The organism is Streptomyces sp. NPDC046925, assembly GCF_040644915.1.
Lineage (GTDB): Bacteria > Actinomycetota > Actinomycetes > Streptomycetales > Streptomycetaceae > Streptomyces.
On record NZ_JBEYWZ010000013.1, the window covers coordinates 1 to 230,686 of the forward strand.

A 230,686-nucleotide genomic window follows, 5' to 3' on the forward strand; every position below is an offset into this window, starting at 1 on the left:
CGTGCATGATGCCGTTGGCGTCGATGTCGAAGGCGACCTCGATCTGCGGGACACCGCGCGGGGCCGGCGGCAGGCCGGGACCGGCCGCCGCCCGCCCTTCCCCGGACACCGACACCGACACCGACACCGACACCGACACGACAACGGAAAGAGGGCATCGAGCATGGGCAGCAGCCACTGGATACGGCGGATGGGGATGAAGGGCCCGGGGGACATCCGCCTGGTGTGCTTTCCGCATGCGGGCGGCTCCGTCACCTTCTTCGCGGGCCTCGCGCGAGCGCTGGCGCCGGACGTCGAAGTGCTTGGCGTGCAGTACCCGGGCCGTCAGGACCGGCACAGGGAGCAGCCGGTCGAGGAGATTCCCCGGATGGCCGAGGCCGTCAACGAGGAGTTGGCCGCGGTCCTCTCGGACGGGCGTCCGTATGCGTTCTTCGGTCACAGCATGGGCGCGCTCGTGGCCTTCGAGGCGGCTCTGTCCCTGCGCGGGGGCCGGCCGTCGAAGGACCTCACGCGTCTGTTCGTCTCCGGCCGTGCCGCTCCGCTCGCGGGTCCGCGTCCCGGCGACCGGCTGTCCGGGGACGAGGAGTTGCTGACCGAGCTGCACCGTCTCGGGGGTGTCGGCAGGGAGGTCCTCGACGATCCGGAGATGCTCTCGATGATCATGCCGGCGGTGCGGGCCGACTACCGGGCCCTCGCGACGTACGGCATGACGCCGGGCGCCTCCCTTGACTGCCCGGTCACGGTGCTCACCGGGGAGGCGGACCCCATCGTCTCGCCGGAAGAGGCGGCGCAGTGGGAGGGCCTCACCTCGGCCCCCACCGAGGTGCGCGTCTTCCCCGGCGGCCACTTCTATCTCCAGGACCAGGTCGGGCAGGTCGCGGCAGCGGTGCGCGAGTCGCTGCGCTCCTCCTGAGCTGCCCGGCCGCCCTCGCTCCTGCTTCCGCGGGGCCGGGTGCTACTTGGACGGGGGCTCGTACGTCAGGTTGTGCATCGTGCACAGCTCGTAGAGGTTCTCCTCAAAGACCGGTTCGAGGTCGCTGTAGGCGAAGTCGAGCTGGCGGAGGATCTCCATGCACAGCAGGCCGTACAGCTTGATCCAGCTCGACAGGAACAGATGCAGGGCCTCGGGCGGCAGCGCGGTCCTCGTCCGGGCCGAGTACTCGGTCATCTGGAGCTGGATGGATGGTGACAGGTCGTCAAAGGACGGCACGGGATAGGGGGCTTGCTTCCATACGTCCGCGAGCTGGTCGAGGAAGACGCTCTCGAATTGCTGCCCGGCCTGCTGGCGGGGGGACTCCTCGTCCGGCTTGACCGCCGACATCACGGGGCTGGCGAACATCCAGCTGAACTCGCTGGGGTGGTCGATGGCCCAGGCGCGCATCGCCCGGCACGTCAACAGCAGCCGCCTGCCGGGGTGTTCGGGGGGACAGGCGTCCCGCGCCGCCAGCATCGTCGAGGTGAGCTCCTGATAAAAGTCCGTAATGATCGCTTCGACAAGGGCGTCATGACTGACGTAGTAGCGATATACAGCAGGGCCGCTCATGCCCATCTCGCGGGCCACGGCATTGACCGTCACGCCGGTCGGGCCGTGCTTGCGCAGCAACTGGCGTGCTGTAGTACGGATTTCAAGAAGTGTGGCCTGCCGGCGCCGTTTCACCCAGGGACTTGACGTTTGCTGGCCCATCGCTTCGTCCTCGCAGTCGTAGCCATTGACATGATAGCTAGCCTATGGTTTGTTATAGCTCGTAAGTTAAGTCAGTGGTTGGAATATTACTGAGTAGAACTCGTACTGTCCATAGGTCAAGGCACGAGGGATGACGATGCGGCGGAGCTTTGAGGACTGGCGGTTCACGGCGACGGCTTTCGTCCTCGTCGCGGGAAGCGTCTGGGGTGTCTCGCGCGCGCTTTCCCTGAGGAACGCGCAGATCGCCCGGCTGATCGACGTGCTGGACGCCGCGGTGGCCGGCGGCGCCGTGAGCCAGGGGGCCTTGCAGGAGGCGCGAAAGCGCTGACCCGGGCCCGGTCGCGGCGAGATACCCCACAGAGCCGGGCGCGCAGCCGTTCCCCCGTGCGGCTGCGCGCCCATCAACCCGCGTCCGTGCAGGGCGCCGTGCATGTCCTTGTTCATCGGCGGCACATACTTGTTCACCGGCGAGGAGACCCCACCATGACTCGTGCGCACCGGCGTGGCGCGTCAGAGGTCAGTCGTGGTTCCGGGTTCTTCCCGAGCGGGCAGTCAGTTGCTGTGGCCCGGCACATCGGATGTGCGCAGGTGGGCGTCCCGCAGGACGTTCCTGAGGCACAGCGCCGGAGGGTCCAGGGAAAGGGACGTGGTGAGCGACATGCCGCCGCCCCAGGCGGGCCGCCTGCGGAAGAGTTCCGGGCGTGCCGTCGTGACGACGAACACGGGTCCGCTGGCTGTCCCGCTGCACACATTGCCCACGTAGTCCAGGAGTGTCTCGTCGGTCAGGTGCAGGTCGTCGATGGCTATCACCACCGGTCGCGGTTCCGCCGGGTCGCCGGCCGACACCTCGGGTTCGAGCAGGCCCGCGAGTTCGGCCATGCGGCTCCCCGTCTCGTACGACCGCCCCGGCGGCCGGCGGGGCAGGGAGTACGAGAGGAACCGGGGCGGGAGCGCCTGGTCCAGGATGCGGCGCTCGAACTCCTCCAGGAGTTGGCTCTTGCCGGTGTTGGGGCCGCCGAGGATGGTGACGACGTGGGGCGTGCCGTGATGGCGCACCCGGTGCCACAGGCCGTGCAGGACGTCGAGTTCCACCTCCCGGTCGGCGGGGCCGAGTTGGGATCCGGGAAAGCGGGAGCGCTCCTCCTTGGCCTTCCACGCGTGCGCGATGTCGCCCGCACTGTCGTAGTAGACCGCGGATGCCGTCATCTGACGCGTCTTCCCGCAGACCAGCACCTCGCCGGGCTCGGCGTGCCGCAGCAGGAACTGGCTCTCTTCGAGCGGCTCCCCGTCGGCGGACCATCCGGTCGTGGCGCCCCCGCTCCCGCCGTACCGCACGCGTGCCTCGCCGGTCGCCACCGCGGCCTGGAGCGTCGGGCCGTGCTGTTCCCGGTCCGATCGCGGGAGCGGGTCGGAGGAGCCCTGCGCGTGGAGTTCGTCGCGGATCGCCATGGCGGCGCGCACGGCCGACCATGCGTGGTTGCCGCCCGAGTCCAGGGCGTCGAAGATCGCCAGGTGGGTGGAGCCGAGCGAGCCGAAGACCCTGCCGTCAAAGGCGGTGACCAGGCTGCGGACGCGGTCGGCCACGTCATCGCGCAGATCGTCGGCCCCGCCTGACGGTGAGTCCTGCGGCGCGGGCCCGAAGTCCAGCCTCAGGAGGAGCACGCTCACGACACCGCGCGTCTCGGTCGATGCCGTCGGCACCACCGACGGGGCCGACGGAGGCGCCGGGGGCAACGAGGGCGACGGCTGCGCAGGGGCCGCGGCGTGCGGCGGCGCCTGTTCCACGGCGCACACCGGGTCGGGGATGCTCGGCCTCAGCTCTACGGGGTCGCGATCCGCCGCGGTCGAGGCCTCGGCACTGTCGACGCTCTCGGCCCTCTCGGCCCTCTCGACGCTCTCGATGTCCTCTGCGGACACGGAGGGTCCGGACGGGGTGAGGCCCGGGTCGTGGTTCAGGATGGCCTTTTGGAGCGACTGGAGTTCACGCCGGGGTTCCAGGCCCAGGTTGTCGATCAGCGAGGCCCGCAGGCGGCTGTAGACATCCAGGGCGTCGGCCTGTCGGCCGCAGCGGTAGAGCGCCAGCATGAGTTGGCCGCACATGCGCTCGCGCAGCGGCTCGGACTCGACCATCGACTCCAGTGCGCCGAGCGTCGACTGGTGCCGTCCGCACTGGAGTTGAGCCTCGAAGTAGTCCTCGACGGTGTCGAGCCGTGTGTTCCCGGCGGCGGTGAGCTGGGGCCAGCGGATTCCGGCTTCCGCCAGGTCGGTGAGGGCCTGGCCCTGCCAGAGGTCAAGGGCGCCCTTGAGGGTCCTCGCCGCCTTCTCCGGGAACCCCGCGTGCAGCGCGGACCGGCCCTCGTCGATCTGCTGGTGGAACACATGGAGATCGACCTGTTCGGGGTCGACCCGGATCATGTAGCCGGGCGTCTTCGTCACCAGCGTTTCGGACAGGGTCCCCGCGTCGTCATGAGCCGAGAATGCCCGGCGAAGACCCCAGACGGAGTTCTGCAGAATTTTACGCGCCGTCGTCGGAGCGTCCCCTTCCGTCCACAATGCATTAAGCAGTTCGGAGGTCGGGACCACACGATTCGCATTCAGCAGCAAGTAGGCCAGTGTGGCGCGCTGCTTGGTGCCCCCAAGGGCTATAGATCGTCCATCCTTGATGACTTCCAGAGGGCCAAGCATACGAAACCACATCAGGACTCCCCGCTTGCTCGCCTGAGATACGTACGGATTCAGTTGCTCTTCCCACGACGGCGCGGTGCGCGACGGTGGGGGGCTTCGTTGGCGGCCCGTAATCGGCCGATATGCGCCGCGGACGACTTACACGGCAATCTAACGGCGGTGAGGGACTGAAACAAGACTAATAGTGTGTGCCGCTTGACTGAAAAATTGCGGATTCTGACGTTCCACAAGTGCAGTTGACGCCGTCCCGCGTCTGACCACGCATGCTGCACGGCAAGGTGGTCTTGGCCTGATCCGGATCGGATGTCCGAAGACCGCGCGATGACCGGACAGTGGGCGCACGATGTGCGCCCCGTTACCGGCCCTCGCCATTTCTCCGCACGGCCATTGCATTGCAACTCGGTGTTCTTAACGCGGGTAGTCGGGGCCCGTCATTCCGAGTTACAAGAAATTCATGCACACGTATTCTTCGGAGAGCGCCGGGAATTCACCCAAGAGCCGTACGATGATGCCGCGGGGCGTCGCTGCGGTGCCCCGCGGCACAGAACTCACCGGTCCAGAATCCTGGCCACCAACTCGGCGGCGCTTTCGTACGGCATTCCCGCCGCGCACAGCAGGGTGACCGTGGTCGCCCGGCCCGCCTCCTCGGGTTGCACATGCCCGTTGTTGGTGGCCTCCATCACCGAGAACAGCACCCCTTCCAGGACATAGCGCAACCCCTCCGCCGGGAGGGGAGAAGTGAACGTCCCTTCCTCCAGGGCGCGTCGAATGAGACCGGTGCCGGCCTCGTGGACGGCGCCCAGGCGGTCGCGGATGCCCTTCATCGTCAGGCTCTGCTGGGCGAGGGAGAGCAGCAGGCGGTAGCGGTCGACGACCTCCCAGACCGCGAGGAGGGAGCGGGCCAGCGCTTCGGCGGGGTCCGCGACGCCTTCGCGGCCCACGGCGTGCGCCTGCTCCACCGCCTCGATGGCCTCGCCGATGATCGCGGCGACCAGGGCCTCGCGGCTGGGGAAGTGCCCGTACACGGTGCGCCGCGCCACGCCCGCCGCGAGGGCGATCTGGTTCATGGACGCGTCCGGGGCGCGGAGCAGTTCGGTGAGGCCGACGTCGAGGATGTGGCGGCGGTTGGCTTCGGCTCTGAGGCTCGACGCGTGTGGGTTCATGACTCCTAGTTGTACAGGCATGTGCAAGTACCGCTACATTGCACAGGTGTGTGCAACTTGCTGTTGCGCCGCTCTGCACCCGTCGCCCGTCGGCGCACCTGCCGTTCGTCGGGGGAATTGCCGCCCGTCGGCACACCCGCCGCCCGGTCGGCCGCAGAGCCGGAACCAAGAACGGAGGGGGACCCATGCCGTTAATCGTCAACAAGCCGGTCGAGCGGTTGAGCGGGCCGTATGCCCGTCGCTGGTGGGCGCTGCTGGTGCTCTGCCTGAGTCTGATGATCTCGGTCATGGCGAACACCGCCCTGACGGTCGCAGCTCCGGCCATGACCCGCGATCTCGATCTGTCCAGCTCGGACCTGCAGTGGGTCATCGACGCGTACACCGTTCCGTACGCCGCGCTGATGCTGCTGCTCGGCGCGATCGGCGACAAGTACGGCCGCCGCGGCTCGCTCGTGCTCGGGCTTCTCATCATGGCCGCGGGCGGTGTGGCCGGCACCTTCGCGGACACCTCCGCCCAAGTCATCGTCGTCCGCGCGGTCATGGGCTTCGGCGCCGCCATGATCATGCCCGCGACGCTTTCGCTGCTCGCGGCGACGTTCCCGCGCGAGGAGCGGGCCAAGGCCATCACCATCTGGGCGGCCACCTCGGGCCTCTCCATCGCCGCGGGGCCGCTGATCGCCGGTGTGCTCCTCAAGGACAACGGCTGGGAGTCCACCTTCCTGATCAACGTCCCGGTGTGTGTCGTCGCGGTCCTCGCGGCGTACGTCCTGGTGCCGCCGTCCAAGGCCGGCGACCGCGGGCGGATCGACTACGGCGGCGGCGTGCTCTCCGTGATCTGGTCCGGCGCCCTGATCTACATGATCATCGACGGGCCGCACTTCGGGTGGGGCAAGTCGGCGTTCACCGCCGCGGGGATCGCCGCGCTCGGCCTGCTCCTGTTCGTCTGGTGGGAGCTGCGCCACCCGCGGCCGATCCTCGACGTGCGCAAGTTCGCCGAGCGCGCCTTCGCCGGCGCCAACCTCGCCATCGCGGTCTTCTTCCTCGCCGTGTTCGGCGTCTTCTACTACCTCACGCAGCACTTCCAGTTCGTCCTGGACTACGACCCGCTGGAGACCGGCATCCGCATGCTGCCGCTCGCCTTCGGCGTGTTCCTGGGCGCCGCGCTCACCGGCGCGCTGACGCCGCGCCTGGGCGCACGCATCATGGTGACGGTGGGCATGGTGGGCGGTACGACGGCCCTTGCGCTGCTCATCGGCGTCGACGGGAGTTCCACGTACTCGGACTTCGTGGCGCCTCTCGCCCTGCTCGGCCTCTCCCTTGGCCTGGCCGTCTCCCCGTGCACGGACACGATCATGGGCGCCTTCCCGGAGTCGGAACTCGGCGTCGGCGGCGCCGTGAACGACACCTCCCTCGAACTGGGCGGATCGCTCGGCATCGCGGTGCTCGGCTCGGCGCTCGCCTCCTCGTACGCGTCGAACCTCACCGACGAGACCAAGGGGAGCAAGGTGCCGCCGGAGGCCCTTGAGGCCGCGAAGGACTCGGTGGGCGCGGGCAACGCGGTGGCGCAGTCCTTCCAGGAGAAGGCCCAGCAACTGACCGAGCAGGCCGCGCAAGCCGGGTCGCCGGCCGAGGCCGCCCAGCTCAAGCAGCAGGCCGCGGAAATCACCAAGGGCTCGGCCCAGATGGCCGACGCGGTCGGCTCCGCCTTCTCCGACGCGGTGTCACAGACCAGCCTGATCGGCGCGATCACCCTCGGCGCGGGCGCCCTGATCGTCGCCGTATTGATGCCCCGCAAATCCGCCCGACCCCAACCACCCACACCAGAGGAACACCACCGCGCCGAGCCCCAGCAGGAGCCGGTACCCACGCGGGCGGGCCGCTAGGTCAACTCTGCTCTGTCGCCGCTGAGTTGAGTCACTTCCCGGCGGCGGGCTCCTGCCTCAACCACTTGTGCCCCGAGCTGTCGTCTCAGCTCGGGGCACAAGTGCTGGCCGCCTGACCACCAGGCGGCTGTCCTACGGGATCGCGTGCAGAGTGCCGCGGTGGAAGACTATTGAGGTGGGGGCCGATGTCGTGTCCAGGTCGGTCACCCTGGCCAGGGCGAAGTGGTGGTCGCCCAGCTTGCGGATCTCCTCGACACGGCAGTCGATCCACGCGGCGATGCCGGGGAGCAGGGGGTTTCCCAGGGGGGACTTGCGCAGCGGCAGGCCGGCGAACTTGTCCCTGCCGCTGGTCGCGAACCGCGTGCACAGCTCCTGCTGGTCGCCCGCGAGGACGTTGACGGTGAAGGTGTCCGAGTTCCGCATCTCCGGCCAGCTTGAGGACTTCTCGTCGACGAAGATCCCGATCAGCGGCGGATCCAGGGACACCGACACGAACGACCCCACGGTCAGCCCCGCCGGCCTGCCCCCCGCTGTCGCCGTGACCACGGTGACGGACGTCGGAACCTCGCGCAGCACACTGCGGAGTGTCGCCGAGCCGACAGGCATCTCTACGTCTACGTCTACCTGACGGCGGGCGGGCGAAGTCGTGCCCATGCTGACCTCCCGGTCGAGTCATCCTCTGTCAGACCCTGGCATCCGGACCTGGAGAGCCAGTCATCGTCAACTGGTGCGGTTCAGCGCCAGCTGTGCGGGGCGCGGAAGCCGGGCTCGCGCTCCAGGCGGCGCCAGCCCGCCCTGGATTGCGTGCGGCGGGCCGGAGCCGGTGCGGGCGCGGCCGCGCGGGCCAGCAGGATCACGGCGATGGCCGCCAGTTCCTCGGGCTCGGCGTGCCCCTTCTCGACGCGCAGCATCTGGTGGGCATCGGACGCAGGGGCAGGAGCGGGAGCAGGAGTTGCAGTGGTCATGGGAGTTGGTCCTCTGGTGTGTTGAGGGACAGTGGAGACGGAGGCGCCTGAGATGTGTGGCGCGACATGTGTGTGGCGGGACATGTGTGGCGGGACATGTCTTCCGGCACACACATGTCATGTGTGTGCCGGAAGACCGCCGAGTTACCGCAGGGATTACTGCGGGGGGTTGCCGTGCTTGCGGGACGGCAGGTCCGCGTGCTTGTTGGCGAGCATCGCCAGGGAGCTGATGAGGACCTCGCGGGTGGCGGCGGGGTCGATGACGTCGTCCACCAGGCCGCGCTCGGCGGCGTAGTAGGGGTGCATCAGCTCGGCCTTGTACTCCTTGACCATCTTCTGCCGCATCGCCTCGGGGTCCTCGGCGGCGGCGATCTGACGGCGGAAGATGACGTTGGCGGCACCCTCGGCGCCCATCACCGCGATCTCGTTCGTCGGCCAGGCGTAGGTCAGGTCGGCGCCGATGGACTGGGAGTCCATGACGATGTACGCGCCGCCGTAGGCCTTGCGCAGGATCAGCGAGATCCGCGGCACGGTGGCGTTGCAGTAGGCGTACAGCAGCTTGGCGCCGTGCCGGATGATGCCGCCGTGCTCCTGGTCCACGCCCGGCAGGAAGCCCGGCACATCCAGGAGGGTGACGATGGGGATGTTGAAGGCGTCGCACATCTGCACGAACCGCGCGGCCTTCTCCGAGGCCTCGATGTCCAGGACCCCGGCCAGGGCCTGGGGCTGGTTGGCGACGATGCCCACCACCTTGCCGTCCAGGCGGGCCAGCGCGCAGATGATGTTGCGGGCCCAGCGCTCGTGGACCTCCAGGAAGTCGCCGTCGTCGACGAGTTCCTCGATCACCTTGGCCATGTCGTAGGGCCGGTTGCCGTCCGCCGGCACCAGGTCGAGCAGGACGTCCGAGCGGCGCCCGGCGGGGTCGTCGCTCTCGTGGACGGGCGGGTTCTCCCGGTTGTTGGAGGGCAGCATCGCGATGAGGTAGCGCACCTCCGCCAGGCACGTCTCCTCGTCGTCGTAGGCGAAGTGGCACACCCCCGACGTCTCGGCGTGCACGTCGGCGCCGCCCAGACCGTTCTGCGTGATCTCCTCGCCGGTCACCGCGCGGACCACGTCCGGGCCGGTGATGAACATCTGCGAGGTGTCGCGGACCATGAACACGAAGTCCGTCAGGGCGGGCGAGTACGCCGCGCCGCCGGCGCACGGGCCGAGCATCACGCTGATCTGCGGGATCACCCCGGACGCCTTGGTGTTGCGCTGGAAGATGCCGCCGTAGCCGGCCAGCGCCGAGACGCCCTCCTGGATCCGGGCGCCCGCGCCGTCGTTCAACGAGACCAGCGGCGCCCCGGCCGCGATCGCCATGTCCATGATCTTGTGGATCTTCGTGGCGTGCGCCTCGCCAAGGGCGCCGCCGAAGATCCGGAAGTCATGCGCGTAGACGAAGACCGTGCGGCCCTCCACCGTCCCCCAGCCGGTGATCACACCGTCCGTGTACGGCTTCTTCGCCTCAAGCCCGAACCCGGTCGCCCGGTGCCGCCGCAACTGCTCGACCTCCCGGAAACTGCCTTCGTCCAGGAGGAGTTCGATGCGCTCCCGCGCGGTCAGCTTGCCCTTGGCGTGCTGTGACTCCGTCGCCTTGTCGCTGGGTCCGGCCAGCGCCTGCGCACGGATCTCGTGCAGTTCGGAGACCTGATTGCGTGTCACTACCGATAGCCGCCTCTCGGCCGGGGAACGGCCGCCGCGGCGTTCGCTTCACAGGGTGGGAAGCGACGCCGCGATGACCGCCCGGGATGACCCGCGGCACGCCCGCCCAGCGGGTCTCGAGGGCGCTACGTGCCGCGCGGAGTGGTCTCCGACGCTATGCGGGTGCGCTCACACGGCGGTAACTCGGCCTTCCCTGGAGCCTGTTCAGCTGGCGCCGAAGAGAGTCCGCGTGAAGTACTGCGTGTCGAAGAACTCGCGCATGGCCTTGATGCGGCCGTCCTGGATGGAGAACACCGAGACGATGTTCGCCTCGTAGGGCTCGCCGGAGCGGGCCGCGGCACGGGCCACGCAGTCGAGCACGACCGTGTCGCCCTCGGCTATGACCTGCGAAATCTCGATGGTGTAGGGGACTTCGGTGGAGAACAGCTCCATCAGCGGCAGCATGAACTTGTTGAGGATCTCGTCCAGACCGACCCAGTTACCGGCGAGAGGATGATCGCCGGGAATGCGGAATTCGGCGTCCTCCCAGAGGGTCGCCTGAATGGCGTCCGCGTCCCGCTCGTCGATGGCCTTGAGATAGCCGAGGACAACGCTCTTCGCGTCAGTGAACGTCATGACTGCTCCCGGTGTTGGGGGTTGGTTGACGAGAAAGGCCGGGCTCCGGCGGTGCGACAGGGCTTCGGCACACCGTTCGCACCGGGCCGGCCCAAAGATCGCCACGTTCTGCCCGGTTTCCGAGCTGACGTGAACTCATCGGAGGCTACACCGGCCGGACCCTCACATATCCGGCCAGGAAAGCGCCGAACACCCGCCACAGAGAGCTCGATTGCTCCTTAATGGACAATCGAAGACGGAACAATGAGAGGGAAGCGGAAGCGGCGTTGACCGGCCGGAACGCCCCATCGAAGATCTCTCGAACGGAGCTTCGAGCAGTGTCTGATACCACAGCACGGCACTGTTAGTCACACTTGTTTTAGGGCATCACGATGGTTAGAGTGACCCTACTGGCCCAAAACGGACTGACCGCCGAAGGGCTTGTGTTCGTCACACACGGGGTACCGCTTGTGCCTCAGGGCGTCAGCGGGTGGCACACATGGGGAGATACCGCACTTGCAACAAGCCTGTGCATCAGCCGTTTCAGCGTCACTCGTCGGCGCATTGCCCGCTCCGTCCGCCATCGGCGCCGGGAGCCTGTGGCCGGCGCCTTGCGGAATCAGTAGTTCCGCCCCCTAGATTCCTCATCCGTCCCGCCCGTCGCGAGGGCGCGGACCTTCCCCGCGGTCCGGCACGAGTTCCCGGCCCCGACGTCCCTGAGACCCGCCCTCGGTTTTGCCCGGCGTGGAACCGGAGGACCGGGCAACCCTCGGGTCGTCACCGGCTTTTCGCCGGCTTTTCACCCGGGCCGTGAAAATTGAATACTCAACCTCGAATGCTCAACAGAGACACGAGTCTGCTGACACTGATTCAGTAAATTGAGGAGCAGTCATGTGGTTTCGAATACTCGGGCCATTGGAAGTCCTCGACGGCAGCCAGCCCATCGCCCTGGGCGGGACCAAACAGCGCGCCACGCTGGGGTATCTGCTCCTGAACGCCAATCGGGTGGTCCCCACCCGAGAACTCCTCAGCGCGCTGTGGGCAGACGGAACACTGCCGACCACGGCGCGCAAGATCCTGCAGAACGCTGTTTGGGGTCTACGCGGATCACTCGCGGCCAGCGGCACCGACCGCCAGAACGGGATTCTGCTCACGAAGGCTCCCGGTTACGTCATGCAGGTCGAGCGCGACCAGGTCGACCTGCACCTCTTCCACCGCCGGATACAGGAAGGGCGCACCGCCCTCGAATCCGGTTCCCCCGCGCACGCCGCGGTCATCCTCCGCGACGCCCTGTCCCTGTGGCACGGCCAGGCCATGGCCGACCTCGTCGAGAGCGGGATCAACTGGCCCGAGCTCGACGCGGCGGAGAGTGCCCGACTCAGCGCCATGGAGGACTACTTCGAGGCGGAGCTGCGCTGCGGTCGGCATCAGTCCGCGCTCGGCGCCCTCGAGTCGATGGTCGAGGCACAGCCCCTGCGCGAGCGCCTGTGCGGACAGTTGATGCTGGCCCTGTACCGGTGCGGCCGGCAGGCGGACGCGCTGAACGTCTTCAGCCGGGTCCGCGCGTCCCTGATCGAGAACCTCGGCCTGGAGCCGCGGCGCGAACTGCACTCCCTTCAGCAGGCGATCCTGACCCAGGACTCCAAGCTGTCGCCGCCCGAGTCCCCGTCGCCCGCGCTCTCCCTCGTACGGACGGGAGCCGACGCGCCCGAGGACCAGAAACCGGCGCGGTCCGCACAGCCCCGGGCGGCCGCGGCCCCGGCTCCGGCTCCGAACCCGGTCCGGCCGAACGCGCAGGAGAACGCGGCCCGCGAAGACGCCCTCTACGAAAACACGGTCCACGCCGACACCCAGCACGAGGACACGGAGCACAGCAAGGTCATCACCTCCGACACGCACGGCTTCAGGACGCGCGTGCGGGTGCCGATCCAGCCCACCGCCTCGGCGAGCCGACGCCGCCCGGTGAGCGTGCTTCTGCTCAGAACCGGGCTCCGGCCGACCGCGGGCGGCGGGCGCCCGAACGGCACCGACGAACTGCGCGACCGCCTGACCGGCCGTGTCCGCGAACTCGTGGGTGAGCTGGGCGGATCGGTGATCAGCTCCATAGGGTCCACGCAGCTGGCCGTGTTCGGCCCGGGCCGCGAGGGACACGACCATGCCGAACGGGCCGTGCGCGCCGCCGTCGCCATCCGGGACGAGTTCCATACCGCTCCCACGGTCACTCCGCTCGACCGCTCCGCCCGGCGGGCCGGCGAGGCCGCGGTCCATGCCGCGATCTCCACGGGGGAAGCCCTGCTGCGCTACGAGAACGACGGCTCCGACTCCCTCCGGTCGGCGGACGGAACGCTGCTCGACGAGTGCCAGTCCCTGCTGTCCCGGACCTCCGCGGGGGAGATCTGGGTCTGCGGGAACACCCGGCAACTGACCGCGTCGGCGCATACCTTCGTCTCCGTCAGCGAATCACCGCAGGCCTGGAAGGTGAATCGGTCGCGCTCGCGCACCGAGCGGCCGCCGGCGGGTGTGGTGGACCGGGAGATCGAACTCGACCTCCTGCGCGGCATGCTGGAGCGCGTCCGGCACCGCGAGACTCCGCATGTGGTCACGATCGTCGGAGAACCCGGCATCGGAAAGAGCAGGCTGCTCAAGGAGTTCGAGCGCCGCTCCATGGGGCAGCCGGCCGCCACCTGGTTCCTGTCGCCCTGCGGCCCCGACCGGGAACTGCGGCCGGGCCGTGGTGCTCGCCTTTTCCATCTGCGAAAGAGTCCGCTCTTCGATCCGTACGGGAACGAGGCACTGGAGATCGATCTGACGCAGTCCCTGAAGCTCGGTCAGAACCCCCTGGAGCGCATCGCGCAGGACTGCCCCCTCGTCATGTTCGTCGACGATCTGCACGAGGCGGACAACGCCCTGCTGGACTTCGTCGGCAGAATGAGCGGTGAGGTGGCACGGGCCCCCTTATTCATCGTGGCCACGGCGCGCCCCCAGCTCTTCGACCGGCGTCCCGGCTGGGGCGGCGGGACACCTCACTTCACGACCATCTCCATCGATCCGCCGGGCGCGTCCCGCCGGATGCCGGCGAAGCCTCCGGCGGCCGCTCCCGCGAACCGGCCGCTCCCGGGCCTCGCCGACTGCACTCCCTGACTGCGAGTGGTTCAGTGGTGAAGTCCCTTCTTGCCGGGGGTCCAGAAGGGCTTGACCTTGATCTGCGTACGAGGCCACTTGCGCACGTGCACGAGGTGGTCCCGGACCGCTTGGCAGGTGCGCGCCTCACCCGCGACATACGCCATGCCGGGCTCCTCGGGGAGGCCGAGCTCCGACACGGCGCCGAGCATGGCCTGCGAGGAGACCGGGGACGCGCCCTTGCGGAACACGCGCCGCAGGACGTGCGGGCCGGGCACGGGCACCTCGTCGTCGGGTGACTCGCTTTCGAGGACCCCGTACACATGCGCCTCGGCCCCGAGCGCCCTGATCATCGGGCCGAAGGCGGCGGACGCCGTCTCCTCGCCGATGAACACGTGGTACGGAGCTTCCGGTCGGAGGTCGAAGTCGCCCAACGGCCCCCAGAACGAGACCTCTTGGCCGACCTGGACATCGCGGGCCCAGCGCAGTCCGATACCCTCGCCGTCGTAGAGATGGGCCCGGATCTCGACTTCCCGGCCGTCATCCGACTGATCCCAGACCGAATAGGTGCGGAGGGTTTCACCGGGGCGCAGGATCCCGTACAACGACAGAGGGTCGTTGATCTGGATCCGGATGTGACGCCCCGGAGGAATGGCCGCCCCGCCCAACCCGTCGGCGGCGATCCTGATGCGCTTCATCGTCGGGGTCACCGATCCCGTCTCCGTGATCACCCCTTCGAGCCGCTGCTTGGCGAAGATGTGTTCAAGGGGATTGAGTGACGGGCGCCGCGCGGGCTTCACCGTACCGTCCGGCATGAGGACTCCTTCTCCTGATCAAGTGATGCCAGGGCATGTGGCGCCCTTCCTCAGCGTGTCGATCAGCCGCTCGGTCGGGGCGTCCCTCACTCCTGCGTCAGCGCCGCAGCCCGCCGTCCCGGCAAGCGCTTTCACATCCCGGCTCCGCGAATCGCAACTGTGGACTATGCGTCGCTTGCTCATTAATGTTTTACGCAATGACTTAGATTACTGCCACTAACAAACCATAGGTTGCCTATCATGTCAATAACTGGAAGTGAGGACTGAGATGCCGCAGCAGACGTCAAGCAGCCGCGTGCAGAAGCGTCGGCAAGCCACCCTGCTGGAGATCCGCAGCACGGCCCGCCAGCTCCTGCGCAAGCACGGACCGACGGGCGTGACGGTCAACGCCGTGGCCCGCGAGATGGGCATGAGCGGCCCCGCCGTATACCGCTACTACGCCAGCCATGACGCGCTGGTCGAAGCGGTGATCGCGGACTTCTACCAGGAGCTGACGACGACCATGCAGGCAGCGCGGGACGCCTGCCCGCCGGAGCGGCCCGGCAGACGCCTCGCTGCCACCTGTCGCTCGATGCGGGCCTGGGCCATCGACCATCCCGGCGAGTTCAGCTGGATGTTCGCGAGCCCGGTCCACGCGGCGTCCCGCGACGACGCGGAGTCGCCGCGGCTGCGCGCCGGACAGCAGTTCGAGAAGGTCTTCCTCGACCAGTTCGTCGAGATCTGGGAGCAGAACCCCTACCCGGCGACGCCGTTCGAGGATCTGGCCCCTTCTTTGCAGGAGCAGATCCTCGATTACGCCGCCAGGTCCCAGAGCCCGCTGCCTCCCGAGGCGCTGCATCAGTTCCTGACGAGCTGGATCAGGCTCTACGGCCTGCTGTGCATGGAAGTCCTCCACCAGCTGGACTTCGCCTACTCGGACCTCGAGCCGGTCTTCGAGGAGAACCTCAAAGAGCTCTGCGCCATGCACAACCTCGAGTACGAGCCGCCGCGGGCCTCTTAGCGATGCCCGGCCGCCCGCCCTCCGTCCTCCGGGAGAGAGGGACGGGGCGGGCGACCGGGAGGCCCCTCAGCGCGTGCCCGGCGCGGGTCAGCGCGTGCCCGGCGCGGGGAAGTGGCCGACGCCCACGAAGAACTCGACGTACGTGCGGAAGAGTTCCTCGGTGAGCGGAGGGCACTCGACGCCGGTGCCCACGAGGGCGGCCTCCGTGGACGTCGTGTCGATGCCCGCGTTGGAGCCGTCGCCGGCGAGGGCGATCGCCTCGAAGGCGTCGAAGAGCGGCAGCATGGCGTTGTCGCGGTCCGCCTGTACGAGGGCGCGCCAGCTGTCGTGGTCCGCCTCGTCGATGGCGTAGCCGTACCCCCGCAGGTACTCCACGCACATGCGGAAGGTCGCCCCGCTCTGGTTGAAGAAGTGGAAGATCTGCCCGGACGCCTCCTTCTTCCCGGACAGGGCCACGATCCCTGCGCTGACGTAGTCGACCGGCACGAAGTGCACGTCCCCGCCGAGCCCTTCGGGCGCGGCCCCGGCCTGGACCAGGCCCTTGAGGCTGAGCCACACGAAGTCGCTGGTCTGGCAGGCGCCGGTCGCCCGGTCGCCGGAGATGACGTCGGCCCGGTGGATGGTGACCGGCAGCCCCCGTTCCACGGCGAGGCCCACGATCTGCTCCGCCACCCACTTGCTCTGCACATAACCGGTGGGCTGCCGCTCGACGGGCGCGGTCGGGTCCTCGGGCTTGCGGGGCAGTCCGCCGGGCTCGGATCCGGCGAAGACACCGGTCGTCGACACGTAGTGGACGGGCACCGAGCGGTGGCGTGCCGCGAGCCGCAGCACCTCGACCGTGCCGGACACGTTGGGTGCCTTCAACTCCGTGTACGGGTAGAGCCAGTTGACGGTGGCTCCGGCGTGGTAGACGGCGTCCACGCGCCGGGCGAGGCCGTCGAACCGCTCCTCGTCGAGGCCCAGTCGGGGCGCTGCGAGATCGCCGACGACCACGGAGAGACGCGCGGGGTCGATCTCGTCCCACACCCGGAACCATTCGAGGCCCGCCCGCAGCCGTGCGAGGGCGGCCTCTTCGTCGGCGCCGCGGACCAGGCAGTGGACCGTGGAGCGGCCCGTGCGCATCAGGTCACGGAGCAGGAAGGCGCCGAGGAAGCCGGTAGCACCGGTGAGCAGGACCTCTTGCGGGTCCGTGACCTCGTACGACACCTCGTCGGCGGGGACGATGTCGGCGGGCAGGTCGATCTCGGCGGCGAAGTCCACCGCGTCGCGCGAGGTGGACACCTCGTCCCCGAGCCGTTCGAGCAGGACGGTCCGCAGGAAGGCCGCGAGCTCCGTCGGCGTGGGCCGGTCGAAGACGACCGTGGCCGGGAGCCGGCAACCGGTGGTGCCCGACAGCTGGTTGCGCAGTTCGACGGAGGTCAGGGAGTCGAAGCCGAGATCCGAGAACCGCTGTTTGGGGCGGATGCCGTCGGCGTTCATGTGCCCGAGCACGGTGGCGGTCTCGGCGAGCACCAGGTCGAGCACCCGGCTCAGTTGCTCCTTCTCGTCGAGTCCGGCGAGGCGTCCGAGCAGGGTGTCGAAGCCGTTGTCGACGTTCTGGGCCGTGCGGCGCACCGGCGTGCGCAGCAGTCCGCGCAGCACGGCCGGTACCTGCGAGGGCCGTTCGCGCAGGGTTGCCGCGTCGAGCGGCATGCCCACCGTGGCGGGCGTCCCGAGCCGCAGCGCGGTGTCGAGCATGGCCTGGCCCTGCTCCTGGCCGATGGGGCGGAAGCCGCCGCGGGCGATGCGGTTGAGGTCGGCTTCGTCGAGGTGGCCGGTCATGCCGCTGTCCTGGGTCCACACGCCCCAGGCCACGGAGGTGGCGGCGAGTCCCGCCGCGGCGCGGTGCTCGGCAAGGGCGTCGAGGAACACGTTGGCGGCGGCGTAGTTGGACTGTCCTGCGCCGCCGATGACACCGGCGACGGAGGAGAACAGGACGAATGCCGTCAGGTCGAGGTCGCGGGTGAGTTCGTGCAGGTGCCATGCCGCGTCGACCTTGGGGCGCATGACGGTGTCGAGGCGTTCGGGCGTCTGGTCCTGGAGCAGTCCGTCGTCCAGGACACCGGCCGTGTGGATGACGCCGGTCAGCGGTCGGTCGGCGGGCACGCCGGCCAGGAGATCCGTCAGCGCGTCGCGGTCGACGATGTCGCACGCGGCGATCTCCACCTCGGCGCCCAGGCCGGTCAGTTCGCGGCGCAGTTCGTCCGCCCCGGGGGCGTCGGGTCCGCGTCGGCTGACGAGCAGCAGCCGTGCCACGCCGTGCTCGACGACGAGGCGCCGGGCGAACAGGGCGCCCAGGGAGCCGGTACCACCGGTGACGAGGACCGTGCCGTCGGGGTTCCACCGGTTGCGGTCGGGGCCCGTCCCCGTGGTCGCGGGGGGAGCCGGGGGAGCCGGGGGAGCTACGCGGCGCAGCCGGGGGACGAGGACCGCGCCGTCGCGGATCGCCGTCTGCGGCTCCTGCGAGGCGAGGACCGTCGCCAGTGCGTCGACGGAGCGCGGGTCGCCGTCGAGGTCGACGAGCACGATCCGCCCCGGCGCCTCCGACTGCGCCGAGCGCACGAGGCCCCACAGCGCGGCGGCCTGCGGATCGGCCGTCCCCTCCCCCAGCGGGCTCATCGCGCCCCGGGTCGCCACGACGAGCCGGGTGGCGGCGAGCCGTTCCTGTGCGAGCCATTCCTGGAGCAGCGCCAGCATCCGGTGTGCGGCGGCGCGTACGAAGCCGGGGACGTCCGCTCCGGACGGCGCCTCGTGGGGCCGGGTGAGGTCGAGGAGTACGGCGTCCACCGGCGTTTCGGCCGCCGCGACGGCGGCGGTGTCGGCGAAGACCGGGGCGCCGGGCAGGGTGAGGCCGGGGCGGTCGCCGAGCAGGCCCCAGCGCGGGGCGCCGGTGTCCGCGCGGGTGCCGCGCAGGGGCTGCCATGCCGTCTCGAACAGCGCGTCGTAGCCGTGCTTGAGCGAGGTGTTGAGGGTCTGGGCGGTCAGGGCGCGCGGCTCGACTCGCTCGGCGCTGAGGACGGGGTGTCCGACACGGTCGGCCGCCAGCAGGGTGAAGCCGTCCGCGGCCCGGTCGATCCGGACGCGCAGGGCGGCGGCCCCGGTGGCGTGCAGGCGCACCCCGCGCCAGTCGGCGGCGATCGGCGCGGCGCTGCTCCCCTGCTCGTCCCCGGCCAGGCGTACGACCTGTACGGCCATGTCGAGGAGCGCCGGGTGCAGCCCGAAGTAGGCACATCCCGCCTGGAGTTGTTCGGGGATGCTCACCTCCGCGAACAGGCTGTCGCCGGAGCGCCAGGCGGCGGTGACGCCCGGCAGCGTCCCCGGGGCGCCCGGCGCCTCGGAGTCGTCGAGGGCGATGTCCTCGGCGCCGGGCGGCGGCCATTCCGCGATGCCGGTCTCGTCGGCCGTGGCGTCGGCGCTCAGGAAGCCGGACGCGTGGACCGTCCAGAGCGTGTCGGCGGCGTCGGTGCGCGCCGAGACGGTGACGGTGCGGCGGCCGGTGTCGTCGGACGCGCCGACGCGCACCTGGAGCTGCAGCCCGCCGGTCTGCGGGAGGACCAGCGGGGCGGCGAGGGTCAGTTCGTCGAGGGCGGTGCAGCCCGTCTCGTCGCCCGCGCGGACGGCGAGTTCGACGAACACCGAGGACGGTACGACGTCGGAGCCGAGGACCGTGTGCCCGGCGAGCCAGGGGTGGGTGAGCCGGGACAGCCGCCCGGTGAGCAGGACTTCGTCGCCGTCCGCGACCGGCACCGCGGCGCCCAGGATCGCGTGCCCGGCACCGGCGAGGCCGAGGCTCGCCGCGTCCCCGGTCACTGCCTGCTCGTCGAGCCAGTACCGCTTGCGCTGGAAGGCGTAGGTGGGCAGGTCCACCCGCCGGACGTCAGCACCGCCGAGGGCGCCGGTCCAGTCGACGTCCACGCCCTGCACCCATACCTCGGCGAGCGAGGTCAGGAACCGGCCGAGGCCGCCCTCGTCGCGGCGCAGGGTTCCGGCCACCACGACCGGGACGTCCGGCCGCGAAGCGCTCTCCAGGATTTCCTGGACGCTCATGGACAGCACCGGGTGCGCGCTGACCTCGATGAACGTGCCGAAGCCCTCGGCGGCGAGTGATTCGACGGCGGAGTGGAAGCGTACGGTCTGGCGCAGGTTCCGGTACCAGTACCCGGCGTCCATCGTGGAGGTGTCCAGCCACGTGCCGGTCATCGTCGAGAAGAACGGCACCTCGGAGGGCTGCGGGCGGACGTCGGCGAGCACGCGGGCCAGTTCGTCCTCGATGCGCTCCACGTGCCAGGTGTGCGAGGCGTAGTCCACCGCGATGCGCCGGGCCCGTACGCCCGCGGCCCCGCATTCCGCGAGGAGTTCGTCGAGCGCGTCGGGGTCGCCCGCCACCACGACGGACGCGGGGCCGTTCAGGGCGGCGACCTCAAGGCGGCCGGGATAGCGGGCGAGACGCGTCTCGACGTCCTCGAGAGCCTGCGCCACGGACACCATGCCGCCCCCGCCGGCCAGACCGGCGGCGATGGCCTGTGACCGCAGTGCCACCACGCGTGCCCCGTCGGCCAGGGTCAGCGCGCCGGCCACGCAGGCGGCCGCGATCTCGCCCTGCGAGTGGCCCACCACCGCCGCCGGTTCCACTCCGTAGGAGCGCCAGAGCGCCGCCAGCGACACCATTACCGCCCAGGACGCCGGCTGTACGACGTCGACGCGTTCCAGTGTCGGCGCGCCGGGCGTCTGGCGGAGCACGCCCTCCAGGTCCCAGTCCACGAACTCGGCGAGCGCCCGGCCGCATTCGGCCATCCGCTCGGCGAACACCGGTGAGGAGTCGAGGAGCCCCACCGCCATGCCCGCCCACTGCGTGCCCTGGCCGGGCAGCACGAACACCGGACGCGCCGCCGTGCCGGACGCGGTGCCCTTGACGACGCCCGGCGCGGATTCACCGCGGGCCAACGCGCCGAGTCCCGCGACCAGTTCGTCGCGGGAGCCGCCGGTGACGACCGCGCGGTCCTCGAAGACCGCACGGCTCGACACCAGCGACCAGGCCACGTCACGGGGCGCCGGCGCGGGATCGGCCTCCACGGCAGCGAGGAGCCGCGCCGCCTGGCCTTGTACGCCCTCGGCGGTCCGGCCGGACACGACCCACGGCAGCACCTCCGGCGACGAACCACCGGCGGCCACGGGCTCCGGTGCGGGCTCTTCCGGGACTTCTTCGAGGACCACGTGCGCGTTCGTCCCGCTCACGCCGAAGGAGGAGACGGCGGCCCGGCGCGGCGCGCCGGTCGCGGGCCAGGGCCTTGCCTCGGTGAGCAGTTCCACCGCGCCGGAGTCCCAGTCGACCTCCGGTGTCGGGGCGTCGACGTGCAGCGTCTTCGGCAGGACGCCCCGCCGTATCGCCTCCACCATCTTGATCACACCGCCGACACCGGCGGCGGCGACGCTGTGCCCGATGTTCGACTTCAGCGAGCCCAGATACAGCGGCCGCCCGTCACGGCGCTGCTGCCCGTACGTGGCAAGCAGGGCCTGCGCCTCGATCGGGTCGCCGAGACGCGTGCCGGTGCCGTGCGCCTCCACCGCGTCCACATCCGCGTACGACAGACCCGCACTGCCCAACGCCTCCCGGATCACCCGCTCCTGCGAGGGGCCATTGGGCGCCGTCAGACCATTCGACGCACCGTCCTGATTCACCGCCGAACCCCGCACCACCGCAAGCACCCGATGACCATTGCGCCGCGCATCCGACAACCGCTCAAGCAGCACCAGACCCGCGCCCTCCGACCATGCGGTGCCGTCGGCAGCGGCGGCGAAGGACTTGCAGCGGCCGTCGGCGGCGAGACCGCGCTGCTTGGCGAAGTCGATGAGGCCGCCCGGGTCGCAGCTGACCGTCACGCCACCGGCGACGGCCAGTGTCGACTCGCCGGACCGCAGCGACCGTATCGCCGAGTGCATCGCGACGAGCGACGAGGAGCAGGCCGTGTCGAGGGAGACCGCGGGGCCCTCGAAGCCGTACGTGTAGGAGATCCGGCCGGAGGCGACGCTGCTGAGCTTGCTGGTCATGAGGTAGCCCTCGAACTCCTCGGGGGCGTTGAGCCCGAGGTAGCTCTCCTCCACGATGCCGACGAAGACACCGGTGCGGCTGCCCTTGAACGCGGTGACGTCCAGGCCCGCGTGCTCGAACAGCTCCCAGGAGGTCTCCAGGAGGAGCCGGTGCTGCGGGTCCATCGCCACGGCCTCGCGCGGAGAGATGCCGAAGAACCCCGGGTCGAACAGGGGGGCGTCGTGCACGAAGCCCGCCTCGACCGAGTAGCTCTTCTCCTTGATCTTCTCGATGTCCCAGCCGCGGTCGTGCGGCAGTTCCGTGACCGCGTCGGTCCCCCGGTCGACCAGGTTCCACAGATCGGCGGGCGATGCCACGTCGCCGGGGTAACGGCAGGCCATGCCCACGATGGCGACGGGCTCGTCGTCGGCCGCCTCCCGCTCGGCCAGCCGCCTGCGGGTCTCCTGGAGGTCGGACGTCACCCGCTTGAGGTAGTCGACAAGCTTGTCTTCGTTGGACATCGGCATCGACTCGGTATCCCTTTCAGGAAGTTCAAAAAGTCTTATGACGGTGGGCGGGCGGCCGGTGACGGGCCGGGCGGCCGGGAGGTCAGTCGGCGGGGCCGGAGAGTTCCGTGTCGATGAGGGCGAACAGTTCGTCCACCGACGCGGACTCGATCCGGTCCGCCGGGGCCGGATCGTCGGCCTGTGCGGTCGCCTGCGCCGGGGCGTCGAGCCTGGACGCCATGCTCTGGAGGCGCCGCCGGACCATCTGCCGGTGCCGCTCGTCCTCAGAGACCGCGGCGAGCATGGTGTCGAGGCGGTCGAGTTCGGACAGGACAAGCGTGGATACGTCGACTTCGGCGGGGCCGAGGCGTGCGAGCACGTGACCCGCGATGTCGCGCGGGGTCGGGTGGTCGAAGATCAGGGTGGCCGGAAGGCCGATTGCGGTCGCGGCCGTCAGACGGTTGCGCAGCTGCACGGCCGCGAGGGAGTCGAACCCCATTTCCTGGAACGCCTGGTCAGCGATGATCGCGTGCAGGTCAGGCTGCCCCGTCACGGCCGCCGCCTCCGTCCTGACCAGATCCAGGACGAGTGCGCCGCGTTCCGCCTCGTCCAGGTCCGCGAGCCGGTCGGCGAGTGTGGCGCCGCCCGGGTCGGCCGCGCTGTGCGCGGTCCGGCGGGCGGGGCCTGTGGCCAGGTCGCGCAGCGCGGGCGGCACGGCCTCGTGGGCGCGCAGCGCGGCCCGGTCCACGACGCCCGCGATCACCGCGGCGGCGCCGCTCGCGTCGCCGCCTAGTGCGAGTGCCCGGTCGAAGAGGCCGAGGCCCTGGTCCGCGGTGAGCGGCTTGAGCAGGTCGAGTCCGGAGCGCCGCGCCGCGCCGGGGTGTTCCCAGGTGGCCCAGGCCACGGCGGTGGCGGGCAGTCCGAGCGCCTTCCGGTGGCGGGCGAGTCCTTCGAGGTACGCGTCGGCCGCCGCGGTGTTCGCCCTGCCGGGGCCGCCGAACGTACCGGCGGACGAGGAGCAGAGGACGAAGGCGGTGAGGTCGAGGTCGCGGGTGAGCTCGTGCAGGTTCCGGGCCGCGTCGGTCTTCGGTCGCAGGACCCGGTCGATCTGCTGCGTCGTCATCGCGGACAGCACACCGTCGTCGAGGACGGCGGCCGCGTGCACCACGGCGGTCAGCGGACGGTCTTCGGGGATCGCGTCCAGGACCGCGGCCAGCGCCTGCCGGTCTGCCGCGTCGCATGCGACCAGGGACACCCGGGCGCCTAACTCGCCTAGTTCTGCGGCCAGTTCACAGGCTCCCGGCGCCTCGGCGCCTCGGCGGCCGACCAGCAGCAGATCCCGGACGCCGTGTTCTGCCACCAGATGCCGGGCGAGGACGGCGCCGAGGGTGCCGGTGCCGCCGGTCACCAGGACCGTGCCGTCCGTCTTCCACGGCTGTCCGGCCGGATCGTCCGCCGGGACCGGGCGCAGCCGGGGCACGTGGATCCGTCCGGCGCGCACCGCCGGTTCGGACTCCCCGGATCGCGCGGCGGACGCCAGCAGGTCAAGGGGCGGGGTGTCCGTGTCCGTATCGGCCAGTACGAGGCTGCCCGCGCCCTCGGCGCCCGCCGTGCGCAGCAGACCGCGTACCGCCGCCGCTTCCAGGTCGAGGCGCGTGGCGTCGTCGTCGCCCGTGACGACCGCGTCGCGGGAGAGGACCACGACCGGGGTGCCCTGGAGTGCGTCGGCGGCAAGGAGTTCCCGCACGAAGGAGAGCGCCCGTTGGGTTCCCTCGTGCACGTCGCCGGTCGACGGCCACGGCACGAGCAGCAGGTCGAAGGGCGCCTCGCCCGACTCACCCGCCTCGCCCGACCCGCCCGACCCGCTTGACGCAACCGCCCTCGCGGCCGCGGCGAGGTCGTCGAAGCGGGGGATGCCGGGCACGTCGGCGGCGATCGCCGCCCAGCGGGCCGCGGGCCCGGGGGTGGCCTCGTAAGGGATCCATTCGATCGTGGACAGGCCGTCGCCGCGCGGGGTGGTCGTGCCGAACTCCTTCTCGGGAACGACCCGGTAACCGAGCGATCCGACGCCGAGCACCGGCCGTCCCTCGGGGTCCAGGAGCTCCAGGGTCACGGAGTCGTCGTCGAGGCGGGTGGCACGTACTCCTACGGTGTCGGCGCCCACGGCGTGCAGCCGTACGTCACGCCAGACGGCGGGCACGGCGATGCCTTCCGCGCCGTCGGGTGCCGAGGTCGCCGGGATCGCCGGGATCGCGGACAGGGCCGCGTCGAGGAGGGCGGGGTGCAGGCCGTAGGTCGTGGCCTCCGCAAGGAGCTCTTCCGGGAGGCGCACTTCGGTTGTCTTGCCCTCGTGGCCGCTCGGGGCCGCCGCCTGACCGTCGGCCGCGAGGAGGCCTTGGGCGCAGGCGATCCACGGGCCGGAGGAGTCGGGGTCTTCGGTGTCGGGCCGGGCGTGGACGGTGAGGGTGCGGCGGCCGGTGTCGTCGGGCGCGCCGACGCGGACCTGGAGCTGCAGCCCGCCGGTCCGTGGGAGGAGCAGCGGTGCGGCGAGGGTCAGTTCCTCTAGGACCGTGCAGCCCGTCTCGTCGCCCGCGCGGACGGCGAGCTCGACGAACAGCGCTGCGGGCAGTGCGCCGGTGTCGAGGACGGTGTGTTCGGTCAGCCAGGGGTGGGTGCGCCGGGATATGCGTCCGGTGAGCAGGACCTCGTCCCGGTCTGCGACCTGCACGGCGGCGCCGAGGAGCGGATGCCCGGCGCCGGTGAGGCCGAGACCGGCCGCGTCGCCGGTCCCGGAGCGCCCCTCCAGCCAGTACCGCTTGCGCTGGAAGGCATACGTCGGCAGGTCAACGCGCACCGCGCCCGCCAGCACCCGCGTCCACTCCACCTGCCGCCCGCGGGCGTACAGCCGGCCGAGGAGCGCGGCCAGCGTCTCCTGTTCCGACCGGTCGGCCCGCAGCACCGGCGCCACCAGAGCGGGGTTCCGTTCAGCCCCGGCCGAGACCAGGGCGCTGAGCACCCCGTCGGGGCCGAGTTCGACGAAGTCGGCGGCGCCCTCCTGTTCCAGGCAGCGCACCGCGTCGAAGAACCGCACCGCCTCGCGCAGTTGCCGCACCCAGTACCGCGGCGAGCACGCCTCCTGCCCGGACAGCACCTTTCCGGTCACCGTCGACACCAGCGGAATCCGCGGCGCCCGGAGGGACAGGCCGGTGACGATCTGCTCGAACTCGTCGAGTACGCCGTCCATGTGCGGCGAGTGGAACGCGTGGCTCACGCGCAGTCGCCGCACCCGCCGGCCCTCCGCGCGCCAGCGCGCCTCAAGGTCCTCGACGACCTCCGTGTCGCCGGACACCACCACGTTGTCCGGCCCGTTGACCGCCGCGAGGGACACCTTGCCCGTCAGCCCGGCAAGGTCTCCCGCGACCTTCTCCGGGTCGGCCTGGACGGCGAGCATCGCCCCACCGTCACGCGCCGAACCCATCAACCTGCCGCGTGCCACGACGAGTTGGGCCGCGTCCGCCAGCGAGAGCACGCCCGCCGCGTGCGCCGCCGCCACCTCGCCCACCGAGTGACCGGCCACGAAGTCGGGCACCACTCCGAACCGCTCCAGGAGCCGGAACAGCGCCACCTCGACCGCGAACAGCGCGGGCTGCGTGAACTCCGTCCGGTCGAGGAGCCGGGCCTGCTCCGATCCCTCGTCGGCGAACACCACGTCCTTCAAAGGCCGTTCGAGGTGCGCGTCGACTGCCTCGCACACCTCGTCGAAGGCCGCGGCGAACTCGGGAACCGACTCGTACAGCTCCCGGCCCATGCCGAGCCGCTGGGCGCCCTGCCCCGTGAACACGAAGGCGAGGTCCGCCGCGTTGCGTGAGCGCGTCGGCTCCGCCGCCGTCACCGCGGCGTCCGCCGCGCCCGATGCCAGTGCCGTCAGGCCGCGCACCAACTCCGCCCGGGTGCCGCCGACCACCACCGCGGCGGTGTCCAGCACGGACCGCTCCGACACCAGGGACCAGGCCACGTCCCGGGGCTCGGGGGCTCCCTCCTCTGCCTGCACGGCCGCGAGCAGCCGCGCCGCCTGACCCCGGACGCCTTCCGTCGAGCGCCCCGAGACCACCCACGGCACCACCGAGAGGCCTGCGGCGGCGGAGACCTGCGGCTCCGGCTGAGCGGTCTCAGGTGCCTCGGGGGCCTCAGGTGCCTCGGGGGCCTCCTCCACGATCACGTGGGCGTTCGTGCCGCCGATGCCGAACGAGGAGACACCCGCACGGCGCGGCCGCTCCTCGGTCACCGGCCAGGGGGTGGCTTCGGTGAGCAGTTCCACCGCGCCGAAGTCCCAGTCGACCTGCGGGGACGGCGCGTCGACGTGCAGCGTCTTGGGCAGCACCCCGCGCCGCATCGCCTCCACCATCTTGATCACGCCGCCGACGCCCGCGGCGGCCTGGCTGTGCCCGATGTTCGACTTCAGCGAGCCCAGATACAGCGGGCGACCCTCCGGCCGCTCCTGCCCGTACGTGGCAAGGAGGGCCTGCGCCTCGATCGGGTCACCGAGCCGCGTCCCCGTTCCGTGCGCCTCAACCGCGTCCACATCCGCGTACGACAGCCCCGCACTCCCCAACGCCTCCCGGATCACCCGCTCCTGAGACGGACCATTGGGCGCCGTCAGACCATTCGACGCACCGTCCTGATTCACCGCCGAACCCCGCACCACCGCAAGCACCCGATGACCATTGCGCCGCGCATCCGACAACCGCTCAAGGAGCACCAGACCCGCGCCCTCGCCCCACACCGTGCCGTCCGCCTCCGCCGCGAACGACTTGCACCGGCCCGAAGGCGAAAGCGCCCGCTGCCGGGAGAACTCCACGAACGAGGTCGGCGTGGCCATCACCGTCACGCCTCCGGCAAGGGCCAGGTCGCACTCCCCCTGGCGCAGCGCCGTCGCCGCCAGGTGAATGCCCACCAGCGACGACGAGCACGCCGTGTCCACCGCCACCGCGGGGCCCTCGAAGCCGAACGTGTACGACACGCGGCCCACGGCGATGCTGCTGGACGCGCCTCCCGCTACATAGCCCTGGACGTCGACGGGGACGTCGTCGAGGATGCTCGCGGCGAAGCCCTGGTACATCAGCCCGGCGAAGACTCCGGTGCGGCTGCCGCGCAGGGCGGCCGGCACCACGCCCGCGCTCTCCATCGCCTCCCACGCCGTTTCGAGGAGCAGCCGCTGCTGCGGGTCCGCCGCGAGCGCCTCACGCGGTGACATCCCGAAGAACTCCGGCTCGAACGCGGCGGCATCCTCCAGGAACCCGCCCTCGCGCACGTACGACTTGCCCGCGCGGTCCGGGTCCGGGTCGTAGACGTTCTCGTCCCAGCCCCGGTCGGCCGGGAACGGGGAGATCGCGTCCACCCCGCCGTCGAGGAGGTCCCACAAACCCTGCGGGCTGCTCACCCCGCCCGGATACCGGCACGCCATCCCCACGATCGCGATCGGCTCGCTCGCCCGGTCCTCCACCTCGCGAAGCCGCCGCCGGGCGTCGCGCGCCTCCGTTATCGCGCGCTTGAGGTACTCCCGCAGTTCCTTCTCGTCAGCCATCGGTCCAACCGCTCCAAAAGTCATGCGTACAGGCGAGGTGGGCAAAGAGACGGGCAGTGAATCGTGGGGCGGTTAATTTCAGCGGAACCACAATCGCGCAAAGCCTAAACGGGGCTTAGTCACGACCCGGTAATTGCTGGCTTGGACGGCACGGAGAGCAGTTCGTTACCGCTGAGTGCCCCTCGCGCGAAAGGGCGACGACCGCAGGTCAGGGCACGTACCAGCGGGGGTGTTCGGGGCATGTGAGCCGCCGGTTGACGGCAGATGTGCACGCCCGATTAATCTTCATTCGAATTCGGCGATTTCGCGCCGCACAACACAGGGGGTATTCGGATCATGGATCTGCAGTATGCGGGGGAGTCCGTGGTGAGTGTGGCGTCGGGTGCGGGGCGGTGGCCGTCGCAGGGTCCGTACTTCCGTGCGCCCTTCCGTGCGTCGCCGAAGGAAATGGTTCGCTGACCACCCCGCCGAGCGCGGCATCACAACTCTTGTCACTCTCCGGGAAGGTGTGCGAGACCGACGTGGAATTCTCCGTACTTGGACCCCTGCGCATGAACGAGCGCGGCGAGTCCTACACCCCGACGGCGCCGAAGCAGCGACAGCTGCTCACCCTGCTGCTCCTCAACGCGAACCAGGTCGTTTCCACCAACACGTGCATAGAAGAGCTGTGGGAGAACTCCCCTCCCAACAGCGCGCTCTCCACCCTCCAGTCGTACATACTCCAGCTGCGGCGCAGTCTGCGGCGGGTGCCGCGGATCGGGAGTCTCCAGGCCGCGCGCCTCATCCTGGAGACCCGTGACGGCGGCTATCTCCTCGCGGTGCGCAGCGACGAACTCGACACCAACCGCTTCTGGTCCCTGGTGCGCGAGGGCCGTTCGGCGCTCCACCACGACGACGTACGGGCTTCGGCCCGTCTCTCCGAGGCCCTGCTGCTCTGGCAGGGCGCGGCGCTCTCCGACGTACAGCGCGGTCCTGTTCTGCGGGCCCATCTCGTGGGCCTGGAGGAGGAGCGCACGAGCGTGCAGGAGCAGCGCATCGCCGCGGATCTGCGCCTGGGGCGGCACCAGGAGCTGCTCGGTGAGTTGAGCCGGCTCACGGCCAAGTACCCGATGCACGAGAGCCTGCACGCCCAGTTCATGCTCGCGCTGCACCGCACCGGCCGCCGTACGCAGGCCCTTGAGGTGCTGCGGCGGTTGAGCACCGTGCTGCGCGAGGAGCTCGGTCTCGATCCCTCGCCGCGGGTGCGCAGGCTGCACCAGGCGATCCTGGCGGGTGACCCCGCGCTCGATCTCCTGGCGCACACCGACGCCGTGCTGGCCGCCGAGCCCGGCGCGCCGAACGGGCCGCTGGTGCCCGCGGGTCGCGATCTGGTGACCGCGGGGGCTCCCGCCGGGCGTCAGGAGCAGCTGGTGCGGCGCTGACCGCACAGCACGGTACGGCTCGTTACGAGGCTGAGGCGGCGCCCCCTGTCCGGGGCGGCGCCTCAGCCCTTCTTGCTGCCGCCCGCCTGCCCGCGCCGGGGCGGCGGGTTGGCGTCGAGGAACGCGTCGGCGACGGCGTGCACGTACTCCGCGCCGAAGGTGCGTTCCGCGAGCAGCCTGCGGAACATCAGCGGGCCCGCGAGCTGGTCGATGGCCAGCTCCGTATCCAGCTCCGCGGGCAGTTCGCCGTTCTCCTTGGCCAGTTCGACGATGGCTCGGAATCCTCCGGAGCCCGCCTGGTACAGCGACTCCTTGAGCTCGGCGAACGTCGGGTCCACACCGGCGCGTTCGATGACCACCCGCATGCCGCGCTCCCCCACCGGGTCGTGCAGCAGGGCCCGCAATCCGTTGAGCTGGCCGATCAGGTCGTCGCGCAGGACGCCCGTGCGGGTGGGGCGGGCGTTCGCGATGCGCTGGGCGATGGCCTCGTAGATGAGGGACGGGGAGTCGGGCCAGTGGCGGTACAGGGTGGTGCGGCCCACGCCGCTGCGTGCGGCGACGGCGACATGGGTGACCGCGGACCACCCCTGTTCGACGAGCAGTTCCTGGGCGGCGGCGAGGGCGGCGGCCCGGCTGCGGGCCGCCCGCGGGTCCATGCCGCGCCCCGGCGCCCGCGGGCTGCGTCCTGCGGCGTCGGCCTGCGTGGACATGGCAACTCCCCGTGGTTCGTTGATCTGCTGTTCGGTACAGAGTGTGCCAGTTCCTACCCCACCCGCGCGGCGCGCAGGCCCGCGCGGGCGGGGTGAGCGGGTGATCAGGCCCGGTAGAAGTCCAGGTGGTCGTGGGCCCAGGTGGCGAAGGAGCGGGGGGCTCGGCCCAGGACCTGGCGGATGTCGGGCGAGAGGCGGCCGTGCAGTTCGCTGCCGTGCTCGATGGCCTCCTCCAGGGTCGTGATCACCCCGTTCACGGTCTCCTCGGAGAAGTGGCGCAGCATCATCTCGCGGTGCGCGGCCAGCGGCACCGTCTCGAAGCGCAGGTCGCGCCCGAGCAGCGAACCGACCACGGCGAGCTGCTCGCGGCCGGTCAGCGCCTGCGGTCCGGTCAGTTCGTACACCTGGCCCTCGTGGCCCTCCTCGGTGAGCGCCCGCACCGCGACCTCGGCGATGTCCCGGGGGTCGACGATCGCCTCCGGCACGTCCGCGAGCGGCCCGCGGGCGACGCCCTCGGCCTTGACCGACGCGGCCCAGCCGAGGTTCATGCTCATGAAGCCGTTCGGCCGCAGGATCGTCCACGGCACCCCGGAGTCCTTCAGCGCGTCCTCGGCGATGCGGTGCCAGTGGCCCAGCGGGTTGGCCTTGGGGTCCTCGGCCATGTCCACGCCGAGGGTGGACAGCTGCACGATGTGCTCGACGCCCGCCTCACGCGCGGCGGCCACCAGATGCGCGTCGTGGGTCGCCTTGTTGGCGCCGAGCGACATCAGGAAGACCTTCTGTACGCCGTCGAGGGCGGCCGGCAGTGTCTCCGGGCGCCCCAGGTCGGCGGCGACCACCTCCAGGTCCGCTCCCCCGGCGAACGCCGCCTTGCCGGGGTCGCGGGTGAGCGCCCGCACCTTGTGCCCGTCGGCGCGCAGCAGCGAAAGCACCTTGCCGCCCACGTTTCCCGTGGCTCCGGTCACCAGAATCATCGTCATCTCCTCGTTCGTGCGTACGCGTGCGTGCGGGTGGGTGGGTGGGGTGCAGGTGGTCAGCGGGCCGCCGCGTCGGGGCGGTCGAGGACCGTGCGCAGGGCGCTCTCCAGGGCGCGGCGCGCGGCGTCGGTGTCCGCGGGCGCGTCGCCCGCGCGCCAGGCGATGAAGCGGTCGGGCCGTACGAGCACCGCGCCCGCACCGCTCACGCCGTAGCTCTTCTCCCACTCGGTGCCCGCGAGCCGGTGCACCGGCAGGGTGATGCCGAGCCGGTCGGCCACGGCGTCGGCGGCGGCCGTCCACGCCTCGCCCGCGCCTTCCGCCGTGCCCTCGCCTGGGCCCTCGCCGGTGAGCAGGACGAAGGAGCGGCCGAACAGGGCGGTGGTGGACGCGGCGGGCGAGCCCTCGGGCAGCGCCACATAGGGCGCGCGGGAGCCGGGTCGGCCGGTCGGGGCGGCCGGGTCCTCCAGGAGCTCCCCGGCGTCGTCGGCCTCGCGGACCACGGCGCCGTCCGCGCACCGGTAACCGAAGGCCTGTACGACCGGCGGCAGCGGCGCGGCGAGCGCCCCGTCGTCGAGGTACCCCGCGAGCCGTTCCACGGTGTTGCGCAGCTGCTGCTCCCCGATCATCTCGGAGACCGGACGGCGTTCCGCGTCGTGGCTGTCGAGCAGCCCGGGCCCCGCCTCGCCCTTGACGACCATGGCCAGCTTCCACGCCAGGTAGAAGCCGTCGGTGATCGCGGTGTTGCCGCCGAGGCCGCCCGGCGCGGGCACCAGTCTGGCCGCGTCGCCCGCCAGGTGGACGCGGCCCTCGCTGAACCGGTCGGCGATCTCGCTGACGATGTCGGTGCGGCCCGTCTCGACGACCGTCAGCGGCAGGTCGGGCAGGCCGAGGCCGGTGCGGACGAGTTCGGCGCACTTCTCCTCGGTGAACGCGCCGAAGTCCGGCGGGTTCTGCGACATGCCGAGCACATAGCCGTAACGGCCGGGTATGTCGGTGGTGTAGAAGACGCCGGGTGCCGGCTGCTGGAGCCAGAAGAGCGCGAACTTGCGTCCGTCGGAGACGCCGGGCAGCTGACGCAGCGGTTCGCTCAGGTCGGCGTCGAAGAACACCCGGAAGATCTCGCCGAGGTTCCCGCGGCCGTGCATGCCGATGCCCAGTTCCCGCCGCACGGGGCTGTGCGCGCCGTCGGCCCCCACCACGTAGTCGGCGGTCACCGTCCGCTCGGCGCCGGTGCGCACGTCCCTCAGGACGGCCGTGACCAGGTCCGGCGACTGGGTCAGGGAGACCAGTTCGGTGTCGAAGCACAGCTCGGCGCCCAGCTCCCTGGCCCGGTCGGCGAGGATCACCTCGGTCCGCTCCTGGCCCGCCATCGCCCAGTCCTCGGGCGAGACATGACGCATCGCCATCTCGCCCTCGGTCATGATCCGCTTGAGGACGGGCCCGGCCAGGCTGTCGGCCACCACCATGTAGAACTCGCCGGTGCCCTCGTCGGGACCCGCGGCGGCGATCCGGTCGGCGATACCGCCGATGCGCAGCGCCTCCATGGTGTGGGGGTACTGCCCGCGCGCCTTCATGATGACCGAGGTGCCCGGGTGCTTCTCCGCCACCAGCGGCCTGACTCCGTGGAGTGACAGGAACAGCGCGGTGGTCAGGCCCGCGAGGCCGCCGCCCACGATGAGAACGGGTACGTGCTCGTCCGACACGGCCACTCCTTGGTCGCTTGGGTCGTCTTGGGTCGTCCGGGGCCGCCGTCAGCACGAGGCCGGCCGACCGGGCGCCCAGTCTGCGGACGGCCGTTGGAGGTCCGGTGGGGTTCCGGTGGGCGGCGCTTTCCTCCACCGACGCCCCAACAGCCCATCAGCGGGCGGGTCAAGGGTGGAAGCGGCGGCCCGCGCGAGCGCCGCCGTCACCCTTCGAGACACAGGAGTCGTCGTGGTCGTCTTCGTCAACAAGCTGACACTCACCGGAGCGGCCGAGGACCTGGAACGCATCTACGCCCATGTCGCCGAGTTCATGCGCACCCGTCCCGGTCTCATCCGCTACCAGCTCGTCCGCTCGCAGAGCGACCCGTCCGTGTACTTCAACGTCGCGGAGTGGGAGGACCAGACGTCGTTCGAACAGGCGCTGAAGGAGCCGGAGTTCCGCAACCGCCTCAAGGCGCTGGGCACGGTCATCAAGGGCGAACCGCACCTGTCCGACCTGGTCGAGTCCGGCGTCGGGGAGGCCTGAACCGTGCCCGGACCCCTCAAGATCACCAACCCGGTCGACGGTGAGACGTACGCGCGGATCGTGCAGTTCTACGCCCACCAGATGCAGCTCCTCGACGAGCGCGAGGCCGAGGAGTGGGCCGACGGCTTCACCGAGGACGGGGTCTTCGCGCAGAACGTGAAGCCGGAGCCCTGGACGGGCCGCGCCGTCATCGCCGAGCGGATGCGCGCCGGCATGGACCGCCTGGCCACCAAGGACGTACAGCGGCGGCACTGGTTCGGCATGGTCGCGACCGAGCGACAGGACGCCGGGACCGTACTGACCCGCTACTACGCCATGGTCTACGAGACCCCGCTGGGCGGCCGGGCCACCACCTATCTCAGCACCACCGGCGAGGACGTACTGGTCCTCCAGGACGGCCAGTGGCGCGTCAAGCACCGCCTCATCACCCACGACGGCACCTGATCCGGCCGGCAGCCGGCGAACGAAAGAAGGTTGTGAGCATGACCGAGCTGACACGCGAACGTGTGGCCGCGGCGTACGGGTCGCTGGTGACCGGGGACCGGGAGCAGATTCTCCAGTACTGGTCGGAGAACGTGCGCTTCCAGATGCCGGGCAGCCACCAGTACTCCGGCTGGTTCGTCGGCCTGGACGACTACCTGGAGAAGATGGGCAAGCTGATGGCCGCCACCGGCGGCCGCATCTCCTCCGAGACGGGCGACGTCCTGGTCGACCAGGAGGCCGGTGTGTCGATCGACGTGTACCGCCTCGACGGCTACCGCGAGCACGCCAAGGAGGGCGCGACCTCTCCGTACGAGCGTCTCCAGGTCGAGGGCGTGCACGTGCTGCGCTGGGAGGACGGCCGGATCGTCGAGGGCCGCAGCGCCCTGTTCGCCGACGGGAACACCCAGGCCAACCTGTGGTGGTCCCCGGTCGGCGCCGACGGCGAGCGCTACGAGTACTGACCCCCTGAGCACTGACCCTTCGCGAGGCCGTCCGGGAGCGTGTCCCCGCACGGCCTCGCGCATCCCAGCGAGGATTCGCAGCGAGGAAACCCAGCCATGACTGAGCCAGCACAGGGCCTGCTCCAGGACCGGGCGGTGGTGATCACCGGGGGCGGTACGGGAATCGGCCGGGCCGCCGCGCACGCCTTCGCCGCCGAAGGCGCCCGGGTAATGGTGGTCGGCCGCAGGACCGCCGTACTCGCCGAGACGGCCCGCGGCCACGCGGGCGCCATCCATCCCTTCGGCGCCGACCTCTCGGACCCGCGGACACCGCGCGCCGTGGCGGCGGCGGCCGAGCGTGAACTCGGCGGCATCGACGTCCTGGTCAACAACGCCGTCACGATGGGCTCCGCGCCCCTGGGCCGCATCGACCCGGACAACACCCGCGACCAGGTCGCGACGAACCTGCTCGCGCCGCTGTTCCTCACCCAGGAGGCACTGCCCGCCCTGGAGTCCTCCAAGGGCCTGGTCATCAACGTCACCACGGCCGGCAACCAGCGGGGCTGGCCCGGCCATTCGGTCTACGGAGCCACCAAGGCCGCCCTCGACTTCCTCACCCGCACCTGGGCCCTGGAACTCGCCCCCAAGGGGGTCAGGGTCGCGGGCATCGCTCCCGGCCCGGTCGACACACCGATCGCGGAGCACGCCGGGCTCGACCCCGAGGGCATCGCGCAGTTGCGCGCACGGCAGCGCGGCCGGGTGCCGCTCGGCCGGGTGGGCCAGCCGGAGGAGGTGGCCTGGTGGATGGTCGCCCTGGCCCGCCCCGAGGCGTCGTTCGCCACCGGCCTCGTCCTGCCCGTGGACGGCGGCGCGAGCGTCGTCTTCTGACCACACTCCCGGGGCCGTCCGGCCCATAACTTACGGAGCGAGCATGGAATTCGGCATCAACTTCTTTCCCACCGTCGGGCCGGACGACAAGGACGCGGCGGATTACTTCGAGGAGAGCCTGAACCTGGTCGAGCTCGCCGAGGAGCTCGGCTTCGACCACGTCAAGACGGTGGAGCACTACTTCTTCAAGTACGGCGGCTACAGCCCGGACCCGGTCACCTTCCTGACCGCCGCCGCGGCCCGCACGAGCCGCATCAAGCTGGTGACCGGCGCCGTCATCCCGGCGTTCACGCATCCGCTGAAGCTGGCCGGGAAGCTGGCCATGCTCGACAACATCTCCCGCGGCCGGCTCCAGGTCGGCTTCGGACGCGCCTTCCTGCCCGACGAGTTCGACGCCTTCGGAATCGACATGGACGAGAGCAGGGCGCGCTTCGACGAGGGGCTGCGGGCCTGTCAGCGGCTGTGGAGCGAGGAGGACGTCGTCTGGGACGGCAGCTTCCACTCCTTCGGCCCCGTCACCCTGCTGCCGCGGCCCTACCAGCGCCCGCATCCGCCGATCCTGGTGGCCACGGCGAAGACGCCGTCCTCCTGCGAGCAGGCGGGGCGTGACGGCCACGGCCTGATGATGGTCCCCTCCATAAACAAGCGCGAGGTCGTGCAGGACATGCTGGGCCTCTACCGCAAGGCGTGGGCGGACGCGGGCCACCCCGGCGAGGGCGAGGTCCACATGAGCTACAACTGCTACCTCAGTGAGGACGCCGCCGAGGCACGGGCCAAGGGCAAGGAGTACTCGCAGCGCAGCAACATGGTGATGCGGGACGCGGTGGCCGCGTGGGGAGAGCGGCGCAGCGAGGTGTACGCGGGTTACGAGAAGGTCGTGGAGAACATCGCCAGGGCCGACTTCGACCGCTCGCTGGCCGACAACAAGGTCCTGGTCGGCACCCCTGACGAGGTCACCGAACGGCTCCGGACGATCCGTGAGTGGTACGGCGACATCTCCGTCAGCCTCCAGGTGATCTCCGGCAATCCCACCCACGAGGAGTCCGTGCGCAGCGTGCGGCTCTTCGCCGAGCAGGTCATCCCGAACTTCCGCGACACGTCGGCCGCCGCTTCCTGAACCGGCGACCGCAAGAAGGGGGCTCCCCCGGACATCGTCCGGGGGAGCCCCTTTCGTTCCTGCTCTCGGGTCAGTTGGACGGGTCCAGGTCTTCGACCAGGAGCGACGTCACGCGTGCCGCGACGGCGGCCACGGTCAGTGCCGGCGGGACGCCGGTGCCGGGCAGCAGCGAACCGTCCACCACGTAGAGGCCGCGGTAGCCGCGCACCCGCCCCGCGTCGTCGGTCACCGTGCCGAGCGGTACGCCGCCGACCACGTTGCCGCCGGTGGTGCCGATGCGGCTGAACGCCGTACGGCTGCCCGGGTTGGCCTCGTTGAGGCGGTCCAGGGTGTGGGTGATGGCGGACTGTGCCTTGGCCAGGGCCGGGTCGTCGGCCGGCCAGTGCAGGACGACGTCGTCCTTGTCGGCGTCGTACCGGAAGGTGCCGAGCGCCGGTGCCGGTACGGCTCCGATGGTGGTGGTCCAGCCTTCCGCCTCCGGGGCGTCCGGCCAGGGGAAGTTGAGCAGAGACACCGGGCCGAGCGGGTTCTCCTTCCAGTCCTGCGCGAAGATCGCCGCGGGGCCGCCCTGCCGGGGGTTGTTCTCCGCCATGCCGGTACGGGCCGTGATGACCTCGCTGTTGCCGACGCGGGTGCCCAGTGCGCCGTGCAGGGCGGGCAGTGCGCCGCTCTGCTTGGCGCGCAGCAGGAGCCGGTTGGTGCCCAGGGTTCCGGCGGAGAGGATCAGCCGCGTGGTGGTGATCCGGTGACGGGAGAGGACCTCGCCGCGCTCGTCGATCGTCTCGTACTCGACGTGGTAACCGGAGCTTCCGTCGCCGCCGTCGATCGGCTCTACGGCGGTCACCACGCTGAGCGGCCGTACGTCGATGTGCCCGGTCGCCTCGGCGCGGGCGAGGATCGTGCGGTCGAGGCTGCGCTGGGCGCCGCTGTTGACGCCGAAGACGTTCAGGCCGTCGATCTGGGACCGCACCCGGGTCCCCGCCATCTCGTCGCGGACCACGTCCCAGTCCACGGCCAGGTCGACCTTGGCCCACGGGATGTTGGCCTTGTCGAGCTGGTCGGCGAACGAGCGGGCCGACCGGTAGAACTCGGAGTGGTAGATGTCGTCCGGTATCGGCGCGCAGCCGATCAGTTCGCGCGCCTGGGGATACCACCGCTCGGTCATCTCGCGGTGGTCGAGGACATCACCAAGGGTCTGCCGGAACAGTTCGGCCGAGGGCTCGCACATCGTGCCGTTGGTCGCCAGTGAGGCGCCGCCCACGCCGGTACCGGCGAGGACGTTCATGCCGCTGCCCTCGACGAACTCCAGGACGCCCGTGTAGACGTCGAGTTTCGCTTCGGTGAGCGGTGATGTCTCGCTGAGCCAGGCGGCGCGGCCGTCGGGCTCGGTCTGGGTCGCGAAGGTGTCGCCCGCGTCGTCGACGGGCCAGCGGCGTCCCCGCTCGAGCAGGACGGCGTCGACCCCCGCCTCCGCCAGCCTCAGTGCGGCGATCGAACCTCCATAACCGCTGCCGACGATCACCACGTCGGCGCGATCCTTCTGCCTCTCCACTGAGCGGCCTCCCTGCCTCATTCGTCCCGGCCTTTCGGACACGTCGAACATCGCGGACCGCGATGGAGGCTCACTGTGAAGCCGCTGCAGAGCCGATCAGGCGGCCGGTAACGCCAACGGCCGCCGGGCGACGGTGTGTTGACCGTGGTCCGGCGGCCGTGTGCGGTGGGCGCGCGCGCTGAGCCGAGGGGGACGGATCACGTTCCGTCGGCCGTGCTTCCCAGTGTGGGAAACCGGCCCGGGAAGCAGCTGGGGGCCTGCTGGAGAGTCGCGGGGCGGCACCGAGGGTCGCGGGGCGGCACTTCGCGGATCGAGATCGAGCCTCCAGGGCGTGGTGCGAGGGTGCGGCTGTCACGCCTCTTGCACCTGTCGCGCCGAACCGTCCCACCCCGACTCGTACCGTCCCGCCCCGTCCCCGTCTTCTGGAGGCAGCCGTGCGCCCGACCACTCCCCCGTCCCCGCATCCCGCACCACGCGGTGTGGCCCTGCTGTTCCCCGGCCAGGGAGCCCAACAGCCTTTCATGGCGGCCGGGTTGTACCGCGCCCATCCGCCGTTCCGCCGCCTCATGGACGAGACGTTCGAGGTGTGGGGTGCCGAGGGCGCCGCGCTGCGCGCCGACTGGCTCTCGGAATCCCCGGCCGTGGACCTGGACGACGTACGCCGGGCGCAGCCCCTGCTGTTCGCCGTCGACCGGGCGCTCGGCCGTCTGGTGCTCGACTGGGGAGTGCGGCCCGCGGCCCTGCTCGGCCACAGCGTCGGCGAGGTCGCGGCGGCCACCCTCGCCGGTGTCTTCACCCTGGAGGAGGCGGCAGGGCTGATGGCCGAGCGGGTGGCGCACATCGAGTCCGCGCCGCCCGGCGGCATGCTCGCCGTGCACGCGTCCGCCGCCGACATGGCGCCCTACCTGCACGCCGACGTGGTCGTCGGCGCCGTCAACGCACCGCGCCAGGTGATCCTCGCCGGTTCCGAGGCGCCGCTCACCGCGTCCGAGGCCCGGCTGCGCGCCGCCGGGTTCACCTGCCGCAGGACCCGCGCCCTCAGCCCGTTCCACAGCCCGGCGCTCGCCCCGGCAGCGCAGGCGGCGCTGCCCGCGCTGACCCGCCTTCCGCTGCGGGCTCCGCGGCTTCCGCTGGTCTCGGCGTACACGGGAGGGCCGCTGACCCCGGCCGAGGCCGCCGACCCGCGGTTCTGGGCCGGGCAGCCCGCCGCCCCCGTACTCTTCGGTCCCGCGCTTGACGCGCTGCTCGGCACCGGCGAGCTGCTGCTGCTCGAAGCCGGGCCGGGCCTTGGGCTCACCTCCCTGGCCAAGCGGCATCCGGTGGTGGGCCCCGGCCGCTCCACGGCCCTTGGGCTGCTGCCCGCGCGCGCCAAGGGCGACGCGTCGGACCTGAACACCCTGCGTACGGCGGTCGAACGGCTGCTGTCCGAGGGGCAGTTGGCGCATGACCCGCTGCCGTCGCCGGAACCGGCGAGCGCGCCCTGAGCCAGGCCCAGCACGCAACCAGAGGCCCACCATCCCGCCTCCAGGCAGGACTGCGAGCGTGACAGCTCGGGGCCGGTCACCGGACCCCGCCGACTGTGAGTGAGGATGTCATGGAGCGTCGCATCGTCATTACGGGGATCGGTGCAGTGGCCCCCGGCAAGCCGGGCGCAAAGGAGTACTGGGAGCTGATCTCGAACGGGCGCACGGCCACCCGTACGATCTCGTCCTTCGATCCCGCGCCCTACCGGTCCCGGGTCGCCGCCGAATGCGACTTCGACCCCTTCGCCGCCGGCCTCGGCAGGCAGGAGGTCCGGCGCATGGACCGGGCCACCCAGTTCGCCGTCGCCGCCGCACGCGAGGCCGTCAGCGACAGCGGGCTCGACCTGCCCGCTGCCGACCCCGCCACCGTCGGGGTGTCCCTCGGCAACGCCGTGGGCTGCACGACGAGCATGGAACGCGAGTACACCGTCCTCAGCAACGAGGGCGCCGACTGGCTGGTCGACCACCGCTACGCCGTGCCCCACCTGTACGACCACTTCGTGCCGAGCTCCATCGCGGTCGAACTGGCGCGGCTCGTGGGGGCGCAGGGCCCCGTGGCGCTCGTGTCGGACGGCTGCACGTCGGGCCTCGACGCGATCGGCCACGCCACGGACCTGATCCGCGAGGGCAGCGCGGACGTCGTGATCAGCGGCGGCACCGACGCCCCGATCTCGCCGATCACGCTGGCCTGCTTCGACGCCATCAAGGCGACCACGCCGCGCAACGACGACCCGGAGCACGCCTCGCGCCCGTTCGACGCGACGCGCAACGGCCTGGTCCTGGGCGAGGGCGCGGCCGTGCTCGTCCTCGAAGAGCTGGAGCACGCCAGGCGGCGCGGGGCGCGGATCTACGCCGAGGTCGCCGGGGTCGGCACGCGCTGCAACGCGTACCATATGACCGGACTGCGCTCGGACGGTACGGAGATGGCCGACGCCATCACGCACGCCCTCGCGGAGGCCCGCCTCGCGCCCGAGTCGATCGACTACGTCAACGCGCACGGGTCGAGCACCAAGCAGAACGACCGGCATGAGACCGCCGCCTTCAAGACGGCGCTGGGCAAGCACGCCTACGACGTCCCGGTCAGCTCGGTGAAGTCGATGATCGGGCACTCCCTCGGCGCGATCGGCGCGCTGGAACTGGTCGCGTGCGTGCTCGCCATGCGCGACGGACTCATCCCGCCGACCGCCAACCTCCACGAACCGGACCCGGTCTGCGACCTGGACTACGTGCCGCTGAAGGCCAGGGAGGCCGAGGTCGACAACGTACTGAGCGTCGGCAGCGGTTTCGGCGGCTTCCAGACCGCCGTCGTCCTGGCCCGTCCCGAGCGGGTCGCGGCATGAGCGTCGACTCCACGGTGCGGGCCGTGGTCACGGGTGTCGGTGTGGCCGCGCCCAACGGCATGGGTACGGAGGCCTATTGGGCGGCGACGCTTGCGGGACGCAGCGGCATCGCCCCGACGACCCGCTATGACGCCGCCGGGTATCCGCTCCAACTGGCGGGTGAGGTAGCGGACTTCGAGCCCGAGCAGCACATCCCGAGCAGGCTCATCCCGCAGACCGACCACAGCACCCGGCTCTCCCTGTACGCGGCCGACGAGGCGCTGCGCGACAGCACCCTCGACCCCGGGCAGCTCGACCCGTACGGCATCGGGGTGGCCACGGCCTCCTCGATGGGCGGCTTCGAGTTCGGGCAGCGGGAGCTGCAGAACCTGTGGAGCAAGGGCGGGCGGTTCGTCAGCGCGTACCAGTCCTTCGCCTGGTTCTACGCCGTGAACACCGGCCAGATCTCCATCCGGCACGGCCTGCGCGGCTCCAGCAACACCGTGGTGACCGACGCGGCCGGCGGGCTCGACGCGGTGGGCAACGCCCGGCGGCAGATCCGCAAGGGGACCACGGCGATGCTCACCGGCGGTGTCGACGGCGCCCTGTGCCCGCTCGGCTTCGCCGGGCACCTCAGCTCCGGCGCGCTGAGCAGCGGAAGCGACGCGGACCGCGCGTTCCTGCCCTTCGCCGACGACGCTTCCGGTCAGGTGCCGGGCGAGGGCGGTGCGTTCCTGGTGCTGGAGGACGCCGTCAGCGCGCGGCGGCGCGGCGCTCGCAGCTACGGCGAGGTCGCGGGCTACGCGGCGACGTTCGATCCGGGTCCGCTGCCGTCGGGGCAGGAGGGCACGGGTCTGGTGCGGGCGATCCGGCGGGCGTTGCGGGACGCCGGTGCGGCCCCGCAGGACGTGGACGTGGTGTTCGCGGATGCCGCCGGGGTGCCCGACCTCGACCGGGCGGAGTCCCGTGCGCTCGGTGAGGTGTTCGGTCCCGGCGGGGTCCCGGTGACCGCGCCCAAGAGCATGACGGGCCGGCTCTTCGCGGGCGGTGCGTCGCTGGACCTGGCGACCGCGCTGCTCGCCCTGCGGGACGGCGCGATCCCGCACACCGCGAACGTGTCGCGCCCCGGCGCCGGGCATCCGATCGACCTCGTCACCGGGGAGCCGCGCGAGGCGGACCTGCGCTGCGCGCTGGTCGTGGCGCGCGGGCGGGGCGGGTTCAACGCCGCCGCCGTCGTACGCCGGGACACCTGACACCCACGGCGCGGCGCGCCCCCACCACCCCTTCCACACCCCATGCCGAAAGCCGAAAGGACATCTCATGAGCGACGCCAACGCGACCGTGACCGAACTGACCGTGGAGGACCTCACCCGCATCATGCGGGAGTCCGCGGGCGAGGACGAGTCGGTCGACCTGAGCGGCGACATCCTCGACTCCGACTTCACGGAGCTCGGTTACGACTCCCTCGCGCTCCTGGAGACCGCCGGGCGGATAGCCCGTGACTACGGGGTCGAGCTGAGCGACGACGACCTCGACGGCATCGACACGCCGCGGCAGTTCCTGACGGCCGTCAACCGGACGCTGGCGGCAGCCGCCGCGTAATCCCGGCGGGCCGGGAGCGGAGACGGGCGGGCGGGGCACACCTGGTGCGGTGTGCCCCGCCCGCCCGTCTGCGCGGTCCCGGCTCTTCTCAGCCGGGCACGGTCTCCTCCGCGGACCGCGCGCCCCTCTCCTCCAGGACACGTTCCAGCAGCCGTGTGGCGTTGCGGTGCAGGGGGAAGTCGGTGCCGGGCGGCATGATGCCGCTCTCCTCCAGGAGCCGGGTCACCCGTGCGGTGAGCACGCAGAACCGGAACGCGGCGAAGACCTCGTAATACTCAAGGTCTTGTACGACGTGCCCGGTGATCCGCTCGTAGTGGCGCACCGTCTCGGCGCGGTCGGGAAGGCCGGTGAGCCGGACCGCTCCGATGCCCTCGCTCAGGTGCCGGTCCAGGTGCAGGAACCAGGCCAGGTCCGACTCGGGCCTGCCCAGTGCGGCCATCTCCCAGTCCAGTACGGCGGCCGGTGTCTCCCCGTCGTAGATGATGTTGCCGAGCCGCGCGTCGCCCCACAGGAGGCGGGGCGCGCCAGGCTCATCGGGCTGGTGGTCGTACAGCCAGGCCAGGGCCGCCGTCGCGGTCCGGTTGTCGTCCGCTCCGTAGTACGGCAGGAGTCGGGTGTACTCGGCCAGTTGCTGCGTGAGGTGGCCGGTGCCGTACTGCGGCCGGTCGAGGAAGCCGAGGCCGAGCGCGACCGGGTCGAGCCGGTGGATCGCGGCGAGCATCTCGATGCCGCCGAGCCAGGCGGCGCGACGGCTGTGCGGCGGCAGGCCGGCGAGCCAGCCCTCGCGGTGGTACGAGGGGAAGTCCGCGGGCACCTCGCCCTCGATCCGCCGCATCACCAGGAACGGCGCCCCGAGCACGGACGACCCGGGTTCATGGCCGAGGAGGGGGGCCACGGGCACGTCCGTGCCGTCGAGGATCTCGAGCAGCCTGACCTGCTCCGTCCAGCGGTCGTCGGAGTAGAGGCGGTGCCCGGTGGGGGCCACCCGGACGGCCAGGGGTTCGCGGCGGGTCGTGCCGTCCTCGTCCTCGGTCCACTCGGCGTCGCAGAGCAGGATCTCTCCCGAGAATCCGGCGGCACCGGGCACCCGGACCGGGCCGACCTTCACCTCGCCGGACCGGTTCTTCCGGCGGGCCGTGAGCCAGTCGGCCAACGCCCGGCGGGTCTGTTCGGGGTCGCGCTGCACGGGAACGGGCACGGACTTCCTCCTTCAGCGGTCGGCAGGGGCACGCCGGACGGCGGCCTTCGGACCACGGCCTGCGCACCACGGCGTCCGGTGCGGGCGGAGCCCGAGTCTCGCCGGGGCTCCTGGCACCTGAATCCAGCGGCGCTGGGGAGCGGCCGTCGCCCCGGCCGACCGCAGGACGTCTCCAGTCGGTCTCCCTCGCCTCGCCATCGCGGCAAAGCAGCATCGTGCTCCCGGACTCCGCGGGGTCGGTTTCGCGGGCCCTTCTTTCCGGCCGGAACACAGGAGGAGCAATGCAGTTGCAGGGCAGGACCGCCGTGGTCACCGGCGGAACGCGCGGTCTGGGCAGGGCCGTCGCGCAGGCGCTTGCCGACGAGGGCGCCGTCGTGGTCGTCGCGGCCAGGGACGTACCGCCGGACTCCCCGGACCGGGGCGGCCGCATCGTGCACGTCAAGGCCGACGTCACCGTGCCCCAGTCGATCGCCGACCTGATGCGTACGACCCACGAACGGTACGGCGGTCCGCACATCGTGGTCGCCAACGCCGGGGTGAGCAGGCCGGGCCCGGTGTCGGCGCTCTCCGACGAGCACTGGGACGCCGTGATCGGCACCAACCTGACGGGCGTGTTCCACACGGTCAGGGAAGCGGTGCCGTATCTCCGGGACGCCGAGGCGGGCCGGATCATCACCATGTCCTCGCTGCTCGGGCGGCGCGCCATGCCCGGCGCCGCCGCGTACTGCGCCTCCAAGGCGGCCGTCGAGCGCCTGACGGAGGTCTGCGCGCTCGAACTTGCGCCGCAGGGCATCACGGTGAACTGCCTCTCCCCCGGCTTCATCGACGAGGGCCAGGGCCGGGACCTGATGGCCAACGAGGCGATCTGGCCGAAGCTTCAGGGCACCCTGGCCACGGGCCGGGCCGGCACGGGAGCCGAAGTCGCCCGCGCCGCCGTGTTCCTGGCCTCAGCGGAGAGCAGCTACGTCAACGGCGCGGTGCTGCCGGTCGACGGCGGCGTGCGCTGGTGACCGCGCAGCCCCTTTCTTGCCATCCCATCGCGACGACAGCCCCGGAGGCGAAAGCCACGTGCAAGCACTCACCACTCCCGCAGACGGCGGAACCCGGGTGCGGCCGGTAGCGGTTCCCGAGCCCGAACCCCGCCCCGACCAGGCCGTAGTGGAGGTCAGGGCGGTCTCGGTGAACCGCGGTGATCTGTCCCTGCTCGGCATGCTGCCGCCGGGCTCACGGCTCGGCTTCGACGTGGCGGGCACCGTGGTCGAGGCGGCGGCCGACGGCAGCGGACCGCCCGCCGGCACCCGGGTGGCGGGCGTGGCCGAGCGGGACGGCTGGAGCGAGCGCGTCGCCCTGTCGACCACCCGGCTCGCCCCGCTCCCGGACGGCATCGAGTGGACCGACGCGGCGGCCCTGCCCGTGGCCGGGCTCACCGCCCTGTACGCCATGCGGCACGCCGGATCGCTCCTGGGCCGCCGGGTCCTGGTCACCGGAGCCAGCGGCGGTGTCGGCCGGATCGCCGTCCAGCTGGCCAGGGCCGCGGGCGCCGAGGTGGCCGCCTGGGCGGGTTCGGCGGAGCGGACGAAGGGCCTGAGCGAGCTGGGCGCCTGTGACGTGTCCACGTACGACGCGGGCCCCGGGGCGACGCAGCCGGTGCACGTCCTGGTGGACAGCGTGGGCGGCGAGGTGTTCCGCAGCGCGTTCCAACTGGTCGAGCCGCGTGGCGTCGTCGTCTGTTACGGCAACACCACGCGCTCCGATCTGTCCCTGCCCTTCGACTGGGGGCATGCCCGCCCCGGCGTCCGGATCCGCTATCTGCACCTGTTCGACGAGATGCCGCGCAGGCCTGTCGGAAACGACCTCGCCGTACTGCTGCGGCTGGTCGCCGAAGGCGCCCTGGACCCCCATGTCACCCTCGTCGGCGACTGGACGGACCCGGAGCCCACCCTGCGCGGTGTCGGCGAGCGCCGGGTCAACGGCAAGGCTGTGCTGGTGCTTTGAACGCTGGGACTTTGAACGCTGGTGCTCTGAACCAGCCCGCTCACAAGGCGACCGCCCCGGACCGCATCGCGCGGTTCGGGGCGGTCGCTTTATGACGGGGCCCGATGCCGGACGCACCGGGGGATGTACACGTCCGGCACCGGGGTCTTGGTGGTGGCCGCCACGGTCAGGCGGCCTTGCCCTTCCAGGGCGAGTTGCGCTCGTACTTGGGGCGCCACACCGCGCGGTACACCAGGCGCAGCGGCGGTGGGACCTTGTCGAGCACGGTGCGCCGTTCGGCGTCCGGCACCCCGTCGAGCAGCCAGGGGAAGAACGTCGCCGCGCCCTTGATGCCGACCTGGCTGCGCTGCTCCGACACGAAGGCGCCCCACTCGGCCGCCGTGAGTTCGCTCTCGATGAGCGGCAGGGCCCGGGCCTCCTCGTGGTCGAGGTGGTCGGTCAGGCAGGCGATGACGTCGTCCATGAGTTCCGGCAGGGCCCGTTCGCCGCCCTCCCGGGCGAGCGCCGCGTCGACCTTCTCCACGGCCCCGTCGAGCTGGGCGTGTTCCTGCTCCATGGCCTGGAGCATTCTCAACTGCTCGTCCTGGCCCGCCAGTTTGTCGCGCAGGACGGGCCACAGTGAGTGGTCCTCGGCGAGGTGGTGGATCGTCAGGTAGTTCTTGAAGAGCTGCCATCCCTGGCGGAAGGCGGCGACGTCGTCGTGCTGGGCCGCCGCAAGCAGCCGCAGATCCCGCCGGAAGGCGTGGTGGATCGCGTACATCATCGTCAGGTCGACGGCGGGTGTGCCGTCGGTCTGCGCTCGGGCGTTCACTGCGGACTCCTCGTGGTCGGGTACGGCTTGCGGGCTCGGGGCGGCTGCCTCAGATCACGACGCCCATCTCGGCGTTCTCCGCGTCCTTGGAGGAGACCCGGATGACCAGGACGGCGAGGACGAACGCGCCGAGCAGGACGAAGCCCGCCACCAGGAACGCCGTTCCGTAGCCGTGCGCGAGGGAGTCGAAGACCGCCTTGCGGACCTGCGGCGGCATGTGCGCGGCGTCCGCGGGTCCGTAGCCGTCCGCAGCCTTGGCCGCGGCCGGGCCCATCAGCTCCGTGAGCCGGTCCTTGGTCGCCGTGACCGCGATCGTGCCGAGGGCCGCGAGCCCCAGCGCGGCGCCGACCTGCTGCCCGGCGTTGAGGAGGGCGGAGGAGACACCGGCCTGGGCCTTCTGCACCCCTGCCACCGCGGCGAGGGTCAGCGGCACGAAGCACAGGCCGACGCTGCATCCGGAGAGGACGAGCGGGCCGAGCAGATCGCCGCTGTAGGTGCCGTCCTCGCTGAGCCGCGAGAACCAGAAGAAGGCGACGGACGCGAGGAGCGTCCCTGCGCCGAGCAGGATGCGCGGGCCCACGCGCCCCACCACCTGGCTGCTGATGGTCGCGAAGACGGCGGCGCCCACGGCGAACGGCAGGAAGGAGAAGCCGGTCTTGAGCGGGCTGAAGCCGAGCACGATCTGCATGAAGAGGGTGAGGAAGTAGAAGAGCACGATCATGCCGGCGCCGAGCGTCAGCATGATGGCGTACGCGCCGGACCGGTTGCGGTTGCGGAAGATGCTCAGCGGCATGAGCGGGGAGTCGCTGCGGACCTCGATGAAGAGGAAAAGGGCGAGCAGTGCGGCGCCGACGACGAGCGGGGTGACCGTACCCGCGCTGCCCCAGTCGTCGGTGGCCGCGTGGATCAGGCCGTACACCACGAGGGACATGCCGACGGTCGAGGTGACGGCGCCCGGCAGGTCGAGCCGCCGTCCTTCGGTGGTGACGCGCTCGGCGGGGAACGCCTTGACCGCGGCCAGGAACAGCAGGATGCCGATGGGCACGTTGACGAAGAGGACCCAGCGCCAGCTGAGCGCGTCGGTGAAGACACCGCCCAGTACGTTGCCGAGCGCGCCGCCCGCGCCGCCCATGGCCGCGTAGATGCCCATGGCCTTGTTGCGCTCGCCGCCCTCGGAGAACGTGCTGGCGATCAGCGCGAGCGCGGCGGGGGCGACCAGTGCTCCGGCGATGCCCTGCACGGCCCGTGCGGCGATCAGCCAGCCCTGGTTGGTCGCCACGCCGCCGAGCAGCGAGGCCACCGTGAGCAGGGCGACGCCGAAGAGGAACGTACGGCGCTGGCCGTACATGTCCGCGATACGGCCGCCGAGCAGGAGCAGTCCGCCGAAGGCGAGCGCGTAGGCGTTGACCACCCATTCCAGGTTGGTCGCGGAGAAGTCGAGTGCGCTCTGGATGGACGGCAACGCCACGTTCACGATCGAGACGTCGAGGACGACCATCAGCTGGGCGACCGCGATGGCGGCCAGCGCGAGCCCCTTGCGGGAACCGGCGCCTGCCGCCGCGCCGGCCTGTGGGGAAGCGGGCGGGGACGCGTGAGCTTGCCCCAGGGATCGTTCGGACACCAGATCTCTCCTGCCGATGAGCGTGCGTAAGGGGGACGCGGAGGGGCGGCTCGTTCCGTGGACACCGAGGTGCATGGACACCGGGATGCGTGGACACCGAGATGCCAGATACGGAACAACTTGCCCCACAACTACGGAACAGTATGTCCCACAGCGATCTGCGGTGCAAGCTGTTCCACACAGCGGAGTCGGCGGCTCCGTCCCTCCCCCTCCCGGCGGCCATCTCCCCACCTGCGCGCCTCCAGCGGAACGGCAGATCGTGAGGACGGCACGCGCACCGGACCCGCCTCCGCCCCGGGAAGGAACCCCCCGATGACCCAGCCGTCGGCCGCGCCCCACCCCGGCGCCCCACCCGTACCGGCCGCTCCCCGCCTGGAAGAGCTCGCGCCGGGCGTCCACGCCTACATCCAGCCGGACGGCGGCTGGTGCCTGAACAACGCGGGCGTGCTGATCGGCGACGACGCGGTGGCCGTGGTGGACACCGCCGCCACCGAGCGGCGGGCCCGCGCCCTGCGCGCGGCCATCGCGTCGCGCACCCCCCTGGAGGTGCGCACAATCGTCACCACCCACCACCACGGCGACCACCACTTCGGGAACTCGGTGGTCGCCCCGCACGCCACCGTCGTCTCCCACGAGGTCACCCGGACCGAGATGGCCCGGCGCGGCCTGGCGATGCGGGAGGTCTGGCCGGGCACGGAGTGGGGCGACATCAGCCTCGCGCTTCCCACCCTCACCTTCCGCGAGCGCGCCACGCTCCATGTCGGCGGCCTGACCGCCGAGTTGATCCACGTCGGCCCCGCGCACACCACCAGCGACATCGTGGCCTGGCTCCCCGAACAGCGCGTCCTGTTCGCCGGGGACGTCCTGCTGCCCGGCTGCACGCCCTTCGTCCTGATGGGCTCGCTGAGCGGCACCCTGGAGGCGATCACGCGGCTGCGCGCCCTGGACCCGGCCGTCATCGTGGGCGGCCACGGTCCGGTCGCGGGCCCCGAGGTGCTCGACGCCACGCGGGACTATCTGCTGTGGGTGCGCGACACGGCCAGGGCCGGCCTGGCCGCCGGGCTCTCGCCCCTGGAGACCGCGCGCGAGACGGACCTCGGCCCGTACGCCGGACTCCGTGACCCCGAGCGCCTGGTGGCCAACCTGCACCGCGCCTACGTAGAGGAGTCGTCGCTGCCGCGGGACACCGAGATCCGGTCGGCCCCGGTCTTCGGGGAGATGGCGCAGTACAACGGCGGGCGTCCGGTCGCCTGCCACGCCTGAGGAGGACAACCCTGAGGGGTACGAACAACGGCCCCGTACAAGCCGGTTGGCGCGTACGGGGCCGTTGTTCGTACCGCGGTCAGCGGGCGGGGCTGCGCTCGGTGAACTCCTTGGCGTGCCGCAGCGTCGCCAGGCTGTTGGTGCCGAGCGCGTCCCGGATGAAGGTCCGCGCGTCGGCGACGGTGGTGTCCGGCCCGAGCAGGCTCACCGAGTCCGGGTTGATGACGACGGTGTGGCGCGCCACGGCCGTCGTCACGCCGTCCGACTCGTCGAGGAGCCAGGCCCCCACGTGCGCGGTGAGCAGCGGCGGCACACGGAGCTGCTTGTAGACGATCCGCTGCGAGCCGAGGCTCACCCGTACCGACTCGGTGGTGTGCCGGGAGCCGTCCCTGGCGATGGTGTCCATCTCCAGGACCTGGATGTCCGTGTCCGGCTCCGTCAGCTTCACCCGGGCCACGTGCGGCAGCCGGTCCTGCCACTCCTCGCCGCGCCACAGGAACGCGTGCACGTCGGCGCTCGGCGCCTCGATGCGCACCTGGTCCTCGAAAGTGCAGAGCAGTTCCCCGAGTTGGCCCGCGGACTCCGCGGTGGCCTTCATCCGGCTCAGCTCGGCCTCGCTGTTGTGGTCGAGCGCGCGGTTGATCCACTCGACGTTCTCGGGGGCGTCGTCCTTGGCCGTGAAGTCATGGAGCAGCACGACCTCGCACCGGTCGTCGGAGAGCGGGCGTATCTGCCACTCGCCGCCCATCGACGTCGCCGGAGCCGTGGTCTTCTCCTGCCGGAAGCCGACCGTGAGCGCTTGCGGGTCGAGCCGGCGCCGGGACTGCCAGGACTTGACCTCGTCGTTGGCCGTGGCCCAGATCCGCAGGGTCTCCTCACCGTCGCCGAGCGGCGTCTGCTCCACGTGTACCGACGGGGGAAAGACACGCGGCCAGTCGGCGGCGTCCGCGATGATTCCGTACACCGTCCGCGCCGGAGCGTCGACGGTGATGGTGTGCCGAGCGCGATGCGTCACTGCCATGATGGTTCCGGCTCTCCTTCGGGTCGGGGTTTCGGGCGCGCGCCGGTACTCAATTCCCGTACGCCCTCTACTGGTTGGGCCTTGATTAGGCCTTGGTTGGCCCTCAGTAGTTGCCGAGGCCGCCGCAGACGTTGATGGCCTGGGCGGTGACGGGGGCGGCGGCAGGACCCGCCAAGTAGGCGACCAGGGCGGCCACTTCCTCCGGGGCGGTGTAGCGACCCAGCGGGATCTTCGCCTCGAACCGCTTGAGCACCTCCTCCTCGGCGATGTCCCAGTGCCCGGCGTACCCCTCGCGGACCGTCCTGGCCATGGGGGTCTCCACATAGCCGGGGCAGACGGCGTTGACGGTGATCCCGGTCTTCGCCAGTTCGAGCCCGAGCGACTTCGTGAAGCCGACGACCGCGTGCTTGGAGGCGCTGTACGGCGCTCCGAGCATCACGCCCTGCTTGCCGCCCGTGGAAGCGATGTTGATGATCCGCCCGACGGACTTGGCACTCATCCCGCCCGCGTTGAGCACCTCGCGGGTGACGCGGAAGACGCTGGTCAGGTTGGTCTCGACGACGTCGTTCCACAACTCGTCCGAGATCTGCGCGGTCACTCCGCCGCCGCTGCGGCCCGCATTGTTGACCAGGATGTCGATGGGCCCGAAGCGGTCGACGGCCGCCGCGACGGAACGGGCGACGTCCTCACCGGAGCGTACGTCGGCGGCGGTGCCGTCGACGGTGATGCCGTCCTCGGTGAGCTCCTTCACGGCGGCGGCCACGTCCTCGGCGTTGCGCGCGGTGATGAAGACCTTGATGCCGTCCCTGCCCAGAGTCTCGGCCACCGCACGGCCGATGCCCCGCGTGGCCCCCGTGACCAACGCGACCCGAGACTCCCCGCTCTGCGGCTCCGCCGTCATGATGCTCCCTCCCGACTGTCCGACACTCCTGTACAAGGCCGAGCCTGGGGGTCGGCCCTGGAGGATGGCTGAAGACCCGGGAGTGCGGACAGCGGGGATTCAGGGGGTGTGGAAGGCGACCTCCGGGTTCTCCTTCGACGGGCCGTCGAGCAGGGGTGCGCTCCGGGAGCGGAGATGCCGGTCGAAGAAGGCGGTTACGTAGTCGGCGGTGATTTCGCCCGAGCGCTTGCCGGACAGCGGGGCCTCGGGGTCGGTGATGCCGAGCTGACCGCCGAGTACCGGCAGGTCGGTGAAGGTGAGGTGCCCGGAATCGACGACGGTGAGCCAGCGCTTCCAGCCGTGCAGGCGCCGCCACTCGCGCGGCCAGGAGGTGTCTTCGGCGGTGGGGTTGTGGCCTTCGCGGGTGCCGAGCATGAGGACGGGGCGGTCGGTGGCGTTGATTGGGACCGGGGCGAAGAAGGTGCCGTCCAGGTTGGCCGCTGCGCGGATGCGGTGGTCGGTGCCCATGGCCGCGGCTGCCGCGTTTCCGCCGAGCGAGTGGCCTGCGGCGCCGATGCGCCGGGGGTCGATCAGGGCGGGGTAGTCGGGGTGCTGTCCGTGGTCGGGGGAGCTTCCGTGGTCGGCTCGGGTCTGGCGGCGCGTCAGCTGGTCGATGACGAAGGAGAGGTCCGCGGCCCGGTTCCTGGCGGCCTTGGCCATCATCCGCTTCTCCCCCGCGTCGCCGTTCGGCGCGTTCTCGACCTTGTCGCAGGCGACACAGGTGCGCATGCGAGAGGTCTCGCCCTTGCCGGGGAACTGCGTTCCGAAGGACTCGTAGGCATGGTCGACGACGGCTACGACGTAGCCGCGGGAGGCCAGTTCCTCGGCGAGGCCGGTCAGGGTGGCGCGGTGCAGGGTGAAGCCCGGCGAGAGGACCACGAGCGGATGCCTGCCCTTGGCGGGGCGGGCGGCGGGCATGGCATTGGTCCGTACGGCGGCGACCTTGTCGTCATCGATGGCCTGGTCCAGCTTCTGCCCCTTCAGGAGCAGTTCGGCTTCCTCGACTCCCAGGTACGGAGCACTGCCGCTGACGCCGCCGGTCCTGGCCGGATAGTAGACGGACACCATCAGCTCCCTGGCCCCCGAGGAGGGCACCCACATGTCGCGGCGGCTCGCGTCCACGAGGTGGAGGGTGTCGCGTCCGATGCTGTGGGGCCCGGAGGGGCGCGGTAGGGCGAGCTCGGCTTCTTGCGCCGCCGGGGCGGGCGCGGACGCGGGTACGGACGCGGATACGGATACGGGTGCGGATACGGCTCCGTCCGCGAAGGCCGGGGTGAGGAGAGCGAGGGAGGCGATCGAGGCGAGGGAGGCCACGGCTACTGCGGCTCTGCGCCGCTGGGTGCGGTTTCTGGTCATGTCCGGGAGCGTATGAACGGCGGGCTGGTGCCCGGCACCGGCGAAAGTACGCAGCCACCCCCGACTTTAGTCGGGTGCGGCACGCACAGAGCCGCCCGTGGGTTTCCCCGCGGACGGCTCGTGTGTGGGCGTTCAGAGATCAAATTCGGCGGCGGCACATAAGTGTCCTGGGCCGCTGGACGACACCGACCGGGGCCGGCGACGGGATTCGAACCCGCGTTGCTCTCTTGAGAGGAGAAGTATCCGCAGCCTTCGCACCTGAACGAGGTCCACAGTAGCTGCGCGGGGCGGGCGAGGGCACGCGAGTTTCCGTGTCCCGGGGGGGGGGGACAGCGGCGTCAGCTCCCGGCGCAGGTGGTGTCCCAACTACCAGCCCAACTAACGGCCCACCTACTGTCCCAACTCCCGGCGCAGCTACCGACGGCGGTTTACCGCGGTAAACCAGCCGCACGCTTCCCGGGCCGCTCAGCCGGCCGTGCCGCCCGCTGCCCCCTCTGCCTGCTGCGTGTCCACCACCCTCCCCGGTACGAGTACGGCGAGGGTCTTGCGCGCTTCGCGCCGCAGTGTGCGGCGGCGGGCGAAGGTCGCGGTGAGAGCGAGGATCGAGACCGTGCCTCCGTAGAGCACCGCGGTCATCGTGGAGAGGAGCCCGATAGCCACCGGGCACGCACCTTTCTTCCCCCGTCCGGCCCACCCGGCTCACGGCACGGGTCAGGCGCTGATGCGTTTCCCCACCACCGTACCCACACCGCCGCTCCCGTCAACTCCCCTTTTGCGCCTACCAGTCGACGTGCGCGCTGATCCACTCACTCAGCCCCTCGACATCATCGGCGGGCGGCAGCAGCTCAGGACCGCAGCCGAGGGGCGTGTACGACAGCTGGAGGTGCGTGAGGTAGCCGTAGGGGCCGTTGTCGGCCGCCGGGCCGAGGATCAGTGCATGGGAGGGGGTGCGCCAGACGCGGTGGGTCAGCGCGGTACCGGTGACTATGCCCGCGCAGGACAGGACCGTGCGCTCGGGGCCATGCCCGAGATGTTCGGTCACCGCCTGCGCGGCCTGCGCGAGCACCGCCTCGCAGTCCTGGTCGGTGCACGGCCTTCGGCCGCTCCAGCCGGGCAGTCGCTGCCAGTCGTCCATGAGGTCGTACAACCACTCGCCGTTGGCCAGCTCCTCGTCGTCCGGGTCGACGGGATACACCTCGCCGAAGACCAGGAAGCTCCTTGTGTCCGGAACACCGAACGGGTTGCCGTTCTCATTGCACAGCACATGCCCGTACCCGGTGCGGAAGGAAGACTCCTCGACCAGGTCCTCCCACGCCCATCCGCGCTCCCGCACCACCAGGTCGACGGAGTCGAAGCCGCCGGAGACACGTGACGCGGTCGGAAGCGCCACGAGCTCGGCAACGGCTGCGGCGGTCAAGGGCCCGTGGGCGAGGGCATGTACGGGAATCGGCATGCGGATCACTGTAGAAGCGGCCGCGTCAACAGCTCGATGGCGTACGGGGTTCCGTCGCCGGACAGGGTGCGGCGCACGGCGGTGCGAGTGATCGTTGGGCGAGGGCCATTGTCAGTGCCTCCGCATAGAGTGAAATCACTCGGGAAGCTCGCGGAGAAGCCCTCGGAGAAGGAGCACAAGCATGTCCGCCAACAGGATTCAGCACAAGGTGAATCACGTCGCTCTGGTAGTGGACTGTTCGGGTTCCATGCGGCCGCATGAGAATCAACTCATCCGCGTCGTGGATGAGTTCGTGGCGGGGTTGAAGGCCGAGTCGGACAGCCTCGGTCACGAGACCCGCATCAGCCTCTATTCCTTCGATCACAGGGTGGAGAATCTGGTCTGGGACATGGACGTGAAGCACCTTCCGTCCATGCGCGGCCTTTATCAGGTCAACAATGGTGCCACGGCGCTCATTGAAGCCTCGCTGAAATCCCTGGACGACCTCGGACACATCTGGGAGGAATACGGAGAGCACAGCTTCCTCCAGATCGTCGTGACGGACGGCGAGGAGAACGCCTCCGGCGGCGACCGGCGGCACGACGGCGACATGGCCATCCTCGGACCGTGGCTCGACAGGATCTCGGCGAAGATGGGCGGGCTTCCCGGCCACTGGACTTCGGCCATCCTCGTGCCGAACTCACTGGCCAAGCGGACCGCCCAGAACTACGGCTTCCCGGCGGGCAACATAGCCATCTGGGACGCGGATTCGCAGGAGGGTGTCGAAGAGGCGATAGGCACCGTCCGCGCCGCCGCCACCAGCTTCCTGCGGGCCCGCGAGCAGGGCGTGCGCGGCACGAAGAACCTCTTCGCCGTCGGTCAGGACATATCGATCGACGAGGTGCGGGCGAATCTGGAACCGATACCGGCCGACAGGTACCGGCTCCTGAAGGTCGACAAGGAGATCGAGATCCGTCCCTTCGTCGATTCGCATCCGGGCGTCACGTACGAGCGGGGTGCGTGCTATTACCAGTTGGGCGCGCGGGCCCAGGTCCAGCCGAACAAGGAAGTCATCGTGGTCGAGAAGGAAACCGACCGGGCCTATACGGGAGATGCGGCCCGCAGCCTTCTGTTCGGTTCGGGCATTCAGGGAACCGTCTCGGTGAAGGCGGGCAACAATCCCAAGTTGGAGGTCTACGTACAGAGCCGTTCGGTGAACAGGAAACTCAAGCCGAAGACGCGTCTGCTCATCATGCTCTGAGGAATTCGGACCGCGCCTCGAAGCGCCTTCCGGTGGCGGTGCGGTGCAGTGCGGTAGGACGCGGGCATTCAGTAGCCTGTGCAAAGGAACTGTCGGAGCGGCGCCGAACTGCCCTTATTCCATGGGCGGTCGGCGCCGTCGCCGGTGCAGAGAGCCCGTCAACGTCCACCGACCTCAGGAAGTCGACATGCATCTTCAGTCGCCCGCCGATCCGTCTGAGCCGTCCCGAATGCGCGTCGATCTGCTGACCAAAGAATTCCCTCCGGAGATTTACGGGGGTGCCGGCGTGCACGTCGCGGAGCTCTCCCGCGAAATGCGCGCGCTGGTCGATCTGCGGGTGCGCTGCTTCGGCGCGCCTCGCGAGGCGCCGGACGTGACGGCCTACGCGGAGCCGGAGCTGCCGGGTGACGGGAACCCCGCGCTGCGCACCCTCGGGGCCAATGTGGAGATGGCCGCGGCGTGCGCGGGAGCGGACGTGGTGCACAGCCACACCTGGTACGCCAACGCGGCGGGCCGGCTCGCCCAGGTCCTGTACGGCACGCCGCACGTCGCCACCACGCACAGCCTCGAACCGCTGCGCCCCTGGAAGGCCGAGCAGTTGGGCGGCGGCTATGCGCTGTCGTCCCTGGTGGAGCGCTCCGCGCTGGAGAGCGCGGACGCGCTGATCGCCGTGTCGCACGGCATGCGCAAGGACATCCTGCGCGTCTATCCGGAGGTGGACCCGGAGCGTGTGCACGTGGTGCACAACGGCATCGACACCCGGGTCTACCGCCCCGACCACGGCACGGCGGCCCTTGAGCGGTACGGCGTGGACCCCGATCGCCCCATCGTCCTGTTCGTGGGCCGGGTCACCCGGCAGAAGGGACTCGCGCATCTGCTGCGCGCGGCGTTCGAGCTCGATCCGCGCGCCCAGCTCGTGCTGTGCTGCGGGCAGCCGGACACGGCGGAGATCGGGGCGGAGACGGCGGCGCTGGTCGAGGAGTTGCGCCAGGTGCGCGACGGAGTCGTCCGTATCGACGGCATGCTCGACCGGGACTCGCTCCTTCAGCTGCTCACCCATGCGTCCGTCTTCGTCTGCCCCTCCCTGTACGAGCCGATGGGCATCGTGAATCTTGAGGCCATGGCCTGCGGCACGGCCGTGGTGGCCACCGGGACGGGCGGCATCCCGGAGGTCGTGTCGGACGGCGAGACCGGGCTCCTCGTCCCCATCGAGCAGGAGCAGGACGGCAGCGGTACGCCGCTCGCGCCCCAGCGTTTCGCCTCCGACCTGGCGGCCGCCGTGAACCGGCTCCTGGCCGACCCGGACCACGCGGACCGGCTCGGGGCGGCGGGTCTTGCGCGGGCCCAGAAGGAGTTCGGCTGGGACGTGGCCGCGCAGCGGGCGCACGCCGTGTACCGCTCCGTGCTGCGCCGCCGCCGCTGATCCCGTCTGCACAAGGACCGCGGCGCCGCAACCTCTGGTTGTCTGTTTGATCTCGTTGACCGCACCACCGGCGCCGCCGTTACGTTCCCAGACATGTCTCACACGACTTCCGCGCACGATGCGGAGAGCGGCGTCGTCCCGGAGAATGTCGGGTCCGTGGCCGGGTCCGCAGAGGACGAGTCCGCCCCCGGGAGCGAAACCCGGGTCACGACCCTGGAGTTGTTCTTCGATCTCGCGTTCGTCTTCAACTTCACCCAGCTGGCCAGGGTGCTCAGCCGGGACATGTCGCTGCGCGGAGTCGTCCAAGTACTGCTCATCTTCTGGCTGTTGTGGTGGATGTACGGCGGCTACGCCTGGCTGACCAACCATCTGCCGCCGCAGCGCAGGCACCACCGGGTCCTGCTCCTTCTCGGCATGGCCTCCTTCCTGGTCATCGGGCTTGCCACGCCCAATGCCTTCAGTGGTGACGGCGTCGCGTTCGGCATCGGATATCTGCTGATCGTCTCCGTGCACGCCGCGCTCTTCGCGTTCGGCGGCCCGGGGGCGGCCCGCAACATGCTGCGCATCGCGCCGTTCCACACGCTGGGCGCCCTGCTCATCATCGGGGCGGGGTTCCTCGACGGATGGGTCGTGTACGCGCTGTGGGCGGCGGCCGTCGCCCTGGAGATCATCGCGCCGATGGTCACCGGAGTGTCGGGCTTCGAGCTGAAGCCGGGTCACTTCGTGGAGCGGCACGGCCTGCTGATGATCATCGCGCTCGGCGACTCGTTCCTCGCGCTCGGCATCGGCACCAACGGCGGCCAGGCCGGATTCGGCGTCGTGACCACGGCCATGCTCATCTTCGTCATCCCCGCCTGCCTGTGGTGGGTGTACTTCGACGAGGCGGAGAAGGCTCGGCGCGCCGAACTCGCCCTGGAGCGGCAGGGCGCGGCCGAGCGCTCCCGGCTCGCGCTCGCCGCGTTCTTCTACGCCCATGTGCCGATGCTGCTCGGCCTCATCCTGATCGCCGCCGCCGTCAAGAAGACGATCGTGCACCCCTACGACGCGCTGGCCCTGGCCCCGTCCATAGCCCTTGCCTGTGGTGTCGCGCTCTACCTCGCCGGGATCGCCTGGTTCCACGGAATTCTCAAAATCGGCCCGCAACGTTTCCATTTCACGGCCGCCCTGCTCGCGGTGGCGGCAATTCCCGTGGGCCATTACGGAACAGCGGTGGCCGAAGTCGTACTGCTCGGTGTCCTGATCGGTACCGCCCTGCTCAGCGATCACCGCTGGACCAAGCAGATGGCGCATCTATATCAGTGAGGCGCGCCCCTATCAGTGAGGCGCACTTCCATCAATGAATCAAGGAAAAGAGAAGGAGACTCCATGAGTTCCGCGGTGGATCGCCTGGACATCATCGAGACCTGCACCCGCATGGGCTGGTACATCGACCAGCGCGAGTGGGAGTCGCTCGGCGAGGTGTTCAGTGACGAGATCAAGCTCGACTACACCAGCCTCAACGGCGGCGAGCCGGGCACCGTCACCGGCAAGGAACTGGTCGCCGCCTGGTCCGGGCTGCTCGGCAACTTCGACGCCACCCAGCACCTGCTCAGCAACTTCCTGGTCGACGTGCAGGGCGACACGGCGGTGACGACCGCCATGTTCCAGGCCACCCACCGCATGTCCAACGACCACGGCGGCCCGCTGTGGACGCTGGGCGGCACCTACCGCATCGCCCTGGAGCGCACGGCGGGCGGCTGGCGCATCAACGGCATCGTCATGACGACCACGTGGGCCGACGGCAATCAGCACATCTTCGCCCGCGCCGCCGCACAGGCTGAGGCCGCACAGGCGTAGACCCGCGTATTCCTGAGCGGCGGTACACCGCAATCTCAGGAAGTCGACCACCTGTTTCTTGCTGGCTCCTGATTGCCTCGATCAGGATTTCCATGGGATTCCTTCCATTTCTAGGAGCATTCATGAGCAACACCACGGAAGAGACCAGGAAAGTCGTCCAGCGGTGGTTCGACGCACTGACGTCGGGTGATTTCGAGACCGCGCTCGACACGCTCGCCGAGGACGTCGAGTGGATCAACTACACGCCGGTGCCCGGCTACAACGACGACATGAAGTGGATCGGCAGCTACCGCGGACGTGACGCCGTCCTGGAAACCCTGCAGATCTTCACCGGCGCCGTGGACGTGCGCTTCGAGAAGCTGGTGAACCTGGTCGTCGACGGCGACCAGGCCGCCGGGGTCATCCACGAGATGTCGACCGTGCGGGGCACCGGCGTCGAGTTCGAGATCGAGTTCATCCAGTGGCTGACGGTCCGCGACGGCAAGATCGCCCGCTGGAAGTCCTACACCGACCCGTCGCAGATCATCCGGGCCCTGCGGGGCGACACGTCGGGGCAGGAGGCCGCCTGATGAGTGCCGAACTGATCACCGCCGTACGCGGCCGGGACACCGCACGCGTTGCCGCGCTGCTCGCGGACGGCGCCGACGCGGCTCACCGCGAGTCCGCCACCGGCCTCACCGTCCTGATGATCGCCGCGGGTCAGGCGGACGCCCCCACCGTCCGCGCCCTGATCGAGGGCGGCGCCGACGTCCTGACCGCCGACAGCAGGGCCGGCGCGACCGCGCTGCACAAGGCCTGCCAGGGCGGCAGCCTCGACGTCGTGAAGGCGCTCGTCGAGGCCGGTGCCTTCGTGGACGCGGTGGCGCCCACCACCGGGCACACCGCCCTGATGGACGCCCTCTGGTACAAGTACCCGGACATCGCCGAGTACCTTCTCGCGCAGGGCACCGCGCTCCAGGTCTACACGCACTACGGCTTCTCGCTGGAGCAGCACTTCGCGTACGAGCTGAACGTCAACACGTTCGGCAAGGACAAGCTGCTCAAGGCAGAGAAGCACCTCAACGCCCGCCGGGGTGACGACGAGCGTGCGGTGGCCCGCCAGGAGCTGATGGCCGCGACGGCGGAGGGCGACACCGAGCGGGTGCGCAAGCTTCTCGACGCGGGCGCGGAGGTCGACGAGCGCTCCCCCAACCTGAGCGGCTTCAACGACAGCCACACCGCGCTGCTTGTGGCCTGCCGCGACGGTCACGACGAGATCGTGCGGCTGCTGCTCGCCGCGGGCGCCGACGTGAACGCCGTCGAGCCCACCTTCGGAGCCGTACCGCTGCACAAGGCCGTCTACAACGGCCACGCCGGCATCACCGCCGATCTGGTCCGCCAGAGCGGCATCGACCTCGACTTCCAGGGCGCGACCAACGGGTACAGCCCGCTGCACGACGCCCTGTGGCACGGCTACGAGGAGTGCGCGCGCACGCTCGTCGAGGCCGGCGCCCGGCTCGACCTGGTCGGCCACGACGGCAAGACGCCGCTCGACCTGGCCGTCGAGGTGTTCGGCGCCGACCACGCGCTCACCGGCCTGATCCGTACGCGCGCCACCCGCTGACCCGTATCCACGCCCCGACGACTCTGCACAGGCAGGGAGTTGCAGCATGCTGTTCTACGTCCAGATGAAGTGGAAGCACGAGGGACGCATCACCCTCGACGAGCTGTGGGAGCTCGAGCAGGACGAGGCGGCCCACGCGCAGGAGACCGTGGATTCCGGTTTCTGCGTGGGCATCTGGAAGGTCGCCGCGCAGAAGCGCGTGATCGCCATCATCGACTCGCCGGACGCCGAGGAGCTCGACCGCACCGCACTCGGCCGGCTCCCCATGCGGGAGTACCTGGAGTTCGAGACCGTCTGGCCGCTGCGCGACTACCTCGGCTTCGCCGAGGACGTCAAGCAGCGCTACAAGGTCTGACCCGGGGCGGGGAGTCCGAGGACGTGAACCGGGAACGCAACCGCACCGCCCTTGTCACCGGGGCCAACCGAGGCATCGGCCTGGAGACCTGCCGCCAGCTGGACCTGGCGGGTCTCGACGTCGTGCTCGCCTCGCGCGATCTCGCCCGCGGCCGGGCGGCCGCACGGACGCTGAACAGCCCGCGCATCCGGGCGGAGGAACTGGACGTCACCGATGCCAAGAGCGTCCAGCGCTGCGCGGAGCGCCTCGACCAGGCCGGGGTCGAGGTCGATGTCCTGGTCAACAACGCCGGGGTCTATCCGACCGTCTCGTACTTCTCGCTCGACGAGGACGTCATGCGCCGGGCCCTGGACGTGAACCTCATGGGGGCCTTCCACACCTGCCAGGCCTTTGTGCCCGACATGGTGCGGCGCGGCTACGGCCGGGTGGTCAACGTGTCGTCGGGGCTCGGCGCCCTCACCGAGAACGTGCCGTCGCCCGCGGCCTACGGCATCTCCAAGGCGGCGCTCAACGCGCTGACCCTGGTGGTGTCCGCCGCGGTCCCGCAGAGCGTCAAGGTCAACGCGGTCTGTCCGGGCTGGGTCCGTACGGACATGGGCGGCCGGGGCGCGCCGACCAGCGTCGAGAAGGGCGCGGACACCGTGGCCTGGCTGGCGCGGCTTCCCGACTCGGGGCCCACCGGGGGCTTCTTCCGCAATCGCAGAAGGATCGACTGGTGAGCGCGCTCCGTGCGGCCGCGGTCGTGGTGGCCGTCGCCGTCGCCGTACTCGCCGTGACGATCATGACGAGCGACTATGTGCGCGCGGTCGCCAAGGAAGTCGTGCGCGACACCCCCTCCGCGCACGACCCGGCGGCCCTGGCCGCGCTCGAACCGGCCGTGCGCGGCTATGTCGAGGCCGTCGACGCACAGGACGCCGACGCCCTGGTCACCGTCTTCGCGCCGGATGCCACCGTCTCCGACACGGGACGCAGCTTCCGCGGTCGCGCGGCGATCGGGGACTGGGCGCGGGACGAGGTCGTCGGCGGTGAGCTGACCGTGCTGCGCACCACGCACGGGCCGAAGGGGCCCACGGTGCTCCTCCGCTTCGATCCCGAGGGGCTGATGGCCGGCTTCCGGGCCCGCTACACGTTCGACGTCGAGAACGACCTGATCACCCGGATCACCCTGCGCTACGCCTGACCCACCGACGCCCTCAGGAGCCTCCATGCCGAGCACCCGACCCCTGATACCCGCTCTCGCCCTGTCCGCCGCCCTGCTCATCGCCGGCTGCTCGGAAGGCTCCGACCAGCCGGAAAGCCCCTCCGGCTCCACCCGGCAGGCAGCGGCACCGGACAAGGACGCCAGCGACACCAAGGACACCAAGAACGAGGACCGGAAGGACGACGGAGTGGACCCCGCAGCCCAGGCCTATGTGGACGCCGTGGCCGACGAGGACCTCGACGGGCTGGTGAACGCCTTCCACTCCGACGCCCAACTCACCGACGTGGGGCGGAAGTTCAACGGTCACGACGAGATACGTGACTGGGCCGACGACGAGGTGATCGGCGGCAAGCTCACCGTCCTGAAGAACACCCCCCAGAGCAACGGCACCACGTTGCTCGTGCGCTTCGCTCCCGGCGGCACCGGCGGTTTCGAGGCCAACTACGAGTTCCAGGTGCGCGACGGCCGCATAGCCAAGCTCAACCTCCAGTACGCCTGACCGCTTCCGTCCCCTTCACAAGGAGTGGCCTTCATGAGTACCGCCACCGCAACGGGGCCCGGCGAGACCCGCAACAAGCTCGCCCTGGGCGCCCTTGGCCTCGGCGCCTTCGTCATCGGCACCGCCGAGCTGGTCATCGTCGGCGTCCTCAATCTCATCGCCGACGATCTGGACGTCTCGCTGAGCACGGCGGGCCTGCTGGTCACCGCCTACGCGCTCGGCATCTCCATCGGCGGCCCGATCGTCACGGCCGCCACCATCAAGGTGCCGCGCCGCACCCTGCTGTGGGGGGCGCTCGTCGTCTTCGTCCTCGGCAACCTCGCCGCGGTCTTCGCCGGAGTCTTCGGCCTGCTCGTCGTCGCCCGTGTGCTGTGCGGCGCGCTGCACGGCCTGTTCCTGGGCGCCGCGTCCGCCGTCGCCACCAGCCTGGTCGCCCCCGAACACCGCGGTCAGGCCGTCGGCCTGGTCTTCGGCGGCATCTCCGTGTCGACGGTCCTCGGTGTGCCGCTCGGCACGCTGCTCGGCCAGAACCTGGGCTGGCAGGCCACGTTCGCCGGTGTGGTCGTCCTCGGCCTCGTCGCCCTCGCCGTGATCATGGCCTTCGTGCCGTCCGTCGCGAGCACGGGATCGACCGACCTCGCCTCCCAGGCCAAGCACGCCTTCCACCCCAGGGTCCTCGCCATGCTGGCGGCCGAAGTGCTGCTCATGGGCTCCCAGTTCATCGCCTTCACCTATCTGGCGGCGTTCCTGGAGGACGTCACCGGCATCGAGGGAGCCGCGGTCAGCGCCTTCCTGATGATCTTCGGTGTGTTCAGCGCCATCGGCACCATCGCGGGCGGACGCTTCGCCGACATCAACGCCTCGCGGACCCTGCTTGTCGGCAACAGTGTGCTCATCGTGGCCCTGCTCGGCCTGTACTTCTTCCGGGAGAGCCCGGTGCTCGTCGGCGTCGCCCTCGCGGCCTGGGGCATCGTCGGCTTCGGTGTCACCCCCTCGCTCCAGCTGCGCGTCATCTCGCTGGCTGGCGAGGGCGCCGACCTGGGCGCCACCCTGGGCGCGTCCGCCGCGAACGTGGGTGTCGCCTCGGGCGCCGCGGTCGGCGGCTGGGCGCTTGCCTCCTTCGGCATCGGCGACGTCCCGCTGACCGCGCTGGTCTTCTCCGTCATCGCGCTGCCCGCCGTCTGGGCCACGCGATTCCTCAAGGTGCCCGTCGCCCAGAGCCCGGACGCCGGTTCCGCACCGGTCGCCGCGAGCGACAACACCCCCGTGTCCGCCAGCAGTTGAGATCCGGCCCGCCGTCGGGCCCCGGAACACGCCCCGCATCCCAGAAATCCCCGTCAGGAGTAACGACGTGACCGACACCGGCCACCAGACCGTACGCGAAGCCACCCTGGATGTACTGCGTCAACTGGGCCTCACCACGATCTTCAGCAATCCCAGCCACAGCGAGATGAAGCTGTTCGAGGCCTGGCCCGACGACGAGTTCCGCTTTGTGATGGGCCTCCAGGAGGCGTCGGTCGTCGGCATGGCCGACGGCTACGCGCAGGCCACCGGCGAGCCCTGCCTGGTCATCATCAACGGCGGCCCCGGTCTCGCCAACGCCATGGGCAGCGTCTACACCGCCGCGTCGGCGAAGACCCCGATGGTGATCCTCGGCGGGCAGCAGGCCCGCAAGATGCTGCTCGGCGAGCCGTTCCTCGTCGCCAAGGACTCCACGCAGCTGCCGAAGCCGTACATCAAGTGGGCCGGTGAGCCCGCGCGCCCACAGGACGTCCCGGCGATGATCGCCCAGGCGTACCAGATCGCCAAGCAGGCCCCCCAGGGCCCGGTCTTCGTGTCCGTCCCCGAGGACGACTGGGTCAGGCCCGCCGACCCGAACCCGGTGCGCATCGCGCAGGTGACCAGCGCGGTCGCGCCCTCCGAAGACGCACTGGCGCAGATCGCCGCGGCCCTGGACGGGGCGGAGCGGCCCGGCATCGTCGCGGGCGGCCCGGTCGACGCGCAGGGAGCTCGCGGCGCCCTGATCGAACTCGCCGAGAAGCTCAACGCCCGGGTGTGGGGCGCGCCGGTGTGGAACCGCGGGGCGTTCCCCGAGAACCACCCGCTGTTCGCCGGGGTCCTGCCGCCCATCCCCGAGCTGATCAGCGAGCGTCTTTCGGCGCAGCACGACGTGGTCGTGGTGTTCGGCGGCCCCGCGTTCACCCTGTTCACCGCCTGGGACCTGTTCTCCACCGCGCCGGCCGACCTCGACCGCAGCCCGCGCCCGACGCTGCCGGACTCGGTGCGGTTCCTGCACGTGACGGACGACCCGCAGGCCGCCGCGGCGACGCTCGCCGACCACAGCTTCGTGGCGCCGCCGGGCGCCGTCGTCAAGGCCCTGGTCCCGCGCGTCACGCAGCGCGAGCGCGTGGAGCTCGCCCCCGTGCGCGAGCCCGTGGCGGTTCCGGAGCCCTCAACGCCGCTGACGCAGGCGTACCTCTTCCACCTGCTGTCCAAGGAACTCCCGGACGACGCAGTCCTGTTCGAGGAGCTGCCGATCGCCCGCGCCGACTTCCACGAGCAGATTCCGCTGGGCGCCGACAACGGCTACTTCGCCACGGCCAGCGGCGCGCTCGGCTTCCCGTTCGCCGGGGCCGTCGGATACGCGATCGCCAAGCCCGACCGGCGCGCCGTGGTCGTCGTGGGCGAGGGCTCGGCGCAGTACACGCTGCACGCGCTGTGGACCGCGGCCCAGCAGAACGCGCCGGTGACGTTCGTGATCCCCGACAACTCCGGCTATCTGTCGCTCAAGTACTACCTCCAGGACCAGAAGTCCTGGGAGAAGGGCTATGACCTCAGCGGCGTCGACATGGCCCAGCTGGCCCGCGGCTTCGGGGTGCGCGGCGAGCGCATCACGACGCCCGAGGGCCTCCAGGACGCGCTCCGGGACTCCCTGAACGCGGAAGGCCCCGTCCTGCTCGACGTCATGGTCGCCGACCCTGGCCTGTTCCGCCTCTGACCAACCACCCCTGTTCGTACGACGATCGGGAGATGCCCGTGACCACCACAGCCCAGCCTCTCGGGGCCGACGAGGCGCCCTACCACCCGGAGGGCGACGTCATTCACCAGCCCGCGGGTGAAGGCCAGTCCATCTGGTTCGGCGACGCCATCTACACCTTCAAGGCGACGCGCGAGAACACCAACGGGTCGCTGACGCTCGCGGAGGCGACCGTGCCGCCCGGCGGCGGCCCGCCGCCGCACATCCACCCGCGGGCCGACGAGGCGTTCTTCATCCTCAACGGCACCATCGAGTTCCTCAACGGCGAGAAGACGTTCGTCGCCGGTGACGGCGACTTCGTGTTCGTGCCGCGCGGCACCCGGCACCGCTTCCGCAACGTCGGCGTGCAGACAGCGCGGCTGCTGTTCATGTTCACGCCTGCCTACCTGGAGAAGTTCTTCATGGAGATCGGCCAGGAGGCACGCGCCGGGGAGGCTCCGCTGCCGCTGACCCCGGAGCAGCAGCGACAGATCGTGGATCTCGCCCCCCAGCACGACCTCCAGTTGTCGTTGTGAGGGAAGGGAACGGCATGGCCGGCCAGGACACCATGCAGGCAGCCGTCATCGACGGTTTCGGCGCACCCGGCGTACTGCACACCGCGCCACGGCCCGTGCCGGTGCCGGGCGAGGGAGAAGTCCTCGTCCGCGTCCATGCCGCGGGCGTCAACGCGATCGACTGGGCCACGCGGGCGGGACAGGGGGTGGGCGTCTCCGCCTTCCCCGCCGTGCTCGGCTGGGACATCTCGGGGACCGTCACCGCGCTGGGGCCCGGCACCTCACGGCTGCGGGTGGGCGACGCCGTGTTCGGCATGCCCCGCTTCCCCGCACTGGCGGGCGGATACGCGCAGTTCGCGGTCGCCGACGAGAACGAGCTTGCGCTCAAGCCCTCCGGAGTCGACGACGTCGTCGCCGCTTCGGCGCCGATGGTCGTGCTCACCGCATGGCAGACGCTGTACGAGCACGGCGGCCTGGACAGCGGCCGTCGTGTCCTCGTGCAGGGCGCGTCGGGCGGCGTCGGGCACATCGCCGTCCAGTTGGCGGCGGCGGCCGGAGCCGAGGTCATCGGCACCGCGTCCGCCGCGAACCACGGCTTCGTACGCTCCCTCGGCGCGCACGAGGTGGTCGAGCACGACGCGGTGGACCGTGCCGCCAAGGACGTCGACATCGCGGTGGACCCGCGGGGCGGCGCCGACTTCCTGCGACTGCTCGACGTGGTGCGCCCCGGCGGGATCGTCGTCACCCTCAAGGGGGAGGCCGACGGTCACCGGGCCGCAGCACGGGAACGCGGGGTGCGCGCCGGTTTCACCTACGTGCACCCGGACCGGGCCGTCCTGGAGCAGGCCGCACCCCTGCTGGCCGACGGCAGGCTGCGGCCGTACGTGCAGGAGGTGCTGCCCCTCACCGAGGCCGCCCGCGCGCACGAGATCGGCGAGCAGGGCCATGTGCGCGGCCGCCTGGTGCTCGACCTGCGCTGACCTGCCCCCCCCAAGGGCCCCGGCCCCCGACCAAAGAAATGAGGAAGCCCGATGATCCTGGTCACCGGCGCCACCGGGCACGTGGGCGGCGAGGTCCTCGCCCATCTGCTGCCCGCGGCGGACGCCCCGCCGCGCGCCCTGGTGCGTGATCCCGCCAAGGCCGCTCTGCCGCCGACGGTCGAGGCCGTCACCGGCGACCTGAACCGGCCGGATTCGCTGCGCCCCGCGCTCGACGGGGTGGACGGCGTCTTCCTGCTGCCGGGCTACCCGGACATGCCGGGGCTGCTCGCCGAGATGCGGCGGGCCGGCGTGGACCACGTGGTGCTGCTCTCCAGCATCGCCGCGCCCGACGGGGACCTCGACAACGCGATCTCCGCCATGATGATCCGCTCCGAGGACGCCGTACGCGCCTGTGGGATCCCGTGGACGATCCTGCGGCCCAGCGGCTTCATGTCGAACACCTTCCAGTGGACGGAGCAGCTGGCCGCGGGCGACACCGTGCGCGCCGCGTTCCCGGGTGTCGCCGTCGCCATGATCGACCCGGCGGACATCGGCGCCGTCGCCGCCCGAGTCCTGCTCGACGACGCCCACCACGGCCTGGCCCACGCACTCAGCGGCCCCGAACCGCTGCTGCCTGCGGACCGGGTGCGTGTCCTGGGCGAGGTCCTCGGCCGCAAGCTGCGTTTCGAGGGCCAGTCCGACGAGGAGGCCCGCAGCGAGATGGTCGAGCAGGGCGTTCCCGCGCCCTACATCGAGGCCTTCTTCCGCTACTACGCGGACGGCACCCTCGACGACTCCCAAGTCCGCCCGACCGTAGGGGAGTTGCTGGGCCGGGAGCCCCGCACGTTCGAGCAGTGGGCGCAGCGGCACGCGAGCGCTTTCCGCTGAACCACCACCCATTGACATCACCGACCTCTGAAGGAGTGTCCGCCGTGACCACCACAGTGGAGACCGTCCGTTTCAAGCTCACCCCCGGCTTCGACGCCGCCGAGTTCGCCAGGCTCGACCAGTCGGTCGAGAACGACTACATGGCCAAGCAGCCCGGCTTCGTCTCGCGGGAGGTGACCCGCAGCGACGACGGCGAGTACCTGGTGATCGTGCACTGGGCCACCGTCCAGGACGCCGACGCCACCATGCAGGGCTTCTTCGGCGCCTCGCAGACCCAGGACTTCCTGGCCGCCATCGACAAGTCCACGGTGGCCTCGGGGCGGTATGCGCAGCTGAGCAGCAACTGAGACACGAGACGGAGCCCGTTGCCGGGACGCCATGGCGCGTCGCGGCAACGGGCTTCGTCGTTCAGCTGCCGCTGACCTGTCAGATGCCGCTCACCTTGGCCACCGAGAACGGCAGGTCGAGGGTGGCGGAGCCGAACTGGGAGCGGATCACGTGCAGGGAGCCGCTCTTGCGTATGAGCGTCGTCGGGTGCTGGAGGGCCGCATCGGTCACGTGGGCCGCGACGGACGCCGAGGTGACGTCCGAGGAGACGGTGAGCCGGTTGATGCTGTCCGAGTCGAACTGGACGACCCACAGCTGGTTCTTCTCCCAGAGCAGCCCGTCGGCCGAGACGAGCTTCCCGCCGGTCACCGTCAGCTTGCGGATGCCGCCGGTGGCGGGTTCGAGCCGGAACAGGTCGCCGGATGCCATGTCGACGGTCAGCAGGTACTTGCCCGTCGCGTCGGACTCGATGCCGTTGAGGGTGATGGCCCCGTCGGGGTGGGGGGCCACGACGCCGTTCAGGTCGAACCCGGTGGACAGGGTGTCGGTGCCGCGCGCGGTGACGGTCTTCTCGATGGTGGCGGCGGGCAGCCGGTAGACGAGCTGGCGCAGCGAGTCGGTGACGTACGCGGTCCCGTCGGGCGTCAGGTCGACGTCGTTGAGCACGGACTTGCCGGGGGTGGGGCTGACGAAGCGGGCCAGGCGCTTGCCGTCCGCCGTGCTGTACAGGGTCACGCCGTCCGCGTCGTTGACCCACACCCGGCCGTGCTTGTCGACCTCGGTGCCCATGGCCTGGGTGCGGCCGTCGGTACCCGCGGGCAGGAACTCGGTGGCCTGGGTCTGGCCGGAGGGGGCGCGGTAGACCGCTCCGGTGGCGAACGAGGTGATGTAGAGGTCACCGTTCTTGGGGTCGGTGGCCATGCCTTCCGGGTAGGCCTGGTTGCCGGGCAGCGCGATGGCGCGGGTGACCGTCATCGCCTCGGCGGCCTCCGGGGCCGCGGTGGCCGGCGCGGTGATCCCGGCGGCCAGGGCGAAGGTCACTGCGAGAGCGCACGTGGTGAGCCGTCGGCGGGCATGCGTCAGATGCATGGGGTCCTCGTTTCGAAGTGCACGAACGCCGGGAGTGCCCCGGCGGGCGTTGAGGACCATATGGCTGGATCTGAGCGGGAGTTGGGGCGCCCACGGAGGGCTCGAAATCGCCTCCGGATCGTAAAAGCCGAGGTGAACTGGGGTGCGGCAGGCGGTACTTGGGGCTGAAATTACCTATGTGAAGACAGCGACTTTCGTAGGTGACTGACGGGATTCCGTATGGTGGCGATGCTTCCGTTTCGTCCCCGCCGAGGGCCGGACGTCTGCCGGCCGCGTCACTCGGGCGCCGCGGCCGTGGGCTCCGGCACGGGCTCCGGCACCGGCTTGGCGGGGGTTCCCGCGCCGGGGTACTCCTTGCCGCGCCACAGGATGACGCGCTGCGCGATCGGCTCGGTGAAGCGGGCGGCGAGCGGGCCCATGACGACGAGGAGCAGGACGTACGCGGTGGCCAGCGGCCCGAGGGAGGGCGCGACCGTCCCGGAGGAGACCGCGAGCCCGGCGATGACGATGGAGAACTCGCCGCGCGCGACCAGGGCGCCGCCCGCCCGCCACCGGCCGCGCTCGGCGATCCCGGCGCGTTTCGCGGCCCAGTACCCGGTGGCGATCTTCGTGAGGATGGAGAGCGCGGCCAGGGCGAGGGCGGGCAGCAGCATCGAGGGGATGGTGGTGGGGTCGGTGCTGAGGCCGAAGAACACGAAGAACACCGCGGCGAACAGGTCCCGCAGCGGCATCAGCAGATGGTGGGTGTTCTCGGCCACCTCCCCGGACAGGGCGATGCCCACGAGGAACGCCCCCACGGCCGCCGACACCTGGAGCTGCTGGGCGACACCGGCCACCAGGAGCGTCATGCCGAGGACGACGAGCAGCAGCTTCTCCGGGTCGTCGCTGGAGATGAAGCGCGAGATGACCCGCCCGTAGCGCACGGCGACGAGCAGTACGGTGCCGACCGCGGCGAGCGCGATGCCCAGCGTCAGACCGCCCGCGAGCAGGCCCGTGCCGGCGAGCAGTGCGGTCAGTATGGGCAGGTAGAGCGCCATCGCGAGGTCTTCGAGCACGAGGATGCTGAGGATGACCGGGCTCTCGCGGTTGCCGAGCCGGCCCAGGTCGCCGAGCACCTTGGCGATGACGCCGGAGGAGGAGACCCAGGTGACGCCCGCGAGGACCACGGCGGCCACCGGACCCCAGCCGAGCAGCAGGGCCGCCGCCGCGCCGGGCAGCGCGTTGAGCAGGAAGTCGACGCCTCCCGCGGGGGCGTGGGTCTTGAGGTGGCCCACGAGGTCGCCCGCGGTGTACTCCAGGCCGAGCATCAGGAGCAGCAGGACGACACCGATCTCGGCGCCGACCTCGATGAACTCCTCGCTGCCGCCGAGCGGGACGACGCCGCCCGCGCCGAAGAGGAGCCCCGCGAGGAGGTAGAGGGGGATCGGCGAGAACTTCAGGCGCACGGCGAAGCGGCCGAGCAGACCGAGGGCGAGGACCACCGCGCCGAACTCGATCAGGAAGACTGCGGAGTGCACGCGATCAGCCCCGCTCGAGGATCTCGTGGGCGCCGTCCACGCCTTCCCGGGTGCCGATGACGATGATGATGTCGCCCCCGTGCAGCCGGAAGTCGGGGCTGGGCGAGGGGATCGCGTGGGAGCGGCGCATGACGGCCACGATCGAGGCCCCGGTCTCGGTGCGCATCTTCGTCTCGCCCAGGGTGCGCCCGTTCCAGTACGAGCCGCCGGTGATGGTGACCTGCTCGGCGATCAGCCCGAAGTCGCTGGTGTGCAGCAGGTTCGGGTTGTTGTGGCTGGGCAGCAGGGCGTCGGCGAGGGAGAGGGCCTCGGCGCCGGTGAGGACCAGGGAGAGGCCCGCCGAGTCCGGGTCGTCGTCGTGGTGGACGTTCAGGGTGCGGTTGCGGTCGCGGTGCGCGATCACCGACAGGGTGTCGTGGCGCCGGGTGGTCAGTTCGTACTGCACCCCGATGCCGGGCAACGGGGTGGTCCTCAGGCGGGGTGCAGGCATGATGTCTCTCCTTCGGTCTGCCCTTCGGTGTGTCCCTCGGTCTGCGTCATCGCTTGCGGAACCACACGGCGCCCAGGGGCGGCAGGACCACCGTCGCGGCGGCCGGAAACCCCTGCCGGGGCCCGGGAGCGGCGTGGACGCGTCCGGGGTTGGTGACCCCGGAGCCGCCGTACCGCGCGGCGTCCGTGTTGAGCACCTCGGTCCAGGCGCCCTCCTCGGGCAGCGCCAGACGGAAGCCGTGGCGGACGGTGGGCTGGAAGTGGAAGACGCACACCAGCGCCTCGCCGTCCTCGCCGTACCGCACGAAGGAGTAGACGTTGTCCTCGGCGGCGTCCGCGTCGATCCAGCGGAAGCCCTCCGGGCGGGTGTCCTGGCTCCACAGCGCGGGGTCGCCGAGGTAGCTGCGATTGAGGTCGCGCACCAGGTCACGCACCCCGGCGTGCGCGCCGTGCCGGAGCATGGACCAGTCGGGGCCCTTCTCGTGGGACCACTCGGAGTCCTGGGCGAACTCCTGCCCCATGAAGAGGAGTTGCTTGCCGGGGAAGGCCCACATGAAGGCGAGATAGGCGCGCAGATTGGCCAGCTGCTGCCAGCGGTCGCCGGGCATCTTGGTGAGGAGCGAGCCCTTGCCGTGCACCACTTCGTCGTGGCTGATCGGCAGGGCGTAGTTCTCCGCGTAGGCGTACACCATCGGGAACGTCATGGCGTGGTGGTGGTGCTGCCGGTGCACGGGGTCCTGCGCCATGTACGACAGGGAGTCGTGCATCCAGCCCATGTTCCACTTCAGGGCGAAGCCGAGTCCCGCGTGGTCGGTGCGGCGGGTGACGCCGTCCCAGGCGGTGGACTCCTCGGCGATGGTCAGGACGCCGGGGCAGCGCCGGGGCACGGTGGCGTTCATCTCCTGGAGGAACTCCACCGCCTCCAGGTTCTCCCGGCCGCCGTACACGTTCGGCAGCCAGGCGCCCTCCTCGCGCGAGTAGTCGAGGTAGAGCATGGAGGCGACGGCGTCCACGCGCAGGCCGTCGACGTGGAACTCCTCGCACCAGTACACGGCGTTGGCGACGAGGAAGTTGCGCACCTCGTTGCGCCCGTAGTCGAAGACGAGGGTCCCCCAGTCGGGGTGTTCGCCGCGGCGCGGGTCGGGGTGTTCGTACAGCGCGGTCCCGTCGAAGCGGGCCAGGGCCCAGTCGTCCTTGGGGAAGTGCGCGGGGACCCAGTCCACGATGACGCCGATGCCCGCCCGGTGCAGCGCGTCGACCAGGGCCCGGAAGTCGTCGGGGCCGCCGAGACCGGCCGCCGGGGCGTAGTACGAGGACACCTGGTAGCCCCAGGAGCCGCCGAAGGGATGCTCGGCCACAGGCATGAACTCGACGTGCGTGAAGCCAAGTGCCTTGACGTACGCGGGCAGTTCGACGGCGAGTTCGCGGTAGCCGAGGCCGGGGCGCCATGACCCCAGGTGGACTTCGTAGACGCTCATCGGGCTGCGGTCCACGGTGCGTTCGCCGCGCCGGGCCATCCAGGCGTCGTCGCTCCAGCGGTGGCGGGAGCGGAAGACGATCGAGGCGGTGCCGGGCGCCGCTTCGGCGGAGGCGGCGAGGGGGTCCGCCTTCTTGATCCAGCGGCCTTCCGGGGTGAGGATCTCGTACTTGTAGCGGCAGCCGTCGCCGACGCCGGGCACGAACAGCTCCCACACCCCGCTGACGCCGAGCGAGCGCATGGCGTGCGCCCGGCCGTCCCAGTGGTTGAAGTCGCCGGTCACCCGCACGGCGCGGGCGTTGGGGGCCCATACGGCGAACGCCGTGCCGGTGACCGTGCCCCAGCCGGACTGGTGCCCGCACACCCGCGCGCCGAGCACCCGCCACAGCTGCTCGTGCCGGCCTTCGCGGATGAGGTGCAGGTCGAGTTCGCCGAGGGTGGGCAGGAAGCGGTAGGGGTCGTCGTAGTCGTGGACGTCCGTGCCGTAGCGGACGCGCACCCGGTAGTCGGGGACGACCGTGCCCGGAAGGCGGCCCGCGAACACGCCCTCGCCCACATGGTCGAGGTCGAGCAGCGGCTCGCCGGACGGGGTGGTCAGCGACACGGCGTCGGCCAGCGGGCGCAGCACCCGCACGCTCACGCCCGCCGCGCCCGGATGCGGTCCGAGCAGGGCGTGCGGGTCGCTGACGTCTCCGGTGGTGAGCCGCTTGAGGTGGGTGGCGGCCAGGGCCGGTGGGTGCTGTGCGGTGGTCACGACTGCGGGGTCCCGTCCGTGAGTATGTGGGCCACTTGGTGCCGCGGATCGAGGCGTACGTAGTTGTCGCGGCCCCAGCGGTAGCTCGCGCCCGACAGGGCGTCGTGCACCTGGAAGGTCTCGGAGCGCTCCAGGCCGAGCGCCGGCAGGTCGAGGGTGATCGTCGCCTCGCGTGCCTCGTGCGGGTCGAGGTTGAGCACGACCAGGACCCAGTCGCCGTCGGCGGCCCGCTTGGAGAAGCAGGTCACCGCGTCGTTGTCGGTGCGGTGGAAGCGCAGGTTGCGCAGCTGGTGCAGGGCGGGGTGGGCGCGCCTGATGTCGTTGAGGGAGCGGATCAGGGGGGCCAGGGAGTCGCCCGCGGCTTCGGCGGCGGCCCAGTCGCGCGGGCGCAGCTGGAACTTCTCGGAGTCCAGGTACTCCTCGCTGCCGGGTCCCGTGGGCACGTTCTCGTACAGCTCGTATCCGGCGTAGACGCCCCAGGTCGGCCCGGCGGTCGCGGCGAGGACGGCGCGGGCCGCGAAGGCCGCGCGGCCGCCGTACTGGAGGTAGGCGTTGAGGATGTCGGGGGTGTTCACGAAGAGGTTGGGCCGCAGGTAGGCGGAGCTCTCCTCGCCGTCGAGTCCGGCCAGCTCGGAGAGGTAGGACTCGACCTCCTCCTTGGAGTTGCGCCAGGTGAAGTACGTGTACGACTGGTGGAAGCCCGCACGGGCCAGGGCGTGGAGCATGGCGGGGCGGGTGAACGCCTCGGCGAGGAAGAGCACGTCGGGGTCGCTCTCGTGGACGGCCTCGATCAGGCGGTCCCAGAACGCGAGGGGCTTGGTGTGCGGGTTGTCGACGCGGAAGATCCGCACCCCGTGGTCCATCCAGTGACGCAGGACGCGCAGGCATTCGGTGTGCAGTCCGTCGGGGTCGGTGTCGAAGTCGATCGGGTAGATGTCCTGGTACTTCTTCGGCGGGTTCTCGGCGTACGCGATGGAGCCGTCGGCGCGGTGCTTGAACCACTCGGGGTGCTCGGTGACCCAGGGGTGGTCGGGCGAGCACTGGAGGGCGAAGTCGAGCGCCACCTCGAGCCCGAGTTCACCGGCGCGCGCCACGAAGCGGTCGAAGTCGTCGAGGGTGCCGAGCTCGGGGTGGATCGCGTCGTGCCCGCCGTCGGCGGAGCCGATCGCCCAGGGCGAGCCGGGGTCGTGCGGGCCCGCTTCCAGGGTGTTGCCCGCGCCCTTGCGGTGGGTGCTGCCGATGGGGTGGACCGGCGGCAGGTAGACCACGTCGAAGCCCATGTCCGCGACGGCTTCCAGGCGCTTGGCCGCGGTGCGCAGGGTGCCGGGGCGCGCGGGCTCGGGCACGCCGTCCCGCGCGGCGGGTATGACGGCGCCCTCCGAGCGGGGGAAGAACTCGTACCAGGCGCCGTACAGGGCGCGTTCGCGGTCGACCCGCAGCGGCAGCTCGGACGAGCGGGTGAGCAGCCTGCGTATCGGGTGGGCGGTCAGGAGTGCGCTCACGCCGGGGTCGTCGACGGCGGCGAGACGTTCCTCGGGGTTCAGGCGACGGTCCCGCAGCCGTGCGGCCGCGGTGGTCAGCTGAGCCGACACATCGGCGGGGACCCTCCCGGCGAGCTCGTCGAGGAGCAACGCCCCTTCTTCCAGGACCAGTTCGGTGTCGATCCCGGCGGGCACCTTGATGTCGGCGTTGTGCCGCCAGGTGGCGCAGGGGTCGGTCCAGGCCTCCACGCGGTAGGTCCAGTCGCCCTCCCGCGGGGCGCTGATCCACGCGGTGTAGCGATCGGTGCCGGGGGCCACCAGGCGCATGGGGGTCAGGGGCTGCTTGACGCCGTCGGGGCCGGTGAGCACGACGCCGGCGCCGACCGCGTCATGGCCCTCCCGGAAGACCGTGGCGGAGACCTCGAAGACCTCGTCGGGTACGGCACGGGCGGGGGTCAGGCCGCCGTCCACGCACGGCAGCACGTTCACGATGGGGATGCGGCCCACGCGGGGCCCTTGCCCCCTGCGGCCCGTCGGCCCGCAGGGCGGCGGTGCGCCGTGGGCGGTCGGGCGCGTCGTGTCGCGCTGCATGGGCTTGCCCTCCATAGTGCTCGTGCCTCCTCGCACCGGGGTGCGGTCGCTGGACAGGGGTGTTCGGCGGTGCGAGCGGGTCGCGTCGGCCTGCGGGCGCGGTCAGCGTCGGATCGCGGTGGTCCCGTTGCTGACCTCGGAGATGATCCGGCGGTATCCCGACACCAGGGGGTGGTGCGGGTACGCCGTGGAGAACAGCTGCTCACCCGCGAGTGAGGCCATCTCGGGCGCGTAGGGCAGCACGGTGGTGATGCGGGTGTCGTAGGCCGTCTCGACCTCGCCGCGCAGCCGGTCGGCCATGGTGCCGTCGGGCGCCATGTTCACGGCGATGCTCATGCTGCCAAGGCCCAGGCGCCCGGCGAGCGCCATCGTCTCCTTGGCGCCCGCGAGGTCGAGCCGGTCGGCGCGGGTCACCACGACCAGGCCGTCCGAGCTGGCCATGGCGGTGACGGTCTCGTTGTTGAACCCGGCGTGTGTGTCGAGCAGCAGCACGTCGAGCGCGAGCGTGTCGATGAGCCGGTCGAAGCCTTCCCTCAGCAGGCCCACGTCGTATCCGCGGCCCATGATCTCGTTGACGCCGGTGGCCTGGCTCCTGGCCGGGACCAGGAAGAGCCCTTCGTGCCCGCCGGTGCGGTCGACGGCGTAGGCCGCCTCCTCGATCTCGCAGCGGCCGATGAGGTAGTCGGTGAGCGAGCGCCGGGCCGGGGCCGTCGCATCGCCGAACATCACGTCCAGGGCGGGCGTCTGGATGTCCGTGTCCACCAACGCGACCCGCAGACCCGAGGCGGCGAGCAGCAACCCGAGATTGGCGGCCGTGCTGGACTTGCCGGTGCCCCCTCGATAGGAGTGCACCGTGATGATCTGCGACATGTTCTCCACCTGACAGTTCTTGCTCGTTCGCGCGTCGGCCGGCGGGCGGCTCCGGTCAGTCGGCGGTCGTGGCCGGCGCCCGCCAGTGCACGGCCATCATCGTGATGTCGTCGGACTGTTCGGCCTGGCCGACGAACTGGCTGAGCGCGCCGTCCATGTGGTCGAGGAGTTCCTCGCCGCGCCCGGCGGCGTCCGTCAGTTGCTCCAGGAGCAGGTCCTCGCCGAAGAACCGGCCCGTCTCCGAGCGCGCCTCGGTGACCCCGTCGGTGTAGATGAAGAGGGTGTCTCCGGGGCTGATCTGCGCGTATCCCAGGGAGAAGGTGCAGTCGGGCATGACGCCCACGGCCGGTCCCGTCGGCTGGAGCAGCACGGGCGCGGCGCCGCTCCCGCTGACCAGGACGGGCGGGTTGTGTCCGCCGTTGATGTAGACGAGATTGCCGGTGACGGGGTCGAGCACGCCGAAGAACATGGTGGCGAAGTAGCCCTGCTTGATGTGGTTGCGGGTCAGATAGCTGTTGGTGCCCACGACCGCGTTGAGCAGGGGTGTCGCTCCCACGACCGGGATGGCCCTGGTGTGTTCGGCCCAGCCGGGCTCCTCGCCCATGAGGTCCGCCGCGATGAGGTTCTGCAGGCCGCTCTGCTCGGCCGTGTGCCGCAGGAGCGACCGGATGAGTGCCATGAACAGGGCCGCGCCGACTCCCTTGTCGCACACGTCGGCCACCACGAGGGCCAGGCGTCTGCGGTTGACCAGTTCGAAGACGTCGTAGAAGTCCCCGGCGACGGTACGCGCGGGCCGGAAGCGCACCCGTATGTGCCAGTCGTCGGGGCTGGGCAGGGAGTCCGGCAGAAAGCCGAGCTGGATCTCCCTGCCTATCTCCAACTCCCGCTCATAGCTGAGCAGTTCGGCATGCGCGGCGACCTCCTCCATGTTCCGGTTGAGTTCCGCGTGCTGGTGGCAGTCGCGCAGCCGTGCCTCGACCAGGACGGGGTGGAACGGCGGGATCAAGTAGTCGGAGCCCGCGCGCACATGGCCGTCCAGGAGGTGCAGATCGCGGTCCGCGTAGGCCACCACCGTCGGCTGCTGACCCTCGTCCGCAAGACGCCGGGCCACCGATCTGACCGTGTGGGGCGACAGTGTGGCGTGCGCGAGCAGCGCGGTCACCGCGGGCATCCGCCCCGGCGACGCCGCCAGTACGTCGCCGGGGGTGCAGGTGTGCGTCTCGGCTCCCACGGCGTCCAGCGCCTTGGCCAGACCTGAGGGCACGTTGCGCCGCTCATCCAGTATCAGCACCTTCGTCTGCGCCATCTCCGCCTCGTCTAGTCCGCTGTCGGCCGGCGCATCACGAGGGTGCTCACATTGCGCCCCGCGACGAGCTCGTACTCAAAGGTGTCCACCGCTGTGAAGGCCAGAAAGACGCCGAGGCCGCCGATGGGCCGCTCCTCCAGGGGCACGTCGAGCGCCGGTGCCCGCATGCCCTGCCTCGGGTCGAACGCCGGGGCGTCGTCCTGGAAGCGGACCCAGACCTCGCCGGGGTCGATCCCGCCGTCCACCGTGATCTCGCCCGGCTCACCGCGGTAGCCGTGCATGACGATGTTGGTCGCCAGCTCGTCGGCGGCAAGGCGCAGCCGGTAGAGCGAGCTCTCCGGGAGGCGGGCCTGGTGGCCCAGACCGAGCACGAAGGCGGACACCGGCTCGAGCGATTCGACCGATGCGGGGATACGGAGTGCGTTGGTCCTGCCGCACCCGGGCGCCTGCGCGACGCCCGCCGCCTTTCCCGCCTCCGCGGCCCCGGGGGCCTCTGCGGTCCTGAAGTCGAACGTCATCTCGGTTCGTCCCTTCAGGCGTCGACCAGATCAATGCTGTGGTCGAAGCCGGCGAGCCGGATGGTCCGTGCCACCGGCTCGGAGGCGCCGACGACAGCGATGCGCACCCCGTCGCCCATCTTCTGCCGGGCGAAGACCAGGGAGCGCAGGCCCGCGCTGGAGAGGTAGCCGAGCTGCTCGGCGCGGATGACCAGTTCGACGGCGCCGGCGCCCGCGGCCTTGCCGACGGTCTCGTGGAACTCGCCCGCCGTCGAGGCGTCCAGCTCGCCCTTGAGCTCGATGGTGGCGACCTTGTCGTTGATCCTGAGCCGCACGTCAAAAGCCACGGTGGTTCTCCTTCTGGGTCAGGTGGTGGTCCTGGCCGGCCGCGCGGCCCACCAGGACGACCGCGGAGTGGGCGCCCAGGTGGTAGCGCCAGGGGTGCTGGAGCTGCGGCTCGGCGCCGACGGGGTGGACTGTGGTGCCGGTGTCGGCGAAGAGGTGCCAGCGCTGTCCGTCGGGCAGTGCGGGCAGCTCCAGGTCGTGCGCCTCCCAGTGGGCGTTCACGGCGACGTACACGTGGTCGTCGGCGACGCTGCCGGACTTGGCGTGCCGGCCGCACCGCATCATGGCGAGCACCCGGCAGTGGTCGGCCCAGTCAGGGGCCCAGGCGCGCACGCCGTGCCAGCTCACGTCGGGGTAGCCGCTGCCGACCCGGTCGGTGCCGGTGGGATGGTCGCTGGTGCGCAACACGGGGTGGGCGTGCCGGAAGGCGATCATCGAGCGTACGAAGCCGAGGAGTTCGTCGTTGACGTCGACCAGGCCCCAGTCGAACCAGGAGAGTTCGTTGTCCTGGCAGTAGGTGTTGTTGTTGCCGAGCTGGGTGCGGCCGACCTCGTCCCCGGCCAGGATCATCGGAATGCCCTGGCTGGTGAGCAGGATGGTCAGCAGGTTCTTCATCTGCCGCAGCCGCAACTCCCTGACGTGCGAGGAGGCGCTCGGTCCCTCTTCTCCGCAGTTCCAGCTGTTGTTGTCGTTGGCGCCGTCGTTGTTGTTCTCGCCGTTGGCGTCGTTGTGCTTGTCGTTGTACGAGACGAGGTCGGCCAGGGTGAATCCGTCGTGGGCCGTGATGAAGTTGACCGAGGCGGACGAGGTGCGGCCCTGGTACAGGTCGGGCGAGCCCGCCATGCGGGTGGCGAGCTCGCCGACCAGGCCCGGCTCGCCCTTGACGAAGCGCCGGACCGCGTCGCGGTACTTGCCGTTCCACTCCGACCAGCGGCCGTAGTTGGGGAAGTTGCCCACCTGGTAGAGCCCGGCCGCGTCCCACGCCTCGGCGATCAGCTTCGTGTGGCGCAGGATCGGGTCGTGCGCCAGCTGTTCGAGGAGCGGCGGGTTGGGCAGCGGGGTGCCGTCCGGTGCCCGGTCGAGGATGGCCGCGAGGTCGAAGCGGAATCCGTCGATGTGGTACTCGGCGACCCAGTGGCGCAGGCAGGAGAGCACGAAGTCCCGTACGACGGGGTGGTTGCAGTTGACGGTGTTGCCGGTGCCGCTGAAGTTGTAGTACTCGCCGCGCGGCGTGAGCATGTAGTACGTGGCGTTGTCCAGGCCGCGGAAGGAGATGGTGGGGCCCTGCTCGTTGCCTTCGGCGGTGTGGTTGAAGACGACGTCGAGGACGACTTCGATGCCGGCCTTGTGCAGCTCCTTGACCAGCGTCTTGAACTCGTCGGCCTGCATGCCGAACGGCCCGGTCGCCGCGTATCCGGCCTTGGGCGCGAAGAACGAGACGGTGTTGTAGCCCCAGTAGTTGTACAGGCGCTCGCCGCTGACCGGGTCGGTGCGCGGGTTGTCCAGCTCGTCGAACTCGAAGACCGGAAGCAGCTCGATGCAGTTGACCCCGAGCTCCTGTAAGTAGGGGATCTTCTCCCGCAGTCCGGCGTAGGTGCCCGGCGCCGACACGCGCGATGACGCGTGCCGGGTGAAGCCGCGCACATGGGTCTCGTAGATGACGAGGTCTTCGGTGGGGATGCGCAGCGGCTGGTCGCCGCCCCAGTCGAAGTCGTCGTGCACGACCTGCGAGCGGTAGTGGTAGACGTTGTCCCAGTCGGGCTCCCTGCCCCACACCTCGCGCCCCGAGATCAGGCGCGCGTAGGGGTCGCTGAGCACCTTGCCCGCGTCGAAGCGGTCGCCGCGCGCCGGGTCGAAGGGTCCGTCGGCGCGGAAGCCGTACTCCAGGTTCTCCAGGTCGAGCCCGAAGACCGTCATGGCGTAGACGCTGCCTATGCAGAACTCCGGCGGGAACTCCAGCTCGGCGCTGGGCTCGGCGGCGCCCCGCTCGAAGAGCACCAGGCTCATCGTGGTCGCGCCGTCGGAGTAGACCGAGAAGTTGACGCCGCCGGGCACCGGAGTGGCGCCGTAGGGGAAGGGCCGGCCCGCCCTGACCCGGTAGGGGCCGATCCGGTGCGTCGGGAAGCCGTCGATGCGCTCGCGCATGTCGGGGGTGGTCATCGGCCCGTGCGTTCCAGCTCGGTGTCCAGGTCGTCGGCGATCCTGAAGAAGTCCAGGAAGCCGGTCGCGGACATGACGAACGAGACTTCTTCGGAGAGGCCGACGAGGGTGATCTCGGCCTCCAGCTGCTGGGCGTGCCGGTGCACGATCAGCAGGGTGCGCAGGCCGGCGCTGGAGACGTACGAGATGCCCGTGAGGTCGATGAGGACCACGGAGCCGTGGCCGATGAACGGGAGGAGCTGGGACTGGAGTCCCCCGGACGTGGTGGAGTTGATCTCGCCTTCGAGGGCGACGACGGTGACGCCTGCGAGCACCTGCGAGCTGACCTTGACGGTCATCCCGTCACCTCCTTGCGGGAGTTGGGTTCGAGGCGGACCTTGACCTTGATGCGACCGGAGGTCTCCGGCAGCCGGACGGTGAGGGCCTGGGCGTTGAAGTCGGTGTGCTCCTCGCCGTCGATCTCCACGGCCGCGATGCGCACGGCCCCCGCGGGCAGCAGGTCCGGCGACACGCGCAGCACGCGGTCCTCGATCAGGGCGGGGTCGGGCTTGAACCAGAAGTCCATCGCCTTGCCGTTGATCAGCAGGTTGTTGTAGACGGCCGCGAGGTAGCACAGCTCGGCCGAGTGGTACATCGACATCGAGTGGCTGCCCTTGAGGCGCTCGACGCCGAGCAGGTACGGCAGGCCGCTGGCCATGGTGTTGAAGTAGACGGCGCCTTCGTCGTGGTCGAGGAAGAACGCGTTGTAGAACGACTGGGCGTCGCGTGCCTCGGTGCGGAAGTCGGCGCGTCCGGTGACCCCGTGCAGGATGAGGTAGGCGAGGATCGCCTGCTCCTGCTGCCACCAGGCCTTGCGGTCGTGCCAGGCGAAGCGGAAGCGGTCCTCGCCCTCGACCTTGACGCGTTCCACGACGTCGTACCAGCCGCCGCGCTGGCGGTCGCTGCCGACCTCGGGCATGGTCTCGCCCAGGGAGACGGCGGTCTCCAGATAGGCGTCCTTCTGGCGCAGGGCGTTCATGCGGATGAGGTTCCAGGCGATCTTCAGGTTGTGTCCGACGACCGCGCGGTTCTGCTGCCATCCGTGGGTGGTGTCGTGCGACCAGTCCGTGTGGAAACGTTCCTGCACGAAGGGGCTGTTCTTGAGGTCGGGGAAGCGCTCGACGATCGTGTCGAAGGTGTACTCCAGCATGTCGGCGTACTTCTGCTCGCCGGTCGCCAAGTACAGGTTGATCAGGTACGCGGGCGCGTGGTCGCCGACCGAGTTCCAGTTCTTGCGGCCCTGGTTGGGGCCGAGCGAGGCGTGGTGGGGGCTGAGCAGGATCGGGTCGATGTGCGAGTAGTAGCCGCCCGCCTCGGGGTCCAGGTAGAACCGGTCGAAGAGGCGGATGGTGGCGTCCGCGTCCGACTTGATCCGCGGGTCGCCGGTGATGCGGTAGGTCTGCACGGGGCCGGCGAGCGCGTAGATCTGCTCGTAGGCGGGCAGCGCGTCGTAGTCGTCGGAGAACTCGGACGTGAACAGCTTCTTCTCGACGTCTCCGTCGACCTTGAGGCCGTGGTACCAGTACACGACGTTCTCGTCGGTGTCGACGAACCGCATGTGCTCGCGCAGGTACTCGGTGCCGCGCTCGGCGACCTCCAGGTACTCGTCCTCGCCGGTGAGCAGGAAGGCGGATGCCATGCCGTAGACGAGCCGGGAGATGGTGTCGGTCTCCTGGACGTGGCTCGCGGTCTTGTCGCCGCCGAGCCTGATCTCCGTGCGGTAGTCGCCGAAGTCGATCGGCCCGTCGCCGAACTGGGCCTTGCGGTAGAAGCCGGCGATCTCCCTGATCTGCCGGACCCACCAGCCCGCTTCCTCGAAGCGGTAGTCCTCGGGGTCGCGCCCCAGGAAGATCAGCCGCTTGGCCTCGAAGCGCAGCGCCTGGCTGTGGGGGTAGAAGATGCCGTACGCGATGACGAAGGCGTCCTGCGTGAGGAGCTCGTCCACGTGCCCCGACGCGTCCTGGTAGGGCTCGCCCAGGTTGTGCAGGAGCTCGGCGCTGGGGCCACCGTCGAGGCTGACGTCGAAGAACCGGCCGTCGGCGGTGACCAGGGAGAAGACCCGGGCCTCTGCGTCGAACGCGGTCACCCGTCCGGCGACGGTGTCCGAGAAGGTGAAGTCGACGTTCCGTGAGATCTCTGGCATTGCTGTCACACCCCTCGCAGCACGAGTTCGTCGATGATGGTCCTGGCGAACAGATGGCAGTGGTCGCCGGTGCGGGCGGTCACCAGGTCTCCGTCGACGACGACGTCCTGGTCGACGTAGTTGGCGCCCATGTTCCGTACGTCGCCGAGCAGGTTGTTGTGGCAGACCACCTTGCGTCCGCGCACGACATAGGGGATCGAGGAGGCCAGCCACATGCCGTGGCAGATGATGCCCTTGACCACTCCCGAGCGGGCGAAGGCCCGGCGCAGCAGATCCGTGGCCGGCGCGAGCCGCTCGATGTCCTCGGTGTAGCGCAGCCGGTCGGCGACCATGCCGGAGGGCACGATCAGCGCCTTGTACTCGCGCAGCGTGCGGTCGTCCAGGTCCTCCAGGCTGCGGGTCACCGTCAGGGGCGCCCGGTGCTCGTGGCCGGTGAAGGTGATGGACTTGTTGCCCCACATCCGGGTGACGAAGTCGACGCGGGCGCCTTCCTCCGCGAACCGGCGCTGGTAGTAGGCGATTTCGGGCTCGTAGAAGTCGCTCTCCGCCAGGATCGCGATCTTCTGTCCGCTGAGCACGCCGTCACGGGACGGTACGTCAGCCACGGTCTCCCCCTTCGGTGGTCCGCAGGTCGATGAGGAACGGCTTGTCGTCCGCGAGCATCCGCTTGACCGCGTAGCCGACCTGGTCGTGGTCGTCGACGCGCAGCGCGTCGACGCCGAATCCCTCGGCGATCTGCGCGAAGCCCAGGTCGGGGCGGGAGAGGTCGAACGGCGTGGGGTACGCGTGGGGGGCGACGTCCCGCTCCCGCCAGTACTGCTCGATGTTGTTGTCGAGCAGCTTGTAGCTGCGGTTGTTGCAGATGACGAACTTGGCGCCGATGTCGTGCCGTACGGCGGTGTAGAGCGCCTGGAACGTGTACATGGAGCCGCCGTCGCCGGTGAAGCCGATCACGGTCTTGTCCGGGTGGGCCAGCTTGATGCCCATGGCCCCGGGGATGCCCACGCCGAGCGAACCGCCGCGGGTGGAGAACCAGTGGCCCGGCCTGCGGCCCGGCAGATGGGCGTTCAGGGCGCCGGCGGCGGTCAGCGCCTCGTCGAAGACCATCACGTCGTCGGGGACCTGGGCCGCCAGTTCCCGCAGGAAGGCGTGGAGCAGCGAGCCGTCGTCGTCGGCCGGCGCGGGCCGCTGCGCCCGGCGCGTTGCCAGGCGCTCGGCCGCCGCAGCCCGGTCGGAGTCGGACAGCTCCCGGTCCAGCTGCGCGGAGAGCGCGGAAAGGGTCTCCTTGGGGTCGGCGACCAGACCGAGGGTGACCGGGTGGTTCTTGGCTATCTCGTAGTCGTCCAGGTCGATGTGGACGATCCGGGCGTCCGTACGGAAGGGGTCGCCGGTGTCCGGGAAGACCTCGGGGAAGGTGTACGTGCCGACGACCAGGACCGCGTCGGCGTCCTGGACGGCGGCCGTGCTGACCGCGCCGAACATGTGCCCGAGGTCCCCGCGGTAGAGCGGGTGGGTGACGTCGATGTTCACCTCGGAGTAGTTGACGCCGTGCACGTCCGCGCCCAACTGCTCGGCCACCCGCACCAGCTCGTCCTGCGCGCCGGACGCCGCCACGCCGTCCCCGACGAGGACGAGCGGCCGCCGGGCGCCGGCCAGGAGCCGCGCCGCCTGCTCCACGAGCGCGCCGGCCGGTACGGTCCTGGTGCTGGGCGCCGAACTCGGCACGATCTGCTCGGTGTTGAGCGCGTCGAGTACATCGAGAGGCAGCGCCACAAAGACCGGGCCCATCGGCGGCGTCATCGCGATCTTCATCGCCCTGCGGAGCACCCGCAGCACCGAACGCGGGTCGGTGACCCGCGTGGCGTACTTGGTCACGGGCTTGGCCATGGCGACCAGGTCGGCGGCCATCTGGGCGTCCATGGACTCGTACTGGACGCCCGACTCACCCGCGATCGTCAGGATCGGCGAGTGGCCGCGCTTGGCCTGGTAGAGCATGCCGATGGCGTTGCCGAGCCCGACGCCGCTGTGCAACTGGAGGAGCGCGGGCCGGCCCGTGGCGCGGGCGTAGCCGTCCGCGATGCCGACGGCGACGGTCTCCTGCAGGGTCAGGATGTACTGAAGGTCGTCATAGTCCTCCAGCGCGTCCAGAAATCCCTGCTCGACCGTCCCTGGATTGCCGAACATAAAGGGAATTCCGTCGGCAATGAACTGCTCGATGATCGCCGCATTGCCCTGCCTGGCCATGTCTGCCTTCTCTCGATTCCTCAATCGTTGCCGCGCATTACCAGCCGAAGCGGCGCAGGCCGTCTTCCAGCACCTCGACGACCTTTTCTCCGGTCAGATAGGAATCCGGCGTGGAACGCCCGGTGATGAACGGGTAGTCCACGATCACCGAGGTCTCTTTTCCGAAGTTCCCGTGATAGCGGCCCTCGGGTCCCGTGGCGTCGCGCAGGATGTATTCGAGCGGGTACGGCGGCGGGCCGATCACGAAGTCGGTGCCGAGGAATCCGGTCCCGTCCTTGTAGTCGTACTCCTTGCAGTGGCCCGTGACGTGCTTGCCCCAGATGATCGACTTGCGGTCCTCCCAGTCGCGGGCGAAGGCCAGCGGCGCGACGCCGTAGCACTCGGCCGCGATCGGCTTGTCGGCGCGCAGGAAGGACAGGATGATCTGGTGCACCCGCTCGTTGTTGGCGAGGTCCACGACCGGGCCCGAACCCCCGACGATGAGCAGCGCGTCGTACTCCTCCAGTTCCTGCGCCACGACGTCGACGGCCCGGTGGTAGGCCTCCAGCTTGCGCAGGTAGTCGTCGTCGGCCGTGTAGGGGCGCTCGGGGATCCAGCTGGAGATGTCGGTCGGGTCGTCCAGGCGCTCGGAGGCGTCGACCTCGCGCGTGAGCTTGGCGACGGCCTCGGAGGTGACCGAGCGGCCGAGCGGCGGGTCGATGTACTCCGGGTCCATGGACGGCGGCAGCGCGTGGGCGCGCTTGCCGGTCGGGGTGGCGAACTGCACCTCGTATCCCCGCTGGTCGAAGTGGTGCAGGGGGCCGACGAGCTCCTCGCCCCAGTAGCCGTACTCCGACAGAATGACGAGGATCTTCTTGGCGTTCTTCCTGGCCACGCCGGCTCCTTCGGTAATCGGTTCGGGATGGGTGGCCGGGCGCCGCGACGGAAGGGGGCGGCGCCTCAGCCACCTGATCAGGGGGATCAGCGGGCCTGCGGGCCGATGATCCAGTTCTCCTTCGACGCGATCGAGAAGACGTACTTCTCGTCGGCGATCTCGTCGCGGGCCGCCTTCACCTGCTCGGTGAAGTAGGGCGAACGCAGCGCCTCTTCGAGGGCGTTCACGTCGTCGAACCACAGCTGCTCGACGCTGTCGAAGGACGCCTCGCCGAAGACGTAGGCGCCGTCCACGGTGTGGGCGTGCAGATAGCGGCGCAGGCCCGGGGTGCCCTTGACCACGGAGGCGTACGCGTCGAGGGTCTGCTTGCGGTAGTCCTCCAGGGCGAGGCCCGGACGGCGCTTCTGCAGGACGGTGAGCTTGACCCAGTCCTGGCCCTTGGCGAGCGGAGGCCCCGCGACGATCTCGTGCGCGGTGGTGTCGACGACGATCGTCTGCCAGAACGCGGCCCAGTTCGGCTCGTCGAGGCGGGCGCCCTGGAGGAACTCCTCGGTCTGCAAGGAGGCAAGCTGCTCCTCGCCGTTGGCCAGGAAGATCTCCGCGATGCCCTGGTGCGGCAGGGCGGGAGTGCCGAGGTTGCCCTCGATCTCCACCACCGTGTCGACCATGTACTTGCGGATCTGCGGAATCTTCGAGGCGTACCGCACCGCGTGGACATTTACCCAGTAGTCCTGGAATTCCTGTGCTGTCATACCCGGCTTGGGCGCAGCCAGAATGAACTGGTGGATCATCGGATTCTCCTTTGGATGGGCTCACTCATGATGTCCATCGGCCACTAAGGGGGGCAAAGAAGGAAAACCTACTTCCTGAACTTTCCGCGGTCAGGGAGCCTTTAACTCCGGCGGATAAAGGAAGTAGTTGGCCGCCGATGCGGCCTGCGCGCCTTCGTGTACCGCCGCCGAAACCTGGTGGGAATGCGGCGCCGTGATGTCTCCGGCGGCATACACGCCGGCGACCGACGTGCACTGCTCGGTGTCCACCTCGACATAGCCGTGCCGGTTGAGCCGGATGCCGAGACCGCGGGCCACCGCCGTCTCCGGCGTCGCGCCCTGGATGGAGAACAGGGCGTCGAGGTCGAGGCGTTCGCCGCCCCGGGTCACGATGGCCGTCAGCTTGCCGTCCGCGCCCTCGGCGCCCTTGATGCGGTCGTGCACGACGGGTACGCCCGCCGCGGCGAGACGGCGCGAGAAGCGCGGACTGATGTCGTTGGTGCGGCTGTTGGTGAGCAGCACGATCCGGTCGGTGAGGCTGTGCAGCTGCATGGCCTCGCCCGCGGCGGCGTCGGTGTGCCCCACGACCAGGATGCGGCGCCCGCGGTTCTCGTACCCGTCGCAGGCGATGCACCAGAACATCGAACGGCCCACGTACGTATGCCAGTCGGGGAAGTGCGGGAAGTGGTCGAGCACGCCGGTGGCCAGGACCACGGTCCTCGCCCGCCAGTGGTGGCCCTGGGCCCGGACGGTGAATCCCTGGTGCGCGTCGCCCGTCAGGCCCGTCACGTGGTGGCGGGCGAATCGGACGTGCGGATAGGGGGCCAGTTGGCGCACTCCGAGCTCGCGCAGCCGCGTGGTGGCGATCCCGTGGGGGAACCCCAGGTAGTTGCGGTTGGTCTGGTGGTGGGTCGAGCGTCCGTGCCCGGTGTCGAAGACCAGCACCCGGCGTCCGTAGCGCGCCAGTTGCAGCGCGGCCGACAATCCCGCGGGGCCGCCGCCGACCACCGCCGCGTCCGTGCCGCCGGGCTCACTTGCTGCCACGTCCATTGCCTCCTCCCTCGGCGGTCTCAGCCCGCGGACTGGCCGGCCTGCGCGAGCCTGCGCACCGCGGCCAGCGGGATGGGCAGCCACTCGGGGCGGTTGCGTGCCTCGTAGAGCACCTCGTACACGGCCTTGTCGGCCTCGAACGCGCGCAGCAGTACGGGGCTCGTACGCGGATCCTGGCCGCCCGCCGCGGTGTAGCCGGCGCAGAAGGCGCGCCTGCTGTGCACCGCCCAGGCCGCCGCGCGGCGGGCCAGTCGTGTGGCGCGCAGGTCGCGCGACGCCTGGGCGCGCGGCGGGCCGCCGAGGATCTCGCCGAGGGCGTGGTGTGCCGCGTAGTCGAAGGAGCGCAGCATGGCGGCGACATCGCGCACCGCGGGCTGGAGGTGTCGCCGTTCGGCCAGCGGGTGTCCCGGTTCGCCCTCGAAGTCGATGAGGATCCAGCCGTGTTCGGCCCGCAGCACCTGCCCGAGGTGGAGGTCGCCGTGGATGCGCTGGATGGGCAGCGGGTTGCCGCGCCGGGCCACTTCGCGCAGGTCCTGGTAGGCGGTGCGCAGGCCGCGTGCGTAGGGAGTGATGTCGGGTACCTGCGCGACGGCGTCCTCGAGGCGCCCGATGAGCGTGTCGGTCAGCTCCGCCACCTCCGCGAAGCTCAGGGGGCGGGTCTCCAGCTGCCGGGCGAGCGCCGTGTGCACCTGTGCGGTGGCCTGGCCGAGGCCGAACGCCTCGTCGGAGAAGCCGCCGAGCGGGGCGACCGATTCGCAGGTGCCGCGGATGCAGTCCTCCGCCTGTGTCGTGGCGATGCTCCAGCCGTCCCCGCGTGAGGGCACGAACTCCTGGAGGATGCAGAGCGTGGTCGGTTCCGCGTCGTGCCGCGCCGCGATCTGCGCCCAGGCCAGCGGTGCGGCGCTCGGCACGTCGCCCGCTCGCTCCAGGGCGGCGAGCATCTCCAGTTCGGGGTTGGCGCCGGGCACGATGCGGCGAAGGACCTTGAGCATCATCCGGTCGCCGAACGCCACGGAGGTGTTGGACTGTTCCGCGGTGAGCGGCCTGGCCCGCAGCCCGGCCGGGATCGTCGCGCCGGGGATGTGGTGGTATTCGAGCGCTCCGCACGGCTCGGCCGAGACGAAGCGGTCGAGCAGCCGGCTCAGCAGGTCGGGGTCTCCCCCGGCCTCGTAGAGCGTCAGCCACCGCCCGTCCGCGTCCGGTCCCGCGCTGGTGCCGATGACCGCGTCCGGGGGCACGTGGGCGCCGGGGCCGGTGTCTGCCGGGCCGGTGACGGCGCCGACGAGCAGTTGGTAGCTCTGGCCGTCGTCGGTGCGGACGACCGCCTGGAGCAGGGCGGGCGTGCCCGGGGCGACGACCTCCACCAGGACCGGCCGGACCACGGGGATGCCGTGGCCCTTGTCCGCGTACCAGCGCTGGGCGGGCAGCCAGGCGGGCAGCAGCCTGCACAGTTCGTCGGTGACGCGGTCCACGTCCCCGGCGCGCAGCTCGTCGGGGCGTCCTGGCGGCAGGGTGCGTTGCGTGGTCTCGGTCATGCGGCAGTCACCTTCGTGTCTCGTGCCGGAACCTTTGTCTCTCGCGCCGTCCCTCGCGCCGTCTCTCGCGCCGGAACCTTGGCGTCGCGTGCCGGAAGTCCGGTGTCGCGCGCGGAAACCCTGGTGTCGCGCGCGGGAGCCTTCGTGTCCTTCGCGCGGGACGGCGAGAGCACGGTGACGGCATGGGCGAGCGACACCATCGTCATGTGGTGGTGCCAGCCCCGGTAGGACCGGCCCTCGAAGTCACGGATGCCCAGCCTGTCGCTCTCCTCCTGCAGATCGCGCTCCACGCGCCGCGAGAGCATCGCCGTGCGGTACACCGTGCCCAGCTGCGACTGCGCGAGGTTGGAGAGCCAGAACTCGCTGGGGGTCCGCCGCCCCGGGTCCGTCCAGGCACCCAGCAGGACGAGGTCGAGGCGCTCGGGCTGCCCCTGAGGTGCGGCGGGGTCGCGGCGCAGGGTGACGCGGGCGGCGCCCACTGAGGTGGCCCGCACGGTCCCCGCTGCATGGTCGAACCACTCCACCGGCATGCGCTGCTTGTTGAGCGCGGTGAACAGATCGGCCGAGCTGCCGCGGCCCGCCGTGCCGTCGGCCGACGCGCGCGGCGCGAGCGCCGGACCCGGCGAGCCGCCCGCGGGCAGGACGGCGGAGGGGTCGACGCGTACCACGAACGGGATCTGACGGGCCGCCAGGTCCGCGCAGACCGGACGCGGGGCCGTCTCGCGCAGGTCCATCACCACCGGCCTGCCGCGCAGGCCCCACTCCCTGGCCATCTTGCTCACGGAGTCGACGGCGCACCGCTCGGGCGGGGTGGATCCGACGTGGGTGGGGATGGACGCCCGCCGGCGCATCTCCTCCTTGCCCGTCCAGCACTCGGGCAGCGCGAGCTCCCAGTCCACCGGGCAGCTCCCGTGGTCCATGGTGAGCCATACGCTCATCGCCTGCTGGCAGTTGACGACCCGGCCGATCTGCGACACCCACTGGCGCTCCACGCCGACCGAGTGCTGCCCCACCTTGGTGATGACCAGGGGTTGTACGACCCAGGCGCGGGGCTGCGCACGCTGGATGAGCAGCCGCGCCAGGTCCCCGCGGACCAGATCGGCGTCCCACGGCGACTTGCTGATGAACTGGTAGAGGCTCTGCTCGGCTCCGCCGCCTGCGCCATTGGCGAGAGCGCGCATCGTTTTCTTGCCCCGGACCGAGAGAAGCCCGCGTACATAAAGCTCTCCCCAACGCCGCTGATCGCTTCGCGGAATGGAGCGCAGGGCAGCGGAGAGAACCTCGGTGAATTCTTTCTGCGAAATGTCGTCGGGAAGCGTCTGCTGCTCTTCTGCGGACACCTTTCCACCCTCTCCAAGAAATACGTGAGCCACGTTCCGGTGCGCCGCGCCCCCCCCTGACGCGGGGCCTGGAACGGCCGAATCCGGGCAGGCCGCATGGCCGCGTGCCGGGGTTCGGCGCGCGACGGCGCGTTATGCGGTGACGGCCGGAGCCGAAGAACGGGGATTGCGGACACGGGACCGGCGCAGCGGTGCGGCAGCACCCTGCGGGCCGCGCACCGGCCCCGTGTCCTTGCCTGCCGGCGACGGGGGAATGAACCGGCAGGTCACGGGCGAGACGGGCGCCTCACAGGCTCCGCCGCGCCGTTCGGAAGGCGCCGGCACCTCCGTTCGGGAGGCACCGGGCACCTGTCAGTGCACGGGACCCTGATAGGCGGGGACCCGGTCGGGGATGAGCCGGTCGAACAGCGGGGCCCAGTCGGTGGGCGCAAGGCCCGGTTCGTTGTAGAGCTCGAACGTCGTCCCGCCGGCCGACGGCAGCCGCAGTGCCTGCACGCAGGCCTCCGCCACCGACTTCCTGGAGACCCAGCCGTCGCCGCGGTCGTGCTGCTCCAGGCGCACCCGGGCGCCCGCGACCTCGTCGTCCGTCAGCCAGCTGGGACGTACGACGGTGTAGGGAAGGCCCGAGGCACGGACCTCGTCCTCGCCCCGCAACCGCCAGTCGAGCAGCCGTCCGTAGGAGTTCATCGGGTGCTCGCGCCGCGTCACGAAGATCTGGCTGACCAGCACGACGTGCGGGCGCAGTGCGCCGTCGGCCGCGGCGGCGAGCATGTTGCGCACGCCGTCGTAGACGGTGGTCTCGGGGCTGTGCGGACCGGAGTCCGCGGTGCCGGGCTCGACGGTGAACACGATGCCGGAGCATCCGCGCAGCGCCGGGCCGAGCGAGTCCGTGTACCGGACGTCGGCACGCTGTGTCTCCACTCCGAGCGGCAGCACCGCGCGCTGCGGATCACGGCTGATCACTCGTACTCGGTGGCCTTCCTCCAGCAGGCGGCGCGTGATGAGCACGCCCGTCCTGCCGGCCCCGCCGATTACCGCAATGGGGCTCTGCATGGTCCCCTCCAGGGATGAGCGCCTTCACACCCAGCGCAGGATGTCGTCGGCGCGCCTGAGCTCTGTCTGAGCGGGTACACCGGTCAGCGCCGGCACCCGTAGTCGCGGGTACACGGTGACCCCGCAGAATCGCGACCCCGGCCAGAGCACGGCGCCGTCGCCGATGGCCGAGAACTGTTCAAGGCGCAGTGGCCTGACGCGCTCGGAGAGCACCTGGGCCATGGGGCCTATGTAGGCGTCGGTGATGTCGGCCCAGCCGCCGACCACCGCCGACTCCCCCACCGCGGACCGGGCCAGGGCGGCGCCCTCGCGGATCTCGGCCCCGTCGCCGATGTCCGTGTGTTCCAGGCGCACCCCGCGGCCGATCTCGACGTCCCGGCCGATCCGCACTCCGGGCCCGATGACGACCGAGCCCTCCTCGATCTTCTGGGCCAGCGTGGTGCCCGTGACGTCGTCCTTGGTGCGCAGGCTGGTCTCGTGGATCCAGCAGCGCGGGTCGGTCCTGTCAGGTGCCTCCATCAGGCGGTTCATCTGCCCGTACGCGCCGTTGAGCACGAGCTGGACCGTCTGGAGGTAGTCGGGGACATTGCCCATGTCGCCGAGGCGTCCGATGGTGTGGGTGGCCACCGGTACTCCTCGTTCGACGAGGTGGGGCAGCAGGTCGCCGCCCCAGTCCAGGCGCTGGTGGGACTGCCGGAACAGCTCCGGCTCCCTGGCGAGCAGCCGCAGGCGCCCGCAGTCGACCAGGTACATCCCCGCGTTGGTGGCCAGGGTCGCGGCCGGGTCCTCGCTCGTGCGCGGGAAGAGCGAACGCAGTTCGCTCATGCCGGGTTTCTCCACGAAGCCCTGGACGAGACCGCGTTCGTCGGTGCGCATGACGCCGTACTTGGCGGCGATCTCGGCGGCGGTGCGGGCCACGGACGCGACCGTGACCACCGCGCCCCGCTCGCGGTGGGTCGCCTCCATCGCCGCCAGGTCGAAGTCGAAGAGCGAGTCGACGGGCAGCACGAGGGCGCGGCCCTGCAGGTCCCACTGCTCCAGGTTGTGCAGCGTGGCCCCTGCCGACCCCACGTTGTAGCGGTCGAACCGGGAGCGCGAGTACGTGATGTCGACCCCGAAGCGCTCGCCGTGGCCGAGGAGGAGCTTGATCTGGTTGCGGTTCTCCAGGCCGTGGGTCACGACGTAGAACCGGCGTATGCCCTGCTCACGGCAGGCGTCGATCATCCACTCGACCAGGCGTCGTCCGACGAAGGGGATGAGCGCCTTGCTCCGGATGTAGTCCGAGGACTTGAGGGTGATCGGTTTGGCGCGCTCCCCCCTGCCTCCGGCCAGAATGATGCCGACAGTTCCCTCGTCACGGATCACGCTCGCTGCACCCCCCGCGAATGCGAATTGTTTGTCTTATTCGTATTCCGATTACTCTTCCGCCCGGCGGCCCCGGCGGGCGGCCACCTTCCAGTTCTCGTCGTCATCGGAGTCCGCAACGCGTGCGGGCATCCGGTTAAGCGATATGACAGGAAACGGCTCCAGTCGCATTTCCTTCCCCTCCCGTATGACGGAATTCGCGTTTCGCCCTCCCGCCTCAAACAGCATGGCTCACAAACGGCTGGAATCCATGGACGGGTAGGCTCGGGATCTCGCATTGCACGAAGCAGCAAGGGGGAAAAGTGTGCAGAGATGCGGACATAAGTCCACAACCCAACGTCATACAGCTGTGCGAACGCGGGCTTGATTGCTACCGCCGCACGCTGGCGGAAGGCCCCACGTCCGGCGAAGTCCCGGACTGTCTGGTCGAGTTGGGCCTGATGCGGCGCCAGGCCGAAGCCGGCGACCGCTGGGTGGCGGTACCGCCCGACATCGCGTCGCACGAGCTCACCCGTCCCCTGGAGCGCGCCATCCTGGCGCAGCAGCACACCGTGGCGGGCATCTACGACGCCCTGTCCGCGGCCGAGGACGCCTACCGCACCCAACAGCGCGCCTCCGCCGCCTCCGTGCGGCTGCTGCACGGCTCGGACGTCATCTACGCGGCGCTCGAGCGGGCCTCCGAGGCCTGCCGCGAAGAGCTCCTGACCGCCCACCCCGGCGGGGCCCGCGACCCCGACGCACTGGGCAAGACCCTGCCCCGCACGCTGCGCCTGAACAGCCGTGGCGTACGCCAACGCACGCTCTACCAGCACTCGGTGCGCGCGCACGGCCCGACTCTCGCCTACATCGAGCAGGTGACCGCGGCCGGGGCGCAGGTGCGCACGCTCGACGAAGTCGTCGACCGGCTCATCGTCTACGACCGCTCCATCGCCTTCATCCCCGACCCGCGCTACGACCTGCAGACGACCGCGCTCGCCGTGGAGCATCCGGCGCTCATCCATTACCTCGTCAAGGTCTTCGACCACGCCTGGCAGCGCGCCGAGCCCGTCACCGTCGCCCATGACAACGGCCGGCCGCCGCTCCTGACGGACGAGACCCGCCGGGCCGTGCTCCAACTCATGGTCGAGGGGCATACGGACGCGGGGATGGGCAAGCGGCTCGGCATCAGCAGCAGGACCGTGTCCGCCCACATCAAGAAGGCGTCGGAGCTGATGGGCAGCCGCAGCCGGGCCCATCTCGCCTATCTCCTGGCCCGGTCCGAACTTCTGGAGACCCCGCGCGAGGACTGATGCGGCGCTCGTCCCCCTTGTTTCCCTCATTCCCCTCATCGCCCTCATTCCCCTCATTCCCCCGAGCCCTCGGCCATCGAGAGGGCGCGCTCCACGTCGTCGGCGAACGCCGTGCCGGGCTCCGGGCGCGCGAGGCCGATGACCGTGCATCCCGGCAGCAGGCGGCTCAGGCGCTCCGCCGCCCCGTCGGGCCCCGCCGCGCCTCCGAGCACGACCAATCGGCCGTGGCGGAGGGCCAGTTCACCCGCCGCGGCCGCTAAGTGGCTGTCGTCGAGATACACCAGGTGTGCGTGCGCGAGGTCCGCTGACCGCTCCCGCACCGCGAGCGCGAGCCGCGTGCCCTCCTCGCCGATCGAGACCAGGCAGGTGTCCGTCTCCGCGGGATCGCCCGAGTCCGCGGCCACGTCCCAGATGACCGAGGGAATGTCCCCGTCGGCGGCTCCGGGCCAGGGTGCGGCCACCGCGTCGGACGTCTCCGTGCCGATACGGATGTGGCAGGGGCGCCCCGAGCGGGCCGCAGAGCGCAGCACCGCCCTGATCTCGCGCGCGCCGGTCGGTACGGCGATCTGCACGCGCGGCATGCTCCGCAGCTCCGCCAGATCGGTCTGCGTGTGCGGCACCATGACCGACGCCCCCGCCCGCAGATAGGCGACCGTCAGACGGGGAAGCCGGGCGGCCCTGGTGTCCGCGCCGAGACCGAGGCCGCACACGAAGACCCGGAACCCGGCGGTGACGAGCCCTTCGACCATGGTCACCATGGCGCTCTCGACGCCGCCCAGCGGGAAGAACCGGTCCGGGTGGGCCGACTCGAAGGGGTGGTGTGCGCCGCCGGGCAGGGCCTCGACACACACCACACGCCCGTCGTCCGCACCGATCTTCGCCAGTTCCTCGCGGTAGATGTCCTCCGCCCGGACCGTTGTAGCCCCCACAGCGCACTCCTCCCAGAGGCAAGTAACTATTATGTAGAACGTTCTATTTGTTTTTGAGACCTGTGAACCCTCTGCTTGGTACGCATCAGGTAAAAACAGGGGCGGGTTCTGTGCCGTCAGGCGGTCGCGACCGTGACGCCCCGCCAGACGAACGGCCACAGCCGCTCCAGGGCGGCCTGCGCCCCGAGCCCTTCGCCCACGGGGGAGCAGCGGTACGCCTCGACTGCCGTCAGTACGTACACGACCAGGGCCGTCACCGCGTCGGGACGGGCGTCCTGGCGCAGCTCGCCCGCCTTGTCCGCCTCCCGCAGCAGCCGGTTGAGCGTGGGCACCCACGCGTCGTGCCAGCCCGGCACGGACTTCGGCCGCTCGCGGGCCAGCAGGGCCCCCGCCCGCACCACGACATCGTCGTCGAGCAGGCCCGCGAGGCCCCGCATCAGGGCGAACACGGCCGACAGAGGGGACGTGTACCCGGCCACCGCGGTCACGGCACGCGCCCGCGTGATGGTCGACGCTTCCTCGACGACCGTCTCGGCCAGGGCGCGCTTGCTGGAGAAATGGAAGGTCAGTGCACCCATGGAGACCCGCGCCGACGCGCTGATCGAGGCCATGGTGGCCCCGTGGTAGCCGTTCGCGTCCATGTCGCCGGCCGCAGCCCTGATGAGAGCCTCACGCGTGCGTGCGGCTCTGTCCTGAGTCACCATGCGCCCTCCAGGGACCGCGGCGGCACATCCGCCTCCCTCTGGAGCAGACAGTACCCATCTCCCGACCCATAAGCAAAGTGATCGTTCTAATTATTTCTGGGCCACCGTTCTAAAAACTGACCGGGGCGGGATGGCGCGCGGCGCGGCGAAGCCGGGAGGACCGCCCGACGGACGGTGCCTCCCGGCCCGGGTCATGCTCGCTCAGGAACCTCAGTCACACAGAGCGGTGGCGCCCCCGTCGACCGGCACGGCCGCACCGGTGACGAACGAGGACAGATCGCTGCACAGCCACGCGGCCGCCCGCGCCACCTCGACCGGGTCGGCCATCCGCTGCTGCACCGCGGCGGCCATGAAGACCCGCTCCAACTGCGGTGCGGCGGCCAGGACCTGCTCCATCATCTCGGTACGCGTGCTGCCCACGACCAGTGCGTTGACGCGCACCCCGCGCGCCCCGTAGTCGGCCGCGGCCGCCTTCGTCATGCCGATCACGGCGTGCTTGGCGGCCACATACGCGGCGGAGGCCCCGGTGGCGGCCACGCCGGCCACGCTGGAGGTGTTGACCACGGACCCGCCCCGCCCGGACGCGAGCATGACGGGGATCTGGTGCGCGAGGCAGTTCCACACGCCCCGTACGTTGACGTCCATGGTCCGCGCGTAGGTCTCCTCGTCGATCTCGTGGAGCGCCTTGCCCGCGGTGGCGTAACCGGCATTGTTGAACGCCGCGTCCAGGCCCCCGAACGTATCGACGGTTTTGGCCACGGCGTCGGCCACGTCCTTCCCGCGTGTCACGTCGCCGCCGACCGCGAGGGCCCTGCCGCCCGCCGCGGTGATCTCGTCGACCAGACGGTCGAGGAGTTCCGTACGTCTGGCCATCACGCTGACGGCGGCGCCCTGTTCGGCGAAGAGCCGGGCCGCCGCCGCCCCGATGCCGCTCGACGCGCCCGTGATCATGACTGTCTTGCCTGCCAGCATGGTCATCGCTCCCAGCTCCGGCCCGCCGCCGCCTCGGCATCGACCCGCCCCAGCAGCTCCGCATCGACCTGGTCGAGGTGGTCCACCAGGTGCCGCACACCGGCCTCCAGCATCAACTGCCGCTGGAAGCTGTGCTCGTAGGCGCTGGGGTGGCCGATGAACGCGACGTTCAGCGCCCTGGCCTCCTCGGCCACGCGGGCGACGTCGTCGATGAAGACCGCCTCGTCGTGCTTGAGGCCGAAGGTCTGCGTGATGATCTCGTGTATGCCGGGCCGGAAGCCGTCCGTGCAGACATACCCCGGACCGTCGAACAGGTCCTCGTACGCTCCCAGATGCGTGTCGAAGTGCGCCTTGGCGAGACCGCCGTAGCACACCACCTGTAACCCCAGATCCCGCACGCGGCGCAGCAGTCGCTCCGCACCCGGCGTCACCGTGACCGGGTGACGCGCCACGTACGCGTCCCGCTCGGCGAAGTAGGCCCGCATCGCTTCCTCGCCGGTGAGGGGGACAGGCACCGCGTCGGCCATGCGCTCCCCCGCGATGTGCTGCGACTGGGAAAAGATGCTCCGTTCGGTTTCTGCTGTGTACTGCCCGCCACGGCCGACGACGAAGTCGTGGATGACGGGACTGAAGGTGTCGCTGAGCAGGACACCGTCGATGTTGACCGCGACGAGCCGCAGCCGTTGGGCACTGAGCCCCATGAACTCTCCCCGGGTTCGGCCCCGGCTCCCCGCCGGGGCGAGGTGCGCGCTTCGCGCACCGGTGGACCGTGCCGCAGCGTGCGCCTTTGCTCCGCGCGGCACCGTGCGCGCACAGTAAGACGCTTCCGTACAGGCACACTTGACCGCGCGTCACCGCGGTCCCGCAGCGGGGAGGAGGGAGAGAACCCGAAGGCGGGGCGAGAACTCAGACCAGGCCGGCTTCCTCCAGGCGACGGGCATCGAGGTCCATGCGCACCACGGTGGCCGGGACGGCGATGCCGGGGAGCAGGATCTGCCACATCCGGCGCACGCGCTCGGGCAGGTCCGCCCGGCCGACGGCGGCGGCGGAGTAGAGCTGCATGCCGGTGCACGTCTCGACGACCTGATCGGCCACCTGCGCGGGGTCCACTCCCCCCTGCAACTCACCCATGTCGCGGGCCTGGATCAGGCACTCCTCCATCACCTTGGCCCAGGCGACGTACGGCCCGGCCGCGTCGCCCATGCCCAGGGTGCTCTGCTCGGTGGTGAGCCGGACACCGGCACGCAGGAGGACGTTGGTCTGCAACTGGCGCGACCACACGAGGGTGATGTCGATCAGTCTCTGCAGGCCCTCGGAGCGCAGCAGCGGCAGGATCGTGTCCGCCTGCTGGTTCATCACCGCGTGCGCGAGGCCTTCCTTGGACTGGAAGTGGAAGTAGAGAGACCCGGCGGTGGCCCCCGCGCGCTCCAGGATGCGGTTGATGCCCGCGCCCGCGTAGCCCATCTCGTCGAAGACCTCGGCCGCCGCGCGAAGGATCCCGTCGCGTGTCTCCACGGCCCGCTGCTGTTTCGGCTGCCGCATCGTCGCCCCTCCAAAGTAAACAGAACGATCTCTAAGTTAGAGGATGGCTCACGTTTGTTCCACCCCTGTGTCAGCACCGAAATCCCGCACATTGAGACCGATTTGCCCCTTATCGTGCTTAGATTTGGGAGTCTCGTGAGGGTTTCTTTGCCTGTGATTGGTCTTAAAAAAAGAGAGCATTCTCTAAATTCGAGGTGTTCTCATGCATACCTCAAGCCTCAGCCACGGTGCTCCGGGCACCACGAGCTTTGGGGTGCTCATACGTCTCAGGGGGAATTTCGTATGTACAGCACCATGCTGCCCGCTCCTGCCCGCACGGCCGGATGGACACCGGCAACCAGCAGGCAGGTCCACAAGAACACCGCTTCCGAGACGCTCCTCACCCAGTGGCGCCGGAGCGGAGCCGATGAGTTCGCCGTCCGCGCGCAGTGGCCGCAGGACCACAGCTTCTACGGCACGCGGCACAACCTGCTCGACCCGCTCCTGCTCGCCGAGTCGGTGCGCCAGTGCGTGCCGCTCCTGAGTCACGCGGCCTACGACGTGCCCTTCGGCCACAGCCAGTCCTGGAGCCACTTCAGTTACTCGCTCGCCCCTGCGGCGCTCGCCGCCGGCAGCACGCCGCCCGAGATCGAACTCCACGTCGCCTGCCGGGACATCGTCCGCAGATCACAGCGGCTCGCCTCGCTGGACATGGAGGTCGACGTGGTGCGTGACGGCATGGTCGTCGGCACCTGTCTGACCCGCTTCGCCAACCACGCCCCGGCGCTCTACAAGCGCCTGCGCGGACCGTACGCGGACCTCGCCGCGGCCACCGCGCGCGCACTGCCGCTGCCGCCGCCGGCCGCTCCCACCCAGGTCGCGCGCGAGTCCTTCGACGACGTCGTGCTCTCGCCGACCGCTTCTCCGCGCCGCAGCCAGCTGCGCGTCGACCTCAACCACCCCGTGCTCTTCGACCACCCGGTCGACCACGCCCCCGGCATGCTGCTCCTGGAAGCCGCGCGCCAGTCCGCGCACGCCGCGGTCCACCCCGCGCCCGTGTGCGTCACCGGCATGGACGTCGTGTTCGCCCGCTACACCGAACTCGACGTGCCCTGCTGGATCCACACCGACCTGCTGCCGATGGCCGGACCGGACCGGCACAGGGTGCTCGTCACCGCCGTCCAGAACGACATCTGTGTCTTCTCCGGCGTGATCACGCTGCAGCAGCTGAACCTGAACTGAGCAGCGGCACGCGGCGGCCACCCCCCACGGCACGTCTCCGCCGACGGTTCGCTTCCCGGGCGGCGCACACGGGCGGCCGGGCTGCTGTACCGCGTCAACGACGCCGCGGCGCAGCCTGCTCCGCATCCTCCGGCTCCGCGCCGACGTACCCGTGCCGCAACAGCCGTATGAGGCATAGCTCCAAGAGGTGTACGGCACAGCGCAGCGCGCTCTCCCGCCGGGCACTCCCGCCCCGCTGCCCCGCGCCCCGGCGTGCGCAGGGCACACCGCGGCGCGCCGATCCCCGCACACCGTCATGGGCCAGACCGTACCGGCGCACCCCGACTGTCGGGTCCCCACAACACAGAAGTGGCTGGATTCGCCGGTTCCGGATGCGGCCCCACCGGAGGCACTTCCTCCGAAAACACGTGCCACCACCGGCACACGGCATCCCGGACGGCCCGGGCTCGTACGACGGCCTGTTCGGCGTCCCTGGCCAGAACCCGTCCACCGCCCGCTACCGCACCCGCAGTTCCGCCCGCCGTACCTCACGGGAGAGCGCTCCGACGACGGCGGCGCACGCGCTGATCCCCGCGCCGACGAGGAACATCGGCACCACCCCGACCGCCCCGGCGGCCAGACCGAACAGCGGGAAGACGAGCGGGGCGAGGCCGACATGGGAGAGGGCGAGGACCGCGGCGACGCGGCCCTGGTAGGCGGCGGCCGTGTTGTGCTGGATCAGGGCGACGGAGAGCCCGCCGCACACCCCGCCCACCAGGCCCGCGAAGCCCGCCACCGCCGCCGCACCGGCCACGGTCGGCAGCAGCCCGATGGCGCCGATCGCCAGGGAGGCCACGACCATCGCGCAGACCTGGACCAGCCCGGCGCGCCGGATCCGCCCCGCGAGGGAGAGGCCGATGGCGCCGAGCCCCGCCCCGACCGCGAACGCGCCGAGTATCCAGCCGATCCCGGTGGCCCCGAAGCCCCGCTCCTTGGTCAGCAGGAACACTCCCATCTGGAGCGGCGGCATGAACCCGACCTCGCTCAGCGCCGTGCCGAGCACGAGGGGGCCGACGACCCGGTGCCGCCTGATGTAGCGAAACCCGTCGGTCAGGTCCTGCCAGGGGCTGCCCGTTTCACCGGCCGACCGGCTGTGCGGCAGCGGCGCGATGCGTACGGAGACCAGGAGGACCAGGGAGAGCGCGAACAGCACCCCGGCGAGGGCGAAGGCGGCCTCTCCGTGGTGGGCGAGCGCGAACCCGGCCATGGGCGGCCCCACGGCCTTGCCGATCCGGATCGCCAGCTGCCGCATGCCGACGAGGCGGACGATCTCGTCGGGTCCGGTGAGCCGGGGCGGCAGCGCACCCACGGCCGGCATGAAGAGGGCGTCCACCACGCCGAAGACCAGCGCCACCGCGATCAGGAGCCACAGCTGCGGAGTGCTGAGCCACAGCAGGACGGCCACCGCGAGGATCACCACGGCCCGCAGGGCGTCGGAGCCGATGACGACCTTGCGCGGATCGAACCGGTCGGCGATCACACCGCCGAGGAGCATGAGGAGCGCCCGGGGCACCGCGCCGAGCGCCAGCACGATGCCGACCTGTGCGGGGCCCGCGAGCTGGGCGGCGGCCCAGCCGAGGGCGAGGAAGTAGACGCTGTCGCCCACGATCGACGCGAAGTACGCGGCGAGCCAGCGCAGCACGTTGGTGTCGCGGTGGGCGGGCCGCGGCGACACGGGCTCCGTGCGCGCGGAGCCGCCGGATTCGATCGGCGGGGCTATGTCGGCGTCAGTCACAATCCCGGATCTTCACGTCAAAGTCGCGCGGCGGCAAGGGATTTCGTGCGGTGCACCCCGCGGGACCTGTGGTGCGTCCCGCGGGGTGCGCTGCGGCGTACGACGGGCCGGACGTGTACCGGCCGCCGGTCAGCGGATCAGTTCGTGCTCACTCTGGCGGCCCTGGCGCGGGGCGGGCACGTCGGCCGCCGGGGCGCGGTCGAGTTTCGTGCCCTCGACGTCGAGGTTCGGCAGCAGCCTGTCGAGCCACTTCGGCAGCCACCACGCCTTGGTGCCCAGGAGGGCGAACAGGGCGGGGACGATGGCCATGCGGACCACGAAGGCGTCGAAGAGCACCGCGGACGCGAGGGCGAAGCCCATCATCTTGATGAGGTCGTTGTCCTCCGCGATGAACCCGGAGAAGACGCTGATCATGATGATGGCCGCAGCGGAGACCACCCGGCCGCCGTAGTGGAATCCGGCGACGACCGCCTCGCCCGCCGTGGCGCCGTGGGCGTACGCCTCCCGCATCCGGCTGACCAGGAACACCTCGTAGTCCATGGCGAGTCCGAAGACCACGCCGATCATGAGGATGGGCAGGGTGCTCATGACGGGGTTGGGCTGTTCGACGCCGAAGACGTCCGCGAGCCAGCCCTTCTGGAAGACCGCGACGACCGCGCCGAGAGCCGCGCCGACCGAGAGCATGAAGCCCAGTGCGGCCTTGAACGGGACCAGGAGCGAACGGAACACCAGCATCAGGAGCAGGAAGGCCAGGCCCACGACCAGACCGAGGTAGGGCAGGAGTGCGTCGTCCAGGGTGCGGGAGAAGTCGATGAACAGGGCCGTCTGACCGGTGATCAGGATTTCGGAGCCGGTGTCGCCCTCCATGCCGCCGGCGATCTTGCGCAGGGAGCGGACCAGCTCCTCGGTGGCGCCTTCGTTGGGACCGCTGTCCGGTACGACGTTGAAGATCGCGGTGTCGCCCGGCTTGTTGGCGGCGGCCGGGGCCACGGAGGCCACGCCGTCCTGTTCGGCGAACCGGTCGCCGACGGTCTTCGCGGCGGCCGCCGCGTCGTCGGACTCGACGGTGACCATCAGCGGGCCGTTGAAGCCGTCGCCGAAGGACTCCGACAGCATGTCGTACGCCTTGCGCTGGGTGGTGTCGGTGGCCATCGTGCCCTCGCCCGGCAGACCCAGTTCGAGGTCGGCGGCGGGCAGGGCCACGGCGCCGAGGCCGATGACGCCGACCAGCAGGACGGCCACGGGGTGGCGCAGGACGTAACGGGCCCAGCGGGTACCGAGGTTGGAGCGCTCCTTCACCTGGCCGGGGGCCTGCTTGCCGGCTCGCTTGGCTTCTCGCTTGGCCGCCTTGCGCTCCTGCCGGGCCGACAGGGGCTTGGTCCGGAAGGCGGCGCGGTCGCGGCGGCGCAGGACGCGGACCGGGGCGAAGCCGAGCAGGGCGGGCACCAGGGTGATCGCGATGAGGACCGCGATGGCGACGGTACCGGCGGCGGCCAGGCCCATCTTGGTGAGCAGCGGGACGTTCACCACGCTCAGACCGGCGAGCGCGACGATGACGGTGAGTCCGGCGAAGACGACGGCGGAGCCCGCGGTGCCGACCGCCCGGCCCGCTGCCTCCTGGCGGTCGTGGCCCTCCAGCATCTCCGAGCGGTAGCGGGAGACGATGAAGAGCGCGTAGTCGATGCCGACGGCGAGGCCGAGCATCATGGCGAGGTTCGAGGTGGTCGCGGAGAGGCCGAGGGTGCTGCCGAGGGCGGTGATGGCGCTGATGCCCGCGCCGACGCCGACGAGTGCGGTGAGCAGCGGCATGCCCGCGGCGATCAGGGAGCCGAAGGTCATCAGGAGGACGACCGCGGAGATCAGCACGCCGATCTGCTCGCCGGTGCCGCCCATGGCGACGTCGACCTTCACCGCGTCGCCGCCTGCCTCCACGGTCAGGCCCGCGTCGCGTCCTGACTGAAGGGTCTTCTCCAGGGCGTCGTGCTGTTTGTCGACGAGTTCGGTGGCGGCCACCTTGTACGTGGCGACGGCGTAGGCGGTGGTGCCGTCCTTGCTGACCGCGTCGCCCGCGAACGGGTCGGTGACCCGGGAGACCTTGGGGTCCTTGCCCAGGCCGGCGACGAGGTCGGCGACGGCCGCCTTGTGCTCCGGCGTGGTGATCCGCTCTCCGTCGGGGGCGCGCACGACGACCCGGGCGCTGGCTCCTTCGGCGCTCGCGGCCGGGAACTTCTCTTCGAGGAGGTCGAAGGCCTTCTGCGATTCGGTTCCCGGCATGGAGAAAGTGTCGGCGGGCGGGGTGGGCGCCGACGAGGCCGCAAATCCGGTTCCGAAGAGCACCAGGAGCCACAGCAGTGCTGTCACGCCTCGCCTTCGAAAGGTGAATCGGCCCAGTTTGTAGAGCAACGTCGCCATGGTGGGGGGGCTCCCTCGGGATCGAATGGCACCAAGACCCGAGGAGATTAACAAACCGCGCAGACGGTTTACTTATGGGAACGCTGCTTCTCCACCACTCCTCCAGCGACTCTCAAGTGGTCACAGGGCATGCGTACTTCAGAACCCTGCCCCAACGCGGTCGGGGCAGGGTCGAATCCCGGTGGACGGCGGACAAGTCTCAGGCCATATGGATTGACTTAGAAACCGCACGCGTGGTTTCTTTAGTCGACACAACCGACACCACTCGAGGGAGAGGAGTCCGGTCTGACCACTGGGAGAAGGCGGCCACCCGTCCGCGTCCGCGCGCGGCCCGCCCCGGATCAGGTCGACGTCGTGCTGTCCGAACCCGGCTCCGGTTTCGTGTAGAGGACGTCGCGGGCCTGGTCCGCGGCTCTGGCGAGGCTTTCGTTCACGTAGTCGAGGAAGCGGGCGACGTTTTCGAGTCGGGAACCGGCAGCGGTGCCCGGTCCGAGGACTCCGACACCCTGCCGTGCGATGTCGACGACGCGGGCGGTGGAGCGGGCGCTGGCCATCATCGACTGGTACCAGATGTCGTCGTCGACGATGTAGAGATCACGACGGCGTTCGTCACGTTCACGGCGGACGAAGCCCTGGCTCTCCAGGAACGCGATCGCCTTGGAGACCGAGGGCGGACTGACCTGGAGGCGCTCGACGAGCTCGGAGGCGGTGAGGCTCCCGGAGTCGGTGATGGTGAGACAGACCATCACACGGGCCATCATCTTGGGCATGCCCGAGCCCATCATGACGGTGGTGAACAGCTCCTCGTACTCGTGCACGGCTTCGGCGTCCCGGCCATGGGCCTGCGGGGGCGCCTTGGGGTCACGGGGTGCGGACTGCCGGCGGCGGTGGGCGCGGTGTTCGGTGGCGCGGTGGGCGAGGTCGGCGCGGTAGGCGGTGGGGCCGCCGTTGCGCATCACCTCGCGCGTGATCGTCGAGGTCGGGCGGTCGAGGCGCCTGGCGATCTCCGCGTAGGCGAGCCCGTCGGCCAGGCCCAGCGCGATCTCCTGGCGTTCCTGCTGAGTGAGTCTGCCTCCCGGCATCGCGGTCTCCTTCGTGGTCCGTGGTGCGCCCACTATAGCGTTCGCGGTCAATTCATTGCAACGACTCCGTTCTCTACTGTTGCATTAGCTTCCACACCACTGCAACGAATTAGTGCCTCTGACATGGAGTGATGCCCATTGCACGCAACATCGCTGTTGTCAGAAACGTGAATGCAACTTAGCGTTTCCATCATCAGAAACAGCGAGCCGCAGGGCACGCACCAGAGAAAAGGGAGCCCATCATGCAGAAGTTCGACACCCCCGCCCCGGTCTCCGCCGTCGTCGACATCGCCGCGGGAAGCATCCGGATCATCGCCGCCGACCGCGCCGACACCACGGTCGAGATCCTCCCCGCGAACGCTTCCAAGAGCCGCGACGTGAAGGCGGCCGAGGAGGCCACGGTCGAGTTCGGCGCCGACGGCGTCCTGCGGATCAGCGCCGCACCCGTGAGGAACCAGATCCTCGGCGCCTCCGGAACCATCGAGGTGACCGTCCAACTGCCCGCCGGGTCGGACATCGTGGCCAAGGCCGCCAGCGGTGAGATCCGGGGCGTCGGACGCCTCGGCGACGTCTCCTTCGAGGGCGCGGAAGGCACGGTCAAGCTCGACGAGGCATCGAGCGCCCGCCTCGCCCTCCAGGCCGGTGACATCTCGGTCGGCCACCTGGGCGGCCCCGCGGAGATCAGCACCCAGAAGGGGAACCTGCTGATCACCGAGGCCATCAAGGGCAAGGTCACGCTGCGCACCGAGCACGGCGAGATCTCGGTCGGCGCCGCCCGCGGCGTCTCCGCCCACCTGGACGCCGGCACCAGCTACGGCCGGATCGACAACACCCTCCAGAACACCGACGGCGCCGCCGCCGGCCTGCAGATCCACGCGACCACCTCGTACGGCGACATCACCGCACGCAGTCTCTGACCCCCCAGCTTCTAACCGAAGCCTCCGAGGAGCACCAACATGACGAATCTGGCCATCGCGGCGAACGGGCTGCGCAAGTCCTACGGCGACAAGGTCGTGCTCGACGGCGTCGACATCACCGTCCCCGAAGGAACGATCTTCGCTCTGCTCGGCCCGAACGGCGCCGGCAAGACCACTGCCGTGAAGATCCTCTCGACTCTCGTGACTGCCGACGCCGGCACCGTCCGCGTCGGCGGTCACGACCTGGCCGCCGATGCACAGGCCGTACGCGCCTCGATCGGTGTCACCGGGCAGTTCTCCGCCGTCGACGGCCTGATCACCGGCGAGGAGAACATGCTCCTCATGGCCGACCTGCACCACCTCTCCAAGCAGGAGGGGCGGCGCATCACCGCCGAACTCCTCGAGCGCTTCGACCTGGTGGAGGCCTCCAAGAAGCCCGCCTCCAGCTACTCCGGCGGCATGAAGCGCCGCCTGGACATCGCCATGACCCTGGTCGGCAACCCCCGCATCATCTTCCTCGACGAACCCACCACCGGACTCGACCCCCGCTCCCGCCACAACATGTGGGGCATCATCCGCGAGCTCGTCAACGGCGGCGTCACCGTCTTCCTCACCACCCAGTACCTCGAAGAAGCCGACGAACTCGCCGACCGCATCGCGGTATTGAACGGCGGCAAGATCGCCGCCGAAGGCACCGCGGAAGAACTCAAGCGCCTCATCCCGGGCGGACACGTCCGCCTCCGCTTCTCCGACCCGGTCGCCTACCAGTCCGCCGGCCTCGCCCTGCCCGAGGTCACCCGCGACGACGAGGCACTCTCCCTGCAGATCCCCAGCGACGGCACCCAGCGCGAACTGCGCGCCATCCTCGACAAGTTGGACGCGGCGGGCATCGAAGCCGACGAGCTGACCGTGCACACCCCCGACCTCGACGACGTCTTCTTCGCCCTCACCGGCGGTAACACCGGCACCACCGTGCCCAGCCAGCCCAAGGAGGCTGTCCGATGAGCTCCCTGTCCCTCGCCGTGCGCGACTCGAACACGATGCTGCGCCGCAACCTCCTGCACGCCAGGCGCTACCCGTCGCTGACGCTGAACCTCCTGCTCACGCCGATCATGCTGTTGCTGCTGTTCGTCTACATCTTCGGCGACACCATGAGCGGCGGCGCCGGACGCGACGCGTACATCGCCTACATCGTCCCCGGCATCCTGCTGATGACCATCGGCTCCACCACCATCGGCACCGCGGTCTCCGTCTCCACCGACATGAACGAGGGCATCACCGCCCGCTTCCGCACGATGGCCATCCACCGCGGATCCGTGCTCTTCGGTCACGTCGCGGGAAGCGTGCTCCAGGCGATCCTGAGCGTGGTGCTCGTCGGCGCGGTCGGCGTCGCCATCGGCTTCCGGTCCGTGGACGCCACGGCTCTTGAGTGGCTGGCGGCATTCGGACTGCTCGCCCTCGTCTCCCTCGCCTTCACCTGGATCGCGGTCGGCATGGGCATGGGCAGCCCGAACGCCGAGGCGGCCGCCAACAGCGCACAGCCGCTGATCCTGCTGCCGCTGATCTCCAGCGCCTTCGTCCCGCTGGAGAGCATGCCGGGCTGGTTCCAGCCGATCGCCGAGTACCAGCCCTTCTCCCCCGCCATCGAGACCCTGCGCGGACTCCTCCTCGGCACCGAAATCGGCAACAACGGCTGGATCGCCCTCGCCTGGTGCGTGGGTCTGGCCCTCCTCGGCTACCGCTGGTCCAGCGCACAGTTCAACCGCGACCCCAAGTAGGCCCCCGGGCAACCGCGAACGTGCGGGACGCCGCCCCCCGGCCCGTCCCGCCCAGTGGCGGCGCACTCCGACACCCGTCGGCGTGCGCCGCCACACTCATGTGCGGTCAGCCGGTCCGGCCTTCCGGTTCAGGCCGTCTCGTAGTCGGCCGCGAGGAGGACTTGAGCGGTCATTGAGCGCGGGCGCCCATGCTGCCTGGCGAGGCTGGACCAGGATCGGCGGACGGACAGATCATGCTGATGGCGAACGACGAGTTGACCGGGCACGGCCCCGCGAAACCGCAGAGCGGCCGCACCGTACTCGACCCGCACCTCGACCCGCACTTCGACCCGCACGCCGACCGGTACGCCGCACGCACCGCGGGCATGACGGCTTCGGAGATCCGGGCGTTGTTCGCGGTCGCCAGCAGGCCGGAGGTGGTCTCGCTGGCCGGCGGCATGCCGAACCTGGCCGCACTGCCGCTGGACACACTCTCGACGCAGGTCGCGCAGATCATCGCGGAGGACGGCCTGACGGCCCTGCAGTACGCGTCGGCGCACGGTCTGCCGCCGCTGCGGGAACAGATCTGCGACGTGATGGCCCTGGAGGGCATCACGGCTCACCCGGACGACGTCGTGGTGACGGTCGGCTCGCAGATGGGCCTCGACCTGGTGACCCGGCTGTTCTGCGACCCGGGAGACGTGGTGCTGGCCGAAGGCCCTTCATACGTCGGCGCGTTGGGTTCCTTCGCCGCATATCAGGCGCAGGTCGTGCAGGTCGCGATGGACGAGCACGGCCTGGTCCCGGAGGCGCTGCGGGCGGCGCTGCGGCAGGCGAGGATCGCCGGGCAGCGCGTGAAACTCCTCTACACCATCCCGAACTTCCACAACCCGGCCGGCGTGACGCTGGCGGTCGGACGGCGGGCGGAGATCCTGGAGATCTGTCGCACGTACGACGTCCTGGTGGTCGAGGACAATCCGTACGGCCTGCTCGGCCTCGACGGCCGGACCTACCCTGCGCTGCACTCGCTCGACCCCGACAACGTGGTGTATCTGGGCTCGTTCTCCAAGACGTTCGCCCCCGGTCTGCGGGTCGGCTGGGTTCTCGCGCCGCCCTCGGTGCGGGAGAAGCTGGTGCTCGCCACGGAGTCGGCGACGCTGTGCCCGCCCACGCTGAACCAGCTGATCGTGTCGCGCTACCTGGCCACGCACGACTGGCAGAGCCAGATCGAGCTGTTCCGGGAGAACTACCGCGAGCGCCGCGACGCGATGCTCTCGGCACTGGAGCAGTACCTGCCGCCGGGCTGCACATGGACGAAGCCGGACGGCGGTTTCTATACGTGGCTGACCGTGCCGGACGGCGTGGACACCAAGGCGATGCTGCCGCGCGCGGTGGCCGCCCGTGTGGCGTACGCGCCGGGCACCGGCTTCTACGCGGACGGGTCCGGCGGCCGCCGACTGCGGCTGTCCTACTGCTATCCGACACCGGAGCGCATCCGCGAGGGCGTGCGCCGCCTCGCCGCGGTCCTGGAGGCCGAGACGGACTTCGCCCACGCGTTCGGCGGCGTGGGCTCCCGCCCGATACGGATACCGGGGCCGCGGACGTCCTAAACGGCCGGGGCGTACGTGCCCCACACCTCGCGCAGCGCGTCACAGACCTCGCCGACGGTGGCCCCGGCGGCGAGCGCCTCCCGCATCGGATACAGGACGTTGGCCGTCCCCGCCGCCGCGTCCTGCACCAGCGACAGGGCGTCCGCCACGCGTTCGGCGCACCGCCAGGCACGCAGCTTGGCCAGGCGTTCGGCCTGCTGGGCCTCGATGGCCGTCTCGCGCGCGGCGGGCGTCACGCCCGGCTCTGCCGTGTGCCGTCCGGAGCCGGGGATCGAGACGGTGTTCCACTTCGGGATCTCGGCCCGGCAGTACTCGAAGACGTCCGCGATCAGGCGCAGGGAGGGCTTGGGCGGGAAGATGCACGTCCCGCGCGCGATGTCCTCCCCCACGACGTCGTTCAGGATCGCCCCCGTCAGCCGGTCCGCCCGGACGCCCTGCTCCTCGGCCACCAGTTGGTACATCAGGAGCAGCAGGGCGGCGGGGGCGTCGATCGTCATCGACGTCGACACCCTGTCCAGCGGGATGCCGCCGAACAGGACCCGCATGTCGTCGATCGAGTCGATCGCGACCCCCACCTTGCCGACCTCGCCGGACGCGATCGGCGCGTCCGAGTCGTGGCCCATCTGCGTGGGCAGGTCGAAGGCGACGGACAAGCCCGTCGTACCGTTCGCGATCAGCTGCTTGTACCGGGCGTTGGACTCGACCGCCGTACCGGAGCCCGCGTACTGGCGCATCGTCCAGGGAAGCCCCGACTCACCTGCTGTGGTGCGATTCATCGCTTCCCGCTTCCCATTCCGTACGACGGGGGCTGGGCGACGTCAACCGACGACGGTCCAGGTGTCGCCGCCCGTGAGGAGTTCGGTGAGGTCGCCCTTGCCCTTCTGTTCGATGGCGGTGTCGAGTTGGTCGGCCATGAGGGTGTCGTAGACCGGGCGTTGGATGTCGCGGAAGACGCCGATCGGGGTGTGGTGCAGGGTGTCCGGATCGGCGAGACGGGAGAGGGCGAACGCCGTGGTGGGTGAGGTGGAGTGCGCGTCGTGGACGAGGATGTCGCGCTCGTTCTCCGCGGTGACGGGGACGACTTCGAGGTCGCCGGTGGCCGGGTCGCGGACGACGCCCTTGGACTGGTCGGGGCCGAAGCGGATGGGCTGCCCGTGTTCGAGGCGGATCACCGCCTCCTCGGCCTGCTGCTTGTCTTTCAGCACCTCGAAGGCGCCGTCGTTGAAGATGTTGCAGTTCTGGTAGATCTCGACCAGGGCGGTGCCGGGGTGTTCGGCGGCCTCGCGCAGGACCGAGGTGAGGTGCTTGCGGTCTGAGTCCACGGTCCGGGCGACGAAGGAGGCCTCGGCGCCGATGGCCAGGGAGACGGGGTTGAAGGGTGCGTCCAGGGAGCCCATCGGCGTGGACTTGGTGATCTTGCCGACCTCGGAGGTGGGGGAGTACTGGCCCTTGGTCAGGCCGTAGATCCGGTTGTTGAAGAGGAGGATCTTGAGGTTGACGTTGCGGCGCAGGGCGTGGATGAGGTGGTTGCCGCCGATGGACAGGGCGTCGCCGTCGCCGGTGACGACCCAGACGGACAGGTCGCGGCGGGATGAGGCGAGTCCGGTGGCGATGGCGGGGGCGCGGCCGTGGATGGAGTGCATCCCGTAGGTGTTCATGTAGTACGGGAAGCGGGAGCTGCAGCCGATGCCGGAGACGAAGACGATGTTCTCTTTGGCCAGGCCGAGTTCGGGCATGAAGCCCTGTACGGCGGCCAGGACGGCGTAGTCCCCGCAGCCGGGGCACCACCGCACCTCCTGGTCCGACTTGAAGTCCTTCATGGACTGCTTGGCCTCGGCCTTGGGCACAAGTTGCAGCAGCCCGTTACCGGAGTCAGTCATCGATGACCTCCTTGAGAGCCGTGGCCAGCTGTTCCGCCTTGAACGGCATTCCGTTGACCTGGTTGTACGAGTGCGCGTCCACGAGATATTTAGCCCTGATGAGGGTGGCGAGTTGGCCCAGGTTCATCTCCGGGATCACCACCTTGTCGTACGAGTGCAGGACCTCGCCCAGATTGGACGGGAAGGGGTTGAGGTGGCGCAGATGCGCCTGAGCGATTGCCTCGTCCGAGCTGCGCAGCCGGCGTACAGCCGCGGTGATCGGCCCGTACGTCGATCCCCAGCCAAGGACGAGAGTGCGCGCCCGGCCTGAAGGGTCATCAACTTCCAAGTCAGGTACGGCAATTCCGTCGATCTTGGCTTGGCGGGTGCGGACCATGAAGTCGTGGTTGGCCGGGTCGTAGGAGATATTGCCGGTGCCGTCCTGCTTCTCGATCCCGCCGATCCGGTGCTCAAGACCCGGCGTGCCCGGGATCGCCCACGGGCGGGCCAGCGTCTGCGGGTCGCGCTTGTAGGGCCAGAACACCTCCGTGCCGTCCGCCTCCGTGTGATTCGTCCCCGAGGCGAACTGCACCCGCAGGTCCGGCAGTTCCTCGGGATCCGGGATCCGCCACGGCTCGGATCCGTTGGCCAGATACCCGTCACTCAAGAGGAAGACCGGGGTGCGGTAGGTGACCGCGATCCGCGCCGCCTCCAGCGCCGCGTCGAAACAGTCCGCCGGCGTCCGCGGCGCCACGATCGGCACCGGCGCCTCACCATTACGCCCGAACATCGCCTGCAGCAGATCGGCCTGCTCGGTCTTGGTCGGCAGCCCCGTCGAGGGCCCGCCCCGCTGGATGTCCACCACCAGCAACGGCAGCTCCAGCGAGACCGCCAGGCCGATCGTCTCCGACTTCAGCGCCACCCCCGGCCCCGACGTCGTGGTCACCGCCAGACTGCCGCCGAACGCGGCGCCAAGGGCCGCCCCGATCCCCGCGATCTCGTCCTCCGCCTGGAAGGTCCGCACCCCGAAATTCTTGTGCCTCGACAGCTCGTGCAGGATGTCGGAGGCCGGAGTGATCGGATACGACCCCAGATACAACGGCAGATCCGCCTGCCGCCCCGCCGCGATCAACCCGTACGACAACGCCAGATTCCCCGAGATATTGCGGTACGTCCCCGCCGGAAACGCCTGCGCCGCCGGCGCCACCTCATAGGAGACCGCGAAATCCTCCGTCGTCTCCCCGAAATTCCAGCCCGCCCGAAACGCCGCGATGTTCGCCGCCGCGATCTCCGGCTTCTTGGCGAACTTCGACCGCAGGAACTTCTCCGTCCCCTCGGTCGGCCGGTGATACATCCACGACAGCAACCCAAGGGCGAACATGTTCTTCGACCGGCCCGCATCCTTGCGCGAGAGGTCGAACTCCTTCAGCGCCTCCACCGTCAGCGTCGTCAGCGGCACCGGATGCACGCTGTACCCGTCCAGCGAACCGTCCTCCAGCGGCGAGGCCGCATAGCCGACCTTCGCCATCGCCCGCTTGGAGAACTCATCCGTGTTCACGATGATCTCCGCACCGCGCGGCACATCGGCGATATTCGCCTTCAGCGCCGCCGGATTCATCGCCACCAGCACATTCGGCGCATCCCCCGGCGTCAGAATGTCATGGTCGGCGAAATGCAGCTGGAAGGACGAGACACCCGGCAGCGTCCCGGCAGGCGCCCGGATCTCCGCCGGGAAATTCGGCAGCGTCGACAGATCGTTCCCGAACGACGCCGTCTCCGAAGTAAACCGGTCACCCGTCAGCTGCATACCGTCACCCGAGTCACCCGCAAAGCGAATGATCACCCGATCCAGACGGCGGACCTCTTTGTCTAGCGGCCCTGCCCCGCTTGCGGCAGTTGTTTGCACGGTCATGCGTGTGTCTGCTCCTGTCATTGCTGGTCCGCGAGCGCAGGCAGCCACGTCGGCGGACACGCGTAGCGGTGCAGGGTCGTACACCGCTCAGAGGCTATGCAACGCCGGTCGAGCGGTGCTCGTGGCGCCACGGAGTGCGGGAAAACTCAGCCCAGCTCACGCCCGCGCGTCTCCGGTGCCCGCAGTGCGGCCGTGATGGTCAGGGCGGACAGGAGCAGGAAGTAGCCGCACACCAGCCACGGTGTCTCCGCGGCGAGGAGGTAGAGGGAAGTGGCCACCAGGGGCAGCAGGCCGCCGCCGAGCACCGCGCCCGTCTGGTAGCCGAGGGCGGCGCCGCTCATGCGCATGTCGGTGCGGAAGAGTTCGCTGAACCAGGCCGCCTGCGGGCCGAACATGGCGTCGTGGAAGACGTTCACGCCGATCACGACGGACAGCACGATGACGGCGGCAGAGCCGTTCTGGACGAGGAGGAAGAACGGCACGACGTACAGCGCGCTGCCGATCGCGCCGAACAGGAAGACGGGCCGCCGTCCGAAGCGGTCCGATGCCGCGCCCCACAGCGGGGACGTGAGCATGCTGACGGCCGCGCTGACCGTCACGGCGGTCACGCCGAGGCTCTTGGGGTGGCCTGTCTGCTCGGTCAGATAGAACAGCACGAAGACCGTGTAGAAGTACGAGGCTCCGGTCTGCGAGATGCGCATGCCGATGGCCTGGAACAGCGGGGCGCGGTGGTGGCGCACGATGTCGCGCAGCGGCTTCTCGGCGGGCTGCACGGTGGTGAACACCTTCGGTTCCTGAAGCGTCGACCGCAGCACGAGACCCACGACGATCAGGACGACGCTGGACAGGAACAGCACGCGCCAGCCCCAGGCGAGGAACGCCTTGTCGTCCGTGAGCCACTGGGTGAGGGCGAAGGCGCTGGAGGAGAGCAGCAGGCCGAGTGACGACCCGGACATGGCGAAGCTGCCCCACAGGCCGCGCCGTTTCGCTGTCGCGCTCTCCACGGTGAGCACCGCGGCGCCGCCCTGTTCGGCGCCGACCGCGAAGCCCTGCACCAGGCGCAGCAGGACGAGCAGGAGCGGCGAGATCAGCCCCGCCTGCCGGTAGGTGGGAAGGAGCCCCACGAGTGCGCTGGCCAGGCCCATCACGAACAGCGAGGCGACCAGGACGGGCTTGCGTCCCAGGCGGTCGCCGATGTGTCCGGCGACGGCGGCGCCGAGCGGCCGGGCGAGGAAGCCGACCGTGTAGGTGCCGAACGCGGCGAGGACGCCGGTCACCGGGTCGAGGCTGGAGAAGAACAGCTCGTTGAAGACCAGCGCGGTGGCGGTGCCGTAGAGGTAGAAGTCGTACCACTCGACGGTGGAGCCGATCATCCCGGCGATCGCCACGCGTCTGCTGGAGGAGGGCGCGGGTTCGGCGGACGTCTGAACCGGTACGGCTGTTGGGGCTGGTTGAGCTGGTGGCGCGGATGGTGCCTCGGTGACTGGTGGGTTGGGCAGGGTGGAGGTCATCGTCCGTCCTCGGGGAAGGGCCGTCGCGCGAGCGGTCGGTCGGTCAGTCGGTCGTGAGCAGTGGTGCCTTCGGGTCTCAGGGGCAGGGCGCGGTGCCGGCGGGTGTGGGGACGCGGGGCTCCGCCGTGCCTGCGGTGTGCCGGTCGGGGTGGTCGAAGTGGTCCTGCCGTACGGCGATGTAGACGGCCGCGGCGGTGGCCGCCAACGTCCCGCCGGGCCCGTCCGGCCCGTCCGGCCCGTCCGTGTGCAGCTCGGCGGTCGCGTAGGCCTTCCTGCCGTGTACGGCGGTGCACGTGGCGCGCAGTCGCAGCGGGCGGCCGAGCGGGACCGGGGCGAGGAACTGGATCTCCAGGCGGCCGGTGACGTTAGGGCGGTTCAGTACGTGCCACACGGCGAGGCTCGTGGCCTCGTCGAGTACGGCGGCCACGATGCCGCCGTGGGCGATGCCGGTCGCACCCTGGTGCACGTCGTCGAGAGTCACGAGGGCGGTGATGCCCTGCTCGTCGGTGTCGGTGACGCGCAGGCCGAGTCCGGACGGAACACCGGGTCCGCAGGCGAAGCAGGACGCGTGGTCCGGGGTGTGGGGCAGCCTGACGCGAGCCTGCCCCGCCGTCACGGGCGAGGCGGGGACGCGGGCGTGCGGGGGCGGTGTGGTGCGCTCGGAGGCCGCGGGCGCGCCGGTCACCGTGGCTCCCCGGTGGCCACCGCGCCTTCGGGCAAGGACACCGCGCTCTCGGGCAAGGGCGCCCCGCCCTCGGGCAAGGCCGCCCCGCCCTCGGGCAAGGACACCGTGCCCCCGTCGGAAGTCGCCGTCTCCTCCGACGCCTTGCGTGACCGCTCCAGTGCCGCGACCAACGGCCCGGCGAGCACCGCGCACAGCGCGAACGCCCCGGCGAGCAGCAGCCAGCCCGTGCCCCGCAGTGTGATCAGCGCCGTGACCAGGAGCGGGCCGAGGATGCCCTGCACGGTGACGCCCAGGTTGAACACCGAGAGGTACTCGGCGCGCCGCCCCTCGGGGGCGTGGTCGACCGGCAGGGCCCAGCCCGCGATGGCCTGCCACAGTTCGCCCGCCGTCAGGGCGAGCACGGCGAGAGTCAGGAGGACCACGGCACCGACAGGGCCGGGCTCCGAGCTGAGGGCGAACAGCACACAGGTGGCCGCCAGGGCGACACCCGCGTAGTAGAGGACGCGGCGGCTGCGGCCGGGCGTGTCGGCGCCCCGGCTGAACCGCACCTGGAGACCGATCACCAGCGCGCTGTTCAGGACGAAGAGCAGCGGGACCGTCACGACCGGCGCCTCGGTGTTCTCGACGATCCACAGCGGCAGGCCGACGTTGAGCACCGTGCTGTGCAGTACGAGGACGCCGTTGATCCCGGTCACCGCGAGGAAGCGGCGGTCGCCTAGGCCCTTGGGCAGCTCCGGGCGCAGGCGGCGACGGGCGCCGGTGGGCCGCGCGGCCGTCCGTACGGTCGCCCGCAGCTTGACCCCGCGCAGGAGGAGCGCCGCCACGACGTAGGACGCGGCGTTGGCGACGAGCAGCGCCTGGAACGCCCAGCGGGTGTCGGTGGCCATCAGCGGTACGGCGAGCAGCGAGCCCGCCGCGTAACCGATGTTGCGCACGGTGCGGATGCGGGCCATCGCGTTGACCTGGCCGCTGCCCCGCATCAGGTCGGCGACGACGGCCTGGATCATCGGGGGCGCGGAGCACTCGGCCATGACCATCAGCGAGCAGACGACGGCGAAGGCGAGCGGGCCGTCGACGAAAGCGAGCGCGGTGAAGGTGACCGCGAGCCAGAGTTGCAGCCCGGTCAGGACGCGTTTGGCGCCGAGCCGGTCGGCGAGCAGGCCGACGGGGACGGTCGCGAGGAACCCGGCGCACCCGGCGATGGTCATGCCGAGGCCGAGCTGGGCCGGGGAGAGGCCGACCATGCGGACGAAGTAGACGGCGCTGCCGGCCAGGTAGAGGCCGGTGCCCAGGGAGTCGAGGAGGGAGACGAGGACGAAGACGCGCAGCGGACCGGCCAGGGACGGGTCGGGCTTGGCGTCCTCCTTCTCGCTCTCCTTCTTGCTCTCCTTCTTGCTCTCCTTCGGGTTCTCCTTCGCGTTCTTCTTCGGGTTCTTCGCGGAGGCGGATTCGGCGCTCACGACAGGTAGAAGCCCTTCGTCTCGGCGGCACGCAGCGCCTCGTAGTCGCGCCGCACGTCGTCGTGGTGGTCGCCCACGAGGTAGACGAAGCCGGGCGACGAGGCCAGGTCCACCGTGGCGGGCACCGGCTTGCCGGGTCCGATGCGGCTGACCAGGCCCTGGAAGGTGGGCAGTTGGGTCAGCGTGTCGCGCCAGGTGTCGGTGGTGGCCGTGCCCGCGCGGTCGCTGATGAGGGACACCCACCGGGTGGGCTTGGCCCAGCGCACGGTGGTGTCGTCGAACGCGGCGAACGCGGCGTGGTCGACGAGGGTGTCGGTGAGCAGGCTGACGTGGGAGACGCCCGACTGCTCCTCGGCGACGTGCGGCAGGATGCCGCCGATGAGCCGCGCACCGGTCTCCAGGAGCACCGGGCCGCGCTCGGTGATGCGCAGTTCGCTGTGTCCGGCCGCGTTGCGGATGCCGAGGGCGGTCAGGACGTCCTTGACGTACGCGGAGATCTGGACGGCGACCGGGTCGTCGGCCTGGAGGGGCTCCTCGTAGTCGTAGACGAACGCCCCGTTGCCCTGCGGCAGCCGGGTGGAGCGCCACACTTCGGCGATCTTGTGTTCGCCGTCGAGCGAGGCGGAGTCGGCGTGGTACTCGGGGCCGTCCAGGTACTCCTGGACGAGCGCCGTGTGGTTGGGCGTGCCGAAGAAGTCGGTGTCGGCGAGCACCCTGCGGCAGGCGGCGGTGACCTGCTCCGCGGTGTGGCAGACCCAGACGTTGTCGCTGCCCGCGCTGGCACGCGGCTTGACGACCACCGGGCGGCCCCCGCGGTCGTGGAACCAGGCGAGGCCCTCCTCGGCGGTGGCGACCTCGGTGTCCTCGACGGCGGTGATTCCGGCGGCCCTGAGCGCCTTGGCCATGGCGGCCTTGTCGCGCCGCGCCTCGGCCGTCTCGGGTGCGTTGCCGGGCAGGCCGAGCAGGTGGTTGAGCTCGTCGGCGAGCAGGACGCCGGACTCGGTGCCCGCCACGACACGGTCGACGCCCGCCTCCGCGAGGGCGGCCGCCGCGTGCGACGAGCGGGCGAACCAGCCGAAGTCCTCCCGGTAGGCGGTGGCGTCGAAGGCGCGGGCGTACACCGCGGGCGGGTGTTCCTGGCTGCGCAGGTGGAGGCAGTCGGCGCCGCGCCCGGTCAGTTCCCCGACCAGGAAACGGGCGGTCGAATAGCCGTCTACGATGGCGATCTTCATGGGGGGTCCTTCGTCGGGGCGGGCTTCGGAGCTTCGGATCTTCAGGGCTTCAGGGCTTCACGGCTTCAGGGCTTCGAAGAAGGGCGGGCCGTACGGGGCGCGCGGCCCGGTTGCCGGTCAGCCGATGCGGACCGTGACGGTCTTGGGGCGCTGGTACTCGTGCAGGGCGAGGACGCTCAGGTCGGTGCCCTGGCCGGAGGCGCCGCGCCCGCCGTGCGGGAGTTCGGCGGTCTGCACCAGGTGGCAGTTGACCCATGCCTCGCCGGCGTCGAGCCGCCCCGCCAGGTCGAGCGCGTGCCCGAGGTCCTTGGTCCAGACGCTGGCTGCGAGCGCCTGGGGCACCGAGTGCGCGATGTCCAGGGCGTGTTCGATGTCGCGGGCGCTCTGCACGGTGAGCAGCGGCCCGAAGACCTCCTCGGTGAGGGCGGGGCTGTCGTCGGGCAGGTCGGCGAGGACGCGGGCGCCGCGCCAGTAGCCGTTCTCCTCGCCGGGCCCGGTGGCCAGCGGCGCGGTCACGTCGCGGTGCGCACCGGCGGCGGCCACGATGCGGTCGTAGCGCGCCGCCTGGTCCGCGTTGTTGAGCGGCCCGAAGTCGCGTCCGGCGAGTCGCTCGGACATGGCCTCGCCGAGCGCCTGCACCGTGTCGCGGTAGTTCTCCTCCAGGGTGATCACCCGGGCGGGCACCGCGCAGCTCTGGCCCGCGTTGTACGTGCAGGCAGCGGCGAGGTCGGCGTAGGTGTGTCCGGGCGCGTCGGGCAGCACGATGACCGGGCTGTTGCCGCCCAGTTCGAGGCTGACGCGGCGGATGCCGGCCCGTGTCTGGACGTCGGCGCCCGCGGCGTTGCTGCCGGTGAAGGCGATCATGTCGACGTCGCTGTCCACGAGGAGACGCCCGGTGTGCCGGTCCCCCGTGACGACGGCAAGGACGTCGGGGCCGAGCGCGTCGGCGGCGTGGGAGGCGAGCAGGTCGAGCGAGTCGGGCGTCGACTCGGCGGGCTTGACGAGGACGGTGTTGCCCGCGGCGAGCGCGGGTGCGCAGCGCCAGGCGGCCATCATCAGCGGGTAGTTCCACGGCACGACGGCGGCGACGACGCCGATCGGCTCCCAGCGCACCCAGCTCTCGTGGCCCGCCTTGAGCCCGCCGGCCGCGGGCGCGGTGGCGGTGCGTGCCGCCCAGGCGTAGAAGCGCAGCAGGTCGGCGGCCTCGCCGATCTCCTGCATGACTTCGGCGCGGGGCTTTCCGGTCCCGGCCTGTTCGCGGGCCGTGTACTGGTCGGCGTTCTCCTCGATGAGGTCGGCGAGCCGGTCGAGGCGGTAGGCCCGTTCGCGTGGCGTGTGCGCGGCCCAGCGGCCGGTGGCCTTGCGGGCGGCGTCCACCGCCCGGGCGATGTCGTGTTCGCGGCCGTTGGGGCTCTCGCCGCGTACGTGTCCGGTGCGCGGGTCGATGAGCTGGATGGGCGTGGCGGTCGTCGGCGCTGCGGTGGTCGGCGCGGCCGTCATCGTTGCGGCCGTCATCGGGATTCCCGTGCCGCGCAGTCCTTGCACGGGCAGTGGTGGCAGCTCTCGTCGTGCAGCCGCTTGGGGGCGATGGCGCTGATGTCGCAGATGAGGCAGGTCAGGTCGCCGTCGGGGGCGACGACCTCCTCGTAGGGCACGGGCGCCATGCGGTCCTCGGCGTCGATGTGCTTGTGCGGGGAGCCGACGGCGACGATCACATGGTCGGTGATGGCGCCGACGGCGTGCGGCACCTCGCCCTCGACCAGGTAGATCTGACCGGCGTGGGTGGGGTAGACGCGGCCGTCGTACGTGATGGTGCCCTCGCCGCCGACGACGATGAGGATGTGGTGGCCGGGGTGGGTGTGCGGCAGGAAGCCGTGGCCCGCCGGGAGCCGGATGACGTCGGCGCCGACCGCTCCGTTGGAGACCAGGGCCTGACCGGTGGCGGCGGAGCCGTGGACGTGCACGGGGCGCAGGCCGTGGTCGATGTGCAGGTCGGTGGCGTCCTCGGTGACCTGGCTCATGGCCCAGTCGACGATGTTCAGCGTGGACTGGCCGGGGGCGGCGATACGGGTCGTCTCCTCGCCGGTGGTCGTCGTGGCCCGCACATCGGTGCCGGTGGTCTCGGTGGTGACGGTTTCGGTGGTGAGGGTCTCGGTGGTGACGGTTTCGGTGGCGGTGGCCATGCCGGCTCCTTGAGGTGTGAGGGGGGAGAGGGATGCGGGGTACGGAGGAGACGCCCGGTGCGGGACGCGGGGCGCCGACGGGGAAGGCTCAGCGGGCGGGGCGGGACGCCCACACGACGCCGCCCAGGTCGTACGGTCCGGCGCGCAGGGCGGAGAAGCCGGGCCGGTGGAGCCCGGCGGACTCCATGAGCGCGAGCCACTCCCAGCGGGTGCGGAAGCCGCCGCGGTCCCACCAGCCGTCGAAGAGGCCGAAGAGGAAGTCCAGTGCCCAGGGGGCGCCTTCGCCGGTGGTGGGGCTCGATCCCTCGGCGAGCACGAGCCGTCCGCCGGGGACGAGCAGGTCGTGCAGCCGGCGCAGGGTGGCCGGTTTGTCGGCGACGCAGTGCACGACGTTGGTGGCCACGATCGTGTCGAACGTGCCGAGGCCCGCCGGGGGTTCGCGGTCGAGGTCGAGGACGGCGCCGGTGCCGGGCCAGCGGCCGCGTGCGACGAGTTCGGGCAGCCGGTCGGACCAGACGAACTCGCCGTCGACGCGGTGGGCGATCCGCTCGGTGGTGTTGCCCACGCCGGAGCCGACTTCGAGGACGCGCCCGGCGAGCAGCCCGGCGGCCTCCAGGGTGCGGGACGCGAGGTCGGGGTAGCTGCCCATCGGCCACTCGGTCATGAGCCTTCGCCACAGGCCGCGGTGGCGCTGCATCAGCTCCTCGCCGGTGGCCGTGCCCGCGGCGAACTCGGGCCAGCCGGAGACGAGGGCGTCCAGGGAGTCGTGCGCCGCGCTGCGGGGTGTGCCCGCCACCGGCGCCGCGTCGGGGAAGGCCGCGACGAGGGCGAGGGCCTGCTGACGGACGTGGCCTGCCTGAGCGGTGGCCGGGCGGTGCGGGCTGTCGACGAGGGCGCGGGCCGCGGTGACGGCGTATCCGACGAGGTCTTCGTAGCGGGGGCCGCTGTCGCGCAGGGCGGCCAGGCGGCGGCCCATCAGCGAGCGGCGCGGCTTGCCGGTCTCGGTGGTCGCGAATCCCCCGCCGTCGACCGCGAGGGGGCGCGGGAAGCCACCGTCGTAGACCGCGCGGAGGCGTGCGGCGTCGGCGCCCTCGGCGACCAGGCCGAAGTCCTGTCCGAGGGCGGGTTCGGTGACGGCGACGGCGGCGAAAGGTGTGTCGAGGCCGCGTGCGCGCCAGCGCTGTTCGATCTCGACGGGGTGGTACTTCTCGCCGCCCCGGTTGACCCGGTCGTCGCGGCGGCCGTTCAGGACCAGGAAGCCGTCGCGCAGTTCGCCCATGTCGCCGGTGCGCAGCCAGCCGTCGTCGGTGAGCGCGCGGGCGGTGGCGTCGGGGTCGGCCCAGTAGCCGTCCATGCGGTCGGGGGTGCGCAGCCACACCTCGCCGTCCTCCAGGCGCAGTTCGGTGCCGGGCAGCGGCAGTCCGACGGGCGGCCGGTGGTCGACGTACTGCTCGCGGAAGTCCGCGCTGTCCAGGCTCGGCATGACGAAGCTGAAGTTGACGGCTTCGGTCAGGCCGTAGCCCTGGCGCAGGCGCGGCCCGTACCGGTCGTGGAAGCGGCGGGCCAGGTCGCCGGTGAGCGGGGCGGCGGCGGTGATGAGGTAGTCGAGGCCGTCGGGCCAGGGCGGGTTCGCCTCGACGAGGTCGTGAAGCAGTGCGGGGGCGATGGAGGCGGTGCGGGCGCCCGCGGCGTCGAGTTCCTTGAAGTAGCGGAACGCGTCGAACGGGTGGGAGAGCACCAGCGGCGTTCCGGTGGCGTGGGCGCCGGTCAGCGACATGACGATGGCGTTGCAGTGGAACAGCGGCAGGCAGGTGCCGTGCGGCCGGTCGGGGCCGAAGCGGTGCAGCTCGGCGGTCTTGAGGGCGTTGCCGAGCAGGGCGTCCCGGCCGATCTTGACGCCCTTGGGGCGGCCGGTGGAGCCCGAGGTGAACATGATGTACGCCAGGCCTTCGGCCTCCGGGTGGCCGGGGTCTCCGGGCAGGGCGCGGGCCTGTGCGGTGGGCCCGTCGAGGACGGCGGAGGCGGCGACCCTGGTGGCGAGCTCGGCGAGTTCCGCGTCGGTGGCGCGCGGTGAGAGCGGCACGCACACCAGGTGCCGTTCGAAGCAGGTGGTCAGCACATCGGCGAGGCGCTGACCGCTGGGACATCGGACCACTACCCGGGCGCCCGCGGGGAGTCCGGCAAGGAGGTGGGGCCAGTCGGTCATGGAGAGGTACCTTCCGCGGGGCTGGTCACGGGCCGGTGCCTGCTCAGGAGGCGTTGGCGAACGGCAGGGGCGCGGCGCCGACCGGCGTGGAGGGGCGGCAGCGCAGCCAGCCGGGCAGCTGCTCGGCGAGGAACTCCTGGTAGTCCTGGGTGATGCCGGGTCCGCTGCCCGCCTGGAAGCGCGGCTGCTCGTTCAGTTCGCGGTCGCCGACCACGCAGTACAGCGGCTGCCATTCGCGCCTCAGGCGGCCGATGCGGGCGCCGATCGGACGCTTGAACTCCAGGTCGACCGCGGTGCGTACGCCGTCGATCCACAGCGGCCCCGCCAGCTCGTAGGCGCGGCCCACGTGCTTCTCGGCAAGGGGCAGGAACACCACCTGGTTCCAGGCCAGTTCCGCGGGGATGACCTGCGGTCCGAGGCCGGCCAGGCCGCGGCCGATGACCAGCGGAAGAAGGCGTGAGCCGCCCATGGCGACGCAGGCGTGGATGAGGCTGGGGTGTTCCCCGGTGTCCGTGCGGATGTTGAAGCGGGGCGCGTTGACCTCGTCGAGCTGGAGGTTCTGGAGCATCACGAGGTCGTAGCCCGACGAGACGAGGATGCCGGTCTTCTGCGCGTAGTACTTGGGGTGCGCGGCGAGGCGGCGTACGACGGTGATGCCGCCCGCGGCCTTGGCGCACTGCCGGTGGAAGTCGTCGGTGTCGTGGCTGGTGCCCGCGACGGAGTCCAGGACGTGGACGTAGTCGTGCTGGAACCAGTAGGCGGTGGCGTCCGCGGCCTGCTGGAGCGCGTGCAGATAGCGCTCGGCGACATCGTCGGGGTGGCACCAGATGTGCACGTCGGGCACGTTGAACTGGCGGCGGCGCTGGATGTTGGTCTCGCCGGACTTGAAGCGGCGGAACACCGGCTGCGGGCTGTACATCGCGTACGGCAGCCTGGCGCGCTGAAGCACGGAGTCCTTGAGCCAGGCGAAGAGGTTGGGGTCGGCCGCGTAGGCGAGCTTGAGCTTGCCGTCGCCCTCCGCGAGCTCGAACATCCGGGACTGCTCGGCGTACTGGCTGGTCAGTTCGCGCATCGGCTCGGAGGAGCCGTCGAACACCAGCGGAAAGTGCACGGTGTTGATCTCAAGACCCGCGAGGTGCTGTGCGTTGAAGGCCTCGACGCCCGCTTCGAGGACCGCGCCGCGCGGCAGGGTCGTGAGGAAGCCGCGCGGTGTGCCGCGGCGGCTGACGAGTTGCAGGGTCTCGGCGGTGCGCATGACGTCGTCGCGTGCGCAGCGGTGCTCGGGGTCCCCCTCGGCGAGCATGCGCAGCGCCGAGTTGTCGGGGTCGATGGCACCGAGGGCGGCGGGGTAGTCGGCCTCCGATCCCCGCCAGAGGACGTTTCCTGAGCCGTCGAGTATCTGGACGTCCACTACCTGGCCCATGAATCTCCCTCCGGGGTCCATCGCTGCGAGAGTTCGCCGTGACGGGACGAGAAACTAGGAGGGCCTTCGAAGTGCGTCAACGAATTGCTGCCAGCTGTGCAGCCGAACTCAAGTGGGATTCCAGCGGATTGGGGCAGACGGCTTCGGGAGCGGTGCGCACCGCCTTGAGCTGCGATGATGGTGATCTTCGCGGGGCGCCGGATTATTTTTCGGCAGGGGAGTTCACCTATGGCCAGTGGTATATGAATTAGCAGCCCCTGCCCGATCCAGAAGCGCTGGAATTCCCCTTGAGGGGCCGCCCCTTGCGATTGCCCCCGCCGCCGCGGCACTCATAACGTGGGTGCCCGTCACTGTGCGGAGCAGGAAGGTACGCAGCCATGACCGTCGCGCTCGATCCCACCTCCCAAGGCGCCCGCTTGCCGGCAACCGCCCCTTCGGGAGCCACCACCACGGGTACTGGTGTGCGCAATCTGCCGATCCGGCTCGCCGGCATCGTCGGGGACACCGACTCCTTCTTCGGCGAGGTGTGGGGCATCAGGCCCGCGTCCTTCCACTGCCGCGCGCTTCCCGACACGGCCACACAGGCCGATCTCTGGAAGCGCGACCCGGCCGCTCAGGAGCGTTTCGCGGGCGGCGAGAGCGTCCGCTTCGACGGTCCCGGCGAGTGGCTTCCCGGCATCGCGGACCTCCTCACCGCGCTGTGCGAGGACCTCGGCGCCGCCGACGCCCAGGCAGCCCTGGTGCTGAGCCCCGCGGGCACCCTCGCTCCGCGTCCGGCCGCCGCGGGCGACCACACGTTCGTGCTCCAGCTGGACGGAAGCAGCAGCTGGGACCTTGCCTACGGGCGGGTGCCGGTGACCATCACGCTGCACCGTACGAGCGCCGTCTATCTGCCGCCGAGCCACGCCTGCCCCTCGGTCGTCGGCGAGGAGGACTCGCTTCAGCTGGTCCTCACCGTCCAGGAGACCGACAAGCGCAAGGTCGCCGAGCACGCCATCGCCGCCTTCCTCCAGGCGGCCGCGGAGAAGCCGGTGCCGGGCATCCACCCGGCGGTCGCCGACGAGAAGGTGGCGTGGCTGCGCACCGAGCTCGCCGGGCTCATGGAGGGTCAGGACATCAGCGCGATCGTGCGCCGGGCGCTCGGCGGGGAGCCGACGGCCTGAACGGCGGTCCGTGACCGCTCAGTTCACCTGCGCAGTACCGAAGAAGCCCGCGCAGTACCGAAGACACCTGCTCAGCACCGAAGACACCGTGACCGGGCCGCTCCTCACCAGGAGCGGCCCGTACCGGATCACACGACAAGCTGAGGTGCGGCCAGCCGCGACACGGCCTCCCGTACCGCCTCGTTCACCGCTTCGGGCCGCTCCTGGTGCGGCATGTGGCCCGCGCCCTCGATGAGCCGGAAGGTGCCCTGCGGGGCGAGACCGGCCAGGACCCGCGACACCTCGCAGGGGATCGAGGCGTCCAGGGCGCCGTGCAGGAACAGCACCGGAACATCGAGTTCACGGATCCGCTCGCGCGGGTCGTACGAGGCGCCGTCGGCGAACAGTTCGTCGACGTGCTCGCTGGACTCCAGAATCTGCCGCAGCGTCGAGGCGACGAGCTCCGGGGACGCCGCCGGGCTGTACCACGTGGGCACCCACTCGGCGAACTGCGCGGCCCGGTCGGTGGCGGCGGCGACCTCCACGAGCTTGTCGCCCAGCGCGACGGCCGGCCAGTAGCCGGGGCCGTCGATCGAGATGATCCCGCCGATGCGGCCCGGCGCGGCGAGCGCCGCCTCGATCGCGAACACCGCGCCGACCGAACTGCCCACCACGACGGGCCGGTCCAGGTCCAGCGCGTCGATCACGGCGAGGACGTCCGCGGTGTTGCCCGCGATGGTGTTACCCACGACGGGCCGGTCCGAGCGACCGCAGCCGCGCGAGTCGACGGCGACGATCCGGTGGTCCCTCGACAGGTCCGCGAGCTGTGCGTCCCAGACCCGGCCGCTGGTGCCGGTGCCGTGCAGCAGCACCAGCGCGGGGCCCTGGCCGCGGTCCTCGACGTAGAGACGGATCCCGTTGGCATCGACGTACGGCATGGTGCGCTCCCCATAGCTTTCTTCTCTAATTCATTGCAACGAACCTAGAGAAATCGTTGCATTAATATTTAGCCAGTTGCAACGATTTTACCGCCACTACCTGCATTAATGCTGTTGTTGCGCAACGACTCGATTGCCTGATCAGTAAATGCAACGTAGCGTTTTCTTCATCAGAAACATTCGAGCGGTCAAAAGGGGTGGAGTCATGGAAGCAGCGCACAGCCGACAGGCGGCGCCCGGCGCCTGCTCCGCCTTCGCCCGTTTCACGCTCTGCGGCGGCGGAGTCGGGATCGCCTCCAGCTTCGCGGTGGCGGCCCTCGCCTCATGTATCCCCTGGAGCCTCGCCAACGCCTTCGTCACCGCGGCCTCCACACTTCTCGCCACTGAACTCCACGCCCGCTTCACCTTTGGCGCGGGCCGGCACGCGACCCGGCGCCAGCACGCGCAGTCCGCCGGATCGGCGGCCGCCGCCTACACCGTGACCTGCCTGGCGATGCTGCTCCTGCAGCAGCTGGTGGCCACGCCCGGCGCGGTCCTGGAGCAGGTCGTCTACCTCTCCGCATCCGCACTCGCCGGAGTCGCTCGCTTCGCCGTCCTGCGCCTGGTCGTCTTCGCCCGCAACCACTCACAGGCCACGGCCACGACGACCGCCGTGCGTCCCGTGCACACGGCCCCGGCCGACCCCGCGCGGCTCTGCCCCGCCGCCTGACCCGCCACCCACCGGGCCGCGGTGCCAGGCGGCTTGGGACGGCGGTGCGACGGGCTCGGCGGGCCGGACCCGGGCGAGGTCGAGCAGGGCCACGGTGACGGCGGCCAGCTCCTCCGACGTCGGGTTGCCCGCCGTGACGACGAGCAGCGGTCCCGACGTGTCCGCGGCGGTCCGGCGCGGCCGCTCCTCCCCCGCGCTCACTGGGGCTGGTTCCCGTGCTTGCGGGCGGGTCGTGCCACGTACTTGGCGCGCAGCACGGAGAGGGCGTCGATCAGCCGTACGCGGGTCTCCGCGGGGTCGATGACATCGTCCACCAGGCCGCGTTCGGCGGCGTAGTACGGGTGCATGAGCTGGTCCTCGTACTCCTTGATGTGCTGTGTGCGCGTGAATTCGGGGTCCTCGGAGGCCGCGATCTCGCGCCGGAAGATGACGTTGGCGGCTCCCTCGGCCCCCATCACCGCGATCTCGTTGCCGGGCCAGGCCAGCGAGAGGTCCGAGCCGATGGAGCGCGAGTCCATGACGATGTACGCGCCGCCGTAGGCCTTGCGCAGGATCAGCTGGATGCGGGGGACCGTCGCGTTGCAGTACGCGTAAAGGAGCTTGGCGCCGTGCCGGATGATGCCGCCGTGCTCCTGGTCGACGCCGGGCAGGAAGCCCGGCACATCCACCAGCGTCACGAGCGGAATGTTGAACGAGTCGCACATCTGCACGAAACGGGCCGCCTTCTCGCTGCCCTTGATGTCGAGGACCCCGGCGAGCGAGGCGGGCTGGTTGGCGACGACGCCGACGACATGGCCGTCCATCCGGGCCAGGGCGCACACCACGTTGGGCGCCCAGAACTCGTGCACCTCGAAGAAGTCGCCCGCGTCGACGAACTCCCCGATGACCTTCCGTATGTCGTACGACTGCTTGGCGTCGGACGGCACCAGGTCGAGCATGGCGGGCGTCAGCCGGTCGGGCCGGTCCGCACTGGGTTCCGCCGGCGGCTGCTCACGGTTGTCGGAGGGCAGGAAGGACAGCAGGTAGCGGACATCGGCGAGGCAGCTCGCCTCGTCGTCGTACACGAATCCCGCCACCCCGGAGACCGTGGCGTGGGTGTCGGCGCCGCCCAGGTCGTTCTGGCTGATCTGCTCACCGGTGACGGCCTGTACGACGTCGGGGCCGGTGATGAACATCTGCGAGGTGCCGCGCACCATGAACACGAAGTCGGTCAGCGCCGGGGAGTAGGCCGCCCCGCCCGCGCACGGTCCCATCATCACGCTGATCTGCGGGATGACCCCGGAGTTGCGGACGTTGCGCTGGAAGATCCCGCCGTATCCGGCGAGCGCGGTCACCCCTTCCTGGATGCGCGCCCCGGCTCCGTCGCACAGGCCGACGATCGGGGCGCCCGCCGTGGCGGCCATGTCCATGATCTTGTGGATCTTCTCGGCGTGCGCCTCGCCGAGGGAGCCGCCGAAGATCCTGAAGTCGTGGGCGTACGCGAAGACGGTACGTCCGAACACCCGGCCCCAGCCGGTGATCACACCGTCGGTGTAGGGGCGCTTGTCCTCCAGGCCGAAGCCGCTCGCCCGGTGTCTGCGCAACCCTTCGACCTCGGTGAACCTGCCGTCGTCGAAGAGGAGCCGCAGCCGCTCCCTGGCCGTGAGCTTGCCCTTGGCGTGCTGCGCCTCGGTGGCCTTGTCGCCGGGCCCCCGGCGCGCGGCCTCACGTACGGCCTCGAGCTCGGCCACCGTGCCGCGCTGCTGCCCGACCGGCCTGTCGTCCAGAGCCGTCATGAGCTTCCCCTTCCAGCCATCGTGATGACCCACCCCCCAGCTTCTGCCGTGCCACTCGAAGCCGGTTAGAGCACCGGATGACGACGGGCCCGCGCTCGACCGGCGCGCGAGCATCCGTCGAGCCCGCGGCGGGATCCTCGGGTCGTGAGCTCCCGTGCGTGCCACAAGCCCGCGCGGAGCACCGAACCGCCCGCCGGCGCCCCACATCCCCCGAGGGCACCGGCGGGCCTTCCTCATGCCCGCCGCCGGTGCGGTGCGAGCGGTTGACCGGCATGACCGCCATGACCGGCACAGACGAAGGGACACACCCACCATGAACAGCACGTGGTTCCGACGCTTCACCAAGACCGCGGGGCGCGGGACGCGGCTCGTGTGCTTCCCGCACGCGGGGGGTTCCGCGACGGCGTACGTGGACCTGGCGCGTACGCTGCCCGCCGACTTCGACGTGGTGTCCGTGCAGTACCCGGGGCGCCAGGACCGGTACGGCGACGCGCCGTTCACCGCCATCGCCCCGCTCGTCGAGGCCGTGGCGGACGAGCTGGCCCACGATCTGGCCGCCGACCCCGGACGGCCGTACGCCCTGTTCGGCCACAGCATGGGCGCGCTGGTGGCGTTCGAGACGGCCCGGCTGCTCGACCGGCGCGGACTGCCCTCCCCCCAGCGGCTCTTCCTCTCCGGCAGGGGCGCGCCCGACCCACTGAACAGGGCACGCGGGCTTCCCGAGGAGGACGCCGACGTGCTGGCCGAGGTGCGCAAGCTGGGCGGTACCGATCAGAGCATGCTCGACGACCCGGACATCCTGGAGATCGTGCTGCCGGCGCTGCGGGCCGACTACCGGGCCCTGGCCACCTACCGCTGGGGCGGCGGAGAGCCGCTCGCCACTCCGCTGACCGTCCTGGTCGGCGACAGCGACCCGATGGTGACGGTCTCGGAGGCGGGCACCTGGCGGGAGCAGACCAGCGGCGAGTTCGCCCTCAAGGTGTTCGCCGGCGGTCACTTCTACATCGGCGACCACGTCGGCGAGGTCGCCGCGGCCATCACCGAGGGACTGCTCGCCGGGGCCGCCGCTGCCGCTGCCTGAGGGGCTTCGGGACAACAACAGGGCCTCCCGGTGGTGTCCGGCCGACTCGCGTCGGGCCGGACACCACCGGGAGGCCCCTTTCTCGTCCGCTCAGACGACCGCGCCTTCCCTCGTCCTCCTGCGCAGGGTCGGCCTGTTGGACCGGGCGAGGTCCTTCCACATGTCCGAGAGACCGGTGATGGTGCGCGCCGCGAACAGCCTGCGGATCGACACCTCCTGGTTCAGCTCCGACCGGATGAGGCCGACCAGCCTGATCGCCCGCAGCGAGTTGCCGCCGAGGTCGAAGAAGTCCTCGTCGATGCCCACCCGGTCAAGTTCGAGCACCTCAGCGAAGGCCGCGGCCAGAACGCGCTCGGTGTCGTTGCGCGGTGCGCGGTACTTCCCGTCGTCGAACACGGGCTTCGGCAGGGCCGCCCGGTCCACCCTTCCGTCGGCGGTCACCGGCAGGCTTTCGACGACCGTGAACACCGAAGGCACCATCGTCTCCGGCAACCGTCCCGCGGCGAACCGGCGCAGCTCCTCGGCCGCGAGGGTACGGCCGCCCGCCGGGACCACGTAGGCCACGAGCCGCTGCTGCCCGGTGTCGTCCTGCCGGACGACCACCACCGACCGGGCGAGGCCGGTGTACTCGGACAGCGCCTCCTCGACCTCGGTCAACTCCACCCGGACACCGCGTACATCGGTGCGCGTACCGGCACCGCCCACATACTCGATGCGTCCGTCGGCGGCCCACCGCACCCGCTCACCGGTGCGGTGCATCAGGCCGCCCGCCGGACCGAACGGGCAGGGCACGAAGCTCCGCGCGGTCCGGCCGGGGTGCCCGGGATATCCGCGCGCCACGCCGGGTCCCGCCACGTACAGCTCTCCGGTCACGCCCACGGGGACGGGCGCGAGTCCCGGGCCCAGGACGTAACGGGTGGACGCGGCAAGCTCATTCGTGGCCGTCGGGCCGTGCGCGTCGACGACCGTGAGGCCGGGGCAGGCTTCCCGCACCCGTCGCAGCGCGGCCGCGGACACGCGGTCGCCGCCGGTCCACACCTCGCGCAGTCCGGCGAGGAGTTCGGGGCGCCGCGCCGCGATCTCCGAGAACAGGCCCGCGGGCAGCCACACCGAGGAGATCTCGTGCGCGGCCCGCGCCTCGGTCAGCGCGTCGGCGTCCAGTTCTCCGGCAGAAGCGACGGCCACCCGGCCGCCGTTCAGCAGAGGCGCCCACACTTCGACGGCGAGCACATCGGCGGTGTGCGGCGCATGCCACAGCACCGTGCTCGCGCCTGCTTCCTGTCGGCGGCGGTCCAGGACGAAGCGCCGCACGTTGCCGTGCGTCACGGCGATCACGGTGCTCTCACCGGTCGGCGCGTATCCGTACGACACGGCCAACAGGCTGTCCTGGTGCGACGGTACGAAGATCTCGCCCGCACCGCCGCTGTCGTCGCCGGACCTGTCGGAAGCGATGTCGTGGAAGGCGATCACCGGAACACCGGCGTCGGAGGGGAGCGGCCCGGACGTCGTCGCGTCGGTGAGCAGCAGGCTCGCCGACGCGCCCTCGACCGCCGACCTGATCCCGTCGGCGGGGAGCGCCGGGTCGATCGGCAGGTAGGCGCCGCCCGCCTTCACGACGCCGAGGAGGGCAACGACCAGGTCCGCCGATCGGGGCATGGCCACCGCCACGACCGTCTCGGGGCCCACGTTCCGGCCGCGCAGCGACCGGGCCAGCCTGCTGGAGCGCTCGTCCAGCTCGCGATACGAGACCGAGGAGTCCCCCGACACCACCGCGACGGCATCGGGATCCTGCTGGACCTGCCGCGCGAACAGCTCCGCGACGGTCGCCTCCGGCACCTGCGCGTCCGTGTCGTCCCGCGCCGTCAGGAGCCGGTCGCGCTCGGCACCGCTCACCACGTCAAGGGCGCCGACCGGCTGCTCGCCCGCGGCCACCGCGGCGCGGATGTACGCGATGAGGTCCTCGCCGATGGAGCGAAGCTCCGCGCGGGAGTACAGGCTCGCGGGGGCGTCGAGCCGGATGAACAGGTCGCTGTCGGCGCTCCCGTCGTTGTAGACGGCGATCGAGAGTTCGTCGAAGACACCGGTCGTCCCGCCGAGGTAGCGCGCCGGGCTGTCCGCGAAGTGTAGCCGCTCCACGAAGTCGACGACGTTCACGACGGCGCCGAAGCTGCCGCGGGCGTCCAGGACGGCGCCGCTCGCGCGCTGGATCTCCGAGTAGTGGCTGGCGGTGTGGTCGAAGATGTCGTACGTCTCGTCGCCGATCGCGTCGGCGATCTCCGTGAAGGTCGCGCCGAGCGGAACCTTCACCCGCACCGGCACCACGTTCACCGCGAGACCCGGCGTCCTGCTCGCCGCTCCGACCCGGTTGCCCACGGCCAGGGAGAGGAGGAACTCCGGACGGTCGCAGCGGTGCCGCAGAAACACCGCGGTGGCCGCGGTCAGCAGCGACGACGTCCATACGCCCATGGACGTGGCGGTCTCGGCCCACGCGTCCGCCTCGGCGCGGCCGACGCTCAGCGTGCGGCTCACCATGCCGAGAGGTTCGGTCAGTTCGCCCCAGCGGTCGGCGCTGCCCGTCGGTGCGTCGAGCGCGGACCGCCGGGCGTCGGACAGGGCGACGCGCGGTACCTGGGCGGGCGCGGGCGCGTCCTTCAGGTAGTCGCGCCAGAACTGCGTGTCCTCGGTGGCCTGTTCGGAGGCGAGGTACTCCGTCGCGCCGGTCGCGAACGACTCGGCGTCCCACGGGTGCGCGGGCTCCGGTGCCTTCTCGCCCTGTGCCAGCGCCGTGTACACCTCGGCCAGGCGCCGCGAGAGGAGGCCGCCCGAGCCGAACCCGTCCGATATGAGGTGGTGGTAGGCGATCACCAGGAGGGTGCGGTTCGCCCCGAGCTTCACCGCGCCAAGGCGGAAAAGCAGGTCCCGCGCCAGGTCGAACGGCTGCCGCAGCAGGTCGGCCAGCGCCTCGCGCGCCGCCTGCTCGGGGTCGGCCTCGGCGCTCAGGTCCAGGAAGAACGGCCGCCAGTCCCCCAATTCCCGGGGCACGAGGCGCAGTCCGCTGTCGCCGTCGACGAAATTGACGCGCAGCACCTCCGCCTCGTTCATCACGTGCAGGAACGTGGATTCCAGGACCGCCGTGTCCAGGTCGCCGTCCACGTCCCACATGGTCAGCGCATGGTTCAGCGTGTCGGGAAACATTTCCTGCGCCCGCCACAATCCTTTATGCGCAGACGACGCACCGAACGAACGCACAGAAATCAACCCCTCGAAGCAAAAAGGCCCGGGCCCGGGAATCGGAGAAATCCACGGATCACTTCCACCTTCCGGGAAGTGATGTGGCCGTTCAAGACAAGTCGTTGCCCGGCGGGACACTCCGCTCCCGGCCTTGCGGTGTCCCGCCGGCGGGACAGTCCCGCGGGGCCCGTGCGGGCCCGCGGGACCGTCGGTTCACCCCCGGCCGTGCTTGGCCATCGAGGTCGTGACGTGCTCGGCGACCCGTCGCGGCGACGGGTGCCGCAGCACCGTGTTCGCGCGCAGTTTGAGTCCGGTCGACGCGGTCAGGCGCTTGCTCAGCTCCACCGAGAGGAGTGAGTCGAATCCGAGCTCCTTGAACTCCTGGTCGGGGTCGACGAGATCACCGGAGGAGTGCCCGAGCACGACGGCGACCTTTTCGAGGACGTGGTCGAGTACGAGTGCCTTCGCGTCGTCGTCGGTGAGGGCGGCGACCCTGTCCGCCAAGGAGACGACCTGTTCTTCGGCCGCGGGCGGCAGCTCCGCCGGGGACGCCTCGACCGCCGTGTGCGTCGAGTTGAGCCAGTACCGCTGCCGCTGGAACGCGTACGTCGGCAGGTCGACCCGCCGACGCGTCCCGAACAGGGCGTCCCAGTTCACGGACCCTCCCCGCACGTGCAGTTGGGCAAGGGAGCCGATCACCGACTCCACCTCGTCCCGCTCCCGCCGCGACGAGGAGAGGACCAGCGCGTCGTCCACGTCCTCGACGATCTCCTGCACCGGGACGGTCAGGACGGGGTGCGGGCTCATCTCGATGAACACCCGGAAACCGTCCTCGGCCAACCGGCGCACGGAGGGCTCGAAGAGGACCTGCTCGCGCAGGTTGTTGTACCAGTAGTCGGCGTTCAGCTCCGCGGTGTCGATGGTCCTGCCGTACAGCGTCGAGCAGAAGGGAAGCGTCGACGTCTTCGGGCTCAGGTCGGACAGCGCGTCGATCACCTGGTCCCGGACCGGGGTCACGTGGTGGGAGTGCGATGCGTAGTCGACCGATATCCGCCGCGCCTGGACGCCGTCGGCCTTCATCTTCTCGACGAACTCGTCGAGCGCGTCCGGCTCCCCGGACACCACCACCGAGCGGGGACCGTTGACCACGGCGACGCTCACCTGGTCGCTCCACGGAGCGAGGCGTTCCGCGACGACGTCCGCGGACTCCGCGACCGACGCCATCCCGCCGTTCCCGATCACGTCCACCAGGGCCTTGCTGCGCAGCGCCACGACCTTGGCGGCGTCCCGCAGGGACAGCGCGCCGCACACGTGGGCGGCGGCTATCTCGCCCTGGCTGTGTCCGACCACCGCGGCCGGTTCCACGCCCCAGGACCGCCACAGGGCGGCCATGGACACCATCACGGAGAACAGCGCCGGCTGGACGACGTCCACCCGCTTCAGGGTCGGCGCCCCCTCGACGCCGCGCACGACGTCGAGCAGCGACCAGTCGACCCACTCGGACAGTGCGGCATCGCAGGCGTCGAGGGATTGCGCGAAGACCGGGAAGTTGTCGTACAGCTGGCGGCCCATGCCGACCCACTGCGAGCCCTGGCCGGGGAACATGAAGGCGACGCCGCCGAGTTTCCCGGCGACACCACGCACCACCGCCGGGGACTCGGCGCCCTGGCCCAGCGCCGCCGAGCCGCTCACCAGCTCGTCACGGCCGCGGCCCAGGACCACCGCGCGGTGCTCGAAGCGCGAGCGGCTCGACACCAGCGACGCGCCGATGCCGGCGGTGTCGGCGCCCGGATCGGCGGCGACGAACGCGCTCAGCTTGCCCGCCTGCTGCTCAAGGGCCGCCGCGCTCTTGCCCGACACCACCCACGGCACGAGGCCGCCGACGACACCGGGGGCCGCCGCGGACTCCTGTGCCTGCTCCTGTGCCGGGTCCTGCCCGGCAACCTGCGGCGGCTCGTAGGGCGGCTCCTCCTCCAGGATCACGTGCGCGTTGGTGCCGCTGACTCCGAACGACGACACACCGGCCCGCCGCGGACCGTCCGTCCGGATCCACTCACGCCCCTCCGTCAGGAGTTCGACGTCACCGGACGACCAGTCCACGTGCTGGGAGGGCGCGTCCACGTGCAAGGTCTTCGGCAGATACCCGTGGCGCAGGGCCAGCACGGACTTGATGACCCCGCCGACGCCCGCGGCGGCGATGGAGTGACCGATGTTCGACTTCAGGGACCCCAGCCAGAGCGGCCTGCCCTGCGCACGGCCCTGCCCGTAGGTCGCGAGGACCGCGCCCGCCTCGATGGGGTCCCCCAGCTTGGTTCCGGTGCCGTGGGCCTCGACCAGATCCACTTCGGAGGCCGACACCCCCGCGTTCGCCAGCGCCTTGCGGATCACCTTCTCCTGGGCGCGGCCGTTGGGCGCGGTCAGGCCGTTGCTCGCCCCGTCCTGGTTCACGGCGGAACCGCGCAGGACGGCGAGGACCGGGTGGCCGTTGCGGCGGGCGTCGGAAAGACGCTCCAGGAGCAGTACGCCCACTCCCTCGGCCCAGCCGGTTCCGTCGGCCGCGTCCGCGAAGGCCTTGCACCGGCCGTCGGCCGACAGGGCGCGCTGCCGGGCGAACTCCACGAAGAACGACGGCGTCGCCATCACCGTCGCCCCGCCCGCGAGGGCGAGCGAGCACTCCCCCGAACGCAGTGACTGCGCCGCCATGTGCAGGGCCACGAGGGACGACGAGCACGCCGTGTCCACCGACACCGCCGGTCCGGTCAGGCCCAGTTCGTACGCCACCCGGCCGGAGGCGACGCTCAGCGCGCTGCCGTACAGGAGGTAGCCCTCCAGGTCCTTCTGGCCGCCTTCCAGGAATCGCCACCCGTACTCGGACGAGCTCACCCCGGAGAAGACACCGACCTCGGACCCGCGCACGTCGGCGGGGACGATACCGGCCCGCTCCAGGACCTCCCACGACGTCTCCAGGAGCAGGCGGTGGTGCGGGTCGATCGCCAGCGCCTCGCGCGGGCTGATGCCGAAGAAGCCCGCGTCGAAACCGGCCGCGTCGCTCAGGAAACCTCCCCGGCGCGCGTACGTGCTGCCGACGGCGTCGGGGTCGGCGTCGTACACGTCCCGCCACCCGCGGTCCTTCGGGAACTCCTCCACGACGTCACGGCCGTCGCGGAGCAGTTCCCACAGGTCCTCGGGCGTCGACACGCCTCCCGGGTAACGGCAGGCCATGGACACCACGGCGATGGGCTCGCCGCGGCCCGCTCGCAGGGCGTCGTTCTCCTGGCGGAGCCGGTCGCGCTCCTCGAGCAGCGTGCGGAGCGCCCGCTGGACCCGGTCCGCGCCGTCCGCTGTGCGATCCGCGGAGTTGGTCATGTCACTTACCTCTTCTCATCCAGAGCCAGGCCGACCAGTGCTTCCAGGTCCAAGTCCGACAGTTCGTCCGCGCCCAGCACTTCCCGGAGCACCGCGTCATCGGCGGCAGCGGTGTCGGCGGCGTCGCTCGTGTCCGGTTCCGGACGCAGCAGGCCGGACAGGTGCTCGCCCAGTTCGCGTGGCGTCGGGTAGCTGAAGACGAGGGTGGAGGGCAGGCGCAGTCCGGTCGCGGAAGCCAGGCGGTTGCAGAGTTCGACGGACGTCAGTGAGTCGAATCCGAGCTGTGTGAACGCCTGGTCGACGTCGACGACCGCGCCGGACGCGTGCCCGAGCACGACGGCGACCTGGTCGCGGACCCAGTCGAGTACGGCTGCCGCCGCCTCGTCCGCGGGCAGGGCGGCCAGCCTGGCGGCCAGGCCGGGAGCGCCGCCGTCCTTGGCCGTGCCCGCCCTGTTGCGGCGCGGACGGCCTGCGTCGACGAGGTCGCGCAGGAGGGGCGGCAGTTCCTCGCCGGTCTTGTTCCGCAGCGCGGCGATGTCCACCCTGGCCGGGATCAGGACCGGCTCGTCGAGCGCGCAGGCCGCGTCGAACAGGGCCAGTGCCTCGGCGGTCGGCATCGGGGCGATGCCCATCCGCCGGAGCCGTGACAGGTCGGCCTGGTCGAGGCCGCCGGTCATGCCGCTGCTCTGCTCCCACCAGCCCCAGCACAGCGAGGTGCCGACCAGGCCGGATGCCCTGCGTCGCGCCGCGAGGCCGTCCAGGAACACGTTGGCCGCGGCGTAGTTCGCCTGTCCTCCGGTGCCGAGCGTGCCGGCGACGGTGGAGAACTGGATGAACGCCGACAGGGTGTGCTGTTCGGTCAGTTCGTGCAGGTTGACCGCACCGCCGACCTTGACGCGCAGCACGTGGTCGAAGCTCTCGGCGGTCATCGACTCGATCGTGCCGTCGGCCAGTGTGCCCGCCGCGTGCACGACCGCCGTCAGGGGGTACTTCGGGGGCATGTCGGCGAGCAGGTCCGCCACGGCGGCCCGGTCCGCGACATCGCATGCCACGACCCTGACCGCGGCGCCCGCGGCCTCCAGATCCGCGACCAGCTCGGTCACCCCGTCGGCCGCCGGACCGCGACGGCTCGCGAGCACCAGGCTGCGTACGCCGCGTTCGGCGACGAGGTGGCGCGCCAGCAGGGAACCCACGCCGCCGGTGCCGCCGGTGACCAGGACGGTGCCGCCGCCGAGGCCGTCGGCCACCTCGAAGACCAGCTTGCCGATGTGGCGGCCCTGGCTCATCTCGCGGAACGTCCTGCGTGCGTCGCGGATGTTCCGTACGGAGATCGGGTTGAGCCGGATCCGGCCGTCGGCGAAGAGTTCCATGACGGCCCGGAACATCTCGTGGATGGCGTCCGGTCCCGCGTCGTAGAGCTCGAAGGCCTCGTAGTCGACTCCGGGGTGGTCGGCCGCCACCTGGCGGGGATCACGGATGTCCGTCTTGCCCATCTCGACGAAGTCGCCGCCGCGGGTGAGCAGCGTCAGCGAGGCGTCGACGAAGCTGTGCGCGAGGGAGTTCAGTACGAAGTCGACCCCTTGCCCGTTGGTGGAGTGCCGGAACTTCTCGGCGAACTCCAGGTCGCGCGACGACGCCAGGTGCGCGTCGTCGAGGCCCAGAGCGCGCAGGGCGGGCCACTTGGCGGGGCTCGCGGTCGCGTAGATCTCGGCGCCGACGTGCTTGGCCAGTTGGACGGCTGCCATCCCGACGCCGCCTGCCGCGGCGTGGATGAGGATGCGCTGGCCCTTCTTGAGGTTCCGCAGGCGGAAGAGCGCGTAGTAGGCGGTGAGGAAGGTGGTCGGTATGGACGCCGCCTGGGCGTAGCTCCACTCGTCGGGGACGTGGGTGAGCATCCGGTTGTCGGCCACGGCGACGCGGCCGAAGGCGCCGTTGAAGACGCCGGTCACCCGGTCGCCCGGCGAGAGGCGTGTCACGTCGTCCGCCACTTCGGTGACCACTCCGGCGCCTTCGAGGCCGATCGGGGCATCGGCAACCGTGCTGTTCACCAGGCCCAGGGCGATCGTGACGTCCTTGAAGTTGAGGCCCGCGGCCTGGACGGCGATGCGTACCTGCCCGCTCGCCAGGGGTGCCTCCGCCTCGGGGCTGGGAACCCATGTCAGGTTCTCCAGCGTGCCCCTGCTCGGGATGCCGAGGCGGTGGGCGCCTTCGGCCGGGGGCTCGATCTGGTGGTCGGCGGGTGCGGCCTGCGCCATGCGGGGAACGAGGTACGCGCCGTCGCGCAGCGCCAGTTGCTCCTCACCGATGGCGGGGGCGTCCAGGACGCGGGCCAGGGAGGTTTCCTGGTCGTCGATGTCCACCAGGCGGAACCTGCCGGGGTGCTCCGTCTGCGCGGACCTGATCAGGCCCCACACGGAGGCGCCGGGGAGGCTTTCGACGCGCTCCCCCGCACCGGTGTCGACGGCGAGGCGGGTGAGGACCACCAGGGTGGATCCGGCGTGGGTCTCGGCGGCGAGGAATCGCTGGATCCAGTCCAGGACGCGCTTGCCCGTGCCGCCGACGGCGGCGGGCAGATCGGGGTCGGCGGTGACGAAGTCGTCCAGGCACAGGAGGATGTGTCCGGGTGCCTCGGCGGCGAGGACGTCGTCCATGGTCTCGTGGAGCACGAGGTCGCCGTCTCCCGCTCCGGAGAGCCGGGAGGCCAGACCGTCCTTCGCGCCGAGAACGCCCCACGATCCGCGGTGGGTCTCCTGCTTGTCCTGCGTGAGCGGCCGCCAGCGCAGTTCGTAGAGCGATTGCTCCTGTCCGCCGCGTGCCGCGCGCACTTGCTCGGCACTGGCCGGGCGGAACGTCAGCGCGTCGACGTGCGCGATCGGGTTGGCGTCCTCGTCGGTGATGGCCAGGGACACGATGCCCTCGCCTGCCGGGGTGAGCCGGACCCGGACGCTCGGACCGCACGGGCCGACCTGGTCGACGCCGGACCAGGAGAAGGGCATCCAGCCCTGATCGCCCGTCACCTCGACGACACCGCCGGCGAGTACGGCGTGCAGCACGCTGTCGATCAGCGCGGGATGCAGGGCGAATCCGCCCCCGGCCCGGTGATCGGCGCTCTCGGGCAGTGTGGCGAGGGCGTAGAGGTCGTCGCCCTGCCTCCAGACCTCGCGCAGTCCGCGGAAGGTCGGGCCGTAGTCGAAGCCCGCGTCCGCGAGCGTGTCGTAGAGGCCGTCGATGTCGACCTTCTGCGCCCCGGCCGGCGGCCATACGGCGAGCGGTCGCGCGTCGTCGGTCCACGCGGTCGTCCGCGCGGTGTCCGGTGCCAGGTTCCCCATCGCGTGGCGGGTCCAGCCGCCCACCGTCCTGCCGTCCTCGGCGGGACGCGAGTACACGTCGAGGGACCGGCGTCCGGTCTCGTCGGCCGCGCCGACGACGACCCGTATCTGCACGTCGCCCGAGTCGGGCAGGATCAGGGGGACTTCCAGGGAGAGTTCCTCGAGCGCGGCGCAGCCGACGAGGTCGCCCGCCGAGAGCGCCAGGTCCATGTAGGCCGTCGCGGGTACGACGACCGCCCCGAACACGGCGTGGTCGGCGAGCCATTCGTGGGTCCGCAGGGACCACCGGTCGGTGAACACCACCTCGTCGGTGCCGGGGTGGTCCACCACGGCGCCGAGCAGCGGGTGGTCCGGTGCCGAGAGACCGGCGGAGGCGACGTCCGCCGACCCCGTTGCGGCGGGGGCGTCCATCCAGTAGCGCTGCCGCTGGAACGCGTAGGTGGGCAGGTCCACCTGGCGGCGCGTCCCGAACAGGGCGTCCCAGTGCACGGGCACGCCCCTCACGTGCAGTTGGGCCAGGGCGTCGGCCAGTGCGGCCGCTGCCGGACGGCCCCGCCGTGCCGTGGAGACGACCAGTGCGTCACTCACGCCCTCGGCGGCGAAGGCCTCCTTGGTGATGCTCGCGAGCGTCGCTCCGGGCCCCACTTCGACGAAGACGTTCGCGCCGGCGGCACGAGCGGACTCCACGGCGTCGTGGAAGCGCACGGGTTCGCGGACGTGGGCCACCCAGTACGCGACGGACGACAGCTCCTGGAGCGTGGCCGCACGGCCCAGCCTGGTCGAGACGATCGGGATCGACATCTCGCCCGTGGTGAGCTCGCCGAGCGAGCGGGCGAACTCGTCCAGGATCGGGTCCATGAGCGGGGAGTGGAACGCGTGGTCGACGTCGAGCAGTTTCGCCGACGTGCCGCCTTCGATCAGCCGGTCCCGCAGGGCGTGGACCTCGTCGCGCAGGCCCGAGAGCACCACCGATTCGGGGCCGTTGACGGCGGCGATCCCGACGCGCTCGCACGAGGCGAGCAGGGCGCTCACGGTGGTTTCCGAGGCGCGTACGGCCAGCATCGCGCCGCGCTCGCCGACCGTCTGCATGACCCGTCCGCGCGCGGCCACGAGCCTGGTCGCGGTGTCCAGGTCGAAGACTCCGGACACGTGGGCGGCGGCGATCTCGCCGACGGAGTGACCGATCAGCTGGTCCGGTCGCGGGGCGTACCGCGACAGGAGCCGGTAGAGGCTGACCTGGAGGGCGAACAGCGCCGCCTGGGTGATGTCGGTGCGCTCACGGCCCTCGGGCTCGTCCGCCAGGAGCAGGGGCTTGAGGTCGAAGGCCAGATGGGCGTCGAAGTGTGCGCAGACCTCGTCGAGGCTCCGCGCGAAGACGGGGAAGGTGTCGTACAACTGCCGTGCCGCACCGGCCCACTGCGTGCCCTGTCCGGGGAACATGAAGACGCGCTCGCCGAGTTCCGCGGCGACGCCGCGCACCACCCCGGCGGCCTCCGTGCCCTCGCTCAGTGCCGCGAGGCCGCTCAGGAGTTCGTCGCGACCGTGTCCGAGGACCACCGCGCGGTGTTCGAGACCGGCCCGGCTCGACGCCAGTGACCAGCCCACGTCGGTGATGTCGGCGTCCGGGTCGGCGGCGGCGAACGCGCGCAGCTTCTCTGCCTGCGCCCGCAGCGCCTGCTCCGATCGCGCGGACAGGGCCCAGGGGACGAGGCGGTCCGCGGAATCCGGCTCGCGCTCGGCGGTGTCCGGTTCCTGTTCCTGCGCCGGTGCCTGTTCGAGGATCAGGTGGGCGTTCGTGCCGCTGATGCCGAAGGACGACACTCCCGCGCGGCGGGGCCGTCCCGGCGCGCTGGTCCACTCCCTGGGCTCGGTCAGCAGTTCCACCGTCCCGGCCGACCAGTCCACGTGTGTCGACGGGCGGTCCACGTGCAGCGTCCGGGGCATCACCCCGTGTCGCATCGCCATGATCATCTTGATGATTCCGCCGACGCCCGCGGCCGCCTGCGTGTGGCCGATGTTCGACTTCAGCGAACCCAGCCACAGCGGGCTGCCGGGCTCGCGGGCCTGCCCGTAGGCGGCGAGCAGTGCCTCCACCTCGATGGGGTCGCCCAGGGACGTGCCGGTCCCGTGGGCCTCCACCACGTCCACGTCGTTCGCCTGCATGCGGGCGTCCGCCAAGGCCGCCCGGATCACCCGCTGCTGTGCCAGTTCGTTCGGCGCGGTCAGGCCGTTGGACGCTCCGTCCTGGTTGACCGCCGCACCCCGGATCACCGCCCAGATCCGGCGCCCGTTGCGCCGCGCGTCCGACAGACGCTCCAGGACCAGTACGCCCGCGCCCTCGGAGAAGCCGGTGCCGTCCGCCGCGTCCGCGAACGCCTTGCACCGTCCGTCGAGGGCCAGACCCCGCTGCCGTGCGAACTCCACGAGCAGCCCCGGCGTGGAAAGCGTCGACACCCCGCCGGCCAGCGCAAGCGTGCACTCCCCGGAACGCAGGGAGCGCATGGCCTGGTGGACGGCGACGAGCGACGACGAGCACGCCGTGTCGGTCGACACCGCCGGGCCCTCCAGGCCCAGGGCGTACGCGACCCGGCCCGATGCCACGCTGGTGTAGGTCCCCGCGAGGGCGTAGCCCTCCACGTCACCGGCCGCCGCGTCGCCCATCCGCGGGCCGTAGTCGACGGCGTAGAGCCCGGTGAACACCCCGGTCGCGGAACCCCGTACCCCGGCCGGGTCGATGCCCGCCCGCTCAAGCGCCTCCCACGACGTCTCCAGCATCAACCGCTGCTGCGGGTCCATCGCCAGCGCCTCGCGCGGGCTGATGCCGAAGAACTCCGCGTCGAAGTCCCCGAGATCGGTCAGGAATCCGCCCGTGCGCGCGTACGTCTTGCCGCGCGCCTCGGGGTCCGGGTCGTACAGCGCGTCCACGTCCCAGCCGCGGTCCTGCGGGAAGTCACTTATCGCGTCCACACCGTCGGACACGATTCCCCACAGGCCTTCGGGGGAGGTCACCCCGCCGGGGAAGCGACATCCCACGCCCACGATCGCGATGGGCTCGTGAGCGGACTCCTCCAGCTCCCGCACGCGCTCGCGCAGCTCCTGCGCGTCGCCGACGGCACGTCGCAAGTAGGACCGGAGCTTGTCGACATCCTCCACCAGGGACTCCCTTAACGGTTGCTCGGACGAACGGGTGTGGCTACGCGTATCCGCGCTCGATCAATGCGTACAAATCGTCGTCACTGCGGTCTTCCGGGCTCGTCTCCTCCACCGCGTCCGCCGCCGGGACTTCGGGGGCCGGGGGCTCCGGGACTTCGGGCGTCCGGGGCTCCAGGAGGGAGAAGATGTGGAGACCGAGCCGCCGCACCGTGGGGTAGGTGAACGCGACCGTGGCCGGGAGCCGTACACCGGCCGCCGAGGTCAGCCGGTTGCGCAGCCGCACGGCCATCGAGGAGTCGAACCCCAGATCCTTGAAGGTCTCGGCCGACCGCGCCGTGAGGTCGGCCTCGGTCAGCGCCACTCCGCCGGCGGCCAGGAGCGCCGCCGTTTCGGCGCGCACCAGCGCGAGGACCGCCGACTGCGAACCCAGGTCCGCCGGTGCGGCGCCCGCTTGCGCGGAGGGGTCGCTCGTGGTGCCGGTGTCGTCGGACGCCGAGAGCCAGTACCGCTGCCGCTGGAAGGCGTACGTCGGCAGGGCGACCCGGCGCGGCCGGTCCGCGGCGAACACCGCCTTCCAGTTCACCGGCAGACCGCGTACGTGCAGTTCGGCCAGCGACGCAAGGACCTTGCCCGCGCTCCCGTCCTGCTTGTGCAGGGTGCTCACCACGGTCGGCGGGGCGGCAAGCGCGTCGGCCGCCTCCTCCATCGCGACCTGGAGCACGGGGTGCGGACTGACTTCCACGAACACGCCGCCCCGCTCGCGCATGAGGCCTTCGACGACCTCGCCGAAGCGCACCATCGAGCGCAGGTTGTCGTACCAGTACGAGCCGTCGAGCACCCGGGTGTCGAGCAGGCCGCCGGTGACCGTGGAGTAGAACTTCACCGCCGATTCCTTCGGCGTGATGCCCGCGGTGTCCGCGAGCAGACGCTCACGGATGCGTTCGACGTGGTGGGAGTGCGAGGCGTAGTCCACCCTGACCCGTCGCACCCGTACGCCGTCACCGGCCGCCATCTCGGCGAACTGGTCGAGCGCCTCGTTGTCGCCGGAGATCACCACCGACGCGGGCCCGTTGACCGCGGCGGCGGAGAGCCGTCCCGACCAGTGCTCCAACCGGTCGCGGACCCATTCGACGGGCGCGGCGACCGCGCTCATCCCGCCGGGGCCCGCCAGATCGATCAGGGCCCGGCTGCGCAGGGCGACGATGCGCGCCGCGTCCTCGAGCGAGAGCGCGCCCGACACGCACGCCGCGGCGATCTCGCCCTGCGAGTGCCCCACCACTGCCTCGGGAACCACGCCGAGGGATCGCCACACCTGCGCGAGGGACACCATCATCGCGAAGAGCGTCGGCTGGACCACGTCCACCCGGTCGAGGGACGCGGCCGATTCCTCGCCGCGCACCACGTCCACCAGGGACCAGTCGACATGGGGTGCCAGAGCCCGCTCGCAGGCGTCGATGGCCCGCGCGAAGACCTCGGACTCCGCGTACAGCCGCCGTCCCATGCCCAGCCACTGCGAGCCCTGGCCGGGGAACACGAAGACGACGGGGCCCGAGGGGTCCGTGGCCGTCCCGCGCACCGCCCGCTCCGAGCCGCCGCCCTCCGCCACCAGGTCGAGGCCCGCGAGCGCCTCCGCACGGCCGCCGCTCAGGACCACCGCCCGGTGCTCGAACGACGACCGCTGCGACACCAGCGCATGCCCGATGTCCACGGCCGATAGGGACGTGTCCGCGGCCACGAGGTCCCGCAGCCGGGCCGCCTGCTCCTTCAGGGCAGGTTCCGACCGCGCCGACAGCACCCACGGCACGGCCCCTGAGTGAGCCGGGGTGTCCAAGTCCGCTCCGGTGGCCGGGAGTTCCGCCCGGTCGCCGGGTGCCTGTTCGAGGATGACGTGCGCGTTGGTGCCGCCGAGGCCGAACGCCGACACCCCCGCCCGACGCGGCCTGCCGGGCTCGCCGGGCCAGGGCCGCGCGGCCCGCAGCACCTCGAAGTCCTGGTGGAAGTCGGCGATGGCGGGGTTCGGGGAGCGGAAGTTGAGGCTCGGGACCAGGTGCGCGCGGTCCACGCAGAGCGCCGCCTTCACGAAGCCGACGATTCCCGCGGCCGGCTCCAGGTGACCGACGTTCGTCTTCACCGAGCCGATCGCCAGCGGGCGGCTGCGGCCGCCCGCTTCCTTGATGACCTCGCGCAGACCGGATATTTCGGCCGGGTCGCCGACGCGGGTGCCGGTGCCGTGGGCCTCGACGTAGTCGACGCCGTCGAAGGGAACGGCCGCGCGTTCCAGGGCGGCGAGGACGGCCGCCGCCTGTCCGGCGGGGCTGGGATCGGGCATCCGGCTCGACGCACCGCCGCTGCCGACGCCCCAGCCGCGCACCACCGCGTAGATGTGATCGCCGTCGGCGACGGCGAGGTCGAGCCGCTTCAGGACGACGAACGCGCCGCCCTCGCCCCGGGCGAAGCCGCTGGCCCGCTCGTCGAAGGTGAAGCAGCGGCCGTCGGGCGACAGGGCGCCCAGATTCGCCAGGCCCGCTCCCGCCTCCGGGTCGGCGATCAGGTGCACGCCGCCCGCGATCGCCATGTCGACCGCGCCGCCCCGTATGCGGTCGCACGCCAGGGACAGCGACACGAGTGAGGAGGACTGGCCCGAGTCCGCGCAGTAGCTCATGCCGCGGACGTCGAAGAGGTTCGAGATCCGGTTCGCGATCAGCGCGCCGCTGGAGCCGAGCGCGGCGTAGTGGTCGTCCTGGTCGCTGCCGGAGAGTTTGCGCAGCAGTTCGTACCCGGAGGGCGCGGCGCCGACCACGACGTCGATCGCGCGGCCGGTGAGCGAGGCCGCCGGGACACCGGCGTCCTCGACGGCCTCCCAGGCGAGTTCGAGCCCGAGGCGCTGCACGGGGTCCATGGCGGCGGCCTCGGCCGCGCTCGTATCGAAGAACCCGGCGTCGAACCCGTCGATGGAGTCGAAGAACGAACCGGAGTCGAGGGTGTCGCCGTCCGGATGGGAGGTGTACGTCGAGTTCGCGTCGGCCGCCCGGTGCTCCGGGAACGTGCCGACGGTCGACTTGCCCTCGACCAGCAGGCGCCAGAAATCGCTCAGGCCGTGCACGCCGGGGAAGCGGCACGACATCCCGATGACGGCAATATCGGTGGCTGCGCCACTCATGCGAATCCCTTCCGGTTCCCTCGACGTATGGCTCTTACGGGCTGCACTGCTCTCACCGCCAGGAGGTCAACAAATTCAGCAGTTCGTCCGGCGCGTCCATGAAGTCGTAATGGCCGCCGTCGACGACTCGGAATTCGACCGAGTCCGCGTATGCGCGCCATCCCTGCAACTCGTCGAGGCTCACGTCGGGGTCGTCGCGCCAGTGCAGTACGACGATGGGGCAGGGCACGGCGGCAGGCTCGGTCCGCCGGTAGGCGCCCGCCGCCGCGTGATCGCGGAGCAGTACGAGCATGCCCATGTCGATCATGTCCGGCCGCGGTTCGATGCCCCGGCCGCGCAGGAACGTCTCCAGTTCGGCGCGGAGTTCGGGCTCGCTCATGGTGAGCATCCGGTCGCGCGACGCGTCGTGCGGTGCCGGCTGGCCGGAGACGAAGAAGCGGTCCGGTGTGGGCAGGCCGAGTTCGGCGAGCCGGAGCACGGTCTCGTAGGCGGGCAGTGCTCCCGCGCAGTGCCCGAAGAACGAGAAGGGCCGGTCGAGCAGCGGCTCCAGGGGGCCGGTCAGCTCCGCGGCGAGGTTCTCGTAGGTGCCGTAGTGCGGGTGGCCGAGGCGGTTCTCGCGGCCGGGGAACTGTACGGGGCTGACCTCGACGTCGTCGATGGCCAGGGGCCAGGCGCTGAAGGCCGAGGCCCCGGACCCGGAGAAGGGGAAGCAGAACATCCGGGCGGCGTTCTCGGTGGGCGGCCGGACGAACCACGGCGAGGTGATGGTGGCGGAGCCGGAGGTCATGGCGTCAGTCGTTTCTCGGCGACGATGGGGAGGTGGGTCATCCCGGCGATGAAGTACGACCGCAGGTGCTCCGGTTCGCCGGCCAGGTCGATGGAGCCGAACTTCTCGAGCAGCTCCTCGAAGAAGACGCGCAGGGTCAGCCGGGTCAGCGGCGCCCCGATGCAGAAGTGCGGCCCGTACCCGAAGGCGACCTGCCGCTTGGCGTTGCTCCGCGTGATGTCGAAGTCGTGCGGGTCGGTGAACTGGGCGGAGTCCCGGTTGGCCGAGCCGATCCAGGCGACGACCGCGCCGCGGGCCGGGATCGTGCCCCCGGCGATCTCGACGTCGTCGACGGCGTACCGCATGAAGTTGCAGGCGGCCGAGGTCCAGCGCAGGCCTTCCTCGACGAGGTTCGGGATCAGCGTGGGGTCGGCCTGGGCCTTGGCGAACTGCTCGGGCCGCTCGATGAGGGCGTGCACGGTGCCCGAAACGGTGTGCGGCGTGGTGACGTTGGCGCCGAGGAGGATGCTGTAGCCGTCGAGGGCGATCTCCTCGTCGCTGAGCGCCTCGCCGCCGGGGCGGACGCTCATGAGGTGCTGGAGGAGGCTGTCGTCCTCGCCTCCGGAAGCGCGCCGCTCCTTGACCCAGTCCTTCACGTAGGTGACCAGCTCGTGGTGGGAGATGGCGAGGGTCGCGGCTTCGCTGCCCTGGAGGAAGTGCCGGTCCGAGGGGGCCGTCACCATCGCGGTCAGCTGGACGAGCTCTTCCCAGTCCTTGGCCGGGATGCCGAGGAGGGGGCCGGTGACCATCGCCGGGAGCAGCAGCGCCTTCTCGGCGAGGTCAAACGTTTCTCCGTCGAGCGCGGGCTGGAGGAAACGCGAGACCGTCCCGCGGATGCTGTCCTCCCAGGACTTCACGGCCCGCGCGGTGAGCTTGGAGCCGAGCGGCCTGCGGACCTCGGTGTGCCGCGGCGGGTCGGTGGACGTCAGGAGCACACCGGCGGCGACGTCGTCCGTGCCGAGGTGGGTGGGTACGGTGCCGCGCTCGGAGGTGAACTCGCGGTGGTCGCCGAGGACGCGGCAGACGTCCTCGTAGCGGGTGACCGACCAGAACTCGCGGCCGTCGGGCAGGACTTGGTGGTGCAGGGGCGCCTTCTCCCGCATCACGTCCCAGATCGGATGCGGGTCGCCCGACGTGTAGAGGTCCAGGTCGAACAGGTCGACGCCGTCGAGGTCGATGTCGCGCCCGGCACCGGGCGTCAACCTCACGCCGCTGCCCTCCCCTGCTCGATCAGCTCGGCGACCCGGGCCGGCGACTGCGCCAGATAGAAGTCGCGCACGGACAGCTGGACTCCGTAGTCCTGCGCGACACGGTCGATGATTTTGATGCCGGTCAGCGAGTTGCCGCCGAGTGCGAAGAAGTCGCTGTCCACCTTGACTTCGGCGCCATTGAGGTGCTGCGCCCACAGCTCCGCGATTTCCTGCGCCAGTGACACCGGAGTGCTCAAAGGCGCGGCTTGTCCTTCTGACGTCTCGTCCTGTCCACCAGCTGCGTGGACAACCTGCGGCGACGAATTCATTGCCTTTTTCCTTCCTCCGGGGCCCTTTGCGCTGTCCCGCCGGCGAGACAAATTCCGTGAATGGCCGAATGGAGTGTCGCGCGCATTCCCCTCCGCCCACACCGGGTCCGCGGACCGGCGGCGCGGGCCGGCCGGTGGGGTTGAGAGCGGACCGGCGGGCCTGCATGCTGACGCCCCCGGGAACCGTCCCGCCGGCGGGACAAGGCAAGTCCGACGGCGCCCCGCACCGCACCGGGACCGGTCCGCGTTGACCGTCCCGTCCGCGTTCCGTGAACGTGAGAACGGTTCGACGACGTCAGCGACACAGGGGAATGACGCAGGGGAATGGGGAACGACGTGGGACACACCGGCGACGTGGGACACGCGGGCAGGGACGCGGACATCGACGCGGACGTGGTGATTGCGGGCGCCGGGCCGACGGGCCTGATGCTCGCCTGCGAGCTGCGGCTCGCGGGCGTCGATGTGGTGGTGGTCGAGCGGCTCGCGGAGCGGACGGGCGAGTCACGGGCCGGCGGGATCCACTCCCGCACCCTGGAGGTCCTCGACCAGCGCGGCATCCTCGACCGCTTCCTCGCGGTCGGCGAACTGCAGCCCGTGGGCCACTTCTCCGCCCTCTACCTGGACTTCGACGAGTCCGAGTCCCGCCACCCCTACCCGCTGATGATCCTGCAGTCGGCCATCGAGCAGCTTCTGGAGGAGCGTGCCGCCGAGCTCGGCGTGCGGGTGCGCAGGTCCTCCGAGGTGACCGGGATCGACCAGGACGAGACCGGTGTGACGGTCGGGATCGGTACGGCCGCCGCGGATCCGGAATCCGTGACGCTGCGCGCCCGCTATCTCGTGGGCTGCGACGGCGGGCGCAGCACGGTGCGCAAGCTGGCGGGCATCGGCTTCCCCGGCACTCCGGCGACGATGACCGCGCTGATCGGCGACGTCGAACTCCCCGATCTGCCCGAGGACTACGTGTGGGTGCGGCGCTGCGCGGCAGGCGACTACTCGGCGATCGCCTTCGAGCCCGGCTGGTTCCGGGTGATCGCGTCCGAGTACGACCGGGTCGCGGACCGCGACGAGGCCCCCACGTTCGAGCAGCTGCGGGAGTCGCTGGTCAGGATCGCGGGCACCGACTTCGGGATGCGGGCGCCGCGCTGGGTCTCGCGGTTCAACGACGCCGCGCGGCAGGCCGACCGGTACCGCGAGGGCCGGGTGCTCCTCGCGGGCGACGCGGCGCACATCCACTTCCCGGCCGGCGGGCAGGGCCTGAACATGGGCGTGCAGGACGCGGTCAACCTCGGCTGGAAGCTCGCCTCCGTGGTGCGCGGCCGGGCGCCGGAGACCCTCCTCGACAGCTACCACGCCGAGCGCCACCCCGTCGCGGAGCGCGTGCTTCACAACACCCGGGCGCAGTCGGCCCTGCTGCGCCCCGGCGCCCAGACGGACGCACTGCGCGAGGTGTTCGGCGCGCTCATGGTGTTCGACGACGTCAACCGGTACCTGCGCCACATGCTGACCGCCCTGGACATCCGCTACCCGGTCGACGGCGACCACCCGCTGGCGGGCCTCCGTGTCCCCGACGCCGACCTGAAGACTCCGGACGGCACCATCGGTGTCTACGACCTGCTGCACGAGGGCCGCCCCGTCCTGCTCGATCTGGGAGGCAGCGCCGAGTTGGCGGCGCTCGCCGAGGGCTGGGCCGACCGCGTCGACCTGGTCGACGCACGGAGCGAGGACGACTTCTGGCCCGTGCCGGCCATCGGCGACATCCCCGCCCCCGCCGCGCTCCTCATCCGCCCCGACGGCCATGTCGCCTGGGGGGCCGCCGACGACGAAGCGTCCGACGCCTCCACGCTCCGGGCCGCGCTCACCACCTGGTTCGGTCCGTCGCTGCGGGGGTGAGACACCGCCGCGTGGTGTCACATGACACCTGGCGGCCGGCACCACTCGATGCCGTGCGGCGCGGCGACGGGCCACTCGCATGCGGCACCATCCAGGCTTGCACCTGGCGTCAGAGTGCCGCCATGCTGACGTCATGGACCTCACCCCGTATGTCGACACTCTCCGCCGCGAGCTCGCGGTGGCCGCCGAAGCCGGCGGGGACGATGCGCGCGAGCTGGCCGAGCGGCTGACCGCTCCGCTGGAGTCGGCGACGCGTCTGACGCTGCTGAGCGTGCTCTCCGCGGCGATGGGCGAGATCACCAGCGAGCTCGCGCCGGGCTCGGTCGACGTACGGCTGCGCGGCCTCGACCCGGACTTCGTGGTGACGCTGCCGCCCGCGGACGTCGCCCCCGAGGAGCAGGCCACGCCGGTCGACACGTACAAGACCCCGGCTCCCGCCGACGGCGACGAGGGCGGCACCGCCCGCGTCAACCTCCGTCTTCCCGCCCACCTCAAGGCGCGCGCCGAGGAGGCCGCGAGCCGCGAGGGCCTGTCGGTCAACGCCTGGCTCGTGCGCGCCGTATCGGCGGCGGTCGACGGCGGCACACGACCGCGTACGGAGAAGACCCAGACCCTCGGCCAGAGCTTCACCGGCTGGGTGCGCTAGCCGCGCCCGCGCCCCTTCACCACCCCCACGCCCCGAAGACCCGAGGACGGTCCGGTCATGCCTACGTTCGACACTCCTGAAGCGATCTCGGTCACGGCGCGTGTGGACGCCGGTTCCATCCAGTACACCGCGGGCGAGCGCACCGACACCCTCGTCGAGGTCCGGCCCCGCGAGGCCAAGAAGGACCAGGACGTACGCGCCGCCGAACAGACCGAGGTCTCGTACGGCAACGGTGTCCTGACCATCAAGACGCCCAAGCCCAGCCTCTTCGGCCGCACCGGCACCGTCGACGTGACCGTCGAACTGCCCGCCGGCTCCCGCACCGACACCACCGGCGCCTGGACCCAGGTCATCGGCGAAGGCCGCCTCGGCCAGACCCGCGTCAAGACCTCCTCCGGCGACGTACGCCTGGACACCACCGGCCCGCTGCACCTGACCGCATCCCACGGCTCGATCACCGTGGACCACGTCGAAGGCGCCGCCGAGATCTCCACCAGCTCCGGCAGCCTGCGCCTGGGCACCGTCGACGGCACCGCCACCCTGAAGAACTCCCACGGCACCACCACCATCGGCACCGTCACCGGCGAACTGCGCGTACGCGGCGCCAACGGCGACATCGACATCGCCCACGCCGAAGACTCCGTCACCGCCGTCACCGCGCACGGCACCCTGCGCGTCGGCGAAGCCACCCGCGGCACCATCCAGCTGGAAACCTCCTTCGGCGCCATCGAAATCGGCGTCAGCGAAGGCACCGCCGCCTGGCTCGACGTCAGCTCCAGCTCCGGCCAGGTCCGCAACACCCTCACCGCATCCGACAGCCCCGACAATACCGAGGACTCCGTCAAGATCCGCGCCCGCACCAAGCACGGCAACATCGACATCCGCCGCGCCAAGCCCTGACCGCCTGCTACCCGGCCGTTTCCGTCCAGGTGACCGGCAGTGCGTGGACGCCGTAGATGTTCATGTTGGTCCTGAGCCTCACCTCGTCGGCGGGGACGGCCAGCTCCAGGGTCGGGAAGCGGCGCAGCAGGCCTGCGAAACCTGCGCGCATCTCGATGCGGGCCAGTTGCTGTCCGAGGCACTGGTGGACGCCGTGGCCGAAGGAGAGTTGGCCGCGCGCCTTGCGGTGGACGTCCAGGGCGTCGGGGTCGTCGAAGCGCCGGGGGTCGCGGTTGGCGGCCAGCATGGAGACGATGACGGTCGACCCCTTGCCGATGGTCTCGCCGCCGAGCTCGATGTCCTGCGTGGCATAGCGGAAGAGGACGTCGACGACGGACAGGTAGCGCAGGAGTTCCTCGACGGCATCGGGCCACAGGTCCGGTTCGGCGCGCAGCCGGTCCAGCTGCTCCGGGTGCTCCAGGAGCGCGAAGGTGCCGAGGCCCAGCATGTTGGCGGTGGTCTCGTGGCCCGCGAGCAGCAGCAGGAAGGCGATGCCCGTCAGTTCCTCGATGGTGAGGTCGTCGTGGCGGGCCAGGTCGGAGAGGATGTCTTCGTCGGGTTCGGCGCGCTTGCGGGTGACCAGTTCGGAGAGGTACGTGGTCAGGCCGGTGTACGCGGCCATCTTCTCGTCGAGCGAGATGTCCTTTTCCATGATCTTGCCGGAGTTGGCCTGGAAGGTCTCGCGGTCCGCGTAGGGGACGCCGAGCAGTTCGCAGATGACCAGTGAGGGCACCGGCAGCGCGAACTCCTTCACCAGGTCGACCGGCGGGGTCAGTCGCGCCATCTCGTCCAGTTGCCGCTCGGCGATGGCGACGATGTTCTCTTCGAGCATCTTCATGCGTTTGACGGTGAAGGCGCCGGTGAGCATGCGCCGCAGCCGGGTGTGGTCCGGCGGGTCCATGCTGATGAACAGGCCCGGCTCCTGCGGGGACGGCTCGGTGATGGGGGGCATGCCGGGGGCCTCGTACGGCAGATGGAGAACGCCGATGTCCTGGCGGGAGCTGAAGCGGGTGTCGGCCAGGAGCGTGCGGACTTCTTCATAGCCGGTGACTAACCAGCCCTCGTGCCCGTCGGGGAAGAGCATGGGGCTGACGGGGCGCGACTCGCGCAGCTCGGTGATGCGGCGGGGCGGGTCGAAGGGGCCCGCGTCGCGTTCCGTCGGGAGGCCGTGGGGGATGGCAACGGTTTGATCCATGACTCCACCATGGCACACCTTCAGTGCCATATCGAGCCACTGTGGCACCATCGTGTGCCGCGTCCGGAACAATGACCGAAAAAGCCGCCTCGGCGACATGCACGCCGAGACGGCTCAGGAGGGGACGACCAGGTGGAGTCGGCCGGGGTCACGCCCGCTTCTTGAACGTGGAGACCGCCCACACGTAACCGACGACGGCGAGGCCGACGCACCAGGAGACGGCCGCGATCGCGTCACCGCCCGACGGGTTGCCCGCGAGCAGACCGCGCAGCGTCTCGATGATCGGGGTGAAGGGCTGGTACTCGGCGAACTGCCGAACTCCGGCGCCCATCGTGTCCGCGGGCACGAACGCGCTGCTCAGGAACGGCAGCATGATCAGCGGCACGGCGGCCATGCCCGCCGACTCCACGGACTTCGCGGCCAGGCCCATGGCGACGGTGAGCCAGCCGGCCGCGAAGCTGAGCAGCACGACGACACCGACCACACCGAGCCAGTCCAGGGCGGACGCCTGCGGGTCGAAGCCCATCAGGAAGGCAACGCCGACGATCGCCGCGCAGCCCACCAGGGCGCGCACCGTGGTGATGACGACATGCCCGCTCAGCATGGCGCCGCGGGACACGTCCATCACCTTGAGCCGGTTGATGACGCCCTTGGTCATGTCGGAGTTCACCGCGGTCGCCGTGGCGCTCAGCCCGTAGCTGATGGCCATCACGAGCAGCCCCGGCGTCACGTAGTCGATGTAGCTGTCGCCGACGCTGAATCCGCCGCCGAAGACCTTGACGAACATCAGCATGATCACGATGGGGAACAGCACCGCGTTGAACATCGTGACGGGGTTGCGCACGTTGTGCTTCAGGTTGCGGCGCAGCATGATCGCCGAATCGGCCAACGGCGTCGAGACCGTACTCACTGTGCGACCGCCTCCTTGCTCAGGTGCTCGATGTCCGCGTGGTCGGCCGCCGCGTCGGTGCTCTTGCGTTCGGTCAGGGCGAGGAACACGTCGTCGAGGTCCGGGCGGTGCACCGAGAACTCCAGGGCGTCGATCGCGTGCGCGTCGAGCCGTCCGAGCAGCGCCCGCAGCGACTTGGTCTCGCCGTCGCTCGGCACCCGCAGGGTCAGCTCGTCGTCGTCCCGTGTCGCGTCGGCCAGGACCCGCGCCGCCGTGTCGAGTTCACGGAGGTCGGCGAAGCGGAAGCGGATGTGGGTGCCGGGGATCTGGCGCTTGAGCTCGTCGGCGGTGCCCTGGGCGACCAGGCGGCCCCCGTTGAGCACCGCGATCCGGTCGGCGAGCTGGTCGGCCTCCTCGAGGTACTGGGTGGTGAGGAAGATGGTGGTGCCCTCGGCCACGAGCTCGCGGACGATCCCCCACATCGTGCGCCTGCTGCGCGGGTCGAGGCCCGTCGTCGGCTCGTCGAGGAAGATGATCTCCGGACTGCCGACCAGCGTCATCGCCAGGTCCAGCTTCCGGCGCATACCGCCGGAGTAGGTGGCCGCCAGCTTGTCCGCCGACTCCACCAGGTCGAACCGCTCGAGGAGTCCGGTGACCACCTCGTCGGAGCGCACGCGCTTCAGGTCGGCCATCAGGCGCAGGTTCTCCCGGCCCGACAGCAGGTCGTCCACCGCGGCGAACTGACCGGTCACACCGATCTTGGCGCGCACCTGCTTGGTCTGCGTCGCCACGTCGTGCCCGGCGATCCGCACCGTTCCGGCGTCGGCGTTCATCAACGTCGTCAGGACGTTCACCGTCGTCGTCTTGCCCGCCCCGTTCGGGCCGAGCAGGGAGAAGATCGATCCCGCCGCGACCTCGAAGTCGACGCCGTCGAGCACGACCTTGTCGCCATAGGCCTTGCGCAGCCCTGAGACCGCAATCGCTGGACTTCTCATGCCTCCACTTTCCTCTCCGGTCCTTTCACTCATCGGTCAGCTCACATAGCGATCAGCTCACGTGGCGGTCGGCTCACGTATCGGTCAGGCGCTGACGCGGGCGCATTCCGCCTCGATCGCGTCGAGCACCTGACGGCCGCTGTCGACCAGGTACATGTGGTCGCCCTCGAATTCCGCATAGCTGAATTCAGCGGTGGTCGCGTCCCGCCACTGCTGCGCCTCCTCCGCGGTGACCAGACCGTCGACGCTGCCCCGCAGCGAGCAGATCGGCACGGACACCGGTTCGTCGGTGCTCGGTACGTAGCTCTCGTGCATCTCGCAGTCGGCCTGGAGCGTGGGGAGAATCAGTTCGCGCATCTCCGGGTGGTCGAGGGCCTCGTGCCTGAAGCCCGCGAACTCCTCGACCCTGGCGAGGAATTCGTCGTCCGGGAGCCCCGCCGCCCTCCGCTCGCGCTGCGTCCACGGCCCCGGCGACCCGCTGACGACGAGCCGCTCGACGTGAATGCCGCGCGTGCTCAGCAGATGCACCAGCTCGTACGCGAGCACCGCGCCCAGGCTGTGCCCGAACAGCACGGCCCGCGTCCCCTCGCCGAGGTCCGCGACGACGTCGTCGACGGAACTCTTGGCCGCCTCGACGACATTGCGGAACGGCGTCTCCAGGATCCGCCGTTCCCTGCCCGGCAGTTCGACCGCGGTCACGCGCCACCGGTCGCCGGCCAGCTCCTGCCATGGGTGGAAGAACGACGGTCCCGCTCCCGCGAACGGCACGCACAGCAGCGCCGTCCGGTCCTGTTCCCGTGCGGATGTTCCGGGTTCCCTCACACCGACCAACCCCTTCATTCGTTCGTTAGACGAGCTTGTTCTTGACGACCTCGAAGAACTGGGCCACGGGTCCGGGCATGTGCATTTCGTGGTGCGTGGCGTGCACGTCGTGTATTTCCAGGGAGCCGAGCACGTAGGGCCGCCACAGATGCCCGTACGACTGCTCCTCCAGCGTCGCGTTGAAATACAGCACGTCGCCGCGGTAGACCGGCGATTCGAAGTCCGCCATCAGGGACGTGTTGTTGGCGAGCACCGTCGACATGGTGTCCAGGAAGCCCTGCCGGTTTCCGGTGCGTATGTACTGGCTGAGGTCGTCCTCAAGCTCGGCCCGGTAGTCCGTCGAGTCCTTGCCGGCGTGCACCGTGGAGAATCCGTGGCCGCCGGGCTGGGCGTCCAGGACGGCCACGAGATGGACCTCGTGCCCGAGCCGGTCGAGCGCGTCCGCGACGGCCTGCACGACCGTGCCGCCGTAGGACCAGCCGATCAGGTCGAAGGGGCCCTCGGGCTGGACCTTCAGGATCTGGCCGACATAGTCGTCGATCATCTCCTCGACGGAGCCCGCCACCGGCTCGACGCCGTCGGAGCCGCGGGACTGCAGGGCGTAGGCGGGCCGGTCCTCGATGTGCAGCACGAAGCTGTAGTACGCCCAGCCGAGACCGCCGCCTCCGTGGAAGAACCACACCGGCGGCTTGCCCGTGCCGGGATCGTTGTTCAGGGGCAGGACGACCGCGAACGCGTCGGCCTCGTCGACGGGGGCGCCGCCCGCGAGCATCAGCGCGGCGAGCTCGGCCACCGTGGGGTACCTGATGATGGTCCTGATGGGGATGTCGATGTCGAACTCGCCGCGGACCCGGACGCTGAGCCGGGTGGCCAGGAGCGAGTGGCCACCGAGCATGAAGAAGTTGTCGTCGATGCCGACGTTCTCCAGGCCCAGGAGCTCGCCGAAGAGGGCGCACAGCCTCTCCTCGTAGGCGTTGCGCGGCGCGCTGCCGACCTCGGTGTTCGTCTCCTCGGCGGGCAGGGCCCGCCGGTCGAGCTTGCCGTTCGAGGTCAGCGGGATCTCCGACAGCGTGATGAGCGCGGAGGGCACCATGTAGTCGGGGAGGAACTCGCGCAGGTGCGCGGAGATCTCTTCCGCCCGGGCCGCGGCGCCGGGCTCGGGCACGACATAGCCGACCAGGCGCTTGTCGCCCTCCTGGTTCTCGCGTACGACGACGACCGCCGTCGCCACGTCGGGGTGCCCGGCGATCGCCTGCTCGATCTCGCCCAGCTCGATGCGGAACCCGCGGATCTTGACCTGGGAGTCGGCCCGGCCGACGTACTCCATCTGGCCGGTCCTGCCCCAGCGGACCAGGTCGCCGCTGCGGTACATCCGCTCGCCCGGCTCGCCGAAGGGGCACGCGACGAAGCGTCCCGCCGTCAGCTCGGGCCGGCCGTGGTAGCCGCGGGCCAGGCCGTAGCCCCCCACGTACAGCTCGCCGGTCACGCCGGGGGGCGTGGGCTTGAGGTGGTCGTCGAGGACGTAGGAGCGCAGGCCGGGGACCGCGCGTCCGATCACGCCGTTCCCGTGGTGGGTGACGGAGTGCTCGTCCAGGTCGATGCGGGTGACGTGGACGGTGGTCTCGGTGATGCCGTACATGTTCACGAGGACCGGCGCGTCGGGAGCGTGGCGCTCGTACCACTCCGTGAGGCGGTTCAGGTCCAGGGCCTCGCCGCCGAACACCACATAGCGCAGGGCCAGTTCCTGGTCGGAGGCCTGGGCGTCGGCCTGGATGAGCTGGTAGAAGGCCGACGGCGTCTGGTTCAGGACGGTGACCTGCTCGCGGGCCAGCAGCCGGCGGAAGTCGACGGGGGAACGGGAGACGTCGTAGGGGACCACGACCAGGCGGCCGCCGTACAGCAGCGGGCCCCACAGCTCCCACACCGAGAAGTCGAAGGCGTAGGAGTGGAAGAGGGTCCACACGTCGTCCGCGCCGAAGGCGAAGTCCTCGGTGGCGTTGAAGAGTCCGACCACGTTGCTGTGCGGGACCAGCACGCCCTTGGGGCGGCCGGTCGACCCGGAGGTGTAGATGACGTACGCCGTGTGGTCGGGGCGCAGGGCCGTGCGGCGCTCGGCGTCGGTGAGGTCGGTGTCCTGCTGTCCGTCGAGCGCGTCGGCCCGGTCGAGGTGGACCACGGGGAGGTCCGGGGAGATGTCGAGGGTGTCGCCGGTCGTGCTCGTGGTCACCAGGAGCACCGGCGCGGCGTCCTCGATCATGTAGGCGATGCGGTCGGCCGGGGAGTCGGGGTCGATGGGCAGATAGGCGCCGCCCGCCTTGAGCACCGCGAGCAGCGCGACGACCAGATCGGCCGAGCGCCCCAGGCAGACGCCGACGAGGGACTCGGGGCCCACTCCCCGGGTGACGAGGTGCCGCGCGAGGCGGTTGGCCCGTGCGTTCAGCTCTCCGTAGGTGAGCGCGGTGTCCTCGTGGGTCACCGCGACCGCGTCGGCCCGCTGCGCCGCCTGGCGCTCGAAGAGCTCGACGAGGGTGGCGCCGGGAGCGTCGGTGCCCGCCTCGTTGACCTCCACGAGGAGCCGCTCCCGCTCCCCCGCGATCAGTACGTCGACGTCGCCGACGCGCATGCCGGGGTCGGCGGAGAGCTGCTCCAGGACCCGTACGAGCCGGGCGACGATCACCTCGGCCGACGCGCGGTCGAACAGCTTGGTGGCGTACTGGAGGTCTCCGCGCAGCGTCCCCGTGTCGTCCACGGCCATGAAGAAGGTCAGGTCGACCATGGCGGTCGAGGGGATGGCCTGCTCGAACGCCACGTCAAGACCGGGGAGTTCGAGGTTCGGCTTCTCGTAGCTCTGCCAGGCGAAGATCACCTGGAACAGCGGCTGGTACGCCGCGGAGCGGTCGGGGTTGATCGCCTCGACCACCACGTCGAACGGCACGTCCTGGTGCTCGTAGGCCGCAAGGGACTTGTCCCGCACCTGCGCGAGCAGGTCGACGAACGTCGGGTTGCCGGAGAGGTCCGTGCGCAGCACCTGCGTGTTGACGAAGCAGCCGATCAGGTCGGCCAGCGCCTCGTCGTTCCGTCCGGCGATCGGCGAGCCGATCGTCACGTCGTTGCCGCCGCCGATCTTGCTGAGCAGGACGGCCAGCGCGGCCTGCATGAGCATCGACATGCTCGTTCCGCGTTCCTGCGACAGCTTCTGCAGGCCGGCCACGACGTCAGGACGCACTTCGAGGTCGACCGTGTCGCCGTCCGAACTGGCCTCCGCGGGCCGGGGCCGGTCCAGCGGCAGGTTCAGCGGCTGCGGCACCCCGGCCAGTTCCTTGCGCCAGTACTCGACCTGCCCGGCGGCCAGCGTGCCCGGCTCGGCCACGTCGCCGAGCACCTCGCGCTGCCAGACCGCGTAGTCCTTGTACTGGATGGGCAGCGGCTCCCAGGCCGGCGCCTTGCCGCCCCGCCGTGCGATGTAGGCGTCGAAGAGGTCCCCCATCATCGGCGCGCTGGAACTGCCGTCGGACGCGATGTGGTGGACCACGAGGACCAGGACATGGTCCTCCGGGGAGCAGCGCAACAGGCTTGCCCTGAAGGGGAGTTCGGCTGCCAGGTCGAAGCGGTGCGCGACGGCCTCGTCGATCACGCCGGTCACGTCGTCGGGCGCCACATCGACCACGCGCACCTCGGGCGACGCCTCGTCGGCCGACAGGATCCGCGGGTGGGGCTCACCGGCTTCGTCCGTCTCGTACGTCGTACGCAGGATCTCGTGCCTGCCGAGCACATCGCCGAGCGCCGCCACCAGGGCGTCCTCGTCCAGGGCTCCGGTCAGCCGGAAGGCCGCCGAGATGTTATAGGTCGCCGCTCCCCCCTCCAGCTGGTGCAGGAGCCACATGCGGCGTTGTGCGAATGACAGCGGAATCATTGCTTCACTCCTTATTGAACATCTGACGCAGACTGGGGCGACGGGGAGCGGCAGATTCCTCCGACCACGCAGCGAGCGCGGCCACCGTCGGCAGGTCGAAGATCTTGCGGATGGGGATCTCGATCCCCATCTCGGCGCGGGTGCGGCTGATCAGGCGGGTGGCGAGCAGGGAGTGCCCGCCGAGCTCGAAGAAGCCGTCGTCGATGCCGACCCGGTCCAGGCCGAGCACCTCGGCGAACAGCCCGGCAAGCTCCTTCTCGCGGCCGGTGCGCGGCGCGCGGTACTCGGCGCCGGTGTACTCGGGCTCGGGCAGCGCGGCCCGGTCGAGCTTGCCGTTCGGGGCGAGCGGCAGTTGGTCGAGGACCACGAAGGCGGACGGCACCATGAAGTCCGGCAGCCGCTCCGACACGAAGCCGTGCAGGTCCTTCGCAGCCGGTGCGGGGCGGCCGTCGGCGGCCGTGCCGTCGCCGGCGGCCACGGGTACGACGTAGGCGACGAGTTGCTTGCCCGCCGTGCTGGAGCGCCCGGCGCGGGCGATGACGACGGCCTGCGCGACCTCGGGGTGCGCGGTGAGCGCCGCCTCGACCTCGCCGGGCTCGACGCGGAAGCCGCGCACCTTGACCTGCGTGTCGTCGCGGCCCACGTACTCCAGCTGTCCCGCGTCGTTCCAGCGGGCCAGGTCACCGGTGCGGTACATGCGAGCGCCCGCCGGGCCGAACGGGTCGGCGACGAAGCGCTCCGCGGTCAGTTCGGGGCGGCCATGGTAGCCGCGGCCGACGCTGCCGCCGACGTACAGCTCGCCGACCACGCCGGGCGGCACCGGGGAGAGGCCGGGGCCCAGGACGTAGGTCCGCATGTTGCCGAGCGGGGTGCCGACGGGCGCGCTGCCCGAACCGGGCCGGGTGTCGGCATCGACGGTGAAGGTGGTGGCGTAGAACGACTCGCTCTGCCCGTAGGCGTTGACGACCCGTACGCCCGGGAAGGCCTTGCGGGTCTTCTCGACGAGCGACGAGGGCAGGGCCTCACCGGCGAAGACGACCGTCTCCACGCTGGTACGGCCGGAGATCTCGTCGACGAGTTCGGCGAAGGCGGACGGCACGGTGGAGATGACGCTGCCGTTCCAGCTCTCCCGCTCGCCCAGGACCAGGACGTCGCGGACCACTTCGACGACGCCGCCGGTGGCGAGGGTCGTGAAGATCTCGAACGCCGACACGTCGAAGTTGACGGACGTGCCCGCGAGGAGCCGCTTGCCCTGCTCCAGGCCCACGCGGGAGGCGAGCCGCAGCACGCCGTTGACCACGCATCCGTGGGTGATGGCGACGCCCTTGGGCTTGCCCGTGGAGCCCGAGGTGTACATCACGTACGCCAACTGGTCAGCGTGCAAGCGGAGTTCGGGGGCGGCGGTCTCCGTGGACAGGTCGAGCGTGTCGAGGAAGATGTCCGGGGCTTCGTGCTCCGGCAGCACCGCGACCGTCGCGGAGTCCGTCAGGACGAGCCTCGGCCGCGCCTCCTCGAAGATCGCCTGGAGGCGGTGGCTCGGGTACTTGGGGTCGACCGGGAGGTAGGCGCCGCCCGCCTTGTGGACCGCGAGCAGCGCGACGACCAGATCGGCCGAGCGCGGCAGCGAGACGGCGACGACCGACTCCGGGCCCACCCCGCGTCCGGCCAGTTCCCGCGCCAGGCGGCCGGCGCGGACGTCGAGTTCGCGGTAGGTGAGCGATGTGCCGTCGGCGACCACCGCGGTCTCGTCCGGGGTGCGCGCCACCTGTGCCTCGACGAGCCCGCCGATCGTGACGTCCGGGGTGTGCGCCGCCGTGTCGTTGTACCGGGTGAGCAGCCGGTCGCGTTCGGCCGGGTCCAGGACGTCGATGTGCGCGGCCTTGAGCTCGGGAGTGGCCGCCAGCTGCCGCAGGACGCGCACGAGGCGGGCCGCGAGCACCTCCACCGCGTCCTGGTCGAAGACGTTCTGCGCGTACTGGAAGATGAGCTGGAGGTGCGGGTCGACCGCCGCCATCAGGGTCAGCGGGTAGTTGGTGGCCGTGGAGGGGCGCAGGCCCGTGAAGGCGATTCCGTCAGCGGCGTCGGTGGCGGCGCTGATCCCCTCCTTGTCGACCGGGTACGACTCGAAGACGACCAGCGTGTCGAAGAGGGACGAAAGCCCGACGGACTGCTGGATCTGCGTGAGCCCGTAGTAGTGGTGCTCCAGAAGGCCTGCCTGCCGGCCCTGGAGCCGGGTGAGGACCTCGGCGAGGGTGTCGCCGGGCGCGTACGCGACACGTACGGGAAGGGTGTTGATGAACATCCCGACCATGGAGCCGACGTCCGTCACCGCGGGCGGACGCCCGGAGACGGTGGCTCCGAACACCACGTCCTGGCGGCCGGTGAGCTTGCTGAGCAGCAGCCCCCACGCACCCTGGACCAGGGTGTTGACGGTGACGCCCAGCTCGGCCGCCCGGCGGGAGAGTTCCCGTGCCTCCTCGGCCGGAAGGTCGATCTCCAGCTGGTCGACGCCCTCCGCGCCCGCGTCCTCGGAGCCGGGTGCGAGCAGCGTCGGCTCCTCGACCCCTTCGAGTTCGGCCGCCCACACCCGGGCGGACTCCTCCTCGTCCTGCCGGGCGCGCCAGGCCAGGAACTCGCCGAAGTCGCGGGTGGCGGGCAGCTCCGCGGGGTCACCGCCGGATGCGTAGAGCAGGAGCAGGTCCCGCATCAGCAGGGGGGTGGACCAGCCGTCGATCAGGACGTGATGGGTGGTCAGCACCAGTTCGGCGTGGCCGGGTTCGAGGATGGCGAGGGCGCAGCGCAGCAGCGGCGGGGTGTCCATGTCGAAGTGCGTGGCCCGGTCCTCGGCGAGGAACGCCTCGAACGTGTCGGTACGCTCCGGCTCGTCGACGGCCGTCAGGTCGAGGTACTGCCAGGGCAGGGTCACCGTCCGCGGCACGGCCTGCACCATGTCGCCGTCCGCCCGGTCGACGAACGCCGCCCGGAGGCTGGCGTGGCGTTCCAGGAGTCCCTGCGCGGCGCGGCGCATGCGCTCCGGGTCGACGTCGCCGGACAGGTGGAAGACGAGTTGCATGTGGTAGGCGTCGAAGGACGATCCCGCCAGCATCGTGTGGAAGAGCATCCCGGATTGCAGGGGGGTCGCCGGCCAGATCCTGGACAGCTCGCCGAACCTCTCCTCCCAGGTGTCGATCTCCGCCTGGCCCACCTGGACCAGGGGCGCGTCGCTGGGCGTCAGCCCGCCCGCCTCGGGTGTCGTGGCGTGCCGGGCCAGGGCGGCGAGCGCCTCGCACCACAGTCCGGCCAGTTCGGTGACCTCCTCGCGGCTGAGGACACCGGTCGGGAATCCGAAGTAGGCGGTCAGTTCGTCGCCGTCGGGGGCGCTGGTGGCCACCGCGTTGATCTCCAGGGACGAGAGGACGGTCATGTCCGCGTCCGGTGCGGCGATCAGGTCGCGGTGCGTGGTGTCGGGGGCCCAGCCGAGGCCGCGCAGTTCCTCGGGGATGTCGGCGCGGGAGGAGCGGCCCAGGTAGTTGAACCCGATCCGCGGCTCCGGCCGTCCGGCAAGGGCGGCGGTGGTCCGGGGGTTGAGGTGGCGCAGCAGGCCGTAGCCCATGCCGTTGTCCGGCACCGCGCGCAGTTGCTCCTTGACGGCCTTGATCGCCTGTCCGGCGGCCGGGCCGCCGGCGAACGCGTCCGCCACGTCGATGCCCGCGAGGTCCAGGCGTACCGGGAACATGGCGGTGAACCAGCCGAGCGTGCCCGACAGGTCCGCGCCGGGCACCACGTGCTCCTCGCGGCCGTGTCCTTCGAGGCGCACGAGCGTGGAGGCACCGGACTGGCCCCGCTGCTGGCGCCAGCGTGCGAGCGCCAGTGCGAGCCCGGTGAGGAGACCGTCGTCGGCGCCGGCGCGGAACACCGCGGGCACCGTGTTCAGCAGGGTCTGGGTCACGTCCGTCGGCACCTGGACGCGCACCGTGTCCACGGTGGCCGTGACATCGAGCGCGGGGTCGAGCTCCCGTGCTCCGAGCACCGGCTCGTCCCCGCTCAGGATCTCCTGCCACAGGGGCAGTTCCGCCGTGCGCCGCTCGCCGGTCGCCTCCTCGGAGAGCGCGTGGGCCCAGCGCCGCAGCGAGGTGCCGGGCCCTGCGGGCTCCGGCGCGAGTCCGTCGCGGACGCGCTGCCAGGCGGAGACCAGGTCCGGGAGCAGGACGCGCCACGAGACGCCGTCGACGACCAGGTGGTGCAGGACGATCAGCAGGCGGTCCGCTTCCGTGTCGGAGGTGAACCACACGAACTGCGCCATGACGCCCGCGTCGGGGTCGAGTCGGTCCGCGGCCGCGTCGAGCTCGGCCTGTACGCCGGCTCCGTCGTAGGCAACCCGGGACACCAGCGCACCGGCGTCGACGCTGCCCACCGGCTCCATCCGCAGGCCGGGGTTGACCCGGTCGAGCCGGGAACGCAGTGCGTCGTGCCGGTCGATGACGGCCTGCAGCGTCGCGTGCAGTGTGTCGCGGTCGATGCCGTCGGGCAGGGTCAGCAGCGCGGACATGCAGAACCGGCCGATGCCACCGCTCAGCGCGAGGACGTGTGCCGCGGTCGGCGGCAGCGGAGCCCAGCCCACACCCCCGCCCGGCAGCTCGGCCAGGGTCACGCGCTCCTGGGCCTGCCGGCCCTCGGCCAGCTCCGCGAGCCGCGCGACCGTACGGTGCTCGAAGATCTCCCGCGTGGTGACGAGGACGCCGCGCGTCTTGGCGCGGGCCACGACCTGGATGGAACGGATGCTGTCGCCGCCGCTGGTGAAGAAGTCGTCGTCGACGCCCACCTCTTCGACGTCGAGCACGTCCGCGTACACCTCGGCGAGGACCCGCTGCGTCTCGCCCCGCGCCGCCCGGTACTCGGTGCGGGCGAACTCGGGCTCGGGCAGCGCGGCCCGGTCCAGCTTGCCGTTCGGGGCGAGCGGCAGTTGGTCGAGGACGACGAAGAGGGCGGGCACCATGTAGTCCGGCAGCCGGTCGGCCACGAACCGGCGCAGGTCGGCCACCGTGATGAGGGCGGCCGGGTCGCTCTCGCCGTCGGCGCCCGCCACGGGCGCCACATAGCCGACGAGCCGCGCGCTGCCGGTGTGGTCCTCGCGCACCGTGACCACGGCCTGGCCGACCGCGGGGTGCTGGGCGAGGGCCGTCTCGATCTCGGTCGGCTCGACGCGGATGCCGTTGACCTTCACCTGGGTGTCGGCCCGTCCCGCGTACTTCAGGCGGCCGTTCGCGTCCCACTGCGCCAGGTCGCCGGTGCGGTACATGCGTGCGCCGGGCGGGCCGAACGGGTCGGCGACGAACCGCTCGGCGGTCGTCGCGGCGCTCTGGTGGTAGCCGCGGGCGATCACACCGCCGACGTACAGTTCGCCGATCACGCCGGGCGGGACCGCGGTGAGCTCCGGTCCGAGGACGTGGGCGCGCATGTTGGCCAGCGGCTGTCCGACCGGTATCGCACCGGTCTCGTCCCACTCCTGCGGGAGGGTGAACGTGGCGGCGTAGAAGCTCTCGGTCTGTCCGTAGGCGTTGATGACGCGCACGCCGGGCAGGGCCCGACGCACCTTGCGGACCAGGTCGGCGGAGAGCGCCTCACCGGCGAAGACGACGGTTTCCACGTCGAGTTCGAGGCTGCCGGGGGCGCCGGTGCCGATCTGGTCGAGCAGTGCGGAGAAGACCGCGGGCACGGCGCTGACGGTCGAACCCGACCACGAGCCGCGTTCCGCGAGTTCGAGTACGTCGCGGACGATCTCGACGCTCGCTCCGGACGTGAGCGCGGTGAACACCTCGAAGACGGAGACGTCGAAGTTCACCGAGGTCGCCGCGAGCATCCGGGAGGCCGGCCCGACGCGGGTGCGCCGCCGCAGGTCCCGTACGCCGTTGATCACGCCGCCGTGGGTGATGGCGACGCCCTTGGGCGTGCCGGTCGATCCGGAGGTGAACATCACGTAGGCGAGGTGGTCCGGGCCGATCGGGACGTCCGGGGCGTCGACGGCGGGGCCGTCGAGGCGCACGTCGTCCAGGTAGAGGACCGGCGACCGGGAGCCGGCCACGGTCTGTGCCGTCAGGCGGTCGGTCAGGACCAGTGCCGGTTCGGCCGTGTCGAGCAGGAGGCCGACGCGCGCGGACGGGTACTCGGGGTCGATCGGCAGGTAGGCGCCGCCCGCCTTGAGGACGGCGAGGAGCGCGACCACGAGGTCGGCGGTGCGCGGCAGGGCCACGGCGACCAGGACGTCAGGACCGACGCCGCGCTCGCGCAGGGTCGCGGCAAGGCGGTCGGCGCGGGCCTCCAGCTCTCCGTACGAGAGCTCGGTCTGCCCGGACACCACCGCTGTCGCGTTGGGTATCCGCGCCGCCTGCGCGGATACCAGCTGCGGAATGGTGGACGCCGTCACCGGATCCGCCGTCTCGTTCAGGCGTGCCAGCTGCTCCCGTTCGGCGCCGGTGAGCACGTCCACCCTGCCGAGCCGCGTGCCGGGATCGTCGATCACCTGGCGCAGCACGCGCACATAGCGGTCGACGAGGCTCTGGGCCGTGGAGTGGTCGAAGAGTTCGGTCGCGTACTCGAGGCGTCCGTAGGCGCCTCCGGACGGGGCCGGGACGATGTTGAAGAACAGGTCGAACTTCGCGGTGCCGGTGCCCGCGGGGACGGGGGTGACCCGCAGACCCGGTATCTCGATCGGCGACCACTCGAACTGCCAGGCCAGCATCGTCTGGAACAGCGGCTGGTAGGCGGTGGTGCGGTCCGGGCTGAGGAGTTCCACCAGGCGCTCGAACGGAACGTCCTGGTTGTCGTACGCGGCAAGGGCCCGCTCGCGCACCTGCTCCAGGAGATCGCCGAACGTGGGGTTGTGCGACAGGTCGACGCGCAGCACCCAGGTGTTGGCGAAGAACCCGATCAGATCGTCGAGCTGTTCGTCGGCGCGCCCCTCGATCGGGCTGCCGATCGTCAGGTCGTTGCCGGCGCCGAGGTGGTGCAGGAGCACCGCGAGGACGGTCTGGGCGACCATCGGCGCCGTGGCGCCGTGCCCCGTGGCCAGTTTGCCCACTCCGGCGAGCAGGTCCGCGTCCAGCTCGAAGTCGACGAAGCCGCCGTCGTGGCCGGCCGCCGTCGGCCGCGGCCTGTCCAGCGGCAGCTGCACCGGCTGCGGCACCCCGGCCAATTGCTGTCGCCAGTAGTCCAGCTGACCGGCGGCGACGCTCTGCGGGTCGTCCTCGTCGCCGAGCACCTCGCGCTGCCACAGCGTGTAGTCCTTGTACTGCACCGCCAGCGGGGCCCACTGGGGCGCGTTCCCCTGGTGGCGGGCCGAGTACGCCGACAGCAGGTCGCGTACGAACGGCGCCATCGAGGCGCCGTCCGCGGCGATGTGGTGGAAGACGAACACCAGCACGTGCTCCTGCGCGGACACACGCAGAACGGTGGTGCGCAGCGGGAGTTCGCTCTCCAGGTCGAAGCCCTCGCACGCGGCCCGGTGCGCCGCGGCGTCCACCGCGTCCGCGGCCACGTCGACCACCCGGAACTGGAGGATCGCCTCCTGCGGGGGCACGATCCGCTGCTGCGGGGTGCCGTCCTCGTTCTCGGCGACCAGGGTGCGCAGGCTCTCGTGCCGGGTGACGACGTCCGTCACGGCGGCGGCCAGGGCCGCCGTGTCCAGCGGCCCGTCCAGACGCAGCACGAACGGGATGTTGTAGGTCGCGGACGGCCCCTCCAGTCGGTGGAGGAACCACAGCCGACGCTGGGCGAAGGACAACGGGATCATCGACGCACTCCTACACGTTCATCGGGCGCAGCATCGGGCGCAGCTGGGGTCGGTTCGACGTGGCCAGTTCCTCGATCCGCTCCGCCAGTTGGGCGACGGTCGGACTGCGGAAGATGGTGGTGACCTTCACGTCGACGTTGAGCTCGTTACGGATGCGGCCGATCAGCCGGGTCGCGAGGAGCGAGTGTCCGCCGTGGTCGAAGAAGTCGATGTCGATGCCGACTTCCGCGACCCCGAGCAGCTCGGCGAACAGCCTGCAGAGGACTTCCTCGTTGTGGTCGCGCGGTCCTCGTCCGGTCGCCGTCTCGGTCTGGTCCGGTGCGGGCAGCGCTCCTCGGTCGAGCTTTCCGCTCGGTGTCGTGGGGAACGCGGCCAGCGGCACGATCGCCGAGGGGACCATGTACTCCGGCAGGTGCTCACGGGCCAGGGCCGTCAGGGCCGTCAGGTCGAGTGCCGCCGGGCCCGCCGTGCCGTTGCCCGGCACCACGTAGGCGACGAGCCGCTGATCGTCGGCGCGGTCCTCGCGTACGACGACCACCGCGCCGTCGACGTCCGGGTGCGTGGTGAGCACCTGCTCGATCTCGCCGAGCTCGATGCGGAATCCGCGTACCTTGACCTGGAAGTCGGAGCGGCCGATGTACTCGACCTGGCCTTCCTGGTTCCAGCGCACGACGTCGCCGGTGCGGTACATCCGGGTGCCCGGCTCACCGAAGGGGCAGGCGACGAACCGGTTTGCGGTCAGTGCGCTCTGGCCCAGGTAGCCGCGGGCGAGTCCGGTGCCGGCCAGGTACAGCTCACCGACGACGCCGGGGGCGACCGGGCGCAGCGCCGAGTCCAGTACGTACACCTGCGTGTTCCACACCGGTGCGCCGATCGGCACCCGGTCCGCACCCGGTATGTGCTGCCATGCCGTGACCTCGACGGATGCCTCGGTGGGCCCGTAGAGGTTGTGCACCCCGCAGCCGGGCAGCAGGTCGACGACCTTGTTGGCGAGCGCGGCGGGGAACGCCTCGCCCGCGACTTCGATCCAGCGCAGGCTGTGGCACTCCTTGGCAGAGGGTTCGGTGACGAACACCTCGAGCAGGGAGGGCACGAAGTCCGCGCCGGTCACCCCCTCGCGCTGGATCAGGTCGGCGAGGTAGGCCGGGTCGCGGCGGCCGTCCGGACGCGCGATGACGATGGCGGCACCGACCTGGAGCGGCGCGAACAGCTCGGGCACCGACACGTCGAAGCTCGCGGTCGTGCTCAGGAGCACCCGGTCGTCGACGCCGACGTCGAAGTGCGCGAGGCCCCACTTCAGCCGGTTCATGATCGACCGGTGGGCCACCTGCACGCCCTTGGGTCCGCCGGTGGAGCCGGAGGTGTAGATGACGTACGCGGCGTTGTCGGGGGTCAGCGTGCGCCGCGGGTTCTCCTGTGCGTAACCGGACACGTCCGGGAGGTCCGCGTCGAGCACCAGGAGCGGTCGTGCGCTGTCCAGGACGTGCCGCACCCGGTCCTCGGGCAGTTCGGGGTCCACCGGCAGATAGGCAGCGCCGGCCTTCACCACCGCGTAGAGGGCGACCAGCAGGTCCACGGAGCGGGGGATCTTCACCGCGACCAGCGTCTCGGGGCCCGCGCCCTGCTCGATCAGCCAGTGCGCGAGCCGGTTGGCGCGCCGGTTGAACTCGCCGTACGTCAGCCTCTCCTGCTCGCCGATCAGTGCCACGCGCTCCGGGTCGCGCTCCACCTGTGCCTCGAAGGCGCCCGGCAGGGTGTCCGCGGCGACCGGGTGTGCCGTGTCGTTGACCCGGCGCACCAGCCAGTCCCGCTCCTCGTCCGAGAGGACCTCGAGGGCGCCGACGGGCGTCTTGGGGTCGTCGAGGACCTGGTCGAGCACCCGCACGAGCCGGTCGGCGATCTCCTCGGCCGCGTCGCGCTCGTAGAGGTCGCGCTGGTAGTCGAGGGAGAGCCGCAGGTAGGGGTCGGAGGAGTTGAGGGTGAGGGGGTAGTGCGAGCCCGCGAAGGGGCGGATGGCGTCGATCGTGAAGCCCGCCGACGCGTTCGCCTCGACGATGCCCTCACGGTCGATCGGGTAGTTCTCGAACACGACGATCGTGTCGAAGAGTGCGGGCAGTCCGACGCCTCGCTGGATGTCGGCGAGCCCGTAGTAGTGGTGGTCGAGCAGGGCGATCTGGCGGTCCTGGAGCCCGGTGATGACATCGCCGACGCTGTGGTCGGGGCGGCAGAACACGCGGATCGGCAGGGTGTTGACGAACAGGCCGACCATTTCGTCGGAGCCGGGCAGGTCCGCCGGGCGGCCGTTGACGGCCGCGCCGAACACCACGTCCTGCTGTCCGGTGAGCTTCGAGAGCACGATCGCCCACGCGCCTTGCAGGAGCGTGTTCAGCGTGACCCCGAGTTCCGCGGCACGCCGGGCGAGTTCGCGCCCCTTGTCGATGGACAGCGGGACCTCGACCCGTCCCAGCGCGGACGCTTCGCCCTTGCGGGGGGTGTCGGCGGCCACGAGGGTCGGCTGGTCGAAGTCGGCGAGCTGCTCGTTCCAGCGGGCGGCCGACGCCTCCCGGTCCTGTGCGCCGAGCCAGGCCAGGTAGTCGCCGTAGCTGCGGACCGGGCTGAGGTCGCGGGGGGCCTCGGCGTACAGCCGGATCAGGTCCTTGATCACCAGCGGCGACGACCAGCCGTCGAACAGGGTGTGGTGCGCCGTCATGATGAGCTTGGCCTGCTGCGGCCCGCAGGTGAGCAGTGCCAGGCGGATCAACGGCGGCCGGGTGGGGTCGAGTTGGTCGGCCCGGTCGTCGGCGAGCGCCTGGTCGAGCGCGGTGTCCTGCTCGGCCTCGCTGCGGCCGGTCAGGTCGATGTGCCGCCAGGGCAGGGCCACGTGTTCCGCGACGACCTGCACCGGGTCGCCGTCGGCGCCCGCGAGGAACGCGGAGCGCAGGTTCGGGTACCGCTCCAGGAGCGCTTGTCCGGCCGCCCGCATGCGCGCCGGGTCCACGTGTCCGGACAGGTGCAGCACGAACTGCATGTGGTAGACGTCGAAGGACCCGTCGGCGAGCGCGGCCTGGAACTGGATGCCGGACTGTCCGGGCGCCTGCGGCCACACCTCGACGAGGCGGCCGTAGCTGTCCTCCCAGGCGTCGATCTCGTACTGCTTCACCGAGACCAGCGGGGCGTCCGAGGGCGTGAGCCCGCCGATCCCCGGGCGTTCGGCGTGCGCGGCCATGCCGTGCAGCACCTCGACCCACAGTTCGGCCAGCTCGGTGGCCCGCTCGCGGGTCAGCACTCCGGTGGGGAACATGAAGGCCGTCTGGAGCCGGACGCCGCCGTCGGCGTCGGTGGCGACCGAGTTGACCTCCAGGGCGGACAGCGCGGGCAGGTCCGCGTCGGGCGCCGGGATCAGGTCGGCGGTCCAGGAGGCCGGGCCCCAGCCGTTCGCACGCAGGTGCTCGGGCACGTCGGAGCCGGAGATCCGGCCGAGGTAGTTGAAGCCGATCTGCGGCGCCGGGTAGTCGGCGAGCTGTGTCTCGGTCTCCGGGTTCAGGTAGCGCAGCAGCCCGTATCCCAGGCCCTTGTCCGGGACTCCGCGCAGCTGCTCCTTGACCAGCTTGATGGCCCGGCCCGCCGCGGGGCCGCCGGCCAGCACGTCGGCCAGGTCCACTCCCCGCACGTCGACCCGCGCCGGGTACATGGCGGTGAACCAGCCCAGGGTCCGGGAGAGATCGGCGCCGGGGACGACGTCCTCCTCGCGGCCGTGTCCCTCCAGGCGGACCAGGGTCGATCCTTCGGCGCCGCGCCACCGGTCCACCGCCAGGGCGAGCGCGGCGAGCAGCACGTCGGTGCCGGTGCTCTTGAACGCGGCGGGGAGCTTGTTCAGCACCGCCTCGGTGACGTCGGCGGGCAGCTGGACCCGCACGGTGTCGAGCGTGGACATCGTGTCGACGGCCGGGTCGAACGCGCGCGTGCCGAGCGCCGCGTCGGGCGCCTCCAGCGTGTCGCGCCAGTGGTCGAGTTCGGCTTCCCGCTCCGGCGAGAGCGCCTCGTCCTCCAGCGCCGACGCCCAGCGGCGGGCCGATGTGCCGACCGCGGGCAGCTCGGGCGCCTTGCCGGTGCTGATCTGCTGCCAGGCCTCGGCGAAGTCGGACATGAGGATGCGCCAGGAGACGCCGTCGACCACCAGGTGGTGGAGGACCACGAGCAGGCGGCCCGCGCCCGATCCGGCGGCGAACCAGACGAAGTCCGCCATGGTCCCGGCTTCCGGGGCCAGTCGTCCGACCGAGTCGTCCAGCTCCGCCTGCGCGGCTCGGAGCGACGCGGGCTCGTCCCACCGGCCGTCGCACTCGACCCGGTGGATCAGGTCCGCCGCCCGGACGGCGCCCTGCGGGCGTACGTCGAGGGAGAGTTCGTCGCCGCGCACCAGTCGGGCGCGCAGCAGGTCGTGCCGGTCGAGTACGGCGTCGAGGGTCGCGGCGAGGCCGCTCGCGTCGATGCCGTCGGGCAGCTCGAACACCATCGACATGGCGAACCGGTCGGTCCCGCCACCGTGCTCGAAGATGTGCTTGGCCACGGGCTGCAGCGGCATCGGTCCGACGCCGCCGGTCGCGTCCTCCGCGAGCGCGGGAATCTGGTCCCGGCGTGCGGAGGCGACCTCGGCGAGGCGGGCCGCCGTACGGCACTCAAAGATCTCCCGGGTGGAGAGGACGAGGCCGCGGGCCCGGGTCCGTGCCACGACCTGGATCGACCGCAGGCTGTCGCCGCCCACCGCGAAGAAGTCGTCGTCGACACCGATCCGGTCGGCGCCGAGCACGTCCGCGTAGGCCGCGGTGATGATCTTCTCGGCCTCGGTGCGCGGCTCCCGGTAGGTCTCGCCGAGGAACTCGGGTTCGGGCAGCGCGGACCGGTTCAGCTTGCCGGTCGGGCCCAGCGGCAGCCGGCCGAGGGCCACGAAGGCGGAGGGCACCATGTAGTCGGGCAGCCGGGCCGCGACGAACTTGCGCAGTTCGGCGGCCGAGGCCCCGGACTGCACGTCGACGTCGCCGATGCCGCCGGCGCCGTCGTCACCGACGGCGCCTTCGCCGGTGTGCACGACGTACGCGACGAGCTGCTTCCCGCCGGAGGGCACTTCGCGGCTGATGACCACGGCCTCGCTGATGCCGGGGTGCCCGGTGATCGCCGTCTCGACCTCGGCGGTCTCGATGCGGAAGCCGCGGACCTTGACCTGGCCGTCGCCGCGGCCGATGCACTCCAGTTGGCCGTCGGCGTTCCAGCGGGCCAGGTCTCCGGTGCGGTACATCCGCTCGCCCGCGGGGCCGAAGGGGTTGGCCACGTAGCGCTCGGCGGTCAGGACGGGACGGTCGTGGTAGCCGCGGCCCAGGCAGGTGCCGACGACGTAGAGCTCGCCGATCACGCCCTGCGGGACCGGGGCGAGGCCGGGGCCAAGGACGTAGGCGCGCATGTTGCCCAGCGGGGTGCCGATGGGCGCGACCTCGTTCTCCGTCCACTCCGTGGAGGGAGCGAGGGAGAAGGTGGTGGCGTAGAAGCTCTCGCTCTGTCCGTAGGAGTTGACGATCTGCACGCCGGGCAGGGCCTCGCGGACCTGGCGCACCAGGCGGGCCGGGAGCACGTCGCCCGCGAAGACGACCGTACGCACGTCGCTGGTCTTGTCGAGGTGGGCGACCAGTTCGCCGAGCACCGAGGGGACCGCGCTGATGACCTGGCCGTCCCAGCTGTCGCGCTCGGCGAGCGCGAGGGCGTTGGGCACCACTTCGGCGATGCCGCCGGTGGTCAGGGTGGTGAGGAGCTCGAAGACCGAGACGTCGAAGTTGACCGAGGTGCCGGCCAGCATGCGCCAGCCGGGGGGTGCGTCGAGAACGCCGAGAACACCGACCAGTTCCCGCACGCCGTTGACGACGTTGCGGTGGGTGATCGCGGCGCCCTTGGGCTTGCCCGTGGAGCCGGAGGTGTACATGACGTAGGCGAGGTTGTCGGGGCCGAGTTGCGCCGTGCGGCGCGTGTCGCCCTGCGCTTGGCCCGGTCCGCCCCATTCGGCGCGGTGGTCGAGGTTGATGCTCGCCATGTCGTTCTGCGGCAGCTGCTGCCAGGTCGCGGTGTCGGTGACCACGAAGCGCGGGCGTGCCTCGGCGAGGACGCCTTCGGCACGGGCGCCGAGGTACTGCGGGTCCATCGGCAGGTAGGCGGCACCGGACTTGAGGATGCCGAGCAGGCCGACGACCAGGTCCTCCGTGCGCGGCAGCGCGAGGACCACCAGGTCTTCCGGGGACGCTCCGCGCCGGACGAGCTCACGGGCGACGTCGTCCGCGCGCTCGTCGAGCTCGCGGTAGGTCAGTGTCCGGCCGTCGCACTCGATGGCCGGGGCGTCGGGCGTCCGGGCCACCTGGCTCTCGAACAGCTCCGGGAGCGTCAGCTCGGAGAGCTCGGTGGCGCTGTCGTTGAACCGGGTGAGCAGCAGGTCCCGCTCGTCGTCGTCCAGTACGTCGACGGCGCCGATGGTGCGTCCCGAGTCGGCCACGAGGCGGCTCAGTACGCGCACGAACCGATTCGCGAGGTCCTCGACCGTGCCCCTGTCGAAGAGGGCGGTGGAGTACTCCAGGCGGACTCCCGCGCCGCCCGCGCCGTTCGGGACCATGTTGAAGAACAGGTCGAACTTGGCCGTTCCGGTCTCGATCGGATCGACCTCGACGTCGAGTCCGGCGAACTCCAGTTCCCCCAGCGGCTCCTGCCAGGCGAGCATCACCTGGAAGAACGGGCTGTAGGCGGTGGAACGGTCCGGGTTCAGGAGCTCCACGAGCCGCTCGAACGGCATGTCCTGGTTGTCGTACGCGCCGAGCGACCTGTCCCGCACCCGGTCGAGCAGCTGCCCGAAGGTCGGGTTGCCGGAGAGGTCGACGCGCAGCACCCAGGTGTTGACGAAGAACCCGACGAGGTCGCGCAGTTCCTCGTCCGTGCGACCCGCGATCGGCGCGCCGATCGGCACGTCGTCACCGCAGCCGAGGTGGTGCAGGAGCACCGCAAGGGCCGAGTGCATGACCATGGAGACGGTGATGTCCTGCTCGGCCGCCAGTTTCTCCACGGCCGTGAGCAGGTCGGGTTCGATCGTGAACTGGACCAGGTCGCCGTCGGAGCTCTTCGCGCCGCGACGCGGACGGTCGGTGGGCAGCGCGAGGGGCTGCGCCAGATCGGCCAGGGTCTCGCGCCAGTAGGACAGTTGCCGGGCCGCGAGGCTGTCCGGGTCGGACTCGTCGCCGAGCACGTCCTGCTGCCACAGCGTGTAGTCCGCGTACTGCACGGGGAGCGGCTCCCACACCGGGGCGCTGCCCTGGCCGCGCGCGGAGAACGCCGAGGAGAGATCGCGCAGGAGCGGGCCCAGGGACTCCCCGTCCAGGGCGATGTGGTGCACCACCAGGACCAGCGTGTGCTCGCGCGGTCCGCACCGCACGAGCCTGGCGCGGATCGGCACGTCGGTGGCCAGGTCGAAGGTCTGCTTGGCCGCCTCGTCGACCGCCGCCGCCCGCTCCTGCCGCGTGACCTCGACGACCGGCAGGCCGAACGGCTTGTCGCCGGCCGCGAGGACCTCCTGGTGCGGTACGCCGTCGTCGCCCTCGACGATCACCGTGCGCAGGACCTCGTGCCTGTCGATGACATCGCGGAACGCCGCCTGAAGCGCTTCCACGTTCAGCTCACCGGTCAGCCGCAGGGCGAACGCGCCGTTGTAGGTCGGCGAAGGGCCTTCGAACCGGTCCACGAACCACAGCCGGCGCTGCGCGAACGACAACGGGATCATTGTGTCTCCAATATCGGCAAACCAGGGAGCGGGTCGGGTCACTCAGCTCTGGTCGAGCAGGGTCAAGAGTTCGTCGTTGTAGAAGTCGTCGATGGAGCACGCCCCCGACAGCGTCGAGAAGTACCGGTCGATCTGTTCCTGGTGTCCGACCAGCTTCCGCAGCATCTCGGCCCGCCCCTCGGGCTTGAGTTCGGCCACGTTGAGCGCGCCCTGGTAGTGGTTGAGGGCCTCGTTGCTCAGCTCGTTCTCGTAGCGCCGCAGCGCCGTCTTGAGCGCGGCGTCGTCGTGCAGCCCCTGACCGATCTGGTCGGTGAGCGACTGGGCCTGGACGAAGGCCTCGGTGATGCCGCGGGCGGTGATGGAGTCCTTGTGGGTCACGGCGTCGCCGACCAGCGCCCAGCCGGGGCCGTAGGCCTTGCGGAAGTAGTTCTCCTGGTGGCCGGTGCCGTACAGCTGCTCCTCGCGCTTGCCCTCCTGCATCCGCTCCCACAGCTCGGGGGCCGTCGTGCGGAAGGCGTCGAGGTAGGCCGGTTCGACGTCCTTGCGGATCTGGCCGAAGTCGGCCTGCGGGAAGTAGGCCATGAGCAGCGTGAGGTCGTCGTTGGTGGGCAGGACGCCGATCCAGCGTCCCGGCCGGTCGTACAGCTCGAAGTGCGCGGGGACCCCGGACCAGTAGCTGTAGTAGGTGCAGGTCAGGCGCGGGTGCTCGATGACGTTCTGCGCGCCTGCCTTGCGGGCGACCACGGAGCGCATGCCGTCCGCGCCCACGACGAGGCGTGCCCGCTCCGTCGTCTGGACGCCGCCGGGCGTGGTGTACCGCACGCCGACGACCCGGTCGTCCTCGAAGACCAGGTCGTTGACCGCGCAGCCCTGGCGGAAGTCGACGCCGGCCGCCACGGCACCCTCGGCGAGGATGGGGTCGAGCACGTAGCGCCGGGGCGCGTAGGTGGTGCGCAGGCCGTCGATCGGCAGGGAGAAGCCCTCGATGCGGACATCGGGCCCCTCGTAGCTCTGGTGGGTGATCGGCGTGCAGCCCGCGTCGCGGATCTTGTCGAGCAGCCCCCACCGGTTGAGCAGCGCCACGCCCTGCAGGTGCAGGTAGTGCGACGACAGCGTGTCCTGCGGGAAGCGCGCTTTCTCAAGAAGCAGGACTCGATATCCCTGCTGCGCGAAAAGCATGGCCGTCGGCGAACCCGCACAACGGGCACCTATGACAATTACGTCGTACATGGCACCTCTCCAACCGAGTGGTTTTTTGGATTCCAACGGCCGCAGCCGGGCATAAAGAAAATGCTAGCCGTGCGAACTCGCGGGATAAATACACATGGGACCTGCGGGTGTCCCGCCGGCGGGACACCCGCAGACGCCCGGAACACCTGCTGCTACGGGGCGGTTACCGCACCCAGTGATTCGATGTACTCGGAGATCGATGCCACGGTCGGGTTGAGGAACATCTGGTCCATGGGGACCTCGACGTCCAGCTCCTCGATGAACGCACCCTGGATCTTGACCATGATCAGGGACTGGCCGCCAAGGGTGAAGAAATCATCGTCGACCGATATGTCGTCACGCTGCAATTCCCGGCACCAAATGGCGCGCACGCTGTCGGCAATCATCACAGTCCTCTCGATTTTCAAACAAGGTCCGGCAAGTCCGTCGGCTATGCCGCCGTGCCGATTTCGGCGTCCTGCTTCCGGCATGTTTCGACGAGGGCTGCGCGGTCCACTTTCCCGTGCGGGCTGAGCGGAATTCGCAGAATGTTCATGAACCTGGCCGGAACCATGTTCCGGGGCAGGGTCCGCAGCAGGCGGGTGCGCAGGTCGTCCTCGGTCAGATCGTTGCCCGAGGGGACGACGAACGCGGTCAGTTCGGCCTCGCCGGCGTCGGTGTAGGTGACCACCACGGCGGCCTCCCTGACCCCGGACAGCCTGCCGAGCGCGCGCTCGATGTCGGTGGGGTCGATGCGCATGCCGCGCACCTTCACCTGTGCGTCCATCCGTCCGGCGACGATGAGTTCACCGGCCTCGCTGACGTGGCCGCGGTCGCCGGTGCGGTACAGGCGGCGCGGCTCGCCGTCGACGACGAGCGTCGTGAACTTGGCGTTCTCGGGTCCGCTGCCGCCCAGGTAGCCGGCGCCGACGCTGGCCCCGGAGATGCAGATCTCGCCGGACTCCCCCGCGCCGACCTCGCGCAGGTCCTCGTCGAGGAGGTGGATGTCGGTGTTGTACGCGGGCCTGCCGACCGGTGCGACCTCGTGCTCGCCGGGGCGGTACCCCGCCAGGTCGTAGGAGGTCGCGACGTCCGTGCACTCGGCGACGCCGTACTGGTGCAGGAGGGTGCACGTATTGCCCTCGCGGCGCGCCCAGTTGGTGAGCCGCTCCACCTTGAGCGCTTCCCCGCCGAACAGCACGTAGTCGAGCTTGGTGAGCGCGTCACCGCCGCGTGCGGTCTCCCAGTCGATCAGGAGGTAGAGCGTGCTCGACGCGCAGTGCACGACGCGGATGTCGTGCTCCTTCAGCATGCGGTAGGCCATCATCGCGTCGAAGTTGCGGCTCGCCAGCAGGTGCTGGGTGGCGCCGCAGAACAGCGGTGTCATCAGGGCGCGCTGGGAGAGGTCGAAGCCGAAGGCGCTGACGACCAGGTTGTTCGAGCCGCTGTGCAGGCCGTATTCGAGCGTGAGCCAGTTCATCAGGTTGAACCAGCCCTCGTGCCGTACCGCGGTCAGCTTCGGCGTGCCGGTCGAACCGGACGTGAAGACCGCGTAGCACACGTCGTCCCCGGTGACGGCGACCTCGGGGGCGCTCGCCGGGAGGGCCGCCAGCTCGCCGGAGAGCTGCTCCAGGTCGATGACGTCGACGCTCGCCGACTCGACCATCCCGGCGGTCGCCGGCGATGCCACGATCAGGGCGAGGTCGGGCACCTGGCCGAGCAGCAGCTGGAGGCGCTGGGCCGGATAGGCCGGGTCGAAGGGCACATAGGCCGCGCCTGCCTTGAGCGTGCCGAGGATGGCGACGAGCAGGTCGATCGAGTAGTCGAGGCAGACGCCGACCTTGGCGCCCCGGCCGTGTCCGCGCGCGGCGAGAAACCGCGCGAACCGGTTGGCCCTGACGTCCAGCTCCGCGTACGTGACCTGCTGTCCCGCCCAGACCACCGCGACGGCGTCGGGAGCGGCCGCCACGTTCGCCTCGAACTGTTTGTGGACGACGGGCGCCGGCGGCAGGGCGACGCGCTTTCCCTGAAGGATCATCAACTGACTCCGATGCGATGTGAGGTGGCTACGCGGTCTGCCGATCGGCGGTTTCGAGAACCCGGGTCACCCACGCGTCGACGGACAGACCGTGCGCGGCGGCGGCCTTCGAGTAGTAGTCGAGTTGTCCCGCGGACAGCTCGATGGTGAGCGTGGTGACCTTCTGCTGGCGCCGTTCGGCGGCTGCCGAAGTGTCAAGGCGCGGCACTTCCTGCTGCTCGGCGACCTCGGCGTCCCGGGCGGCCTGGTCGGCCCGGGCAGCCTGGTCAGCCTGGTCAGAGTCCGCCGTTTCGCTCTGCACGGCGAGGCTGGCACGGACCGCCCTGCGCAGTTCGTTGCGCGACCACTTCTGCTGTTCGGCCTTGCGCAGCCAGTAGTCCTGCTCCGGCGGCGAGAGACGGGTCACTTCGGCGTGGTGGGCGAAGCTCAGGCTGTCGCGCCTGCGCTGCTGCTCGAACCGCCGGGCCACCCACGCGTAGTTGCGCAGGGTCTGGTAGTCGAGCCCCGTGCGCTCTATGGCCTCCTTGTACCGCCGCCACCCGTAGGCGGACTCCCCGTAGAGCAGCCAGTCGCCGAGCCACCACGCGGAGGAGTTCACCAGCTCGCGCAGGTTGGTCCCGATGCGCTCCCATGCCTGCTCGGGCATGTTCTGCGGGAAGGTCATCCCCGTCTTCTGGACCTTTGCCTGCCCGCCCAGGAAGGACAGGACCACGTCGCGCTGCGCCAGGTCATCGCTGGTGCCCACCGGCTTCGTCTTGTACCTGCTCGCGGTTCTCACAGCGCCCGTCACAACCTTCAACTCCCCACTCAGCGTGTCTTCCTGGGCGTACTACCGATCACTCGACTGCGTCCGGGCGGCGGTCAGTCCGCGGCCATGGCCTCGCGCAGGCTCTTGGGGCGCAGGTCGGTCCAGTTCTGCTCGACGTACTCCAGGCACTCGGCCCTGGACGCCTCGCCGAAGACCGTGCGCCAGCCGGCGGGAACCTCGGAGAACGCGGGCCACAGGGAGTGCTGCTCCTCGTCGTTGATCACGACGTAGAAGCGGCCGTCCTCGTCATCGAAAGGGTTCGTGCTCAACGGGCACCGTCCTTAAGCGCGTCATGGGAACGTCATGGATTGACTCAGGAATGGCGTCACCGTAAGGAACCGGCCGTCGGCGCAACAAGCGCCGCAGAGCGGACTTCGAGCGGTTCTGTACTGCTTGGCTAGACCGCTCTCGACCGGGCCCCGAGGGCGTGCACGTGCTCGTCGTGGAGCCGGGCGTCGCCGAAGCGCTTGGCCATGTGCCTGGTGCCTTCGAGGGCGAACCCGGCCTTCTGGGCCACTCGGCAGGAGGCGATGTTCTCCAGGCCGTGGGTCAGGACGAGGCGGCTGAGCCCCAGATCGCCGAAGCCCCAGCCGATGAGAGCGCGAACGGCGGTCGTCGCCACGCCCTGCCCCCGGGTCCACGGAGCGATGCGATAGCCCACGTAGGCCTGCGAGTCGGCGCGGTCGATGCCGTGCAGGGCGATGTTGCCCGCGTAGCGCCCGGTGACCCGGTGGATGATCGAGAAGGTGGTGTGGCTGCCGTCGGACCAGTCGGCTCCGGCGAGGCAGTCCCTGAGGGCCGAGGCCTCGTCGGTGACCTGGCAGCGGGGGTTCCACAGCCGGACGTCCGGGTCGACCCCGAGCGCGAGGACCTCTCGGTACTCGTCCGTGCTCGGGGGACGCAGCAGATACTCACCGGCGATCAGTGTGCGGGGCTCCGGCGGGATGCCGGCACGCTCCATGAGGCCGATGTGGCTGTGGGGGTGCGCATGGGCGCGCTGTTGCGACTGGTCGTTCACCGGTTCGTCCCTTCGCCGGGCTTAGCTGTGCTGAGGGCTGGGCGCAGATCTGCCGGTGGGAACACGGTGTCGCAAGGGGCTCAAGGCTCGCTACAGAGCGGTCCGGCATCGCGCCGGACCGCTGAATCTCTCGACGTCTCTCGACTTCTCTCGACGTCTTCTGACGTCTCTCGACTTCTCTCGACGTACGGCATCTGGCGGGCGGACTCCCGCCGCACGAAAGGGAGATCGGCTGCCCCGCGTTCCGGATGGGAACGCACGGCAGCCGATCGGCCCGTCCGCTGTCCGCTCCGGTTCGAGCGGTGGTGCGGCGCCCTGGCCTTATGGGCCGGGCCGCGGTCTGCGCGTACGGGCTTGGCTCCTCGTGTTGCCGGTACCAACTCTGCGCCGACGCTATCCAGGATTGATCGAGCTCCGGTCGATTCCCGCTGGAGCGGACGGGCGTCCGGCGCCCTCACCTGCGCCCGCGCCCCCGCCGCCTGAGGAACGCTCAAGAGCCGCCACACCAGCGCCGGAGGCCTTCTCGTGCCGGTGCTCCGCGGGCGGGACGCCGTTCTATGGTCCGGGGACGCGTGGTCCGATCCGAGGGGGAGCGATGGACAGCACACGACCTGCCCTGCGCTTGTTCGTGCTGCACCACGCCGGGGGCTCACACGTGTCGTACCGCCACTGGCCGGCCGGGCTTCCGGACACGTGGGACGTGCGCCTCCTCGACGCGCCGGGCCACGGCCGCCTCATCGACCAGCCGCCGGTCACGGACGCCGGGCGGCTCGCCGACTTCCTGCTGCGGGACATCGAACCCGAACTGGGCGGCCCCTACGCTCTCTTCGGGCACAGCATGGGCGCCGTCATGGCGTACGAGATCACCCGGCGTGCCGTAGACCGGGGCCTGCCCCTGCCGGTGTGGGTCGGTGTCTCCGCGCGATCCGCACCGCGTCCGGCGGGCGTCACGAGCCGGTACCACGAGTTGTCCGACGCCGAACTGCGGACTCGTCTGAAGCTGCTCGGCGGCACACCCGACGGGGTCTTCGACGACCCCGGCCTGTGGGCCCTGTTCGAGTCGATCATCCGGGCCGATCTGCACCTGGTGGAGAACTGGCGCCCCGCTTTTGACGCCGCTCCCCTGCCGGTGGCGCTGTCGGCCTTCGCGGGCCGCGAGGACCGATCGGCTCCGCCGTCGCGGATGGCCGGCTGGGAGGCACACACCGAGCACTTCACGGGCCTGCGTGTCTTCGACGGCGGTCACTTCTACTTCCAGGACGATCCCGGCCCGCTGCTGCGGCACATCGAACGGGACGCGGCCGCCGCGCTCGACGCGGCGGGCGCGATGCGCTCCTCCTAGCCGCGCACGCCGTGGCCGCGCATGCCATGGCCGCACACACCGTGGCCGCGCATGCCACGAAGGACAGGGCCCGGATCACACGAGAACCACATGTCTGCCAAACGGGAGGGTTCATGACAGTGCTAGCAGCCGTGGCGGGAGCGAGCGGATATGCGGGCGGCGAGCTACTGCGCCTGCTTCTGGCCCACCCCGACATCGAGATCGGCGCCCTGACCGGGCACTCCAGCGCGGGACAGCGGCTCGGCACCCTGCAACCGCACCTCGCCCCGCTGGCCGGACGTGAGGTGCTGCCCACCACCGCCGACGCCCTGCGGGGGCACGACGTCGTCTTCCTCGCGCTGCCGCACGGCCAGTCGGCCGCGGTCGCGGCCGAGCTGGGCGAGGAGACACTCGTCGTCGACTGCGGCGCGGACTTCCGTCTCACCAACGCGGCAGACTGGGTGTCGTTCTACGGCTCTCCGCACGCGGGCACCTGGCCCTACGGCCTGCCCGAACTGCCGGGCGCCCGCGCCGCGTTGGCGGGCACCAAGCGCGTGGCGGTACCGGGCTGCTACCCCACCGCGGTCCTGCTCGCCCTCTTCCCCGCGTACGCGGCGGGGCTCGCCGAACCCGAGGCGGTCGTCGTCGCGGCGTCCGGCACGTCCGGCGCGGGCAAGGCACCCAAGGCGAACCTGCTCGGCAGCGAGGTCATGGGCTCCATGCGGCCCTACGGAGTGGGCGGCGGCCACCGGCACACCCCGGAGATGAGCCAGCACCTCGGCGCACTGGCGGGCCACCGGGTCGCCGTCTCCTTCACCCCGACCCTGGCCCCCATGCCGCGCGGCATCCTCGCCACATGCTCCGCCGCGGCGCGGCCGGGGATCGGCGCGGACGACGTACGGGCCGCGTACGAGAAGGCGCTCGGCGACGAGCCGTTCGTGACGCTGCTGCCCGAGGGGCAGTGGCCGAGCACCGCGGCCGTGTACGGATCGAACGCCGCGCAGGTCCAGGTCGCCTACGACCCGGCAGTCGGCCGGATCATCGCGATCAGCGCCATCGACAACCTCACCAAGGGCACCGCGGGCGGCGCCCTCCAGAGCATGAACATCGCCCTCGGCCTCCCCGAGGAGCTCGGGCTTTCCACGATCGGAGTGGCACCGTGAGCGTCACCGCAGCACGAGGCTTCACGGCGGCGGGCATCGCCGCCGGGATCAAGCAGAACGGCAACCCGGACCTGGCGCTCGTCGTCAACACCGGACCGCGCAGGGCCGCGGCCGGCGTCTTCACCTCCAACCGGGTCAAGGCCGCGCCCGTGCTCTGGTCCGAGCAGGTCATCAAGGGCGGCGTGGTCTCGGCCGTGGTCCTCAACTCCGGTGGCGCCAACGCCTGCACGGGTCCCGGCGGCTTCCAGGACACCCATGCCACGGCCGAGAAGGCCGCCGAAGTGCTCGGCCACAGCTCCGACGAGGTCGCCGTCGCCTCGACCGGCCTCATCGGCGTGACCCTGCCGATGGACAAGCTGCTTCCCGGCGTCACCGAGGCCGCGGCCCGGCTGTCCGAGAGCGGCGGCGAACAGGCGGCCGTCGCCATCAAGACCACCGACACCGTGCACAAGACGGCCGCCGTCACCCGGGACGGCTGGACCGTGGGCGGCATGGCCAAGGGCGCCGGGATGCTCGCACCGGGCCTCGCCACGATGCTCGTCGTCCTCACCACGGACGCAGCGCTCGACTCCGGCGTCCTCGACACGGCACTGCGCGACGCCACCCGCCTCACCTTCGACCGCGTCGACTCCGACGGCTGCATGTCCACCAACGACACCGTGCTCCTGCTCGCCTCCGGCGCGGCGCACGTCGAGCCCGGACACGCGGAGTTCGCCGAGGCCGTGCGCGAGGTGTGCGCCGATCTGGCCCGACAGCTCATCGCGGACGCCGAGGGAGCGAGCAAGGAGATCCGCATCGAGGTCACGGGCGCCGCGAGCGAGGACGACGCCGTCGAGGTCGGCCGCTCGATCGCCCGCAACAACCTCCTCAAGTGCGCGCTGCACGGCGAGGACCCCAACTGGGGCCGCGTCCTGTCCGCCATCGGCACCACCGGCGCCGCCTTCCACCCGGACGAGCTCAACGTCGCCATCAACGACGTGTGGGTGTGCAAGAACGGATCGGTGGGCGAGGACCGCTCGCTCGTCGACATGACGGGGCGCGAGATCCGGCTCACCGCGGACCTCTCGGCGGGCACGGAGTCCGCCGTCATCTGGGCCAACGACCTCACCGCCGAGTACGTCCACGAGAACAGCGAGTACGCCTCTTGACCACCGCCCCGCGCCGCATGCGGGGTTACCCCACGAAGGAGACACGATGAGCGACGACGGCGCGGACATCATCGGGGCGGGCAACACGGCGCTGACCCACCGCTGGCAGGGCGTCATGATGGACAACTTCGGCACCCCCCGGCTGCCGCTGGTGCGCGGCCGCGGCACCCGGGTCTGGGACGCGGAGGGCACCGAGTACCTCGACTTCGTCGGCGGCATCGCGGTCAACTCGCTCGGCCACGCCCACCCCGCGGTCGTACGGGCCGTCGCCGAGCAGATCGGCTCCCTCGGCCATGTGTCGAACCTCTTCGTCGCCGAGCCGACCGTGCGCCTCGCCGAGCGCCTGCTGCGGCTCACCGGGCGCGCGGGCCGCGTGTACTTCTCCAACTCGGGGGCCGAGGCCAACGAAGCGGCCTTCAAGATCGGCAGACTCACCGGCCGGACCCATATGGTGGCCGCCACCGGCGGCTTCCACGGCCGCACCATGGGCGCCCTCGCCCTCACCGGCCAGCCGGCCAAGCAGCGCCCCTTCCACCCGCTGCCGGGCGACGTCAGCCACGTACCGTACGGAGACGTCCAGGCCCTGCGCGCCGCCGTCACCCCGCACACCGCGCTCCTGGTCCTCGAACCGGTGCAGGGCGAGAGCGGCGTGATCGTGCCCCCGCCCGGCTACCTCCGGGCCGCCCGCGAGATCACCGCGGCGACCGGCACCCTCCTTGTCCTCGACGAGATCCAGACCGGCATCGGGCGAACGGGCCGCTGGTTCGCGGCGCAGGCCGAGGGTGTCGAGGCGGACGTCGTCACCCTGGCCAAGGGCCTCGGCGGCGGCCTGCCCATCGGCGCCACGCTCGCCTTCGGCGCCGCCGCCGACCTGCTCACCCCCGGCACCCATGGCTCCACCTTCAGCGGAAACCCCGTGGTGTGCGCGGGCGCCCTCGCCGTCCTCGACACCATCGAGCGGGGCGGCATCCTGGCCCACGTGACCCAGGCGGGCGAGCGGCTGCGGGCCGGGCTTGCGGCACTGGGCCACCCACTGGTGCGCGAAGTCCGCGGCGCGGGGCTCCTGCTGGGCATCGTGCTCGACGGGGACATCGCCGCGCGCGTGCAGCAGGCGGCCCAGGACAACGGCCTCCTGGTGAACGCCGTGGCACCGGACGTCATCCGGCTCGCCCCGCCGCTGACCGTGTCCGACAGCGAGGTGGACACCTTCCTCGACGGCTTCGGGACGGCCCTGTCCGCGGTCTCCGGCGAGGTGCTCACGGCGGTCTGAATCGTGTGCTCCCCTCCCTCCGGGCCCTTTGGAACCCTTCCCTCCGGCACCGAGAGCTCCGGCACGTCACGGCAGCCGGCTCATCAGACCGGCCGTCTCCCGCTTGTACGTGCAGGCGCTCTCCCCGAAGGACTTGCGCACCCGGTCGCGCACCTCGCTCGGCTGCTCCTGGCTGAGCTTGAACATGCCCTCGGCCCCGGTCACCTTGAACCGGAAGGCCCCCACGGCGGGCGCGATCTTGCGGAAGTAGCCGAGGGACTCCGTCATGTCCCAGCCGTCGCCGAAGTCCCCCTCGAAGGCCCGCACCGTGTGCTGGACCACCTCGAGCGTCTCCTCCATCTCGTCGATCTTCTCCACCACGCCCCGGACATGCACCGACGTGAAGTTCCAGGTCGGGGCGGCCGGCGTCACCTCGTACACCGTGGGCGACACATAGGAGTGCGGGCCGGTGAACGTCAGAAGCAGCACGCCGCCCGACTCAAGGGCCGACCAGTGCGGGTTCGCCCGGTTCATGTGTCCGAGCAGCGTGGCGCCGGGCAGGTCGCCGGTCCAGTCGGCGGACGTCTCGGGGTCGAAGATGACCGGCAGATGTGTGGCGAAGGGGCCGTTCTTCGGGCAGCCGTTGGCCACCGCGAGCGCCAACGGATTACCGCGGATGATGTCCACCATCCACGAACTGTCCGATTCTCGGTAGAAGCTGGGCACGAACATCCTGAATCACCTTTCGGCAGTCGGAAAATCCGCGCCGACCATACTTCCGCTTCCCTGGACAGCACCTCGAGAAGCTCTCGAACGGTCTTCAGGCCGTATTCAAGTTGTCTTTGAGCGGTCTTGGACAGACTCCGGAGCAACACTGCAGAACGGTCTCTCGGACCAACAGCCGAGTTTTCCAGACGCAAGCGGGAGAAACTTCAATGGGTATTACGGGTAGCAGCGAAGAGATCTACGACGTGGTCGGCATCGGGTTCGGCCCGTCCAACCTGTCGCTCGCGATCGCCTTGGAGGAGCACGGGGCGAGCACTCCGCAGAATCCGGTCAAGTCCCACTTCTTCGAGCGGCAGCCCACGTTCGGCTGGCACCGGAACATGCTGCTGCCGTCGACGACCATGCAGATCTCGTTCCTCAAGGACCTGGCGACCTACCGGGACCCGATGTCCCGGTTCAGCTTCATCTCGTATCTGCACGCCTCGAACCGGCTCGTGCAGTTCGTCAACAACCAGGACTTCTTCCCGACCCGGCAGGAGTTCCACCAGTACCTGGAGTGGGCGGCCGCCGGCCTCAGCGACCGGGTCAGCTACGGCACCGAGGTCACCTCGATCAGGCCCGTCACCGAGAACGGGGCCGAGGTGCCCGGCCTCCTGGAGATCGAGGTGCGCGACGGCGACGGCGCGAGCAGCGTGGTCACGACACGCAACGTCGTCATCTCGACGGGCCTGGTGCCGCGCCTGCCGGAGGGCGTGACGTCGGACGAACGCGTCTGGCACAGCTCGGAGTTCCTGGCCAAGTTCAACTCGCGGGACCCGCAGGACCTCAAGAACGTGATGGTGGTCGGCGCGGGCCAGAGCGCGGCGGAGATCACCCGGTTCTTCCACGACACGCTGCCGCACGCCCAGGTCTCCGCGGTCATCCCCTCGTACGGCTACTCCGTCGCCGACGACACACCCTTCGCCAACCAGGTGTTCGACCCCGACGCGGTCGACGACTACTACTTCGGCACGGACAAGTCACGCGACGCGTTCTGGCGCTACCACCGCAACACCAACTACGGGGTCGTCGACTCCGACGTCATCCGGGCCCTGCACCAGCGCTCGTACGACGAGCAGGTGCGCGGCGTGCAGCGGCTGCACTTCCGCAACCTCTCGCGGGTCGACGAGGTCAAACAGGCCGGGAACGGAACACAGGTGGTCCTGCGCTCGCTGCTCGACGACCGGAAGGAGGAGATGTCCGTCGACGCCCTCGTGTTCGCCACCGGCTACGACGGCGTGGACCCGGCCCGCCTGCTGGGCGACTTCGACCAGCACTTCCAGCGCGACGCGGCGGGCAAGCACCAGGTGGAGCGCGACTACCGTCTCGTCGCCGGATCGGACCTGGCCTGCGGCGTCTATCTGCAGGGCGGCACCGAGCACAGCCACGGCCTGACGTCGGCCCTGCTGTCGAACATCGCGATACGCGGCGGCGAGATCGCCGACTCGATCGTGCTGCGACGCACCGAGCGGGAGCTCGGCCGTGACTCCTCCGTGCGGTCCGTGGGCATCGCGCCCTAGCCGCGACGTCCCGGGCGGCCTCTCACACGGCGTCCCACGAAGCGTCCTACGCGGCGTCGGCGCCCATCGCGTCCCGAAGGCTCTGCGGCCGAAGGTCGGTCCAGTTCTCCTCCACGTACGCGAGGCACTTGTCGCGGCTCTCCTCACCGAACACGATGCGCCAGCCGGCGGGAACCTCGGAGAACGAGGGCCACAGCGAATGCTGCTGCTCCTCGTTCACCACGACGTAGAACCGGCCCTCAGCGTCGTCGAACGGGTTACTGCTCATCATTCCACTCCAATTCAAGCCGTCCACGATTCACTTCCGGGCGGAGGGTGAATCGTCATCCAATCGCGGCGCAAGCGCAGCTCGGGTCGACAGGTATTCATTTTCCCGGCATCCCGCAGCACAGCAAAGTGTTCTCATCCGGAACTCAAGCGCATGTCCACTGGCTATCGGGCCCTTGCCCGGGGCCAGGGTTCCATTCACAGAAGGAGTAGCAATTATGAGCGCCAACTGCCCGGTCGGCGGCTTGGTCCACCGTCGTGCGAGGTTCTCATGACAGACAACGCGCACCCAGTGCCCGACAACGTGCTTTCGGCCCTCGCCAAGGCGGAGGCCATCGGAGACGCCCTGCCGTGGCTGGCCCGCCACCAGGGCCGGACAGTCGTCATCAAGCTGGGCGGGCACGCCATGGTCAACGACGACCTCACGGCTGCCTTCGCCCGCGACATCGTCTTCCTGCGCCAGGCCGGGCTGCGGCCCGTGGTGGTGCACGGCGGAGGCCCGCAGATCGATGCCGAGCTCAAGCGGCGGGGCCTGGAGCGCGAGTTCAGGGGCGGGCTCCGCGTCACGTCGCCGGAGTCGATGGACGTGGTGCGCATGGTCCTCGCCGGCCAGGTGCAGCGCGATCTGGTCGGGCTCATCAACCGCTACAGCCCGCTCGCCGTCGGCATGACGGGAGAGGACGCCAACACCCTCACGGCGAAGCAGTGCGTGCCCTGGATCGACGGGGAGCCGGTGGACATCGGCAGGGTCGGAGAGATAACCGGCGTCAACACGGGCGCCGTCAACAGCCTTCTCGCGGACGGCCGGATCCCGGTGATCTCGCCGCTGGCCCGCAGCGTCGAGGACGGCCTGGTCTACAACGTCAACGCCGACACCGCCGCGGCGGCGCTCGCGACGGCGCTGCGCGCCGAGACGCTCGTCATGATGACGGACGTCGCGGGCCTGTACGCGGGCTGGCCGCACAGTCAGGAGGTCATACCCCGGCTCACGGCCGGCGAACTGGAGAAGCTTCTGCCGGAGCTGAGCGACGGCATGGTGCCCAAGATGACGGGTTGCCTGGACGCCGTACGGAGCGGCGTGGGCGCGGCCCGCGTGATCGACGGAAGGGTCCCGCACTCGGTCCTCCTGGAGATGTTCACGGACGACGGGGTCGGCACGGTGATCGTGCCGGATCCGGACGAGAGGGAGGTCATGCCTATGGGGTGACGCCCGGCGTGAGGGTGCGGCACTCGACGCGATGACCGCTTCGGGGAACAGCTCCCGCAGCACCGCCTGGCTGCCGGCGCTGTAGGCCGAGACGGGAGAGACGGGAAGAGACGAGCGAGAGGGGAGAGCGTATGTCCGTTGCCTGCTCGGCGCTGCGGGGTGTGCGGCGCCGGGCGTGAAAGCCCCTGTCATGGAAGGGAGTTGCACTTGGACTGACAACTCAGGCAGCAGCGGAGACAAGCCGCGCGTTGGCGGCAGTGGACACGTAGGGAGCCGGGTTCTGGAGAGCCTGGACCGGAAGATTGGGGGTGGAGGTCTTGAGGATGGCCTGCTGCAGGCGGCGCAGTTCGGGCGAGGGCTCAAGACCCAGATCGCGTACGAGGGCCTGGCGCAGGCGCTGATAGACGCTCAGCGCCTCACCCCGGCGGCCCGAACGATAAAGGGCCAGCATGAACTGGCCGTGCAGATTCTCATGCGTGCGATACCGGCTCACCAGCACCGTCAGCTCACCCAGCAGTTCGCGGTGCCGCCCGAGCCGCAGATCGGCCTCGATGCGCTGGTACAGCGCACACAGCCGCGTCTCCTCCAGGCGGCGCACCTCCATCTCCAACTGCACACCCGCCCGCACATCCGCCAGCGCCGACCCGCTCCACAGCGCGAGCGCCTCCCGCAGCAGCCGGGCCGCCCCCGCGAAATCCTCGCCGTCCATCGCCCGATAACCCATCCCCGCCAGGCGCTCGAACTCCACCACATCACTGGACCCGCCACCGCCCCGCAGCACATAACCGCCAGGCGCCGTCACCAGCACATCCTTCGCCGACACGTCCCCCGAAGCCTCGGCACTCTCCGCGCCCTGCTCCAGCGCCGCACCGATCAGCTCACGCAACTGCAGGATGTAGGTCTGCAACGTCGTCCGCGCCGACCGCGGCGGACGCTCCCCCCACAACTCCTCCACCAACAACCCCACCGGCACCACACGATCCACATGCAGAGCCAGCAACGCCAACACCTTCCGAGGCTTCGGCGCCGTAGGCATCACAGCAACCCCACCCACCCGCACACCCAACGGACCCAGAACATCAATATCCATCACGCCAAATCCCCTGTTCGTGAGTGCTCGAACGACGACGGCGGTCGGTCCGAGAGCCGAGAGTTACGGGAAGGCAGGTTCACGAGGTTCACGAAGTTCCGCGAGAACCAAACCAGACTCCCTGTTTTGAAAGACTGCCATGCCGACCTCAAGCGCTCCTAGAGAGATTCCGGAGCCTCTGACGAGGGTGTAAGCAGCCACAATGCCCCATAATCCAGGCACATTTGACCGAGGAGGCGACAGACCAGATGCCCCGTTTGCAGCGAGCGGACGCCATACACGGCCCCGGATTGACCCGCACCAGAAGATCGACCCGTGTAGGCACCATCAGAAACCAGCACCACGGTCTGGATCGACGGCCTTTCAGAGTGAGGTCCGTCAGACGCTGACCGCGCGCCGTGTCACAGGAGTGGGGCCCGCCTCGTCTCGGTGAGTGAAGGCATCGACGAACGTGGAGGCGCACACCATGGACGCACGGTTGAACTACTTCGCCGTCCCGAGCGCGGGCAAGGCGCTCAAGTACCTCATGTCGGCCGGTCGGGAGCTGAAGGAGTTGCCGCTGCCGGCCACGACGCAGGAGCTGGTGGCGCTGCGCGTGAGCCAGATCAACGGCTGCGCGGCCTGCGTCGACATGCACACCAAGGAGGCCGCCGCGGCCGGCGAGAGCACGGTGCGGCTGAACCTGGTCGCGGCCTGGCGGGAGGCAACGGTCTTCACCGAGGCCGAACGCGCCGCGCTCGCACTGGCCGAGCAGGGCACCCGGGTCGCGGACGCGGCCACCGGGGTCAGCGACGACGTATGGGCGCTTGCCGCCAAGCACTACGACGAGGAGCAGCTCACGGCCCTCGTCCTGCTTGTCTCGATCATGAACGCGGGGAACCGCATGAACATCATCTCCCAGCATCCGGGCGGCGATTACCAGGCTGGCCAGTTCCACTGAACCGCCACCGCACCCGGGCCGCGGGGGCCATGATCAAGCCCGTCGGGTCGGTCGCGGTGAGATCGCAAGGGGAGAGTCCGCGTGAACAGGGTGGGCGAGGCGGGCGAGGCTAACGAGGTAGGCAAGGTGGGCAAGGTCGAGGAGTTCGAGGAGCTGCGGCCGCTGCTGTTCTCGATCGCGTACCGGATCCTGGGCAGCGTGGCCGAGGCCGAGGACGCGGTGCAGGAGAGCTGGCTGCGCTACGACGCCTCGACCACCCTGCCCAGGTCGGCCAAGGCGTTCCTGTCGGCGACGGTGACCCGGATCGCCATCGACGTACTGCGCTCCGCCCGGGTGCGACGGGAGGAGTACGTGGGACCGTGGCTGCCCGAGCCGCTCCTCGACGATCCGTACGAGGACCCGGCCCGCGTCGCGGAGCTGGCCGACTCGGTGTCGATGGCGGCGCTGGTGCTCCTGGAACGGCTCAGCCCGCTGGAGCGCTCGGTGTTCGTGCTGCGGGAGGTCTTCGCCTTCGGCTTCGACGAGGTCGCCGGCGCGGTGGGGCGCTCGGAGGCGGCATGCAGGCAACTGCTCGTACGGGCGCGTAGGCACATGCACGAGGGGCGGCCCCGGTTCGCGGCGGACCGCGAGGAGCGGCAGGAGCTGGCGGGGCGGTTCTTCGAGGCGCTGTCACAGGGCGACATGGACGGGCTGCGGAGTCTGCTGTCGGCGGACGTCCGGCTCGTCGGGGACGGCGGCGGCAAGGCCCCGCAGCTGGCCAAGGCCGTCGCCGGTGCCGAGAACGTGGCCAGGCTGCTCGCCACCGTCTATCCGCTGATGGCACGGGTCGACATCACCTTCGAACCGCACGAGGTCAACGGCCAGCCGGGCGCGCTGTTCCGTGACCGGGACGGCAAGGTCCTGCACATCTTCGCCCTCGACGTGCTCGACGGGCAGATCCAGACCATCCGCGCGGTCATCAACCCCGACAAGCTCGGTCACCTCGGTCCGGTCGCCGACGCATGGGCCCTCGACCAGGAGGTGAAGCGGGCCCGCAAGCAGGCGCGGTGACCTCCCGAACACCGGCCTGATCCTGACGGGGCCGGACCGGACCCCGGCCCCGGAGTCACACCGGTTCCGGCAGATCCATGAGCGCGAGTCGGGCCGGGTCCACCACAGCGGTCACCTCGGTGATGAGCCCGTCGGCGACGGTGAACACGAGAAGGGAGAACGGAGTGCCCTCCCGGGTCCAGGAGATGATGCCGGGACGGCCGTTGACGGTCGCCAGGTGCCCTCGTGCGGCACTCCCCGCGATGCGCGCACGGCCGGCCACCTCGGTGGCCCCGAGCACGACGAACTGACCGTCCGGGGCGTCGACGGTGAACTTCACGTCGGGGTGGAGGACCTCCAGGAGCTGCTCGAACTGCCCCTTGCCCGCGGCGGCCAGAAAGGCCTGGACGACCTCGCGCCGCTGCCGTCCGGTGCTCGCCTGCGGCTGGGCGGCCTGTACGTTCCTGACCTTCTTGCGGGCGCGGCTCGTGAGCATCTTGGTCGCGTCGGCGGACTTGCCGAGAATCGTGCCTATCTCCCCGTGGGGCACCGCGAACACGTCGTGCAGCACGAACGCCAGTCGTTCGTCCGGGCGCAGCGAGTCGAGGACCGTGAGGAGCGCGAGCCCGACGGAGTCCCCGAGCGCCACGAGGTCGTCCGGTGCGGGGGCGTCGTCGAGCGTCACGGTGTATTCGGGCAGCCGGTCGTCGAGGGTGACTTCGGGGCGGGTCCGGCCCGACCGCAGGACATCGAGGCTGATGCGGCCGACCACGGTGGTCAGCCAGCCGCCGAGGTTGTCGATGGTGCCGGTGTCCTGCCGGGAGAGCCGCAGCCACGCCTCCTGGACCGCGTCTTCCGCGTCGGCATGTGAGCCGAGCACGCGGTAGGCAACACCTCGAAGCCGCTCGCGGTGCGACTCGAAGGCGTCGGCGATCGGGTCCGTGGGGTGCGCGTCGGACATGTTGTTACCTCTCTCGAAGCCGCTCCGTCATAGGGGTGACGGGCAGCAGCCCCGAAACGTAACCCCGACGCAGGAGAGCACTCCCCATGGAAAACCGTCTCAAGAACAAGAACACGAACAACCCGGACCTGTGGACCGCGATCAAGCACCTCCACAAGGCGATCGCCGCCGGTGGTGTCGATCCGAAGCTGCTCGCGCTGGTCCACCTGCGTGCCAGCCAGATCAACGGCTGCTCGGCGTGCGTCCACGCCGGTGTCGCCGGGGCGAAGAAGGCCGGCGAGACCGACGAGCGGCTGCACAACGTGGCGGCGTGGCGCGAGGCGCCGTTCTACACCGACGCGGAGCGCGCGGCACTGGCCCTGGCCGAGGGCGCGACCCGGTTGCAGGACGGCGCGGAGGGCGTCACGGACGAGATCTGGGAGGAGGCCGACGCCCACTTCACGGAGGAGCAGATCGGCGCGCTCAACCTGGAGATCGCCCTGACCAACTTCTTCAACCGCCTCAACCGCACCGTCAAGGAACCGGCGGGCCGGACCTGGGGCTGAGCGCCGCCCGGCACCGGCTCATCCGCCGGGGCAATCGTTGCTGCCGCTGTAGCAGGGCTCGTACCCCGCACTGGGGGTGGGCGCCGGGCGCGGGTGGGTCTGGTCGTACTGGTGCTGGGAGAGCACGACCACGGCCGCGAGCGTTCCGGCGGCCAGGACTTGCAGCAGTGCCGTCCACGGTGCGCGGGCCAGGAGCGCGATCGCGGCGAGGACGAGCGCGGCGGCGAGGAGGTACTCCGACCACGCGATGTTCGCGAGCCGTGCGGCGTCGATCGTCGCCCGGTCATCCGGCGCGGCCCACATCTGCAGGTCGTGGCCGAAGGCCCCCGCCACGAACACGACCGCCTCGATCACGAGGAGCAGCAGGGCAGCGCCGACGTCCTTGCGCAGCGGTGTCCTGCTCGAGCGAAGCCATCTTCGGTGAGGGCGGGGTTCCGGGAGCGCCTGTGTCATGGCCCTACCCTCTCCCGCGGCTCCCCCCGCACGTCAACGCGCCCGCCTGGTCGGGGAGGACGTCAGGCGGGCGCGGACAGGAGGTGGATGTGCACGGTCAACGCTAGGCGGGGTGGCCTTCCAAGTCCCGTGCGTCGTGCGGAACTTCGAGTTCAGATGCAGCGGTGTTCGACTGGGCGGCGTACACCGCGACGAAGGCGGCGAGACCCAGGACGCCGCCGTCCGGGCCGAGTGCCGTGAGCGGCACGCTCTGCCCGAGGCCCCGCGACAGCGTGCGGTGCGCCTTGAGCGATGCGGCAAGGAGCTCGCCCGGCGGGCGGTGGGCGTGGTCCGCGTCCCCGCAGGCCATCGCGAGCGCCTCCGCCCAGGCACGGGAGGCGATGTCGTCCTGGTGCGCGTGCGGCGGTACCGGCTTCGGGTCGCAGTTCGGCATGGCTGCCTCCTCGGCGTCTCGCTGCTCGAACAGTGCTCTTGCGTGCTTGTGCGTCGGTCGTGCCTTGCTCGTACGGTCGGCCATGCCGGTTACATCGGTACGTCGATTACGTCGGCACGCCGGTTACGTCCGTACGTCGGTTGCATCGGTACGTCGGTTGCGTCAGGCCTCAGTTCCGGCACGCCACCGCCGACGCGAGCCTGCGGGCCAGGTCGTCCGGTCCGGTGCCGGTCGCGTCGAGGACGACGGCGCGCGGCCGGTGGCCGTCCGCCGCCGCGAGTCGGGCGATGGCGCACGCGGCGACCCCGTCACCGGAGAACCCGGCGAAGGCCAGGCCCGCCCGGGACCGGATGCGGGAGCCGAGCGCGTCGTACACGGCGCGTGCGGCGACATCGGCCCGGGTGCCGCCCGCCGGGACGGGAGCGAGCAGGAGAAGTTCCTCGGGGCCCCGGTAGGCGTGGGCGAGTTGGTCGTAGAAGGCGCGGGAGATGCCCGGCGCCTGCAACAGACCGACGGCGCCCGCGCCCGCGTGAGCCGGGTGGCGAAGGACGGTCGGCAGAGGTCCGCTCTCCTCGGCCTCGGCCTCCACCGGACCGACGGCGGCGCCGCTGCCCATGTGGGTCAGCAGGGCAAGAACCTCGCCGAGCGTGGTGCGCGGACCGGCGCCGCGCGGGAGCTCACGCAGCAACAGCGCGGCGTGGGCGAGGAGTTCGGTGATCTCCGAGAGCCACACCTGGTCGTAGGAGGCGGTGAGGACCAGGCAGCCGCTCCGGTCGTGGTGGGCGATGAGCGTGACCGGGAAGGCGGTGCGGGCGCCGAGGGTCTGCGGCGGCTGCACCTGAATCCCGGCCGCGGCGAGATCGGCCTCCAGCTCGGGCAGGACGCGCGGCGGCGCCTCGAAGGTGAGCAGGGTGTCCGCGGGCGGGCGCGGACCACGGGTCCAGGCGTCGATCTGGCTCGCCGAAACCCATTCGTACGCCGCCTGGTTGAGGCAGCGGTCACGCAGGTCGGTGATCAGCTGGGGCACCGTGGCGTCGGGGTCGACGAGCACGGTCTGCGGCAGCGGCCCGGCCAGCGCGCCGGGGGTGCGCTCCACCCCTTCGAAGAGGATGCTCCGGCCCGCCGCCGTGGTGGCGAAGCGCACCTGAGAGGGCCCCTCGGCGCGCCCGGCGCGGTACAGGAGCAGCGCCCACACGGCCTGAAGCGCGATGGACTCGCCACCGCCCCAGGTGGCGGCCCAGTTGGCGAGCGCCGCGGTCTCCTCCTTGGTCAGGCGGAGCCTGGAGCGGCCCTCGGCGCGGCTGCCGGTGTCGGTGAAGAGCGGCGGCACGGACACGAGACCGCCGGTGTCGGTACTGCCGAAGAAGTCCTCGGCGGCCGCGGTGTCCTGCTGGGCGAGCCAGGTCACGTAGTCGGTCATGTCGGGCCGGCGCTCCCCGCCGGGCAGTGTCCCGCCCGCGAGATAGGCGCGGTAGAACTCGCGGACCAGGAGCCGTACGGACCAGCTGTCGAGCAGCGCGTGGTGGTAGGTGAGCAGCACACGGGCCGGCTGCGCGGGACTGTGACCTGGCTGCCCGCCGCCGAGCAGGGTGATGCGCAGCGGTCCGGGACGGCGCGGGTCGATGCCGCGGCGCCGGTCGGCCTCGACGAGGGAGTGCCATTCGGCGGCGCCGTGCGGCAGCCGTACGATCTCCGGTTCGGCGTGATCCTGTACGACGAGGCCGGGCTCCGGCTGGTCGTCGAAGGTGGTGCGCAGCACGGATTCGTGGGTGAACACCGAGTGCCAGGCGGCCGTGAACCGCGCCACGTCGAGCGGCCCGTGCCAGTCCCAGGCGGCCTGTTCGACCTGGCGGCCCGGATCGGGGTGGGTGTCGGCGTCCGCGAGGAGGTCGCGCTGGAGCGGCGTCGCGGGCAGGCAGCGGGTCATGAAGGAGCCGCGCCCGGCATGGGTGAGCAGATCGGCGAGGGCGCCGAGCGGGAACTCGGACCGCTCGTCGTCCGCGCCGTCCGTGAAGCGCAGGGTGTGCTGGCCGGGGCCCCTGCTCTCGAGGTCGGCCGTCCATGCGGGTGCGTCGGGATGACAGGTGGCGATGGAGTCGAGCGCGGCCTCGATGTGGGTGCTCTCGATCGGCCCGTGCAGTTCGAGTACGGGCAGCGCGCTGGGGCCGATCTCCACGACGACGGTGATCGGCTCACCCTGCGGCAGACGTGCGAAGCGGCTAGTGGTCATCGGCAGTCGGGGCACGCGCCGACAAAGCCCCCTCCCCCCTCCTCAAGAGGCGCTGTCCCAGCATGCAGAGGGCCAGTGACAAACCACTGACACGGTCCTGACACGCCGCTCGACCGGCCCGCACGCCGACGCGAAGGGCCAGCTCGGGCCGCTCGCGGGGACGGTGAACTTCCGGCTACGGAGCGTGCGTCCGACAGCGCCTCGCGCCGAGTGGAGGTGCCGGAATACCGGGTCGCCGCGGCGAGTGCGAGTGCCGGCCGTGACGAGTGCGGGCGCCCGAATCCCGGTCCGACAACGCCTCGTGACAAGTGAGGTGGCCGTGAATCCCGGGTCGCTCCAGGCGACCCAAACCCGGTCCGGACCGTCTCTGAGGCGAAATTCAAGCGGTCTTCGAATACTCCTCAAGCCCTCCCGCCGACGGTGGAGGTCAGCCCATCCGTCCTCGATTGCCCAAGGAGCCTGCAATGTCCGGGATGCCTGGTGAGCGTGTGCACCGCCTGCGACACTCGCTCGAGGTGGCCGCGCCGGCCGGAGCGGTCTTCGCACTGCTCGCGGACACCGCGCGCAGGCCGCTCTACAGCCCGCACGTCGTACACGTCGAGCGACTCGACTTCGACGGAGTCCGTGAGCGCCTGCGTGTGTGGGAGAGCGCGGGCGGCCGGATCAGGTCCTCGCTCCTGGTGCGGGTGCAGCATCCGCACGAGCGGCGCATCGAGTTCGTGCAGCTGGGACGCGAGACGCCGGTCGATTCGCTGAGCGGCGAGTGGACCGTCGAGGAGATCGCGGGCGGACGCAGTGTGGTGACGGTGCGGCACGAGTTCACCGTCGCGGGCGACCGGGACGACGACGCGGCCGGGGAGGGCCTTGTCACCGGGGACAACGCCAGGGCGGAGCTGGAGAGCCTGCGGCGGATCGCCGAGAGCCGCGCCGGTCTCGACGACCTGGTGCTCTCCTTCGAGGAGTCGGTGCGGGTGCACGGCCCCGGCGAGCTGCTCTTCGACTTCCTGTACCGGGCCGCGGACTGGCCCGGCCTCCTGCCGCACATGCGGCGCCTGGACCTGACCGAGCCTTCGCCGGGAGTGCAGATCCTCGACTACGACGTGCGGCTGCCCGACGAGGCGGCGCACACAGGAGGTTCGGTCCGGCTGTGCTTCCCGCACGCCGGGCGGATCGTCTTCAAGCAGACCGTGCCGTCAGGTCCGGTGGCCGCGCACACCGGGGAGTGGTCGGTACTGCCCGACGAGCACGGGGTGCGGGTGATCGCCCAGCACACGGTGCTGCTCGACGAGAGCGCGCTGCGGGCCGCCCTGCCCGAGTGGGGGAAGTCCGCCACGGGACCGGTGTCGCCGTCCGTCCTCGAACTGGCCCGCCGCAGGGTGCGGCAGGCCATCGGGCGTACGTCGCTCGCGATCCTCGAACTGGCCGGGCAGCACGCGGAGTCGTCGGTGCGGTCACTGCCGCGGCGGGCGGCCGTGACCGCGGGCTCCCTGCCGTAGGCGCACCCGGCACTCAGGTACCGGCAAGCTCCTCGATCACGGGACCGAAGACGTCCATCACGCCGTCCAGGACCACGATGTACGAGATGCCGAACCGCTCGCGCTGCTCGCGCAACTGCTCGGCCATCTGCTTGACCGTGCCGAAGAGCATCACCGGCAGGTTCAGACGGTCTTCCTGCGACATCTCGGGGTGGATCTTGGGCAGCCTGCGGGCCGTCGCGTGCCGGTCGTCGGTGACCTCCACGAAGTGCACGAGGAGGTTGCGTTCGGCGGGCACGGCCCGGTGCGCGGCGAATCCCTCGTAGGCGGCCACGCGTTCGTCGAGCTGGTCGGGCGTGAGGGCCTTGAGGATTCCGTTCTCGTATCCCGCGGTCGCGGTGAAGGCCGCGATGTCGGCGTGCTCGGCCATGAGGCGCAGCAGCCGGTCGCCGTTGCCGCCGATCAGCAGGGGCGGCCGTGGTTGCTGCTCGGCCCGCGGCGCGTGCGCCGGGTCGGCAAGCAGCCGCTCCAGCTCGTCCACCGTGTGCCGCAGGGCGCTGATGCGACCGCCGGGCGAGAGGAACTCCAGCTGGGCGCGCTTGTGTTCGGCCTCCGCGTAGCCGGTGCCGAGGCCCAGTTCGAGGCGACCGCCGGTGAGCGCGTCGGTGGTGGCGACCTCACGCGCGAGGAGCGCCGGGTTCCAGAAACCGGCGTTCAGGACGAAGGTGCCGATCCGGGGCCGCTCGGTGGCGGCGGCCGCGGCCACCATCGCCGGGAAGGGGGCGACCATGCCCAGGTGGTCGGGGACCAGGATGACGTCGTAACCGAGCTGTTCGGCGCGGCGGCACCTGTCCCGCCAATCCGCCCCACCCGCCGGCTTCATCATGTTCACGCCGAATCGAAACGGCCTGGTCATGCCTTCCCCCCTTGCCTGCCCACCCATGTGACACGCGACGGCCACGCCGCCGCGGTGACCCTACCCGGCGGCATACGCGGATGTCAGGCGGCGTAGAGGTCGAAGGTCGAGGTGCGGCGCTCGCCCGCCACCACGTCGAGCGCGGGGTCGACGGTGAGCATCATCTGGTGCACGCGCTGGAGTTGCGGCGAGGGCTCCACGCCGAGCTCGTCGATGAGCCGCGCGCGCAGGCGGCGGTACACGTCGAGCGCCGTCGCCTGGCGTCCGGAGCGGTACAGCGCGACCATCGCCTGCGAGTGCAGCCCCTCGTGCTGCGGGTGACGGGCAATCAGATCGGTGAGCTCCGCGATGAGTTCGCCGTGCCGGCCGAGCCGCAGATCGGCGTCGATGCGCCGCTCCACGGCGACCAGACGGGACTCGTTGAGCCGCATGATCTCGATGGAGAGGATGGAGCCCGCTCGTACGTCGACGAGGGCGGGCCCGTTCCACATGTCGAGGGCATTGCGCAGGAGCGTGGACGCCTGACCGTCCTCACCCTCCTCGAAGGCGCGCCGGCCGTCCGCGACGAGCTGCTCGTAGCGGTGCAGGTCGACCGAGTCGGCCGACATCTGGAGCACATAGCCGCCGTGCCGGGTGGCAAGGATCTCCTTGGCGTTGCCGGGCGCGTCGGGCCCCATCGCGGTGCCGAGTCTGCGCCGGAGCTGGAGCACGTACGTCTGCAGCGTCGTCATGGCGCTCTGCGGCATCTCGGTGCCCCACAGCTCCTCCATGAGCGTGGCCACCGGCACGATCCGGCCCGGATAGAACGCGAACAAGGCGAGGAGCTGACGCGGCTTGCTCGCCGTGGGCACTATCGAGACACCGTTGACGGCCGCGTTCAGTGGTCCCAGGACCTGAATCTCCACGGTTTCCTCCCCGTACCCATCGAGTGGTGGCCGTGCCGTTGACCCATCGATTGGCGGCCTTGGTCCTTGGCACGTTAGACCTGCTTTCGGCCGTTGCCCCCGCGGCTCCCCCATACCTGGACCCGCTCTCAAGCAGGTCTCAATGGGCGGTAGTCCGGGCGTAGACGACAAGACTTGAGAATGCGTGCAGAGCGGTTCAAAGCCCGCTCGTGCGAGCGCCCGTACGGGCCGGGCCGCGGCTACCGTGCGAATTCCCTGCCCCCGATCCGGGACCGCTGGTCATCGGGCCGGACGGCGGAGTGTCTCGTCGATGGAGTCGCCATGCTGAAGGCGGAAGAGCTGAAGGCGGAAGAGCTGGAGCTGCGTCTGTTCGTGTTCCACCACTCCGGTGGTTCACAACTGTCGTACCGCGACTGGCCGGCCTGTTTCCCGGCCGGCTGGGACGTACGGATACCCGACGCGCCAGGCCGCGGACCACGCGACAGACGCCCGGCACTGTCGGACGCGGGCGCCCTGCTCGACCACTACCTCGACGAGCTGGACGACGGACTCACCGGCGACTTCGCGTTCTTCGGGCACAGCATGGGCGGGCTCATTGCGTACGAACTCACCCGTCGGCTCGTGGACATGGACCGCACGCCGCCGGTCTGGCTCGGTGTGTCCGCGCACGGCACGCTGCGCCCCGAGGGGAACGGCATGCGCCGGCATCTGCTGTCCGACGCGGAGCTGCGCGCGGAGCTCTCGGCGATGGGCGGAACGCCGTCCTCGGTCCTGGCCCACCCGGAGCTGTGGGACCTGATCGCGCCGACGGTCCGCGCGGACCTGCGCATCAGCGAGACCTGGCGCACGGCGCCCCTCACCCAGCCGCTGCCGGTGCCCCTCTCGACGTTCGGCGGCACGCGGGACCAGGTGGCGCCCCCGCACCGCATGGAGGGCTGGTCGGCCGTTTCGGACCACTTCCTGGGCCGGCACCTGTTCGAGGGCGGCCACTTCTACTTCCAGGACCGGCTTCCGGCGGTCGCCGAGCGGATCCAGGACGACGTACGAAAAGCCCTGCTCCTGGCCCGGGCGCCGTCCGCGGTCACGCCATGACCGTCCTCGACCTCGCCGCGCCCGCTCCGGTGCGCGGCGAGGTGACCGAGTTCCGGCTGCTCGGCCCGGTGGTCGTGCACGACGGGGAGACCGGGGCGGGCATCGTGCCGCCGGGCCCCAAGCAGCGGGCGCTGCTCGCCACTCTGGTCATCCACGCGGGCGAACTCCTCTCCGTGGACCGCCTGGTGGAGGAGCTGTGGGGCGATCAGCCCCCGGCCAACGCTCCCAACGCGCTGCAGGCCCACGTCGCCCGCCTGCGCCGGCTGCTGCCCGCGCCGGGCCACGAGTGGATCAGCACCCTGCCCTCCGGGTATCTGCTGACCCTGGGCCAGGCATCCACCGACGTGGCGCGCTTCACGCGGCTGTCCGGGCAGGGCAGGGCCGCGGTGCCGGACGACCCGCAGTACGCGGCCGAACTCCTGGGCCACGCCCTTTCGTTGTGGCAGGGACCGGCCTTGCAGGACAGCCGTCGCGGCCCCATCTGCACGGCCGAGGCGGACCGCCTGGAGGAGCAGCGCCTGATCACCCTGGAGTCGCTGTACGAGGCGAGCCTGAGCTGCGGCAGATACGCCGAGGTGGTCTCCGGCCTTGAGCGTCTCACCGCCGACCATCCACTGCGCGAGCGCTTCTACGACCTGCTGATGGTCGCCCTGTACCGGGGCGGCCGCCAGGCGGAGGCCCTGGGGGTCTACGAACGCGCGCGCCGCAACCTGATCACGGTCCTCGGCGTGGAACCGGGCCCGGCACTGCGCGCCCGCATGGAGGCGGTCCTCAACCAGTCCCCCGCCCTGACGCCGCCAGGCCCGCACAACCTGGACCTGGCATCGGAGCTCGCGCAACTGCGCTCCCGCGTCGAGCAACTGGTGAGGGACCAGGAGGACTTACTGCGGCGGGCGAACGCAGCGGCGGAGTCGCGGACGGTCTAGTCGCGGACGGTCTGGTCGCGGACGCTCGAGTTGGGAGCGCCCTTCAGGCACGCGGGCTTCGCGTGCTTGAAGGGGACACCGAGGCTCTCAAGCCGCGTGCGGCAGATGTCGAGGGAGTACGCCGAACCCTCACCGTCCTCCGCGATCGAGCACGCGTCCGCGGCCTTGCCGCCGACCGGCACGCTGTATCCCTTGGCCCGCAGATACTGCTGGCAGTCCCACGACCATGCCTGGGCCGGACTCGCGACCACAAGGGGCAGCGCACCGGCCATGACCACACCGCTTGCCGCCACTGCTGCTCGCCGCATCCACTTGCTGCGCATTTCGCGTCCTTTCGGTATCCGCTGGTTCCCGGCGCCCGGGCGTGCGTCCGAGTGCCGGGGCCGAGCCTCACCGATCACCAAGACGTCAAACACGGCAGGCGAACAGGGATGCGGGGACGCATGTGGAGACGCATGGCCGACAGGATGTGGAGACGCACGGCAAAACGCCCCGCCCTACCCGAAGTGGCCGAAGGCCTCTCGGGGTTGGGCGGGGCGATGACTGTCGGTGTGCCGGGGACGCCGGTCGCGGGCATCAGCCGACGCGGGCGAGTCGATCCCGTGCACCGGCGTTCACGGCCTCGGACCGTGCGCCGTGGGGAGTGGGCTCGGAGGTCTTGAGGATGGCCTGCTGCAGGCGGCGCAGTTCGGGCGAGGGCTCAAGACCCAGGTCGCGTACCAGGGCCTGGCGCAGGCGCTGATAGACGCTCAGCGCCTCACCCCGCCGCCCCGAACGATAAAGGGCCAGCATGAACTGGCCGTGCAGATTCTCATGCGTGCGATACCGGCTCACCAACACCGTCAACTCACCCAGCAGTTCGCGGTGCCGCCCCAGCCGCAGGTCGGCCTCGATGCGCTGGTACAGCGCACACAGCCGCGTCTCCTCCAACCGGCGCACCTCCATCTCCAACTGCACACCCGCCCGCACATCCGCCAGCGCCGACCCGCTCCACAGCGCAAGCGCCTCCCGCAGCAGCCGGGCCGCCCCCGCGAAGTCCTCGCCGTCCATCGCCCGATAACCCATCCCCGCCAGGCGCTCGAACTCCACCACATCACTGGACCCGCCACCACCGCGCAGCACATAACCGCCCGGCGCCGTCACCAGCACATCCTTCGCCGACACACCAGCCTCAGCACCCGACGCATCCCCCGCGCCCTGCGCACCCTGCTCCAGCGCCGCACCGATCAACTCACGCAACTGCAGGATGTAGGTCTGCAACGTCGTCCGCGCCGACCGCGGCGGACGCTCCCCCCACAACTCCTCCACCAACAACCCCACCGGCACCACACGATCCACATGCAGAGCCAGCAACGCCAGCACCTTCCGAGGCTTCGGCGCCGTAGGCATCACAGCAACCCCACCCACCCGCACACCCAACGGACCCAGAACATCAATATCCATCACGCTAAATCCCCTGTTCGTGAGTGGCCTGCATCCCGTGCTGATCCCGTGCTCACTTAGTAAAAAACCAGCAGTCCGGTTTGTCAATACCAGACCGCTCATGCTGTTTCCACAACCTCCCACCCGATCCTCGAGCGCGCCTAAAGCCGTGAGGGATTCGCCGTGGATCACGAAAACCCCCTCGTCACAGGGGTACGAGAGGGTGTGTGTAGCGAGCCGACGGCCGCAGTCCGACGGCCCTCAAGGGGCTCAGTAGCTCCGAAGCAGCTCCGGAAGACGTGAAAAAACAGCCGCCAAAGTCGGTTTACTCGTGGGGTTTCAGACCGCTTCGCCCGTCAACTGCGGCAGTACGAGCTCCCAGAACGCATCGATCCGCTGCCCCGAAAGCCACCCGCGGTCCCTGCCGCCGAGCACCTCGAAGCCCACGGTGGCCGCGACGATGGCCGGGGCGACCCGCTCCGGAGTCACACCGGCCGCGAGCGTGCCCTCGCGCTCGGCGCGCTCGAGCATGTCCTCGACCCACTCCTGCCAGTAGCGCCGCACATCGGCCGTCGCCCCGAGCGCGGGCTCACCCCCCAGCTCGAAGCCCGCCCGCACCACGACGTCCTCCGCGAGGCGGTTCATCAGACCGTGCGTCGCGTCGACAAGACCCCGGAGCGCGCCGCCCCGCTCACCATCGGCCGGCACGTCCTCGGTGATCGTCCGCAGTCTGCGCGCCGCCTCTTCCTCCACCGCCCGGGCCAGCTCCCGCTTTGTCTCAAAGTGGAAGTGCAGCGCCCCGTTGCTGACCCCCGTCCGCCGGCTGATGTGGGCGAGCGAGGCGGCCGCGTACCCCTCGCGCGCGAACACCTCCGCGGCGGACTGGATCAGAGATTGACGGGTCCGGACCGCCCGCTCCTGCTTGGCCATCGCTCACCTCTCCAACACGACCTGCCTCCGACGCGGCCAGGCCGACATTCACGGACTCATGACGTCGCCAGGCCCCCTGCGACGCGCGACCGAGGCCGTGCACTGCAAAGAACATGCCGCACTTTCGCCGTAATCGAGAAAACAAACCGGTGGGTTGGTTTTGTCGAGTCCTTAACGGCAGTAGCTGTGCGGGGTCCAGTCGGCAAGGTATCGCAGCCTGCCCGCACCGGGTCCGCCGGGGCGTCGGCCGAAGCCAACGACGCCCCCGGGACCTGAGGTTACGCCCAGGATCGAGCGGCCAACACCCCTCCTTCGAGTGCCGGGGATCATGACTGGCGCAAAATGCATCGCGCGACCACCCTCGCCACAGCACCCGGCACGAGCCGATCGCCACCTTCACGCCCAGCAAATAAACCGCCACGCTGGTTTGTTATCAGTACGGTGAACTGAGCCTCTCCGTTGCTTTCCTTGCATGAAGCATGCAACGCACCGCACTCACCCGCGCCTCCCTCGCCCTCCTCGGACACAGACACGGACATAAGCACAGCCGCGGCCCCGACGAACGAACGGACCGACAGGCGGACAGACGCGGGGCACAGAGACGTACAGGCGGACCTACAGGCGGACGCGCAGGGGACGTATGGGCGTACGAACAGCAGCCGCCAGCGACCCGCCCCCGAGCCGTCAGCGACCCGCCCCCGAGCCGGCGGCGGCCAGCTCCCCGCGGCCCGGATCAGCCGCGAGGCCGGGCAGCAACAGGAGCCAGAACCAGGTGAGGGGATCGGGCGAGAGCCACTGCTCGTCGTACGCCCCGAGGACCTCGATACCGACCGTGCCCGCGACCACGGCGACAGCCGCGCTCCGCGCCGAGACACCCGGCGCGAGGGCGCCCCGCGCCTCGGCCGCGGCCAGCGCTTCCTGCACCCACTCGCGCCAGGTGTCCCGCAGGTCTTCGCCCACCACCGCGCGCTCCCGCACCCCGCACAGGTCGAACCCCGCCCGCAGCACCACGTCGCTGCCCAGAGCCCGTACGAAGGCATGCGTGACGTCGATCAGTCGTTGCAGCTCACGCCCCTGCGAGGGCTCGTCCGCCCGCGTACCGCTCCCGCCGTCCGTCCCCGCGTCATCACCGACACCGACACCGACGCCGCCGCCGACGATCCGGGCGAGCCGCTCCGCGGCGGACGCAGCGACCGCGTCCGCGAGGTCCGCCTTGGTGGCGAAGTGGAAGTACAGGGCGCCGTTGCTCACCTTGGCCTTGGCGGTGACCGTCGCGAGCGAGGTCGCCTCGAAGCCGTCCCGGTGGAAGAGCTCGGCGGCCGCCTCGATGAGCGCGGCCCGGGTCCGGACCGCGCGTTCCTGTTTGGTCATCAGGGCTCCGTTGATGCGCAGGGCTGCTGGCTGCCGCCGCGCTCGTACGCACGCAGGCCCCGAGATCATCCGGCTCCCGGCTTGAGCACCGCTCAAGGCACCCCAGTGAGCGCCTACAGCACCACCGCACGAATCCCGGTCATCGGCCGCGCGATGGACGGCAGTTGACCGCCGCGCGGGCGCATGGACCCAAACAGTGCCCGGCCGGACGCGCCGGCCGCCCGAACGGGCGTGATCATGGCCCGCAGCAGGGAGTTCGGGCAGAAATCGGACTTGGGGGTCACGTTCAAGTCAGCCCGCAGTAGATTGAGCCCGGAGTTATCGCCCGTTCTGCCCGAGAGGTCGGAACGGAAGCCTCCATTTCTCGCCACCGAGCATTCCCCCGATGACTGTAGAAATAAAACCGGGTGGTCTGTATGTTGAGACCCGCGAGGCGCCCCATCCGGCGCACTCTCCAGACGCGAATCCGGGGGATCAACATGTCCACGAACACGTTCCGCCCCGCAGAAGACACCCTGCACCGGATGCCTGCCGTCCGGACACCGAAAGGATGGCAGCCCGCGGTCCGGCCGCAGGCCCAGCTCACCACCACGGTTCCGAAGGAGCTCGTGCACCGTGCCGCCCTCGCCGAGGTGCTGCTCACCGGCCAGGAGCGCTACGACGACGCCCGGTTCGGCGTCACGGCGCAGTGGCCCCGCTGCCACAGCTTCTACGCGCCGGTGGCGGGAAACCACGACCCCCTCCTGGCTGCAGAAACGATCAGGCAGGTCGGATTCCTTCTCCCGCACACCCAGTTCGGCGTCCCGATCGGCCACCAGTTCCTCATGCGCACCTTCGCGATGTCGGTGGAGCCCGAGCACCTGCACGTCGGCCACGCACCCGCGGACCTCGACATCGAGGTGACGTTCAGCGACGTGCGCATGCGCCGTGAGGCACACTCCGGAGCCCGCTACGACGCGGTGATCCGCCGGGACGGCGAGACCGTCGCCACCGGCTGCTTCACCTATACGTGCATCACGCCCCCGGCCTACCGCAGGCTGCGCGGCAACCAGGGCCACCTGCAGATTCCGCTGACCGCGCCGGTACCGCCGCAGAGCGTGGGCCGCATGTCGCCGACCGATGTGGTGCTCTCCCCCATCGGCGCCGACAACCGGTGGCAGCTGCGCGTCGACACCCGCCACCCCGTGCTCTTCGACCACCCGGTCGACCACGTGCCGGGGATGCTCCTGATCGAGGCCGCGCGGCAGGCGACGACGGCGGTCCTCGGCCACTCCTCGGACGTCATTCCCGTCGGGGTCGACTCCGAGCACTTCCGCTACGTCGAGCTGGACGCGCCGTGCTTCATCGAGGCCGTACGGCTGCCGGCGGACTCGCGCGGCGAAAGAGTCCAGGTCATCGGCGAGCAGGACGGCCAGGAGATGTTCCGCACGACCATCACCGCCGTCCCCGCCACGCTGTAGAGCGCCGTCAACTCAGCGCCCCGCACGGCCCGTTGACCCCGGCATACGCCCGGAGTACGCGTCGGCACGGGCTCGATCACGCCCCCGTCTCTGCCGTCGCTCCCCCGAAGACGCTAAGATACGAACCTGACGGTTTTTTTCTATGGTGCCTCCCACGGTTCCATGATCTCTCGGAGGCGGTGGATTACATGGCAAAGCAAGACCGCGCGATTCGCACACAACGGACGATCCTGGTCGCTGCAGCCTCGGTTTTCGAGGAACGCGGATTCCAGGCGGCCACCATCACGGACATCCTCAGCGCCGCAGGCGTCACCAAGGGCGCGCTGTACTTCCACTTCCAGTCCAAAGAGGACCTGGCGTACGGCGTGATGGAGGCCCAGGGGCGCCACATGGGCACCGTCCCGTCCCGCTCCTGCAAGACGCAGGAGGTCGTCGACACGGTCCTCCTGCAGACCTACCGCCTCCAGGAGGACCCGATGGTCCGGGCCGGCGTCCGCCTGGCCATGGACCAGCACGCGACGGAGCTCGACCGCGGCACGTCCTTCCAGGACTGGGGCAAGGGCATGGCCGCCCTCCTCGAGCAGGCCAAGGAGCAGGGCGAGCTGCTGCCCCACATCGTGCCGTCGGACACCGCCGAACTCCTGGTGGGCGCCTACGCCGGCGTCCAGTCGATGTCACAGGCCGTCAGCAGCTACGCGGACCTGAACCACCGGACCTCGGTGCTCCTTCGCCACATCATGCCGAACGTGGTGCTGTCCTCCGTGCTCACCACGATCGACATGACGCCCGAGCGCGGCGCGGTGATCTACGCCGAGGTCCAGGCCCTGGAGGACGAGGCCGAACTGGCGGACTCCCGCGCCTGAGCGGTCCTCGCGGGCGCCAGCCAGTCAAGGAGCGGCGCCTCGATGTCACCGGCGGTGTCCGAGGCCCAGGCGACATAGCCGTCGGGGCGCAGGAGCAGGGCGGCCCCGGGCAGCCCTGCCACCGGCTCCGCCCGTACGACGCGCAGGACGTGCCGCAGGTCGTGGAGCAGGTCGTGCGGCACGCCGGAGACGGGCCCGGCCCCCTCGGACGCGAACCGCACCAGGAGCATGCGCCCGTCCCGCAGCAGCCGGATGACGTCGACCGGTCCGTCGTCCGTGGTCAGTTCGCGGTTGCCGAGGAACCGCCCCTCCCACGCCGAGGGCCGTCCGGTCCGCGTCGGCAGCACGGTGTCCTGCCCGCTGACCATCAGTCCGAGCCGCGCCAGTTCCGCACCGGCGTCCGCCGCGCCCGCCGCCAGCTCGTCGAGCGATCCGGGCGTCCTGCCCGGCCGCATCAGCTCCACCTGCGTACGGACCTGGTCCAGGAGCCGCTCGGCGGCCGGTCTGCGTTCGGCGTCGTAGGAGTCGAGCAGTCCCGGCGCGGCAGCGCCCCGCACGGTGAAGGCGAGCTTCCAGCCCAGGTTGAGCGCGTCGAGCAGTCCCGTGCTCAGTCCCTGGGCGCCGACAGGGAAGTGCAGGTGGGCGGCGTCTCCCACCAGGAGGACGCGCCCCGACCGGTAGGTGCGCGCGAGGCGCGAGAAGTCGCTGAAGCGGCTCAGCCAGTGCGGTTCGTCCATGTCGATGTCGCGGCCCATGATCCGTGACGTCTCGCGGCGGAACTCGTCGAGTCCGAGCGGGAGTCGGTGGTCGGCGGGCGCGTTGAGGCAGTCGGCCACCCGCAGGTGCAGCCGCCCCTCGGCGGTCCGCTTGGCCACGACCCAGCCCAGCGGCGTCCGGTGCCACCCGGGCTCGGGCGCCTCGGGGCCGTCGCAGCGGACGACTCCGACCATGGCCGCCACCGTCGGCGGGGTCGTGTCCGACGGTATTCGGCCAAGTGTGCGCACCGTGCTGCGGGCCCCGTCGGCCCCGACGACGTAGGCGGCCTCGAACTCGGTCTGTCCGCCGGGGTGTTCGGCGCTCACCGTCAGGCCGTCGTCGCGCCGGTCGAGTCCGGTCACGCGGTGGCGGCGCAGCACCTGCGCGCCCGCGGCCAGCGCCCGCTCTTCGAAGAGCCGCTCGAGTGCGGCCTGCGGCCGCTTGAACAGCGGGTCCGGCTCGGCCGCGGGCGCGGTGAGCTCCAGGCCCCACACTCCCGCGAAGTGGAAGGGAGTGCTGCTGGTCCCTTCGCTCAACGGCAGTGCGGGAGCGGGCAGATGGCCCCTGCGTGCGAGAACCTGTGCGGTGCGGGCGTGCAGGGTGGTGGCCCTGGGGCGCTCGGCCACCTCGGCCTGTTCTTCGAGGACCACCGTCCGTACGCCGTAGCCGGCGAGTTCGGCGGCGAGCAGCAGCCCGACGGGGCCCCCGCCGACGATCACCACATCTGTGCGGACATACGCCATCGCGGTCGCTCCCCCTGGCCGGAAAACATGGATATCCTCGAACCGGAGCGAAAATATACCGGGTGGATGGTTGTTTTCCCGGTTCTGCCGCAGATCTCTTTCGGCCAATGCGTAAACCAGCCCCATTGGCAGTGACTTCGGGGTTGAAAACGAAACCGGTGGGTCCGTATCTTACGTACACGTGCTCGATCGCATGGGCGTTCTTCGGGGGGAGAAGTCTGCATGAATGTGATGACTTCAGGTGATGCGGCGCAGGATGCGGCCGGCCCGGTCGAGGAAGGACACACTGCCTCGGGCCCCGGCGCACCGCCCCGGACCACGACGGTGCCGAGCGAGTACGTGCACCGCTCGTCGATGGCCGAAGTCTTTCTGACCAGTTCTCGCAGGACGAGCGAGACCCGCTTCACGCTCACCGGCCAGTGGCCGCGGGCGCACGCCTTCTTCAACGGCCCCGACGGGCGGCACGACCCGCTCCTCACCGCGGAGACGATGAAGCAGGTCGCCCTGTATCTCGCGCACGCCGAGCTGGGCGTGCCGCTGGGCCATCACTTCATGCCGTGCGACCTGTCGTTCACCATCGCCCCGGACGAGCTCGCCATCGGCGCGGTGCCCAGCGACCTCACCATCGAGGCGGACGGCGCCGACCTCATGCGCAAGGGCAGCCGCCTGGTGGAGTTCGGCCTCGACCTCACCATCCGGCGCAGCGGCCGAGTCCTTGCCACCGGCACCGTGCGCTTCGTCTGCCTCTCCCCCGGCGCCTATCACCGGCTGCGCGGCGCGACCCCGCAGCCCCTGCCCGCCCGGCGCCCCTCGGAGGTGACCCCCTCCGCCTTCGGCCGCGGCCTGCCGCGGGACGTGGTCCTCGCGGCGAGCGACCACCCCGGCCGCTGGCGGCTCGACCCGGACCCGGACCACCCGGTCCTCTTCGACATCGGCGACGACCACATACCGTCGATGGTGCTCCTGGAGGCCGCACGCCAGGCGACCTGCGGGCTGCTCGCCGCCGACCGCACGCTGACCCTGACGGGCATGTCCACGGAGTTCCACAGCTACGCCGAGTTCGGCCGCCCCTGCTGGATCGAGGCCGCTCCCCTCCTCGCACAGGACTCCGACTCCATGAGCGTCCTGATCACCGGCAGCCAGGACGGCCGCCGGGTCTTCGGCGCACAGGTCAGCGGAACCGTGACGCGACGCGAGGACTGACCGCCCTACCCGGTCACAGCGGCAGCGTGATCCCCATCTCCCGCATCGCGCGCGACGGCGGCCCGCCCTCCGAGCGCTCCGTCTTGTAGCCCTTGCTGCTCGGCGCCAGGGTCCGCGGATCAACCGCCTCCGCCGGCGCCGAACTCGCGTACAGACCGCCCGGATCGGAGTCCCTGTCGTGCGGCAGGAGCCAGAACACCCGGCGCCGGAAGGTCCCCGAGGACCGGGACGACTTGGCCTGCGGGCCGAGCAGCGCATACCCGACCATCCGTCCGTCACGGTGGTAGGCGGGCCTGCCGCGCCGGGTGGGCAGCCGGTCGAGGCTCTGGCGTACGTAATCCAGGGCGTCGATGTCCTCGAGCCAAACGAGTTCGGCCTCGTGGGAGATCTCGTCCTCTGCGATGAGGGCGCTCATGCTGTCTCCTCGTCGGCGAGCGTGGTCAGCAGTCCGATGCCCGGGTAGTACTTGCGCTGGTTGGAAAGGATCATTTCTTTCGGCGACTCAAGTCCCACTGCCTCGCGAACCCGGGCGGCAAACGCCCTGGACGAGACTGCGGGAGCGCCCTCATTGTGGCACCAGGCCCGGTAAGCGGCGTACAGCTGCGCTTGTTCCGCTCTTAATTCCGGGTGGAGCGCGCAGGATTCACCGATGAAACGCCCGGTGTGATCCTCGGTCTCGGCGTACGCCGTCGTCGCGATGCGCACCCGTTCGGGTCCGGCGAGGTCCTTCTCGCCGCGCAGATAGCGACGGGCGCCGTCGATCAGCCAGTTGAGGATGCCGGGTCCCTCCTCGGTGACCAGGATGTCGGCGAGGTTGTCGACCTTGCGTTCGTCGGAGACGACCCGCTCGAAGGGGATCAGCCGCATCCGCCGCCAGAACGCGAAGCCGCCGCTGCCGACTTCGGGCCGGTGGTTGCCGAGCAGCCAGAGCTTGTGGGTGGGTTCGAAGGAGAAGAAGTCCTGCCGCATCCGCCGCGCCTTGATCCGGTCGCCGCCGGTCAGGAGCTTCACCCGGGCCTCGTCGAACTTGTCGCCCGGCTTGACCTCGCTGCACACGATGACCCGGCGGCCGTGGAGTTCCGCGAGGTCGGTGGGGTGGCCCTCGTACGGGCGGGCCATCAGGAAGCCCGGCGGCGCGGCGTCGGCGTAGTCGCCGAGCAGCTTCATCAGTACGTCGAGGAGTACCGACTTGCCGTTCTTGCCGGAGCCGAAGAGGAACGGCATGACCTGCCCGCCGACGTCTCCGGTGACGGAGTAGCCGAGCAGCACGTGCAGGAAGTCGATCATCTCGGCGCCCTCGGGCCCGTCGCCGAAGGTGTCGGCGAGGAACCGCATCCAGCGCGGCGTGGGCGTGGGCCGCGGCGGCAGCGAGGTGGCGCGGGAGTGGAAGTCCCTGCCGGGCTGCGCCTTGCGCAGCACGCCGGTACGCAGATCGACGATGCCCGCCGGGGTGCACAGGGTGTACGGATCGGCGTCCAGGAGCGCCGCGTTGAGCACCATGCCGGGGGCCGATTTGGCCTGGCTCAGCATGGCGTTCATGCCGCTGGTGGACAGGGCGCGGCGGCGGTGCTGGAGCAGGGCGGAGGCGGAGTGGATGCCGCGCGGATCGTCGCCGGCGATGGCCTCGGCGAGGTCGCCGGCGGCCCACAGCACGGTGTCGTCCTCGTCGATCTGCCAGCGGTTGCCGTCCCAGCGGTACCAGCCGAGGCCCGGTACGTGCCGGTAGTCGTCCGCGTACAGCTTCACGAACAGCTTGGCGTTGCCGCGGTCGGTGAGCGTGTCCGGCAGCAGGCCCTGGGGCACGGCGATGTCGGCGGGCGTCTCACCGCGCTGCTGGGGCACTTGTACGGGCTGTATCGGCTGTACGGGTGCCTGCGGGGACTGGGCGTCGGCGAGGATCTGCACGGCCACCGCCTCCGCGTCGAAGTTGAAGAGGGGTATGTCCTCGGGGGTGTCGTTCAACGCCGCCCCCCGAGGGCGAGGGGACGCCGTTCGCCCGCCTGCAGGCCGCTGCGGATGATGGATTCGCAGCGCCGGTCCTGGCCGGGGCGTACCTCGGCGGCGAGTTCGGTCAGGGTCCGCTCGGCCTCGTCGCGCGAGAGGTGTCCGGCCGCGACGAGTCCGCCCGCGGTGTAGGCGGCGCGGTTGAGCTTCTCGGAGAACGCGGCGCCCTGCGGCACGGCGGCGCAGGCGGCCACCTCGGACAGGACCTTGTCCAGGGCCTTCGACGCACCCTGGCGGCCGCCACCGGCGGCGGCGACGGCCTGGCGGGCCCTGGGCGGCGGGACGGCGGCGCTCAGGGCCGTTCCGCGGGCCGGGGCGAGGTGCCCGGTGCGCTCGAGCTCGGCGGCCAGCCAGTCGGGCAGCAGGGCGGGCTCACGGGCGGCGCCGACGGGCGTATAGGTGCCGTCGGGGGTGTGGGTGCCGGGCGCGACGATGTAGCCGCCGTGGGCCCGGATGTCGACCTGCCAGGCCAGGGCGCGGCCGCTGCCGGAGCCCGTGGAGGACTGCCAGCGGTGGCCGGGGTGGGCGCGGTACCAGACGTGCAGGCCGCCGGAGGGGGTGCGCACGCGCAGGGTGTCCGTGTCCTCGGCGGGGCTCCGGGCACCGCGCAGGGCGGCGAGCACCCCGAGGGTGTGGAAGCCGTCGGCGAGCCCGGTGAGGTCGATGCCCTCGGCGATGATGATGCCCGGCAGGAGACGCGAGCGGTCGGGCAGCGGCTGTGCGTGCGCGTCGATGTCGACGACGACAAGGCCCGCGGGACCGCAGGCGACACCGACTCCCGGGGACCGGCCCTCGCCCGTCCCCCACCAGCGCTCGATACGGACCGGATCGAGCGTGGCGGCACGGAAGCCGTGGCACCAGCGCCCCTCCGGCAGACAGGAACAGCCCTCGTGGGTATGGCCGGGAGCCCGGCAGGCCTCGCAGTTGCCCGCGGGTGTTTTGCGCCCGGCGGCCAGGGGATGAACCGGCCAACCTTGGCCCGCGCACCACTTGGCGGTCGCCAACGACCGGCCGGAGTTCGACCGTCTGCCGGACGCCGACCATCCGCTGGTCGGCGTCCGTCCGCTGAGCGACTGTTCGCTGCGTGAAACTCGCAGCTCAGCAGTCATGTATTTCCCCCGTCAGCGACTGAAGCGACTCAATGACGAAAACAGGTTAGCGAAACTGGTCTGAAAATTCGTGCGGTTGGGGAGGGTGTGACGATCACCGGACATACAGCGACCGAAGCCTGACCGCAGCGACCGGACCACTCTTCGGTCGCTATCTGCCCCCGCACAGAAAATCCCAGGTCAGAGACCATACGCAACAAGAATCAGCGACTGAAGCGACTCAAGTCCCCTATATATGAAGCACACGCGCACACACGCACACGCGCGAATGTATCGACATACCCGGACCTTCGGTCGCTTCAGTCGCTGTCTGCCTCCGAGCAACCCGCTGACCAGCAGGTTTCCCCGAGACTGAAGCAGCGACCGAGAGACGCTTCGGTCGCTCGGCTTCAGTCGCTGCCCGAAGCGCCGCTCTCGAGCGGGCCTTGAGCGCCCGTGGAGCACGCGGCCCGGCCGACCGGTTCATTCCGGCCGCTCCCGTGACGATTCCGAAGGCGGGTCGCTTGAGTCGCTTCGGTCGCCGGCCCTGAGCCGTCAACGGCGTCGTCGGCTCAGGGCTGTCGTGTCCAGGGCTGTCAGGTGATGACGTACCTGCCGCCGGGAAAGTCCCAGCCGTCCGTGCCTTCGCCGATGTCGTCGCAGATGACGAAGTCGATGAAGTCGTCCTCGAACGCGGCGTCGCTGAGCTCTCCCTCGCGCCACATCCCCTCGATGGAGGTCCAGTGGCCGTTGCGTCCGTCGATGCGCAGGGGCGCGCTGCCGCCTGCCCCGCGATCGCGTTCGTCGTCCCCGGTCCTGACGACGCCGCGGATCTCGAACTGGTGGTCCTTGAAGGCCTGTGGGACCGGGTCGGGCGGGGTGGTCGCGGCGGCTTCGTAGGCCCGGGCGATGACATCGCGGTAGCTGCGCCGGACGTTGTACTCGTCGTCGGCCAGCCACTTCATCAGGGTGGCGTGCGTGACGTGGAGACCGGCCTCCTCCAGGGCCGCGTAGCCGCGGTGGGTCTGGGTGAGGTGGACGAGCCGGGCATGCCAGGTCCTGGCCCGGTAGGACGCCAGGCGCCCCTTGGGCTTGACCCCGAAGGCCGCCAGCAGGCTGTTGAGGGCCGCGCCCAGCGTGTTTCCCTGCCCGCGGGGCATCAGGCGTCACTCCCCTGCACGGCCTGCTGCGACTGCCCGTCAGCCTCCGCCTGGTCCGCCTCTGCCGGGTCAGCCTGCTCGAACTTGACCTTGACTTCGCCGAATCCGGTGCCGACCTTGTACTTCGCGGGCGCGCTGCCGTCGGTCCAGAACACGGCCTCGTCGACGTTCCGCAGGGCGATGAGGGAGTGGCCGTCCTGGACGGCCCCCCAGGCGACGACCCAGTGGCGTACGGAAGCCTCGGCGACCATGCTCAGGCGCCAGTCCGGGCGCCAGAAGGGGGAGTTCACGCGCTCGCCCTTGGGCCACAGCAGACGCAAGGCGATCGACAGGCGCCGCTTGTACTCGATGTACGGTTCCCCGCCCGCCTCGACCAGCTCGGTACGGGTCTGCTTCGCCTCCTGGTAGAAGGGCTTGAGGAGCGAGTTGTTGGCCCGCCCCGTCCAGGAGTCGTGGATGCGCAGGGGGTCGGTGAGGTGCCCCTGCCGGATCAGCTTCTCCAGGATCTCCATGTGGGGGGTGGTCACCCACACGCGGCCCTCGTTGTCGGGGCGGTCGGCGAGGCGTCCCAGCGGGTGGGGCATGTTCAGGTGCTCCCAGGCGGGCAGGTCGATCTGGAAGAGGCCCGCCTGCCCCTCCTTGCCCGTGGCGCGCTGCTCCAGGGGGCCGGTGTGCTTGAGCTTGTTCGGGGCCAGGGTGACGGCGGAACAGGCCGAGGGGTACGAGCCGTTGCGGTCGATCGTGCAGAACTGGCCGGGGCCGAACTGGTCGGGCACGATCAGCTGACGGCGCTTGCCGCCGCGCAGCCGCACGGTCTCCACCTCGGGGTGCACCCAGCGCGGCTCACCGTCCATGATCTCGTTGCACAGCGTCCACGGCTCGGCGTCGCGGTCGCTCTTGCCGATCACCGGGATCGGGTGCATCTTCGACCGGTTCACGGCCTCCTTCAGCAGCCGCAGCGCCGGGAAGACCGCGTCCTCGGGCTCGTCGTCCTCATCACCGGGCCGCAGAGGCGGCAGGTCCTGCTCCTGGCCCCCCTCCTGCTCCTGTACCGGCTGCCCCTCCTGCTCCTGCTCCTGGTTCTGCTCCTGACCCGGCGTTCGCTCCTCCGCGGGCTGCTGACGGTCCGCGTCGGGCTCCTCCTCCGGAGCGCTCGCGGCCGTCTGCGGGCCCTCGGCGCGATGGGCCGCGGCGAAGGCGTCCAGCGCGGCGCGCAGCCGCTGTCCCTCCGGGCTGCCGGGGAGGACGAGACCGGCGGCGGAGGCCAGGGAGGCCGTGTAGGCCCGCAGGTTGGGCAGTTCCTCGTCCGCTCCCTTGTTCACCACGTCGCGGTGGTCGGACAAGAGCTGGAGGGCGTCGGATGGCAGCCCCCTGACGGCACCGGACGTGAAGGCCAGAGCGGCGTCGACCAGTTCGCGCTCGGTCTCGGGGAGGCTGACGGCGGCGGGCGCGGGCGTCGTTGCGGGCGCGGGAGTCACGGAGACGGGCGGCGCCGGTGCAGGCACCGCGGGCCCGTCGGCGAACCGGGCCATGTCGAGGTCGGCCCGGAGCCGGACGGTGGCCCGCCCGAAGTCGCGCTCCACGACGCTGACATCGGCGATCCCGGAATCATCGGCGGGTGCCAGGACAAGGCTCACGTCGGCGTCCAGGCCGCGCACGGCGTCGGAGTCATCGGTGTTGAGGACGGCAAGGACCGGAACCGACAGCTGCCGGGCCAGGTGCGTCAGGGTGCGTACGGCGGGCGGCACCTGGTCGCCGGAGAGCGGGATGTGCGGCTCGGCGCCCTGATGCAGGCGGTCCACGACGATGAGCGCCAGGCTGTCGACGTAGGGCGCGGTCTCGGCGATGGCCTCGGCGGTCAGTCCGGCGCCGTCGTCGAAGAACAGCGGGGCCTGGCCGAGGCGCCCGGCCACCGCCTCGGTGGCTTCGCGTTCGGGAGCGGTGAGCGATCCGGAGCGCAGCTTGCGCAGGTCGACCCCGGCTTCGGCGGCGATGATCCAGCGGGTGACGATCTCCTTCGTGAGCCCCGCGGCCGCGTAGAGGACCTGGCGCCCTTCGACGAGTGCCGTGTGACGTGCCGCGGCCAGGGCGAGGAGGCTGCCGCCCGCGCCGGGGGCCGCGGCCACCAGGGTCAACTGGCCCGCCTGCAGGCCGCCGGTGGCCGCGTCCAGGTCGCGGAGCCCGAAGGAGTGCCGCGGTGCGGCGGGCGCGAGGACGTCGCCGACCATCTCGCCCAGGGAGGCCAGTTTCCTGGGCGCGGGGCGGGTGGAGGCCATCTCGTCGAAGTCGCTCACCGGGGCGGTCCGTTCAGATGTAGGTGACGGGGTTACGGGACAGGTGCGGGCTTGGCGTCGGCCGGCCGACACGCGGATCGCCGAGCAGGAGCTCGCCTTCGAGGGCGTAACGATCGCCGTGCTTGCTGATTCCGGTGATCTTCGCGACCGCGAGAACGGTTCCTGACGTATTGATGATCTGCACCTCGTCCTGGGAGAGGGCCCGGTCGGCGTTGAACTTCCAGATCCCGCGCCCGACTTCCCAGACCTCGGCCTCACTCATGCCGGAGCGCCATCCAAGAGTGACCCGCCCCAGCCGGTCCCCCGCGTCAGCGACACGCTCGGCCCCGATCTGGATCTGCAGCACCCGGCGCACCCCTCCAGTTACTTCATAACTTGTTGCGAAGTTACCACGGGGTGCCGTGGCGACAGCCACCGGCAGCTACCAGTGCACTCGGAGTCATCCGGGAGCCCGCTCGCGGAGGTACGCAGGTACGCCTCCAGTTCCGCGGCCCCCTTCAACATGGCCCGCCCGCGAGCCGACAGCCGGCCGTGCCAGTCGGACAGCGTGGCCTCCAGCGGCTCCAGACCGCCTGCCGTCCGCACCCGGGCGATCAGTGGGGCGATCTGCTCGAGGAGGTAGCCGCCCCGCCGCAGTTGGTGGGCCAGCCGGGCATCCCGTACGTCGGCTTCGTCGTAGACGCGGTAGCCGGTCTGCCGATCGCGGCCCGGGCGCACCAGCCCGGCGTGCTCCCACTTGCGCAGCGTCGCGGGCCGGATCCCGAGCTGGTCCGCCAACGGCCCGATGAAGGTGCCGCCGGGCCCGGGCCCTCCGGCTTGCTCGGCTCCCGCTCCCAAGGACTCCAGGTCCCGCAGGGCGCTCTCCACCGCCCGGAGGGTCCGCCGGTCGTCGAGGAGCTGGGCGTGGCTCTCGTCGATGAGGCGGAACGCCTCGTCGAGCGCACCCGCGGCCCGATCGTGCACGGCCCGCATGATCGACGTCGCCGTCTGATGGCCGTGCCCCGGCACCAGGGCGAGGAACGCGCGCAGTGCCCCCGCGTGCAGCGCGGTGTAGGTGCGGTAGCCGTGGGCTGTGCGGTCGGCCGCAGGGAGGATGCCGTCCGCCTCGTAGTTCCGGATCGCCTGCGTGGACAGCCCGTGCTCGCGCGCCAGATCAACCGGCCTGAGCCGACCGACCCGACCCACGCTTTGAGGGTTGCTCCCCATCCACTCCCCCATATCGCCGCCATCATCGCGCAAAAGTTTCAACCGAAGGTTCAACGATAGCGTTTAAGGCATGGCTACTACCGACACCGCAGGCATCAAGAACATGACCCACCCCGTCGAGGCCACCGCCCTCATGAGGCTGCTCCCCGCCCGCCCCCGGCTGCTCGCCCTGGGCGAGCCCACCCACGGCGAGGACGCTCTGCTCGACCTGCGCAACGACCTCTTCCGGCAGCTGGTCGAGCGGGAGGGCTGCCGGACGATCGCGATCGAGAGCGACTGCATGATGGGCCTGGTCGTCGACGACTACGTGACCGAGGGCAAAGGCACGCTCGACGACGTCATGGAGCGGGGAATCAGCCACGGCTGGGGCGCCTCGGCCGCCAACCGCGAACTCGTACGCTGGATGCGCGCCCACAACGTCCGCGCCGAGACCGCCGGCCGCCCCGCATCCGACCGGCTCCGCTTCGCCGGCTTCGACGGCCCGCTGGAAATCACCCACGCCGCGAGCCCCCGCCAGGCCCTCACCGCACTCCACGGCTACCTCGCGGCCCGCGTGGACGCGGACCTGCTCCCCTGCACCGCGGACACCCTCGACCGCCTGCTCGGCGCCGACGAACGGTGGACCGACCCCGCCGCGATGATGGACCCGTCCCAGTCCACGGGACAGTCGGCCGAGGCTGGACAACTGCGGCTGCTCGCCGACGATCTGGCGGCACTGCTCGACGAACAGACACCGCACCTGCTCGCGACGACGTCACGGGACGAATGGCACCGGGCGCGCCTGTACAGCCGTACCGCGACCGGCCTGCTGCGCTACCACCACTGGATGGCCGACACCTCACCCGCCCGCATGGCCAGGCTGCTCGGCGTCCGGGACCAGATGATGGCCCACAACCTCCTCGCCCTCGCCGAAGCCGCGCAACTCACCGAACGCGGCCCGACACTCACACTCGTCCACGCCCAGAACTCCCACCTCCAGCGGGAGAAGAGCACGATGCAGATGTGGCAAGGCCCGGTGGCATGGTGGAGCGCGGGTGCGCTGGTCAGCGCCCGGCTCGGCGAGGAGTACGCCTTCGTGGCCACCGCCCTCGGCACGATCCGCCACCAAGGCGTGGACGCGCCACCGCCGGACACCCTCGAAGGTCTCCTGTACGAGCTCCCGCAGGACCCCTGCGCCATCGCCGCCCCACGCCTTGCCGCCGCCCTCGCCGACATACGGCCCGGGCTCCGCGTATCCCCGTGGTTCGGCTACGCCCCGCTCGACCCCGCCCACCTGGCGCACACCGACGGCCTCGTGTTCGTCAAGGACGTCCCGCAGAGTTAATGCCGCCCCGCGCCGGGCTCAGGAGCCGACAAGCGCCTTCTTGATCGCACCGACGAAGTCGTCGAGATCCTTCGGGTCCCGTGACGTGACCAGGGTGTAGCCGTTGGCGTCGTCGCTCACGACAGATTCGTCCACCCAGCTCTTGGCGCCCGCGTTGCGGACGTCGGTGCGTACGGAGATGTACGAGGTCAGCGTCTTGCCGCTCAGCACATCGGCCTCCACCAGGGCCCAGGGCCCGTGGCAGATCGCGGCGATCGGACGCCCCGAGTCCGCGAACGCCTTGATCGTCTCGAGGGCCTTGGACTCCAGTCGGAGATTGTCGGCGTTGATGGTGCCGCCGGGGATCACGAGCAGCTGGTGCCCGCCGGGATCCACCGCGTCGAGCGTGGTGGTGGGCTCCACCGTCTCGCCGGGGTCCCGGTCGCCCACCAGCGTCTGGACGGGGTCGGAGCTGACGGCCGCGACGGTGACGTCCGCGCCGTCCTCCCGCAGCCGCCGGACCGGCACCAGCAACTCGTCCTGCTCGACTCCGTAGTTGGTGACGAGTACGAGTACCCGGTGACCGTTGAGCGGCTTGTCCGACATGGCTTTGCGCCTTTCTCTCGTATGGGTGGCGTGTGGGAAGGTCCGGCCGGTTCGGCGATGTCAGCTTTCGTTGGACTGCTTGGCGGCTTCCGTCTCGGTGGAGGCGCCGGCCGTGGCGAGGGTGCCGCCCGCGGTCTCCAGGTGCGCCCGCACGAACCACTGGAACTGCTCCAGGTCGCGCAGCTGGCCGATCAGCAGGTCCTCGGTGGCCGCGTCGATGCCGCCCACCGTCTTGATCGCGGCGCGCAGGTCCTGGAGCAGGCCGGTGTAGACGAGGTCGAGCGCGCCGAGGTGGGCGATGGCGTCGTCACGGCCGACGCTGTAGTCCTTCCAGGTGCGCTCGTCGACCAGCGCGCCCGGCGTGCCGTGGGCGATGCCGCCCAGGGCCGCGAGCCGCTCGGCGACGTCGTCGGCCATGTCGCGGACACGGTCGACCTGCGGGTCGAGCATCTCGTGTACGGCGATGAAGTGCGGGCCCACCACATTCCAGTGGACGTGCTTGAGCGTGAGGTGCAGATCGTTGAGCGAGTGCAGTCGCAACTGAAGGATTTCGATGACGCGGCCCGCGTCCTGCACGGTGATGCCGGGAACGGTGTAACGGGGGGTTGCCTCGGAAGCCACAGCTATGTCTCCTGTCTCGTACGGGTTTGCCCCATCCCGGTAACCCGTGATCGACATACGAAACCCCCGCGGCCACATCCGGGCCGGACTGCGGCACGTACGGTGGCCCGCTGATTCCAGCTAAGGGGCTGTCGGCCGGGGGCGCCACCCAGGGAACTTCCGTTCGCTCTGCAAATCGTGCAGGTCCTGCCAGTGATCGGGTACCCGGCCGGAATGCACACTCACAGCCATACCGTCCTGGCCGCGTCTACGGGCACCTCGCTGATCATGGTCGTCATCGGCGTCGTCGTGGTCCTCGGCCTGCTCGCCATGTTCGTCTCCGGACGGCGCCGCGCCGCACGCCGCACCCAGCGCAGCACCCCCGCCCCCGGCGTCGGCCATGTCAGCGGCGAGGCCCAGCACGGCACCACCTGGCAGACCCCCGACGACGACACCGACCATGGCCACCCGCACCGCTGACAGAAGAACCGCTGGCAGACGAACTGCTGACCGGCGACCGGACCGCGACCGGACGGCTCCCGGCACGCACCTTCAGGAAGCGAGCGTGACCTCGACCGACTCCGACCGACTGATCAAGCCTCCCTGAGCCGCCCCGGCGACCGCGTGCCGCCGGGGCGGCTGTTGCGGCTTCTGCGTCTGTGCGTGGTTGCGTGCGAAGACGACCAGGCGCAGGACGGCGAAGCGGGCGACTCCGGCGAGTGCCGATGCGGAGAGGTAGACGACCTGTTCCAGGACCGCGCCGGGCGTGGCCACCAGCTGCTGCAGGAGCAGCATCGCCAGGCAGGTCACGGCGTACGCGGCGGCCGCCGATCCGGCGGACTGCGCGTGCTGGCGCCGGGTCGCGTGCCGGCCCGCGCCAAAGGTGAAGCGGGCATGCAGTTCGGTGGCGAGCAGCGTGGAGACCACGGTGATCGCCGCGTTGGCCAGGCTCCACGGCATCCAGGCGGCCAGGGCGGTAATGGCGAAGCTGGAGGCGATCCCCACCCCGCCGCCGCAGAGCGCGAAGCGGGCGAAGGCAAGGAAAGCGCCGGGCGCCGTCTGCTGTTGACTCCGCGCTGTCTCCATCGCTCCCACCCCTTTTAACCGACCCGTTTTGACCGTGGCGCCATCATGGCACACTCATGGCGCCATAGCGAGCCATTAATGGCTCCAACTGTGGCGCCACGGTGGCTCGCCAAGGTCGTTCACGCCCCCGGGCGCAGAAACCACCGGGGCCGACCGCGAGAGGCGGTCGGCCCTGTGAGGTCATGCGGCCTTGTGGCCTTGTACTCCCGTGCCCTTGTGGCTACTTCGCGTCGCGGTTGTAGACCGCCTTGGACCAGCGGTAGCCGAGCACCGTCAGGGCCAGGCACCAGGCGAGGGCCAGCCAGCCGTTGTTGCCGATCTCGGTGCCGAGAAGGAGTCCGCGCAGGGTCTCGATGGCGGGCGTGAAGGGCTGGTACTCGGCGATCGGCTGGAACCAGCCCGGCATCGCGTCGACCGGGACGAAGGTGCTGGAAATCAGCGGCAGGAAGATCAGCGGCAGCGCGTTGTTGCTGGCCGCCTCGGCGGTCGGGCTGACCATGCCCATCCCGACCGCGATCCAGGTGAGCGCCAGGGCGAACACCGTGAGCAGCCCGAAAGCCGCCAGCCACTCAAGAGCCGTGGCGTCCACGGACCGGAAGCCGATCGCGACGCCGACCGCACCCACGAGAACCACGCTGACGATCGACTGCAGCACGCTGCCCACGACGTGCCCGATGAGCACCGACCCACGGTGGATGGCCATCGTCCGGAAGCGGGCGATGATGCCCTCGCTCATGTCGGTGGAGACCGAGACCGCGGTGCCGATGGTGGTGGAACCGATGGTCATCAGCACAAGGCCGGGCACGATGTACGCGATATAGGCGTCGCGTCCGGCGCCGCCGCTCATGGTGTCGCCGAAGATGTAGACGAACAGCAGCAACAGCATGATCGGCGTGAGCAGCAGGTTCAGCGTCAGCGATGGATAGCGCCTGGCGTGCAGGAGGTTGCGGCGCAGCATCGTGTTCGAGTCGCGGACCGCGAGGGACAGGAAGCTCATCGGACGGTCTCCTTGGACTGGTTGACCTGGTTGGACTGGTTGGACTGGTTGGGGACGTTGGCCGGGCCGGTCAGGGCGAAGAAGACGTCGTCGAGGTCGGGGGTGTGCACGGTCAGCTCGTCGGCCTCGATGCCCTCGGAGTCCAGCCAGTCGAGAATGGCGCGCAGCTCGCGCTGGGTGCCGTCGCTGGGGATCTGCAGCGAGAGGGACTCGTCGTCGCGCGTGACTTCCCCGAGGGCGAGGGCGGCCGATTCGTACGCGGCGGGGTCGGCGAAGCGCAGCCGTACATGCCCACCGGGGATGAGGCGCTTCAGCTCATCGGCCGTGCCTTCGGCGGCGATCTTGCCGTCGTTCAATACGGCGATGCGGTCGGCGAGTTCGTCGGCTTCTTCGAGGTACTGGGTGGTGAGGAAGACGGTGACGCCGCCGTTGACGAGTTCGCGGATGATGCCCCACATGTTGTGGCGGGAGCGGGGGTCCAGGCCGGTGGTGGGTTCGTCGAGGAAGATGATGCGGGGGTTGCCGACCAGGGTCATGGCGATGTCCAGGCGGCGCTTCATGCCGCCGGAGTAGCTGGAGGCGGGCTTCTTGGAGGCCTCCACCAGGTCGAAGCGCTCGAGGAGTTCGGCGGTGATGCGCCGCCCCTCCTGCTTGGAGAGGTGGTGCAGGTCGGCCATGAGGAGCATGTTCTCCTCGCCGGTGATCAGGCCGTCGACGGCGGAGAACTGCCCGGTGACACCGATCGCGGCACGTACGGCCTGCGCACCGGACGCCAGGTCGTGACCGCCCACCCGGATCTCGCCGGAGGCGGGATCCGGGGAGATGAGGGTGGAGAGGATCTTCACGGCGGTGGTCTTGCCGGCGCCGTTCGGGCCGAGCAGAGCGAAGATCGAGCCCGCCGGGATGTGCAGATCGATGCCGTCGAGCACGACCTTGTCGCCGTACGACTTCCGCAAGTCCACGGCGGAGACGGCGGTCGGAGACCCATGACCGGCGACCTGATTGGACGTGGACATGTCAGAAGAAGGCATGAGGCCCTCCATTCGAAGGCTGAAGAAGACCGGAGAAGGCTGGAGAAGATTGCGGAAGGCTGAAGCGGGGGCGTAGCGAGGCCTGTTGGCGCGCGGGTGCTCAGACCTTGGCGCGGCGGATGTCGATGTTGCCGTGCTTGGTGCGGGCGCGGACCTTGACGGAGTCCTCGGTCTTGTCGGGGCTGTCGGATGCGGTGAGGGTGTTGCGGACCTGGCCGGAGCTGGAGCTGACGTCGAGCCAGGCGGCGGTGCCTTCGCTGACGCCGATTTCGATGGCGCCGAAGGAGGTTTCCAGCTGGATGGTGCCGCGGGTGGCTTGGCCGACGCGCAGGGTGCCGTGGGCGGTGACGGCGGTGAGTGAGTCTTCGGCGCGGGCGATGTCGATGTCGCCGTTGGCGCCGCGTACGCGCAGTTCGCCGGTGACGGTGCCGATGGTGGTGGTGCCGTGGGAGTTCTTCAGGGTGGCGGTGCCGTCGACGGTGCCCAGGCGCAGGCTGCCGGAGCTGGTGGAGATCTCGGCGGCGCCTTCGACGTGGTCCACGGTGATCGAGCCGTGCGAGGCCGTGAGGTGCAGCGGGCCGGTGGTGTCCAGGCGCACGTCGCCGGAGGAGGTCTTGACGCGGGTCTGGCCGAGGCGGCCCTCGCCGATGACCTGGGTCCAGGCGCCGGTGGTGTCGGTGCGGGAGCCGGCGGGCAGTTCGACGGTCACGTCGACGGTGCCGGTGCGGCCGAACAGGCCGGGCTTGGGCGTCTTGATGGTCAGGACACCGTTGCCGTACGAGACCTCGGTCTGCTCGGCGGCACGTACGTCCTGGTCCTTCTTGGCCTCGCGGGGCCGGACCTCGACGAGGGTGTCGGTGCGCTCGCCCGCGGTGTACTGGATGGAACCGGCGTCCACACGCGCCGTGACCGAGATCGCTTCAGGAGTGTCGAACGAAGGCATGGCAGTACCGTCCTCTGGCTCTTTGGGGTGTCCCCGCTGGAGGGACGAGATGGGTGGAGTGGTTTACCGCGGTAAACCGGAGGCGGGGGCGCGGCTAGCGCACCCAGCCCGTGAAGCTCTGTCCGATTGCTTGGGTCTTCTCCGCCGTACGAGTCCGGGCGCCGCCGTCGACCGCCGCCGAAACAGCCCTGACCAGCCAGGCGTTGACCGACAGGCCCTCGCGGCTCGCGGCCTCCTCGGCACGGGCCTTGAGGTGGGCCGGCAGACGCAGATTGACGCGGGCGGTGCCGCCCTCGTCGCCATCGGCGGGAGCCGGAGTCTTGAACATATCGACGGGCATGACCGGCTCCGCGACACCGCCGCCGTCGCGGGGCGGCAGCGTCACCACGAAGTCCGGATCGAAGCCGCGCAGCCGTACGTCGACCGAGCCCGGAGCGAGCTCGCTGGTGATCTCTCCCATCGCCGCGGAGAGCACGCTCAGCAGCGTCAGACGCGTCGCCGACTCCAGCGGAGCGGTCAGCCGCTCGGCCAGCTCGCGCGCATCGTCCCCGCCGGCTTCGGCGGCCACCGCGAGCTCGCGGCGGAGAGTGTCGACATACGGGGTGAGGTCCATGACGTCATCATGGCACCACTATGGCGCCATGTGCAAGCCTAAATGGCATCGCGAGAGGCGCGCCCGTGGTGACACCCGTTCTACCTGCGGAAACACGGATCAGCGGCCCGATCCGCGATGGCGCTATGCGAGATCAAGCGGGCCTGGAGAAGCAGAACGGCGCCACGTGACGCCGTATGGCATCACGTGGCGCCAAGTGGCACCGCAGGTGCTCGCCCCCCCACGCACAGGACAGCGCACCCGCCGCTCGCGGCACGTTCCCTGCACGTTCCCTGCGCGTTCCCTGCGTGTTCCCTGCGCGCTCTCTCAACCCCCCAGAACGTTGAGAGCCCTGTCGAAGGCGGAGTCCTTCCTCTTGTCGAACTCCTCCTTGGTGAAGACCGGCTCGGTGAGGTGCGGCGGAATGCCCAGGCCGTCGAAGGTCCTGCCCGAGCGGGTCAGGAACTCCTCGTTCGGCAGCCCGACCACCATGCCGCCCGGCAGCTTGCGCGCCATGACGTCCGAGAAGACGCCCTGTGTGGGCTGCCCGATCCGGACCGTCCTGCCGGGCCGGTCCATCAGGGCCTGGGTGAAGGTCTCCCCCGCGCTGACGGTCGAACCGCCGGTCAGCACCGCGACCAGCCCGGTGTATCGGGGGCCCTTGGCGGGCGTGACGTACACGGGCTCGGGGCGGGTGTGCCGGGTGGGGTCGGCGGGGTCGTTGCGGGCCCGCTTGGAGTAGGCGAGATAGGGGGTGTCGGTGAGGCGCTCGGCGATGTGGATGCCGAGGGCGTCGGAGCCGCCGCCGTTGATCCGCAGGTCGATGATCAGGCCCTTCAGGCGCCGGATGCGGTCCTGGCCGAGGACCGTCTCCAGCGTCCTGTCCAACTCGGCAAGCTGGGCGGCGTACGAGGTGTCGTCGCCCGCGTATCCGCCGAAGCCGGTGATCCGCAGATAGCCCTTGCCGCCGGGGAGGTCGGCGTACGTGATCCGCCCGTCGGCGAAGTCCTGGAGGTTCCGCGCGTTCTTGAGGTCGCGCGCCACGATGAACTTCTTGACCTTGGCGTCCAGCTCCTCGGTGGGCATGTCGGTGCCGGGCCGGACCTGCCCGAAGCGGCGGTCGCCATCCTGAACGACCACGTGGGCGTCGTAGAGCGGCCTGACCATCTCCCTGAAGACGGCGAACAGTTCGCCCTTGGTGGTCTTCGCGTGGACCCGGGGCCGGTACTGGTCGCGTACGGCGTGCCAGTCGATGCCCTTGGCGGCGAAGAAGGGGTAGTTCTCCTCGAAGGACTGCCAGAAGACGTCGAAGGCGGCGCGCGGCCCCTTGGGCGCCGGACGCGTACACGCCTCGGGCAACTCCGCGATCCGGCGCAGATTCCGGGAGCCCACGGAGCCGTCCGCCCGCATGGACGCGCGGTCGCCGCCTGCCCGGGCGCGCACGGTGAGGACGGTGCCGTCGGGCGTGGCGTAGGTGCCGGGCCCGGTCCGCCGGGCGGAGTCGCCCTTGAGACAGCTGACGGCGGTGGTCTGGTACTCCTGGAGTTTCCCGTTCCGGATGGACAGCACCGTGCCGTAGCCGTCCATGCGCCAGATTCCTTCGGTGGTGGGCGGCTTGGAGGTGGCAGGCTGCTTCGGGGTGGCAGGCTGCTTCGGGGTGGCGGGCTGCGCGGAGGAGGCGGCCGACGCGGCTCCCCCGGCGAGCGCCAGTGTGACGACAGCGGCGGTGGCGGTGACAGTGGCGACGGCGGTGACAGTGCGCACGATTTGCCTTCTCGGTAGGCGACTTGCTGGGGCCACCCCCACGTTCGCCGACGCCCCCGCACCCGGCCATCCGGCTGCCCTGCTGATGGGAGGTGGGGCTAACACCCCAACTACGCATCCACGCCCACGCACCTGTGCAGCCGCCTGACTACCCGACCACGTGCTCGATCATGGACGGATGACTGCCTTCTATCACGTGTGTTTCGTGGTCCCGGACATCGAGCAGGCGATGCGGGACCTGCGGCGTTCGGCCGGGGTCGAGTGAAGCGACCCGGCCTCCGACCGGCTCGGCGAGTGGGACTACCGCATCGCCTTCACCACAGGCGGCCTGCCCTTCATCGAGCTCATCGAGGGCCCGCCGGACAGTCCCTGGGACGCGTCGCAGGGAGCCAGGTTCGACCACATCGGCTTCTGGACCAGCGATGTACGACAAGGCTCCCGGCGCCTGGAGGTCGAGGGCATGCCCCTGGACTTCTCCGGCTGCCCCTACGGCCGGCCGTTCGCCTACCACCGGATGGACAGCATCGGCGCCCGGATCGAACTCGTCGACGTCGGCCGACAGGCCGCCTTCCTCGGCAAGTGGCATCCGCAGGGCCGGCCGATGCCCGCGATCGACGAGACACCCGGAACCTAGGCTGACCCGCATGGAAATCCGCGGCATCGACCCCCGTGACACCACGTGGGAACTGGACCACGCCCGCTACCGCGTCTGCTTCTGGGACGTGCCCGCCGTGACGGCGCACGCGTACGAAGTCCTGGAGACGGTCGACGTCGGAGAGCTCCTGGCGTGGGCGTCGGCGTACGCAGCCGACCGCGGATGGTCGTACACCATCTACGCGGTGGTCAGCGACGACGGCGGAACGGGCCTCATCCGTCTCGCCGGCGTCCAGGGAGACCCATTCGCCGACGCGTGACACCTGCTGCGGTCGGCGGTCTGCTAGCTCTTCGCGTCCGACTTCCAGTCCTGTACGAGGAGTCCGAGCAGCACCTCGTCCAGGAACTCCCCCATCACCCAGGCCGAGGAACGCAGCAGCCCCTCGCGGACGAAGCCGTTGCGCTCGGCGGAGCGCAGCATCGCCGCGTTGTCAGACAGCGTCTCGATCTGCAACCGGTGCAGGCCGCGTACGACGAACCCGTAGTGGCACAGCACCGCGACGACATCCGTGCCGAAGCCCTTGCCCCGGGAGGACGGCAGCAGCCCGAGGCCGATGTGTGCGGACCGGCTGTGGTTGTCGATGCCCCACAGATTCGCGGTGCCGACCAGCGTGCCGCCGTCCAGCTCCACCACGGAGAACGGGACGCTCCCCGGATCGGTGCCGTCCGCCACGAGCCGCGGGTCCTTCGAGCCGGGCGTGATCGGCCGCCACGGCTTGGATTCGGCGCGCGAGGCGTTGACCACGTCGTCGTAGAGCTCGGCCCGCAGGATCGGGATGTCTTCCTCGTGCCGGGCCCTGAGCCCAACCTTGTCGCCCTTCAGCATGCGAGCTTCCTATCCGACGTGCCGACCAACGGCAATCGAATAAGCGGGCGGCGCCTTGCGGCAGCGGCCAAAGACCGGAGCAACCAGGGACCAGAGCAGCCAGATCCAGATAGGGACTAGAGCGGCGCAAGGAGCATGAGGACCTCGTCGCGATCGTCGCCCGGGGCGAGACGCAGCGCACCGGGCCAGCGGCCGACTTCCTTCCAGCCGAGTCGCCCGTAGAACTCCTCGAGCCCCACGCCGCCACGAGCGGCGAGATGAAGCTGTTCCAGGCCCATCTCGTCGCGGGCGACCGACCGGACCTCTTCCAACAGGGCCGCTCCGAAGCCCCTGCCCCGCAGGTCGGGCCGTGTCTGGACGTGGTGGAGCGTGCCCCAGTGCGCTATGAGCTCGTACGGATCACGTCGTACGTTCAGCCATCCGACGAGCTGCCCGATCTCCCCGAGCTGCCCGAGCTGCCCGCGCGGCCCCGCCCTGGCGACGAGCAGGCGGCTGGTCGCGGGCGCCAGCGTCCCGACGATCCTGTCGACCGCCGGAGTCACCTGCCCCTCGTCGACGGGCGGAAAGGGAAAGCCCGCCGCTCCCCCGGCGTTGGTGACCTCGACCCAACACGCGGCAAGCTCCTGCCGCAGTCGCTCCGTGACCTGTTCGGGCGCCGTGAACTCGAGAAGGCTGAGGCCGCTGTCAGTCATCCGGGGATCCTCGCACGAGCCACAGGCCGGGCGACGCCCCGCGCCCCCGGCCTGTAAGCCCGTCCCGTACTCCAACGCCCCGTCAGCTGGCCTGAGCGGTCGGCATGATCGTGACCTGCTGCAAGTTGGCCCGCGGCGGGAGGCTCGCCAGGAAGCCGATGGTCCGGGCGATGTCCTGCGGCGTGAGCCACTCCATCGCCTCCTTGGAGCCCTCCAGCCACTGCCGTGCGCCCTCGTCGGTGACATGGCTCTGCAACTCGGTCCCGACGATGCCCGGCTCGATCGCCGCCACCCGTACCTTCTTCGCGCCGAGTTCCACCCGCAGGTGACGTGACAGGTGGGTGACGTACGCCTTGGTCGCGGAGTAGACGGCGAAGTTCGGGAAGATGTTCTGCGCCGCGATGGACGAGGTGTTGATCAGGTCGGACACGCCGCGCTCGGCGGCGGCCGCGACCAGTTGCGGGGTGAACGCGGCGATGGTGTTCATCAGGCCGTTGATGTTGAGGTCGACCTGGTGCTGCCACTGGTCGGTGGCCAGCTCCTCGATCGGGGCGGGCAGCATCACGCCCGCGTTGTTGAACAGCAGGTCCGCGCCGCCCAGTTCGGCCGCGACCCGGTCGGCGGCCCTCTGGAGCGCCGCCTTGTCGGTGACGTCGACGGCCAGGGCGAGCGCCTGGTCGCCGTTCTTCTCGATCCGGGCGACCAGCTCGTCCAGGCGCTCAGCGCGGCGGGCCAGGACGACGACGCGGGCGCCGAGCGCGGCCAGGTGCTCGGCGGTCGCCTCACCGATTCCGCTGGAGGCGCCGGTGACGACCGCGACGCGGCCTGTGAGGGAACGGACAGGAGACTGCGTGGCCATGAGGGCACACCTTTCAAGGCGAGGTCGAGAGTCTCAAGGTGAGGTTGAGACTGAGATCGAGGTGGGGTCGGCAGTGGGATCGAGGTGAGGTTGAGGGTGAATCGACGCGATGACGACGGCACGACGACCGGTTGCCGTCCGTCCCCGTCCCGCTCCTCATCTCCTCATCCAGAACACCACCCGGACCGACCTCGCAGACCGCCGAAAAGGGCCCTGACCAGGCAGGTACCTGCGCGGCTCGTACCGGCGAAACAGGTACCAGCAGGGCCACCCACGAGCGGCCGTGCCCGGTCCGGGCGGCGAGAATGGAGACATGGACCGCAGCCGTGAGACCGCCGACTTCCTGCGCAGCCGCCGCGCCGGACTCACCCCGGACGAGGCCGGCCTGCCCGAGGACGGCCGCACCCGGCGCGTGCCAGGGCTGCGCCGCGACGAAGTGGCCCGCCTGGCCGGGGTCAGCACCGAGTACTACACGCGGCTGGAGCAGGGCCGCGCCGGCAACCCCTCCCCCGAGGTCCTCGAAGCCCTGGCCCGCGCGCTGCACCTCGACGAGTCAGAGCGCGAGCACCTCACCGACCTGCTGGCCCGCCCCGCCGCGCCTGCCCGCCGCGGTCCGGCCAGCCCCCAGCGTGTACGCCCCGGTCTGCACCTGATGCTGCAGACCCTGAGCCACGTCCCGGCCTTCGTCCTCGGCCGCCGCACCGACGTCCTCGCGAGCAACCACCTCGCGCGCGAAGTCCTCACCGACTTCGACGCCCTGCCCGCGCCCCGCCGCAACCTCGCCCGCTACTACCTCCTGGACCCGCTGGCCCGCGACCGCGTCGGCGACTGGGAGCGCATCGCCGCCGAAACCGTCGCCATGCTCCGCCTGGAAGCCGGCCGCCACCCCCACGACAAGCAACTCGCCGACCTCGTAGGTGAACTCACCCTCAAATCACCGGAGTTCACCACCTGGTGGAACGACCACCGCGTACTGCGCCGCACCCACGGCGCCAAGACCTACCACCACCCACTCGTCGGCGAACTCCACTTCTCCTACGAGTCCTTCCAGGCCCCCGGCGACAGCGAACAGACCCTCTGCGTCTACAACGTCGAACCTGCCTCCGACACCGCCCAAGCACTCCAGCTCCTCACCAGCTGGACCACTGCGGCCGAAGCGCCTTCAGGCCAGGCGCC

Annotated in this window: 184 protein-coding genes (1 of these 184 cut by a window edge); 66 read left to right on the forward strand and 118 right to left on the reverse strand. The window is 70.7% G+C overall.

All coding sequences use genetic code 11. The features are described from left to right. Positions 1-238, reverse strand: a 238-nt coding sequence (locus tag ABZ906_RS36440; protein WP_361390130.1) for an Hsp70 family protein, incomplete at its 3' end; no start/stop codon positions are given. Here ABZ906_RS36440 and ABZ906_RS36445 point away from each other — a divergent pair. Beyond that, complete coding sequence (locus tag ABZ906_RS36445; RefSeq protein WP_361390132.1) at positions 164-913, forward strand: alpha/beta fold hydrolase; 750 nt, start codon at positions 164-166, stop codon at positions 911-913. The two genes, ABZ906_RS36440 and ABZ906_RS36445, sit on opposite strands and share 75 nt — an antisense overlap. A 42-nt stretch (positions 914-955) precedes the next feature. On the opposite strand, the gene ABZ906_RS36450 is transcribed toward ABZ906_RS36445, so the two are convergent. After that, positions 956-1,684, reverse strand: coding sequence for a TetR/AcrR family transcriptional regulator (locus ABZ906_RS36450; RefSeq protein WP_361196027.1), 729 nt, complete (start codon positions 1,682-1,684; stop codon positions 956-958). A 130-nt stretch (positions 1,685-1,814) separates the two neighbouring features. On the opposite strand from ABZ906_RS36450, the gene ABZ906_RS36455 reads away from it, so the two are divergent. Next, the gene (locus tag ABZ906_RS36455) at positions 1,815-2,012 is read left to right on the forward strand and encodes a hypothetical protein (RefSeq protein ID WP_361196029.1); all 198 of its coding nucleotides are present in this window, start codon (positions 1,815-1,817) and stop codon (positions 2,010-2,012) included. 224 nt (positions 2,013-2,236) lie between these two features. On the opposite strand, the gene ABZ906_RS36460 is transcribed toward ABZ906_RS36455, so the two are convergent. Next, positions 2,237-4,120: a BTAD domain-containing putative transcriptional regulator gene (locus ABZ906_RS36460; protein ID WP_361390134.1), complete on the reverse strand. Its 1,884-nt coding sequence runs from the start codon at positions 4,118-4,120 to the stop codon at positions 2,237-2,239. A 797-nt stretch (positions 4,121-4,917) separates the two neighbouring features. Next, positions 4,918-5,532, reverse strand: a complete 615-nt coding sequence (locus ABZ906_RS36465) for a TetR/AcrR family transcriptional regulator (RefSeq protein WP_361390136.1) — start codon at positions 5,530-5,532, stop codon at positions 4,918-4,920. A gap of 185 nt (positions 5,533-5,717) precedes the next feature. Here ABZ906_RS36465 and ABZ906_RS36470 point away from each other — a divergent pair, with 185 nt between their 5' ends. Then, the gene (locus ABZ906_RS36470) at positions 5,718-7,415 is read left to right on the forward strand and encodes a DHA2 family efflux MFS transporter permease subunit (protein WP_361390138.1); all 1,698 of its coding nucleotides are present in this window, start codon (positions 5,718-5,720) and stop codon (positions 7,413-7,415) included. 132 nt (positions 7,416-7,547) lie between these two features. Here ABZ906_RS36470 and ABZ906_RS36475 read toward each other — a convergent pair whose 3' ends face one another. The 4 genes from ABZ906_RS36475 to ABZ906_RS36490 all read right to left on the reverse strand — a co-directional run bounded on the left by ABZ906_RS36475 (position 7,548) and on the right by ABZ906_RS36490 (position 10,699). After that, a complete protein-coding gene (locus ABZ906_RS36475; RefSeq protein WP_361390140.1) occupies positions 7,548-8,069 on the reverse strand; it encodes a flavin reductase family protein in 522 nt (173 codons plus the stop codon). A gap of 80 nt (positions 8,070-8,149) precedes the next feature. After that, on the reverse strand, positions 8,150-8,380 hold the full coding sequence (locus ABZ906_RS36480) for an acyl-CoA carboxylase subunit epsilon (RefSeq protein ID WP_361390142.1): 231 nt from the start codon (positions 8,378-8,380) through the stop codon (positions 8,150-8,152). A gap of 156 nt (positions 8,381-8,536) precedes the next feature. After that, positions 8,537-10,084, reverse strand: a complete 1,548-nt coding sequence (locus ABZ906_RS36485; protein WP_361390144.1) for an acyl-CoA carboxylase subunit beta — start codon at positions 10,082-10,084, stop codon at positions 8,537-8,539. A 204-nt stretch (positions 10,085-10,288) separates the two neighbouring features. Next, entirely contained in the window at positions 10,289-10,699 is a 411-nt protein-coding gene (locus ABZ906_RS36490) for a nuclear transport factor 2 family protein (RefSeq protein ID WP_361196042.1), read from the reverse strand. 870 nt (positions 10,700-11,569) lie between these two features. On the opposite strand from ABZ906_RS36490, the gene ABZ906_RS36495 reads away from it, so the two are divergent. Next, on the forward strand, positions 11,570-13,819 hold the full coding sequence (locus ABZ906_RS36495; RefSeq protein WP_361390146.1) for a BTAD domain-containing putative transcriptional regulator: 2,250 nt from the start codon (positions 11,570-11,572) through the stop codon (positions 13,817-13,819). Positions 13,820-13,830: 11 nt separating this feature from the next. Here ABZ906_RS36495 and ABZ906_RS36500 read toward each other — a convergent pair whose 3' ends face one another. Further along, positions 13,831-14,613 (reverse strand): siderophore-interacting protein, encoded by a 783-nt coding sequence (locus ABZ906_RS36500; RefSeq protein WP_361390148.1) that lies wholly within the window; start codon positions 14,611-14,613, stop codon positions 13,831-13,833. 295 nt (positions 14,614-14,908) lie between these two features. Here ABZ906_RS36500 and ABZ906_RS36505 point away from each other — a divergent pair, with 295 nt between their 5' ends. Then, positions 14,909-15,613, forward strand: a complete 705-nt coding sequence (locus ABZ906_RS36505; protein WP_361390150.1) for a TetR/AcrR family transcriptional regulator — start codon at positions 14,909-14,911, stop codon at positions 15,611-15,613. An 87-nt stretch (positions 15,614-15,700) separates the two neighbouring features. Here the strand turns inward: ABZ906_RS36505 and ABZ906_RS36510 are convergent, their stop codons facing one another. Both ABZ906_RS36510 and ABZ906_RS36515 read right to left on the reverse strand, forming a co-directional pair. Then, positions 15,701-22,201, reverse strand: coding sequence for a thioester reductase domain-containing protein (locus tag ABZ906_RS36510; RefSeq protein WP_361390152.1), 6,501 nt, complete (start codon positions 22,199-22,201; stop codon positions 15,701-15,703). An 88-nt stretch (positions 22,202-22,289) separates the two neighbouring features. Continuing rightward, entirely contained in the window at positions 22,290-27,770 is a 5,481-nt protein-coding gene (locus ABZ906_RS36515) for an SDR family NAD(P)-dependent oxidoreductase (protein ID WP_361390154.1), read from the reverse strand. Between the two features lie 521 nt (positions 27,771-28,291). On the opposite strand from ABZ906_RS36515, the gene ABZ906_RS36520 reads away from it, so the two are divergent. Then, positions 28,292-29,191 carry an AfsR/SARP family transcriptional regulator gene (locus ABZ906_RS36520; protein ID WP_361196054.1) on the forward strand — a complete coding sequence of 300 codons (900 nt, stop codon included), beginning with the start codon at positions 28,292-28,294 and terminating at the stop codon, positions 29,189-29,191. Positions 29,192-29,253: 62 nt separating this feature from the next. Here ABZ906_RS36520 and ABZ906_RS36525 read toward each other — a convergent pair whose 3' ends face one another. The 3 genes from ABZ906_RS36525 to ABZ906_RS36535 form a co-directional block, all read right to left on the reverse strand. Then, positions 29,254-29,901 carry a TetR/AcrR family transcriptional regulator gene (locus tag ABZ906_RS36525; RefSeq protein WP_361390156.1) on the reverse strand — a complete coding sequence of 216 codons (648 nt, stop codon included), beginning with the start codon at positions 29,899-29,901 and terminating at the stop codon, positions 29,254-29,256. Between the two features lie 104 nt (positions 29,902-30,005). After that, positions 30,006-30,875 (reverse strand): SDR family oxidoreductase, encoded by an 870-nt coding sequence (locus ABZ906_RS36530; RefSeq protein WP_361196058.1) that lies wholly within the window; start codon positions 30,873-30,875, stop codon positions 30,006-30,008. A 59-nt stretch (positions 30,876-30,934) separates the two neighbouring features. Next, complete coding sequence (locus tag ABZ906_RS36535) at positions 30,935-32,581, reverse strand: FAD-dependent monooxygenase (protein WP_361390158.1); 1,647 nt, start codon at positions 32,579-32,581, stop codon at positions 30,935-30,937. A 229-nt stretch (positions 32,582-32,810) separates the two neighbouring features. Here ABZ906_RS36535 and ABZ906_RS36540 point away from each other — a divergent pair, with 229 nt between their 5' ends. The 5 genes from ABZ906_RS36540 (at position 32,811) to ABZ906_RS36560 (ending at position 36,035) form a co-directional block, all read left to right on the forward strand. Continuing rightward, a complete protein-coding gene (locus ABZ906_RS36540) occupies positions 32,811-33,107 on the forward strand; it encodes an antibiotic biosynthesis monooxygenase family protein (protein WP_229871743.1) in 297 nt (98 codons plus the stop codon). A gap of 3 nt (positions 33,108-33,110) precedes the next feature. After that, on the forward strand, positions 33,111-33,551 hold the full coding sequence (locus ABZ906_RS36545; protein WP_361196062.1) for a nuclear transport factor 2 family protein: 441 nt from the start codon (positions 33,111-33,113) through the stop codon (positions 33,549-33,551). Positions 33,552-33,589: 38 nt separating this feature from the next. Beyond that, a complete protein-coding gene (locus tag ABZ906_RS36550; RefSeq protein WP_361196064.1) occupies positions 33,590-34,051 on the forward strand; it encodes a nuclear transport factor 2 family protein in 462 nt (153 codons plus the stop codon). Positions 34,052-34,147: 96 nt separating this feature from the next. Further along, positions 34,148-34,918, forward strand: coding sequence for an SDR family oxidoreductase (locus tag ABZ906_RS36555; protein WP_361390160.1), 771 nt, complete (start codon positions 34,148-34,150; stop codon positions 34,916-34,918). Between the two features lie 43 nt (positions 34,919-34,961). Beyond that, on the forward strand, positions 34,962-36,035 hold the full coding sequence (locus ABZ906_RS36560) for an LLM class flavin-dependent oxidoreductase (RefSeq protein WP_361196068.1): 1,074 nt from the start codon (positions 34,962-34,964) through the stop codon (positions 36,033-36,035). A gap of 70 nt (positions 36,036-36,105) precedes the next feature. Here the strand turns inward: ABZ906_RS36560 and ABZ906_RS36565 are convergent, their stop codons facing one another. Further along, on the reverse strand, positions 36,106-37,587 hold the full coding sequence (locus ABZ906_RS36565) for a GMC oxidoreductase (RefSeq protein WP_361390162.1): 1,482 nt from the start codon (positions 37,585-37,587) through the stop codon (positions 36,106-36,108). 479 nt (positions 37,588-38,066) lie between these two features. Between ABZ906_RS36565 and ABZ906_RS36570 the strand changes: the two genes are divergently transcribed. The 4 genes from ABZ906_RS36570 (at position 38,067) to ABZ906_RS36585 (ending at position 42,031) form a co-directional block, all read left to right on the forward strand. Further along, entirely contained in the window at positions 38,067-39,071 is a 1,005-nt protein-coding gene (locus ABZ906_RS36570) for an acyltransferase domain-containing protein (protein WP_361390401.1), read from the forward strand. Between the two features lie 110 nt (positions 39,072-39,181). Further along, positions 39,182-40,450 (forward strand): beta-ketoacyl-[acyl-carrier-protein] synthase family protein, encoded by a 1,269-nt coding sequence (locus tag ABZ906_RS36575; protein WP_361196072.1) that lies wholly within the window; start codon positions 39,182-39,184, stop codon positions 40,448-40,450. After that, complete coding sequence (locus ABZ906_RS36580; protein ID WP_361390164.1) at positions 40,447-41,682, forward strand: ketosynthase chain-length factor; 1,236 nt, start codon at positions 40,447-40,449, stop codon at positions 41,680-41,682. Before ABZ906_RS36575 ends, ABZ906_RS36580 begins: the two co-directional genes overlap by 4 nt. Before the next feature lie 67 nt (positions 41,683-41,749). Then, the gene (locus ABZ906_RS36585; RefSeq protein ID WP_361196076.1) at positions 41,750-42,031 is read left to right on the forward strand and encodes an acyl carrier protein; all 282 of its coding nucleotides are present in this window, start codon (positions 41,750-41,752) and stop codon (positions 42,029-42,031) included. 88 nt (positions 42,032-42,119) lie between these two features. On the opposite strand, the gene ABZ906_RS36590 is transcribed toward ABZ906_RS36585, so the two are convergent. Beyond that, complete coding sequence (locus tag ABZ906_RS36590; RefSeq protein ID WP_361390166.1) at positions 42,120-43,229, reverse strand: phosphotransferase family protein; 1,110 nt, start codon at positions 43,227-43,229, stop codon at positions 42,120-42,122. Positions 43,230-43,510: 281 nt separating this feature from the next. Between ABZ906_RS36590 and ABZ906_RS36595 the strand changes: the two genes are divergently transcribed. Then, complete coding sequence (locus ABZ906_RS36595) at positions 43,511-44,239, forward strand: SDR family NAD(P)-dependent oxidoreductase (RefSeq protein WP_361390168.1); 729 nt, start codon at positions 43,511-43,513, stop codon at positions 44,237-44,239. 58 nt (positions 44,240-44,297) lie between these two features. Next, the gene (locus ABZ906_RS36600; RefSeq protein WP_361390170.1) at positions 44,298-45,224 is read left to right on the forward strand and encodes a zinc-binding dehydrogenase; all 927 of its coding nucleotides are present in this window, start codon (positions 44,298-44,300) and stop codon (positions 45,222-45,224) included. A 166-nt stretch (positions 45,225-45,390) separates the two neighbouring features. Here ABZ906_RS36600 and ABZ906_RS36605 read toward each other — a convergent pair whose 3' ends face one another. Together ABZ906_RS36605 and ABZ906_RS36610 are read right to left on the reverse strand one after the other, a co-directional pair. Further along, positions 45,391-46,035 carry a hemerythrin domain-containing protein gene (locus ABZ906_RS36605; protein ID WP_361390172.1) on the reverse strand — a complete coding sequence of 215 codons (645 nt, stop codon included), beginning with the start codon at positions 46,033-46,035 and terminating at the stop codon, positions 45,391-45,393. A 49-nt stretch (positions 46,036-46,084) separates the two neighbouring features. Beyond that, positions 46,085-47,656, reverse strand: coding sequence for a DHA2 family efflux MFS transporter permease subunit (locus ABZ906_RS36610; RefSeq protein ID WP_361196085.1), 1,572 nt, complete (start codon positions 47,654-47,656; stop codon positions 46,085-46,087). Between the two features lie 312 nt (positions 47,657-47,968). Here ABZ906_RS36610 and ABZ906_RS36615 point away from each other — a divergent pair, with 312 nt between their 5' ends. After that, positions 47,969-48,919, forward strand: coding sequence for an MBL fold metallo-hydrolase (locus ABZ906_RS36615; protein WP_361390174.1), 951 nt, complete (start codon positions 47,969-47,971; stop codon positions 48,917-48,919). A 79-nt stretch (positions 48,920-48,998) separates the two neighbouring features. On the opposite strand, the gene ABZ906_RS36620 is transcribed toward ABZ906_RS36615, so the two are convergent. The 5 genes from ABZ906_RS36620 to ABZ906_RS36640 form a co-directional block, all read right to left on the reverse strand. After that, entirely contained in the window at positions 48,999-49,940 is a 942-nt protein-coding gene (locus tag ABZ906_RS36620) for an aromatase/cyclase (protein ID WP_361390176.1), read from the reverse strand. Between the two features lie 103 nt (positions 49,941-50,043). Next, positions 50,044-50,841 carry an SDR family NAD(P)-dependent oxidoreductase gene (locus ABZ906_RS36625; protein WP_361196090.1) on the reverse strand — a complete coding sequence of 266 codons (798 nt, stop codon included), beginning with the start codon at positions 50,839-50,841 and terminating at the stop codon, positions 50,044-50,046. A 99-nt stretch (positions 50,842-50,940) separates the two neighbouring features. Continuing rightward, positions 50,941-52,236 carry an alpha/beta hydrolase gene (locus tag ABZ906_RS36630; RefSeq protein ID WP_361390178.1) on the reverse strand — a complete coding sequence of 432 codons (1,296 nt, stop codon included), beginning with the start codon at positions 52,234-52,236 and terminating at the stop codon, positions 50,941-50,943. Positions 52,237-52,701: 465 nt separating this feature from the next. After that, positions 52,702-52,896: a hypothetical protein gene (locus ABZ906_RS36635; RefSeq protein WP_361196094.1), complete on the reverse strand. Its 195-nt coding sequence runs from the start codon at positions 52,894-52,896 to the stop codon at positions 52,702-52,704. 118 nt (positions 52,897-53,014) lie between these two features. Further along, on the reverse strand, positions 53,015-53,689 hold the full coding sequence (locus ABZ906_RS36640; protein ID WP_361196096.1) for a hypothetical protein: 675 nt from the start codon (positions 53,687-53,689) through the stop codon (positions 53,015-53,017). Positions 53,690-53,870: 181 nt separating this feature from the next. Between ABZ906_RS36640 and ABZ906_RS36645 the strand changes: the two genes are divergently transcribed. The 16 genes from ABZ906_RS36645 (at position 53,871) to ABZ906_RS36720 (ending at position 67,592) form a co-directional block, all read left to right on the forward strand. Then, a complete protein-coding gene (locus ABZ906_RS36645; protein ID WP_361196098.1) occupies positions 53,871-54,929 on the forward strand; it encodes a vWA domain-containing protein in 1,059 nt (352 codons plus the stop codon). 229 nt (positions 54,930-55,158) lie between these two features. After that, positions 55,159-56,352, forward strand: a complete 1,194-nt coding sequence (gene glgA, locus ABZ906_RS36650; RefSeq protein ID WP_361390403.1) for a glycogen synthase — start codon at positions 55,159-55,161, stop codon at positions 56,350-56,352. A 93-nt stretch (positions 56,353-56,445) separates the two neighbouring features. Next, positions 56,446-57,654 carry a low temperature requirement protein A gene (locus ABZ906_RS36655; RefSeq protein WP_361196099.1) on the forward strand — a complete coding sequence of 403 codons (1,209 nt, stop codon included), beginning with the start codon at positions 56,446-56,448 and terminating at the stop codon, positions 57,652-57,654. Positions 57,655-57,717: 63 nt separating this feature from the next. Next, on the forward strand, positions 57,718-58,188 hold the full coding sequence (locus ABZ906_RS36660; RefSeq protein WP_361390180.1) for a nuclear transport factor 2 family protein: 471 nt from the start codon (positions 57,718-57,720) through the stop codon (positions 58,186-58,188). Positions 58,189-58,310: 122 nt separating this feature from the next. After that, on the forward strand, positions 58,311-58,757 hold the full coding sequence (locus ABZ906_RS36665) for a nuclear transport factor 2 family protein (RefSeq protein ID WP_361390182.1): 447 nt from the start codon (positions 58,311-58,313) through the stop codon (positions 58,755-58,757). After that, entirely contained in the window at positions 58,757-59,791 is a 1,035-nt protein-coding gene (locus tag ABZ906_RS36670; protein ID WP_361390184.1) for an ankyrin repeat domain-containing protein, read from the forward strand. The genes ABZ906_RS36665 and ABZ906_RS36670 overlap by 1 nt, the downstream gene beginning before the upstream one ends. Before the next feature lie 46 nt (positions 59,792-59,837). Next, positions 59,838-60,146, forward strand: coding sequence for a muconolactone Delta-isomerase family protein (locus ABZ906_RS36675; RefSeq protein ID WP_161304493.1), 309 nt, complete (start codon positions 59,838-59,840; stop codon positions 60,144-60,146). Between the two features lie 23 nt (positions 60,147-60,169). Further along, positions 60,170-60,865 carry an SDR family NAD(P)-dependent oxidoreductase gene (locus tag ABZ906_RS36680; protein ID WP_361196107.1) on the forward strand — a complete coding sequence of 232 codons (696 nt, stop codon included), beginning with the start codon at positions 60,170-60,172 and terminating at the stop codon, positions 60,863-60,865. Next, positions 60,862-61,326 carry a nuclear transport factor 2 family protein gene (locus ABZ906_RS36685; protein ID WP_361390186.1) on the forward strand — a complete coding sequence of 155 codons (465 nt, stop codon included), beginning with the start codon at positions 60,862-60,864 and terminating at the stop codon, positions 61,324-61,326. Before ABZ906_RS36680 ends, ABZ906_RS36685 begins: the two co-directional genes overlap by 4 nt. A gap of 25 nt (positions 61,327-61,351) precedes the next feature. Beyond that, positions 61,352-61,846 carry a nuclear transport factor 2 family protein gene (locus tag ABZ906_RS36690; RefSeq protein ID WP_361390188.1) on the forward strand — a complete coding sequence of 165 codons (495 nt, stop codon included), beginning with the start codon at positions 61,352-61,354 and terminating at the stop codon, positions 61,844-61,846. A 33-nt stretch (positions 61,847-61,879) separates the two neighbouring features. Continuing rightward, positions 61,880-63,130: an MFS transporter gene (locus ABZ906_RS36695; protein WP_361196113.1), complete on the forward strand. Its 1,251-nt coding sequence runs from the start codon at positions 61,880-61,882 to the stop codon at positions 63,128-63,130. Positions 63,131-63,197: 67 nt separating this feature from the next. Next, entirely contained in the window at positions 63,198-64,844 is a 1,647-nt protein-coding gene (gene mdlC / locus ABZ906_RS36700) for a benzoylformate decarboxylase (protein WP_361390190.1), read from the forward strand. 38 nt (positions 64,845-64,882) lie between these two features. Then, positions 64,883-65,398: a cupin domain-containing protein gene (locus tag ABZ906_RS36705; protein WP_361196116.1), complete on the forward strand. Its 516-nt coding sequence runs from the start codon at positions 64,883-64,885 to the stop codon at positions 65,396-65,398. 14 nt (positions 65,399-65,412) lie between these two features. Next, a complete protein-coding gene (locus tag ABZ906_RS36710) occupies positions 65,413-66,357 on the forward strand; it encodes an NADP-dependent oxidoreductase (RefSeq protein ID WP_361390192.1) in 945 nt (314 codons plus the stop codon). Positions 66,358-66,408: 51 nt separating this feature from the next. Beyond that, the gene (locus tag ABZ906_RS36715; RefSeq protein WP_361390194.1) at positions 66,409-67,245 is read left to right on the forward strand and encodes an NAD(P)H-binding protein; all 837 of its coding nucleotides are present in this window, start codon (positions 66,409-66,411) and stop codon (positions 67,243-67,245) included. Positions 67,246-67,289: 44 nt separating this feature from the next. After that, positions 67,290-67,592, forward strand: coding sequence for an antibiotic biosynthesis monooxygenase (locus ABZ906_RS36720; protein WP_361196122.1), 303 nt, complete (start codon positions 67,290-67,292; stop codon positions 67,590-67,592). Positions 67,593-67,671: 79 nt separating this feature from the next. Here the strand turns inward: ABZ906_RS36720 and ABZ906_RS36725 are convergent, their stop codons facing one another. From ABZ906_RS36725 to ABZ906_RS36825, 21 genes are all read right to left on the reverse strand, one after another. After that, positions 67,672-68,661 (reverse strand): superoxide dismutase, encoded by a 990-nt coding sequence (locus ABZ906_RS36725; RefSeq protein ID WP_361196123.1) that lies wholly within the window; start codon positions 68,659-68,661, stop codon positions 67,672-67,674. A gap of 275 nt (positions 68,662-68,936) precedes the next feature. Then, complete coding sequence (locus tag ABZ906_RS36730; protein ID WP_361196125.1) at positions 68,937-70,178, reverse strand: cation:proton antiporter; 1,242 nt, start codon at positions 70,176-70,178, stop codon at positions 68,937-68,939. 4 nt (positions 70,179-70,182) lie between these two features. Then, positions 70,183-70,668, reverse strand: coding sequence for a TrkA C-terminal domain-containing protein (locus ABZ906_RS36735; protein WP_361196127.1), 486 nt, complete (start codon positions 70,666-70,668; stop codon positions 70,183-70,185). Positions 70,669-70,714: 46 nt separating this feature from the next. After that, entirely contained in the window at positions 70,715-72,898 is a 2,184-nt protein-coding gene (gene glgB / locus ABZ906_RS36740) for a 1,4-alpha-glucan branching protein GlgB (protein ID WP_361390196.1), read from the reverse strand. After that, the gene (locus ABZ906_RS36745; protein WP_361390198.1) at positions 72,895-74,985 is read right to left on the reverse strand and encodes a maltotransferase domain-containing protein; all 2,091 of its coding nucleotides are present in this window, start codon (positions 74,983-74,985) and stop codon (positions 72,895-72,897) included. Before ABZ906_RS36745 ends, glgB begins: the two co-directional genes overlap by 4 nt. A gap of 87 nt (positions 74,986-75,072) precedes the next feature. Continuing rightward, on the reverse strand, positions 75,073-75,840 hold the full coding sequence (locus ABZ906_RS36750; RefSeq protein WP_361196133.1) for a MinD/ParA family protein: 768 nt from the start codon (positions 75,838-75,840) through the stop codon (positions 75,073-75,075). 55 nt (positions 75,841-75,895) lie between these two features. Further along, complete coding sequence (locus tag ABZ906_RS36755) at positions 75,896-77,146, reverse strand: SpoIIE family protein phosphatase (protein ID WP_361196135.1); 1,251 nt, start codon at positions 77,144-77,146, stop codon at positions 75,896-75,898. A gap of 11 nt (positions 77,147-77,157) precedes the next feature. Next, entirely contained in the window at positions 77,158-77,664 is a 507-nt protein-coding gene (locus ABZ906_RS36760) for an ATP-binding protein (RefSeq protein WP_361196137.1), read from the reverse strand. Positions 77,665-77,678: 14 nt separating this feature from the next. Next, the gene (locus ABZ906_RS36765; protein ID WP_190085640.1) at positions 77,679-77,990 is read right to left on the reverse strand and encodes an anti-sigma factor antagonist; all 312 of its coding nucleotides are present in this window, start codon (positions 77,988-77,990) and stop codon (positions 77,679-77,681) included. After that, positions 77,980-80,148 carry a glycogen debranching protein GlgX gene (gene glgX / locus ABZ906_RS36770; RefSeq protein WP_361390200.1) on the reverse strand — a complete coding sequence of 723 codons (2,169 nt, stop codon included), beginning with the start codon at positions 80,146-80,148 and terminating at the stop codon, positions 77,980-77,982. Before glgX ends, ABZ906_RS36765 begins: the two co-directional genes overlap by 11 nt. Continuing rightward, positions 80,145-80,486 carry an STAS domain-containing protein gene (locus ABZ906_RS36775; RefSeq protein WP_361390202.1) on the reverse strand — a complete coding sequence of 114 codons (342 nt, stop codon included), beginning with the start codon at positions 80,484-80,486 and terminating at the stop codon, positions 80,145-80,147. Before ABZ906_RS36775 ends, glgX begins: the two co-directional genes overlap by 4 nt. Further along, positions 80,483-82,330: an AGE family epimerase/isomerase gene (locus ABZ906_RS36780; protein WP_361390204.1), complete on the reverse strand. Its 1,848-nt coding sequence runs from the start codon at positions 82,328-82,330 to the stop codon at positions 80,483-80,485. Before ABZ906_RS36780 ends, ABZ906_RS36775 begins: the two co-directional genes overlap by 4 nt. A 5-nt stretch (positions 82,331-82,335) precedes the next feature. Beyond that, the gene (locus ABZ906_RS36785; RefSeq protein WP_361196143.1) at positions 82,336-82,935 is read right to left on the reverse strand and encodes a DJ-1/PfpI family protein; all 600 of its coding nucleotides are present in this window, start codon (positions 82,933-82,935) and stop codon (positions 82,336-82,338) included. After that, entirely contained in the window at positions 82,928-84,574 is a 1,647-nt protein-coding gene (locus ABZ906_RS36790; protein ID WP_361390206.1) for a thiamine pyrophosphate-binding protein, read from the reverse strand. The genes ABZ906_RS36785 and ABZ906_RS36790 overlap by 8 nt, the downstream gene beginning before the upstream one ends. Before the next feature lie 37 nt (positions 84,575-84,611). After that, positions 84,612-85,448, reverse strand: a complete 837-nt coding sequence (locus ABZ906_RS36795) for a type 1 glutamine amidotransferase domain-containing protein (protein WP_361196145.1) — start codon at positions 85,446-85,448, stop codon at positions 84,612-84,614. 86 nt (positions 85,449-85,534) lie between these two features. Further along, positions 85,535-86,239 (reverse strand): EthD domain-containing protein, encoded by a 705-nt coding sequence (locus ABZ906_RS36800; RefSeq protein WP_361196147.1) that lies wholly within the window; start codon positions 86,237-86,239, stop codon positions 85,535-85,537. Between the two features lie 90 nt (positions 86,240-86,329). Then, positions 86,330-87,268: an NAD(P)/FAD-dependent oxidoreductase gene (locus ABZ906_RS36805; protein WP_361390208.1), complete on the reverse strand. Its 939-nt coding sequence runs from the start codon at positions 87,266-87,268 to the stop codon at positions 86,330-86,332. Between the two features lie 20 nt (positions 87,269-87,288). Beyond that, a complete protein-coding gene (locus ABZ906_RS36810; RefSeq protein WP_361390210.1) occupies positions 87,289-88,803 on the reverse strand; it encodes a maltokinase in 1,515 nt (504 codons plus the stop codon). Further along, positions 88,800-90,143, reverse strand: a complete 1,344-nt coding sequence (locus ABZ906_RS36815; RefSeq protein ID WP_361390211.1) for a transposase — start codon at positions 90,141-90,143, stop codon at positions 88,800-88,802. The genes ABZ906_RS36810 and ABZ906_RS36815 overlap by 4 nt, the downstream gene beginning before the upstream one ends. Positions 90,144-90,494: 351 nt before the next feature. Next, positions 90,495-91,196, reverse strand: coding sequence for an SDR family oxidoreductase (locus ABZ906_RS36820; protein WP_361196153.1), 702 nt, complete (start codon positions 91,194-91,196; stop codon positions 90,495-90,497). Between the two features lie 24 nt (positions 91,197-91,220). After that, entirely contained in the window at positions 91,221-92,561 is a 1,341-nt protein-coding gene (locus tag ABZ906_RS36825) for an NDP-sugar synthase (RefSeq protein WP_361196155.1), read from the reverse strand. Between the two features lie 302 nt (positions 92,562-92,863). On the opposite strand from ABZ906_RS36825, the gene ABZ906_RS36830 reads away from it, so the two are divergent. Further along, on the forward strand, positions 92,864-93,850 hold the full coding sequence (locus ABZ906_RS36830; protein ID WP_361196157.1) for a helix-turn-helix transcriptional regulator: 987 nt from the start codon (positions 92,864-92,866) through the stop codon (positions 93,848-93,850). A 53-nt stretch (positions 93,851-93,903) separates the two neighbouring features. Here the strand turns inward: ABZ906_RS36830 and ABZ906_RS36835 are convergent, their stop codons facing one another. From ABZ906_RS36835 to ABZ906_RS36855, 5 genes are all read right to left on the reverse strand, one after another. Further along, on the reverse strand, positions 93,904-94,779 hold the full coding sequence (locus tag ABZ906_RS36835) for a transketolase (RefSeq protein WP_361390213.1): 876 nt from the start codon (positions 94,777-94,779) through the stop codon (positions 93,904-93,906). A gap of 116 nt (positions 94,780-94,895) precedes the next feature. Then, the gene (locus tag ABZ906_RS36840; RefSeq protein ID WP_361196160.1) at positions 94,896-95,483 is read right to left on the reverse strand and encodes a TetR/AcrR family transcriptional regulator; all 588 of its coding nucleotides are present in this window, start codon (positions 95,481-95,483) and stop codon (positions 94,896-94,898) included. A 210-nt stretch (positions 95,484-95,693) separates the two neighbouring features. After that, positions 95,694-96,455, reverse strand: a complete 762-nt coding sequence (locus tag ABZ906_RS36845; protein ID WP_361390405.1) for a glucose 1-dehydrogenase — start codon at positions 96,453-96,455, stop codon at positions 95,694-95,696. A 2-nt stretch (positions 96,456-96,457) separates the two neighbouring features. After that, positions 96,458-97,156: an HAD family phosphatase gene (locus ABZ906_RS36850; protein WP_361390215.1), complete on the reverse strand. Its 699-nt coding sequence runs from the start codon at positions 97,154-97,156 to the stop codon at positions 96,458-96,460. Between the two features lie 205 nt (positions 97,157-97,361). Further along, entirely contained in the window at positions 97,362-97,997 is a 636-nt protein-coding gene (locus ABZ906_RS36855) for a ScbR family autoregulator-binding transcription factor (RefSeq protein ID WP_361390217.1), read from the reverse strand. A 282-nt stretch (positions 97,998-98,279) separates the two neighbouring features. Between ABZ906_RS36855 and ABZ906_RS36860 the strand changes: the two genes are divergently transcribed. Further along, complete coding sequence (locus ABZ906_RS36860) at positions 98,280-99,218, forward strand: ScbA/BarX family gamma-butyrolactone biosynthesis protein (RefSeq protein ID WP_361390219.1); 939 nt, start codon at positions 98,280-98,282, stop codon at positions 99,216-99,218. A gap of 496 nt (positions 99,219-99,714) precedes the next feature. On the opposite strand, the gene ABZ906_RS36865 is transcribed toward ABZ906_RS36860, so the two are convergent. The 3 genes from ABZ906_RS36865 to ABZ906_RS36875 form a co-directional block, all read right to left on the reverse strand. Continuing rightward, on the reverse strand, positions 99,715-100,992 hold the full coding sequence (locus tag ABZ906_RS36865; RefSeq protein ID WP_361390221.1) for an MFS transporter: 1,278 nt from the start codon (positions 100,990-100,992) through the stop codon (positions 99,715-99,717). Positions 100,993-101,121: 129 nt separating this feature from the next. Continuing rightward, positions 101,122-103,404, reverse strand: a complete 2,283-nt coding sequence (locus ABZ906_RS36870; RefSeq protein ID WP_361390223.1) for an MMPL family transporter — start codon at positions 103,402-103,404, stop codon at positions 101,122-101,124. 341 nt (positions 103,405-103,745) lie between these two features. Beyond that, a complete protein-coding gene (locus ABZ906_RS36875; RefSeq protein ID WP_361196172.1) occupies positions 103,746-104,486 on the reverse strand; it encodes a helix-turn-helix domain-containing protein in 741 nt (246 codons plus the stop codon). A 242-nt stretch (positions 104,487-104,728) separates the two neighbouring features. On the opposite strand from ABZ906_RS36875, the gene ABZ906_RS36880 reads away from it, so the two are divergent. From ABZ906_RS36880 to ABZ906_RS36895, 4 genes are all read left to right on the forward strand, one after another. Beyond that, positions 104,729-105,403 carry a DUF4097 family beta strand repeat-containing protein gene (locus ABZ906_RS36880; protein ID WP_361390225.1) on the forward strand — a complete coding sequence of 225 codons (675 nt, stop codon included), beginning with the start codon at positions 104,729-104,731 and terminating at the stop codon, positions 105,401-105,403. 39 nt (positions 105,404-105,442) lie between these two features. After that, positions 105,443-106,408 carry an ATP-binding cassette domain-containing protein gene (locus ABZ906_RS36885; protein ID WP_361390227.1) on the forward strand — a complete coding sequence of 322 codons (966 nt, stop codon included), beginning with the start codon at positions 105,443-105,445 and terminating at the stop codon, positions 106,406-106,408. Further along, on the forward strand, positions 106,405-107,181 hold the full coding sequence (locus ABZ906_RS36890) for an ABC transporter permease (RefSeq protein WP_361196177.1): 777 nt from the start codon (positions 106,405-106,407) through the stop codon (positions 107,179-107,181). The genes ABZ906_RS36885 and ABZ906_RS36890 overlap by 4 nt, the downstream gene beginning before the upstream one ends. A 233-nt stretch (positions 107,182-107,414) precedes the next feature. Further along, positions 107,415-108,770: a PLP-dependent aminotransferase family protein gene (locus ABZ906_RS36895; protein ID WP_361390229.1), complete on the forward strand. Its 1,356-nt coding sequence runs from the start codon at positions 107,415-107,417 to the stop codon at positions 108,768-108,770. Here ABZ906_RS36895 and ABZ906_RS36900 read toward each other — a convergent pair. The 11 genes from ABZ906_RS36900 to ABZ906_RS36950 all read right to left on the reverse strand — a co-directional run bounded on the left by ABZ906_RS36900 (position 108,767) and on the right by ABZ906_RS36950 (position 123,241). Continuing rightward, positions 108,767-109,546 carry a methylmalonyl-CoA mutase family protein gene (locus tag ABZ906_RS36900; protein WP_361390231.1) on the reverse strand — a complete coding sequence of 260 codons (780 nt, stop codon included), beginning with the start codon at positions 109,544-109,546 and terminating at the stop codon, positions 108,767-108,769. The two genes, ABZ906_RS36895 and ABZ906_RS36900, sit on opposite strands and share 4 nt — an antisense overlap. A gap of 42 nt (positions 109,547-109,588) precedes the next feature. Further along, positions 109,589-110,650, reverse strand: coding sequence for a 2-oxoacid:ferredoxin oxidoreductase subunit beta (locus tag ABZ906_RS36905; RefSeq protein WP_361196180.1), 1,062 nt, complete (start codon positions 110,648-110,650; stop codon positions 109,589-109,591). Then, positions 110,643-112,541 (reverse strand): 2-oxoacid:acceptor oxidoreductase subunit alpha, encoded by a 1,899-nt coding sequence (locus ABZ906_RS36910; protein ID WP_361390233.1) that lies wholly within the window; start codon positions 112,539-112,541, stop codon positions 110,643-110,645. Before ABZ906_RS36910 ends, ABZ906_RS36905 begins: the two co-directional genes overlap by 8 nt. Positions 112,542-112,687: 146 nt before the next feature. After that, positions 112,688-113,929: an MFS transporter gene (locus tag ABZ906_RS36915; RefSeq protein WP_361197338.1), complete on the reverse strand. Its 1,242-nt coding sequence runs from the start codon at positions 113,927-113,929 to the stop codon at positions 112,688-112,690. A 199-nt stretch (positions 113,930-114,128) separates the two neighbouring features. Beyond that, positions 114,129-114,737 (reverse strand): PaaI family thioesterase, encoded by a 609-nt coding sequence (locus tag ABZ906_RS36920; protein WP_361390235.1) that lies wholly within the window; start codon positions 114,735-114,737, stop codon positions 114,129-114,131. Continuing rightward, complete coding sequence (locus ABZ906_RS36925; protein WP_361390237.1) at positions 114,734-116,197, reverse strand: MFS transporter; 1,464 nt, start codon at positions 116,195-116,197, stop codon at positions 114,734-114,736. The genes ABZ906_RS36920 and ABZ906_RS36925 overlap by 4 nt, the downstream gene beginning before the upstream one ends. Continuing rightward, positions 116,194-117,429, reverse strand: coding sequence for an ATP-grasp domain-containing protein (locus ABZ906_RS36930; protein WP_361390239.1), 1,236 nt, complete (start codon positions 117,427-117,429; stop codon positions 116,194-116,196). The genes ABZ906_RS36925 and ABZ906_RS36930 overlap by 4 nt, the downstream gene beginning before the upstream one ends. A gap of 117 nt (positions 117,430-117,546) precedes the next feature. After that, positions 117,547-118,944, reverse strand: a complete 1,398-nt coding sequence (locus ABZ906_RS36935) for an aldehyde dehydrogenase family protein (protein WP_361390241.1) — start codon at positions 118,942-118,944, stop codon at positions 117,547-117,549. Beyond that, positions 118,941-119,612, reverse strand: a complete 672-nt coding sequence (locus tag ABZ906_RS36940; RefSeq protein WP_361390243.1) for a cupin domain-containing protein — start codon at positions 119,610-119,612, stop codon at positions 118,941-118,943. Before ABZ906_RS36940 ends, ABZ906_RS36935 begins: the two co-directional genes overlap by 4 nt. Positions 119,613-119,700: 88 nt before the next feature. Then, positions 119,701-121,818 (reverse strand): AMP-binding protein, encoded by a 2,118-nt coding sequence (locus ABZ906_RS36945; protein WP_361390245.1) that lies wholly within the window; start codon positions 121,816-121,818, stop codon positions 119,701-119,703. 43 nt (positions 121,819-121,861) lie between these two features. Continuing rightward, positions 121,862-123,241 (reverse strand): aminoacyl--tRNA ligase-related protein, encoded by a 1,380-nt coding sequence (locus tag ABZ906_RS36950; protein WP_361390247.1) that lies wholly within the window; start codon positions 123,239-123,241, stop codon positions 121,862-121,864. A gap of 377 nt (positions 123,242-123,618) precedes the next feature. Between ABZ906_RS36950 and ABZ906_RS36955 the strand changes: the two genes are divergently transcribed. Next, positions 123,619-124,404: a hypothetical protein gene (locus tag ABZ906_RS36955; RefSeq protein WP_361197363.1), complete on the forward strand. Its 786-nt coding sequence runs from the start codon at positions 123,619-123,621 to the stop codon at positions 124,402-124,404. Positions 124,405-124,532: 128 nt separating this feature from the next. On the opposite strand, the gene ABZ906_RS36960 is transcribed toward ABZ906_RS36955, so the two are convergent. After that, positions 124,533-125,321 (reverse strand): alpha/beta hydrolase, encoded by a 789-nt coding sequence (locus ABZ906_RS36960; protein WP_361197366.1) that lies wholly within the window; start codon positions 125,319-125,321, stop codon positions 124,533-124,535. Between the two features lie 205 nt (positions 125,322-125,526). Between ABZ906_RS36960 and ABZ906_RS36965 the strand changes: the two genes are divergently transcribed. After that, positions 125,527-126,030, forward strand: a complete 504-nt coding sequence (locus ABZ906_RS36965; protein WP_361390249.1) for a hypothetical protein — start codon at positions 125,527-125,529, stop codon at positions 126,028-126,030. On the opposite strand, the gene ABZ906_RS36970 is transcribed toward ABZ906_RS36965, so the two are convergent. Together ABZ906_RS36970 and ABZ906_RS36975 are read right to left on the reverse strand one after the other, a co-directional pair. Beyond that, positions 125,947-126,231, reverse strand: coding sequence for an acyl-CoA carboxylase subunit epsilon (locus tag ABZ906_RS36970; protein ID WP_361390251.1), 285 nt, complete (start codon positions 126,229-126,231; stop codon positions 125,947-125,949). The genes ABZ906_RS36965 and ABZ906_RS36970 overlap by 84 nt on opposite strands. After that, on the reverse strand, positions 126,228-127,805 hold the full coding sequence (locus tag ABZ906_RS36975) for an acyl-CoA carboxylase subunit beta (protein WP_361390253.1): 1,578 nt from the start codon (positions 127,803-127,805) through the stop codon (positions 126,228-126,230). Before ABZ906_RS36975 ends, ABZ906_RS36970 begins: the two co-directional genes overlap by 4 nt. A 313-nt stretch (positions 127,806-128,118) precedes the next feature. On the opposite strand from ABZ906_RS36975, the gene ABZ906_RS36980 reads away from it, so the two are divergent. Continuing rightward, the gene (locus tag ABZ906_RS36980) at positions 128,119-128,886 is read left to right on the forward strand and encodes an alpha/beta fold hydrolase (RefSeq protein ID WP_361390255.1); all 768 of its coding nucleotides are present in this window, start codon (positions 128,119-128,121) and stop codon (positions 128,884-128,886) included. A 90-nt stretch (positions 128,887-128,976) separates the two neighbouring features. Here ABZ906_RS36980 and ABZ906_RS36985 read toward each other — a convergent pair whose 3' ends face one another. The 7 genes from ABZ906_RS36985 to ABZ906_RS37015 all read right to left on the reverse strand — a co-directional run bounded on the left by ABZ906_RS36985 (position 128,977) and on the right by ABZ906_RS37015 (position 147,398). Further along, a complete protein-coding gene (locus ABZ906_RS36985) occupies positions 128,977-132,255 on the reverse strand; it encodes an AMP-binding protein (RefSeq protein ID WP_361390257.1) in 3,279 nt (1,092 codons plus the stop codon). A 75-nt stretch (positions 132,256-132,330) separates the two neighbouring features. After that, positions 132,331-135,483 carry a type I polyketide synthase gene (locus ABZ906_RS36990; RefSeq protein ID WP_361390259.1) on the reverse strand — a complete coding sequence of 1,051 codons (3,153 nt, stop codon included), beginning with the start codon at positions 135,481-135,483 and terminating at the stop codon, positions 132,331-132,333. 5 nt (positions 135,484-135,488) lie between these two features. Then, the gene (locus tag ABZ906_RS36995) at positions 135,489-141,965 is read right to left on the reverse strand and encodes a type I polyketide synthase (protein WP_361390261.1); all 6,477 of its coding nucleotides are present in this window, start codon (positions 141,963-141,965) and stop codon (positions 135,489-135,491) included. A gap of 40 nt (positions 141,966-142,005) precedes the next feature. Beyond that, positions 142,006-145,125: an acyltransferase domain-containing protein gene (locus ABZ906_RS37000; RefSeq protein WP_361390263.1), complete on the reverse strand. Its 3,120-nt coding sequence runs from the start codon at positions 145,123-145,125 to the stop codon at positions 142,006-142,008. Between the two features lie 52 nt (positions 145,126-145,177). Further along, the gene (locus ABZ906_RS37005; protein WP_361390265.1) at positions 145,178-145,912 is read right to left on the reverse strand and encodes an alpha/beta fold hydrolase; all 735 of its coding nucleotides are present in this window, start codon (positions 145,910-145,912) and stop codon (positions 145,178-145,180) included. Continuing rightward, positions 145,909-147,159, reverse strand: a complete 1,251-nt coding sequence (locus ABZ906_RS37010; protein ID WP_361390267.1) for a cytochrome P450 — start codon at positions 147,157-147,159, stop codon at positions 145,909-145,911. Before ABZ906_RS37010 ends, ABZ906_RS37005 begins: the two co-directional genes overlap by 4 nt. Next, the gene (locus ABZ906_RS37015) at positions 147,156-147,398 is read right to left on the reverse strand and encodes an acyl carrier protein (RefSeq protein ID WP_361197397.1); all 243 of its coding nucleotides are present in this window, start codon (positions 147,396-147,398) and stop codon (positions 147,156-147,158) included. The genes ABZ906_RS37010 and ABZ906_RS37015 overlap by 4 nt, the downstream gene beginning before the upstream one ends. Before the next feature lie 408 nt (positions 147,399-147,806). On the opposite strand from ABZ906_RS37015, the gene ABZ906_RS37020 reads away from it, so the two are divergent. From ABZ906_RS37020 to ABZ906_RS37030, 3 genes are all read left to right on the forward strand, one after another. Beyond that, complete coding sequence (locus tag ABZ906_RS37020) at positions 147,807-149,360, forward strand: FAD-dependent monooxygenase (RefSeq protein ID WP_361390269.1); 1,554 nt, start codon at positions 147,807-147,809, stop codon at positions 149,358-149,360. A gap of 133 nt (positions 149,361-149,493) precedes the next feature. Beyond that, positions 149,494-150,006, forward strand: a complete 513-nt coding sequence (locus tag ABZ906_RS37025) for a hypothetical protein (protein WP_361390271.1) — start codon at positions 149,494-149,496, stop codon at positions 150,004-150,006. A 57-nt stretch (positions 150,007-150,063) separates the two neighbouring features. Next, positions 150,064-150,906 carry a DUF4097 family beta strand repeat-containing protein gene (locus ABZ906_RS37030; protein WP_361390273.1) on the forward strand — a complete coding sequence of 281 codons (843 nt, stop codon included), beginning with the start codon at positions 150,064-150,066 and terminating at the stop codon, positions 150,904-150,906. 7 nt (positions 150,907-150,913) lie between these two features. Here ABZ906_RS37030 and ABZ906_RS37035 read toward each other — a convergent pair whose 3' ends face one another. The 13 genes from ABZ906_RS37035 to ABZ906_RS37095 all read right to left on the reverse strand — a co-directional run bounded on the left by ABZ906_RS37035 (position 150,914) and on the right by ABZ906_RS37095 (position 179,422). Continuing rightward, positions 150,914-152,140, reverse strand: coding sequence for a cytochrome P450 (locus ABZ906_RS37035; RefSeq protein ID WP_361197408.1), 1,227 nt, complete (start codon positions 152,138-152,140; stop codon positions 150,914-150,916). 148 nt (positions 152,141-152,288) lie between these two features. Continuing rightward, complete coding sequence (locus ABZ906_RS37040) at positions 152,289-153,050, reverse strand: ABC transporter permease (protein ID WP_361197411.1); 762 nt, start codon at positions 153,048-153,050, stop codon at positions 152,289-152,291. Then, positions 153,047-154,024, reverse strand: a complete 978-nt coding sequence (locus ABZ906_RS37045; RefSeq protein ID WP_361390275.1) for an ATP-binding cassette domain-containing protein — start codon at positions 154,022-154,024, stop codon at positions 153,047-153,049. Before ABZ906_RS37045 ends, ABZ906_RS37040 begins: the two co-directional genes overlap by 4 nt. A gap of 84 nt (positions 154,025-154,108) precedes the next feature. Beyond that, entirely contained in the window at positions 154,109-154,864 is a 756-nt protein-coding gene (locus tag ABZ906_RS37050; protein ID WP_361390277.1) for an alpha/beta fold hydrolase, read from the reverse strand. 7 nt (positions 154,865-154,871) lie between these two features. Beyond that, positions 154,872-158,759 carry an amino acid adenylation domain-containing protein gene (locus ABZ906_RS37055; RefSeq protein WP_361390279.1) on the reverse strand — a complete coding sequence of 1,296 codons (3,888 nt, stop codon included), beginning with the start codon at positions 158,757-158,759 and terminating at the stop codon, positions 154,872-154,874. A gap of 4 nt (positions 158,760-158,763) precedes the next feature. After that, positions 158,764-166,548 (reverse strand): amino acid adenylation domain-containing protein, encoded by a 7,785-nt coding sequence (locus tag ABZ906_RS37060; RefSeq protein ID WP_361390281.1) that lies wholly within the window; start codon positions 166,546-166,548, stop codon positions 158,764-158,766. Positions 166,549-166,558: 10 nt separating this feature from the next. Beyond that, positions 166,559-174,349, reverse strand: coding sequence for an amino acid adenylation domain-containing protein (locus ABZ906_RS37065; RefSeq protein WP_361390283.1), 7,791 nt, complete (start codon positions 174,347-174,349; stop codon positions 166,559-166,561). Between the two features lie 42 nt (positions 174,350-174,391). Next, entirely contained in the window at positions 174,392-175,579 is a 1,188-nt protein-coding gene (locus ABZ906_RS37070; protein ID WP_361197429.1) for an NAD(P)/FAD-dependent oxidoreductase, read from the reverse strand. Between the two features lie 152 nt (positions 175,580-175,731). Next, positions 175,732-175,965: a phosphopantetheine-binding protein gene (locus ABZ906_RS37075; RefSeq protein WP_190085895.1), complete on the reverse strand. Its 234-nt coding sequence runs from the start codon at positions 175,963-175,965 to the stop codon at positions 175,732-175,734. Between the two features lie 44 nt (positions 175,966-176,009). Beyond that, positions 176,010-177,596, reverse strand: a complete 1,587-nt coding sequence (locus ABZ906_RS37080; RefSeq protein WP_361390285.1) for an amino acid adenylation domain-containing protein — start codon at positions 177,594-177,596, stop codon at positions 176,010-176,012. A 28-nt stretch (positions 177,597-177,624) separates the two neighbouring features. Next, positions 177,625-178,374: an LmbU family transcriptional regulator gene (locus ABZ906_RS37085; RefSeq protein ID WP_361390287.1), complete on the reverse strand. Its 750-nt coding sequence runs from the start codon at positions 178,372-178,374 to the stop codon at positions 177,625-177,627. Between the two features lie 83 nt (positions 178,375-178,457). Then, entirely contained in the window at positions 178,458-178,673 is a 216-nt protein-coding gene (locus ABZ906_RS37090) for an MbtH family protein (RefSeq protein ID WP_361197438.1), read from the reverse strand. A gap of 128 nt (positions 178,674-178,801) precedes the next feature. Further along, positions 178,802-179,422, reverse strand: coding sequence for a GNAT family protein (locus ABZ906_RS37095; RefSeq protein WP_361390289.1), 621 nt, complete (start codon positions 179,420-179,422; stop codon positions 178,802-178,804). 595 nt (positions 179,423-180,017) lie between these two features. On the opposite strand from ABZ906_RS37095, the gene ABZ906_RS37100 reads away from it, so the two are divergent. From ABZ906_RS37100 to ABZ906_RS37115, 4 genes are all read left to right on the forward strand, one after another. Further along, positions 180,018-180,764, forward strand: coding sequence for an alpha/beta fold hydrolase (locus ABZ906_RS37100; protein WP_361197444.1), 747 nt, complete (start codon positions 180,018-180,020; stop codon positions 180,762-180,764). A gap of 113 nt (positions 180,765-180,877) precedes the next feature. Then, the gene (gene argC / locus ABZ906_RS37105) at positions 180,878-181,906 is read left to right on the forward strand and encodes an N-acetyl-gamma-glutamyl-phosphate reductase (protein ID WP_361197447.1); all 1,029 of its coding nucleotides are present in this window, start codon (positions 180,878-180,880) and stop codon (positions 181,904-181,906) included. After that, entirely contained in the window at positions 181,903-183,054 is a 1,152-nt protein-coding gene (gene argJ, locus ABZ906_RS37110) for a bifunctional glutamate N-acetyltransferase/amino-acid acetyltransferase ArgJ (protein WP_361390291.1), read from the forward strand. Before argC ends, argJ begins: the two co-directional genes overlap by 4 nt. Positions 183,055-183,100: 46 nt before the next feature. Next, positions 183,101-184,324: an acetylornithine transaminase gene (locus tag ABZ906_RS37115; RefSeq protein ID WP_361390293.1), complete on the forward strand. Its 1,224-nt coding sequence runs from the start codon at positions 183,101-183,103 to the stop codon at positions 184,322-184,324. A gap of 66 nt (positions 184,325-184,390) precedes the next feature. On the opposite strand, the gene ABZ906_RS37120 is transcribed toward ABZ906_RS37115, so the two are convergent. Beyond that, complete coding sequence (locus tag ABZ906_RS37120; protein WP_361197455.1) at positions 184,391-185,035, reverse strand: FMN-binding negative transcriptional regulator; 645 nt, start codon at positions 185,033-185,035, stop codon at positions 184,391-184,393. 203 nt (positions 185,036-185,238) lie between these two features. Between ABZ906_RS37120 and ABZ906_RS37125 the strand changes: the two genes are divergently transcribed. After that, on the forward strand, positions 185,239-186,588 hold the full coding sequence (locus ABZ906_RS37125) for a lysine N(6)-hydroxylase/L-ornithine N(5)-oxygenase family protein (RefSeq protein WP_361390295.1): 1,350 nt from the start codon (positions 185,239-185,241) through the stop codon (positions 186,586-186,588). Positions 186,589-186,634: 46 nt separating this feature from the next. Here ABZ906_RS37125 and ABZ906_RS37130 read toward each other — a convergent pair whose 3' ends face one another. Beyond that, positions 186,635-186,856, reverse strand: coding sequence for an MbtH family protein (locus ABZ906_RS37130; protein ID WP_361197461.1), 222 nt, complete (start codon positions 186,854-186,856; stop codon positions 186,635-186,637). A gap of 270 nt (positions 186,857-187,126) precedes the next feature. Here ABZ906_RS37130 and argB point away from each other — a divergent pair, with 270 nt between their 5' ends. Continuing rightward, positions 187,127-188,062 carry an acetylglutamate kinase gene (gene argB / locus ABZ906_RS37135; protein ID WP_361197463.1) on the forward strand — a complete coding sequence of 312 codons (936 nt, stop codon included), beginning with the start codon at positions 187,127-187,129 and terminating at the stop codon, positions 188,060-188,062. 220 nt (positions 188,063-188,282) lie between these two features. Here argB and ABZ906_RS37140 read toward each other — a convergent pair whose 3' ends face one another. Continuing rightward, a complete protein-coding gene (locus ABZ906_RS37140; protein WP_361390297.1) occupies positions 188,283-189,152 on the reverse strand; it encodes an AfsR/SARP family transcriptional regulator in 870 nt (289 codons plus the stop codon). A 466-nt stretch (positions 189,153-189,618) separates the two neighbouring features. Between ABZ906_RS37140 and ABZ906_RS37145 the strand changes: the two genes are divergently transcribed. After that, complete coding sequence (locus tag ABZ906_RS37145) at positions 189,619-190,092, forward strand: carboxymuconolactone decarboxylase family protein (RefSeq protein WP_361390299.1); 474 nt, start codon at positions 189,619-189,621, stop codon at positions 190,090-190,092. Positions 190,093-190,218: 126 nt separating this feature from the next. After that, positions 190,219-191,142 carry an RNA polymerase sigma-70 factor gene (locus ABZ906_RS37150; protein WP_361390407.1) on the forward strand — a complete coding sequence of 308 codons (924 nt, stop codon included), beginning with the start codon at positions 190,219-190,221 and terminating at the stop codon, positions 191,140-191,142. A gap of 55 nt (positions 191,143-191,197) precedes the next feature. On the opposite strand, the gene ABZ906_RS37155 is transcribed toward ABZ906_RS37150, so the two are convergent. Next, positions 191,198-192,082: a sigma-70 family RNA polymerase sigma factor gene (locus ABZ906_RS37155; RefSeq protein WP_361390301.1), complete on the reverse strand. Its 885-nt coding sequence runs from the start codon at positions 192,080-192,082 to the stop codon at positions 191,198-191,200. 86 nt (positions 192,083-192,168) lie between these two features. On the opposite strand from ABZ906_RS37155, the gene ABZ906_RS37160 reads away from it, so the two are divergent. Beyond that, positions 192,169-192,627, forward strand: a complete 459-nt coding sequence (locus ABZ906_RS37160) for a carboxymuconolactone decarboxylase family protein (RefSeq protein ID WP_361197475.1) — start codon at positions 192,169-192,171, stop codon at positions 192,625-192,627. 18 nt (positions 192,628-192,645) lie between these two features. On the opposite strand, the gene ABZ906_RS37165 is transcribed toward ABZ906_RS37160, so the two are convergent. The 3 genes from ABZ906_RS37165 to ABZ906_RS37175 form a co-directional block, all read right to left on the reverse strand. Further along, positions 192,646-193,080 (reverse strand): DUF6234 family protein, encoded by a 435-nt coding sequence (locus tag ABZ906_RS37165; protein ID WP_361390303.1) that lies wholly within the window; start codon positions 193,078-193,080, stop codon positions 192,646-192,648. Positions 193,081-193,183: 103 nt separating this feature from the next. Next, on the reverse strand, positions 193,184-193,597 hold the full coding sequence (locus ABZ906_RS37170) for a hypothetical protein (protein ID WP_361197482.1): 414 nt from the start codon (positions 193,595-193,597) through the stop codon (positions 193,184-193,186). A gap of 85 nt (positions 193,598-193,682) precedes the next feature. Then, positions 193,683-195,743: a condensation domain-containing protein gene (locus ABZ906_RS37175; RefSeq protein ID WP_361390305.1), complete on the reverse strand. Its 2,061-nt coding sequence runs from the start codon at positions 195,741-195,743 to the stop codon at positions 193,683-193,685. Positions 195,744-196,207: 464 nt separating this feature from the next. On the opposite strand from ABZ906_RS37175, the gene ABZ906_RS37180 reads away from it, so the two are divergent. Next, entirely contained in the window at positions 196,208-197,239 is a 1,032-nt protein-coding gene (locus ABZ906_RS37180; protein WP_361390307.1) for an aromatase/cyclase, read from the forward strand. 13 nt (positions 197,240-197,252) lie between these two features. Here ABZ906_RS37180 and ABZ906_RS37185 read toward each other — a convergent pair whose 3' ends face one another. Continuing rightward, positions 197,253-198,134 carry a TIGR03621 family F420-dependent LLM class oxidoreductase gene (locus ABZ906_RS37185; protein WP_361390309.1) on the reverse strand — a complete coding sequence of 294 codons (882 nt, stop codon included), beginning with the start codon at positions 198,132-198,134 and terminating at the stop codon, positions 197,253-197,255. A gap of 83 nt (positions 198,135-198,217) precedes the next feature. Then, the gene (locus ABZ906_RS37190; RefSeq protein WP_361197494.1) at positions 198,218-199,039 is read right to left on the reverse strand and encodes an AfsR/SARP family transcriptional regulator; all 822 of its coding nucleotides are present in this window, start codon (positions 199,037-199,039) and stop codon (positions 198,218-198,220) included. Between the two features lie 321 nt (positions 199,040-199,360). Between ABZ906_RS37190 and ABZ906_RS37195 the strand changes: the two genes are divergently transcribed. After that, entirely contained in the window at positions 199,361-200,131 is a 771-nt protein-coding gene (locus ABZ906_RS37195; RefSeq protein ID WP_361390311.1) for an alpha/beta fold hydrolase, read from the forward strand. Continuing rightward, positions 200,128-201,057, forward strand: coding sequence for an AfsR/SARP family transcriptional regulator (locus ABZ906_RS37200; protein ID WP_361390313.1), 930 nt, complete (start codon positions 200,128-200,130; stop codon positions 201,055-201,057). Before ABZ906_RS37195 ends, ABZ906_RS37200 begins: the two co-directional genes overlap by 4 nt. On the opposite strand, the gene ABZ906_RS37205 is transcribed toward ABZ906_RS37200, so the two are convergent. The 4 genes from ABZ906_RS37205 to ABZ906_RS37220 form a co-directional block, all read right to left on the reverse strand. Beyond that, on the reverse strand, positions 201,054-201,380 hold the full coding sequence (locus ABZ906_RS37205; protein ID WP_361390315.1) for a hypothetical protein: 327 nt from the start codon (positions 201,378-201,380) through the stop codon (positions 201,054-201,056). The genes ABZ906_RS37200 and ABZ906_RS37205 overlap by 4 nt on opposite strands. A gap of 253 nt (positions 201,381-201,633) precedes the next feature. Continuing rightward, complete coding sequence (locus ABZ906_RS37210; RefSeq protein ID WP_361390317.1) at positions 201,634-202,500, reverse strand: AfsR/SARP family transcriptional regulator; 867 nt, start codon at positions 202,498-202,500, stop codon at positions 201,634-201,636. A gap of 318 nt (positions 202,501-202,818) precedes the next feature. Next, complete coding sequence (locus ABZ906_RS37215) at positions 202,819-203,409, reverse strand: ScbR family autoregulator-binding transcription factor (RefSeq protein WP_361197506.1); 591 nt, start codon at positions 203,407-203,409, stop codon at positions 202,819-202,821. Between the two features lie 684 nt (positions 203,410-204,093). Continuing rightward, positions 204,094-204,780: a helix-turn-helix domain-containing protein gene (locus tag ABZ906_RS37220; protein WP_361390319.1), complete on the reverse strand. Its 687-nt coding sequence runs from the start codon at positions 204,778-204,780 to the stop codon at positions 204,094-204,096. 479 nt (positions 204,781-205,259) lie between these two features. Here ABZ906_RS37220 and ABZ906_RS37225 point away from each other — a divergent pair, with 479 nt between their 5' ends. Then, entirely contained in the window at positions 205,260-206,240 is a 981-nt protein-coding gene (locus ABZ906_RS37225; RefSeq protein ID WP_361197511.1) for a ScbA/BarX family gamma-butyrolactone biosynthesis protein, read from the forward strand. 188 nt (positions 206,241-206,428) lie between these two features. Further along, a complete protein-coding gene (locus ABZ906_RS37230; protein WP_361197514.1) occupies positions 206,429-207,103 on the forward strand; it encodes a ScbR family autoregulator-binding transcription factor in 675 nt (224 codons plus the stop codon). On the opposite strand, the gene ABZ906_RS37235 is transcribed toward ABZ906_RS37230, so the two are convergent. Then, positions 207,046-208,602, reverse strand: coding sequence for an FAD-dependent monooxygenase (locus ABZ906_RS37235; RefSeq protein ID WP_361390321.1), 1,557 nt, complete (start codon positions 208,600-208,602; stop codon positions 207,046-207,048). The genes ABZ906_RS37230 and ABZ906_RS37235 overlap by 58 nt on opposite strands. 231 nt (positions 208,603-208,833) lie before the next feature. Here ABZ906_RS37235 and ABZ906_RS37240 point away from each other — a divergent pair, with 231 nt between their 5' ends. Further along, positions 208,834-209,805: a ScbA/BarX family gamma-butyrolactone biosynthesis protein gene (locus ABZ906_RS37240; protein ID WP_361390323.1), complete on the forward strand. Its 972-nt coding sequence runs from the start codon at positions 208,834-208,836 to the stop codon at positions 209,803-209,805. A gap of 13 nt (positions 209,806-209,818) precedes the next feature. On the opposite strand, the gene ABZ906_RS37245 is transcribed toward ABZ906_RS37240, so the two are convergent. From ABZ906_RS37245 to ABZ906_RS37275, 7 genes are all read right to left on the reverse strand, one after another. After that, a complete protein-coding gene (locus ABZ906_RS37245) occupies positions 209,819-210,220 on the reverse strand; it encodes a DUF6009 family protein (protein WP_361197522.1) in 402 nt (133 codons plus the stop codon). Next, positions 210,217-211,767: a phage/plasmid primase, P4 family gene (locus ABZ906_RS37250; RefSeq protein WP_361197525.1), complete on the reverse strand. Its 1,551-nt coding sequence runs from the start codon at positions 211,765-211,767 to the stop codon at positions 210,217-210,219. Before ABZ906_RS37250 ends, ABZ906_RS37245 begins: the two co-directional genes overlap by 4 nt. Continuing rightward, on the reverse strand, positions 211,764-212,918 hold the full coding sequence (locus tag ABZ906_RS37255; RefSeq protein WP_361390325.1) for a bifunctional DNA primase/polymerase: 1,155 nt from the start codon (positions 212,916-212,918) through the stop codon (positions 211,764-211,766). The genes ABZ906_RS37250 and ABZ906_RS37255 overlap by 4 nt, the downstream gene beginning before the upstream one ends. Before the next feature lie 575 nt (positions 212,919-213,493). Continuing rightward, positions 213,494-214,057 carry a hypothetical protein gene (locus ABZ906_RS37260; RefSeq protein ID WP_361390327.1) on the reverse strand — a complete coding sequence of 188 codons (564 nt, stop codon included), beginning with the start codon at positions 214,055-214,057 and terminating at the stop codon, positions 213,494-213,496. Then, positions 214,057-216,351: a DnaB-like helicase C-terminal domain-containing protein gene (locus tag ABZ906_RS37265; protein ID WP_361390329.1), complete on the reverse strand. Its 2,295-nt coding sequence runs from the start codon at positions 216,349-216,351 to the stop codon at positions 214,057-214,059. The genes ABZ906_RS37260 and ABZ906_RS37265 overlap by 1 nt, the downstream gene beginning before the upstream one ends. A 13-nt stretch (positions 216,352-216,364) precedes the next feature. Beyond that, a complete protein-coding gene (locus ABZ906_RS37270; RefSeq protein ID WP_361197537.1) occupies positions 216,365-216,613 on the reverse strand; it encodes a hypothetical protein in 249 nt (82 codons plus the stop codon). Between the two features lie 101 nt (positions 216,614-216,714). After that, complete coding sequence (locus ABZ906_RS37275; protein ID WP_361390331.1) at positions 216,715-217,557, reverse strand: TioE family transcriptional regulator; 843 nt, start codon at positions 217,555-217,557, stop codon at positions 216,715-216,717. Between the two features lie 70 nt (positions 217,558-217,627). Here ABZ906_RS37275 and ABZ906_RS37280 point away from each other — a divergent pair, with 70 nt between their 5' ends. Then, entirely contained in the window at positions 217,628-218,881 is a 1,254-nt protein-coding gene (locus ABZ906_RS37280; protein WP_361390333.1) for an erythromycin esterase family protein, read from the forward strand. An 18-nt stretch (positions 218,882-218,899) separates the two neighbouring features. Here ABZ906_RS37280 and ABZ906_RS37285 read toward each other — a convergent pair whose 3' ends face one another. Then, positions 218,900-219,466, reverse strand: a complete 567-nt coding sequence (locus ABZ906_RS37285) for a type 1 glutamine amidotransferase domain-containing protein (protein ID WP_361390335.1) — start codon at positions 219,464-219,466, stop codon at positions 218,900-218,902. A gap of 60 nt (positions 219,467-219,526) precedes the next feature. Further along, entirely contained in the window at positions 219,527-220,087 is a 561-nt protein-coding gene (locus ABZ906_RS37290) for a DNA starvation/stationary phase protection protein (RefSeq protein WP_361197548.1), read from the reverse strand. A 213-nt stretch (positions 220,088-220,300) separates the two neighbouring features. On the opposite strand from ABZ906_RS37290, the gene ABZ906_RS37295 reads away from it, so the two are divergent. Continuing rightward, the gene (locus ABZ906_RS37295) at positions 220,301-220,546 is read left to right on the forward strand and encodes a DUF6479 family protein (protein WP_361390337.1); all 246 of its coding nucleotides are present in this window, start codon (positions 220,301-220,303) and stop codon (positions 220,544-220,546) included. A 72-nt stretch (positions 220,547-220,618) separates the two neighbouring features. Here the strand turns inward: ABZ906_RS37295 and ABZ906_RS37300 are convergent, their stop codons facing one another. The 6 genes from ABZ906_RS37300 to ABZ906_RS37325 all read right to left on the reverse strand — a co-directional run bounded on the left by ABZ906_RS37300 (position 220,619) and on the right by ABZ906_RS37325 (position 226,302). Further along, positions 220,619-221,152 (reverse strand): hypothetical protein, encoded by a 534-nt coding sequence (locus ABZ906_RS37300; protein ID WP_361390339.1) that lies wholly within the window; start codon positions 221,150-221,152, stop codon positions 220,619-220,621. A gap of 220 nt (positions 221,153-221,372) precedes the next feature. Beyond that, positions 221,373-222,149, reverse strand: coding sequence for an ABC transporter permease (locus ABZ906_RS37305; protein ID WP_361390341.1), 777 nt, complete (start codon positions 222,147-222,149; stop codon positions 221,373-221,375). Next, a complete protein-coding gene (locus ABZ906_RS37310; protein WP_361390343.1) occupies positions 222,146-223,180 on the reverse strand; it encodes an ATP-binding cassette domain-containing protein in 1,035 nt (344 codons plus the stop codon). Before ABZ906_RS37310 ends, ABZ906_RS37305 begins: the two co-directional genes overlap by 4 nt. Before the next feature lie 100 nt (positions 223,181-223,280). Then, on the reverse strand, positions 223,281-224,123 hold the full coding sequence (locus ABZ906_RS37315; RefSeq protein ID WP_361390345.1) for a DUF4097 family beta strand repeat-containing protein: 843 nt from the start codon (positions 224,121-224,123) through the stop codon (positions 223,281-223,283). Positions 224,124-224,217: 94 nt separating this feature from the next. Then, positions 224,218-224,736 (reverse strand): hypothetical protein, encoded by a 519-nt coding sequence (locus ABZ906_RS37320; RefSeq protein WP_361390347.1) that lies wholly within the window; start codon positions 224,734-224,736, stop codon positions 224,218-224,220. A gap of 306 nt (positions 224,737-225,042) precedes the next feature. Beyond that, complete coding sequence (locus ABZ906_RS37325) at positions 225,043-226,302, reverse strand: S41 family peptidase (protein ID WP_361390409.1); 1,260 nt, start codon at positions 226,300-226,302, stop codon at positions 225,043-225,045. Positions 226,303-226,939: 637 nt separating this feature from the next. On the opposite strand from ABZ906_RS37325, the gene ABZ906_RS37330 reads away from it, so the two are divergent. Beyond that, positions 226,940-227,113, forward strand: a complete 174-nt coding sequence (locus tag ABZ906_RS37330; protein ID WP_361390349.1) for a hypothetical protein — start codon at positions 226,940-226,942, stop codon at positions 227,111-227,113. A 10-nt stretch (positions 227,114-227,123) separates the two neighbouring features. Beyond that, positions 227,124-227,393 carry a hypothetical protein gene (locus ABZ906_RS37335; protein ID WP_361390351.1) on the forward strand — a complete coding sequence of 90 codons (270 nt, stop codon included), beginning with the start codon at positions 227,124-227,126 and terminating at the stop codon, positions 227,391-227,393. A 23-nt stretch (positions 227,394-227,416) separates the two neighbouring features. Here ABZ906_RS37335 and ABZ906_RS37340 read toward each other — a convergent pair whose 3' ends face one another. The 3 genes from ABZ906_RS37340 to ABZ906_RS37350 all read right to left on the reverse strand — a co-directional run bounded on the left by ABZ906_RS37340 (position 227,417) and on the right by ABZ906_RS37350 (position 229,510). Then, positions 227,417-227,959 (reverse strand): GNAT family protein, encoded by a 543-nt coding sequence (locus ABZ906_RS37340; protein ID WP_361197575.1) that lies wholly within the window; start codon positions 227,957-227,959, stop codon positions 227,417-227,419. 116 nt (positions 227,960-228,075) lie between these two features. After that, positions 228,076-228,651 carry a GNAT family N-acetyltransferase gene (locus ABZ906_RS37345; RefSeq protein WP_361390353.1) on the reverse strand — a complete coding sequence of 192 codons (576 nt, stop codon included), beginning with the start codon at positions 228,649-228,651 and terminating at the stop codon, positions 228,076-228,078. 82 nt (positions 228,652-228,733) lie between these two features. Then, positions 228,734-229,510, reverse strand: a complete 777-nt coding sequence (locus ABZ906_RS37350) for an SDR family oxidoreductase (protein ID WP_361390355.1) — start codon at positions 229,508-229,510, stop codon at positions 228,734-228,736. A gap of 313 nt (positions 229,511-229,823) precedes the next feature. Between ABZ906_RS37350 and ABZ906_RS37355 the strand changes: the two genes are divergently transcribed. After that, positions 229,824-230,686 carry the 5' portion of a helix-turn-helix transcriptional regulator gene (locus ABZ906_RS37355; RefSeq protein ID WP_361390357.1) on the forward strand. The gene runs 13 nt beyond the window's last position, so 863 of the gene's 876 nt are visible here — the first part of the coding sequence; the start codon lies at positions 229,824-229,826; its stop codon lies beyond the right edge, outside the window.

Bases quoted from the DNA above. Each gene is read 5' to 3' on its own strand.
- ABZ906_RS36445 (WP_361390132.1), top strand. From the start codon at position 164: ATGGGCAGCAGCCACTGGATACGGCGGATGGGGATGAAGGGCCCGGGG.
- ABZ906_RS36450 (WP_361196027.1), bottom strand. From the start codon at position 1,684: ATGGGCCAGCAAACGTCAAGTCCCTGGGTGAAACGGCGCCGGCAGGCC.
- ABZ906_RS36455 (WP_361196029.1), top strand. From the start codon at position 1,815: ATGACGATGCGGCGGAGCTTTGAGGACTGGCGGTTCACGGCGACGGCT.
- ABZ906_RS36465 (WP_361390136.1), bottom strand. From the start codon at position 5,532: ATGAACCCACACGCGTCGAGCCTCAGAGCCGAAGCCAACCGCCGCCAC.
- ABZ906_RS36470 (WP_361390138.1), top strand. From the start codon at position 5,718: ATGCCGTTAATCGTCAACAAGCCGGTCGAGCGGTTGAGCGGGCCGTAT.
- ABZ906_RS36475 (WP_361390140.1), bottom strand. From the start codon at position 8,069: ATGGGCACGACTTCGCCCGCCCGCCGTCAGGTAGACGTAGACGTAGAG.
- ABZ906_RS36480 (WP_361390142.1), bottom strand. From the start codon at position 8,380: ATGACCACTGCAACTCCTGCTCCCGCTCCTGCCCCTGCGTCCGATGCC.
- ABZ906_RS36490 (WP_361196042.1), bottom strand. From the start codon at position 10,699: ATGACGTTCACTGACGCGAAGAGCGTTGTCCTCGGCTATCTCAAGGCC.
- ABZ906_RS36495 (WP_361390146.1), top strand. From the start codon at position 11,570: ATGTGGTTTCGAATACTCGGGCCATTGGAAGTCCTCGACGGCAGCCAG.
- ABZ906_RS36500 (WP_361390148.1), bottom strand. From the start codon at position 14,613: ATGCCGGACGGTACGGTGAAGCCCGCGCGGCGCCCGTCACTCAATCCC.
- ABZ906_RS36510 (WP_361390152.1), bottom strand. From the start codon at position 22,201: ATGTCCAACGAAGACAAGCTTGTCGACTACCTCAAGCGGGTGACGTCC.
- ABZ906_RS36515 (WP_361390154.1), bottom strand. From the start codon at position 27,770: ATGGCTGACGAGAAGGAACTGCGGGAGTACCTCAAGCGCGCGATAACG.
- ABZ906_RS36525 (WP_361390156.1), bottom strand. From the start codon at position 29,901: ATGTCCACGCAGGCCGACGCCGCAGGACGCAGCCCGCGGGCGCCGGGG.
- ABZ906_RS36530 (WP_361196058.1), bottom strand. From the start codon at position 30,875: ATGATTCTGGTGACCGGAGCCACGGGAAACGTGGGCGGCAAGGTGCTT.
- ABZ906_RS36550 (WP_361196064.1), top strand. From the start codon at position 33,590: ATGACCGAGCTGACACGCGAACGTGTGGCCGCGGCGTACGGGTCGCTG.
- ABZ906_RS36555 (WP_361390160.1), top strand. From the start codon at position 34,148: ATGACTGAGCCAGCACAGGGCCTGCTCCAGGACCGGGCGGTGGTGATC.
- ABZ906_RS36560 (WP_361196068.1), top strand. From the start codon at position 34,962: ATGGAATTCGGCATCAACTTCTTTCCCACCGTCGGGCCGGACGACAAG.
- ABZ906_RS36575 (WP_361196072.1), top strand. From the start codon at position 39,182: ATGGAGCGTCGCATCGTCATTACGGGGATCGGTGCAGTGGCCCCCGGC.
- ABZ906_RS36580 (WP_361390164.1), top strand. From the start codon at position 40,447: ATGAGCGTCGACTCCACGGTGCGGGCCGTGGTCACGGGTGTCGGTGTG.
- ABZ906_RS36585 (WP_361196076.1), top strand. From the start codon at position 41,750: ATGAGCGACGCCAACGCGACCGTGACCGAACTGACCGTGGAGGACCTC.
- ABZ906_RS36595 (WP_361390168.1), top strand. From the start codon at position 43,511: ATGCAGTTGCAGGGCAGGACCGCCGTGGTCACCGGCGGAACGCGCGGT.
- ABZ906_RS36615 (WP_361390174.1), top strand. From the start codon at position 47,969: ATGACCCAGCCGTCGGCCGCGCCCCACCCCGGCGCCCCACCCGTACCG.
- ABZ906_RS36620 (WP_361390176.1), bottom strand. From the start codon at position 49,940: ATGGCAGTGACGCATCGCGCTCGGCACACCATCACCGTCGACGCTCCG.
- ABZ906_RS36625 (WP_361196090.1), bottom strand. From the start codon at position 50,841: ATGACGGCGGAGCCGCAGAGCGGGGAGTCTCGGGTCGCGTTGGTCACG.
- ABZ906_RS36630 (WP_361390178.1), bottom strand. From the start codon at position 52,236: ATGACCAGAAACCGCACCCAGCGGCGCAGAGCCGCAGTAGCCGTGGCC.
- ABZ906_RS36640 (WP_361196096.1), bottom strand. From the start codon at position 53,689: ATGCCGATTCCCGTACATGCCCTCGCCCACGGGCCCTTGACCGCCGCA.
- ABZ906_RS36645 (WP_361196098.1), top strand. From the start codon at position 53,871: ATGTCCGCCAACAGGATTCAGCACAAGGTGAATCACGTCGCTCTGGTA.
- glgA (WP_361390403.1), top strand. From the start codon at position 55,159: ATGCGCGTCGATCTGCTGACCAAAGAATTCCCTCCGGAGATTTACGGG.
- ABZ906_RS36655 (WP_361196099.1), top strand. From the start codon at position 56,446: ATGTCTCACACGACTTCCGCGCACGATGCGGAGAGCGGCGTCGTCCCG.
- ABZ906_RS36660 (WP_361390180.1), top strand. From the start codon at position 57,718: ATGAGTTCCGCGGTGGATCGCCTGGACATCATCGAGACCTGCACCCGC.
- ABZ906_RS36665 (WP_361390182.1), top strand. From the start codon at position 58,311: ATGAGCAACACCACGGAAGAGACCAGGAAAGTCGTCCAGCGGTGGTTC.
- ABZ906_RS36670 (WP_361390184.1), top strand. From the start codon at position 58,757: ATGAGTGCCGAACTGATCACCGCCGTACGCGGCCGGGACACCGCACGC.
- ABZ906_RS36675 (WP_161304493.1), top strand. From the start codon at position 59,838: ATGCTGTTCTACGTCCAGATGAAGTGGAAGCACGAGGGACGCATCACC.
- ABZ906_RS36690 (WP_361390188.1), top strand. From the start codon at position 61,352: ATGCCGAGCACCCGACCCCTGATACCCGCTCTCGCCCTGTCCGCCGCC.
- ABZ906_RS36695 (WP_361196113.1), top strand. From the start codon at position 61,880: ATGAGTACCGCCACCGCAACGGGGCCCGGCGAGACCCGCAACAAGCTC.
- ABZ906_RS36710 (WP_361390192.1), top strand. From the start codon at position 65,413: ATGGCCGGCCAGGACACCATGCAGGCAGCCGTCATCGACGGTTTCGGC.
- ABZ906_RS36715 (WP_361390194.1), top strand. From the start codon at position 66,409: ATGATCCTGGTCACCGGCGCCACCGGGCACGTGGGCGGCGAGGTCCTC.
- ABZ906_RS36725 (WP_361196123.1), bottom strand. From the start codon at position 68,661: ATGCATCTGACGCATGCCCGCCGACGGCTCACCACGTGCGCTCTCGCA.
- ABZ906_RS36735 (WP_361196127.1), bottom strand. From the start codon at position 70,668: ATGCCTGCACCCCGCCTGAGGACCACCCCGTTGCCCGGCATCGGGGTG.
- ABZ906_RS36745 (WP_361390198.1), bottom strand. From the start codon at position 74,985: ATGGAGGGCAAGCCCATGCAGCGCGACACGACGCGCCCGACCGCCCAC.
- ABZ906_RS36750 (WP_361196133.1), bottom strand. From the start codon at position 75,840: ATGTCGCAGATCATCACGGTGCACTCCTATCGAGGGGGCACCGGCAAG.
- ABZ906_RS36755 (WP_361196135.1), bottom strand. From the start codon at position 77,146: ATGGCGCAGACGAAGGTGCTGATACTGGATGAGCGGCGCAACGTGCCC.
- ABZ906_RS36760 (WP_361196137.1), bottom strand. From the start codon at position 77,664: ATGACGTTCGACTTCAGGACCGCAGAGGCCCCCGGGGCCGCGGAGGCG.
- glgX (WP_361390200.1), bottom strand. From the start codon at position 80,148: ATGACCACCCCCGACATGCGCGAGCGCATCGACGGCTTCCCGACGCAC.
- ABZ906_RS36775 (WP_361390202.1), bottom strand. From the start codon at position 80,486: ATGACCGTCAAGGTCAGCTCGCAGGTGCTCGCAGGCGTCACCGTCGTC.
- ABZ906_RS36780 (WP_361390204.1), bottom strand. From the start codon at position 82,330: ATGCCAGAGATCTCACGGAACGTCGACTTCACCTTCTCGGACACCGTC.
- ABZ906_RS36790 (WP_361390206.1), bottom strand. From the start codon at position 84,574: ATGGCCAGGCAGGGCAATGCGGCGATCATCGAGCAGTTCATTGCCGAC.
- ABZ906_RS36800 (WP_361196147.1), bottom strand. From the start codon at position 86,239: ATGATCCACCAGTTCATTCTGGCTGCGCCCAAGCCGGGTATGACAGCA.
- ABZ906_RS36805 (WP_361390208.1), bottom strand. From the start codon at position 87,268: ATGGACGTGGCAGCAAGTGAGCCCGGCGGCACGGACGCGGCGGTGGTC.
- ABZ906_RS36810 (WP_361390210.1), bottom strand. From the start codon at position 88,803: ATGACCGAGACCACGCAACGCACCCTGCCGCCAGGACGCCCCGACGAG.
- ABZ906_RS36820 (WP_361196153.1), bottom strand. From the start codon at position 91,196: ATGCAGAGCCCCATTGCGGTAATCGGCGGGGCCGGCAGGACGGGCGTG.
- ABZ906_RS36840 (WP_361196160.1), bottom strand. From the start codon at position 95,483: ATGGTGACTCAGGACAGAGCCGCACGCACGCGTGAGGCTCTCATCAGG.
- ABZ906_RS36845 (WP_361390405.1), bottom strand. From the start codon at position 96,455: ATGCTGGCAGGCAAGACAGTCATGATCACGGGCGCGTCGAGCGGCATC.
- ABZ906_RS36850 (WP_361390215.1), bottom strand. From the start codon at position 97,156: ATGGGGCTCAGTGCCCAACGGCTGCGGCTCGTCGCGGTCAACATCGAC.
- ABZ906_RS36855 (WP_361390217.1), bottom strand. From the start codon at position 97,997: ATGCGGCAGCCGAAACAGCAGCGGGCCGTGGAGACACGCGACGGGATC.
- ABZ906_RS36860 (WP_361390219.1), top strand. From the start codon at position 98,280: ATGTACAGCACCATGCTGCCCGCTCCTGCCCGCACGGCCGGATGGACA.
- ABZ906_RS36870 (WP_361390223.1), bottom strand. From the start codon at position 103,404: ATGGCGACGTTGCTCTACAAACTGGGCCGATTCACCTTTCGAAGGCGA.
- ABZ906_RS36875 (WP_361196172.1), bottom strand. From the start codon at position 104,486: ATGCCGGGAGGCAGACTCACTCAGCAGGAACGCCAGGAGATCGCGCTG.
- ABZ906_RS36880 (WP_361390225.1), top strand. From the start codon at position 104,729: ATGCAGAAGTTCGACACCCCCGCCCCGGTCTCCGCCGTCGTCGACATC.
- ABZ906_RS36885 (WP_361390227.1), top strand. From the start codon at position 105,443: ATGACGAATCTGGCCATCGCGGCGAACGGGCTGCGCAAGTCCTACGGC.
- ABZ906_RS36890 (WP_361196177.1), top strand. From the start codon at position 106,405: ATGAGCTCCCTGTCCCTCGCCGTGCGCGACTCGAACACGATGCTGCGC.
- ABZ906_RS36895 (WP_361390229.1), top strand. From the start codon at position 107,415: ATGCTGATGGCGAACGACGAGTTGACCGGGCACGGCCCCGCGAAACCG.
- ABZ906_RS36900 (WP_361390231.1), bottom strand. From the start codon at position 109,546: ATGAATCGCACCACAGCAGGTGAGTCGGGGCTTCCCTGGACGATGCGC.
- ABZ906_RS36905 (WP_361196180.1), bottom strand. From the start codon at position 110,650: ATGACTGACTCCGGTAACGGGCTGCTGCAACTTGTGCCCAAGGCCGAG.
- ABZ906_RS36910 (WP_361390233.1), bottom strand. From the start codon at position 112,541: ATGACCGTGCAAACAACTGCCGCAAGCGGGGCAGGGCCGCTAGACAAA.
- ABZ906_RS36930 (WP_361390239.1), bottom strand. From the start codon at position 117,429: ATGAAGATCGCCATCGTAGACGGCTATTCGACCGCCCGTTTCCTGGTC.
- ABZ906_RS36935 (WP_361390241.1), bottom strand. From the start codon at position 118,944: ATGACGGCCGCAACGATGACGGCCGCGCCGACCACCGCAGCGCCGACG.
- ABZ906_RS36940 (WP_361390243.1), bottom strand. From the start codon at position 119,612: ATGGCCACCGCCACCGAAACCGTCACCACCGAGACCCTCACCACCGAA.
- ABZ906_RS36945 (WP_361390245.1), bottom strand. From the start codon at position 121,818: ATGACCGACTGGCCCCACCTCCTTGCCGGACTCCCCGCGGGCGCCCGG.
- ABZ906_RS36950 (WP_361390247.1), bottom strand. From the start codon at position 123,241: ATGGGCCAGGTAGTGGACGTCCAGATACTCGACGGCTCAGGAAACGTC.
- ABZ906_RS36955 (WP_361197363.1), top strand. From the start codon at position 123,619: ATGACCGTCGCGCTCGATCCCACCTCCCAAGGCGCCCGCTTGCCGGCA.
- ABZ906_RS36960 (WP_361197366.1), bottom strand. From the start codon at position 125,321: ATGCCGTACGTCGATGCCAACGGGATCCGTCTCTACGTCGAGGACCGC.
- ABZ906_RS36965 (WP_361390249.1), top strand. From the start codon at position 125,527: ATGGAAGCAGCGCACAGCCGACAGGCGGCGCCCGGCGCCTGCTCCGCC.
- ABZ906_RS36975 (WP_361390253.1), bottom strand. From the start codon at position 127,805: ATGACGGCTCTGGACGACAGGCCGGTCGGGCAGCAGCGCGGCACGGTG.
- ABZ906_RS36980 (WP_361390255.1), top strand. From the start codon at position 128,119: ATGAACAGCACGTGGTTCCGACGCTTCACCAAGACCGCGGGGCGCGGG.
- ABZ906_RS36990 (WP_361390259.1), bottom strand. From the start codon at position 135,483: ATGACCAACTCCGCGGATCGCACAGCGGACGGCGCGGACCGGGTCCAG.
- ABZ906_RS37000 (WP_361390263.1), bottom strand. From the start codon at position 145,125: ATGAGTGGCGCAGCCACCGATATTGCCGTCATCGGGATGTCGTGCCGC.
- ABZ906_RS37005 (WP_361390265.1), bottom strand. From the start codon at position 145,912: ATGACCTCCGGCTCCGCCACCATCACCTCGCCGTGGTTCGTCCGGCCG.
- ABZ906_RS37025 (WP_361390271.1), top strand. From the start codon at position 149,494: ATGGACCTCACCCCGTATGTCGACACTCTCCGCCGCGAGCTCGCGGTG.
- ABZ906_RS37030 (WP_361390273.1), top strand. From the start codon at position 150,064: ATGCCTACGTTCGACACTCCTGAAGCGATCTCGGTCACGGCGCGTGTG.
- ABZ906_RS37035 (WP_361197408.1), bottom strand. From the start codon at position 152,140: ATGGATCAAACCGTTGCCATCCCCCACGGCCTCCCGACGGAACGCGAC.
- ABZ906_RS37045 (WP_361390275.1), bottom strand. From the start codon at position 154,024: ATGAGAAGTCCAGCGATTGCGGTCTCAGGGCTGCGCAAGGCCTATGGC.
- ABZ906_RS37050 (WP_361390277.1), bottom strand. From the start codon at position 154,864: ATGAAGGGGTTGGTCGGTGTGAGGGAACCCGGAACATCCGCACGGGAA.
- ABZ906_RS37055 (WP_361390279.1), bottom strand. From the start codon at position 158,759: ATGATTCCGCTGTCATTCGCACAACGCCGCATGTGGCTCCTGCACCAG.
- ABZ906_RS37060 (WP_361390281.1), bottom strand. From the start codon at position 166,548: ATGATCCCGTTGTCCTTCGCCCAGCGTCGGCTGTGGTTCCTCCACCGA.
- ABZ906_RS37065 (WP_361390283.1), bottom strand. From the start codon at position 174,349: ATGATCCCGTTGTCGTTCGCGCAGCGCCGGCTGTGGTTCGTGGACCGG.
- ABZ906_RS37070 (WP_361197429.1), bottom strand. From the start codon at position 175,579: ATGTACGACGTAATTGTCATAGGTGCCCGTTGTGCGGGTTCGCCGACG.
- ABZ906_RS37075 (WP_190085895.1), bottom strand. From the start codon at position 175,965: ATGATTGCCGACAGCGTGCGCGCCATTTGGTGCCGGGAATTGCAGCGT.
- ABZ906_RS37080 (WP_361390285.1), bottom strand. From the start codon at position 177,596: ATGATCCTTCAGGGAAAGCGCGTCGCCCTGCCGCCGGCGCCCGTCGTC.
- ABZ906_RS37100 (WP_361197444.1), top strand. From the start codon at position 180,018: ATGGACAGCACACGACCTGCCCTGCGCTTGTTCGTGCTGCACCACGCC.
- argC (WP_361197447.1), top strand. From the start codon at position 180,878: ATGACAGTGCTAGCAGCCGTGGCGGGAGCGAGCGGATATGCGGGCGGC.
- ABZ906_RS37115 (WP_361390293.1), top strand. From the start codon at position 183,101: ATGAGCGACGACGGCGCGGACATCATCGGGGCGGGCAACACGGCGCTG.
- ABZ906_RS37120 (WP_361197455.1), bottom strand. From the start codon at position 185,035: ATGTTCGTGCCCAGCTTCTACCGAGAATCGGACAGTTCGTGGATGGTG.
- ABZ906_RS37125 (WP_361390295.1), top strand. From the start codon at position 185,239: ATGGGTATTACGGGTAGCAGCGAAGAGATCTACGACGTGGTCGGCATC.
- ABZ906_RS37130 (WP_361197461.1), bottom strand. From the start codon at position 186,856: ATGAGCAGTAACCCGTTCGACGACGCTGAGGGCCGGTTCTACGTCGTG.
- argB (WP_361197463.1), top strand. From the start codon at position 187,127: ATGACAGACAACGCGCACCCAGTGCCCGACAACGTGCTTTCGGCCCTC.
- ABZ906_RS37140 (WP_361390297.1), bottom strand. From the start codon at position 189,152: ATGGATATTGATGTTCTGGGTCCGTTGGGTGTGCGGGTGGGTGGGGTT.
- ABZ906_RS37145 (WP_361390299.1), top strand. From the start codon at position 189,619: ATGGACGCACGGTTGAACTACTTCGCCGTCCCGAGCGCGGGCAAGGCG.
- ABZ906_RS37155 (WP_361390301.1), bottom strand. From the start codon at position 192,082: ATGTCCGACGCGCACCCCACGGACCCGATCGCCGACGCCTTCGAGTCG.
- ABZ906_RS37160 (WP_361197475.1), top strand. From the start codon at position 192,169: ATGGAAAACCGTCTCAAGAACAAGAACACGAACAACCCGGACCTGTGG.
- ABZ906_RS37165 (WP_361390303.1), bottom strand. From the start codon at position 193,080: ATGACACAGGCGCTCCCGGAACCCCGCCCTCACCGAAGATGGCTTCGC.
- ABZ906_RS37170 (WP_361197482.1), bottom strand. From the start codon at position 193,597: ATGGCCGACCGTACGAGCAAGGCACGACCGACGCACAAGCACGCAAGA.
- ABZ906_RS37175 (WP_361390305.1), bottom strand. From the start codon at position 195,743: ATGACCACTAGCCGCTTCGCACGTCTGCCGCAGGGTGAGCCGATCACC.
- ABZ906_RS37180 (WP_361390307.1), top strand. From the start codon at position 196,208: ATGTCCGGGATGCCTGGTGAGCGTGTGCACCGCCTGCGACACTCGCTC.
- ABZ906_RS37185 (WP_361390309.1), bottom strand. From the start codon at position 198,134: ATGACCAGGCCGTTTCGATTCGGCGTGAACATGATGAAGCCGGCGGGT.
- ABZ906_RS37195 (WP_361390311.1), top strand. From the start codon at position 199,361: ATGCTGAAGGCGGAAGAGCTGAAGGCGGAAGAGCTGGAGCTGCGTCTG.
- ABZ906_RS37200 (WP_361390313.1), top strand. From the start codon at position 200,128: ATGACCGTCCTCGACCTCGCCGCGCCCGCTCCGGTGCGCGGCGAGGTG.
- ABZ906_RS37205 (WP_361390315.1), bottom strand. From the start codon at position 201,380: ATGCGCAGCAAGTGGATGCGGCGAGCAGCAGTGGCGGCAAGCGGTGTG.
- ABZ906_RS37210 (WP_361390317.1), bottom strand. From the start codon at position 202,500: ATGGATATTGATGTTCTGGGTCCGTTGGGTGTGCGGGTGGGTGGGGTT.
- ABZ906_RS37215 (WP_361197506.1), bottom strand. From the start codon at position 203,409: ATGGCCAAGCAGGAGCGGGCGGTCCGGACCCGTCAATCTCTGATCCAG.
- ABZ906_RS37220 (WP_361390319.1), bottom strand. From the start codon at position 204,780: ATGACCAAACAGGAACGCGCGGTCCGGACCCGGGCCGCGCTCATCGAG.
- ABZ906_RS37225 (WP_361197511.1), top strand. From the start codon at position 205,260: ATGTCCACGAACACGTTCCGCCCCGCAGAAGACACCCTGCACCGGATG.
- ABZ906_RS37230 (WP_361197514.1), top strand. From the start codon at position 206,429: ATGGCAAAGCAAGACCGCGCGATTCGCACACAACGGACGATCCTGGTC.
- ABZ906_RS37235 (WP_361390321.1), bottom strand. From the start codon at position 208,602: ATGGCGTATGTCCGCACAGATGTGGTGATCGTCGGCGGGGGCCCCGTC.
- ABZ906_RS37240 (WP_361390323.1), top strand. From the start codon at position 208,834: ATGACTTCAGGTGATGCGGCGCAGGATGCGGCCGGCCCGGTCGAGGAA.
- ABZ906_RS37245 (WP_361197522.1), bottom strand. From the start codon at position 210,220: ATGAGCGCCCTCATCGCAGAGGACGAGATCTCCCACGAGGCCGAACTC.
- ABZ906_RS37255 (WP_361390325.1), bottom strand. From the start codon at position 212,918: ATGACTGCTGAGCTGCGAGTTTCACGCAGCGAACAGTCGCTCAGCGGA.
- ABZ906_RS37260 (WP_361390327.1), bottom strand. From the start codon at position 214,057: ATGCCCCGCGGGCAGGGAAACACGCTGGGCGCGGCCCTCAACAGCCTG.
- ABZ906_RS37270 (WP_361197537.1), bottom strand. From the start codon at position 216,613: ATGAGTGAGGCCGAGGTCTGGGAAGTCGGGCGCGGGATCTGGAAGTTC.
- ABZ906_RS37275 (WP_361390331.1), bottom strand. From the start codon at position 217,557: ATGGGGAGCAACCCTCAAAGCGTGGGTCGGGTCGGTCGGCTCAGGCCG.
- ABZ906_RS37280 (WP_361390333.1), top strand. From the start codon at position 217,628: ATGGCTACTACCGACACCGCAGGCATCAAGAACATGACCCACCCCGTC.
- ABZ906_RS37285 (WP_361390335.1), bottom strand. From the start codon at position 219,466: ATGTCGGACAAGCCGCTCAACGGTCACCGGGTACTCGTACTCGTCACC.
- ABZ906_RS37295 (WP_361390337.1), top strand. From the start codon at position 220,301: ATGCACACTCACAGCCATACCGTCCTGGCCGCGTCTACGGGCACCTCG.
- ABZ906_RS37300 (WP_361390339.1), bottom strand. From the start codon at position 221,152: ATGGAGACAGCGCGGAGTCAACAGCAGACGGCGCCCGGCGCTTTCCTT.
- ABZ906_RS37305 (WP_361390341.1), bottom strand. From the start codon at position 222,149: ATGAGCTTCCTGTCCCTCGCGGTCCGCGACTCGAACACGATGCTGCGC.
- ABZ906_RS37310 (WP_361390343.1), bottom strand. From the start codon at position 223,180: ATGCCTTCTTCTGACATGTCCACGTCCAATCAGGTCGCCGGTCATGGG.
- ABZ906_RS37315 (WP_361390345.1), bottom strand. From the start codon at position 224,123: ATGCCTTCGTTCGACACTCCTGAAGCGATCTCGGTCACGGCGCGTGTG.
- ABZ906_RS37320 (WP_361390347.1), bottom strand. From the start codon at position 224,736: ATGGACCTCACCCCGTATGTCGACACTCTCCGCCGCGAGCTCGCGGTG.
- ABZ906_RS37325 (WP_361390409.1), bottom strand. From the start codon at position 226,302: ATGGACGGCTACGGCACGGTGCTGTCCATCCGGAACGGGAAACTCCAG.
- ABZ906_RS37330 (WP_361390349.1), top strand. From the start codon at position 226,940: ATGCCCCTGGACTTCTCCGGCTGCCCCTACGGCCGGCCGTTCGCCTAC.
- ABZ906_RS37335 (WP_361390351.1), top strand. From the start codon at position 227,124: ATGGAAATCCGCGGCATCGACCCCCGTGACACCACGTGGGAACTGGAC.
- ABZ906_RS37340 (WP_361197575.1), bottom strand. From the start codon at position 227,959: ATGCTGAAGGGCGACAAGGTTGGGCTCAGGGCCCGGCACGAGGAAGAC.
- ABZ906_RS37345 (WP_361390353.1), bottom strand. From the start codon at position 228,651: ATGACTGACAGCGGCCTCAGCCTTCTCGAGTTCACGGCGCCCGAACAG.
- ABZ906_RS37350 (WP_361390355.1), bottom strand. From the start codon at position 229,510: ATGGCCACGCAGTCTCCTGTCCGTTCCCTCACAGGCCGCGTCGCGGTC.